This is a genomic window from Thiopseudomonas acetoxidans (genome assembly GCF_030362935.1).
Taxonomy (GTDB): Bacteria; Pseudomonadota; Gammaproteobacteria; order Pseudomonadales; family Pseudomonadaceae; genus Thiopseudomonas; species Thiopseudomonas acetoxidans.
Window position 1 is genome coordinate 114,581 of record NZ_JAUCDY010000001.1, and the last position, 228,790, is coordinate 343,370.

The window sequence follows — 228,790 nt, forward strand, 5'->3', positions numbered from 1 at the left end:
AAACAGGCTGAGTAAAAACAATAACGCCACCACACAAGCGGTTAACCCCGTACGGCCACCGGCAGCTACGCCGGCAGCGGACTCCACATAGCTGGTTGTAGTTGATGTACCCATGCAAGCGCCGGCCATGGTGGCGGTACTGTCTGCTAATAGTGCGCGCCCCAGCTTAGGCATCTGTCCTTTTTCATCGACCAAGCCAGCGCGCTGGGAAACACCAATCAGAGTGCCGGAGGTATCAAACAGGTCGACAAACAAAAACGCAAAAATCACGCTAATCAATCCCACATCTAAAGCACCGGCTATATCCAACTGCATCAGCGTCGGAGCAAGACTGGGCGGCACGCTAACCATGCCGTCTAGTTGAGAAAAACCTAAGAGAATGGAGACAACGGTTACCAGTAATATGCCAATCATTACTGCACCGGTAACCTTGCGATAAGACAGGGTCACGATAATCATAAAACCTAGCGCGGCAAGGATCGGGCTGTGTTGGCTGAGGTCGCCTAAACCCACTAATGTTGCTGGATGGGCAACCACAATATCGGCGTTTTTTAACGCAATCAAAGCAAGGAATAAGCCTATACCAGCGCTGATAGCAGAGCGTAACGGCAACGGGATGCTATTGATAATCCACTCGCGCACCTTAAACAGCGACATGGAAAAAAACAGCACGCCTGAGATAAACACTGCACCTAGACCAACTTGCCAGCTATAGCCCATGGTCAGCACTACAGTGTAGGCGAAAAAGGCGTTCAAACCCATGCCGGGAGCCAGAGCAATAGGGTAATTAGCGAGCAGGCCCATAATGGAAGAGCCGATAGCGGCAGCCAAACAGGTAGCAACAAACACCGCACCAATATCCATGCCTGTTTCCGCCAGCATGCTGGGGTTAACAAACAGAATATAAGCCATGGTTAAGAAAGTGGTGATACCGGCAAGGATTTCGGTACGCACCGTGGTGTTATGTGCGTTTAACTGGAAAATGCGCTCAAGCATGATAAATAGGTCGGCCAAGGAAAACGCGAATAATACCAGCGCCCTTGTTAAAAAGGAAAAAGTGCGTTGATTTTGTTTAAATGAAACGACGTATTTAATTGGCTAACCTAATACGCAGGCATAAAGAGAAAATCTTGCATAGAGGATTAAGCTGCGCTAATGTTATCCGCCTGAAATACTGATAACTTCTCCTAAATTCACTAAGGAAACACTCGTGGCTTTAGTACGTAAACAACAAGATTGGCCGTTTTTAATAGTTTGGCGTCGTTGGCGCTGGCGCGCTTAAATTTTGTTTGTAGTCGCTTGTGCGACTGGCTTTGCGTATTTTTATTGAACTCTCTCCTCCTCCACGAGACCTGCTTATGACCCAAGAAGAATTTTTGCAGCTTGCCAGCCAAGGCTATAACCGCATCCCATTATCGCGCGTGACCTTGGCTGACTTTGACACCCCGCTGTCTGTGTATTTAAAACTGGCCGATGCGCCTTATTCCTATTTGCTCGAGTCCGTTCAGGGCGGTGAGAAGTGGGGGCGTTATTCCATTATTGGTTTGCCAAGCCGCACCCAGCTGCGCGTCAGTGGGGATGAAGTCACCGTCACTACCGATGGTGAGCAGGTTGAACAGCAGCAGTGTGCTGACCCTTTAAGTTTTATTGAAGCCTTTAAAGCACGGTACTCAGTACCGAGCTTGCCAAACTTGCCACGTTTTAACGGCGGCTTAGTTGGCTATTTTGGTTATGACAGCGTGCGTTATGTGATGCCAGAACTGGGCGCGTGTCCGAATCCCGATGCTTTGCAGACCCCTGACATTTTGTTGTTAGTGTCTGATGCGGTAGTGGTGTTTGATAATTTAGCGGGCACGCTGTACACCATTGTCTTAGCGGCCCCGAATGAGCCGGATGCCTATGCCCGCGGCCAGCAGCGTTTGGATGAATTGAGCGCGCGTTTACGTCAGCCGATTCAACCGCGCTTGGGTGTCGACTTAAACCGCATGAATACTGTCGAGCCCGAGTTTGAATCCAGCTTTTCTCGCGAAGCTTTTGAGCAAGCTGTTGCACGAATTCAAGACGACATTGCTGCCGGTGACTGCTTACAGGTGGTGATTTCCCAGCGCATGTCAGTGCCGTTCACAGCAGCACCTATTGATCTCTACCGTGCGCTGCGTTGCTTTAATCCCACGCCCTATATGTACTTTTTTAACATGGATGATTTCCATGTGGTCGGTAGCTCACCCGAGGTACTGGTGCGTGTTGAAGAAGGCTTAGTGACGGTACGACCTATTGCCGGCACGCGCCCACGTGGAGCCACGCAAGAAGAAGACGTGGAGTTAGAGCGCGAGCTGATGGCTGATAAAAAAGAGCTGTCTGAGCATGAGATGCTGATCGATTTAGGCTGTGCGGATGTGGCGTTGGTAGCGGATGAGGCGACGGTCAAAGTGACGGAGCGCATGGTGGTTGAGCGTTATTCCAATGTGATGCATATCGTCTCCAACGTGACAGGCCAGCTTAAGCCCGACTTAACAGCCATGGATGCTCTGAAAGCGATTTTACCTGCGGGTACGCTGTCGGGCGCGCCTAAGCTACGTGCCTTGCAAATAATTGATGAGTTAGAGCCGGTTAAGCGCGGTATCTATGGCGGTGCTGTGGGTTACTGGGCATGGAACGGCAATATGGATATGGCCATCGCTATCCGTACGGCCGTTATTGAGCAGGGCGTTTTGCATGTGCAGGCCGGAGCTGGCATTGTGGCGGACTCTAAGCCCGCTGCTGAATGGGAAGAAACCCTCAACAAGCGCCGCGCTATGTTTAAAGCCGTGGCTTTAGCGCAACCAAATTAAGCGTTAGTCGCTACGCGCTTGACGCCCTTTAGCAATAAAACAGGTGAAACAATGACACAACAAATCCGCATTGGGATAACCGGCTACGGCAACCTTGGCCGTGGCGTTGAAGCCGCACTGCAACAGTCGCCTGATATGCGTTTGGTCGGCGTGTTTAGCCGCCGAGAGCCTGCCAGCGTGCAACTATTGGATACGAGCGTGCCGGTCTATGCGATTGATGAAGTGACCGCCTATCAGGACGAGATTGACGTAATGATTCTGTGCGGCGGCTCTAAAGCCGATCTGCCCGAGCAAGGTCCTTACATGGCGGGCTTGTTTAATACCGTCGACAGCTACGACACCCACGCGCAGATTCCTGAGTATTACAACAGCGTGGACAAACCTGCGCGCGAATCAGGACATGTGTACTTACTCTGCGCAGGTTGGGACCCAGGCTTGTTTTCGATTAATCGACTCGTGGGCGAAGCCATTTTGCCCGTTGGTGAAACCTATACGTTTTGGGGCAAGGGTTTAAGCCAAGGCCACTCAGATGCCGTACGTCGTGTGCCCGGCGTCAAAGCGGGCGTGCAATACACCATTCCGTCCACTGATGCCATTGAGCGGGTGCGCAGTGGCGCGCTGCCAGAGTTAAGTACCAAAGAAAAACATGTGCGTGAGTGCTATGTTGTGCTGGAAGAGGGTGCGGATGCGGATCAGGTCCGCCAAGCGATTGTTACCATGCCAGCTTACTTTGCGGATTACGACACGACAGTTCACTTTATTGATGAGAACACTCTAGCCAATGAGCACAGCGCCATGCCGCACGGTGGTTTTGTTATTCGAAGTGGTAAAAGTGCGCTGGACAATGATCAGGTGATGGAGTTCTCGCTTAAGCTAAACAGTAATCCCGAGTTTACCGCCAGCGTGTTGGTTGCTTATGCCCGTGCTGTGCACCGGCTGAGTCGTCTAAGCGATATTGGCGCGAAAACAGTGTTTGATATAGCGCCCGGCTTGTTGTCGCCTAAGAGTCCGGCACAGCTGCGCAAAGAACTGCTCTAAGCAGTAGACAGATAGAAGGTAGAACAATGCACATTAAAGAAGCCCTGAACTGGATAGTGAATAATCTGGATTTAAGTACCGAGCAAATGCAATCGGTGATGCGCCAGATTATGACTGGCCAATGTACGGACGCTCAGATTGGGGCTTTCCTGATTGGACTGCGGATGAAAAGTGAAAGCATTGACGAGATCGTCGGTGCGGTGCAGGTATTGCGCGAGTTAGCTGAACCGGTCACCGTGAATGTGCCTTACTTGGTGGACACTTGCGGCACTGGCGGCGATGGCATGAATATCTTTAACGTCTCCACAGCAGCGGCCTTTGTGGTGGCGGCAGCAGGCGGTCATGTGGCTAAGCACGGTAATCGCGCGGTGTCTGGCAATAGCGGCAGTGCAGATTTACTGCAAACCGCCGGTGTCCATTTGGACTTAACCCCCGAACAGGTGGCGCGCTGCGTAGAAACCGTAGGCGTGGGCTTTATGTTTGCCCCCGCACATCACGGCGCGATGCGTCATGCCTTGGGGCCGCGCAAAGAACTGGGCTTGCGTACCCTGTTTAATATCCTCGGGCCGCTGACTAACCCAGCGCAGGTTAAAAACCAAGTGATAGGTGTGTTCAGTCGCCAACTGTGTCGCCCGCTAGCTGAGGTGCTACAACGACTAGGCAGCACCCATGTGATGGTGGTGCACGCACAGGATGGCATGGATGAGATCAGCCTAGGCGCACCGACCCATGTGGCAGAATTAAAAGACGGCGAAATCCGCGAGTACCGTATTCAGCCAGAAGACTTTGGCATTAACAGCCAGTCGCTGATTGGCTTGGAAGTCACGGACTCCGCCGCGTCTTATGCGTTGATTAAAGATGCTTTTCTCGCCCGTGAACTGCCTTACGCGCACAAAGCGGCAGAAATGATTGCCCTAAATGCGGGCGCGGCGATTTATGTCAGCGGCATAGCCACAAGCCTCGAAGAAGGTGTGCAGCGCGCCCACGACACTATATATACCGGGCTGGCTTTGGAAAAGCTGGTCGAGTTGGTATCCTTTACTTCAGTTTTTAAGCAGGAGTCTTGAGCATGAGCATGCCGACGGTATTAGAAAAAATAGTGCTGCGTAAGCAGGAAGAAGTGGCTCAGCGCAAAGCTATAGTGAGCTTGTCCGAGCTGGAAGCGCAGATTGCTGATGCAACTCCTGTACGCGGTTTTGCCCAAGCGCTGCAGCGTAAAGTGACGGCCAAACAAGCAGCAGTGATTGCGGAAATTAAAAAAGCTTCGCCGAGCCGTGGCGTGTTGCGTGAGAATTTCGTGCCTGCAGATATTGCCCACAGCTATGCGGCAGCGGGCGCTGCCTGCCTGTCGGTGCTGACGGATATTGATTTCTTTCAGGGTGCCGACCGTTACCTGCAAGAAGCACGTAACGCGTGCAACCTGCCGGTGATTCGCAAGGACTTTATGATTGACCCCTATCAGGTGTTGGAAGCGCGCGCGATTGAAGCGGACGCTATCTTGCTAATTGCCGCATGCTTATCAAATGCGCAGATGCAAGAGCTAGCGGCAGCGGCCAAAGAGCTCGACCTTGATGTTTTGGCTGAGGTGCATACTGCCGATGAGCTGGACCGTGTGTTAGAGGTATTAGATACAACTTTGGTAGGCATTAATAACCGCGACTTGCACACCTTTGAGGTGTCGTTGGCCACGACCTTGGATTTGCTACCGCGTATTCCTAAGGACCGTATTGTGATCACTGAAAGCGGTATCTTACAGCGCGCCGATGTGGAGCTAATGCAGATTAATAATGTGCATGGTTTTCTAGTGGGCGAAGCCTTTATGCGCGCACAGGATCCGGGTGCAGAGTTGAAACGGTTGTTTTTCGCTTAAGCTGGCGATGCAAGTGAGTCTTGGCTTAAGCCGCGACTCACTCATTAACAAAAAATCAGTACAGCGCTTGATAGAGCTTGCGGCGATAGTCTGTCACTAGCGGGTGCTCTGTACCCAGCAGATCAAAAACCTGCAGCAGAGTGCGGTGTGCAGCGCCTTCGTTAAAACTGCGATTGCGCGTAAAAATTAACAATAGTGCTTGTAGTGCAGGTTCGTACTGTTGGCGGGCCAGCTGTTGAATGGCCAATTGATACACAGCTTCGTCATCATTGGCATCTTGCGCAATGCGCGTTTTTAAATCGGCCATTTCTGGCATGTCTTCAGCCTGACGTAAAAAAGTAAGCTGTGCCTTGGCCGCCGCCAGTGCATGTTTGTGCTCATCGGTGTTGACGGCATTAAGTACCTGCTCAGCCTCTGCCAGTTCATTACGCTCAATTAAGCAGCGACCAAATAAAATTAGCGCTTGCGCGTTGCTGTTGTCCTCAGTCAGTAGGGCTTTTAGTAGCGCTTCGGCTTGTGCAAATTCGCCTTGATTAAAAAATTGCTGCGCCTGCTCTAACGATGAAAGACTGGGCGCTTCGGGTTCAGCCAAGTGTTTAGCGAGCATCTCTTTAATCTGTGACTCTGGTTGAGCTCCGGCAAAGCCATCCACAGGCTGACCGTCTTTAAACAGTACCACGGTAGGCAGGCTGCGTACGCCAAAGCGTGCCACTATTTCCTGTTCAATATCGCAATTGACCTTGGCCAGTAACAAGCCGCCGTTGTAATGGGTGGTGATTTTTTCCAGTAGCGGCATTAGTGCTTTACAAGGAGCACACCACTCCGCCCAGAAATCCACCAGAACAGGTGTGCTGAAAGATTTTTCGATAACCTGTTGGTCAAAGTTTTCTGCACCCACCGCATCAAAAATATAGGCTTCACTCATATTTTTATTTCCTATTTAGCGCGCCGCGCACTGTAGACACGAAAGCCATTACGCTCAGCTAATAGCTTACAGGGACCTAAGTGCGCCTCAATTAATGGCTGATATTTTAAAAAACTGTTGGCAACCAACCGCAACTCTCCACCCGGACGTAAATGTGCGGTTGCTTGTTGTATGAGCTGCTCGGTCGCTTGGTAGCTAGTATGCACGCCCTGATGAAAAGGCGGGTTGGTAATTATAGCGCTTAGCTCATGCGGCGCATCTTCAATGCCAGCGCCAAAAACAACCTCGGCCTCTAACTGGTTAGCCGCCAAACTAAGCTCGCTACTACGCACAGCAAACGCGTCTACATCGAATAAGGTTAGCTGTGCTTTTGGATAATGCTGTTTTAAATACGCACCAACCACGCCAGCACCACAGCCAAAATCCAGCCAATGCCCTACGGGTAAGCCTTCTAAGTGCTCTAGCAAAAGCGCTGTGCCTTTATCCAAACGCCCATGGCTAAACACGCCCGGCAAGCTGTGAATGGTTAAACCTGCACAGTTAAAGGTTTGCTGTCCGTCTTCTGGATTTGGCTGGGGCGGTGCTTGTTCAATGTGGCATTGCCAGAGCTGACAGTGACGTGCGCTATCAACTTTATAAGAATGACCTAGTTGTGCCAACTGCTTGGCTGCACCCTCGACACCACTGCGTTTTTCGCCGACTAGAAACAGCGTGCCACCGTTAATTTGACTGGCGAGCGCCTGCATTAAATAGGCGGCAAGCTCTCGTGATTTAGGTAAAAATAATACCGCCGAGGTGTACGCCAACTTGGGTGGCACGATACCCGTGTGCACGCGCTCGGGAAAATTACGCGCAAGCTGTTGGTAGTCATCCGCTAACCAAGACCACGCTTGAGCGTGCGGCAGCTGCGCCAGCAAAGCATCGGCAGGCGCACCTGCTAACAAAATAGAGCCATCAAATAATTCCGCTTGACGCAGTAACACTTGGCTTCTGGGATCCATAACAACCCACCACATAAAAAAGAGAGCATTTTAGCAGACTCGCCCGCATTGTTAGGCATTTCTGTTACAGCACCCCTTTTTACCTGTGGGAGCGCAACTTTTGCACGATGCGGACTGACCAGCAACGACTAAGCTTCATCCTGAAACTGTGGACCTGGCTCAACGTCCGCTATCGCCCAGAAGCTGGGCTCCCACAAAAGCAACGACGAGTTTTGGCAGATACCCTGTGGGAGTATGTGAGAGCCTGTGGGAGCGCATCTTATGCGCGATGCAGATTGACCAGCAACGACTTAGCTTAATCCTGAAACTGTGGACTGGGCTTACCGAACGCTATCGCCCAGAAGCTGGGCTCCTACAAATATCGTCCAAAAATGTGCTGCCTCAGATGGATGCATGGCGCACCGAGTTCCGTAAGTGCCAGACTCATGTCGTACGACACTGGTGAGAAAAAACCATACCAAGACAAACGGCGCTAAGGGTATTAGAATAAAGCGCATTATTTGAGCCTATTATGTGAATAGAGGCGTTTGGCATAGATGCAGGTACCCAGTATGACCCACAAGCAAGGCAACAATAGCGAAGAAACGATCACCCACTTTGGCTTTCAAAATGTCGCCGAAAGTGAGAAGGCCAGTAAGGTCGCAGAAGTATTTCACTCTGTCGCCGGTCGTTATGACTTGATGAACGATGTGTTATCCGGCGGTATGCACCGCTTGTGGAAGCGCTTTACCATTGAGCTTTCTGGTGTGCGCGCTGGAAATAAGGTGCTGGACATTGCCGGTGGCACGGGCGACTTAACGCGCAAGTTTTCGCGCTTGGTAGGTGCCGAAGGGCAAGTGGTGCTGGCGGATATTAACGACTCCATGCTTAAAGTAGGACGTAATCGTCTGTTAGATAAAGGCATCAGCGGCAATGTGCATTTTGTGCAGGCCAATGCTGAGTGCTTGCCGTTTCCGGATAACCATTTTGATGTGGTCACCATTGCCTTTGGCTTGCGTAACGTCACCCACAAAGACACCGCCATTGCCTCCATGCTGCGCGTGCTTAAGCCCGGTGGGCGTTTATTAGTGTTGGAGTTTTCTAAGCCGAAAAACCCCGTGCTATCCAAAATCTACGATACCTATTCGTTTAATTTCATGCCGCTAGCCGGTAAATTGATTACCAACGATGCGGACAGCTATCGCTACTTGGCTGAATCCATTCGCATGCATCCGGATCAGGAAACGCTTAAGGCGATGATGGAGGTCGCGGGCTTTGAGCGTGTGACCTACCACAATATGACCGGCGGTATTGTCGCCTTACACCGTGGTATCAAACCTTAATGATTAGCCAGTTTATCCTTGCCAGCATAGAAAATGGCTTGAATACGTTGCTGCAAACTGACCCTCCGACCTTGCGCCGATTGCAAGCGCTGGCAGGTCAGGTTATTGCGATACAGTCTAGCCAGCCCAGTTTCAGCCTTTACTTAATTTTGCATGCCGAAGGTGTACAGCTGGCGCAGTGTTGGGAAGCTCCGGCTAACTGCACGCTCAGCGCAACAGCTAGCCAGCTGGTAAACCTTGGCATCAGCCAAGCAAAAACTCGCATTCTGCATCAGGCAGGATTAAGTATTGAGGGTAACAGTGGCTTGTTGATGGAGTTTGCCCAGATTCTAGAAGACATGCAGCTGGATTGGCAGTACCTGCTGCATACTTGGCTCGGTCCTGTGGCTGCCAGTTTAATCAGTAGCCATATTATTCAGCGCGGTAGCTGGCTCAAGCAGAATGCAGGCAGTTTAAAGGCGAACCTTGCTGATTACTTGGCTGAGGAAACCCGCCTGCTGGTGGGGCAAAAGGAAGCTCAGGTACGCTTTAATGAGCTAGACCAGTTAAAGTTACAGCTTGATCGTCTTGAAGCGCGCACAGCTCTTATCTCTCAACGGATTTCGTCCACACTATGAAATTATTGGCCATTCGTCGTCTGCTCCGTATTCTTTGGGTCGTTATTCGCTACCGCTTAGATGATTTTTTGTTTGCCCTACCTTTGCCTTGGTTTATTGCCTTATTTAAGTGGTTGTTGCCATGGCGCTGGTTTCGTTTTAGCGCTAATCCACGTCAACGCGGTGAGGCCTTACGTTTGGCGATGGAAGACTTAGGGCCAGTATTTATTAAGTTTGGCCAGATTTTGTCCACACGTCGTGATTTATTACCACCCGATATGGCAGATGAACTGGCTAAACTGCAAGACAAGGTCCCGCCTTTTTCCAGCAAGCTGGCCCGCAAACTGATTGAGTCAGAACTAGGTGATAGCGTTGATAACCTGTTCCGTCAATTTAGCGCAGAGCCACTGGCGTCTGCCTCCATCGCGCAGGTGCATACGGCGCAGTTAAAAACGGGTGAGGATGTAGTAGTTAAGGTGATTCGCCCTAATTTGCGTCCTATTATTGCGCAGGATATTGCTTGGCTGTTCTGGCTGGCTAAAATGGCGGAGTCTGCGTCTGCAGAGGCGCGTCGCTTACGCCCAATGGAAGTAGTTAGTGATTATGAAAAAACCATCTATGACGAGCTGGACTTGCAACGTGAGGCAGCCAATGCCAGTCAGTTAAGACGCAACTTTGATGGCTCAGATATCCTTTACGTACCCAAAATATACTGGCCGTTGTGTCGACAGAAAGTGCTGGTGATGGAGCGCGTCTACGGTATTCCGGTGACTGATATAGACACGCTGGTGGATCAGGGTACAGATTTAAAAAAGCTTGCTGAGCGTGGTGTGGAGATTTTCTTTACTCAGGTGTTCCGCGACAGTTTTTTCCATGCGGATATGCATCCGGGAAATATTTTTGTCAGCACCCGCACGCCCTGGGACCCGCAGTTTATCGCGATTGATTTTGGCATTATCGGCACCCTTACCAAACAGGATCAGGATTACTTAGCCCGTAATCTTTTAGCTTTCTTTAAGCGTGATTACCACAAAGTGGCGCAGCTGCACATCGACTCAGGCTGGGTACCTAGCGATACCAAGGTCAATGAGCTGGAAGCTGCGATTCGCACGGTATGCGAGCCGATTTTTGAGCGACCTTTAAAGGATATTTCCTTTGGTCATCTGTTGCTGCGCCTGTTTCAAACCGCACGGCGTTTTAATATGGAAGTGCAGCCGCAGTTAGTTTTATTGCAGAAAACGCTACTCAACATTGAAGGATTAGGGCGACAACTGTATCCGGACTTGGATTTGTGGAGCACAGCGCAACCCTACTTAGAAGGCTGGATGCGCGAGCGGCATTCGCCTAAATACTTAATAAAACAAGCGCAGCAGCAAATTGAAAAGCTGCCGCACTTGGCGGAAATGATTCGTCAACGCATCGATGCCCCTGTGGTGGTTAAGCAGAAGCAACCTACAAGCAGCTTTAATGTTGTCGCGGCGCTGTTAGGTGCAGGATTGATTTTTTCAGCGGCGCATCTAGGTATACAGGCTGAGCTTGAAACATGGCCACAGTGGTTAATGCTGGCTGCTGGGTTGTATTTGGTCAGCCGAGGTCGAGGATAAATTATGTCAGAACAGTGGTTAGCTGAAATAAACTGGGATGAGCGGGGCTTAATACCAGTCATTGCACAGGATTATCAAACCGGACGCGTACTGATGGTGGCGTGGATGAATGCAGAATCCTTGCAGCTAAGTGTGCAGGAAGGACGCGCAATTTACTGGTCGCGCTCAAGAAAAAAACTTTGGCGCAAAGGTGAAGAGTCCGGGCATGTGCAGAAACTGCATGAAGTGCGCCTAGATTGTGATGCAGATGTTATTATTCTGCAGGTCGAACAGCTTGGCGGTATCGCCTGTCACACCGGAAGGCACAGTTGTTTTTATCGCGTTTTACAAAATGGTCAGTGGATTAGCGTAGATCCGGTTCTAAAAGATCCACATGAGATATATCAAGGCGGCAAAGCATGACAGCTCATACACTTGAACGCATAGCAGAGGTCTTAGAGGCACGCAAAAATGCTGCGCCGGAAAGCTCCTATGTAGCCAGTCTGTACCATAAGGGACTGAATAAAATACTGGAAAAAGTGGGTGAAGAAGCAGTAGAAACTATTTTGGCTGCTAAAGATGCACAATACAGCCAGGATATGACTGAGGTTATTTATGAAACTGCAGATCTTTGGTTTCATAGCATGCTGATGTTGTCTGCGCTTAATATACCTGCGCAGCAAGTGTTTGATGAGTTAGAGCGCCGTTTTGGTCTGTCCGGACACGCGGAAAAAGCAGCAAGAACAGAATCTTAATAAAAGAAAGAGGTACTAGCTATGGGTGGTATTAGTGTTTGGCAGTTATTAATTGTTTTGGCGATTGTAGTGCTGTTGTTCGGCACTAAGCGCTTGAGAAGCTTAGGCACGGATGTCGGTGGAGCGGTGAAAGGCTTTCGCAAGGCAATGGAAACTGAAGAAGAAAAGCCTAGCGTAAATCACGAAGCAACAGGACAGACTTACGAGTCGAAAGTCCATGAAGCTGAAGAAGATAAATCAACCAAATCCTAAGTAGACTCTATGTTTGATATTGGTTTTGCTGAGCTTTTATTAGTGGGTTTGGTAGCGCTATTGGTCTTGGGACCAGAGCGTCTACCCACTGCTGCGCGCATGGCTGGTTTATGGATCGGCAGGCTCAAGCGTGGCTTTACCAATATTAGAGAAGAGGTCGAGCGTGAAATTGGTGCCGATGAGATTCGTCGCCAACTACATAATGAAGATATCTTGGCTAAAGAGCGCAAGGTGATTGGGGAAACTATTGAACAGACTAAGCAAAGTATCCTTGATGGCAGTAAAGCCATGGAAGATACGGTGGCCTCAGTAAAAAACGCTACACAATTGCAGTCGTCGTTAGCCCAAGAGCACTCCCAATCTGTAGAGCAGAGTAAAGATGAGTCAAAACACTGATACTGGAAGTATGCCGCTTGTTGCGCATCTAACAGAGTTGCGCAATCGAGTTTTACGCTGTGTTGCTGCGGTATTGCTTGTCTTTTTGTGTCTGTTTTATTTCGCGCAAGAAATTTACGCGCTGGTGTCCGCCCCTTTAAGAGCCTATCTGCCAGAAGGCGCTACCATGATCGCTACGGGCGTAGCTTCTCCTTTCTTTACGCCTTTTAAGCTCACTATGGTGGTCTCTGTCTTTGTGACAATTCCCTATATTCTGCATCAGGTTTGGGGCTTTATTGCACCTGGGTTGTATCAGCGTGAAAAGCGTATCGCTGTGCCTTTGTTGGTGTCGAGCATCTTTTTATATTATGCCGGAATGGCCTTTGCGTACTTTGTCGTCTTCCCGATCATGTTTGGCTTTTTTGCCAGCGTGACTCCTGCGGGCGTGGCCATGATGACCGATATTGGTCAGTACCTTGATTTTGTCTTAACGATTTTCTTTGCCTTTGGTGTCGCTTTTGAAATACCCGTAGCAACGTTCTTGCTGATTTGGGTGGGCGTGGTTGAAGTAGCTACGCTGAAAAAAAGCCGCCCTTATGTGGTGGTGGGCTGCTTTGTGGTGGGCATGGTATTGACTCCACCTGATATTTTTTCGCAGACGTTACTCGCCTTACCTATGTGGTTTTTGTTTGAGGTTGGTTTGATTTTTGGTGGCTTGGCAATTAAAGACCGTGCTAAAGCAGAAGCTGCTGAGGCAGATGAAGGTTTAGATGAATCTAATCCTGTTTGAACCGCAGGACTTTGTTGCTGAGCAGCAAGCGGTTATCCAGGGGCGACGCCTGCAACATCTCTTACAGACCCACAATGCTGAACCCGGTCAGCAATTTCGTGCTGGCGTACTCAACAGCATGGTGGGACAGGCTGAGCTGCTGAACATCAGTAGCGATCAAGCGCTGTTTCACCTGTCGCTAGATTCAATCCCTCCAGAAAAACTCCCTATTACACTGATACTGGCTTTACCGCGACCGAAAATGCTGCGCCGTATTTTACAAACTGTTGCAAGCATGGGTGTTGCTAGGCTGATTTTGGTCAATAGCTTTCGGGTTGAGAAAAGCTTTTGGCAAACGCCTTTTTTACAGCCCGAGGCCGTACATGAGCAGCTTGTTCTCGGCTTGGAGCAAGCTAAAGACACCGTATTGCCTGAGGTTATGCTAGAAAAACGCTTCAAGCCTTTCGTGGAAGATAGACTTGCCGCGTTAAGTCAGAACAGCGTCAAACTGGTTGCCCACCCGGGCAACTATGCGGCTTGTCCGCGCGCTTTAACTGAACCGGTAACCTTGGCGATTGGGCCAGAAGGCGGCTGGATTGAGTATGAAGTCGATAAGCTACAGCAAGCAGGTTTTACACCTGTGCAGCTGGGCGAGCGAATTCTAAGGGTTGAGGTAGCGGTGACGGCGTTGTTGGCTAGGCTGTTTTAATGACGCTTTAGTTACTTTCCACCCGTTCTGGAAAAACCTGGCTCCAGCGGGTAAACCCACCATCCATGCTATACACTTCACTGAAATCTTGACTGTGCAGATAAGCCGCTGCGCTTTGACTGGCATGACCGTGGTAGCAAACCACAATGGTCGGTGCATCGAAGTCAGCTCGTTGTATAAAGCTGGCTACTGAGTGGTTATCCAGATGGATTGAGTTAGGAATGTGTCCTTGACTGAAGCTGTTTTCGTCGCGTACATCGACAATAATCGCCCCTTGTTCCAGTAGTTTGGCGGTGTCTTCAACACTGATGTAGCTAAAACTCTGCATGATGTTATTTAAATTCCTGTTGATTGGTTGACGCGTCTAGTCAGTAAAATACTCAGCAGTTGGTACATTTATAGCGATGAAATTGCTGCGTATGTAAATCATAGAGGGTCATCTTTCCGCCCCAGACACAACCGGTATCTAGGGCAATGGCATTGGCTTCTGTGCTACGACCTTTTAAAGCGGCCCAGTGACCAAAAATAACTCTGTGCTGCGCCAGAACCTTGCTGGGGTGGCTAAACCAAGGAGCAAAGCCAGTGGGTGCCTTTTTAGGACCCTGTTTGTTGCTGAAGTTGAGCATGCCATCAGCGTTACAAAAGCGCATGCGGGTAAAATAGTTGGTAATGAGGCGTAAGCGTGGCAAACCTTCTAGCTCGTCCGCCCACTGAGCAGGCTCATCGCCATACATATGGAGTAAAAAATCACTGGCTGTCTGTTTGTCGCGCAATACGTGCTCAACTTCATGTGCGTAGGATAGCGCTTGCTGCAACGTCCATTGCGGTGGAATACCTGCATGGACTAAACAGCTGTTGAGTTCGGCATCGTAGTGCAGCAGTTTTTGCTGTCTTAACCAGTCCAGCAGTATCGGGCCATCTTCTGCTTCAATGATTTGAGCGATGGTGTCTTTGCGCTTTAGAAATTGAGGGTGATAAGCCGCTGCTAATAAGTGTAAGTCATGGTTGCCCAGCACGACAGTTAATGCATGGCGTATGGAATATAGAAACCTAAGGGTGGTTAAAGAGTCTGGTCCGCGATTAACCAGGTCGCCAACGAGCCAGAGCTTATCCTGCTCGGAATCAAACTGCACACGTTGCAATAGGGCCTGCAAAGGCGTGAAACAGCCTTGCAAATCACCTACGGCATAGACCGTCATCAGTGCAAAACTCCCGGGCGCGCCAAGGTAAATGCAGCGATAGGGGCTTCGAATTTTTGCCCATCAAGGGTTTGCATGCCAAAGCTTCCGTACATGCTGCCTACTTCTGTATTGAGCAATGTGCCGCTGCTGTAGCGATACTCTGTTTGTGGTTCGATGGTGGGCTGTTCGCCGACCACGCCATCACCACGCACTTCTTGGGTTTTCCCTTGACCGTCAGTAATTATCCAATGGCGGGTTAGCAGTTGCACGGGGATGTCGCTTTGGTTATGGACCACTATGTCATAAGCAAAGACAAAGCGGTTTTCTTCAGGCTGGGATTGTTCGGCCAGAAAGCGGGTGGTGACGCTTACGTCAACTTTAGGTGGTACGATACTCATTGATAATCAAGCCTTGTTTAATAAAGCCAACTGATCGGCAAGGCGCACAAAGGCGGCTAGATCTAATTGTTCGGGACGTTTAGTGCTGTCTACATCGGCAGCGATAATGGCGGACTCGGGTAGTAGGTTTTTTAAGGTGTTGCGAATGGTTTTACGACGTTGGTTAAAGGCCTCGCGTACAACACGCTGCAGCGCTTGATAGTCTTGCGCTGGATGTGGCAGCTCCCTGTGTGGTGTGAGACGGACGATAGCGGAGTCTACTTTGGGCGCGGGGGTAAAAGCGCCGGGTCCAACGTTGAATAAATGCTCCACCTGACAGTGGTACTGCACCATAAGCGATAAGCGCCCCCAATCGCCATTGCCATGCGTGGCACACATGCGTTTTACGACTTCCTTTTGCAGCATAAAGTGCATGTCGCGCAGTAGGTGTGCGTGACTCAGCAGGTGGAATATGAGTGGAGTGGAAATGTTGTAGGGCAGGTTGCCTACCACTCTGAGGCTGGCTGGGGTGGTGGTTAAATTGGTAAAGTCGAATTTTAATGCGTCGCCTTCATGCAGGCGAAAGTTGTCTTTTAAGCCAAAGCGCAGCTTAAGCATGGGGAGTAAGTCTTTATCCAGTTCAATGACATCAAGCTCTGCACCGCTGCTGACTAAGCTCTCGGTGAGTGCGCCTTGGCCGGGGCCAATTTCAACAAGATGTTCGCTGGCTTGTGGGTGAATTGCGCGTATAATTCGATCGATAACGGCGGTGTCGTGTAGAAAGTTCTGCCCGAAACGTTTACGTGCTTTATGCAGATATAATTCAGCCATGCCAAGCTCCAAAAAAGTAGTGCTCTAGTTTAACAAAAATTGCTCGTACCGGTTAGACGCATTGCAGTTGAACAGAGAAAAATATGGCTTGTTGCTTGCTGTGAAGCTGACTTTCTGCTATAAAGTCCGACTCTTTACGGGGTGCTCTGAATTGATTAAAAATATTTGGATCGGCCGTACTAAGATTGGCTATAAATTAGTCGTTTTAGCTGTATGGGAAACTGAGGTTTCCAATATTTAACCGTTTAACTAAGTTTCAACAGCCAACCCATGCCGGGTTGTGCATGTGGTTTCTAGAGGGCTGAGGCATGTCAAAAGTTTGTCAAGTAACCGGTAAGGGTCCGGTTACGGGAAATAAAGTTTCCCACGCCATGAACAAAACCCGCCGTCGTTTTTTGCCAAACTTGCAGTACCATCGTTTCTGGGTTGAGTCCGAGAAGCGTTTTGTACGTTTGCGCGTAACTGCTAAAGGCATGCGCATAATCGACAAGCGCGGCATTGATACAGTATTGACTGAGCTGCGTGCGCGCGGCGTTAAAGTATAGGGAGTTTTCTGATGCGTGATTTAATTCGTTTAGTGTCTAGCGCTGGTACAGGTCACTTCTATACTACTGACAAAAACAAGCGTACGACTCCGGAAAAGCTTGAGATCAAAAAATTTGATCCAGTTATCCGTAAGCACGTGATTTACAAGGAAGGCAAAATCAAGTAATTGATTGGTCTACCCAAAAAAGCCCGCCTCTGTGCGGGCTTTTTTGTATCTGTAATTGGCATTTTGTAAGCGCTGTAGTACAAAGGGGTTTAAGGGAGCGCTTTATCAGGGAAGGATAATGTCTAAGAAGGCTTATGTTCGACTGCAGATGGTGCAGTGGTTGATGCGCAGGAGTGTGCATCGGCTAAAGGTTAAGTTACGGCGGCTTTGGCTGAGCAAGACCTGTCTATTGTGCGGTGTGGCGGTAATTGACGAGCAGCCAATTTGTGAGCCTTGCAAGTTGGATTTGCCTTGGTTGCAGCATGGTTGCCAGTTTTGCGCTTTGCCTATTCCTGCTGGCGAGCGCAGTTGTCATCAATGCCAGCAACAATTACAACCTTTTCGTCAGGCTGCGGCTGCTTGGTCTTATGGTTTTCCTGTTAGCACGTTAATCAGTCGTTTTAAATATAACAGTCAATGGCCTTATGGTCGGTTGCTGGCGCAAATGTTAGCTGAGTATCTTGAGTTTGAGTATCAAGAGGGTAGGTTGATTAAAGCGGATTATTTGCTTGCTGTGCCTTTGGCGAATAAACGGCAACGCCAGCGTGGTTATAATCAGGCGCAGATGATTGCTCAGTGGCTGAGCAGGGATTTGCATATTCCTTTGCTGTATAAAACCGCGCAACGAATCCGTTATACCAGTATCCAGCAGGGTTTAACGGCCAGTCAGCGTCATCGCAATATGCGTAATGCATTTCGTATTGTTCAGCCTGAACAGGTTGTTGGGCGTCACATTGCTATAGTGGATGATGTGCTTACTACGGGCGCTACCTGTGCGGCTTTGACGCGTAGTTTGTTGGCGGCGGGTGCAAGTAGGGTGGATGTGTATTGTTTGGCGCGTACGGGCTTTGCTGCTGGGTAGTGTTTTTTTTGTTTGGTGTGTGGGCGTTAGCTGTGGTGTGATTTTGTGGTATTTTTTGTTTATGCTGATGTTGTGCGGTCGCGTTCGCCGGTGCACATTACGTAAAGACGCCGCGAGTACGTCCCTGTAGGCTCTCTGCCGCCATCCGTGGCGGCAGAAGCTTTACTCCATGTTCACCGGCGAACGCTGGGTTTAGCTGTGGTGTGATTTTGTGGTATTTGTTTTATTAAGGCTGGTCCAGGGTTGTTGGTTTGGGGTGATATAGCTGGTAGTTGTGCAGTAAAGCATTTGTCGCCATGGATGGCGACAATGAGCTTACAGGGATGTACTTGCAGCGTCTTTACGGAACAACTGCCAGCTATATAAAGCAGCAGCTAAGTAATGGTAAAGCAAAAAAGCAAGTGTGAACCCGTTTAATCCCAGGCAAACAGTTGTTTTGCATTGTGGGTGGTGTGTTGGGCTAATTGTGTGGCTGGAATGTCGAATAATGGCGCTAATTCAGTGCAGATCTGCGGCAGGTTTGTGGGGCTGTTGCGTTGTCCAGCAGCAAAAGCGGGTGCCATATCAGGGCTGTCGGTTTCTAACACAATACTGGCTAAAGGCAGGCGCGGTAGCATTGTGCGTAGTTTGTGCGCGTTAGGCCAGGTGTAAGCACCGCCAATGCCGAGTAGAAAGCCTAGCTTGATATATTCCAGTGCCTGTTCATAACTGCCGCTAAACGCATGAACGATGCCAGCACGAGGTAGAGCATGCTGCTTAAGTAGTTGGATGACTTCGGCGTGGGCTTTACGAACGTGCAAAATAACAGGTAAGGAAAATTCTTTAGCCAGCTTTAATTGCTCAGTGAAATAAAATAGCTGCTGCTGGCGGTCAAGCTCAGGCAGGTAATAGTCCAGTCCTATCTCGCCAATCGCGCAGAGCCGAGGATGCTGTTGATGATTGCTCAGTTGCTGGCGCAGTTGTTGTAAATCATCAGGTAGGTGTTCGTTTAAAAAGTAGGGGTGTAAACCAAAACTGCCAAAGAGCTGTGGTTGTTCCGTATTTTCGACTAGCTGCCATAGTCTAGCCCAGTGGTCCCGCGTCACAGCGGCTAAGATGAGCTTGGTGACACCCAGTTGGTGACAGGCGGTGAGTACCTGAGTGCGGTCTGAGTCGAACTGGGGGAAGTCTAAGTGGCAGTGACTATCAATGAGTTGCATAGAATTAACCCTGACATAGCCAGTGCAGATAACGACCTAGTGGGCCGAGAGTGGGGTGGCGGCGGTAGTTTAGTTCGGTAGTAATGAGTTCTTCGTCGGTGATTTTTTGCCGAATTTCGGGGCGCATATAATCATGGAATACGCGAATACCGCTGCACGCTTTGATGTGCCAGCCTTGGTTGTTGAGTTGATGGGCTAACAACTGCTGGTCAATAGGCTGTTGTGGCGTTAGTCCACCGGCATCACCGGCATACTGTTGTTTTTTTAGCTTACGCAAATTGCCTTTTACTAGATTTTGAAAAATCAGTGCATCTTTGTTGTAAAAGGCTAAAGATAACCAGCCATTTGGTTTCAGCAATGGGCGCATGGCTGCTGTTAATGCGTAGGGCTCGGCAAGCCATTCGAGCACAGCGTGACAGAGGATTAGGTCGAAGGGTTGCTGCTGTTGTTGGCAGATGTGTTGCCAGTCGGCATGGATAAATTCAGCGGTGCAGTTCGCGTTAGCAAAGTTTAGTTTGGCTTGTTCAAGCATGGCGATGGAAGGCTCGGCAAGGACAAGCTGATGGCCTTGTTGAGCCAGCCAAAGGGAAATGTGTCCCAAACCCGCGCCTATATCTAAAATCCGCAGCGGCGTGCGCTGGGGCAGCACTTCAGTTAGGTCGGTTTGTAATACCGCTAGGCGAATAGCGCCTTTATTACCGCCGTATATTTTTTCGGCGAAGCGTAAAGCCAAGTCATCAAAATGGTGGTCATGCATAGTTTTCAACGTATTTTAAAGCCCTATGCGCCACCAAGGACGTTTGGGCGTGGGTTTGTCTTTTAATGGGCATTCGTGGCGCTTGCCGTAGTCGTCTAGTTGGCATGGGCGAATACGGCGGCGCTCGGCAAGAGTGGTTTGCCGTAGATGAATGACGATGCTGTCGGAGTGTGCGATTGAGTCGCCAGCGGCATTTAAAATATGGACTGCTAGGCTATGCGTGCCGCGGTCAATATCTGTTGCCTGCCATGTGGTGCTTTGACTGCTGTCGCCAAACGCTGCGCCGTCTAACCAGAGTTGGTATGAGTGTTCTGGTAAAAGAGGCGGGCTGCTAGAAACGGTGATACTGAAACTGCGTTCATTGGCTAGAAAGGTGCTGTCATGTGTGGGGTTGATGATCTGCAATTGGCTATAAATTTGCGGGCGTTCAGTTTTTTGTTCGTTGGTCGCCTTGTTGAGTTTGTTGACCGGCTTAACTGGAGTGGCAGGCAGGCTGTTAACCGGCTTTAGTTTTAGCGATGTAGTAGGCTGTTGTTGTGTGGGCAGGGTGTCGGTATAGACGCGCTGCCCGTTTTCGTCGGTGTAGCTATATATGGGGCCAGCAAACACCGGTTGGCCGATTAGCAGGGCAGGAAGAAAAAAACTTAGTAATAATCGAGCGAACACAGTTAGGGAGTCCTGCGTCGGCTAGGGGCGTTAATATGAGTGCGTTGAACGTTGATTATTTGTGCAGCAGTTTGTTGCACAACTGTATCGCCCGATAAAACCTGCACCGCAATGCTGTGCTCACCACGATCTAAATTTTGTGCCATCAGCGACAGGCTGTTGCTTGGGCTGCCATGGGCTTGCCCGTCAACGATTAACTGTAGGCGATGCTGTGCGCGCAGCTGTGGCTCAATAATCACATTGACTATAAAGCTGCCATTATTTGCGCGAATTGCTTCGGCATTGGGTAGTAGGAGGTTAAGTTGGCGGTAGGCTTGTGCTTCATCATCAGCGTCTGTTTCTTCAGGCGTAGGCTTTTGTGTTTTGGCGGTGCTAGGTGTTGGAGCAGGTAAGCTGTTAATTACTGGTAGCTGGATACGCTCAGCATCAATCTGCTCGGGCGGGTTGTCGGTATAAACAGTATTGCCATGAGCGTCAACGTATCGGTAAACCTGCGCCAGCGCTTGGTTAGTAATCAGGCAGCAGGTGAGAGCAAGTATTGATAAACGCATCATAATCTCCTTAAAAGGGTACGCAGCAAAATCAGTTTAATGCTGTGAAAATACTAGAAACTGATTACGTACTTTGCTTTGGGCTGGCTCTGTATTTTATCCGATAGCTAACAAAGCAATGTTAACACAGGCACGTTTAGGGTTTTATTCTTTGTGTGGCAACTGATTGACCGTAGTTGGCGCGCTGGTATGATTTATCCTTTGTGATGCTTTGGCGCAAGCCTTACACTATGCGCTTTGCTTGCCCCGTTTTGGAGAACCAGATGTTAAAGTCGCTCGAATTGATAGAACAGCACAAAGTGAAATGGATTGATCTGCGTTTTACCGATATCCGCGGCCAACAACACCATCTAACTATGCCAGCACGCGATGCCGATGAAGATTTCTTTGAGGAGGGGAAGATGTTTGATGGCTCTTCAATGCCAGGTTGGAAGGGTATTGAAGCCTCGGACATGATCCTGCTGCCTGACGACAGTACCGCGGTACTGGACCCTTTTACTGAAGAAAAAACCCTGATTTTGGTTTGTGATGTCATCGAACCTTCAACCATGCAAGGCTATGATCGTGACCCGCGTGCTATTGCGCAGCGCGCCGAGGATTACCTTAAGTCGACAGGCATAGGCGACACGGTTTTTATTGGTCCTGAGCCGGAGTTTTTTATCTTTGATCGGGTGCAGTACAAATCCGATATGTCCGGTGCGATGTTTAAAATTCATTCTGCTCAAGCTGCATGGAGCAGTGATGAGCAATTTGAGCGTGGCAACCGAGGACATCATATTGCTGTGCGCGGTGGTTATATGCCCACAGCGCCTAATGACCAAGACCATGAAATTCGCACGGCTATGTGCAATGCTTTGGAAGAAATGGGGCAGCAGGTTGAGGTGCACCACCATGAAGTGGCAACTGCTGGACAAAATGAAATCGGTGTTAAATTTAATACCTTGGTCGCCAAAGCCGATGAGGTGCAAACCCTAAAGTATGTGGTGCGTAATGTGGCTGATGCTTATGGCCGTACTGCTACGTTTATGCCCAAACCGCTGCACGGTGATAATGGTTCAGGTATGCATGTGCACTTGTCTATTATCGCAGAAGGCAAAAATGTGTTTGCTGGTGAAGGCTATTCTGGGCTTTCGGATCAGGCACTGTATTTTATTGGCGGTATTATTAAACACGCCAAAGCGTTGAATGCTTTAACCAACCCATCGACCAACTCGTACAAACGCTTGGTGCCGGGTTTTGAAGCGCCAGTCATGCTGGCTTATTCAGCACGCAACCGCTCAGCATCTATCCGTATCCCCTACGTGACCAGCCCCAAAGCGCGCCGTATTGAAGCACGCTTCCCCGATCCTTCGGCGAACCCCTATCTGGCGTTTGCCGCGCTGCTAATGGCCGGTTTGGACGGCATTCAAAACCGTATTCATCCGGGCGATGCGGCAGATAAAAATCTTTACGATCTACCCCCTGAAGAGTCCAAGCATATTCCGCAGGTGTGCGGCAGTTTAAGTGAGGCCATGGCAGCGCTGGATGACGACCGTGATTTCTTACTGCGTGGCGGAGTATTCAGCAATGACTTTATTGATGCCTACCTTGAACTTAAAGCGGCAGAGGATTTGCGCGTACGCACTTTTGTCCATCCGCTTGAATACGAGCTTTATTACAGCTGTTAAACAGAGCCAGAAAAACCACTAACCAGAATTAAAAAAGCCCCGACTAAGGGGCTTTATTTGTTGTGGTGAAACAATTTTTTGTTTGGTGGGCCTAGCTGGACTCGAACCAGCGACCAAGGGATTATGAGTTTGTTGCTGAAACACTATACCTAGCAAAATCAAGCGTATAGTAGCGTAATCCAAATAAGTACAAAGTACTTATGCATCAGTAGGTTAGCGTATTTTTGAATAGTTAACCAAAACTGATGCATGTACTACTACTGTACTGCTGGTGATAACAAATTTCGGTACAGCACTCCGTCTAGTAATGAAGAAAATCTGATACAGACGAGTTTAATCGGAAGTGCTACACTGTACTATACATGTAACACATAGAGGTGATGCCATGAGTGATGCTACTTTTACTTTCCGTGTTGATGAAGGCTTGAAGGCTGAGTTTGCTAATGCCGCCAAAGCCCATGATCGTACCGGAGCTCAGCTTCTTCGCGACTTCATGCGCAGTTATGTAGCCCAGCAGGAGGAAACGCGGCAATATGATGCTTGGCTAGCGAAAAAGGTCGAGCAATCCCAAGCCTCTGCCGAGGCGGGCAACCTGATTTCCGCTTCTGATGCCGAGGCTCGCTTTGCCGCCCGCCGCGCAGCGACACGCGCCCGTATGGCTGCCTCTGAATGATGGAGCTGCTATGGACGCCTGAAGCTGTTAGAGAACGTGAAAGTATTTACGACTACATCGAAGAAGACAACCCGCTTGCTGCGCTAGCTCTTGATGATCTGATAGCAGAAAAAACAGCTGTGCTCCAAGACTTCCCGAAAATGGGACGGTCTGGGAGAGTCGCGGGCACCTTTGAGCTGGTCGTTCATAGCAGCTATATGGTCGTGTATGAAACTGTGGAAAGGCAGGTGCGAATATTGAATGTCGTGCATACGACGCGGCAGTGGCCGCCGCTTGAAGGTTGAACACCAAAAAAGAACAAAACATGCCCGCTCTCACAGCGTGCTTTTATTGAAGCAGGAGTTTTTAATGCCCAAGCTTGAGTTCAAGGGTAAGCAGTTTGTCTATTCTCATCATCTTGGGGTGCCGTTTCGTGAGTTGCAGGTGGTGCCTGAAAAGTCGCTCCCAGCGGCAGGAAAAAGCCGTCGCTAGATGATAACCTGATCATTCATGGTGACAACTTGGAAGCGCTTAAGGCGTTGTTGCCAACTCATGCGGGCAGGTGGGCTGTATCTTTATCGACCCGCCGTATAGCACTGGCGAAGAAGGCTGGTGTCACAACGATAACGTGCGCTCCCCCCTAAGAAGGAGTGGCTGAAAAAGTCGGCAAATCCTGTAGATAAGGACGACCTAGAGCGGCATGAATTATTAGATTTAAACATATTTGAAAGCGTTGAGCAGGCTCAAGAACTTGCGACACAATGGCTTTGGACGTATAGCAACGAACACCCTCATACTGCCATAGGAGGGGTGCCACCAAGGCGACCAAGGCGGTTATTACCGACGGCTTAAATTCTACAAATAAGAGCTGTGGAAAATGGGGGGATTACAGAGGTTTTGAATGACGGACATCGCCAGCTGCTGACGAGGGCCGTTTAGTGGGAGAAACTTCAGTGAGGTAGCGCATCAGGGCTGCCTCGACAGTGATACGTTCTGACGCAGCTCTTTGGATATAGACACCACGTACCATCTTATCATCGGTACGGCATGCTCAATCTTCGGCATCACGTTTAGTTCTGAAAGTTTTGGCTGTGGTAGGCCATCCGGTTTTTCGAATGACGGCTTTCCAAGTGCCTGAAGGAGTCTTAACATTGTGGCCATCGGGCCACTCCTGAGCAGTGCTCATGTACTGCCACTGTACCGAAACGCTAAATAAGAGAAAATGGTGGGCCCAGCTGGACTCGAACCAGCGACCAACGGATTATGAGTCCGTTGCTCTAACCAACTGAGCTATAGGCCCTTTTGCAGCGCATAAGTATACTCAGCCTTGGCTAAGACGCAAGATAATTCAGCCTAGACTTATGTAATGAGTGCGATGGGTATCGCGGTTTAATGTTTATTGCCTGAAATAACATCATCCAGATTTTGCTGGCGTTGATTGAGTAGAACTCTGGCGCGTTCGGCATCCTGCAGGGTCTGCTTAACGCGGCTAAGATAATCAAGCGGGGTTTGGCTGTCGGGTTGCTGTTGCTTGTTCAATTCGGTCTTTTGAGCGGGTGCTGTTACGCTTTGGATGATGTTAGCGTTGGGATTGGTTTTTAGACGCTGTGCGGCTACGCCTTTGGGTGCTTTATCCGCTATGTGCCAGTTGCCTTGCGCGTCTTGCCACTTGTAGTAGTAAACGGTTTTTTGTACAGGCATGCTGGGTAGCTTGCTTTTACTGCCCGGGAAAAAAAGATAGCGGCTGCTAATGCTCCAAAAAGTAAAACCAGCTGGAGCTTGAATTTTGAGCTCATATTTTAATTCAGTAGTTTTTGCAGTTTGCGTGCTGATTCTAGGCTCGCTTCTTTGTGCTGTTCTTCTAGGCTGACAAATTCAGCTTCGTAAGCGCGGCGCTCGGCTTTTGGCAGTTCTTTCCAAGCTTGGTGCGTGGGGATGTTTTCGCAGGCTTGATAAACTAACTGAAAGACTTGGTAGCAGTCCTGTTGGCTTAGTTCGTAGTCGTAGTGCTCTAGCACTACTTTGATGCGCAGACACAGCTCCACCCAAGGTGCTTGTTTGTCGAGCAAACTACCTAATAGAACTCTAAGATCGGCAGCTTGTTTGCCACGATTTTTCTGCTTTTGCTCAGCCTGTAGACGCTGATGATGCCATAATTTGCGCCACAGGTTTAAGGCATGCCAGCTGAGCGCCAAGCAAATGGTAGTACCTATTATTATTACTAGAATCAATTGATTGGACATTGTTGCTCCAGAAGTACTATCAGTTACGCAGAGGTATTTGGGTGTGGGCAGTGCCAGCATCGATGCACAGTATATGGCCTTGGTTGCGTAACTGCGCTTAGATACTGGTTGCTGCCAGCGCGGGTTTATTGTTTAGATAGCAAGCTAACTAGGGTAACTAGGGCTGCGGCCCATTAGCAGCCGCAGCCTAGGTATTTAAGCAAGCTGTCTAAATGAGTCCAGCAGCGCAGGTACACCCGGGAACATGCCAATCAGCGCCATCACACTCACCAGTACTGCAAAGGTAATGGCGGGGATAATCCAGCGGTCTGTGCGGCTGAGTTGGCTGCAACGCTCTTTATCGCCAATTATGCCTATATTATCCAGCAACATTGTCAGTGACCAGCCAAAGACCGGGTTAACCAAGGCTGAGCTAAATACCACAATGGCGGCTGACTGTGAGGTTTTACCTTCGCGAGTCATTTGCATGCCGGCCTCAAGCAAAGGCAAATACACACCCACAATTAAAGCAATGCTCAATACAGGTGGCCAGATCGCTATGTCAATTGGGTAGCCGATTACTGCAACAGCGACACAAAGAATACCTGTCAGCACGGCGCCGCCGACAATGGGCCTCTTAGCGATGGCTGCGGGTACTAGGTACGTACCCCAAGACGATGCGATATTGCCGCCACCAAGCAGTGTGCCTACCACTTGCCGTGCAGAAGCTACGCCCATGGTGTCATCAATATCCATAATGACCTTGCGCGCGCTTTGTGGGTAGTTAATCTGCTGGAAAATACGATGCCCTAAGAAATCTGGCGACCACATAGCTACTGCCAGCACAGCGAAGGGTGCTACAGCAATAAACTGCTCAATGCTTGGCAGGCCCAGCTGCCAGCCGGTAGTTTCACCCCACCAATAAGCTGGGTTCATATTGGGTAGGCTTGGTTCAGTAGTAAACTCGAAAGGCGCGCCTAAGACAAATGCGATAATGGCGGCACACGCAGAGCCGATTGGAATAGACAGCCAGCGCTTACCAATATGCTCAAGGTAGGCGTACATGATCACCGCAAACATAACCACAATAAATGCAATGTAGCCTTTGTCAAAGCCGTCAGCCCAGCTAAATAGCTTACCGATTTGCGTAGTGACACCGACAAAGCCCAGATACAACAGTAGACCGCCGGCTACACCATCTCCGGTCAGGCGTGCAAGCAGACTGCCGCCTTTAAATAGCGTCAAGGCAAAGCCGAATACACCAATCAAAATGCCCAAGGCCATGGGATGACCACCCGAGGCAACAATCAAAGGAATAAGCGGAATAAGAGGACCATGCGTTCCGGCAAGGTTGGCGCTGGGCAGTAAAAAGCCAGAAAAAAGGATAACGAATAGTACTGCGGCAATAATCATTTCAAAGCGAACGTTTTCAATGACAAAGGCGTTAGATAAGCCCAGTGGTGCGGCAAAGGTTGAGACCACTGCCGCTACCATAACAATCTTACCTATGGTTGCAGCGACCGCAGGCACCCAGTCTTCGTACTCAAAGCGATAGTCATGCCCTGGTAGGTTAGGTCGCCAGCGACGCGGGCTCATAATGCTAAGTTCGTGTTCTAAATAATCCGCGCGGTTAACAAACTCAGAGCTGGGTTTATGTAGCTCTTTATAGTTGTAAGTTTCGTCTTCTTTCATTTTGTAAAATTCTTAACTGAGTTGGACAGGCACAAAAAAAGCGCATCCTAGTCTTTGATGACGAGAATGGCCGGTTAGGTTTGTTGTGGATTATTGTTTTTGTTATGGATACGCTGAGCGTAACGAGAAGTGCGTAATTTGAAGTACGCAGAAAAAGCGTGGCAATACTCTATTTGTATGCTTAGCAAGTCAATAATTAGCAGGATTACTTTAGTCGTAGGTGGGAGTATTTGGCAGACAAAAAAATACCCCGCCTAGGCGGGGTATTGAGTGTTACTCATCAAGGAAGGAGCGTAGATGCTCGCTGCGAGATGGGTGTCGAAGCTTGCGTAGTGCCTTGGCTTCAATTTGACGAATACGCTCGCGGGTAACATCGAACTGACGGCCCACCTCTTCCAGAGTATGGTCGGTGTTCATATCGATACCAAAACGCATACGCAACACCTTGGCTTCGCGCTCGGTTAAGCCGGACAATACATCTTGCGTGGCTTCTTTTAGGTTGGAAGTGGTCGCAATGTCCACCGGAGATTGCATGGTGACGTCTTCGATGAAATCGCCTAAGTGTGAGTCCTCATCGTCCCCAATCGGAGTCTCCATTGAAATGGGTTCTTTAGCAATTTTAAGGACTTTGCGGATACGATCTTCCGGCAACTCCATACGAATGCCTAACTCTTCAGGAGTAGGTTCACGACCCATTTCCTGTAGCATCTGGCGGGAGATGCGATTGAGTTTGTTAATGGTTTCAATCATATGCACCGGGATGCGAATGGTGCGCGCTTGGTCAGCGATGGAGCGGGTAATGGCTTGACGAATCCACCAGGTTGCATAGGTTGAAAACTTATAACCACGACGATATTCAAACTTGTCGACCGCTTTCATCAGGCCAATATTACCTTCCTGGATTAGGTCAAGGAACTGCAAACCGCGGTTGGTGTATTTCTTAGCGATAGAAATTACCAAGCGCAGGTTGGCTTCGACCATGTCTTTTTTCGCACGACGTGCTTTTGCTTCACCGATAGACATGCGGCGGTTAATGTCTTTAATTTCCGCTACCGTCAACTGGCTGTTGGCTTCTAGTTCCGCCAATATATTTTGATGGCGCTGAATATCAGCAACGAAGCCGGCTAGGTTTTCTGCGTAACGTGATTTTCCTTGGCTAAGCTTGAGCGCCCACTCAAGATTGGTTTCATTGCCTGGGAAGTGCTTGAGAAAGTCAGCGCGAGGCATTTTTGCATCACGGACACACAGCTGCATGATGGCGCGTTCTTGATGGCGAATTTGCTGTAACGTTTCGCGAATTTGCTCGATCAGTGCGTCATACACCTTTGGCGTAAACTTAAACGGCATAAACAGCTCGCCGAGGTCGTTGAGCGCGGTTACGGCTGCTTTGCTGCTACGCTTGTTTTTACTGAGTGTTTTGTTGACTACTGCAAGCTGGGCTTCCAGAGCGGCAATACGCTGCTTGGCTTCTTCTGGATCTGGACCGCTTTCAGTGGTCTCTTCTTCCTCAGCAGTGTCATCGCTTTCCTCTTCGTCGTCATCTTCTTTGTCGGCGTCTGCTTTCTTGCTGACGGCGGGTTGAGCTACAACAGGTGTTGCGGGCTCAGGAATGCTGTCATCTGGGTCGATGTAACCGGTGAAAATATCACTGATGCGACCGCCTTCTTCGATGATGCGGTTGAAGTCTGCAGTGATGGATGCCACTGTTCCCGGGTAGTGGGCAACAGCATGTATGACTTCACGAATGCCTTCTTCGATACGTTTGGCGATTTCAATCTCGCCTTCACGAGTTAGCAGCTCAACCGTACCCATCTCGCGCATATACATGCGCACTGGATCGGTGGTGCGACCAATATCAGTTTCTACGGCAGCGAGTGCGGCGGCAGCTTCTTCGGCAGCGGCTTCGTCCGTGTCATCGGATTCGGCCATTAGTAAGGCGTCAGCATCAGGTGCAACTTCAAAGACGTTGATGCCAACATCGTTGATCATGCTGATAATATCTTCGACCTGTTCAGGATCGGAGATATCTTCTGGAAGATGATCGTTCACCTCTGCGTAGGTGAGATAACCCTGCTCACGACCACGGGCGATCAATTCTTTTAAACGGGATTGCTTTTGTGCTTGTGCGGACATATTACCTATCCATACTAGAGCTGGGCGGAGGAAAATTAAGTCGTGCATTATAGACGATGCAGGAGCCTAATTGCCAATTACCAGCAGATTACTGTTTCTTTTGCGCAAGTAGATCTCGTAAAAGCTGTTTTTCTTCGTCACTTAGCTCTTGGGTGCGGGATTTGGCTATCAGTTGTTGGATAGTGCGTTCCCTTTGACGTTGTGCTAAGCGATCAATGGTGTCGAAAAACTGCTGTTCAAGGTTGTCGGCACTAATTAACCATTCTTTTTCGGCTAAGGAGCGTAATAGACGCCCTTGTTCTGTGCCATGCCAGCGAGCAATTATTTGGGAGTAGCCGATATCTGGTGATTTTTGTAGTGCCTCGAGTATTGAGACGAGCAATTGTGCATAAAGGTCATCTTCCGCAGCAAAATCCTTGCTGCGAGTTACTTTTTGGGCAAGCTCAGGGTGATGCAGGAGAGTGCGCAAGGCCGTTAGATTTGGGCTTTCTACGCTTTTCTGTGCGTCACGCAAGGGCTGTCGCCTGGGTTGTTGTCTAATGGGTAATGGATAACTGCCTTGGCGGTTATCGGTGAAGCTATCGCTAGGTTGTGCAGCATAAGCGTCTAGCGGTGGGTAATCTGGAGACTGTTTGACAGCAGTTTGACTCTGATGGTGCAAATGCTGGGTGGATATCTCAGTGAGTTGACTCAGTTTTTGCTGCATCAGTTGGCGCAGGTGAGTGCTTGGAATACGTTCAATCAGCGGTATTGCCAAACTGGCTAAATGCGCCTTGCCTTCTAAGCTTTGCAAGTTGATTTCTTCGCTCAGTTGGTTGAAGAAATAGTCTGAGAGCGAGTAGGCCTGTTGGCTGAGTCTGGCTTGAAAGGCCTCCACACCTTCTTGACGGATCAGAACGTCTGGGTCGGAACCTTCGGGTAAAAACATAAACTGTGCTTGTAGCCCATCTTTCATATGCTCCAGTGCTGATTCCAGCGCGCGCCAAGCGGCTTTACGTCCAGCGTTATCGCCATCAAAACAAAAAATAATACGCGGCACGACGCGAAATAAACGCTTGATGTGCTCACCACTAGTGGATGTGCCGAGTGTGGCTACGGCATTGCGTAAGCCTTGTTGCGCCAGAGCGATCACATCCATGTAACCTTCGACAACAATGATTTCTGTGAGTTGGCGATTGAAACTACGAGCCTCGAATAGTCCGTATAACTCTTGGCTTTTGTGGAAGACGGGTGTTTCGGGTGAGTTTAGGTATTTAGGTTTGTCGTCACCTAATACCCGTCCGCCAAAGCCTATTACCCGTCCTCGTGAATCGCGAATAGGGAAGATAATTCGATCGCGAAACCTGTCATAACGTCTTTTGCTTTCTTCGTTTTCGGCCAGTAACCCGGCTTCTAATAAGTGTTTTTCCAGCAGCTCATCGGTATTGAAGTGTTTGCGCAGATTATCCCAGCCTGGTGGGGCAAAACCCAGTTGAAAATCTCTAGCAATTGCGCCACTTAAGCCGCGATTTTTTAAGTAAGTGACCGCGGACTGTCTGGCAGGATGATTTTTAAGGGCTTGCTGATAGTATTGGCAAGCGTCCTGCAAAATAGCGTAAAGAGGCGAGTGTGCAGGTTGGCGTGGCTTGTTGTCTCTACGGCCTTGTTCCCGCGGCACTTCAACACCAATACGGCTGGCGAGGGTGTCGACGGCTTGTGGGAAATCAAGATGGTCATGATCCATTACAAAACCCAGTGCATTGCCACCAGCGCCACAGCCAAAGCAGTAATAAAACTGCTTGTCTGGGCTAACGCTGAAAGAGGGCGTTTTCTCTTGGTGGAATGGACAACATGCGGTGTAATTGCGGCCTGACTTTTTTAGCTGCACACGCTCACTCACCACATCAATGATATCAGTGCGGTGTAGCAAATCGTCGATAAAGTCTTGGGGTATTAAACCGGCCATGGGCTACTTGTGTGTTGTGCTTGGGAGTGATGGTTACAGAAAATAGTTGTGCTAGAGCGCAAAAACCCGGACAAGTCCGGGTTTTTTGGCTGCGAATATCTATAACTCAGTATAGACGCTCGCGGCGACGTTGTTCGCGTTGTACTTTTTTGGCATGACGCTTTACGGCAGCTGCCGCTTTGCGCTTACGCTCTGCAGTTGGCTTTTCATAAAATTCGCGACTGCGCACTTCAGCAAGTACACCGGCTTTTTCGCAGGCGCGTTTGAAGCGACGCAGGGCAACGTCAAATGGTTCGTTGTCTTTTAGTTTGACAGCTGGCATTCAATTCGTACCTTCATCTGTGTCCGGTGGTTGATGTGCTTGCTCCTCAATTAACTTGGAGTTAACGCACACCGCGTTTTAAGGGTTGCAGATAGTACCTAGTTTCTTTACAAAAAGCAAAGGGACGCTTTAAATAATTAGCTGGGCATGGAGGGTTTCAGAGCTGACAAAAGAACGTAGGCAGCTAAAAGTGACATTCTATTGCCGTTCACCCCTTAAAGCCAATACTTTCGCGTACAGCGTCTCGGGAGAGGCATTTGTCGCGGCTACGGCTGGACCAATATGCAGGTCGATACGCGAGAAAGCGCCTCGGCGAAATGGGCTTTTCATTGCTGAGCCGTCAATACGTGAAAAAAAGCTACCCCATAGCCCTGACAGAGCCATGGGGACTACGGGTACAGGGTTGGCTTGCAGGATGCGGCTAATACCAGGCCTAAAGGGCTGCATCTCGCCATCGCGGGTGATGGCGCCCTCGGGAAAAATACCTACCAGCTCACCGTTATCCAGTGCTGCGCTGGCGTGTTGAAAGGCTTGTTCCATGAGCTGCGCGTTTTCTTTGGCTGGGGCAATTGGAATAGCACCGCTATGGCGGAAAATAAAACCCAGTATCGGTGTCTTAAATATACGGTGATCCATGATAAAGCGTATCGGGCGTGGCGATGAGCCCATCAGAATAACCGCATCGGCAAAGCTGACGTGATTGGCGACTAAGATGGCTGGGCCTGACTCGGGAATGTGCTGCTTGCCGCTGATGCGTAGGCGGTAGATGGCTTTAATAAGCAGCCAAGCGATAAAACGAATAAAAAACTCTGGCACTAGGCTGTAAATGTAGATGGCTACCGTGGCATTGATGAGCGCGGCTATCGCAAAAAGAGTGGGGATAGAGACGCCAGCCGTTAGCAAGATAACCGCGGCGATGGCGCCTAGCACCATAAACAGGGCGTTAAGGATGTTATTGGCCGCAATAATGCGCGCACGATTCTTTTCTGCGCTGCGCATTTGCACGAGCGCATACAAAGGCACGATAAAAAAACCACCAAACACGCCCAGCATAAAAAGGTCAAAGAAAACCCGCCACACGGCTCCATGGCCGAGCAAAAAACCAAGGCTGTGTAAGGTCTCGCCAGCAAGGCCTATAGGCGCGGCAAAAAATAAATCCAAACCAAATAAGGTCAGGCCGATGGAGCCAAAGGGTACTAAGCCAATCTCCACTTGGTTGTTAGACAAACGCTCGCACAACAGCGACCCTAAGCCAATGCCTAGAGTGAAAGTGGCCAGCAATGTAGTGACCAAAATCTCGTCACCACCCAAGACGTTTTTAGTTAAGCCCGGCAACTGCGTCAGAAACAGTGCACCGTACAGCCAGAACCAAGAAATGCCGAGAATAGATAAAAATATAGTGCGGTTTTGTCGCGCAAAACCAATATTGCGTAGCGTTTCAGTAATGGGATTGAGGCTGATGCGTAATTCAGGGGCCGGCGCTGGTGCCGGTGGGATTTTGCGGCTGCTCAAATAGCCAACAATAGCTACTAGCAGTCCGCCAACGACAATCCAAATAGGTGCATTGCCCATGCCTGCTAGTAATCCACCGGTGAGAGTACCGATTAAGATAGCCACAAAGGTACCAGCCTCGACCAGTGCATTGCCGCCGAGCAGCTCGTTGCGCTTGAGATGTTGCGGCAAGATGGAGTATTTAACCGGACCAAACAGGGTGGACTGCAAGCCCAGTAAAAATAACGCGCTCATTAAAGTCGACAGGCTGGAAAAACAGAAGCCAGCCGCAGCAACCAGCATGATCAAGATTTCCAGTAGTTTGGTCAGGCGTGCTAATGCGGCTTTGTCGTACTTGTCAGCCAGTTGCCCTGCCGTCGCTGAGAAGAGAAAGAACGGCAGAATAAAAACTCCTGCGGCAATGTTGACCATGATTTCCGGCGCTAAAGAAGTCCACTGTGCCGATTGAAAGGTGAGTAAAACAACGAGCGCATTTTTATACAGGTTGTCATTAAACGCGCCCAAAAACTGGGTGATAAACAATGGCGCAAAGCGTTTTTGCTTTAGCAGTTTAAATTGTCCGCTCATGTGGATCCCTATAGGGCGCAGAAGTATTACCCATCTGGGCATCGGTCTTGATGGGTTATTCGTCTTTGATTCTGGCTGAAAAGATGGCTGTAACACCAATATGGGTTTATTATGCCTCTTTTGTTTTGACTGGGTTGCTAAAATGTTGGTGCTAGGGCTGGAAACATCCTGTGATGAGACAGGCGTGGCATTGTATGACAGTGAACGCGGTTTATTGGCGGATGCTTTATTTAGTCAAATTGATTTGCACCGCGTATTTGGCGGTGTCGTGCCAGAGTTGGCTTCACGTGATCATGTTAAGCGCACGTTACCGCTGATAAAACAGGTGCTGGCGGATGCAGGCCATGAGGCAAAGGACATTGGCGGCATTGCCTATACGGCAGGCCCAGGATTAGTGGGTGCTTTGTTGGTAGGCGCGTCCTGCGCGCAGGCGTTGGCTTTTGCTTGGGATGTGCCGTCCATTGGTGTGCATCATATGGAAGGGCACTTGCTGGCGCCGATGTTGGAAGAGCATCCGCCTAAATTTCCTTTTGTCGCGTTGTTGGTTTCCGGTGGCCACACCCAGCTGGTGAGGGTGGATGGCATTGGGCGTTATCAGTTACTTGGCGAATCCATAGATGATGCCGCTGGTGAAGCCTTTGATAAAACTGCCAAGATGCTCGGTTTAAACTATCCCGGCGGCCCTGAAATTGCGCGACTGGCTGAGCAAGGTGTGGCTAAGCGATTTAAATTGCCTCGCCCGATGACCGACCGTCCCGGATTGGAATTTAGTTTTAGTGGCTTAAAAACCTCAACGCTGAATGCGTGGCAAAAAAGCGTGGCACAAGGCGATGGTGGCGAGCAAACCAAGGCTGATCTGGCTCATGCGTTCCAAGCAGCGGTAGTGGATACACTCACCATAAAGTGTCGCCGTGCGCTGGAGCAAACGGGGTTGAATAGTTTGGTGATTGCAGGGGGAGTGAGTGCGAACCAAGCGCTGCGTGTGTCTTTAGAGAGCATGCTTAAAAAACTGGGCGGTAAAGTGTTTTATGCTAGGCCACGTTTTTGTACTGATAACGGCGCGATGATTGCATATGCTGGCTGCCAACGTCTATTGGCGGGTCAACGTGAAGGCTTGGAAATTAATGTGCGTGCCCGCTGGCCGATGACCGAGTTAGTTCCGCTTTAAAAACGGCGTTCAGTTCCAGCAAGTAAATCCTTTAAGTTGGACCTATGACGCCAAACAAGCAGTAGAGTTAATAAGTTAGCGGGCAGCAAAGCCTGAGGCTGTTGCCATGCTAATAAAGGTAATGTCAGGGGTAGGGCGCTTAATGCCGCGAGTGAGCTGGTGCGAGTTAGGTAAAAAGTGAGTAGCCAAACTGAGAGTGCTAATAAAGCTGCCGGCGGATACAGGCCTAACAACATTCCAGCGGTAGTAGATACGCCTTTACCGCCTTTAAGTCTAAAAAACGCAGGGTAGAGGTGACCAACGACAGCAGCCAAACCGATCCAAGCCTGCTCGTGCTGGGTAAAGCCTAGCCAACTGGCCAGTAAAATAGGCAGCAAGCCTTTGCTTAAGTCACCGAGAAAAGTCAGAATCGCCAAGCGTTTGCCTGCGACACGAAACATATTGCTGGCACCAGGATTGCCTGAGCCCAGTTGGCGAGGATCAGCAGTGCCGTAGTGCCGACTGAGTAACACGGCAAAGGAAATGGAGCCTAACAGATAGGCGCAAAGGAAAAGTACAATGAACATTAACCAGAGTCCAGACGGTGAGAGCTTGATTCTAACGGGGTAACAGTACAGTGGATAGGGTTTTTATTGAGCAGCTGCAGGTGGATACCGTCATTGGTGTTTATGACTGGGAGCGTACGGGCACACAGAAGTTGCTGATAGATTTAGCCATGGCTTGGGATAATCAACCTGCAGCTGTAGACGATCAGCTCAGTTTGGCATTGGATTATTCAGCTGTTTGCCAGCGGGTTGAGCAATTTGCTGCGCAACATGCTTTTGAGTTGGTGGAAACTTTTGCCGAGCGCTTGGCGCAGTTGCTGCTAAAAGAGTTTGCCATGCCATGGTTAAGATTGAAAATAACTAAACCTGCAGCCATACCTAAGGCTGCAGGTGTAGGTGTGGAGATTGAGCGAGGATGTCGCTAACCCAAGTTTATTTAGGCCTAGGCAGTAACATCGAGCGCGAAGCCCACCTATGTGCTGCACTTGATAGCCTGAAAAAGCTATTTGGTGAACTTAGCTGCTCGCCCGTTTTTGAAAGTGAGCCGGTGGGTATTTGCAGCGATTGTTTTTTAAATATGGTAGTTGGGCTGAAAACCAACTTACCAATTGCTGATTTGGTGAGTTGTTTAAAAAATATCGAGCTGTGTCATGGGCGTGATTCGAAGAGCCGGGTGAGTTTGCCGCTAGATATTGATTTACTGCTCTATGGGCAAGAGGTGGGTTGCTGTGAAGGTGTGAGACTGCCGCGCGGGGAAATACTGCACAATGCGTTTGTGCTCTGGCCTTTAGCGTTGCTGGCTCCACAAGATGTGCACCCTGAGCGCCAGCAATGCTTTGCCAAACTATGGCAACAAATGCAGAGTCAACAAAGCCTGTGGCCCTATGCGATGAGTTGGAACGATCAGCCCTTAACACCGCCGCAATTGCTCGTGCAGTCTGGATTAACTAAGCCTACCGCTGTCTAGCTGCGCAAGCTTTTTGGTTGGGGCGAGTTATAATTTGTTTGTTATAAAGGTGATGACGCATGCTGTTACGCGGACTAACTGTATTAGTGCTATTTCAATTACTGGGTAGTGCTTTGAACGTTTTAATTTTGCCAGTTTTACCTGGTCCAATTATTGGTTTGGTGCTGTTGTTTGTTTACTTGCTGGTGGTAGGTAAGGTTAACCAACCCATCAATGAAGCAGCAACAGGATTACTGCGTTATTTGCCGGTTTTATTATTGCCACCCGTGGCCGGCGTGTTGGTGCATTTTAACGACATTATCGTTGATATTTGGCCCATTGCCGTAGCTCTCACGCTTTCAGCTACGGTTTCTATTGTTTTTGCTGGTTGGTTAATGCAGAAGCTTATTGAGCGGCAACAAAAACGTAAGGAGCAGGCATGAGTCTGGATTGGCAGGGTGCCTTAAACGTGGTTCTGGAGCATCCATTATTCTCTGTAGGCTTGACTCTAGCGGTGTATCAACTAGCGCAAGCACTTTATGCCAGAACAAAACTAATGCTGTTGCAGCCGCTGCTGGTCGCGGTATTGCTGCTGGTTGGTACTCTAGTACTGCTGAGGATGGACTATCAGCTGTACAAAAATAACACTCAGTTGCTAACCCTGTTGTTAGGGCCAGCGACGGTAGCCTTGGCTGTGCCTTTGTATCAAAACATTAAACGTGTACGGCAAGTATTGCTGCCGACGCTGATCACGTTATTGGTGGCTGGTACCTTTGCCACAGTGCTAGGCGTGGGCATTGCTTGGCTGATGGGGGCAGAGCACATGATTGTGATGGCGTTGGCGCCTAAGTCTGTGACTACGCCTATTGCCATGCTCGTGGCCGAACAGATAGGCGGGTCAGCATCTTTGGCAGCTGTTTTTGTCATGATTACCGGCATGTTAGGAGCAATATTTGGCGTGGAGTTGCTGCGCTTGTTTCGTGTTGTTCATCCGGCTGCTGTAGGGATGGCGCTGGGCATGGTTGCGCACGCCATTGGAACTGCGCGCTGTTTGCAAGAGGGTGAGGAACAAGGTGCGTTTGCTGCGCTGGCAATGAGCATGATGGGTGTGATTACCGCTGTGGCGTTGCCCTTAGTGGTGGCGCTGTTAAGTTAAAAGCCCAACAGTTATTCTATTACCTATTACCAAGCATCCCAGCGGCGTACGACGCAAAAATGCAGAGCCGCATATGCTGTTATGTTAAAATCTATTTTTTCACTGTTCGGAGCTTCTATGCAATCCTTTCCACCCTTTGACCATGCCCCTGTGTTAGTGGTGGGGGATGTGATGCTGGATCGTTATTGGTATGGCAGCACGTCGCGTATTTCACCAGAAGCACCGGTGCCGATTATCAAAGTAACACGCACGGAAGACCGTCCGGGTGGGGCGGCGAACGTGGCGCTCAACATTGCCGCTTTGGGCGCACCCGCCTATCTGGTTGGTGTGACAGGTGCAGATGAAGCTGCCGCGGCACTGGCTGAACAGCTGCATTCGGTTGGGGTGCGTACTGAATTCCAGCAAGCGGCAGGTCAGCCGACCATTGTTAAATTACGTGCGATGAGCCGCCAACAGCAGTTATTACGTATGGATTTTGAAGAGCGTTTTAACACGGATGCCGCCGCTTTATTGGCTACAGTTGATGGTTTATTGGATCAAGTCAAAGTACTGGTGTTGTCTGATTACGGCAAAGGCAGCTTGCAAAATCATCAGCAGTTAATTCAAGCGGCTAAAGCTAAGGGTGTGGCGGTACTTGCGGATCCTAAAGGTCAGGATTTTTCTATTTATCGTGGCGCGACGCTGCTTACGCCTAACCTGGCTGAGTTTGAAGCCGTAGCAGGTGCCTGCGCGGATGAGCAGCAGCTTATCGAGCGTGGCGTGCAGATGCTTATGGATTTACAGCTAGAAGCTTTGTTGATCACCCGTGGCGAGCAGGGTATGACCTTGATTCGTGCCGAGCAGCCAGTGATTCATTTGCCTGCCCAAGCGCGTGAAGTGTTTGACGTAACAGGCGCTGGCGATACAGTGATTTCCACGTTAGCTACAGCACTGGCCGCTGGCGAAGGTATGCCAGAAGCGATGCACATGGCTAATTTGGCTGCTGGAGTTGTGGTGGGCAAGCTAGGTACGGCAGCGATTAGTGCGCCAGAACTGAGACGCGTGCTGCAGGGTGAGCTGGCGTCGGGGCGAGGTGTGCTGGGCTTACAGCAATTGCAGGCTGCAGTCGCCGATGCTAAAGCTCAAGGTGAGCGAGTGGTGTTTACCAATGGTTGTTTTGATATTTTGCATGCGGGGCATGTGAGTTATTTAGAGCAAGCGCGTGAGCAAGGAGATCGTTTAATTGTTGCCGTCAATGGCGATGCATCGGTAACGCGCTTAAAAGGCCCGGGCCGCCCGATTAATACAGTCGAGCGTCGTATGGCGGTACTGGCTGGTTTGGGCGCAGTGGACTGGGTGGTGAGCTTTGCTGAGGATACCCCAGAAGGCTTGCTACGCGTGCTGCAGCCTGATGTGCTGGTCAAGGGCGGTGATTATGGGGTTGAGCAGGTAGTAGGCGCGGATATCGTATATGGCTACGGTGGCGAAGTGCGCGTACTGGGCTTGGTCGAAAACAGCTCCACGACCGCCATCGTAGAGAAAATTCAGCAAACCAGTAAGTCTTAAAAACTGTCGAGCTTGGCTTTAGCCCAATCGCGCTAATAATGCGCTCCTACAGTAGTGTGGTTGTTGCGCTGGTATGCCTTTTAAAGTTGCGTTCCTACAGAGCAGATAGCTCGCATTGTGTTTTTTGGTTATCGGATGGCTGCGGTTAGGGCGGCTATCGCCTGTGTCACGTTTTCGTGTAGGTGTTTTGGGGTGATGGTGCCGACTACCGCGCTGGTGGTGCCGGGGTGACCTAGAACCAAATCAAAGCTGGCGCGGATAGGGTTGATGCTGGGGTCTAAGCAAATATGCCCACTGGCGAGGGCTTTTTTAATCAAAATAGCTTTGCCATGCTCGGCGGCGTAATCCAAGACCGGTTTTTCATCCTGCTCGTTTAGGTTAAAAGTCACCATGGCGCAGTCACCGAGTTCTAGCGCGAGCAAGCCGCCGGCAATGGTTTTGCCGGAAAAACCAAACTGACCGATTTTTCCTTCTTGCTTCAGTTGTGCCAAGGTGCTGTAGACATCAGTGTGCTGTAGTACCTGCAGGTCATCGCCATCCGAGTGCACTAAGACCATATCCAAATAGTCTGTGTTGAGGCGCTTAAGACTGCGCTCAACCGAAAAGCGGGTATGCGTGGCGCTAAAATCAAACCAAGAGCGCCCCCCTTCAAACTCTTCACCTACTTTGCTGACAATTACCCAATCTTGACGCTGCCCCTGCAACAGAGTGCCTAAGCGCTCTTCGCTGATGCCATAGGCTGGCGCGGTATCGAGTAGGTTAATGCCGAGGTCTTTGGCTTGTGCGAGTAAATACAAAGCGCTGGCATCATCGGGCAAATTAAACCCCGCGGGGTATTTAACCCCTTGATTGCGTCCCAGCTTGACCGTGCCTAATCCTAGGGGTGAAACCAGCGGGCCGAACTGTCCAAGCGGGCGATAAAAGTCGTGCAAATTACTCATTGAAAAGATGCTCCCAAGGGGCGAGGGCTATAGATGGTTGAGGTAATGCGAGTGATACAGGCTGTGCTGTGGGCTGGATGCCCTGTTGCGTGAGGCTGCTAATGACTTTATCCGCCAAGTCAGGCGCTAAAGCCAGTTTAGTCGGCCAAGTCACCAGCACCTGGCCGCGTTCCGCTAAGAAAGCGGTGTCAGGCCGTACCAGATTGTTTTGCGCGGGTTCGGCGCGGTTAATTCTAGCGCAGCGCCACTCAAGACCTGTTTGCTCCAACCAAGGCATGAGTTCGCGCAACTCGCGCTGGGCAGCGTTGATTTGTGCCGCTTCATCACGGGCGACGCCATCGGCTTCGGCCAAATTACCGCCTAGATACCAAACCCAATCACCATCGGGCGCAGAGTGGGTGGTAATGGTAATGCGCGGCTTGCTGCCCGCACCTAAGCAGTGTGCATAAATCGGTTTTAACGCGGCGCCTTTGACGAGCACCATGTGCAAAGGGCGCACTTGCTGTTGCGGCTTGTCGATATGCAGCTGGTTGAGCAAGTCTTGAGTGCCTTCGCCGGCACAAAGAATATAACGCTGTGCTTGAATGCGCACCTCGCCGGCCTGTAAACCAATGAGTTGCTGCTGGGCATCAAACAGCGGCGACAGCTTGGGGCTGTGCAATAAAGAATTACCGGCCAGTTCAGTTAAACGCTTGACCAAGCTGGGCACATCAAACACCAGTTCGGCTAAGCGGTAGACGCGGCCTTTGAAGCCTTTGTCTTGCAGCGCGGGTGGCAGTTGTTCGCCTTTGACCGCATCGACGCGGCCGCGCATGGCTTTACTGGCCAAAAAGCTGGTCATGTTGCTGGCAATAGAGCCGGGCGACCACAGGTAATGTGCATCGGATAATAGGCGCACGCCGCGCAAATCCAGCTCGCCTTCGCCGCTTAACGCCTTGCGCCAACGCTCAGGCATGTCGGCAATGGCTTCAGATGAGCCAGTTAGCGCGCCGTGTAACGCATACTTAGTGCCGCCGTGGATAATGCCTTGTGAGCAGACCGATTGCCCACCGCCAAGCTGGTGTTGTTCCACAAGTAGGGTGTTAAAGCCCTGCTGGCGCAAACGGGCATTGAGCCACAAGCCGGCGATACCGCCGCCAATAATGGCTATGTCTGTGGTGAGGGTGCTGGACATGCTGCTTCCTGTTACGGGTTTGGACGTCCTAGTATAGCGAAAAACCCTGCGTGTGCATTTAGGCGCCAAACAGCTTGTTGTCCTCTTTAGCTGCTTTTTGGCTGTTTTGCAGCTCTTGTTCTTCGCGGATTTTTTGCGCAATCAGCGCTTCAATTTTCCCCCGTTGCTCTGGGTTCATCGCCTCTAAGTCCGCTTCAGTGAGGCCTAGCTCCTTCAGAATTCGGTCGCGTAGCTTTTCAGCAGGCGTCATTTGCATCCACTCCAGAAACTCATTGACCACGTTGCGTTCTGTTTTTTCAGGTTGTGCAGTTTTAAGACTCTCTTGTGTAGCAGAAGCTGGCTTAGCGGCTGACTGCTGTGTTTGCTGCATCACATCGGCAAAGCTTCCCGCGCTTGGTTGTGCGTCTACTGCGGTGTCGCGCTTGTTATGTTTTTGTTGGTTAATGGTGATCTGCATGATGGGGTCAAGACTGTTCATGCACTACTCCTTCTATGGCTGTGGTATTGACGGTCGCTGAATTGTTGCAATAAATGTGCCGACTAGTCTGTAGCCGGGGGCAGTCTATCTTCTGGGCAGCTTGCGTTATCCAGAGCGGTGAATCGCTTGAGCGCATAGACAACCCCAGGCGAGTTACCTAAAATTGCGCCATGAACAGACCCCTCTATAGCCTGCTTTTTTACCTTGCCTTACCCATTGTGTTGTTACGGTTATTACTGCGTAGTCGTAAAGCGCCTGCGTATCGCCAGCGCATTGCGGAGCGTTTTGCCTTTGCCTTGCCCCGCTTTAGGCAGGGTGGTATTTGGCTGCATACAGTGTCAGTGGGGGAAAGTATCGCCGCTGCGCCTTTGGTGCGCGCGCTACAAGAGAGTTATCCAGGCTTGCCTATTACAATGACCTGCATGACGCCTACAGGGTCAGAGCGCATTCAAGCTATGTTTGGTGAACAGGTACAGCACTGCTATATGCCCTATGATTTGCCCTGTATGGCCAGACGGTTTTTGCGTCACCTACAACCCTGTTTAGCCATTGTGATGGAAACTGAGCTTTGGCCTAACCATATTGAGCAGTGCGCTACAATGGGTATTCCAGTGATGCTAGCGAATGGGCGATTATCAGAACGCTCGGCGCGTGGTTACGGGCGCTTCCCTAAGCTAACAGCGCCGATGCTGGCGCGAATGAGTGGATTGGCCGTACAAACCCAGATAGAGGCCGAGCGTTTTATCGCTTTAGGTGCGCGCGCAGAGGCGGTACATGTGACGGGTTCAATCAAGTTTGATTTGCATATTGATAATCAGTTGCTTGAGCAGGCGGTTGGACTAAAAGCAAGCTGGGAAAATACGCAGCGACCGATTTGGATGGCAGCCAGTACTCACGATGGCGAAGACTTGCCGATTCTTCGGGCGCACCGGCAGCTGTTAGCCGACTTTCCCGATGCCTTGCTGATTTTAGTGCCGCGCCATCCAGAGCGTTTTAATGCCGTGTACCAGTTGTGCATAGAGCAGGGATTAAAAACAGTGCGTCGCTCTGGGTACGAGCGGGTGCAGGCCGTGCATCAGGTGTTGTTGGGCGACACCATGGGTGAAATGCTGTTGTTGTATGCGCTGGCTGATGTGGCGTTTGTCGGTGGTAGTTTGGTGGCGCATGGTGGGCACAATGTGTTGGAGCCAGCAGCGCTGGGTAAGCCAGTCATTTGCGGACCGCATTATTTTAATTTTTTGGATATTGTCGGGCAAATGCAGCAGGCAGGTGCTTTGCGTGAAGTAAAGGATGCTGGCGAGCTAGCTGCTGCAGTCGAGCAGCTGTGGCACAATCAAGAGCTGTACCAAGCCATGCAGAAAGCAGGTTATCAGGTGCTGCATACTAATCAGGGGGCGCTGGATAGGCTAATGCAGGTAGTGGCTGATACTGCTAAAACACTGAGGGGTTAGGTAACGCTGGTTGGTTTTTTAATGTGCGGCCACCAGCGTGGTGTGGTTTGGCAGTATTGACTATAGCTGTCACCGAACACGCTTAACAAATAGGGCTCTTCGTAACGGTCAATATAAACCACCGCAAAACGACTCCAGATGATGAGCCATAGCAGCAATAACGGTGAGCTATAAATTAAGGTCAGGCCAATTAGAACGAATTTACCGGCCCACATCATGGGGTGACGTACTAGGGCGTAAGGTCCTTTGCGTACCAGTTGAGTTGGTTTGGTGAAGGGACTGATTGAACCCCGATCTGCAAAATGCATGATGATAAGGCAGCTAAGAGCAAGAATACCGCCCAAGTTCATCAACAACACGCCCGTATACTTCAGCGCCAAAAAACGGGGTAATTCAACACCAAGGCTCTGCTCCAGCCCAAGGAAAAAGCGTGGAAAGACGTATAAAATGCCAAAAGGAGCCACCAGCACGTAAACAAGGCTATCTAAAGCATCTAGGAGTTTTTCCAACATTTACAGCCCTCAAAGCACACGCATGTAGAAAGATTTATAATAGTACATACAATACAGCCTAGATTGAAATCGCCCAAGATCAGCCTGAATCTAGGTGCGTGCATGGCTTTGTAAGTGCTTGGCGTGCTTTATGCGGGCTGCTGCATAATAGAGTCTAGTGGGCAGATAACAGAGCAAATTTTTTTCGGTAAGGGTATATTGTTCTAATAAAAAGAGCATTTTTAGCCATAGGAGATTTCCATGCCGAACACCGATCGTGTCATTATTTTTGATACCACTTTGCGTGATGGGGAGCAAAGCCCGGGCGCGTCCATGACCAGGGATGAAAAACTGCGTATTGCTAAAGCGCTTGAGCGTATGCGTGTGGATGTCATCGAAGCCGGCTTTGCTATTGCCAGTCCCGGGGATTTTGAATCGGTAAAAACCGTTGCTGATGCAGTTAAAGACAGCACGGTTTGTAGTCTGGCGCGTGCATTGGATGCGGATATTGAGCGCGCTGCTGAAGCGTTAGCTGGTGCTAACTCCGGCCGTATCCATACCTTTATTGCCACCAGCCCCATCCATATGGAATACAAGTTGCGTATGCAACCTGATCAAGTGGTTGAACAAGCGGTACGTGCGGTTAAAAAAGCGCGTAATCTTTGTGCGGATGTGGAGTTTTCGTGTGAAGATGCCGGGCGTTCTGAAATAGATTTTCTCTGCCGTATTGTTGAAGCCGCTATTGATGCGGGTGCGCGCACTATAAATATTCCCGACACGGTTGGCTATGCGATTCCTCACCAGTATGCCGAGCTTATTCGTCAGCTTATTGAGCGCGTGCCGAACTCGGACAAAGCAGTATTTTCTGTACACTGCCACAACGATTTAGGTTTGGCGGTGGCTAACTCGCTGGCCGCAGTAGTGGCTGGTGCGCGTCAAGTGGAGTGTACGATTAACGGTTTGGGTGAGCGTGCAGGCAACGCGGCACTGGAAGAGATCGTCATGGCGATTAAAACTCGTGAAGATCTGCTGAACGTACATACCAATATAGACACGACCCAAATTCTTAGCACTTCACGCATGGTCTCTGGTATTACTGGTTTTCCAGTACAGCCCAACAAAGCCATAGTTGGCGTGAATGCTTTTGCACACGAATCGGGTATTCACCAAGATGGCGTGCTTAAACATCGTGAAACCTATGAAATTATGTCCGCTGAGTCTGTGGGTTGGAACGCCAATCGAATGGTATTGGGCAAGCACTCAGGACGCAATGCGTTTCGCAGTCGTTTGCTTGAATTAGGTATCGAGCTAGCCACGGAAACGGATCTTAATGCTCTGTTTGCCCGCTTTAAAGAGCTGGCTGATAAAAAGCATGAGATTTTTGATGAAGACTTGCAGTCTTTAGTCAGCGACACCTTTAATAATGATGATGTGCCAGAATTTTATAAGCTGGTAAGTCTGGAGGTGGCGAGTAAAACCGGCGAAACGCCACAAGCACAGTTGGTGCTGTTGGTAGACGGTAAAGAAATACGTTCACAAGAGCAGGGTTCAGGCCCTGTTGATGCAGCCTTTAAAGCGATTGAAAAAGTAGCACAATCCGCTACGACCTTGCAGCTGTACTCAGTCAATGCGATTACCGAGGGAACCGATTCGCAAGGAGAAGTTACCGTACGTTTAGAGCGTGCTGGCCGTATCGTCAATGGTAATGGTGCGGACACTGATATCGTCGTGGCGTCGGTAAAAGCCTACCTAAATGCACTCAATCTGATGCAGGTTGGTAAAGCAAAGGCGCATCCGCAAGTGGATGGCATCTAAATAATGAGTGTTGATGTGCACGCACAGGAGGTGCGGCGTCAAGCTATGCTGCAGGTGATGCAGCTTGATGTTTGGCTGCCGCGGCAAAACTTGCCGTTTGCGGCTGCCTCGCGTGACTATCTGTTGGACTGGGCATGTGAGCCTGCTCAACGAGAGCCCGTTGAGCAGGAACAAATTTCACGTCAAAACGATGCTGAGGTAGGTGTTGCTCGTGGGCAGCAAGCGCAAAATCAATTGCAGCAAATTCGTCAGTCACTGTCTGCTGGACAAGCAGCTACTGCTGCGCCTGTGGCTGCAGAAACGCAACCACCCGCAGAGGCAGTTACACCCGAAGCGCCGACTCCCGCTCAAGAAATCCCTCGTTTTGCTTTGCAAATAATGCGTAGTGCAAGCTGTTTACTCTTGTTGGATTTGCCTGTGGCTGAGCCATTGCAAAGCCGAGATCCAGAGTATCTGCTGCTGAAAGATATTTTACGCGCTGCAAAGCTGCCACATGAGCCTAGCCTGTTGCGTAATGTCGAACCCATCCGCTGGCCAGTGTTAAGCGCAGGTAATCTGGCACACCGTCAAGACAGTCAAGCCGCCCGCGCCTACGTGCGTGAGTTATTGAGCATGGAGTGCGCGCAACAACCTACGAGTATGATTTGGTTGCTGGGGGAAAATGCAGTGCGCTTTGCGAATGTATCGGATGAGTTCGCCGATGATTTTGGCATTACTGCGTTTGAGCATGAGTGGCAGCTGTGGAGTCTTCCTAGTCTTGAGCAGCTGCTGCAATATCCCACCTTAAAACGCCAGCTCTGGCAGAGCATGCAGCTGCGTATGCCGCGTTGGTTAAATAATGACTGAGATTCGCTTTCGGCCAATGCAGGCTGAAGACTTGGACGCTGTGTTAGCCATAGAGCAGCGTGCTTTTTCTCATCCGTGGAGTCTCAACTTGTATCAGGATGCATTAAGGCGTTATCAGTGCTGGATAATGGAGTGTGGCGCGCAACATATAGGTCATGCCGTGATGCAGTACATTGTTGATGAGGCGCATTTGCTTAATATAGTGATTGGCGTTGAGCAGCAGGGTCAGGGCTATGGTCGTCAGTTATTAGAATTTGTATTAGAGCAAGCTGAACAACAAGGCAGCAAAGAGTGTTATTTGGAATTGCGCCAATCCAATCACGCGGCGTATGCCTTGTATGAGCAGTTGGGGTTTAATGAAATTGGGCGGCGCAATAACTACTATCCCGCGGGGCAAGGGCAAGAGGATGCCATTGTAATGGCCTGTACCCTAGGGGTGTAAAAGTGACTTTAATTAAAATATCACAGTCATATCTGCGCTTTTATTTTTAATGATCAGAGAATCCTATGCCTGAATTACATCAACTTTTTGAAAATAATGTCCGCTGGGCAGAATCCATAAAAGAAGAAGATCCGCAGTTTTTTGAAAAACTGGCCAAACAGCAAGAGCCTGAATATCTATGGATAGGTTGTTCAGACGCGCGCGTACCAGCCAATGAAATTGTGGGTATGTTACCCGGTGATCTGTTTGTGCACCGTAATGTGGGCAATGTGGTGCTGCATACAGACTTAAACTGCTTATCTGTAATTCAGTATGCAGTGGATGTGCTCAAGGTTAAGAACATCTTGGTGACGGGCCATTACGGTTGTGGTGGGGTTAAAGCGGCCATGAGCGACAAGCAAATCGGAATTACCGATGCTTGGATTCGCACCATTCGTGATCTTTACTTTGATAGCTACGATGAGCTGGCTGCCTTGCCAGGCCAAGAAGAGCGCGTTGACCGATTGTGCGAGCTTAACGTGATTAAACAGGTGGCTCATGTCAGTCATACCGCCATCGTGCAAAATGCATGGCGACGCGGGCAAAAACTATCCATTTATGGCTGTATTTACGGCATTAAAGATGGTTTATGGAAAAACCTGAATGTAACCATTAAAAATATTGAACAGGTTCCCCCGCAGTATCGTTTACAGCCTTTAGGTTAGATGGCACTTGCTTCTATGCTTGGTGGGCTTCAGAATAGCCGGTTCATTTTTTCGAGGCATTTAAGGAACTCTTGAAACTACGTCTGCACCTAGGGTTGCTTTTTATGGTGCGCTAACAACAGACTAGCCTAGCTAAAAATAGGTCTTGTTTTGTATGTTTTCGCCCATTATTTAAGTGTGCAAGAGCGTTTTAGAGAGTGCCTTAAAAATAGCAAGGAAAATTCATGTCCAACCCCGCACACCAGCAATGGTCGTTACCCGCGTCCGCCCTTAGTCATCAAGTTGATAGTAAGCTGTTTCCGTTTCAAGCGACCGATGAACTGGAGCACTTTGAATCTGTTCTAGGGCAGGTGCGCGCTGTGGAAGCCCTCGAGTTTGGGGTAGCCATGCCACGCTCTGGTTACAACGCTTTTGTGATGGGCGAGTCCGGCACAGGAAGGTTCTCTTATGTGCGTCGTTACTTATCTAAGGTAGCTAAAGAAAAACCAACGCCTTCAGACTGGCTGTATGTTAATAACTTTGAGGAATCACGTGAGCCGCACGCGATAGAACTCCCTGCTGGCAAGGGCGGCGAGTTTTGTCGTGATATTTCCAATCTGATTGACAGTATTTTAGCGGCCTTTCCTACAGTCTTTGAAACCCCTAGCTGGCAGCAAAAGAAAAACCAAATCGATCGCGTATTTACCAAGCGCTACGACAAGGTGTTAGACAAAATTGAAAAGCTGGCGCTAGAAAAAGGCATTGCACTGTACCGTGATAGCAGTAATATCGCCTTTACCCCGATGTTTGAAGGCAAAGCGCTGGACGAAGCCGAGTTTGCTCAGCGTCCCGAAGTTGAGCGTGAACAATTCCATGCCGATGTTGCAGTGCTGGAAGAAATTTTAAACACCGAGCTTTCTAGTCTACCCTTATGGAAGCGCGAGTCCAGCAACGAACTGCGTAAGTTAAACGAAGAAACCATCTCCCTTGCTTTAGAGCCTAATTTGACACCTTTAGCTGCCAAGTATGCTGAGTTTCCGAGCGTGCTGGCCTACTTGCAGGCCATGCAGGCTAACCTGTTAAAAACCGTTGTTGAGCAGCTGGTTGACGAAGATTTAAGTGATAGCCTCAGACGCAAGCTGATGGAAGAGCAGTACAGCCCGAATGTGTTAGTGGGGCATGCTAAGAATGGTGGCGCGCCAGTAGTTTTTGAGTCGCATCCAACCTATGAAAATATGTTTGGGCGCATCGAATATGCGTCCGATCAAGGCACGCTCTATACCAGTTACCGCCAAATACGCTCAGGCGCGTTACACACAGCCAATGGCGGTTATTTAATCCTAGAAGCAGAAAAGCTACTCTCAGAGCCCTTTGTCTGGGAAGCGCTGAAACGCGCGCTGCATTCTAGACAGCTGAAAATGGAATCACCGCTGATTGAGCTGACTCGCGTGGCTACAGTCACGTTAACACCGCAGGACATTCCGCTGCAGGTTAAGGTAATAGTGATTGGCTCACGCGAACTCTATTATGCCTTGCAAGAGCTGGACCCGGATTTTCAGGATATGTTTCGGGTGCTGGTTGATTTTGAGGAAGATGTGGCGTTCTCAGCGCAAAGGGTGATGGATTTTGCGCAGCTGATTCATACGCGTACCAGCGAGGAAGGCATGGCGCCTTTAACAGCGGCTGCAGTTAAACGTTTAACTGAGCACAGCATGCGCTTGGCAGAGCACCAGCATCGATTGTCGGCTAACTTGTCTGAGTTGTTTCAAGTGGTGAGTGAAGCTGATTTTATTCGCCATAAAGAACAGGCAGAAATCACTCAGGTAGAACACATAGAGCAAGCGATTAAGGCCAAGCAAGCACGCACCGGTAGAGTGTCCCAGCAGATTATGGAAGACATACTGGCGGGTATTATCCTGATTGATACAGAGGGTGCAGCCGTAGGTAAGTGCAATGGTCTCACTGTACTGCAGGCGGGCGACTCTTCGTTTGGTATGCCAGCACGCATATCAGCGAGTGTTTACCCGGGCGCTAATGGCATTGTAGATATTGAGCGCGAAGTAACCCTAGGGCAGCCGATTCACTCAAAAGGGGTGATGATTCTAACCGGTTATTTAGGCGGCAAGTATGCGCAGCAGTATCCGCTGGCTATCTCTGCCAGCATTGCCCTAGAACAGTCCTATGGCTATGTCGATGGTGACAGCGCCTCGCTGGGTGAGGTGTGTGCATTGATTTCTGCCCTGGCGAATGCGCCGTTACAGCAATGTTTTGCAGTTACGGGCTCTATCAACCAGTTTGGTGAGGTGCAGGCGGTGGGAGGAGTCAATGAAAAAATTGAGGGCTTCTTTAAACTGTGCCAAAAGCGTGGCTTGACGGGCGAGCAAGCCGTGATTATACCCAAGGCGAATGTTAACAATCTGGTGCTTTCTGCAGAAGTGGTGAGCGCTGTGGAGCAGGGTACATTTTCTATTTACGTGGTGGAAACTGTTGCTCAAGCGCTGGCGTTATTAAGCGGTGAAGAAGTAGGTACGCTAGATGCGCAAGGCAGTTATGCGCCGGATACTATCAATGGTCGTGTGGTAGCAAGGCTTAAAGCTATTGCCGAGATGGCTGCTGATAAAGAAGAATAAAAAAGAGAACGATAGCGACATTTCTGAGCAATAAAATGCAGAGTAAGCTGGCTGTGTTACTGGCACTTTGTTGACAGAGGCGCAAAAAAAATAAAATAAAGTTTGAATGTTGAATTGCCTTGGTCTTAAAATTTTACAGCAGCGTGCAGTTCGACTGGGCGTGCTGCTGAACCCCGAAATAAATTTTTCACAAAGTGAGGACTGTACTTAAATGACAACCACTTCATTGCGCTTAGAGCACGACTTGCTAGGCAGCCTGCCTGTGCCAAATGATGCCTACTACGGCATTCAGACATTGCGTGCCCTAGAGAACTTCCAGTTGTCAGGGGTTCCTCTATCAGAATACCCGAACTTTGTGACTGCCTTAGCGATGGTTAAACTGGCTTCAGCTGATGCGAATCATGAATTAGGTTGTTTGCCGTCTGAGCGACATACAGCGATCACTAAGGCTTGTAGACAGATTATCCAAGGTCAGCATCATGACCAGTTTGTCGTCGACATGATTCAAGGTGGTGCTGGTACCTCAACCAATATGAATGCGAACGAGGTGATCGCTAACCTTGGCCTAGAAAGCATGGGTAAAGAAAAAGGTGAATATCAATTCTTGCACCCTAACAATGATGTAAACATGGCGCAGTCCACCAATGATGCTTATCCAACGGCGATTCGAGTGGGAATGTTGTTGGGGCAGAATGATCTGCTCATTAGCCTAGAGCGTCTGATTCAGGCGTTTGCCGATAAAGGTGATGAGTTTTCAACAGTGCTGAAAATGGGGCGCACCCAGTTGCAAGATGCTGTACCCATGACCCTGGGCCAGGAGTTCCATGCCTTTGCTAACAATTTACGCGAAGATTTATCTTTGTTTCAGAAGCTAGGTAGCGACTTGTTTACGCCGGTAAACCTTGGCGGTACAGCTATTGGGACGGGTATCAATGCGGATCCTCGTTATCAAGGTATTGCTGTTGAACGTTTGGCAGCTATTAGCGGCCATCCTATTCAGGCAGCAGCGGATTTGGTCGAAGCAACCTACGATATGGGCTCCTTTGTGTTGTTTTCAGGGCTGCTTAAGCGCTTGATGACCAAGCTGTCTAAAACCTGTAACGACCTGCGTTTGCTCTCCAGTGGTCCGCGTACAGGTATTAATGAAATTAATCTGCCGCCGCGTCAGCCGGGCAGCTCCATTATGCCGGGTAAAGTGAATCCTGTTATTCCAGAAGCGGTCAACCAGATTGCGTTTGAAATTATCGGCAATGATCTGGCGGTGACCATGGCTGCTGAAGCAGGGCAATTGCAGTTAAACGTAATGGAGCCGCTGATTGCATGGAAGATGTTTGATTCCGTACGCCTAGTTTGCCGCGGCATGGATATGCTGCGTGAGTTCTGCGTGGTGGGGATTACCGCTAATGAGGCGCATTGCCGAGAACTGATGGAGCATTCCATCGGTTTGGTTACGGCTTTGAATCCCTATATTGGTTACGACAACTCCAGCCGTATTGCTAAGCAAGCATTGCATACGGGTTGTGGGGTGTTGGAATTGATTAGAGCGGAGAACTTACTGGATGAGGAAATGCTGGCTGATATTTTAATGCCAGAGCATATGATTGCACCAAGGATGGTAGCGAAAAAAGTTTAATTGTCTCTTTGGGAGCGTAGGTTCTCTGCGCTCCCAAGTCATTGAAAAACCAACTGCTTTCGTCGGATATAAGCCACAGAATTATACAGGTTTAGCTTTAGTTTTTTACTATTAATGCTATGCTTAACTGTATCTGGAGGTCTTTATGTTAGTGCTGGCTGGCGATATAGGTGGAACAAAATCATGGTTAGCTGCTTTTGATACGCAGCAGTCAAATTCTATCGTGGCAGAGAAAATTTATTCCAGTCAGCAGTTCGATTCTTTGTCTGCGGTGGTACGGGAATTTTGTCGCGACTTTCAGCTTAACTCCTTTCGTAGTGCTTGTTTTGGTTTGCCGGGACCGGTAACGGGCGAGCAGGCGCAATTGACAAACTTGCCTTGGTTGGTAACCAGTCAAGAAATTATCCAGCAATGCGATATTGCAAAAGTAAAACTCATTAACGACTTTCAAGCGGCTGCTTTGGGTATTGATGCCATTAGCACTGAACAATTGGTGTGTCTGCAAGAAGGGAGCTTCAATCCGCAGGGTAACCGGCTGGTTGTCGGCGCAGGTACTGGTTTGGGAGTGGCTCCGGTAGTCAACACGCCACAAGGCTTCGTGCCCCAGCCTTGCGAGGGCGGGCACATGGATTTTGCGCCGGCAAATGAGCTGCAGCAAAGGTTGCAAAGGTGGTTGTGGCAAAATTGGCGTCATCTGTCGTATGAGCGCTTACTCTCGGGCGCTGGATTACAAGCTTTGTATGCTTTTTTCAGCAAGTTGCCGCTTAAAGAGCAAGAGTCTTGGCCCGCGCCTGAGCAGATTCAGCTGTGGGCGCAGGCAGGCCAAGCAGAAGCCATAAAGGCCATTAATGCGTTTGTACAAATTTATGCGGCCTATATTGGCAATCTTGCCTTGCTGTGGCCGGCTTATGCGGGCATCTATATCGCAGGTGGCATTGGTGCCAAGCTTGAACCCTGGATGCGTAAGCAGGGTTTTTTAACTAAGTTGCAAGACAAAGGACGTATGAGTGACTTGGTTGCTGGTATGCCGGTGTATTTGGTTAAAGACCCAGCGCTAGGATTGAAAGGCGCCATGATGTGCGCAAAAACATTGTAATTTGACGAGTGTAGGTGGAGAGCTACTCCACTGAGTTCAAAAGCTACGTAAGTGAGGTTGGTATGGATAACACAACAAAGAGTAAAACTACTGCTGATATTTTGCGCAAAACATTGGCGCTGGTGTTGGCTGGTGGCGAAGGCAGCAGGCTAAAGGATTTAACGCAGTGGCGCGCTAAGCCAGCCGTACCCTTCGGCGGCAAATATCGCATTATTGATTTTGTGTTATCCAACTGTGTGAACTCAGGGATACGCAAAATCGGGGTATTAACCCAGTATAAGTCCAACTCACTCATCCGCCACGTACAGCGAGGCTGGAGCTTTATGCGTTACGAAGCTGGCGAGTTTGTTGAGCTGCTACCCGCGCAGCAGCGCGTGGACAAAGAGTGGTACCGAGGTACGGCGGATGCGCTGTATCAAAACTTAGATATTTTGCGCCGACACAAGCCTGAGTATGTGTTGGTACTGGGCGGTGACCATATTTATTCCATGGATTACAGCCGCATGCTTAAAGAGCACGTTAGCTCAGGTGCAGATGTCACTATCGGCTGTATTGAAGTGCCGCGTGAAGAAGCTACTGGTTTTGGTGTGATGTCGGTCGATGATGCTTTTAAAGTCGTCAAGTTTACGGAAAAGCCCGTTGACCCTGAGGCGATGCCGGGCAAGCCAGACAAGGCATTGGCATCAATGGGTATTTATGTATTCTCCACTGAATTTTTATTCCAGAAGCTGATTAAAGACCACGATGATAGTGAGTCTTCACACGATTTTGGTAAAGATATTATTCCGTCGGTAATTGATGAGTACGATGTATTAGCGTATCCGTTTGTCAATGAACGCGGGGAGCCGGATTATTGGCGGGATGTGGGTACGCTGGAATCATACTGGCAGGCGAGCATGGATCTGTGCTCAATCACCCCAGAACTTAACCTTTATGACCGCGACTGGCCGATTTGGACCTATCAGGCGCAGCAGCCGCCCGCCAAGTTTGCCTTTGATGATGACAGCCGTCGCGGGAAAGCAATCGACTCGCTGGTGTCTGCCGGTTGCATCATTTCTGGGGCCAGTATTAAGCGTTCGGTTATCTCCAGTGGTTGCCTTATACACAGCTATACCAGTATCACCAACTCAGTGCTACTACCCAAAGTAGAGGTAGGCAGACATTGTCGGATTCAAAACGCTATCATTGACAAGGGAGCGAAGATTCCCAATGGCACAATCATAGGTGAAGATCGAGAGCAAGATGCGAAACGTTTTTTAGTTGATGAAAATGGTTTGGTTTTGGTAACGCCGGAAATGCTTGGCCAAAACGAGCGTTTTACGCGATAGATATCCTTATATAAATTTAAGCAGTCCGGTGTCGGCGACTGTTAGGGGGAACATCAAGTGGGTGAGCAACAGAAAATAAAATTAGTTCTGTGTTGGCATATGCACCAACCACATTATCGTGATGGTATGGATGGCGAGTATCGTTTACCTTGGGTGTACCTGCATGCCATTAAAGATTATACCGATATGGTGGCGCACCTAGAAAACTGCCCAAATGCAAAAGTGGTGGTCAACTTTGCTCCTGTGTTGCTGGAACAACTAGATGATTACGGTGGACAAATGGCTGGCTGGCTGGAAAGAGGTCAGCTCATGCAGGATTGGCTGCTCAATATTGTCGCTGGGGCGTTGCCTATTCCTGCTGATGTGCCAGGGCGCAAAAAAATTATTGATGCCTGTCAACGCTGTCATGCGCCGACCATTATCGATACGCTACCCCCGTTTCGTTACTTAACCGAAATAGCCCAAAATTATATGCATGACGCTCAAGCCTATGAGCAAATGTTGTTATATCTTAATGATGGTTTTTTTCGTGACCTATTGATGTGGTATCACCTAGCATGGATGGGACAAAGCCTGCGCATAAGCGATAGTCGTATTCAGAACCTGATGGATAAAGCGCATAGCTTTACCGAGGTCGATCAGCGAGTGCTGGTGCAAATAATAAAGGATGCAGTGACGGGTATTATTCCCCGTTATCGGGCGCTGTTGGAGTCAGGTCAAATAGAGTTGTCGACCACGCCCTACGGACATCCTATTGTACCGTTACTTCTAGACTTTGATTCCATGCGTGAGGTAATGCCTAACGCACCAGGTCCACAGTACGACAACTATCCTGGCGGTTTGGAACGTGCGCGTTGGCATATGCAGCATGGTCTGGATATATTTGAAGAGCACTTTGGGCAGCGGCCCAAGGGCATTTGGCTGTCTGAAGGCGCTGTCAGTATTGCTGCTATTGATTTGCTGGATGAGTTCGATGTGAGCTGGACCGCAACAGGACAAGGCGTATGGGCTAACTCCTGCAGAAACGCTGGTACAGCTGTACATGGTGTGCGCTGTGATCAAGCCTATTACCGACCAGTACGTTATGCCGAACAAAAATGCGCCATGTTCTTTCGCGATGACGGGCTGTCAGATTTAATTGGTTTTCATTACAAAAGCTGGAAAGTTGAGGACGCGGTAAATAATTTCGCTCAGCACCTAGTCAACATTAGCAACTACTTAGGGGCTAAAGCCTCTGAGCATGTAGTGAGTGTGGTGTTGGATGGGGAAAACGCATGGGAGTATTACGCTAACAACGCTAATGAGTTTTTATCAGCGCTATATAAAAAACTTGCTACGCATCCGCGTATTGAGCTGACTACCTTTAGTCAGGCGCTTAAGCAGGGCGCAGCAGTTACAAGCTTGCCCGTACTTACGGCCGGAAGCTGGGTCTATGGTTCATTTTCGACATGGATTGGCGAGCAGGATAAAAACCTTGGCTGGGATATTCTGGTTGAAGCGAAATTGGCCTATGACCGTGTGAAGGCAAGTAATCGCTTAACTGAGGATGAGTTAGCCGCAGCTACAACGCAGTTGGCAATTTGCGAGGGTTCAGACTGGTTTTGGTGGTTTGGTGATTATAACCCAGCAGAAAGTGTCAGTGACTTTGAGCTGCTGTATCGTCATCACATTGAAAAACTGTATCAGTTGCTGGGTGAAGAACCTCCTGAAATTTTACAACAACCCATCTCTTCAGGTGGTGGCAGCATGGAAAACTCCGGCACGATGCGCCGTAGCTAATTAATAGTACACATTAAGGATATAAGAGGTACGTGATGACAGTCCGAACAGCAGGAGTACTTTTACACCCCACATCTTTGCCCAACGGTGTGTTGGATGATAATGCTTGGTGGTTTTTAGACTGGATGCAGAAATCCGGACTGTCTATTTGGCAGGTGTTGCCATTAACAGCACCGCACGATGATTTATCGCCCTACCATAGTTTGTCAGCTTTCGCTCTGAATCCACGGCTTTTGCCTACAGACTGGGAAGAACGGTTGGAAGAACGTGATTTTGCTAAGTTTTTGGCGCAGCCGCCCTTATGGCTGGAAGACTATGCTTTATTTATGGTGCTGCGTGAGAAATTCCACCACAGCGCCTGGTCAGCTTGGCCCTCCGTCTATCGCTTGCGTGAACCTAAAGCCCTGCAGCAAGCAGCTGAAGAGCACCACGATCGTTTATTACATTTCAAAAAAGAACAGTTTGGTTTGCTATCCATCTGGCATGAGCTCAAACAGGATGCCAATAGCAGAGGTATAAAAATTTTTGGTGATATGCCGATTTTTGTCGCCTATGACAGTGTTGAGGTGTGGAAACAGCCTGAGCAATTTAAGCTGGATGAGAACCTAAACCCGACAGTAGTCACGGGAGTGCCGCCAGATTATTTTTCCGAAACAGGTCAACGTTGGGGTAACCCGCACTATAACTGGCCGGTTATGCAGCAGGATAACTTTAAGTGGTGGTGTTGCCGTATCGAGGCAGCACTGGAGTTGTTTGATTTAGTACGCATTGATCACTTTCGCGGCTTGGAAGCCAGCTGGGAAATTGATGTTAATGAGCCCACGGCTATCAATGGGCGTTGGGTTAAGGCACCGGGCGCACAGCTGCTTGAGCGCTTGCAACAAGTGTTCCCTTCGCTGCCGTTAGTCGCTGAGGACTTGGGGGTTATTACGCCGGAAGTCATTGCTTTGAAGGAGCAGTTTAACTTGCCGGGCATGTCGGTCTTGCAGTTTGGTTTTAGCGGATTGCCAGATAATCCGCATGCTCCTGATGCGCTTGTGCCCAACTCGGTGGTGTATACCGGTACCCATGACAACGATACCACTCTAGGCTGGCTGCACAGCTTACATCCCGGTACGCGTGAGTGGATGTTGAGCCAAGTTGCACAGGACGTTAAAGAAATGCCTTTGGCACTGATAGTGACAGGACTGCGTTCAGTGGCTGAGCGGGTTATCGTTCCTATGCAGGATTGGCTGGGATTGGGTTCCGAGCATCGGATGAACACACCAGGCACCACAGAAAATAACTGGCATTGGCAGTTTCAATGGTCGCAATTGCCCGAAGGGTTGGATCAGCGTATTCGTTACTGGGTAGAGCAATCAGGCCGACTGCCCAGCTAAAGTAGGTGAAGTAATGATAGATAAAGCATTAGTAGAGCGCTTAGAGCAGGGACGCTTACATGATCCCTTTCAAATTCTAGGAGCCCACTCTGTAGGTAAAGAGTGGGAAATTCGCGTCTGGATGCCTACTGCTAAGCAAGTACGGCTTGAAAATAGATTCCCTATGCAGCGTTTAACCGATAGCGGTTTATTTACGCTGACACTCAGCAGCAAAGAGTTTAAAGCCTTACCACGCCACTATGATGTGCATTGGGATGACTATAACGGCTCAACCTATAGTCAAGTGTCGCCGTATTCGTTTGAGCCCTTGCTCGGCGAGCTAGATCTGCACCTATTTGCTGAAGGGCAGCATTGGCAAATTTATGAGCATTTAGGCGCACAGACCACAATCATCGATGGCATACCTGGCGTGCAATTTGCCGTCTGGGCGCCCTCGGCAGAGCGCGTATCCGTGGTTGGTGATTTTAACGGCTGGCATGGTTTTCGTCACCCTATGCGCAATCGTGGTGGTTCGGGTGTGTGGGAGATCTTTATTCCCGGTATGGGACAGGGTGATAAGTATAAGTTTGAAATCCGCAACAGCACCACGGGTGATGTGTTTAGTAAAGCTGACCCCTATGCGCGCGGCATGGAAATGCGCCCACAAACGGCGTGTTATGTCTTTGACTCGCAGCATCAATGGCAGGATCAGAGTTGGCTTGAGCGGCGTGCTAGTTTTGATTGGCCACATAAACCCGTTAGTATTTACGAAGTGCATCTCGGTTCATGGCAGCGCAATGATGCCGGTGGTTTTTTAAACTATCGTGAAATCGCGCATCGTTTAGTTGAGTATGTGGTGTGGATGGGTTATACCCATATTGAGTTGATGCCTATTACCGAGCACCCACTGGATGCCTCTTGGGGCTACCAAACGTCTGGCTACTTTGCACCAACTAGCCGCTTTGGCTCACCCGATGATTTCCGTTATTTTGTCGACTACTGCCACCGGCACAATATTGGCGTGTTTTTGGATTGGGTACCTGCTCATTTCCCTAAAGATTTTTTTGCCTTAGCCCGCTTTGATGGTACAGCGCTTTATGAGCATGCAGATGCACGTTTAGGCGAACATCGCGACTGGGGTACTTATATTTTCAATTTTGGTCGTAACGAAGTGCGTAATTTCTTAATCGCTAACGCACTGTACTGGCTTAAAGAGTTTCATATTGACGGTTTGCGCGTGGATGCGGTGGCTTCTATGCTGTATCTGGATTATTCACGCGAAGAAGGTGATTGGCTGCCAAATAAATATGGTGGGCGTGAAAACCTTGATGCCATAGCTTTCTTGCAGCAGCTTAACGCTGAGGTGCATAGCCAGCACCCGGGCACTTTAGTAATGGCAGAAGAATCTACTTCATGGCCGATGGTGTCGCGTCCTACTTGGATGGGTGGCTTGGGCTTCTCCATGAAGTGGAATATGGGCTGGATGAATGACACGCTGGATTACTTTGAAAAAGATCCCGTATACCGACCTTTTCACCATAACCAGCTTACATTTAGTCAGATGTACGCCTACACAGAAAACTTTATTCTGCCGTTTTCCCATGATGAAGTAGTGCATATGAAAGGTGCGCTGGCGCAAAAAATGCCGGGTGATGACTGGCAGAAAATGGCTAATTTGCGTTTGTTATTAAGCTATCAATGGCTGCACCCGGGCAAAAAGCTGTTATTTATGGGCTGTGATTTTGGCCAATGGACCGAGTGGAATGAGGCAATTGGCTTGCCTTGGCATTTGACGGACTACCCAAATCATCGCGGCGTGATGCAACTTGTGCGTCGGCTTAATCAGCTCTATCAGGTTGAGGAAGCGTTGCATAAGTATGACTTTGAACCACGTGGTTTTAGTTGGGTTGATTGCCATGATTACAGTCAGTCCATTTTAAGCTTTGAGCGTCATGCAGACGGTGAGACGCTGGTGTGTGTGTTTAACTTTACCCCAGTGCCACGCTACCGCTATCGCATAGGATTGCCCCAAGCAGGGCGTTATCAAGAAGTGTTTAACTCGGACTCACACCTCTATGGTGGCAGTAACCTAGGTAATAACGGTGCTGTAGATAGTCAACAACATCCATGGATGAATCGCCCCGTTTCGGCGAGCCTGACATTGCCGCCACTGGGGTGCGTAGTATTTAAACGCACCGATTAGATACGTTGCCTAATACGTATAAAACTTGCTCACTTAAGGATTTTGAAACTGGAATACAGATGAATATTTTATTTGCAACATCAGAGGCGCACCCCCTAATAAAAACCGGCGGCTTGGCTGACGTATCCGGTAGCTTACCCAAGGCTATGGCTCAGCTTGGTCACACAGTGCGGCTAGTTATGCCAGCCTATCAGGCGGTGTTGGAGAAATACCCTGAGCAGCAACTGTTGGCAGAGTTTTCTGTGGGTGGAGCAGGACGCTTGCTCCATGTGCGCGTGCTTAGCGTACAGGTAGCAGAAGTGGGGACAGAGGTGCTGCTGTTAGATATTCCAGAGCTGTTTCAACGCCCCGGTAATCCTTATCTTGCCCAAGATGGCAGTGACTGGTGGGATAACGGTGAGCGCTTTGCGGTTTTTTCGCGTGCGGTAGCTGAAATTGCTATGGACCGTGCAGGACTTAACTGGCGCGCCGATGCTGTGCATGCCAATGATTGGCAAACTGGTTTGGTGGCCGCGTTTTTAAGCGAGGAAACGCAGCGACCTAAAACGCTATTCACTATTCATAATATGGCTTACGCGGGTTACTTCCCTAAGTCTTTATTTGACAGCATGTGGATGCCTTTGCCGTGGTGGACTGCTGAAGGTATTGAGTACTATGGGCAAATATCCATGCTCAAAGCGGGCATTATGTATTCTGATTGGGTAACTACCGTCAGTCCTACCTATGCGCAAGAAATATGTACTACAGAGTACGCCTATGGTTTTGCCCCAATAATGCAACAGCGCAGAGCCGAGGGTCGTTTGGTAGGCATTCTAAATGGCATAGACACCGAGCAGTGGAATCCACAAACCGATCCACATATTGAATTTAACTACTCAGTAACTAGCGGAAGAGTTAGCCAAAAGAAACGCAATAAAGCGGCCTTGTTACATCAACTGGGTGTTAAGGACGTCGAGTCACGTCTAACTGAGCCGCTGATAGGCTTTATTGGGCGCTTGGTGACGCAAAAGGGGGTTGATCTCATTACCCAGGTAATCCCCGAATTACTAGAAAAACACGCAGTAAATTTTGTTTTGGTGGGTGCAGGTGAAGAGCATTATGAAGATGATTTTCGTGCACTAGCCGAGGCTTATCCAGAACGGGTTTTTGTGCATATTGGCTATTCAGAGCCCTTAGCGCATCAGGTTGAAGCAGGAGCAGATATGTTCTTGATGCCTTCACGCTTTGAGCCCTGTGGGCTGAATCAAATGTACAGTCTTGCTTATGGAACCCCGCCCATTGTGCATTACACCGGTGGTCTAATTGATACGGTGGTTAATGCTAGCGAAGAGAATGTCGCCGATAAAACAGCAACGGGCTTTGTGTTTTATGACCCAACAATACACGCGTTACGCTCAACAATTGAGCACGCATTGTTTCTCTATAGCAAGCCAAGAGCATGGCAGCAAATCCAGAAAAACGGTATGAGCCAGAACTTTGATTGGCAGCAGAGTGCGCAGAAATATATTCAATTATTTACAAAGGAAATTTAAATGGTTAAGCAAAAAGCGGTAGCTACAAAAGAAATTATGAGTGATGTTGATACGCTAGAGCGCGACTTTATGCATTACTTGCGTTATCACTTAGGGCGCGAGCTTACTTCAAAAGATGAATATCAGCTTACAGCGCTTATTTATATAGTGCGTGACCGTTTAGTAGAGAACTGGAAAAAAACCTGGGATAGCTACCAAAGCCAGAGTCCTAAGCGTGGTTATTACTTGTCGATGGAGTTTTTGATTGGTCGCTCATTGCGCAACAACCTATTAAACCTTGGCATTGAGGGTGAAATCGGTGAGGCGTTGGAAAAGCTGGGCTTAGAGTTGGAAGAAGTTGAGCAGTTAGAGATTGATGCCGGCTTGGGTAATGGTGGTTTGGGTCGTTTGGCCGCGTGCTTTATTGACAGTTGCGCTACGTTGCAGTTGCCCGTAATGGGCTATGGTTTGCGTTATGAGTACGGCATGTTTCGCCAGATTATCAAAGACGGCTTTCAGATTGAAGAACCGGATCATTGGCTAGGTTTTGGTGCTTATCCGTGGGAGCTGAAGCGCTCTGAGTACACACGTATCGTCAAATTTGGTGGTTATTGCCGATCCTATGTCAATCCTAAAACCGGACTGCTGATTGTGCACTGGGAAGATGCTGAAGAAGTGTTGGCCATGCCGTTTGATGTACCAATTCCAGGCTACAAAAACAAAACGGTTAACACCCTGCGCTTGTGGGATGCGTCCGCTGCCGAAGACTTTAAGCTCACTGAGTTTAACCAGGGCTCTTATTTTGAGGCTGTGGCCGCGAAAAACGAAGCAGAAAATATCACGATGGTGCTCTATCCCAACGATAGTAGCGAAAGTGGTAAAGAGCTGCGTTTGCGCCAGCAGTACTTCTTAGTCTCCGCCAGTCTGCAAGACATCGTGGCCAACTGGGAGCGCCATAACGACAGCTATGATAACTTTGCCGAGAGAAACGTTTTCCAGCTGAATGACACCCACCCAAGCTTAGCTGTAGCTGAGCTAATGCGCATTTTGGTCGATGAAAAGCGCCTAAGCTGGGATGAAGCGTGGGCTATTGTTACCACAACGATGGCCTATACCAACCATACATTACTGCCTGAAGCGCTAGAAACATGGCCAGCAGCGCTGATGAATCGCTTGCTGCCACGTCCGATGCAAATTATTGAAGAAATCAACCGCCGTTTCCTTGCTCAGGTTGCCATGAAATGGCCAGGTGATATCGATCGCCAGCGTCGCATGTCTATTCTTGGCGGGCAAGGCGAAGTACGTATGGCATACCTCGCTATTGCCGGTAGCTTCTCGGTTAATGGTGTTGCTGCACTGCACTCACAGCTGTTGAAAGAAGGCTTGTTTAATGATTTTTATCAGCTATGGCCGCATAAGTTTAATAACAAAACCAATGGCGTAACTCAGCGTCGTTGGATGGCTGCAGCTAACCCAGGTTTGCGTCAATTGTTAGATAAAACCATAGGTGAGTCGTGGGTCACTGATCTTAGCCAGCTGAGCAAGTTAGAGAAACAGCTGACTAATAAAGCTTTCCGCAAGAAGTGGGACGATATTAAGCTGCAAAACAAACAGCGTTTGGCTGAGTTGATTAAGCGGGAGGTTAATATCAAGGTTGATCCCAACTCAATGTTTGACGTGCAGGTTAAACGTATTCATGAGTACAAACGTCAGCTATTGAACGCACTGCATATCATCCATTTGTATAACCGTATTAAACGTGGCGATACTGATAACTGGACCAACCGCGTAATGATTTTTGGTGGTAAAGCAGCGCCCGGTTATGACATGGCTAAGCTAGTTATCAAGCTTATCAATAACATCGCCAAAGTAGTGAATAATGATCCGGATGTGGGTGATAAGCTCAAAGTGGTCTTTATCCCTAACTACAGTGTGTCGAGCATGGAAGTGATTGCACCGGGGACCGACTTATCAGAGCAGATTTCTACTGCGGGTAAAGAAGCGTCGGGCACGGGCAATATGAAGTTCATGATGAACGGTGCATTGACTATCGGCACGTTAGACGGTGCCAACGTTGAAATCCGTGAGGCGGTTGGTGAAGAAAACTTCTTCCTCTTCGGTCTCACTGCGGATCAAGCCTTGGCAAAAGCTGGACGTTATAACCCGCAGGATTACATCGATAATGATCATGACTTGCAGGCTGTAATGCGCTTGCTGGAAGTCGGGCATTTTAACCAGCATGAGCCAGGCATCTTCAACGACATTATTGCATCACTGAAAACGCATCACGACCAGTGGATGGTATTAGCAGATTTTCGCAGCTATGTTGATATGCAAGCCAAAGCTGCTGATGCCTATCAGGATAAAGAGCACTGGACGACTCTGAGTATTCTTAACACAGCGCGTAGTAGTGTGTTCTCTACGGATAGAACCATGGAGCAATACAACGATGAAATCTGGAAGCTGCCCAAGATTGCAGTCAAGTAGTTATTGGGTAAGGGTGTGAGCGCTAGGCTCGCACCCGTTCTGATATTTTCTAGAGTTTTATCACTATGCTGAATGCCTATTTAAATCTAAGTATCGATTTTTCTGACAAAAGCAAACAGGTGTCGTTTGGCACCTCAGGCCATCGTGGTTCAGCGTTGTCCGGCACATTTAACGAACAACATTTGCTGGCTATCGCTCAAGCAGTTGCCGATTACCGGCACCAGCAGGGCATTAATGGCCCATTGTTTTTAGGTCTAGATACCCACGCATTATCACGTCCTGCTTGGCAAACCGTGGTATCAGTGCTGGTAGCCAATCAGGTCGATGTGCGCGTAGCCAAAGACAACCTGGTTACGGCAACGCCCTTGATTAGTCGCGCTATTTTAGCCTACAACGCCACACAACCCGCTGCTCAGGCCGATGGCTTGATCATTACGCCGTCGCATAATCCCCCTGAAGATGGTGGGATTAAATACAACCCAGCCAATGGTGGGCCCGCAGATACAGAGGTGACGGACTGGATACAGCAGCGTGCCAATGACTATTTGTTGCAGGGTTGTACCAAGGTACGTCAACTGGAGTTTGCGGCAGCGTTAGCGCAGGTTACTGAGTATGACTATGTGGGTGAGTATGTGGCCGAGCTGGCTAAGGTTGTTGATATGACTGCTATCCGCCGCGCTAAACTAAGAATTGGCGCTGACCCTATGGGTGGCAGTGCCTTGCCCGTCTGGCAAGTGCTGGCGCAGGATGAGAGTCTGGGCATTAGCGTCACCAACCCTGTCATTGATGATAGCTTTGCTTTTATGCCGCCCGACCACGATGGGCGCATTCGTATGGATTGCTCCAGTACAGCCGCCATGGCTAATTTACTGGACATCCGCCACGACTATGATTTGGCTTTTGGTAATGATCCTGATGCGGACCGCCATGGCATAGTGGATGCGGCGGGCTTGATGAACCCGAACCATTTTTTGTGCGTTTGTGTTGATTACCTGATCGCGCATAGAGAGGGCTGGAGTAAAGCGCTTAAGATCGGTAAAACTTTGGTGACCAGCTCCATGATGGATCGTATCGTGGCCAGTCACGGGCGCACACTCTATGAAGTGCCGGTTGGTTTTAAATGGTTTGTTGAGGGCTTGCATGAAGGTTGGCTGGCTTTTGGCGGTGAAGAAAGTGCTGGAGCCAGCTTAGTCACGTTTGACGCAAAGCCTTGGTCGACCGACAAAGACGGTATTGTATTGTGTTTATTAGCAGCGGAAATTACTGCGGTCACTGGCTTACTGCCTTCTGAATACTATGCGTTGCTGGAGAAAAAGCATGGTACGCCGGTCTATCAGCGTATAGATGCCCCAGCTACAGTCGAGCAGAAGGCGGCCTTTAAACAGCTCACAGCAGCGTCGATTAACCAGACCGAATTGGCAGGCGAGAAAATCATCAGTGTGCTGACGCAGGCGCCTGGTAATCAAGCTTCTATTGGTGGCATTAAAGTGGTGACGCAAAACGGCTGGTTCGCGGCAAGACCTAGCGGCACTGAAGCGTTGTATAAGATTTACGCTGAAAGTTTTATTAGCCAAGCCCATTTGCAGCGTTTAATAGATGAAGCCAAGCAGCTTCTGTCGTCGGTGCTTTAATAGACTAACGCGCCGTAAAAGTTGCATTTTGCAGAGGCGACTAGTGGTTTTGCAGGGAGTACTTACTTAAGCATCTTCAGCAAATTTGGCTTCAATGAGCTCCACTAACTGAGCTAGCGCAGGTTCGGCTTGCTCACCTTCGGCGCAGAGGTACAGCTGAGTGCCAGGACTGGCGGCAAGCATCATCACTTCAAGAATGTTTTTGGCGTTTCTAAGTTGCTCAGTGGTATGACCAATACTGACCTGACAGGGGAATTTATTCGCTAGCGTAGCCAGTTTGGCTGAAGCACGGGCGTGCAGTCCGCGCTTGTTGCTGATGGTGACAACGCAGCAGTGCTTGCTCATTGGCTATCGAGTCGTACAACATCGCGGTGGCGAATTTGTACGTTTTTCAGTTTTTTGCGCAAAGCGGCACCTAGGCGTTCGGTCATATACACAGAGCGGTGTTGTCCACCGGTACAGCCAATACCCACGGTCACATACGCGCGATTACTGGCTGCAAAACGTGGTAACCACTTGCTGAGATAGCTATAGAGATCTTGATACATTTCTTCTGCTTCAGGCTGATCGCGCAGATAATCAATCACCGGCTTATCCAGTCCGCTATAACCTCTTAGTTCAGGAATCCAGTAGGGGTTGGCGAGGCAGCGCATATCAAAAATCACATCAGCATCGACCGGTACGCCGCGCTTGAAACCAAAGGACTCAATTAAAAAGGCTGTGCCCGGCTCGGGTTTGTCGAGTAAGCGCAGTTTAATAATGTCGCGTAGTTGGTACAGATTTAAGTGCGTGGTATCAATGCAGAGATCGGCCAAGTCGATGATGGGCTCCAGCAGTCTTTTTTCATCGGCAATGGCTTCGGGTAGTGAGCGCGTATCATTGGTCAGTGGGTGGCGTCTTCGGGTTTCAGAGAAACGCTTAAGTAGAGTTTCGTCATTGGCATCCAAGAATAATAAATCACACTGAATATGACGTGCTCTTAGGTCGGCGAGTAGTTCAGGGAAACGTTCAAGCTGATAAGGCTGGTTACGCGCATCAATAGATACAGCAATCTGCGGATACAGCATGTCAGGATTGAGTAAAGTACGCTCGACCAGCTCAAGTAATAATGTGGCGGGTAGGTTATCAATGCAGTAATAGTCGTTATCTTCTAAAACGTCTAAAGCAGTACTTTTGCCCGAGCCTGAGCGACCGCTAACAATAACCAAACGCATAGCTATTTAACTCCTGTTTCTGCTTGGCCGGCTAAAAACGCTTGATAAAGAGATTCGGCATCGGCTGACTGACGCAGGCGCTCGCGAATATCGTCGCGATCGAAAATAGACGCTATTTGTCGTAATAGCTCCAAGTGTTCATCGGTTGCTGTTTCAGGCACTAATAAAACAAAGAGTAAATCTACGGGTGCACCGTCGATGGCGTCAAAGTCTATTGGGTTTTCTAAATGCAGTAGTGCACCGATGGGTTGGGTGCAACCTATCAAGCGGCAATGGGGAATGGCTATACCATTGCCAAAGCCTGTAGAGCCCAACCTTTCGCGCGCAATGAGGCTGTCGAGTAAGCTGTATTCATCAAGCTCGGCGCAATCATTGGCTAACAGTTTGGCGATGTGTTCTAGGATTTTCTTTTTACTGCCTCCTGGCACGTTCACTTGGGAACGGCCGGGAGTCAGGATTTGCTCTAATTGAATCATTGAGTATAAGCGCTCGCTAATTAGCACCCTTTTGGCGGTCAAGCTGTTTTTCTTTGTGCTTAAGCAGCTGACGATCCAGTTTATCAACCAAGAGGTCAATGGCTGCATACATGTCTTCATGCTCAGCGTTAGCATTGACATCGCCACCGGCGATTAGGATGGTTGCATCAACTTTTTGGTTAATCTTTTCCACGCTCATGGTTACACGAATACTGGTGATCTTGTCGAAGTGACGTTCTAAGCGTGAAAACTTGTTATTAACGTATTCGCGCATGGCGTCAGTGATGTCCAGTTGATGGCCCGTGATGGTAATTTGCATGGTGAACTCCTTAGTTTAGATACTTCGTATAGTGTACTGTAAACAAAATAAAACGGGGTGATTTAACAGTATAAGTTTAGAGTAATTGTTTGCGTTCAGTCGATGAAGGGATTCCAAGTGCTTCGCGATACTTGGCAATGGTGCGTCGCGCAACCTGTATACCCTGCTCTTCTAAAAGTGCTGCGATTTTACTGTCGCTGAGTGGTTTTTTGGGGTTTTCCGCTGCGACGAGCTTCTCGATAATGGCGCGAATCGCAGTGGACGAGCATTCCCCGCCCTGTGCCGTACTGACGTGACTGGAAAAAAAGTATTTAAGCTCAAAAATACCTCTTGGCGTGTGCATGTATTTTTGTGTGGTCGCTCTTGAGATGGTCGACTCATGCATTTCGATGGCTTCGGCAATATCGGCTAGCACCATGGGCTTCATGGCCTCGGGCCCGTGTTCAAAGAAATCAATTTGCCGTTGTAGTATTTCTGTAGATACCTTTAACAGCGTTTCGTGACGGCTTTGTAGGCTGCGGATAAACCAGCGCGCTTCCTGTAATTGGTTGCGCATAAAGGTATTGTCCGTACTGTTATCGGCACGCCGTACATAGCTGGCATAAAGTGAGTTGATGCTGAGTTTAGGTGCGATTTCTGGATTGAGCTCGACTACCCAGCGGTTTTTGTCTTTACGTACTATGACATCTGGAACAATATACTCGGCCTCAGAGGTTTCAATGCTTGAACCAGGGCGTGGGTCCAGTGTTTGGATGAGCTGCACAATGCTACGCAGTTCATCTTCGTTAATCCGCATCGCCCGCATAAGACGTTGGTAATCTTTACTGCCGAGTAAATCCAAGTGTTTTTGGCAGAGAATGATTGCTTTGTCTAACCAAGGTGTATCAGATGGCAGGCTTTTTAACTGTAAAACTAAGCACTCACCTAGATTGCGCGCCCCTATGCCAGTGGGTTCAAATTCCTGCACGCGTATCAATACGGTTTCAAGGTCGTCCAGTGTGACCTGTAGCTCTGGCATAAAGCCTTCGAGCAGCCCAGGTAGCGACTCTTCTAGGTAGCCGTCGTCACCTATAGCATCAATGAGCGTACGCGCAATATACTCGTCTCTGGGTTCAAGTTTGGCGACATTAAGCTGCCACAACAAGTGGTCGCGCAGGTTGGTATTGCTGGCGGTTGTCGCAGTGAAATCCCAGTCTTCGCTGTTTGAGGCGGGTAAGTTGCTGGCGCTGGATTGGTATACATCTTCCCAAGAGGTATCGATAGAAAGCTCAGCGGGGATTTGGTCTGCCCACTCGCTAGCGCTTGCATCAGGATAGTCCGGGTTAGTGTTTTCTTGGCTATCATTCGCCGCTTGCGTGGCAGTGCTGTGTTCGTGATGCGAATGAGTTACTTGGCTAAGCTCAGGATTATCGTTCGAGTTGAAATCAGCAAGGCTTAGCTGCTCATGCTCGGCGCCTTCCTCTTCTCGCTCCAACATTGGGTTAGAGTCAAGTGCTTCTTGGATTTCAGCTTGTAAATCCAAGGTAGACATCTGCAAAAGTCGAATGGCTTGCTGCAACTGCGGCGTCATCGTCAGTTGCTGGCCCATTTTTAAAACCAGTGAGGCTCTCATAATGTGAACACATATCTCCTTAGGCGCATCGATGGTTTTTTATATTCTATAGCAAGATATATGCCTTATTTTTACACGTTTGCCAAGTCCTAGCAGCAAAATGATTGCTAAATGATGCTAAAGGGCGTGCAACCTTAGGGGTTGAGCAGGTAATCAGGTTTTAAAACCCCCTGTAGTTGTGCGTAGGGAATCTGTAATTCCGGAAGCCCAAAGGAGTAAGGAGCGATTGCATAGGGGTTATATTTAACTGTGACACCTGTGGCTGTGAGGGCGATATTGTCATTGGTATGAAATGGCCAAATATCCAACCACGCGTCTAGGTCAAGATCTGTTGTAGTTGCCAGTGTAGCTAGCCACTGTTGGTGAGCTGTAGCCAATAGCGCGTAAAACTGCTCTTGGGCATCGGGCACTAACATATCTTCCAGAGTGATGGGTGTTTGTGTGTCGTTATCCCAGTTTAGATATTCAGAGCTGCTCATGCCGTGCGCAGCGCCGGTGAAATAGATGCCGTTCATAAGCTCGAGCACAGTAAAGCGCTCGTTTTTAAACACAATGTTGGCGGTAAAGCTGACCCAGTCAAGAATGTCTGCGTTTTCCCAAAAGAATTGTTCGTACTCAAGTAGGTTGTTAAAAGCCGTGTCTTGCTCACTCTCAAAAAGATTAAGCATGATCAGGCGCTGCTCTAGCTGTTTGCTCAACTGCGCATCTTCGGGGAATTTTAGGCTGTTTACACTGATAGCCGGGCAGCTGTTTGCATCCTCACAGCCGGGTTTGGTGCGGCTCCATTCGTGTGGCAGGGCTTTTAAGCCGATGTCAGCTGCTGGTTGTGCAGAGGGTGCGGCTGGGAGAGTGCCGGATGTTGTGCCGCAGCCAACTAAAAGGGTGAGTAGCAAAATAACTAATAAAGAAAGACGACGGTGTAGGTGCTTATCTAGCGATAAGAAAAAGTTCATCACGTTCTATGACTCCCCGTGTGGCAGAAAAACTATGGGTGGCGCGTGCTGGTTAAAGTCTAAACTCTTCGCCAAGGTAGACTTTGCGTACCTTTTGGTTGTTTAACACATCCTGCGGTGTACCCGCGCAGATAATGCTGCCTTCGTTAACTATGTAGGCGGTTTCGCAGATATCCAGTGTTTCGCGTACGTTATGATCGGTGATGAGTATGCCGATACCTTTGCTTTTGAGATGATGGATAATTTGCTTAATGTCGCCCACAGAAATAGGGTCAACGCCAGCAAAGGGCTCATCGAGTAGGATGAATTTAGGGTTGGTGGCCAGTGCGCGAGCGATTTCGACACGGCGGCGCTCACCCCCTGACAGGCTCATGCCTTTGTTGTGGCGAATGTGGGTGATGTGGAATTCTTGCAGTAAATTCTCTAAGGCTTCTTGGCGTTGCTTGCGGTCGAGGTCTTTACGCAATTCTAGAATGGCCATGATGTTGTCTGAGACACTTAGTTTGCGGAAAATAGAAGCTTCTTGCGGTAGGTAGCCAATGCCGGCGGTGGCACGGCCGTGCATGGGTATGAAGCTAATGTCTTGGTCATCAATTTTGATGACTCCCTGATCTGCTTTGACAAGACCGACAATCATGTAAAAGCTGGTGGTTTTACCCGCTCCGTTTGGGCCGAGCAAACCCACGATTTGCCCGCTTTCAATGCTGAGGCTAACGTCTTTTACTACTTTACGTCCTTTGTAGGACTTGGCGAGATTGCTGGCGGTTAGGGTGCTCATTGTGTAGCAGGCTCTGTTGTTTTGTTTGGTTCAGAGGTTTTCTTTTTGGGTTGAATAACCATGTTGACCCGCGGTTCTTCCTTGCTGACTGTGCCGGCAGGCGCGCGGCCAGCCACGACTGTTTCGGCCATGGTGTCGTAGGTGATTTTTTCGCCTCGGAAGGTATTGTTAGTTTGCACCACCTTGGCTTGATCAGTGATGACGATTTTATCCTGCTGAGCAAAGTATTCGATGGTCATGCCGTAGGCCTTTACGAGTTCCTTATCCACATCTGGAATTTGTTCGTAATAAGCGGGTCTGCCCACAGACTTAAAGGACTTAATATCACCGTTGGCTTGTTGCACTACCGTGACGGTATCACCGGTAATTTTAAGCGTGCCTTGAGTAACAACGACCGCGCCGCGATAAATGGCAGTGCCTTTTTTATCGTCCAAATCGGCAGTATCCGCCTGAATATGGATAGGTTGGTCACGATCGCTGGGTAAAGCATGGCTCAAATGAGTGAATACTAGGCAGCTCGCGGCAAGACATAGAGTAGCAATTCTATTGGGCGTCATAACGTCCTCTTACTTTGGACAGCAATTGCACTAAACCTTGCTGCAAGTAGGCGTTCATGCCTGTTGCTGTGGTTATACCCTGTTCACTGTCTATTTGTACGTCAGCTTGGGTGTGTGCATGATCTGTATTAAATATATAAGTTAATTGGCTGGTGGTAAGCAAAAAAGGGCGTTGTTTTTCGTCATGATGCTCCACTCGAACCTTATCGAACAACTCCACTTCTTCACCGCCGGGGCTCACTTCACCGCGTTCGCCGCTGATTAGCCAAGGTTGTTGCGTACCCTGATAAAGGTGCAGTTCAGGCTGTGTGAGCAAAGTGATATCGGTTTGCTGAATGTGCTCAGTATAGTCAGCGGTGAGAATATAGTGTAGCTGACCTTCTTCATTAAATTGTGTGGTGCGGCTGTTGCCAGAGAAAAAATCAATGGTGCGTTGCTCATCTAGTGTGCTGGCAACACTAACGGGGCGATCATTGCCAATATTCCAGTAGCCTATAGCGGCAATGATGAGCGCCACCGGAACAACAATGACCCACTGAGAGATTTTTTTGGTTTTTCTCTTCGCCATGGCTGGACCTATAGGTAGGCTTCTTGTGCCGCTGTAAGCGTGCCTTGAGCCTGCATGATAAATTCGCAGAACTCGCGTGCAGCACCTTCGCCACCGCGGGCTGAGGTAACTGCTGTTGCATGCTGGCGCACAAAGGTGTCGGCGTTGGCAACAGCTACACCAAAGCTGACACAGCGAATGGCGGCTAAGTCCGGCAGGTCGTCACCCAAATAGGCAGCATCGGTATAGCTCAGTTGCAGCTGCTGCAGAAGCTCATCGAGGGCGTCTCGCTTATCTTCACGGCCCTGAATTACATGGGTAATGCCAAGATTGGCCGCGCGACGCTCTACTACTGTGGAGGTACGGCCGGTGATAATGGCGGCCTGAATACCTGATTGCATTAGCATTTTAATACCATGGCCATCTAGCGTGCTGAAAGATTTAAATTCGCTACCGTCAGCCATAAAGTTTAGCTTGCCGTCGGTTAGTACACCGTCGACGTCAAAAACGGCAAGGCGCACTTTGCGGGCGCGCTCTAGCAGTTCAATATTATTGTAATCAAGCATTACATTACTCCAGCGCGTAATAAATCATGCATGTTCAGAGCGCCAATGGCTTTTTGCTGATGATCAGTGACGGGAAGTGAGTTGATTTTATAATCTTGCATGATCTTGAGTGCTTCTGCGGCCAGCATATCTTGGGTGGCTGTTTTGCCGCCTCGAGTCATGAGTTGATCAATGGTGGCGTTGCGCACGTCAATATCTCGATCCAGTGCGCGGCGTAAGTCGCCGTCAGTAAAGATGCCGGCCAAGCTGCCATCCTCGTTAAGGATTAGCGTCATGCCCAGACCCTTTTTGGTCATTTCAAATAATGCTTCACGCATGGTTACGCCGCGAGACACAGCCGGAAGCTCTGAGCCACTGTGCATTACGTGCTCTACTTTAAGCAATAAGCGACGACCTAATGCTCCACCGGGGTGTGAGAAGGCGAAGTCTTCTGGAGTAAAGCCGCGCGCTTCCAGTAAGGCTAGAGCCAGTGCGTCACCTAAAACCAAACAGACCGTGGTTGACGAGGTGGGTGCAAGATTTAACGGACAGGCTTCTTTTTCTACGCTGGCGTCCAGGTTAACAGTGGCGGACTGTGCCAAGATTGATTCTTGGTTACCGGTCATGCTGATGAGCTTGATGCCACGACGTTTAATCAATGGCAGCAGTGTGATGATTTCATTAGTGGTGCCCGAGTTGGATAGGGCTAGCACGACATCGTTTTCGGTGATCATGCCCATATCGCCATGGCTGGCTTCAGCCGGGTGCACAAAAAAAGCTGGGGTGCCTGTGCTGGCTAAAGTGGCAGCAATCTTACGGGCTATGTGACCGGACTTGCCCATACCCACCACCACTACGCGACCTGGGCAGTCCAAAATAAGTTGACAGGCTTGGATAAAGCTTTGGTCAATACGTTGCTCTAGACAGGCAATGGCTTCATTTTCTAAACGAATCGTGCGTCGAGCTGAATCTATAAGGCGATTTGTTAGTGTCATACTAATTAGTTTAGTCAGTTTAAAAAATGAAATTATACGTGAAAAGCAAAGGCTACGCTGCAGCAAGAGGTTATTAATTATTTGGTCATTGTGCAAAGCTTTAGTTGTAGGTGTTGGCAGTGGTATCATATGCGGCTTTCAGGTTGCGTAATGTACTTTGTAAGTGCAGTGCGTGTTAAGTATAGGTATCCATATGTCAATTGATAGCGCCAATGCGATTGAGCTTAAAGGCTTAACCTTTAGGCGTGGTGCGCGAAAAATCTTCGATAACGTTGATTTGTATATACCGCGCGGCAAGGTAACCGGCATTATGGGGCCTTCGGGCTGTGGGAAAACCACCTTATTGCGCCTGATTGCCGCACAATTAAGGCCTGAGCAGGGCGAGGTTTGGGTTAACGGTCAAAACTTACCTCAGCTGTCACGTTCAGACTTGTTCGATGCGCGTAAGCAGTTTGGCGTGCTGTTTCAAAGTGGTGCGCTGTTTACTGATTTATCCGTCTTTGAAAACGTGGCCTTTCCGTTGCGCGTGCACACTAAGCTTACCGATGAGTTGATTCGCGATATCGTGTTGATGAAGTTGCAGGCGGTTGGTTTGCGTGGCGCGATAGAGTTGATGCCTGATGAGTTGTCCGGTGGGATGAAGCGTCGTGTGGCTTTGGCGCGCGCTATTGCGCTCGATCCGGATATTTTACTGTATGACGAGCCCTTCGTTGGACAAGACCCCATTGCCAAAGGTGTTTTGGTGCGCTTGATTCGTTTGCTCAATGATGCCTTAGGTATTACCAGTGTGGTGGTGTCGCATGACTTAGCAGAGACGGCCAGCATTGCGGATTACCTGTATGTGCTCGGAGACTCACAAGTGCTAGGGCAGGGTACGCCGGAGGATTTAATGAAATCGGATAATCCGCATGTGCAGCAGTTTATGCAGGGTAGTCCTGATGGGCCAGTGCCTTTCCATTTTGCCGCGCCTGATTATAAAGAAGATCTGCTAGGAGTCCGACATGGCTAAGCAAAGCTTGGCTGAACGCATACGCCTCTTTGGACGCTCTGGATTGATGGTCGTGCAGGCGATGGGAGCCGCTGGTGTGGTGCTGGCGCACGCGCTGCTTGGTCGACGCGGTGCTGGTAGCAGTGTGCATTTGCTGATCAAACAGCTGTATTCTGTGGGCGTGTTGTCGCTGGCCATTATTGTAGTGTCTGGGTTGTTTATTGGCATGGTGCTGGCGCTACAGGGCTACACTATTTTGGTTGATTTTGGCTCTGAACAGGCGGTTGGACAGATGGTGGCTTTAACTCTGTTGCGTGAGCTAGGGCCGGTGGTTACTGCACTGCTATTTGCTGGGCGTGCTGGTTCTGCGCTAACGGCAGAAATCGGTAATATGAAATCCACAGAGCAGCTATCAAGTTTAGAAATGATTGGTGTTGACCCGCTCAAATACATTGTGGCGCCGCGCTTGTGGGCAGGATTTATATCTATGCCGTTGCTGGCTGCTATTTTTTCAGTGGTCGGGATTTGGGGCGGTGCTATGGTGGCTGTTGACTGGCTGGGCGTGTATGAGGGTTCGTACTGGGGCAATATGCTCGCCAGTGTGGACTTTCAAAAGGATGTTGTAAACGGCGTAATTAAATCCGTGGTGTTTGCTTTTGTGGTGACCTGGATTGCTGTGTTTCAGGGGTACAACTGTGTGCCTAACTCTGAGGGTATCAGTCGTGCCACAACCCGTACTGTTGTATATGCGTCTTTGGCTGTGTTGGGCTTGGACTTTATTTTGACTGCTTTAATGTTTGGAGATTTCTAATGCGAGTTCGCGCTCTGGAGATGTCTGTAGGTGTGTTTTTGCTGATCGGCATAGCAGCGTTGGTAGTGTTAGCACTGCGAGTTAGCGGCTTGACGGTTAATACGCAGGAAAATACTTACACCCTGTATGCTGCTTTTGATAACGTGGCCGGACTGACCACCCGAGGCCGTGTAACCATAGCGGGGGTCACGGTGGGTAAAGTGACGCAGATAGAGTTTGACAAAGAAACTTTCACTGGACGTGTAACCTTAGCCGTCAATAAAGAGGTGGATAACCTGCCTACGGACACCACTGCGTCCATTCTGACCGCCGGCTTGCTGGGTGAGAAATATGTTAGTTTGAGTGTGGGTGGTGAAGAAGAGGTTTTAAAAGATCAGGATGAGATATACGACACGCAATCATCACTTGTTTTAGAAGAGTTGATTGGTAAGTTTTTAATGAATTCTGTTAGCAGTGAACAATAGGTTAAACAATGATTCAGAAGCTATTTTCTAGACTAAGCTTTGTCGCAGTATTGTTGTTATTCACGGGTATCGCCCAAGCGGAGCAAACCGCGCATCAGGTCGTTGAGCAAACGGTTGATGAGCTGTTTTCCGATTTGAACGAAAATCGTGAGCAGTATCGAGCTGATCCAGAAACTTTCTACGCCATGATGAACCGTGTCATCGGTGAAGTTGTTGATGTGGAAGGTGTAGCACGTAGTGTGATGACTGTACGTTACTCCCGACGTGCAACGCAGGCACAAATTGTGCGCTTTCAAGAAAACTTTAAACGCAGTCTGATGCAGTTTTATGGTAACGCCTTGTTAGAATATAACAACAGCGGTGTACGGGTTTTGCCCGCTAACGCCCCCGAAAGTGAGCAGCGCACTGAAGTGCGCATGGAAGTTAAGGATAGCCAAGGTGTTGTATATCCTGTTTCCTACACTATGGTGAAAGTTAACGGCCGCTGGAAGCTGCGTAACGTAGTCATTGAAGGCATTAACATAGGTAAACTCTTTCGTGATCAGTTTGCCGAAGCCATGCAGCGTAACCGCAATAATCTAGACTTGGTAATTGATACTTGGGTCGATACCGTGGCGCGCACACGCCAAGCTGAGGCGGCTAAGTGAGTCAGATAGCTTTATCAGACACTGGCCGCTTATCGTTGTCAGGTGTCCTAGACTATCGCACGGGAACGGCACTGCGTGAGCAGGGCAAAAAGCTGTTGGAGCGCAGCGCAGCAGAACACATTCTAGTCGATTGTGCGGCCATCGAAAAATCAAGCAGCGTAGGTATTGCACTACTGCTGGCTTTTATGCGTGATGCGCAGCGGTTAAACAAAACCTTATCGATTGTGAATCTATCGCAAGACATGCAAAAAATTGCCCGCGTGAGCGAGTTAATGCCCGTGCTGCAAATACGTAATTGATATAAGAGGAACACTATGCAAGCCCAAGAGGTTAAGCAACTGGTTGAAGAAAATCTAACCAATACTCAGGTAGAAGTAGAAGGTGAAGGCTGTAATTTTCAACTCAATATTATTAGTGATGAGCTGGCCGCATTGAGCCCAGTTAAACGCCAGCAAGCTGTTTACGCTGTGCTCAATCCCTTGATTGCTGACGGCAGTATTCATGCGGTAACCATGAAGTTCTTTACTCAAGCCAAGTGGCAAGCAGAACACGCCTAATCATTACAACGAGATTTAAATGGATAAATTAATCATCACGGGAGGCAACCGTTTAGACGGTGAAATCCGTATATCCGGTGCAAAAAACGCTGCCCTGCCTATTATGGCGGCTACTTTATTGGCGAGCGAACCCGTTACCGTCTGCAACTTACCGCATCTGCATGACATCACCACCATGCTTGAATTGTTTGGTCGCATGGGAATTCAGCCCATTATTGATGAGAAGCTCAATGTCGAGATTGACCCAACAACGATAAAAAGTTTGGTTGCGCCCTATGAACTGGTGAAAACCATGCGCGCATCAATTCTGGTATTAGGCCCAATGGTGGCGCGTTTTGGCGAGGCTGAAGTGGCACTGCCTGGCGGTTGCGCTATCGGCACCCGTCCGGTGGATTTACACATTCGTGGCTTGGAAGCACTGGGCGCAGAAATTCTGGTTGAAGATGGCTACATTAAAGCTAAAGCGCCTGAAGGTGGTTTACGTGGTGGTACATTCTTCTTTGACACCGTCAGCGTTACCGGTACGGAAAATATCCTGATGGCCGCCGTGCTGGCTAAAGGCCGTAGTGTTTTAGAAAATGCTGCGCGCGAACCTGAAGTGGTGGATTTGGCTAACTGCCTGATTGCCATGGGTGCGAAAATTGAGGGTGCCGGCACAGATACCATAGTGATTGAAGGTGTTGAAAAGCTCCATGGTGCTCGTTACAAAGTGATGCCTGACCGTATTGAAACCGGTACCTATTTGGTCGCCGCTGCCATGACGGGCGGGCGCATCAAGCTAAAAGACACCAATCCAAAAATCCTTGAAGCTGTATTGGTTAAATTGCAAGAGGCCGGTGCTGAAGTGCAGTGCGGTGAAGATTGGATCAGTTTAAATATGCATGGCAAACGACCCAAAGCTGTGAATATCCGCACCGCACCCTACCCGGGTTTCCCAACCGATATGCAGGCGCAGTTTTTAGCGATGAATGCGGTGGCTGAAGGAACGGGAACGGTGATTGAAACCATTTTTGAAAACCGTTTTATGCATGTGCTGGAAATGCAGCGCATGGGTGCCAAAGTTCAGATAGAAGGCAATACTGCGATTGTGACCGGTATTGAGCAATTAAAAGGTGCGCCGGTGATGGCGACTGATTTGCGTGCTTCAGCCAGCTTGGTGTTGGCTGCCTTAATGGCGCAGGGTGAAACCCTGATTGACCGAATTTACCACATTGACCGCGGTTATGAATGTATCGAAGAAAAGCTACAGCTTTTAGGTGCCAAAATCCGCCGCGTACCAGGCTAGAATTATGCTTACCATTGCTTTATCCAAAGGTCGTATTTTAGATGACACCCTGCCGCTACTTGAGCAGGCAGGCATTGTGCCGACCGAAAATCCAGAAAAAAGCCGTAAACTGATTATCCCAACCACACGTGATGATGTGCGCTTGTTAATTGTGCGCGCTACTGATGTGCCGACCTATGTTGAGTTGGGTGCTGCGGACGTTGGGGTGGCTGGTAAAGATGTATTGTTAGAGTACGGCAGTCATAGCCTGTATGAGCCGCTCGATTTACAAATCGCTAAGTGTAAATTGATGACAGCCGGTCCAGTGGGCGTGCCTGAACCGCGCGGACGCCTGCGTGTAGCCACTAAGTTTGTCAATGTAGCTAGGCGTTATTATGCCGAGCAGGGTCGTCAGGTTGAAGTTATCAAACTGTATGGCTCGATGGAGCTGGCACCATTAGTGGGCTTGGCGGATAAAATTATTGACGTAGTTGATACCGGTAATACGTTACGCGCCAATGGTTTAGAGCCGCAGGAAATTATTGCTCATATTAGCTCGCGGCTGATTGTTAATCGTGCCTCAATGAAAATGAAGCACGCTGAGCTTAAACTGCTGATTGATACCTTAGAGCAGGCCGTAGAAACACGCTGTTAACTGGGTTGTATGTCATAGATAATAGCTATCAAATGTATAGCTGTAATATGAAGGTGTGTAGGCTGTGAATTTGCTAAGCTTTTCGTGTCGTAGCAGTGTGATGCTGCAGTAGCAAACTTGCGCCAACAGACACAGACAAGCTTGCTTGAAAGTAAAAAAAGCGTAACGCACCTTTGTAACTCGTTTAAATTTCACCTTGAGGCCTGCCATGACCCAGAACGCCCTTGTTCGCCGTTTAAATGCCCAAGATACTGATTTTGCTTCGCAGCTGGATCAGCTGTTGAGCTGGGAAAGTGTTTCCGATGATGAAGTCAATCAGCGGGTTTTAGACATTATCGATCAGGTACGTCAGCGCGGTGACGCTGCGCTAGTCGACTATACCCGCCAGTTTGATGCACTTGAAGTGCAGGACTTCAGCGAGCTGATTTTGCCGCGCGAACGCCTAGAGTTAGCACTAACGCAAATCCAGCCTGAGCAGCGCCACGCACTAGAAATCGCGGCTGAGCGCGTGCGCAGTTATCACGAGCATCAACGCCAAGAGTCTTGGCGCTACACTGAAGCAGATGGCACTGTATTGGGCCAGCAAGTGACGCCCCTTGATCGTGCTGGCCTGTATGTACCAGGCGGCAAAGCAACGTATCCTTCATCCGTTTTGATGAATGCTATTCCCGCTAAGGTTGCTGGTGTGCGTGAGGTGGTGATGGTTGTGCCAACTCCGCGTGGTGAAATCAATGAAATGGTACTCGCTGCTGCTGCTATTGCTGGCGTTGACCGAGTGTTTACCATTGGTGGCGCGCAAGCAGTTGCAGCTTTGGCCTATGGTACTGAATCGGTTCCGGCGGTAGATAAAGTGGTTGGCCCAGGCAATATTTATGTAGCCACGGCAAAACGTCATGTGTTTGGCAAAGTGGGCATAGATATGATTGCCGGTCCTTCAGAAATTTTGGTGATTTGTGATGGACAAACTGATCCCGACTGGATCGCCATGGATTTGCTCTCGCAGGCAGAGCACGATGAGGATGCACAGTCGATTTTGCTCTCACCTGATGCGCAGTTTTTGGATAAGGTTGCCGCCAGTCTTGAGCGTTTATTGCCCAGCCTTGAGCGTGAAGATATCGCACGCGTATCAATGACCGAGCGCGGAGCGTTGATTTTGGTGCGTGATTTAGAGCAGGCTGTTGAAGTTGCCAATCGTATTGCCCCCGAGCACTTGGAACTCTCTGTGGCTAATCCAGATGCCATGCTACCGAAAATACGTCATGCTGGCGCAATCTTTATGGGGCGTTACACGGCTGAAGCCTTGGGTGATTACTGTGCTGGCCCGAACCACGTGCTGCCAACCTCAGGCACGGCGCGTTTTTCTTCACCCTTGGGCGTGTACGATTTTCAAAAGCGCTCTTCAATAATTTATTGCACTCCACAGGGTGCATCTGAGTTGGGCAAGGTGGCCTCGGTCTTAGCGCGCGGCGAGTCATTGACCGCCCATGCGCGCTCAGCGGAACTGCGTATTATCAACGATAAATAAGGCGAAAACAGTGAGCAAGCTTTGGAGTCCGTTTGTTAAGCAGCTGGTCCCTTATGTGGCTGGTGAACAACCGAAAATGAAACGCTTGGTGAAACTAAATACCAACGAAAACCCTTATGGTCCGTCGCCAAAAGCGTTGGCGGCGATGCAAGCGCAAATTAATGATGACTTGCGCCTGTATCCTGATCCCAGCGGTGAGGTGCTCAAACAAGCCATTGCGGACTACTACCACATTAGTCCTGCGCAAATATTTGTGGGTAATGGCTCGGATGAAGTGCTAGCCCATGCGTACCATGCGTTTTTCCAGCAAGACAAGCCGTTGTTGTTTCCAGATATCAGCTACAGCTTTTATCCAGTATATTGTGGTTTGTATCGCGTAGAGCCAAAGCCCATTGCATTAGATGAGCAGTTTCAAATTAATCTGGCGGACTATCAGCAAGACAATGGCGGCATTATTTTCCCTAATCCCAATGCGCCTACCGGGTGTTTGCTCGGTCTGGCCGAAATTGAGGCGCTTCTGCAGAATAATACCGAAACAGTGGTATTGGTTGATGAAGCCTATATTGATTTTGGCGGACAATCAGCGGTTTCCCTAGTTGATAAATACCCTAACCTGCTGGTGACGCAAACCTTATCAAAATCACGCGCGTTGGCTGGTATGCGCGTTGGCTTGGCGATTGGTCACCCGCAACTAATCGAAGGATTAGAGCGCATTAAAGACAGCTTTAATTCCTACCCGCTTGACCGTGTGGCATTAGCCGGAGCCGCTGCCGCGTTTGCAGATCGTGAATACTTTGAGCAAAGCTGCGCTAAAATTATCACCAGTCGTGAGCAGCTAAGCGAGCAGTTAACCAGTTTGGGTTTTAAGGTATTACCCTCGGCAGCGAACTTTGTCTTTGCACGTCATCCGCAACAGGATGCGGCACAGCTATCTATACAGTTGCGTGAGCAGGGTATTATTGTGCGTCACTTTACTCAGCCGCGTATTGCACAATTTTTGCGTATTACCGTAGGTACAGATGAACAGAACACAGCCTTGGTAGAAGCATTAGCCGAATTGCTGAATAAACAATAATTTTGGGGGGTGCGTCATGCAAAACAGTCAAAATCTAATTTGGATTGACTTGGAAATGACCGGTCTGGATACCGACAATGACCGTATTATTGAGATGGCCACCATTGTTACGGATGCCCAGTTGAATATTTTGGCTGAAGGACCCGTGTTAGCAATTCATCAGCCTGATGAGGTGTTACAGGGCATGGATGAGTGGAACACTAATCAGCACGGCAAAAGTGGCCTGACCAAGCGTGTCCAAGAAAGCTGTATTAACGAAGCAGAAGCAGAAGCACAAACCATCGCCTTTTTACAGCAGTGGGTGCCGGCAAATACCTCGCCGATGTGCGGCAATACTATTTGTCAGGATCGCCGCTTTCTCTATCGCAGTATGCCCAAGTTAGAGGCTTACTTTCACTACCGCAATATTGATGTGTCTAGCCTGAAAGAGCTGGCTAAGCGTTGGGCACCTGAAACGGCTAAGGGATATGTAAAGGGCGATGTGCACTTGGCATTGGCCGATATTCAGGACTCTATTGCTGAACTACGTTATTACCGTGAACATCTAATGAAATGCTAAAGCTGTGGTTTTCTATACAGCGTCTCCTAGTTAATTACAGACAAAAAAAACCCGCATTGGATGCGGGTTAAAATAGCCTAATGAGGAGATAGCTCTATGAAAAACAACTTCATTCTGAGTTACCAACTGGCCTGTAACCAGTGCTGGTAATAGTAATCGTTCTCATTTGTAAGCGCAAGCATTTTGTTTCGCTTATGCTAATATTTTGTAGTAAGTCTTCAGTGTGTGGAATTCCAACATGAGTAAAGAGCAGACCCAGATATTTAAAGTTATTTTTATTAACCAGGGCCAAGTGTATGAAATTTACGCTAAAGCTATTTATCAGAGTGATTTGTGGGGCTTTCTGGAGATCGAGGAGTTTGTCTTTGGTGAGCGCACGCAGATGGTCGTTGATCCCAGCGAAGAGAAGCTGAAAAATCAGTTTGAAGGCGTAATTCGTAGCTATGTGCCTATGCACTCTATAGTACGCATTGATGAGGTTGAGCGCTTAGGCGTAGCACGCATCAGCGAGGCGCCATCAGGGGGTAATATCATGTCCTTTCCTATGCCAGTACCCAGCAAATAGCGTGCAAAAAAAGCGCCGTAAACAATTGCTTACGGCGCTCATAACAGTACAGCCCGCTTAACTTATAAGCCCGCCAGCCAAATCAGCATGCAGGCTGCGCTTAGTAGTGCCGCAAAGCCCATGGTAAGCCATTTAATCAGCGTTTTTTGCTGAAATTTCAGGTCATAGAGCGCATGCCGAATACGGTGTAGGCTATGGAAAGCTGGCAGCGCAATCACCGCGCCCACAAATACCAAACCCCAAAAGCTAAAGAACCATGCGCTGGCTTGCTGATACTCCAACGTCACTACGCCAAGCGGCAGCAGTAGCCCGTAGAATAGAATAACGCTGGGTAAGAACACGGCAAAGCACACGCCGCCGCCACTAAAGAGTCCCCACCAAATGGGCTCGTCACTGCGTTTAAACTTTTTTTCTTGTTGCATCGTATTAACCCCAAAATAACCAAGCGACTAAAGCAAAAACTGAGACAACACCGGCCCATTGCCCCGCCACCAAAGCAGCGGCAGGCACTGTGGTGCCGCCCAAGCGAATCGGCATCACGCGTGGGAACAGCTGGAAAAACGTCCACGCATGAAACAGGCTGGCGGCAAAAGCGACTGCGTTAATCAGCAGCACTAATGGGTTGTGCATCACTGTTTGCCAGTGTTGCCAGTGTTGTTCACCCTGACCTAGCGAATACAACCCTATGGCCAAACACAGCAGGAAAAACAGCAGCGGTAATGCAGTGAGCTCACGCAGCATATAGGCTTTAAAGGCATTGTTTTTTAGCCACCAAGTGCGGGTAAGGGGTGGACGATAACTCATGAGCGACCTCCTAGTAAACTCAACAGCAAATCAGTGGCTGACGTCACTTTGGATTGGTTAACCGCTGCGGCAGGGTCAACCTGTTTGGGGCACACCTCAGAACAGTAGCCCACAAAAGTGCAGCTCCAAGCGCCTTCTTCCGAGTTAATCATCGGCATACGTTCAGCCTGACCTTGATCGCGGCTATCGAGGTTATAGCGGTGTGCCAAGGTTAGTGCGGCAGGGCCGATAAACTCAGGGTTCAAGCCGAATTGCGGGCAAGCGGAATAGCACAGGCCGCAGTTGATGCAGTTCGAGAACTGCTGGTATTTATCCAACTGTTGCGGAGTTTGCACATGAGGTTCAAAGGTTTGTACGCCCTGAGCCTTCTTGTTGATGAGATAAGGCTTGACCGCTTCCAAGTGCGTCAGGAAAGACTCCATATCAATGATGAGGTCACGCTCGACTGGGAAGTGTGCTAAAGGCTCAATCAGCATGCCGGTTTTGGCGTAATCACGCAAAAATACATTACAACCAAGGATGGGTTTGCCGTTGATCATCATGCCGCAAGAGCCACAAATAGCCATGCGGCACGACCAGCGGTAACTGAGTGTCGGATCTAACTCTTCTTTAATATAGGTCAGCGCATCCAGTACCGAGGTGCTGGCGTCGTAGGGTACAGAGTAGGTTTGCGCAAACGGCTCTGCCGCTTGCTCAGGCAAATAGCGTTGAATGGTTATATCGAGCTTCATGACTTGGCTCCTTTAGCTGCATCACCGTATGCGCGTACAGCAGGCGGCAGAATAGACGTGTCAACCTCTTGCCATTCTAGGCGTGCATCCTCTTGTCCTTGGTAATACACCAGGCTATGGCGTAAAAACTCTTCATCGTTTCGGCTGGTGCAGCCTTCATCTAAACGCTGATGCGCGCCACGGGATTCGCGACGCTCCAGTGCGCCCAAGCAAGTGGCTTCGGCAATGTCCAAACCAAAACCAAGCTCCAAGCACATAAACAGCTCAGTGTTGTAGACCTTGCTTTTGTCGCTTACCTGAACGTTCTTATAGCGTTGTTGAAGCGCACGAATGGTATTGAGGGTTTTTTGCATGCCCGCTTCGGTACGATAAATGCCGCACCCTTCTTCCATGGTGATGAGTAATTCTTTTTTGATCTCGACCCAAGACTCGCCTGTATCACGGGCGCTAAGTTCAGCCAATTGCTGTTGCTGTTGGTTGAGCTGCTCTTGCATGGCGCTTAATGAGGCGAAGTCTTGTGTTTGTGCATTGGCAGCAGCCTGTTCGCCCGCCAAGCGTCCAAAGACTAATAATTCAGTTAACGAATTTGAACCTAGACGGTTAGCGCCATGTAAGCCCACAGAAGCACACTCACCAGCCGCATACAGACCCTTGATGCTAGTTTCACACTGAGCGTCCGTCATTATGCCGCCCATAGTGTAGTGCACAGCAGGGCGTACCGGGATCGGCTCACGAGCGGGATCAACGTTAACGTAGGCTTTCGCCAGTTCGCAAATAAACGGCAGACGCTCTTGCAGGTATTTTTCACCAAGGTGACGCAAATCAAGATACACCACATCGCTTTCACCGTAGCGGCCAGTGCGGCCAGCTTGTTGTTCTTGCCAGAAAGCTTGTGAAAGTTTGTCACGTGGGCCTAGTTCCATGTATTTGTTTTCAGGCTTGCCCAGCGGTGTTTCAGGGCCTAAGCCGTAGTCTTGCAGATAGCGGTAGCCGTCTTTGTTGATCATAATGCCGCCTTCACCGCGTGAGGCTTCGGTAATCAAAATGCCTGAACCGGGCAGGCCTGTTGGGTGATACTGAACAAATTCCATATCGCGCAACGCCACACCATGACGATACGCCATCGCCATGCCGTCACCGGTGACAATGCCACCGTTGGTGTTAAAGCGGAATACACGTCCTGCACCGCCCGTAGCTAGGATGACTGATTTGGCCCTGATAAGGTGCAACTCGCCGGTAGCAATTTGAATAGCGATAACACCCGCGATAGCGTCATCGATGACGACTAAATCGAGTACGAAAAACTCATCGAGGCGTTCAATTTGTGAGTATTTCAACGAGGTTTGATAAAGAGTGTGCAGCATGTGAAAGCCGGTTTTATCCGCGGCAAACCAAGTGCGCTCGACTTTCATACCGCCAAAGCGTCTGACTTGAATCGAGCCGTCTTCTTTTCGACTCCACGGACATCCCCAGTGCTCCATCTGTACTAGTTCGGCGTGTGCGTGGCGCACAAAATAATCAACCACCTGCTGCTCGGCCAGCCAATCGCTACCCATAACGGTATCTTCAATGTGGGCTTGAAAGCTGTCTTTCTCTAAGGTTACGGCAGCAGCACCGCCTTCGGCAGCAACGGTGTGTGAACGCATGGGGTAAACTTTAGAAACTAGACCTATCTTAAGGTCGGGAGCGTCTTCCGCAGCGGCAATACTGGCACGTAGACCAGCACCACCACCGCCAACCACTAAAATATCAAAATCATGCTGTTGCATTGGACATCCTTTTTAAGGCGTGAAGGGTTTTCTATGGCAGTCCAGCCGATAGCAAATTAAAGGCGTAATTATAGCAGGGATATTGGTGGCTGTACTGAGCGTGATTTTGCGATTGAACGTATTCGATACATTTTCATGAATATACCAAAGCTGCATGTCGACCGGGGCAATGGCTGCAGTTGGCTCTAAAAGGATAATCACGTTAAGATGCACGGCTTAAATTTTAGGGTTGAAATGTATGCAAGTTGCCGTCATACAAATGGTATCCACGGCTGATATTGAAGTTAATTTGCGTCAGGCACAGGCTTTGTTAGAGCAAGCTAGCGATGCGGGTGCGCGCTTAGCGGTGTTGCCAGAGAATTTCGCTGTATTTGGCCATGCAAATGTATCAGCAATTGCCCAAGCAGAAGCTGAGGGTGGGCCTATCATTCGCTGGTTAAAGCAAACAGCTGCGCGATTAAAGCTTTGGATCGTGGCGGGAACGTTGCCGCTGGCCGATGATGAGCATAGCGCTAAACCGTTTGCCGCTTGCTTAGTGTTTACTGATCGCGGTGAACAAGTCGCGCGCTATAACAAGCTGCATCTGTTTGATGCTGCAGTTACCGATCAGCATGAGCAATATTGTGAATCTGCAACTTATCAAGCTGGCAATGAGGTGGTACTGGTGGATACGCCATTGGGTAGGCTGGGCTTAAGTGTTTGTTATGATCTGCGTTTTCCCGGTTTATACAGCCAGTTACGTGAGCAAGGTGCAGAATTGATTGCAGTGCCCTCAGCGTTTACTGCCGCAACCGGTGCGGCGCATTGGCATAGTTTGCTGCGAGCGCGAGCAATAGAAACGCAATGCTATATTTTAGCCGCCAATCAGGGTGGACAGCATACTCAAACGCGGATGACCTATGGGCATTCGTTGATACTCGACCCTTGGGGTGAAATTTGTGCTGAGCACGCCCAAGGTCAACAAGTCATACAGACTGAAATTAATTTGCCGCGTCTGCATGAAGTGCGCCAACAAATGCCTGTGTGGCAGCACCGCAGATTTAGCGCGCCGCAATTAGGCGACAGAATAGATTTTCCTAAGGGGAGCAAAATTACATGAGTGAACAACACAGCAGTGCAACCCGGGTACTCTTAACCGCCAATGGTTTAGACCACGCGCAGTTAGAGCAAGCGTTGGCAGAACTGGCGGGTACAGGTATTGATAGCGGCGATTTGTATTTTCAGCGGCGCATGACCGAAGCTTGGACGTTAGAAGAGGGGATTGTTAAAGAAGGGAGCTTTAACCTCGATCAGGGTGTGGGCGTGCGTGCTATCGCGGGCGAGAAAACCGGATTTTCCTACAGCAATGCCATTCATTTGCCCGCATTGATGCAAGCGGCGCAAGCCTCACGCAGTATCGCGCGTTCTGGCCAACAGCGGTCGCCTCAGGTCATTGCTGCTCAACACAGTACAGCACCTCTTTACAGCCTTGATGATCCTTTGCATGTGCTCAGCCGTGAAGAAAAAGTAGCCTTTTTACAGCGTGTCGATGCCTTTACTCGCAGTTTGGATACGCGCATTAATCAGGTTAGTTTGAGCTTGGTCGGTGCTTGGGAACATATCTTGGTGGTTGACTTGGATGGTCACCTTGCAACCGATGTGCGTCCGATGGTGCGTTTTAATGTTAGCGTTCTGGTCGAGCAGAATGGCCGTCGTGAACGAGGCAGTTATGGTGGCGGTGGACGCCGTGATTATCAGTATTTTTTAGATGAAGACAGGGCGTTAGATTATGCTCGTGAGGCCGTACGCCAAGCTTTAGTTAATCTTGAGGCTGTTGCGGCGCCTGCAGGCAGTATGCCGGTAGTAATGGGGCCGGGCTGGAGCGGAGTCTTATTGCATGAGGCCGTAGGTCATGGCCTGGAAGGTGATTTTAACCGTAAAGGCAGCTCTAACTACAGCGGCTGTATTGGCCAACAAGTGGCCTCAAAACTATGTACCATTGTTGACGACGCTACTATTGCTCATCGACGTGGATCATTAAGCGTGGATGATGAAGGTGTAGCCGCACAGAACACCGTATTGATTGAGAAGGGTATTTTGCGCGGTTATATGCAAGACAAACATAACGCTAAGCTGATGGGCGTGAGCAGTACCGGTAATGGTCGTCGCGAGTCTTATGCGCACCTGCCCATGCCGCGCATGACCAACACCTATATGTTAGCTGGCGAAAGCTGTCCAGAAGAAATAATCCGCTCGGTAAAGAAAGGTATTTACTGTGCCAGTTTAGGCGGCGGACAGGTGGATATCACCAGCGGTAAGTTTGTCTTCTCCACCAGCGAAGCCTACTTAATTGAGGATGGAAAGATTACCGCACCGGTCAAAGGAGCCACTCTGATTGGTAATGGTCCAGACGCCATGCGCGCCGTATCGATGCTGGGTAATGACTTAGAGCTGGATAGCGGTGTAGGAATGTGCGGCAAGGGCGGGCAAACTGTTCCAGTAGGCGTAGGCCAGCCCACGCTTAAAATAGATCAGCTCACTGTGGGCGGTACGGGCTAGGGGTTCAGTGATTTAACAATGGCGCACTCAGTTTGCGCCATTATTTTTTATGCGTGCTTTTGGGTAGTTGCACGGTAATGCTTTCCGAGTAGCTATCATGCCAGGTGTCGTTGTTTTTGCTGAATATCGACCACCAAAAACCAAGTCCCAGTGGCAACCAAGAAATAATAGACACGACAAAACGTAATAGAGCTTGCCAGAGGTCAATGGCCGAGCCATCGGCATTTTGCACGCGGATGTTCCACGCCTGCATGCCAAGAGTTTGTCCAGTATGCAGCCAAAACTTAGCAAAAAACGCGAAGATACTCAGGAGTAGTAAGCTGGACAGTATGGGGTCGCGGTCAAGTAAAGCGTTTTCAGCCATGTACTTAAGCTGTTCGCTGCCATACACCAAACGCAACACACCTTGCTGGTAAATCCAAGTCACTATCATAACCAGCGCTACAACCAACATAAAATCGTAAAACATAGCGGCTAAACGGCGCATAATGCTGGCCTTGGGGTATTGGCCTTGGGGTTCAAGCAAGCGTTTTGACATAAGCACCTCAGAGTGAAAGCGCTCAGTATTCTACTGGTTTGCCGGTTAAAGTGGTAGGCAATCTATTGTGGCGCGCAGTCTGTACTTAGAGGGATTAAATGAAAAAGCCCTCACTCCTTGCGCAGTGAGGGCTTAATGAAATTGGTTAAATTAAAGCGGCTGAACTTTGTCTGCCTGCATACCTTTTTGGCCTTCAACAGCCTCGAAACTTACTTTCTGTCCTTCCTGTAAGCTTTTAAAGCCGTTGCCTTCAATGGCACGAAAATGGACAAATAAGTCTGGGCCGCTTTCTGGAGTGATAAAACCAAAACCTTTGGCGTCGTTAAACCACTTAACGGTACCAGTCTGGCGAGTAGTCATAACTTGCATCCTTTGAAACTTAATTGAATTGCACGCTAAATGCGTATGGACTGGATGCAAAGAAAGCGGTCGAGCAGGGTGTAGCAAGGCGTATTAAGGGCACAAAAGCATGCTTTTGGTAGAACTTAAACAGCTACTGCGTTAGGTCATTTCAACGGCAACCTATGCAATCACAGTGGTTTAACTCTAAGGGACGTTTTGTCTAAAACCAAGGTGGTCGAATTAGACAAAGGGCTAGTTTGCGTCAAAAAACTGGTGGTTCTTGATATAAGTCAAATTTGCAGGCGTGCCGGAATCTGTAGCCAGCTGTGCGAGCGATTAGCCCGCACAGCGGCTATGCCAAAGCTTGAGTTAGATTTCTAGCGCAAGACTTTCAGCAATTTTCTTTTTCCACACCTGTGGGCCAGTGATGTGCACGGACTCACCAGAGCTATCGACTGCTACAGTGACGGGCATATCTTTGACTTCAAACTCGTAGATGGCTTCCATCCCCAAGTCAGCAAAGGCCGCAGTGCGTGATTTTTTAATGGCTTGCGACACCAGATACGCCGCGCCGCCTACAGCCATCAGGTACACGGCTTTGTTGTCTTTAATGGCTTCAATAGCGATTGGTCCACGTTCGGATTTACCAATCATGCCCAGCAGTCCGGTGGACTCCAGCACCTGGCGGGTGAATTTATCCATACGGGTTGCAGTCGTCGGGCCAGCCGGTCCAACCACTTCGTCACGCACGGGATCAACCGGGCCAACGTAGTAAATAAAGCGACCCTTCAAGTCAACCGGCAACTCTTCGCCCGCGTCGAGCATATCCACAATGCGCTTGTGCGCGGCGTCACGACCGGTGAGCATTTTACCGTTCAGTAGCAGGGTTTCGCCCGGCTTCCAGCTTTGTACCTCTTCCGGCGTGATGGTGTCGAGATTTACGCGGCGTGCGGTAGGGCCCGCATCCCACACGATGTCTGGGAAAGCGTCCAAGTCAGGAGCTTCCAGCGCAGCAGGGCCAGAACCGTCCAGGGTGAAATGCACGTGACGGGTCGCGGCGCAGTTCGGAATAATACAGACCGGCAGTGAAGCGGCATGCGTGGGGTAGTCTTTGATTTTGATGTCCAGCACGGTGGTCAAACCGCCCAGGCCCTGTGCACCAATACCCAGTTGGTTCACTTTTTCAAAAATTTCTAAACGCAGTTCTTCTACGCGGTTTTGTGCGCCGCGCTCTTGCAGTTCATGAATATCAATGGGATCCATCAAGGATTCTTTGGCCAGAATGGCCGCTTTTTCGGCGGTACCGCCAATGCCGATGCCGAGCATGCCAGGTGGACACCAGCCTGCACCCATCTCAGGAACAGTTTTTAACACCCAGTCAACAATGGAGTCAGAAGGGTTAAGCATGGCCATTTTGGCTTTGTTTTCTGAGCCACCGCCCTTGGCGGCAATATCTAGCTCGATGGTGTTGCCAGGGACGATGCTGTAATGGATGACTGCTGGGGTATTGTCTTTGGTGTTTTTACGCGCACCAGCCGGGTCGGCCAAAATAGAGGCACGTAAAATGTTGTCTGGGTTGCTGTACGCACGACGCACGCCTTCGTTGATCATGTCATCGAGACCCATGGTCGCGCCGTCCCATTTTACATCCATGCCCACGCGGGCAAACACGGTGACGATACCTGTGTCCTGACACAGCGGACGATGGCCAGTGGCGCTCATGCGTGAGTTAATGAGAATTTGCGCCATGGAGTCTTTAGCCGCGGGGGATTCCTCGCGCTCGTAGGCTTGGTGCATGGCTTGGATAAAGTCGAGCGGGTGGTAGTAAGAAATATACTGTAAGGCGTCAGCGACGCTTTGAATCAAATCGTCTTGCTTAATGGCGGCCATGTAGCGCTCCTTAGGTTAGCCAGCCCTGCGCTTAATAATAATGCCCAAGGCTGTGAAATATTAAGCCTGCCATTATAGCGCCAAAAACCAGAACGCGCACAGCAAGGTCGTAGGACTTTAAGGTGGGTGGTTAATACTGACAGTGGCGTAGGGGCAGTATTTATAGCTACATGTTCAAAGGAACGTAAAAAAGTAATCTTGTTTTTTAGCGATACTAATACTTATTAGGCCACTACAGGCCGTCTAAAATACTTGATAGACTGCGTAAGTTATTTAACTGCCTGTACCAAGGACGAAGCCATGGTTAATCAATCTCCCGAACAAAAAGCGCGCGATAACATTGACCAAATGCTGGCCAAGGCAGGCTGGTTGGTGCAGAACAAAAAAAGCATCAACCTGAATTTGGGGGCAGGCATTGCGGTGCGCGAATATCAAACCGATGTTGGCCCCGCTGACTATGTTCTTTTTGTAAACCGCCAAGCCGTCGGCGTGATTGAAGCCAAGCCCGAGTCCTGGGGTGAAAAAATCACTACGGTAGAAGAGCAATCCCAAGGCTACGCCAACGCCAGCCTAAAGTGGGTGCACAATAAAGAAGCCTTGCGCTTTGTTTACGAAAGCACGGGCGTTATCACGCGCTTTACCGATGGCGCTGATCCCAACCCACGCTCACGCGAAGTGTTTAATTTTCACCGCCCAGAATCCTTAGCAGGCTGGTTACGCGAAACAAAAAGCTTTCGCGCGCGCTTGCAAGACATGCCACCTTTGCCCACCGAAGGGCTGCGCGATTGCCAAATAAACGCCATCAGCAATCTGGAGCAATCACTTAAAGACGACAGGCCACGCGCGTTAATTCAAATGGCCACAGGCGCAGGCAAAACCTTTACCGCCATTACGGCTAGCTATCGTTTATTAAAAGAGCCAGTGAGCGCCAAACGCATTTTGTTTTTAGTGGATACCAAAAACTTAGGCGAGCAGGCCGAACAAGAGTTTATGACCTTTGTGCCTAATGATGACAACCGCAAATTCACCGAGCTATACAGTGTGCAGCGCCTAAAAAGCTCACACATCAGCACCGACTCCCAAGTGTATATCAGCACCATTCAGCGCATGTATTCCATGCTCAAAGATGAGCCGTTAGATGAATCACTGGAAGAGCAAAACCCCGCTGAACAACTCACCAAGCCGAAAGAGCCTTTACCCGTGGTGTATAACGCCAAAATTCCACCCGAATTTTTTGACGTCATTATTATCGACGAATGCCATCGCTCTATTTACAACCTCTGGCGACAAGTAATTGAATATTTTGATGCGTACCTCGTTGGCTTAACCGCCACCCCCGATGCGCGTACGTTCGGTTTTTTCCGTAAAAACGTCGTCAGCGAATACAGCCATGAAAAAGCCGTGGCCGATGGCGTCAACGTAGGTAACGAAGTCTTTATTATCGAAACAGAAAAAACACTACAAGGCGGCACCATTACCGCCAAGCAGCAAGTTGAAAAGCGTGAACGCACCACACGGCGCAAGCGTTGGGAAATCCAAGACGAAGACGAAGCTTACAGCGCCAAGCAGCTTGACCGCGACATCGTTAACCCCGACCAAATTCGCACGGTCATCCGCACCTTTAAAAATTCGCTACCGATAATGTTTCCTGGCCGAGCAGAAGTGCCCAAAACCTTAGTGTTTGCCAAAACCGACAGCCACGCCGATGACATCATCCAAATTATTCGTGAAGAGTTTGGTGGCAGTAACCAGTTCTGTAAAAAAGTCACCTATCGCGTAGCCAACGACAAACTCGATACCGAAGGCAAGGTATTAGAAAAAGGTGAAGACCCTGCCACCATTCTGGCGCAGTTACGCAACGACTATTACCCGCGCATTGCCGTGACCGTTGATATGATTGCCACCGGCACCGATGTTAAAGCGCTGGAATGCCTGCTGTTTATGCGCGATGTAAAAAGCAAAAATTATTTTGAACAAATGAAAGGCCGTGGCACCCGTACGCTGGATAAAGATAACCTGCAAAAAGTCACGCCCTCCGCACAAAGTGCTAAAACCCACTATGTGATTGTTGATGCCATCGGCGTAACCAAATCCATAAAAACCGCCAGCCGCCCGTTAATTACCAAGCCCAGTGTGGCGCTGAAAGACCTAGCCATGGGCGTGATGATGGGCGCCAGCGACAGCGACACCGTGTCGTCTTTAGCTGGGCGCTTAGCGCGCCTCGATAAACAACTGGATGACAAAGAACGCGCCCGCATAGCCGAAAAAGCAGGCGGCGTGCCTTTATTAACCATTGTTGGCGAGCTATTTAACGCCATCGACGGCGACAATGTAGAGCGCAAAGCCCTAGACATTGCAGGCTTGCCCGAAGGCGCCGATCCTGGCGATGCTAACCGCGACAAAGCCCAAGCTGAACTGGTGGGCGAAGTCGCTAAAGTGTTTAACGGCGAGCTGATAGAGCTGATTGACACCATTCGCCGTGATAAAGAACAAACCGTGGTGCATGACGATTTAGACGAGCTGGTAAAGGCAGAATGGGCAGGCGATACCGAAGAAAACGCCCAAGCACTCACGCAAGAGTTTGCCGACTACCTTGCCGAACACGCCAACACCATTGATGCGTTAACTATTTATTTCCATACCCCCGCACGGCGCAGCGAAGTTACCTTTACACAAATAAAAGCCTTGTTAGAGCAAATCAAACAAGAACGCCCCAAACTTGCACCTTTGCGTGTGTGGCAAGCCTATGCGCACCTCGATAGCTATAAAGGCACAACGCCTGTTGCCGAGCTAACCGCTTTAGTCGCCTTAATTCGCCGCGTGTGTGGCATTGATAGCAGCATTACGCCGTTTGATGCCACCGTGCGCAAAAACTTTCAAAGCTGGATCATGCAATACCACGCAGGCGATAGAGAAAAGTTTAATGAACAACAAATGGCATGGCTGCGTTTAATACGCGACCACATTACCGACTCCACGCACTTTGAACGTGAAGACCTCGACAACACACCCTTTGATGCCCAAGGCGGCCTAGGGCGCATGTATCAATTATTTGGAGACAAGATGGATTGGATAATTGAAGTCATGAATCGGGAGCTGGTGGCGTGACAGGTGTAAGATCTATGAAGTCAAAATCATTTGATGCCGCTAATTTTTTAGAAACCAACGATGATATCCAAGAGTTTCTAGCACAGGCAGCAAGCACTGGCGATACTAAGCATTTATCACACTGTTTAAATATTGCGATACGCGCTCGTGGTACGAAAGAAGTTATTAACGTAGCAGCACGAAATACCCTTAACAACAAAGCCAAAATCAGCACCAGTGATAAATAGGAAAGAGAATTGAGTAATAGTAAAGGTGAATTTGGGACTGATGGTGTGGTTAATAAGGATTTACCGCAAGGTTGGACACTTTATCCGCTAGAGGAAGTTGTAGAAATACATAACAGCCTCAGAAAACCAATTAATGCTTCCGAAAGGAGTAAGCGAGACGGAATTTATCCATATTATGGTGCGACAGGGCAAGTTGGTTGGATTGATGATTTTAGGCAAGATGGGGAGTATGTGCTCTTAGGAGAAGATGGAGCACCATTTTTAGATATTACAAAAGACAAAGCATATATTGTTTCAGGAAAATGCTGGGTAAATAACCACGCGCATGTTTTAAAGGGACAAAAAGGAAAGTGCTTAAATAAATATTTATTGCACTCCTTGAATCAAACGGACTTTCGCAGCTTAGTCAATGGAACAACAAGGCTGAAGCTTACACAGGCTTCGTTGCGGAAAATACCTATTAATCTGGCGCCGCTCGATGTACAAGAAAGTATCGTCGCCAAAATCGAAGAACTTTTCTCCGAACTCGACAGCGGCATTGCATCACTAAAAACCGCCCAAGAACAACTCAAAATCTACCGCCAATCACTGCTTAAACACGCCTTTGAAGGCAAACTCACCGAACAATGGCGCAAAGACAACGCCAGCAAACTCGAAACTCCAGAACAACTCCTCGCCCGCATCCAAACCGAACGCGAAACCCGCTACCAGCAACAACTAGAAGAATGGAAACAAGCAGTCAAAGACTGGGAAGAAAAAGGAAAAGAAGGGAAAAGGCCGAGCAAACCAGCGATTCATAAGCCACTAAGTAGGATATCTGCTGAAGAGCTGGAGGTTCTGCCTGAGCTTCCAAAGGAGTGGAGCTATATTCGTTTAGCTGAAATTGCAGCGATTAACTCAGGAATGTCTGTTAGCAAAAATCGTAAACTAGCTGATCCAATAGAAGTAAATTATTTACGTGTGGCAAATGTTCAGCGTGGGTATTTAGATTTATCCGAAATAAAGTCTATGAATATAGAGATGGTAGACTTGCCACGTTTACAGTTAGAAATAAATGATGTGTTATTCAATGAAGGTGGCGATTTAGATAAGCTCGGAAGAGGCTGGATTTGGGAAGGTCAGGTATCGCAATGCATAACACAAAACCACGTGTTTCGTGCGTCTCCATTCGTGAATGAAAAATATCATGCGAAATTTATTTCTTATTGGGGTAATTCCTTTGGGCGAGACTATTTTGAAAGTGGAGGCAAACAAACTACCAACCTTGCTTCTATCAACAAAACTGTGTTGAGCAACTTCCCAATTCCATTGACTTCGTTCACAGAACAAAAAGAAATCGTAAATCAGCTGGAAGAAAAACTATCCATCATCGAACAAAACGAAAAAGAAATCGAAAGGGCTTTAGCCAAAGCAGAACTACTGCGACAATCCATACTTAAAAAAGCGTTTTCGGGAAAGCTCATTTTGACAGAGGAATAAAATGAAATGAACGAAATTGAATTGAACTTTGTTTCACTATTCCAACAAAGTAGAGGTGGAACTATTTATAGGAAAATAATAACTGATAGTTCTTCTTTCAAAGAAAAAGAAAGCTTCCGTACGAGACTGCCTGCTCACAAAGGAGCAGTGCAGTGGGATCTGTTTGATATTTCTTTTGAGGAAAGGGAGGGTTATGAAGCATATGTATTTGATTATACTGAAAATCCAATATTAGCTGTTCATATGATATATAGAGAGCTTTTATTGGTTTTGGGATCAAACACTAGCGATGTTAATTACTATACCCCAGAAAAAGCAATCCGGTTGAAGGAAGTTTGCTTTATAGTAGAAAGATTTGATGAAGGTAATGCGGAGGTCATTGTAAGGCCGTACTATTTAAAATCTAAGAAGTTGTTTGGCTTTTTACTTGAACATAAGTTTAGCCTTAAAGATGAGCAGCCTTTTAACAAAAAAACTCAAATTAGAAGCTACTCGCTTGATAAATCGGGGCGGCCAAATGTTTTCTTTTATAAAGATAAAAAACAGATACTTGATAGGTTTTTAAAAGAAACTTTATACCCTCTACTTTCCAAGTCTGATCTAGATTTCAACACAAAATTTACTACCTTAAGTGCAGAAAAGCTTGATGTTAAAACATATATTGTAGGGGGTGGAAAGACCGCTACATCTCAATTTATGGGGATAAAAAGTAATGGCCCTTACAGGCGCCTAGATGCTAACCCTCGTTACTTATTTGTTTTTTCGGAGCAAACAAGAACGCTTGCTAGAGATATTTATACTGGGTTGACAGGGAAGCTTTTTCCTGGCCAGTTTTCTGGCTTGGATGAAATGTTTTCTTTACCAATATATAAAGATATTGTTGAACACCATTTGGTAACAAAGTTTAATGAACAGTCTATTCTGGATATTGAAAATCAGGTTTGTAAGCTGAAATCATCATATCCACAAGATAAAATTATGCTTGTTGCTGTTCTTCCGCGAGGCTTTAAAGGAGTGGATTCAGCTTTTGATGCCTATGGGCATATTAAGTTAATGGCTCTTAAGAATAATACCTATTGCCAAGTTGTAACTGAAGATACGTTTTTTGAAAAGAATAAATTAAAATGGTCAATATCAAATATTGGGTTGCAGATTTTTAGTAAACTCGGAGGAGCTCCATGGCTTGTTAAGCCAGCGAAGAGTAGCTGCTTGATTTTTGGAATTGGCAGTGTTCAAGAGATGGAGCATGGCAATATAAAAAAATATACAGCTTATACTGTATGTTTAGATTCAAGTGGTGATTTTAAATATATAAAACCATTATCCACGTCTGATAATGAAGAATCTTATCTTGAGAGTTTAAAAAACAATTTAAGCCAGGTTATGTCGAGTGAAGAGAGCGGTCGATATAGCTCGCTTGTACTACATCTACCATACAAAATTAGTAGAAAGGAAATAGACGTTATTAAAGACGTTGTTTCAGAGTTAAAAAAAGAAACATGTGAAGTGATTGTCGTACGGATGAACACTAAGCATAAGTTTCTTGGGTTTAGCGCACATAATACCTGTGTACCTTATGAAAGCTCATATATACAACTTTCGAGAAGTGAGTTTTTAGTGTGGCCTGAAGGGTTGCAGTATGGAAAAGAAGTGTTGAACAAACGTATATCAGAGCCCTTATATATCGACTTTATTGAGTCAAAAGAAAATTGGGAAACAAAGAAAGAATGTCTTCAAGATATACTAAACTTGACGGGCGCTAACTGGCGCGGTTTTAATTCGAAAGCCCTGCCTATTTCCATTCTTTATTCTCGGTTAATAGCTAAATTTATGAAGGAGTTCTCTCACTTGGAAAATGTCAGCGACATGAGCATTGTAAGCGCAGATTCTGTTGCACCTTGGTTTTTATAAGGAGGATGAGATGGGATTGAGAGAAGACTCTTTATTATTCCTTCTTGGCGCTGGAGCAAGTGTTGATGCTGGCATAAAACACGCTAAAGCGATGACTCTTGATATTGAGGAAGATATTCGGAAAAAAGATACAGATTTTTCTGAGTTTCGTGATCTTTATAACTATCTTAAAAGTTCGATTATTTATCAACGAGGTCTAGAGGGCGATTATGCAGAGCAATCTGCGACGATTGAAGAACTACTTGGCGTTTTGTCTGAAATAAATCAAAAACATAGAAATAAGCTTTACCCATTTATTGGTGGTTGGAATATTCACCTTCTAAAAGTAGCTGGCGAAGAATTTAACAAGATAGAAAAGCTGGATAAGAAAATACGTGATCGGTTATTTGATTGGATCAATATCACTAATTATGACAAGGCAGAATACTTTAAGAAATTTAAAGATTTGACTTCGGAGATAGGCAGCGCTATTCGAGTGTTTACCTTGAATTATGATATTTGTGTAGAAAGAGCATTAGTTGGAACAGGAATAAATATTGAACTTGGTTTTAATCCTAGTTCTCGTGGGTGGGAAGCGGCGAAGTTTGATTCTAATCCAAACACAGATGTCGGTTTATACTTGTATAAATTACACGGATCTATCGATTGGATTAGAGATCTAGATAATGGTGGCGCACTAAAACTTTGCGATAGCCCACAGAAAAAAACAGAATTAATATTTGGAACCACTGCCAAATTGAGTTCGATTGATCCTTATCTCTTTTATGTACATGAGCTTAGAAAGTATTCGCTTAGTGAAGCTGCACGCTTTATCGTTGTCATAGGGTATAGTTTTAGTGATGACTATATCAATAACCTTATTCGACAAGCACTTGAGAGGAGTCAGTATTTGAAATTGCTTGTTGTATCCCCCGATTTGGGAAGCAATCAAGCTAAGGATCGGATACTAGCTATCTTGAGGGGTTTAGATGAAAAAATTATTTTCGAACCTAAAACTGCGAAACAATTCTTTGAAAATGATATGAGTCTTTCCTATTTTTCCTCCCTGTCTGAAGCTGGCGATGATGATCCGTTTTGATATCTCATCATTGAGTAAAAATAAATGGAACGCTCCATTTATTTACACTATTAAAAGTGAGCACATCCTAGAAGCATCATGCATACGCTGTCTGCTTTTGCTAACGATCTTCATAATCTTGGTGGGGGTTATGTGGTGATTGGTGTGGCAGAGGAAAACGGCCAGACGTTGTGCAGCACTGCTGTTTAATTATATTGGGTACGCAAATTCTTGTAGCGAACAAAACAAAAAGTTTAGGTTTTTATGAATATCTCACTTCCTACTTACGATCAGTTTATTGAACCTATCTTGCGGGTTTTGCAGCAATATCCTGAAGGGTTACGCGCGGCTGAAGTGCATGATGCGGCCGCGGATTATTTGCAATTAACGCAAGAGCAGCGCTCAGAATTATTAAGTAGCGGGCAGGCCGTTTACAAAAATCGTTGCGGCTGGGCACATGATCGACTAAAGCGCGCAGGATTGTCTTTTAGCCCCCGCCGTGGTTTGTGGCAATTAACGAATGAAGGCGCAGTTTATGCAAGTAAGCATTCCAGTGTTATTGCCGAGGCTGAAATTCAACGTATTGCTAGCAGCAATCTTGATGCCCCCATAGCGTCAAAATTTAGCAAAATGGTTGCTACAGATGAAATACATGCCAATGCCAGCCCTGACGATCAATTAGAGCAAGCTTTGCAAGCATTGCGACAAGCCACCGCAGGCGAATTATTAGAAATGTTGCTAGCCGTCACGCCCAGTCGTTTTGAAGTCATTGTTTTAGATGTGTTGCATGGTTTGGGCTACGGCATTAGCCGACAAGATTTACAACGCGTTGGCGGTAGTGGTGATGCAGGTATTGATGGTGTTATTTCTTTAGATAAGCTGGGTTTAGAAAAAGTGTATGTACAGGCAAAACGCTGGCAAGGCACGGTGGGTCGTCCAGAGCTGCAAGCTTTTTATGGTGCGTTAGCGGGTCAAAAAGCCAAGCGAGGAGTGTTTATTACCACCTCTTCTTTTACTGCGCAGGCGCTAGATTTTGCAAAGTCTGTTGAAGGTATTGTATTAATTGATGGTGAGCGTTTAGTGAATTTGATGATGGACACCGAAGTGGGCGTAACATCACGCATTTTAAGAGTACCCTCGCTAGATTCAGATTATTTTGAATAATTCAGTGAGCCGCCATTATCGTAACCGCCGCATTGGCGAGTTTTTAAAAGAGCTAATCGAAATGACCCAACCCGATTCACCACGCAGCCCAACTCAAAAATACCGTTTAACCCAACTCGGCAAGCAGGTGCTGGCGGTTAATAGAGGCGAATAGCCTAGGCTTGTTGTAAAACACACTTTACAAAATTGGCTTTATTTTTATAAGTGTGATTTACACATCCAGGTTTTTCATCTGAAGTGCACAGCTGCCAAGCGCTAAATTGCACATTAAGTTACGCTTTTCGTCACTTGGTGTATAAATTCAGTCTTTCACTAGACGCGCCACACATACTTCGTTTATATTAAGATGCTATCGTAAATCACACGCAATTTATTATGTATATTCCTCGTCATTTGCACAACAGGCTTCGTACTTTGATGCAGCAATTCCCTGCGGTTTTGGTGACTGGCCCTAGGCAAGTGGGCAAGTCGACCTTGTTGCAGCATGTCGCTCAAGATTATGTGTATGTCAGTTTTGATGACCCTTTGTTGCTTGCTCAAGCTAAGCAAGAGCCGCAGTTATTTTTATTAAACTATCCCGAGAACGTCATTTTGGATGAGGTGCAATATGCCCCAGAATTGTTCTCGCTCTTAAAATTAGCCATAGATAAGCAACAGCGAAATGGCCAGTTTTTGCTGTCGGGTTCGCAAGCGTTTGAGCTAATGCAAAATGTGAGTGAAACCTTGGCGGGGCGTGTGGCCATTTTAAAGTTGTCGGGCTTATCTTTACGGGAAATAGAACAAAACGATTTTGCTTTGCCTTTTATTCCTAGTGCCGCGTATTTGCAGCAACGCGAGCAATGCCCGCTTAAAGTCGATGCGCTGTGGCAAACCATTCACCAAGGCTATATGCCAAGGTTGTATCAGCAAGAAACTGATTGGCACACTTACTATGCGTCTTACGTTGCCACTTACATTGAGCGTGATGTGAGGCACATAGCCAATGTTAGCAGCAGTTTAGATTTCACCCGCTTTATGGTGGCCATTGCCGCACGCAGTGGCGAGCTGCTTAATTACAATAAAGTAGCGCAGGATGTCGGCGTATCGGTGGATACCATCAAGCGCTGGGTCAATATTTTACAAACATCGGGCATTATTTATTTGTTGCAGCCTTATGCCAATAATCACCTTAAACGCGCCATTAAAACGCCCAAGGTTTATATGCTAGACACCGGCTTAATGGCGTGGCTGACGAAATGGTTAACACCTGAAACAATACAGCAAGGAGCAAAAAGCGGGCAGTTTTTTGAAACCTTTGTGGTAAGCGAGATTATCAAGTCTTTTTACCATCAAGGAAAAGAACCCCCGCTTTACTTTTATCGCGATAACGATCAGAAAGAAATTGATTTAATTATTGAAGATGGGCGCACTTTGTACCCTATTGAAATAAAAAGTACTGCCAACCCAACTAAAAAAATGGCTAAAGCGTTTGATGTATTGCGCAATCACCTACCTGCCGACGAGTTAACTATTGCTCATGGAACATTAATTAACCAATATCCGCAAAAGCTTTGGTTGGCAGAAAATTTAGTCGCTTTGCCTTTAACCTATTTGTAGAACTAACCAAGAGATTTTGACATGAACACCGCCTCTATCGTTTCCCGTGTTTGGAGTTTTTGCACCACTTTGCGTGATGACGGCGTGGGCTATGGCGATTATTTAGAGCAGCTTACTTACCTTATCTTTTTGAAAATGGCGGATGAATACAGCAAGCCGCCTTATAACCGCGATGTGGGCATACCTGCGCGTTATAACTGGCAAGCGCTAACCAGCAAAAAAGGCGCCGAGCTAGAAGTGCTGTATGTGGAAATTTTGCGCGAGCTGGGCAAGCGCCAAGGTATGTTGGGGCAAATATTCACCAAAGCACAAAATAAGATTCAAGATCCCGCCAAGCTGTTTCGCTTAATCGACATGATTAACAGCACCAGTTGGCTGGTGATGGGTGCTGATGTTAAGGGCGATATTTATGAAGGCATTTTAGAGCGTAACGCCGAAGATACAAAATCGGGTGCGGGACAGTATTTTACGCCGCGCTCTTTAATTCGCGCCATGGTGGAATGTGTGCGCCCAGAGCCAAATAAAACCATCGCCGACCCTGCTTGCGGTACCGGTGGTTTCTTTTTAGCGGCGTATGATTTTTTAAGTGATGCAAAAAATTATCAGCTCGATAAAGAACAAAAGCATTTTTTAAAGCACCAGACGTTTCATGGCAATGAAATTGTCGCCAACACGCGCCGCCTGTGCTTGATGAATATGTTTTTGCATAACATCGGCGAGATTGATGGTGAAAGTTTAGTTTCCCCTAATGATGCGTTGATAGCGCCTAGCCCGATCAGTGTCGATTATGTATTGGCCAACCCGCCTTTTGGTAAGAAAAGCTCGATGAGTTTTACCAATGAAGAAGGCGAGCAAGAAATCGAAGACCTCACTTATAACCGCCAAGACTTTTGGGCAACCACCTCAAACAAGCAGCTTAATTTTGTGCAGCATATTCGCAGTATGTTAAAAACCACAGGCAAAGCCGCCGTAGTCGTGCCTGATAACGTGTTGTTTGAAGGCGGTGCGGGCGAAACTATCCGTAGAAAGCTTTTAGAAAACACCAAGCTGCATACTATTTTGCGCCTGCCGACAGGTATTTTTTATGCGCAAGGTGTAAAAGCTAACGTGTTGTTTTTTGATAACCAACCCGCCAGCCCAGAGCCTTGGACAAAAGAGGTTTGGTTCTACGATTACCGCACCAATATTCACCACACGCTCAAGCGCTCGCCGATGCGTTATGAAGATTTAACCGATTTTATTGCGTGTTATAAGCCTGAAAATATCCATGCACGCACTGAAACGTGGCATGAAGAAAACAACCCCGATGGCCGTTGGCGTAAATACAGTTATGAAGAACTGATCGCGCGTGATAAAACCAGCTTGGATATATTTTGGTTAAAGGATAAAAGTTTAACGGATTTAGATAATCTGCCAGAGCCTGATGACCTAGCAGAAGAGATCATTGAAAACCTAGAAGCGGGATTAAATAGCTTTAGAGAGGTGCTGGCAGGGTTGGCGAGCAAGTAAGCGCTGGTGTATAGGTCTAACAGTCCCTAAGCCATGATTAAGGGTTGCCTGTTTATTGTTTGTCTAACCTCACCAGCTCGTCTAATTGCTCATCCTTAGCCTGCCACAGCTCATTTACCCAAGCTTGAAAGGCTTGGCGATAGGCTTCATCGCTGCTGTAGTCGTGACCAATAAACTGCTGGGGGATTGGCATGATTTCCACGCGCATGATGATTTTTTTGAGGCGTCCAGACAGTAAGCACCAAAGAGTTGGGCGGCCTTGTGGGTAGTACAGGGTGACGTTAACTAGGCCGTGCAGTTGTTCGCCCATAGCATCTAACACAAAAGCAATGCCACCTGCCTTGGGCTTGAGCAGGTGCTGGTAAGGCGATTGTTGTTGTGTGTGTTTACTCGGGGTAAAACGCGTGCCTTCCAAAAAGTTAAATACCGAAACAGGATTGGTTTTGTAACGCTCACAGGCTTTGCGCGTGGTGGCTAGGTCTTGGCCTTGTTTTTCCGGGTGTTTGGCTAGATACTCTTTGCTGTAGCGTTTCATGAATGGAAATTCTAGCGCCCACCAGCACAGGCCGATCACAGGCACCCAGATGAGTTCTTTCTTGAGGAAAAACTTCAATAAGGGCAGACGGTGATTGAACTGATACTGCAAAGCCAGAATATCCACCCAGCTTTGATGGTTGCTGGTCACGAGCCAAGAGTGCTGTTTATCCAGCGAATCCAAACCCTGCACATCCCATTCAATACGTTGTACGAGTCTTATCCAAAAGCCATTTACCGCGATCCAGGTTTCGGCAATCCAATGCATGCCAAAGCGTAATGCGCGCTGAATTGGTGGGAAGGGTAGTGCAAGTTTAAACAGGGCAAGGATGAATAATGGCCAACACAAAAATAGGGTGTTGAGTGCCATGATCAAGCTGGCAATAATGCCGCGAAGAAGAGCAGGTAAGAAACTTAACATGCAGCAATTCCGTAATGAGTATTGCGTAATGGTTAAGCTTTTTAAGGTGAAGTGCAAGCCTTTGTTGCTGGCTTGTTGGTCACCTGCTTAGGGTTAAGCAGGTGACCAAACGCATGATATAGACCTATTAGTCTTGGCTGGCTGCCTGAATAGCTGTCAGGGCGATAGTAAAGACAATGTCTTCAACCAAAGCACCACGAGACAGATCGTTAACGGGCTTGCGCAGACCTTGCAGCATTGGACCCACGCTGATCACGTTGGCGCTACGCTGTACCGCTTTGTATGTCGTGTTACCTGTATTCAAGTCAGGGAAGATGAATACAGTCGCGCGACCGGCAACAGCACTGTCTGGAGCCTTAGAGCGGCCAATACTTTCAACGCTAGCCGCGTCATATTGCAAAGGACCGTCAATCGCCAAGTGTGGCGCACGCTCTTTGGCAATACGGGTGGCTTCACGTACTTTCTCTACATGGTCACCCGTACCAGAACTGCCGGTTGAGTAGCTGATCATGGCAATTTTTGGCTCAATACCAAAAGCCGCAGCAGATGCAGCACTCTGCAGTGCAATTTCTGCTAATTGCTCAGCGTTCGGATCTGGGTTTACGGCACAGTCTGCATACACCACAACCTGATCAGGCAGCAGCATAAAGAATACAGATGACACTAGGCTGAATTCTGGAGCTGTTTTGATGAGTTGTAGTGCGGGGCGAATCGTGTCGGCCGTGGTGTGCACAGCACCGGAAACTAAACCGTCCACATCGTCTTCGGCTAGCATCATGGTGCCTAATACAACGGTATCCCCCAAAAACTCACGTGCTTGCTCGGTGGTTACACCGCGCGATTTACGCAACTCCACCATGGGCGAAACGTATTTCTCACGTACGCTATCAGGGTCAATAATTTCTAAGCCTGCAGGTAAAGTAATGCCCTGTGCTTTAGCAATCGCTTCTACTTCTTCGCGCTTGGCAATCAGTACGCAGTTTGCGATACCGCGCTCTTGGCAGATTGCGGCTGCCTGAATTGTGCGCGGCTCGTTACCTTCAGGCAGAACAATGCGCTTAGCCGCTGCTTGGGCGCGTTTCACCAGCTGATAGCGGAATGCTGGCGGTGACAGCAATGCTTGACGAACTGTGCTGCAGCGTGTGACGAGCCAGTTTTTATCAAGATGGGCTGTAATGTGTTCGCTGGTTGTTTTTGCACGCTCCAGATCGTTTTCCGGGATGGCGCGTGGCAGGCGAGTAACTTGGTAAGCAGTATCGTAAGAGCCGGTAGTCACCCACATAACAGGCAGGCCACCTTTAAGTGCGCTTTTACCCATTTCCATAATGCTTTTGTTGGGTTCGTAACCGCCGGTAAGTATCAGGCCGGCCAAAGGAATGCCGTTCATTTCTGCTAGGCTAGCGGCCAGAATAATGTCGTCACGATCACCGGGCACAACTACTAAAACGCCGGGCTGTAGCAAGGGCACAATGTTGGCTACAGTGCGTGAACATAGAATAACTTTCTGCACACGGCGTTGCTCAATTTCACCTGAGTTTAATAGGCTGGCCTTTAAGAACTTTGCGTAGTCAGCTGTGCGTGGAGCATTGAGTTCTTCTTTCGCAGGAATGCAGCCGATTAAATGTAAATCGCCTTTACGTAAGGCAGGCAAATGGCTTTTGAGTTTCTCGGCAAAACCATTTAGCGAAGGGTTGGTTACCTTGTTGATTACGACACCTAAGACTTTAGGGTCTTTGGTGCCGCCAAACAGCTGTGCTTGAGATTCGATGCGGTCAGATATTTCATCTAGATTGTCGCTTTGCTGGGCGCTGACCAAAATGACCTCAGCGTCAAGTGTTTTCGCAAGACTGGCGTTAATGCGCTCAACATAGTTGGCTTGTCGTGAAGGAGTCATGCCCTCGACGATAATAACGTCATATTGTGACAGCATGCTCTGGTGCATGCTGACGATTTCTTCCATTAATTCATCAATAAGACCGTTGCCCACCATGTGCTCAACATGAGAGAGCGCTAAAGGTTGGGGCTGTTGTGTGCCGTGCACGCGCATCATTAACTCGCTGGCGCGTTCGGGCCCGCTTTCGCTTGGGTGTGGCTGGGCGATGGGCTTTAAAAAGCCCACTTTGATGCCTGAGCTGAGCAAGGCTTGAACAATACCTAAGCTGACGGAAGTAAGACCTACGCCAAAACCTGTTGGAGACAGTAAAAAAGTATGCATTTAAACGTCCTATTTAGCGATTGCGTCGATGAGCTCGAGGGTTTCATTGGCAATTTGGCGTTCTTCGTTAGTAGGAACTACCATGACCAATGGGTGACCATCGAGGCTGATTTTACCGGCAGCTCCGCGTGTGCAGGCTTGGTTAGCAGCGTCATCGAGCTTGAAATTAAATATACGCATATGATCCAGCGTTTTACGGCGGATTAAGCTGGCATTTTCGCCAATACCGCCAGTAAAGAGTAAACCATCAAGCTTAGGCAGCGCACAAGAGAGTGCGGCTAATGACTTAGCCAGACGGTAGCAGAAAATCTCAATAGCTAGCGCAGCACGCTCATGACCTTGCTCGCTGGCTTCGATCAGGGTGCGCATGTCGTTAGACAAACCTGAAACGCCTAACAAACCGCTTTGCTTGGTTAGCATGGTTTCTACTTCTTGTGCGGTCCAGCCGAAAGTGCGGTGCAGGTGAATTTGCAAGCTAGGATCTACATCGCCACTACGGGTACCCATCACTAGACCTTCTAGTGGGGTTAAGCCCATAGAGGTATCACGGCTTTCACCGTTAACTACGGCGGTAGTTGAGCAGCCGTTACCTAGGTGGGCAACGAGCCAGCAACTGTCATCAACAGGAAGACCAGCCATTTCTGCGCCCTTGCGGCTGACATACAGATGGCTTGTGCCGTGGAAGCCATAGCGGCGGATATGGTGCTCTGTGTAGAGGTATTCTGGGATCGCGTAACGGTAGGCGTATTCCGGCATGGTTTGGTGGAATGCCGTATCAAATACTCCAACCTGAGGCAGTTCTGGGTAAACAGCCAAAGAAGCTTCAATGCCCATTAGGCCGGGCGGGTTGTGCAGGGGAGCTAGTGCAGCGGCTTCTTCAATTACTTTAATGACCTCTGGGGTAAGCAGTGATGCTTTGGTGACGTGAGCACTGCCGTGAACGACACGGTGACCAATGCCTGTTAGTTTGCCATGAGAAACTTCTTGCACGACAGGTAAGATTTTGGCCAGTGCGCCGGCATGGTCTGCGCCATTAAGATTCATGCTTTTCTTTACACCGTTTTCTTTCCAATTAACAACGGCTTCAGGAAAACCAATGCACTCTGCAAGTCCTTCAAGGAGAAATTCATCTTGGTCTTCGTTGACCAAAGCAAACTTAATCGATGAGCTTCCGCTATTAATAACTAGGATGTTTCTGTCTGACATGTATTTCCCCTTGAAAAATTTGGCTGCTTATCCAGTTACGACAGCCCGTAGTTTTTATAAAACGGTAGATTGACCTGAAAAATAATAGGCCTATTTAAAGTTGTGCTACATGGTAGGGAAAGATATGTTTTAGTCATTTATTCTTAAGTCGCATTTGCATAAATCAGTAGGTACACTGCCCGTTCATTCATAAACAGTAAAAGGTCTAAATTTATGCTTATCGCCGACAATACCGTCGTGGCTATCGACTACACTTTACGTAACGATGAGGGCGAAGTCCTTGATAGTTCAGAAGGTGTGCAGCCTCTTGTATATTTACATGGCGCAGCCAATATTATTCCCGGCTTAGAGCAAGCTTTAGTGGGTAAGAAAGTGGGTGATGCCTTGTCTGTAATCGTTGAGCCAGAGCAGGCTTATGGCGAGTACATTACTGAACTGGTTGCGACATTAAGCCGCAGCATGTTCGAAGGCGTTGAAGAATTGCAGGTGGGCATGCAGTTTCACGCCTCAGCTCCAGACGGTGGTATGCAGATAGTCACCATACGGGACATTGAGGGTGACGACGTAACAGTGGATGGCAATCATCCGTTAGCCGGGCAGCGTCTCAGCTTTGAGGTGGAAGTGAAAGATGTGCGTGAGGCCAGTGCAGAAGAGATTGAGCACGGCCATGCGCATGGTGAAGGCGGTCATCAGCACTAAGCGACACGCTAGGTTGTAAGACTGTAAAAACAGAAGCGTCGATTGAGGTTATCAATCGACGCTTCTGGGAAATGCATGCAAGAACTCTAGGTAAAACCGTTTATAGGGAAGTGAGCGGCATTATTTAACCAATCCCTCAGCAACAGTTTTTATTTATTGGCTTTAATTTCTTTAGGAATACTCTCTTGGGCGTCTTTGAATTGGCGCTGCATTTCTTTATTCGCTTGAGAAGCCTGCGGTGGTTCAGCATTTCTGTTCTTATCCAATAAGCCTAGACTGGCTTGACTAAGCCATGACTTGGAAGCAGTTTCTTTAAACTGTGGAACGAATTCACCGGTTACTAAGCTTGAATGCTCTGGGTGGTTGAGCATTAACACGGCTAAGCTTTTGTCGGCCAAATCATCAAAACCCAAGGTCTGGTAGCTTTGCACCATAATAGCTAGGCCGTCTGCGACTGCGGGTGAGCCTTGAAAGTTTTCTACTATATAGCGTCCACGATTAAGCGCGGCCACATGTGCTTGGCGCTTAATGTAATAACTAGCAACGTGCACTTCATAATCGGCTAGCAGGTTGCGCGCATAGATCATACGTTGTTTTGCGTCGGGGGCGTAACGGCTTTCAGGAAAGCGGTTCAGCAACTTGGAAAATTCATTGTAAGAATCACGTGTTGCACCCGGATCGCGCTGGGTCATATCAAGGGGTAGGTAGCGTGCAAGAAAGCTGCGATCTTGATCAAAGGCAGCTAAACCCTTCATATAGTAAGCATAGTCAACGTTAGGGTGTTGTGGGTGCAGACGCACAAAACGGTCAGCAGCGGCTTCTAGTGCGTCGTAGTCGCGAAATTGGTAGTTAGCGTAAATTAACTCAAGCTGTGCTTGTTCAGCGTAACGACCAAAAGGAAAGCGTGATTCTAGTGCGCGTAACTTGCTGATAGCGGTTGAATAGTTTCTTTTGTCTAAACTGCGCTGTGCTTGCTCATAGAGTTGATGCTCAGTGAGGTCTTCATCAACAACATTTTTTTTGCTTGAGCAAGCAGTTAACAAACTAAAACATACTAAAAAAAACAGGTGTTTTACACGCATATTGTTTTTGCCTATTGAGGTTAGGGTGTGTGCGAGACTCATTCTTGAAACGTCTGACTCGCTGCACAAAATAATGTTCAAGCACTGCTTGTGCATATTGTTGGCACACCAAGCTAGAGCCTTGTTAGAATCCTTGCTCGGGTTGCTCATTTAAGCACAAGCGGCCATTGTAACTAAAGCACAACTATAGTGATATAAAAGAGTATGCCAAAAAATACGACAAAAACCATCGAGCTTTGCGCTGAAATTCCGACTGAATTAGGTGGGCAACGCTTGGATCAGATTGCCGCGCAAGTTTTTACTGAACATTCTCGATCTAGGCTAACGGCCTGGATCAAAGAGGGACGCTTAACTGTGGATGGACAGACGTTGCGCCCGCGCGATACCGTCTATAGTGGTGCCATGCTGAAGTTGGTAGCCGAGCCAGCAGAGCAAGGCGAATGGCACGCGCAACCCATGGATTTGGATATTATTTTCGAGGACGAACACCTGTTAGTAATTAACAAGCCTGCCGGTTTAGTGGTGCATCCCGCTGCAGGTCATGCTACGGGGACGCTACTGAACGGACTGTTGCATCATGCACCACAGCTGCGTGAAGTTCCGCGCGCTGGTATTGTGCACCGTTTAGATAAAGACACAACTGGGGTGATGGTGGTTGCGAAAACCCTCATTGCGCATACCAGTCTGGTAGAACAATTACAGGCGCGCACCGTTGGACGCACCTATGAGGCGATAGTGGTAGGGGTGGTTACCTCTGGAGCTACTATCGAGGCTGCTATAGGTCGTGATCCGCATCAGCGTCAGCGGATGGCAGTGGTAGCTTCGGGTAAGCCAGCAGTGTCACATTATCGAGTATTGCAACGTTTTCGCGCTCATACCCATGTGCGGGTGCAATTAGAAACGGGACGTACCCATCAGATTCGTGTGCACATGACGCATGTAGGTTTTCCTTTAGTTGGTGATCCTTTGTACGGCGGGCGTTTTCGTATTCCTACAGCAGCGAACCCAACCTTGGTTGAAGAGCTAAGAGCTTTTCCACGCCAAGCCTTACATGCGCGCTTTTTAGAGTTAAAACATCCCCTCAACGGCACATCCATGAAATGGGAAGCCCCTTTGCCAGACGATATCAGCTGGCTGTTGCAGTTATTGCGCCAGAATGATGAGGCTTTTATTGGATGAGTCGCATAGCGTCATGGCCGACAGATTGGATTTGCCCCGATTGGCCCGTAGCGGCCAATGTACGAGCCTGTGTTACCACTGCTAGTTTTGGTAATAGCCAAGGCGATTTCGCCCATTTTAACTTGGGCGATCATGTGGGTGATGAACTGGCGTCCGTGCAGCGCAATAGAACTTGGCTGGCGCAAACGCTGGAGTGCACGCCGGTGTGGTTGGAACAGGTGCACGGAGTAAATGTAGTGCAGGCGCAAGTCGGTCAGCAGTTACAGGCCGATGCAAGCTTCACCCGTGAGCCTGGCATAGCCTGTGCCATTATGACGGCTGATTGCTTACCTGTTCTCTTTGCTGCGCAAGATGGGAGCTGTGTTGCGGCTGCCCATGCCGGCTGGCGCAGCTTGGTGGCGGGCGTATTGGAAAACACTATCGCGGCCATGCAAACACCGCCGCAACATATTACGGTTTGGTTAGGGCCGGCCATTGGCCCGCAGGTGTATGAAGTTGGGCCTGAAGTGCGCGAGGCGTTTGTAGTCCAGCACCAGCAAGCCGAGCAGGCGTTTATACCTAGCAAACGAGCCGGACATTGGATGGCTGATTTATACCAGTTGGCGCGTATTCGTTTGAGTGAATCCGGTGTTACCGAAGTGTACGGTGGTGGGTTTTGTACGCTTACCGACAAGCGGTTTTATTCCTTTCGCCGCCAACCCACTACAGGGCGTTTTGCTAGCCTTATCTGGCTTGAACAACCCTAGTACTGCCTTCAGCGTGAGCTACCGCTCTAACACATGGCGTTACACTATAGTCATAGCGACCTCTACAAAGCTTTTGGCTGATGTATGCTCTTCCCCTAGGTTGTATACCCTTTAAATTTTATACTCAGACTGCGGAGCTTTCTATGAGCGATCTATTTTATAACGCCGCACCGCAAGAAACCCGTGTTGCCCCACCACGTAAAACCGCACGGGACTACCCAACCAGCAAGCCGCGAACGGTGTACTTATTTGGTACCTGTGTGGTGGACTTGTTTTTTCCTGAAGCCGGTATGGATGCGATCCACTTACTAGAGCGCGAAGGCATTAACGTTGATTTTCCGCAGGGGCAAAGCTGCTGCGGGCAACCCGCCTACACCTCAGGTTACACGGAACAGGCACGGGAAGTAGCGCGCGCTCAGATTGACTTGTTTAAAGGAGGTTGGCCAGTGGTGGTCACGTCTGGCTCTTGCGCAGGCATGTTCCGTGAGCACTATCCTGACCTCTTTAAAGATGAACCTGAAACACTGGCTAAAGTGCAGAATTTAGCCGAGCGCACCTATGAGTTGGCCGAATTTTTACTGCATGTCTGCAAGGTGCAGCTGGCTGATCAAGGCGAGCCGCTGCAAGTAGCGCTGCATACATCCTGTTCTGCCCGTCGTGAAATGAATACCCATGTGCATGCCCGTGCCTTACTTGCTCAGTTAAGCCATGTAGAGCGCGTGGACCACGATCATGAAAGCGAATGCTGCGGTTTTGGCGGTACTTTTTCGGTGCGTATGCCTGATATCTCAGGTGCTATGGTGGCGGATAAAACCCAAGCCATACAAGCAAGTGGTGCACAGCAGGTGGTGAGCGCCGACAGCGGTTGTTTATTGAATATTAATGGCGCCTTTGAAAAACAAAACATTCCATTACTAGGTCAGCACCTAGCCAGTTTTTTATGGCAACGCACCCAGTCTAAACAGGAGCCGAGGGCATGAGTGACCAACGTATCCACGCCGTCGATGTCACTGCGCGCAACCTTAAAGCTAACGCACGCCTGTCGTTAAAAGATCAGCAACTGCGTACTAATATGCGCAGCGCCATGGACTCTTTAATTAGCAAACGCATTATTTCCATGCCCGATGAGGATGAGCGTGAAAACCTGCGTGAACTGGGCAATAAAATTAAAGCCAGTGCTTTATCGCAACTACCCGATTTGCTGGAGCAACTGGAAAGCAATTTAACCAAGCAGGGTATTCAAGTGCACTGGGCCAGCACCACCGAAGAAGCCAATGCCATTGTTTTAAACATTGCTCAAGCCCGCAATGCCAAGCAGGTGATTAAAGGTAAATCCATGGTCAGTGAAGAAATGGCCATGAATGAATACTTGACTGAACACGGCATTGAAGCGCTTGAATCAGATATGGGCGAATACATTATTCAGCTAGATAATGAAAAACCCACGCACATTATAATGCCAGCGATTCATAAAAATGCGCAGCAGGTGGGTAAGCTTTTCGAAAGCCGTTTAGCGCTACCCTATACCGATGATGTGGACAGCTTGATTCAGTCAGCACGCAGTATTTTAAGAGAAAAATTCTTTCAGGCGGATATTGGTATTTCAGGGGTTAACTTTGCTGTAGCAGAAACAGGCACTTTGTTGTTGGTGGAAAACGAAGGCAATGGCCGCATGTCTACCACGGTTCCGCCCGTACACATTGCCGTAACAGGTATTGAAAAAGTGGTTGCCAACTTGCAAGACACAGTGCCGCTCTTGTCACTACTCACTCGCTCTGCATTAGGGCAAGGCATTACCACCTATGTAAATATGATTTCTGCACCACGCCAGCCAGATGAGCTTGATGGCCCAGAAGAAGTCCATCTAGTGTTGCTGGATAATGGCCGTAGCCAAGCCTTTGCAGACAGTGAATTAAGGCAAACACTGAATTGCATTCGTTGCGGTGCTTGTATGAACCATTGTCCTGTTTATACACGCATTGGTGGGCAAGCTTACGGCACGGTTTACCCTGGCCCCATAGGTAAAATTATTTCGCCACATCTTTTAGGTTTGGAAAACACGCCAGACCACCCTTCAGCCTCTTCTTTGTGCGGTGCTTGTGGTGAAGTCTGCCCAGTGAAAATCCCCATTCCTGCTTTGTTACGCCGCCTGCGTGAAGAAAACGTTAAATCACCCAAGCAGCAACCCCAGATAATGGCTGGGCAGGGCAGCCGTTATTCCGCCAAAGAACGCTTACTGTGGAAAGGGTGGCAATACTTTAATAGCCAGCCGTTGCTGTATAAAACCGGCACTTTCTTAGCTACACGCCTAGGCAAATTCACACCCAACAAGCTAGGTGCTTGGACACAAAATCACAGCGCCCCTAGGCCCGCAAAATGTAGCTTGCATGAGTTGGCAAAAAAGCATTTGGAGAAAAAATCATGAGTGCACGGGATAAAATTCTAGCCAGCCTACGCCAAAGTTTAGAAGGCACTCAACCGCTAGCCAACCCTTTTGACGCTAGCTTAGTGGATAAACCTTGGCGCTATAAACCAGAAGAAAGAATCACCCGTTTAAAAGAATTAATGACTGCAGTACACAGCGAAGTGCATCTAACATCAAGCCAAGCTTGGCCTGCACTGGTGTGCAAGCTTTTAGCCGAACGAGCCATTAACAAGCTATTAGTTGCTCCAACCACAGCCCATGGCAAAGCGCTGGCTAATTACTGTGAAAATGAAGATTCAGCCTTAAAACTCTTGGCTTATGACCGCCCCATTGAAGAGTGGAAGCGTGAACTTTTTGATGAAGTACCGGCCAGTTTGACCGGCACGCTTGCAGGGATTGCCGCTACAGGAACCTTGGTAGTACAACCCAGCCCAGCCGAACCACGCCTAATGAGCCTAGTGCCACCGCTGCATATTGCGCTACTTAAAGCCAGCCAGATTTATGATAACCTCTATCAAGCCCAACAGCACTGGCCCAAACCCATGCCAAGCAATTTACTGTTAATTTCTGGCCCTTCAAAAACTGCTGATATCGAACAAGTCTTAGCCTATGGCGCTCATGGGCCAAAAGACTTAATTGTGTTACTGGTGGAAGATGCGTGAGCTGGCACGCATCTTTCTTTACACCTTAAACCTTTCCACCATGGCTTGCATTTGACTGGCTAGTTTGGCTAAGTCTTCGCTGGCGATGGCGACTTGCTCGGTGCTAGTCGCTGTTTGCTCAGTCACCTGACCGATACTGACGATGTTGTGGTTGATTTCTTCAGTGACGGCACGCTGCTGCTCGGTGGCGGTAGCGATCTGTGCATTCATGGTGGTTACGGTGATGAGGTTTTGCGCGGCATTGTTTTGCAGCTGCACAGAATTTTCTACCAGCTCGACACTATAAAGGGCATGATTACTGGCCTGCTGCATCACTTCCACGGCCTCAGTGACACCGCTTTGTAGACTGTTAATAAGGTTTTGAATTTCCAAAGTCGACTCATGGGTGCTGTTGGCAAGGGAGCGCACTTCTGAGGCGACCACGGCAAAGCCTCGGCCTGCCTCGCCTGCACGGGCTGCTTCAATCGCAGCGTTAAGTGCTAAGAGATTGGTTTGTTCGGCGATACCACGAATAACATCCATCACGGTACTAATTTTTTGGCTACTCTTAGCTAGACCGCGCACTACTTGCTCTGCGTTTTTAATTTCTTGTTCTAAATTGCTGATGTTATCTAAGGCATCATGACTGACCTTGTTGCTAGCTTGGCTTTGTTCTTCGACTTCTTGTGCGGCGAGTGCTGCTTGTGCTGTATTTTGTGCAACTTCCTGCACATTGGCTGACATCTGGTTCATGGCGACCACAGTAAGCTCGGTTTCCTGACGGTTTTGTAACATGCCTTGATTGGTTTGCACGGTAGTGGCGGATAACTCCTCAGCCGTGGAAGCAACCTGTAGAGCCGATTGGTGCATTTGTTTAATAGTGGTTTGAAATTTTTCTAGCATCTGGTTGAAAATCTGACTGGTGCGGCCAATTTCATCCGTTGAATTAACGGGTGCGCGCAAACTCAGGTTGTTTTGTTGTTCAATATTTTCGATGCTGCTTTGCAGGCAGTGAATTTGTTGTACCAGTTGGCGTGACAGCCAGTAAGAAAATAAGCCAGCACTGAAGAAAATAGCCAGACACATAATGAGCGTGAAAATAAATTGCTGTTGGGTTGTGTGTAATAAAGCTGTGGTGTGCTTGCCGAGTTCTTGGCTGAAATAGTGGGCAATTTCATGCAAGATATTAATTTTTTCAGTAGACATTGCAAACCAATCCGCCGTCTCAGTAACGAATACACCAGTATTTGCGCTTTGGATAGCCTGTTCGCGCGCTTGCTCTACCTGCAGAATGACGGGCTGACTTAGTTTTTGCTCGATATAGAGCTGTTGTTCAGCGTTGGCACGCTCGATGAATTGTTTGGTGTGCAAAGCCTGCTGCGCCATCAGACGCAACACAGCACGTAAGTTGTCAAATGAAAGCTCTTTGCTGCTAAAGACGGCGCTGAGAATGGCGCGCTCAGTTCCTGCGTTTTCTGAGGCGTGCAGAGCTTGGGTGTAGGCAGCAGCGATGTTTGAAATTTGTGCGCTGGCCTCTATTTGAGTCAGGGTTAGGGTGGCGTTTATCAGCTTGGCGTTGAGCTGGCTATAAAACTCAATAGCTTGGTCGGCGGAAATTTGCAGCGCTAAAATTTGGCTGCGCTGCTGTGGCAGCAGTGCGAGTTCATCCAGTACGTTTTGCCAAGTGTCAGTAAATTGTTGGCCGAATACTTGGGTGTCATGATCTTGTAAATATTGATTGAGCTTGCTTATTTGTTGATCGGTTTGAGTCTGCTGCTCTTGTAGTTCTTGGCTAAAACGACTACCCGCCGAACCTAAAAAGCTAGCGCTGCGACCACGTTCGCGTTGCAAGTGTTGTAAGGCTGCGGCTGCATGGTTGGAAAGTGCGCTAAGTTGCTCGACGTTGCTGGCGGTTTGCCAGGATTGCATTTGCTGGTTCATGACAAAACCAGCTAAAAAAGCCAAGCCTAGTAGGGGTAAGACTAGGTTAAGAATAAGCTTGTGGCTTAATTTAAGATTATTAAATCGCATAATAGAGCGCCTATAAAAACCGACCTGTATGCTGGGGTATTGTAGGTGTATGCTCCTTTAGTACAAGCAATAGCTGAGAGCTAAAAATGAAACTTGATTGCGGTCATGCGAGCGTTGGATGGTTCTTATAAGTAATAGCAATGCTTAGTAGGGGGTACGAGGGTACAAAACTAGCTGTAAAGAGCAGTAGCCTCATTAAATTGTGGGCTACTGCTTAAGGCGCAGTAATAGGTTGTAATGAGTTATTTGCAGCGTTGTAATTTTTGATACGCCTGAATCAGTTTTTGCTGCGCCGGCAGTTGGCTTAATTGACTATCTAAAGGCGCTAAGCCATAAAAGCGGGATTCGCCTAACAGTACTGCGCGACAGTCGGCAACCTGCTGTGTGCCATAGGCCAAGGTAAAAGCGTGCTCATACTCAACCCATGTTTGTGGTGTACGCGAGAGTTGAAATTCCAGCAATGCGGCAAGGCACAAGTAATGCTGCCGACGGGATTTAGTAAAGGTGCTGCTGTTAAAGTCCAGCGTCCAGCGCACCCAGTCCAAAGCAATTTGATGCGCGCCAGCTGCCAAAGCGAGCATGGCTTTGAGCTCACCAATACGCAAGCTGCCCCAAGGGTCATCAGCGGTAACCGCCAAGCCTAATAATTCAGCCAGTAATAGATCATCACTAAGGTTGTCTTCTTCGATAGTCTCGATTAAACCTAGATAATCCTCCGCCTGTGCTGCTGTGCTAGGAAGTTGGCAAATCAACTCACGCCAATCATTGCCAAGGTTATTATTGGCGTAGAACAGATCCTCGATGGGATAGATTTCTGACATACCAGGCACGAGTATGCGGCAGGCATCAACGCCCAAGTGCTGGTAGTCGGCAATGTAGATGCTGAAATCTTGCTGCTCGATAAGCTGCACCAGATGCTCGAAGGTGGTTTGTGTATCGCCTTGGAAATCCCATGCGCAGTATTCAAAGTCTGTGGTTTTACGCAGCGAGTCCCAGCCAAATAAGCCGCTTGAATCGGTAAAGTGAGTTTCAAGGTTAGTTGGATCGGCAACTTCATTATTGGCAAAGCTGGGTGCAGGGAAAACATCCAGCTGGTGTAAATTACGACCCTGCAGCAGTTCGGTAACAGTGCGCTCCAGTGCAATGGCAAAGTTTGGGTGCGCACCAAAAGAGGCGAAGCAGCCGCCATTGTCAGGATTAAATAACAGCACGCACACCACCGGAAACACACCGCCTAAGGAAGCATCGAGGGCTAAAGTGGGGAAGCCTTGCTCTGCCAAATAGGCAAGAGCCGCATGGCTGTTAGGGTGCTGAGCCAATATATCCGCAGGTATGTGCGGCAGACTTAAAGCCTCGGTTAACACGCGCTGTTTGACGTAGCGCTCACAAATTTCTGACAGGGCTTGCGCGCGCGCTTCATAACGATTATTACCCGCTGACATACCGTTGGAGACATAGAGATTGCCGATAATATTAACCGGAATAAACACCTGTTCTAGGTCGTTCTGGCGGACAAAGGGTAGGGCGCATACCCCACGCTCTTCATTGGCGGATTGCAGATCAATCAGTTGGCTGGCTGCCAGTGGCGCCTCTTGCTGATAAAAATCCAACAAGTACTCGTCGAGTAAACCCTCAGGCAAACTGTCGTCTTCTGTGAGTGCAAACCAACGCTCGTTGGGGTAATGCACAAACTCGCTATGGGCAATGTGCTCGCCCAGATAAAAATCCGCAAAGAAATAGTTGCAGGATAAGCGTTCAAAAAACTCACCTAGGGCAGAGGCCAGAGCAGCTTCTTTGCTGGTGCCTTTGCCGTTGGTAAAACACTGCGGGCAATCACGATCGGCAATGTGCACGGACCATACGTGTGGCGCAGGATTAAGCCAAGAAACCTCTTGGATAGTAAAACCAAGTTGTGTGAGTTGTTGTTGAAAACGAGCAATACTGTGCTCTAAAGCGGCATCTTTGCCAGGAATTAGGGTTGCGGTAGACATAAAATCCAACTGCGAATGCAGGCTGTTTAAAGAAGGTTCTGCTGTGTTTTAGCAGTGGATATGAAAACGCACAACCTGCAGCGATTAATCTGCAGGTTGTGCGTTAAGTGGTATTACAGCTTGTGCCAGTACATCAGCACGTCAAGCATACGGTTACTGAAGGCCCATTCGTTGTCGTACCAAGACAGTACTTTAACCAGTTGGCCTTGAACGCGGGTTTGCGTGATATCGGCAACACTGGATACTGGATAGCCATTGAAATCACAAGAAACCAATGGTTGCTCGTTACACTCAAACACACCAGCGGGATATTGCTTAGCGCCTTCTAGTAAAGCAGCGTTTACGCTATCGACATCGACGGGACGTTCTGCAATAAAGCTCAGGTCAACCAAGGATACGTTCATGGTTGGTACTCGAACGGCCAAACCATCAAGACGACCTGCCAGCTCAGGGATAACCAAGCCAATGGTTTTGGCTGCTCCGGTGCTGGTTGGGATAATGGAGTGTGCCGCAGCACGCGCACGGTAGAGATCGCTGTGGTTTTTATCAAGCAAGTTTTGATCGTTAGTGTAAGCGTGCACTGTGGTCATCAGACCTTGCTGAATACCAAAGGAGTCGTGCAGGATTTTTACCAGTGGTGCCAAGCAGTTAGTGGTGCACGAAGCATTAGATACAACAGTTTGGTCGGCCAGCAGTTTATGGTTAACACCATACACAACGGTGAGGTCGGCTGAGTCTAATGGGTGCGCCAAGAGTACGCGTTTGGCGCCAGCAGCAATGTGTTCGTCTGCCAGTTCACGTTTTTTGACGCGACCGGTACAGTCGAGCACTACATCGATATCAAGCTCTTTCCACGGAAGGTTTTTGGTTTCGCTTTCTTTCAGCATGCGAATGGTTTTGCCAGCAATTTGCATACTGTTTTCACCAGCCTGGATGTCACTGCCGAAGCGCCCAAAGGTTGAGTCGAAGCGGGTCAGGTGTACCAAGGTTTCTACAGAACCTAGATCGTTAATAGCAACGATTTCAATTTTGTTATGCAGCTCGCGCTCAAAAAGCGTGCGTAAAATATTGCGTCCAATACGTCCATATCCATTAATGGCGATTCTTAGCATTGTCGTTCTCCGTTGATTTTTATTTAGGGGGTTATTATTCGCGTTTAGCACCATAATGGCCGCAACCATTAAAAATGTGTCCGTTCCAATCGAGCATGGCGGAAAGGTGATTGAATGCACCGCTCATGCTGTCTGTGCAATGCTGGGGGCTTAGCCAAAGCTGCAACTGTTCTTGATCAGCTTGGCTGCTGATATAGGTGAAGCCATCAGGCAGTTGCTCTTCTATATAGGGCAGTGCTAGGGGTTGCTGGCCAGGTTGCGCAAGCAGCAAACCGTCAGAACCCAGCAATAAAGTCCAAAAAGGCTCGTTGCCGTGCACGCGAAGGATGAGCTTAGCAAAGTCAGGATCATCGCAAGCATGACCTTCAAGTTGGATGCGATAGAAAGAGTTGATTGTAATGTGGGTTGCTTGCTCAAGAGTGAGATTGTTTAAATCGCCACGCAAGTCTACAAAAGCTGGCATACCCTGTTGTCTGGCAAATGAGTTAAAGGTTTCTTCGATTTGGGCGTTAGCAAAGCTCAATTGCAAACGGTTTTTTGTGCTACAGGGCTGCACATACCAGTGCCCAGCATCTTGGCTAATAGTACCTTGAATACGCTCGTCTTGATGGCTCGGCTCGGTTGGCTGCTGCGCAGATTGGCAGGCAGTTAGCAGCGGCAAACTCGCGAGTAAAGCGTAAATAAGTTGACGCATTGTGTTACCTCCATGAAACAAAAATTAGCATTCAACAGTATTGGTATGGCTGCAAACGAGCCTGTGCTAAATAATTAGCACAGTCGCCCTAAGTTTATTACTTAATACCATCTGGTTTAATAACCAATAAATCACAATCAGTTGACTCAAAAACGCGTTCAGCGGTACTGCCAATCATAATGTTTTGCAGATTGGTACGTGAAATAGCGCCCATGATCAGCAGGTCGGTGTTCTTGTCTTGAGTATGCTCTGGAATGGTGTGCTCAGGAAATCCTTCCAGCAAGTATTTTTCCTCTTCCGCAATGGGGTACTGATTAAGTAGGGCAGTACAGGCCGCTTTATGCTGATCTTTGCTGCGTGCAAGGAAATCGTCATAGGCCGCAACCAGTTCGGCATCAAACACCATGGTGCGCGGTAGCGGTGCGTAGCTGTGAATGAAATCCGCTTTCATGCCTAATTTGTCAGCCAGTTTGCAGGCCATGCTGACCAGCTTGTGATCCAGTATGGCTGGCTTATCAGCCGCGTGCAATGGGTCAATGGCTGTGGTGATACGTTCGCCTTGCCATGCTTTGTCGCTGCGCACTAACCAAAGCGGTACGGGGCAGTAACGAATAAGCTGCCAAGAAATATTATTAAAAAGAAGGCGTTGTAAAATGCCGTGTTTATGCGCTTCGCGGAAAATAATATCAGGCTTTAACTCGTTGGCATGCTCGATAATTTGGCGGTGTATTGGCTTGCCCCAGCGTGCTTTAGTGGTTACGGTAATGCCGTCGGCACGCAAAGGTGCGGCTAGGGTTTCCAGCCACTTAATACGGTTATTTAACAAGGAATCTCGAGCTTTTTGCTGTGCGGGACCGTCAAAGAAAAAACCACCGTCCAAAGCTGAGTTGTACTCGCACACTAACAGCTCTATGGCGGCGTTAGTTTTTCTGGCAAACCAAGAGGCGCGCTCAAGTGAGGGTTGTGAGTCTTCAGATGCTGGATCAATGATTACCAATAACTGCAGCAAGTCCATAACAAAATACTCCTCGATTAAACTCAGACTGATTTGAAGCGGTACTGTTGCGTGGCAGTCTCTGAAAAACGCACGAAGTGGATTTACAGAGGCTGTTTAACAATAGTTTATAGCAATGCAGAATAGCTCAGATTTGATCATATATAAACTGCTAACATTTTGTGAGTTAGGCAAGTGTTGGGTACTGTACGCGAAGCAGTCAGAGCGTAGCTGCAATTTTAACCAAACGAGTAAACTAATACGTGCTTTTGAGGCTCTTCGCATTTAAGGGTGTAGAAAAAATCTGATCGGCTGGTAAAAATATCGGGGAACTTGGAAAATGTAAGCTCCCACAAGAGCTGTGCCAAGCAACCGGCTGCGTGCCAACCGCTTTACAGTGGGACTGTGGGAATGTGGGAGCGCATCTTATGCGCGAAGCGGACTTGAAATCGCGCAAGAGCAACAGGATAAAGCCGGTTGTGCCGGATTCAGACTCCAATCGCGCAAGAGTTGCGCTCCCACAGGAGTTGCGCTCCCACAGGAGTTGCGCTCCCACAAGAGCTGCGCCAAGCAACCGGCTGCGTGCCAACCGCTTTACAGTGGGACTGATAGCCTGGTGCCTGCTGAAGTCAGGAGAGTTTAGAATTCAGCTACACCCTTAAATGCGAAGGGCCGCTTTTGATGTGTTGGGTGCGGGCAAAAATAATTAACGGAGCAGGCGATGACAGCAAGTATTTTTTGGTATGACTTTGAAACCACGGGCATCAATCCGCGAGCCGATAGAGCCTTGCAAGTAGCTGGGATTCGAACGAATGAAAATCTGGAAGAAATTACGGAGCCATTGAATCTGTATTGTCAGCTAAGCGATGATATTTTACCTCACCCGATTGCCAGTCTAATTACTGGTATAACTGTAGAGCAGATGCAGCATGGTTTGCCAGAGCATGAGTTTATTGCACAGTTGCAGGCTGAGTTGGCTCGCCCTGGCACCTGTACGGCCGGTTATAACAGTATTCGTTTTGATGATGAAGTAACGCGCTATACGCTTTATCGTAATTTTTATGATCCCTATGCGCGTGAATGGCAAGGGGGAAATAGCCGCTGGGATATATTAGATGCGTTGCGCTGTGCTTGGGCGTTACGACCCGAAGGAATTCAGTGGCCACTTAACGAACACGTACGCAATACGTTCAAACTTGAGTTGCTAACCCAGGCTAATGGTATCGCGCATGGGCAGGCGCATGATGCGTTGGCGGATGTGCGTGCCACTATTGCTATGGCAAGATTATTAAAAGAGCAGCAGCCAAAGTTATATGAGTACCTGTATGGCTTAAGGCTTAAGAATGCGGTGCTGGATAACCTGGTTATCGGTCAGCCTGCAGTTCATATCTCTGGTCGTTTTTCCGTGGAGCGCCATTGTTTGGCGATTGTTTTACCCGTGTTTAAACATCCAACGAACGCTAATGCTTATGTTGTATGTGATTTGCAAAGTGACATAACACCCTTGATAGAGCTGGATGGGCAGCAGATAAAAGACAGGCTGTATACCAGACACAGCGAGCTGGCAGAAGATGAGTTACCGATACCGTTAAAATTAATTCACACAAATAAATGCCCAGTTGTTCTGCCCATGTCTGTTTTGCGCGAGCAAGATATTCAACGCTTAGCCATTGATGAGCAGCGCTGGCAAGCAAATTACAAAAAATTATTAGCCTATCAATCAGAGCTGGCGGAAAAACTAGCCGTGGTATTTGCCGCAGAAGAGTTTGCCGGTATAGCGGATCCTGAGCAGCAGCTTTATCAGGGCTTTTTAAAAGACCGGGATAGGGCACTATCGAACAGAGTTAAGCAAGCAACACCAGAAGAGTTGGCTGTACAGCAGTGGCCTTTTGATGATGAGCGTTTACCCGAGCTGTTATTTAGATACCGAGCGCGAAATTATCCAGCTAGCTTAACTGAGGCTGAGTTAAAACAATGGCATGTGTTTTGTCGTAATCGTTTAGTTGATAAACAGGCTGGAGCACCCCTTACAGTACAGGAGTATATGGCGGCATTTAGTCAGCTCAGTAGTGAGCAGCAAAACAGTACGCTAATGCAGGGCTGGTTGGCGCGCGTGCGGCGGTTAGAGCGGTTTTATAAAATTACCTAAAGAATAAAAAAGCGCCTGTTTAGGCGCTTTTTTATTCTTTGCTTTGGTTAGTCAATAACTATTGACCAACTTTCAACAGTTTGAGCACCCCAGCGTGCTTTCCACTCTTTTAGCTCTTTGTGGTTGCCACCCTTAGTTTCAATAATTTCATTGGTGTGTGGGTTGGTGTAGCGTTTGGTTTTACGTGTACGGTGTGGGCGCCCTGTGCCTTTAGTTAAACCAGCAACAGAACTGCGTATTGATTGTGGATCTAGTAGCGCATTAATATCACGCAAAGATTTGCCGTATTGCGCCATTAATGTGCGTAGTTTTTCTTCGAACTCCATTTCTTTTTGCAATTCAGAGTCTTGCGACATGTTTTCGAGTTGCTCTTGCAGCTCTTTGATAGCTTCTTTCGTAGCGCGGTACTTATTTATGATTGACATGTTAGCTCCGTTTTTTGTTTAAATAGAATCATGCAAAACATAATCATCCTGGTAAATATAGTTATCCAGAAATGCTCATGTGTAGAGTGTGATATAGGTAGTTTGTTCAAAAAAAGCTAATAAATAATGTAAGTTTCTATTTGTTAGCTAATCAAACTAATAGATATTAGATTTTTCGTGCTTATCATAGAGCCCGCTATATACTTTGTAAAGCTCTTTATATATGGGCAAAGTGACATTGTTCGTGTAGTTGTATTTGATGATAAAGCTGGTTTAGCACTACAGTTTAAATGGCTACTCAGGGTGCTAGGTGCAATTAAGCTGACGGATTGCGCCAAGCTAGGTAGAATGGCTGGTTTTGTATGACTGCGGAGTTGTAAATGCGTACTTTTCGCTTAATTATTGCTTGCCCTGACCGAGTGGGCATTGTTGCAAAAGTAAGTAATTTTTTAGCTACTTACAATGGCTGGATACAGCAGGCCAGCCAGCATGCTGATGAGCAAAGTGGTTGGTTTTTTATGCGCCATGAGATTCGCGCAGAGTCGTTGCCGTTTGATCTTGAAGGTTTTAAACAAGCGTTTGCTCCTATTGCCAAAGAGTTTTCCATGCAATGGCAGGTGACTGATTCAGCAGTTAAGAAACGCGTGGTGTTAATGGCAAGCCGTGAATCTCACTGCCTTGCAGACCTTTTGCACCGTTGGCATAGAGGAGAGATGGATTGTGATATTCCCTGTGTAATTGCAAACCATGATGACTTGCGCAGCATGGTCGAGTGGCACGGGATCCCATTTTTTCATGTGCCGGTTGAGGCTGAAAACAAGCAGCCCGCCTTTGATGAAGTCGAGCGCTTAATTGAAGAACATGATGCGGACTGTGTTGTGCTGGCACGCTACATGCAGATTCTGCCGCCGCAGTTGTGTGACAAGTATGCCGGTCGCGTCATTAATATTCATCACAGCTTCTTGCCGTCGTTTGTTGGTGCTAAGCCCTATCATCAGGCTGCTCTGCGTGGCGTGAAGTTAATTGGTGCGACCTGCCACTACGTAACCCAAGATCTGGATGCGGGGCCTATTATTGAGCAGGATGTTGTGCGTGTGAGCCATAGAAACACCATTGATGATATGGTGCGCCTAGGTAAGGACGTAGAAAAAATGGCTTTGGCGCGCGGTTTACGTTATCACCTGCAAGACCGCGTGCTAATACATGACAATAAAACGGTTATTTTCGACTAGATAAATGCGAGCTAATGCGGGCGCACAGCCGGCACTATTTAGGTGGTTAAATTTTATCAGCATCAATTAAGCGGTGGCGTACAGCAAACAAAGCTAGTTCGACATCGTTTTCTAAGCCAAGCTTTTCAAAAATACGGTATCGGTAAGTGTTGACCGTTTTCGGCGAGAGACTGAGCATTTCTGCGATATTTTGAATTTTATGTCCTTGGGAAATCATTAGGCTGATTTGCATTTCACGCTCAGACAAGCTCGCTAACGGATTATCCTGTTGCGCGTTAGTAAAGGGCTGCAGCGCCAGCTGCTGGGCAATATAAGGGCTTAAATAATAATCGCCTGCAGCTACTTGACGAATAGCCAGCAGCATTTCTTGCAAATCCGTACCCTTGGTTAGGTAGCCGCGAGCGCCGGCCTGCATAAGACGGGAAGGAAAAGGCTCGTCTTCACAGGCTGTAACTGCGATAACTTTTATTTCGGGGTGGCGTTGCTTGAGTTTGCGCGTGGCCTCTAAACCGCCAATGCCAGGCATACGAATATCCATCAGAATAACATCAGGATTTAAGTCTCTGGCCATATCGAGGGCTTCTTCGCCAGAGTGTGCTTGCCCAATAACACGTAGATCTGTAGCGTCACCGAGCATACGCATGATGCCGGTACGTACCAGCTCGTGGTCATCAACAATCAATAGCTTGATCAAGCCTGCGCCTCTAAGATAGTGGAGTTTGTAATATGCACAAAACATTATTAATCATTTCTAGTCTAGCTATACTCTAGACTTTTTTGTACTGGATTGAAGCACAATGCATAGTATTAGTTGGATAAATGACTCGCAGCAGTTAAATGAACTCTGTTCGCACTGGTTAAAGCAAGATTTTATTGCTCTGGATACTGAGTTTATTCGCGAAAAAACCTTTTATCCGATCGCAGGCTTACTGCAAGTCAGCAGTGGGGAGCAGGCCTATTTACTGGATCCGCTCACCATTGATGATTGGTCTGCCTTTGCTCAAGTATTGCAAGAGCCAAGTGTGGTGAAGGTTGTGCATTCTTGCGGTGAGGATTTAGAGGTATTGCAGGCTCTAACGGGTGCGCTGCCTGTGCCTTTGTATGATACCCAGTTAGCGGCTGGTTTTATTGATCTGGGTTTTTCATGGAGTTATGCGTGTCTGGTTAAGCATTTTTTAGACGTTGACTTAGCGAAGGATGTAACGCGTTCAGACTGGCTGCAACGCCCGTTAACTGAACAACAGCAAGACTATGCGGCGCAGGATGTTACCTACCTGGCGCAACTCTATCCGCTGTTAGATGCTCAGTTGTCTGAGCAAAAACGAGAATGGCTGCTGGCAGACGGAGCTAGTCTGGTTGAAACCCAGCTTAACCCGGTTGCGCTTGGTGAGTTGTGGCGCAGCAATAAGCAGGCGTGGCGTTTAAATTCGCAGCAATCAGCGGTACTCCAGGTGTTGAGCGCATGGCGCGAAAAGCAGGCTAGAAAAAGGGATTTGCCGCGTAACTTTGTTTTACGTGAGTCAGTACTGTTGGCGCTGGCGCTAAAACAGCCGTCACGATTGGCCGAACTTGCGGGCTATGAAGATTTGCATGCGCAAGCAATTAGACGTGACGGGGAAGCTATTTTAGAGCGTATCAAGTACGCGCGCTCACTGCCTGAAAGCCAGTGGCCACAGCCTATGCCGCAGCCGTTACCAGCAGAAGCCAATAAACTGTTAAAAGCCTTGCGTAGCAAGCTAGCAGAGTTCGCCAAGCAGCAGCATATAGCAGTAGAAATGGTGTTAAAGAAAAAGATTTTGAATGATTTATTGCGTACGGGTTATCCGCACGGACCTTATCAGCTACCTGATACTCTCAGTGGGTGGCGTAGAGAAATGTTAGGGCCCTTGTTGATAACCTTTTTAGAGCAGGAAAGTAAATGAAACGTATTTGTTCGGTGTATCACAGTTCCAAGAAAATGGGCATGTACCTGTATGTGTTAAAAGCAGACGCATTAACCAAAGTGCCAGAGGAGCTTTTAACATTATTCGGTCGGCCAAAACATGCTTTTGATTTGGTGTTATCACCTGAGCGTAAATTGGCGAAAGAGGACATTGAGCAAGTGTTGGAAAACCTTAGTACGCAGGGTTTTCATTTACAGTTACCGCCGGTAGAGGACGACTATATACAACACTTGCCTGATGAGTTATTGACCCGGAACGACCCAGTGTAATGCTAGAAAAAAGGGCGTAAGTATTAGCCAAAGAAACGCTTTAGCATGCGCCCGACAAAGCCTTGCTCAAGATCGGCTTTAACATAGGGTACGTAGTGCTGGTCTTCACGCTTAATATGGTTAATTAACCACAGTCCTATATCGGTACGTACAGTACGAGCGACTTTCATTTTAACGGCGCCTTCTTGGATTTGTTTCAGGTAACCGTAAGCACGCTGTTTGAACGCTTCATGTATCTTATGGTGCTGCTCCAGCATGGGGTAACCCGCCTTTTCCATCAGCGATTCTTCAAAGGTGTTGTGTGTTATTGCGTACTCAATTAGGTTGCGGCAAATAGTTTCAACGCGATCTTCATCATTGGCATTAATGCACTGCTGGATCTCTTCAAAGTATGCAAAGAGTCTTTTATGCTGCTCATCGACAATATCGATGCCAGTAGCATACTCATCAGACCAGGTTAAAGTGTTGGGCATTGCTCTCTCCTATAGTAAGGCGCTAACTATAATAGGTTTGATACAGGTCAAGGTTTGACGTGAGTCATCAAGGGTATGGATTTTATGCAATTTAGCCTAAAGCTAGAACGGTTATCAAGCTGAAGGATAATTAAAGGAACCTCTGAATAACGTTACCGAGGACGCTAACACAAGGCAAAAACGTGCGAAAAAGCGCAGTTTACACCGAGTAAATGAGCATTTTGAGTACGTTTTTAACGCAGTGGTAGCTACGCAGGTAGTTATTCAGAGGCTTCTAAATAATATAATAAAATGGGTGAGGTATTCGTGGAGCAGCAACGATTTGGTGGTATTGCGCGTTTATATGGTGAGCAAGGTTTGCAGCATTTGCAACAAGCGCATGTGGCAGTGGTGGGAATTGGCGGTGTAGGCTCTTGGGCTGCCGAAGCTTTGGTGCGTTCTGGTGTGGGTGAAATTACTTTATTTGATCTGGATGATATCTGCGTCACCAATACTAACCGCCAAGCACACACCCTGATTAGTACAGTCGGCCAGATGAAGGTTGAAGTGATGGCGCAGCGGCTTCGGCAAATTAACCCCGCTGTTCTCGTGCACGAAGTAGCTGACTTTGTTAGCGCCGATAATCTTGCTGAAACTATTCATGATGATTTTGATTTTCTAGTTGACTGTATCGATAGCGTAACGGCTAAAGCCGCGCTGATTGCTTGGTGTAAAAGACGTAAAATCGGCATTGTGACTGTAGGCGGTGCAGGTGGGCAGATTGACCCCACTAAAATCCTAATTGCAGATTTAAATAAAACCTATAACGACCCGTTGGCAGCACGAGTGCGCGCTAAGCTTAAGCGCGAATACAACTTTACCCGCACGCCAAACAAAAACTTTGCGGTGCCTTGTGTGTTTTCTACAGAGCAATTGCGTTATCCCAAGCCTGATGGCGAGGTTTGTTTTAATAAGGGCTTTGTCGGCGAGGGCGTTAAATTGGATTGCGCTGGTGGTTTTGGTGCGGTCATGACGGTGACTGCTACCTTTGGCATGGTAGCAGCCAGCCGTGCTATTGAGCGGATAGTGGCGGGCGCACGGCGTCCGTCTGAGCGTTACGCACGCGAATCAGCTGAAAGCTCCAGCGCGTGTAATACAGGGCGCTGAAAAACAAACTGACACTTAAGATTATCTCTAGAATACCCAGCCAGGTACGGCTAGGGTCGATGCTGGCCAGCACCCCTTTAATAAAATAAAGGTTAACGATAAACGCAGCCCAAGCATGTGTGCGTGGCGAACCCAGCAGCATGCCGGGTGCAATGATGAGCAGAGCTATAAGTTCAATACTAATAATGACCCAAGGTCGTGCGCCGTGTAGGTCGGCAAAAAACAGATTCCAGACGAGCAATAAAGCGATCAAGGCAAGAAAAGAAACCAAGCTCAGCACACGGCTAATTTTTACTCTAGGCAACAGCCAGTTTAATTCGGGGAGAGGTTTGTTTTTTTTCGCCAAGATTATTGCTCCAGCTTTTTGGCAAATTCTGCCAAACGCTTGCCCAGAGCTACACAGAGTTGAATCTCATACTCATCCAGCGCTCTATCGCTATTCGGACCAGCTAAATGGCTGGGTCCATACGGTGTGCCACCAGCTTGAGTTTGCGTTAGTGCCGCTTCACTGTAAGGTAGCCCGCAAATCAACATGCCGTGATGCATCAATGGCAGCATCATGCTTAGCAGAGTGCTTTCTTGGCCGCCATGCAGGCTTGAGGTCGAGGTGAATACACCAGCAGGCTTGTTAACCAGCTCGCCGGTTAACCATAGATTGATGGTGCCATCTAAAAAGTACTTCATCGGTGCGGCCATGTTGCCAAAGCGTGTCGGGCTGCCTAGGGCTAAGCCGGCGCAGTTTTTCAAATCATCATAGGTGGCATAAACCGCGCCCTGTTCGGGCACCGCAGGCGTAACAGCTTCTACTTGCGTAGAAACTGCTGGCACTGTACGTATTTTGGCTTCTAATCCAGCGCGTTCGACGCCCTTGGCAATGTGACGTGCCATTTCAGCGGTAGCGCCATGACGGCTGTAATAGAGAACTAAAATATAGGGTGAAGGCATTACAAAAGCTCCAATAGTTTTTCTGTAGGACGACCAATTACCGCCCGTGTATCGGTAGCTAAAATGGGACGCTCAATAAGTATCGGTGCTTGTACCATTGCTTCAATAAGTTGGGAATCAGCTAGGTTTAAATTGCCTAAACCGAACTCATCAAAGGCATCTTCTTTGCTGCGCAACAAGTCGCGCGCATTGATGTTTAGCTTAGCCAGCAGGCTGGTCAGCTCCTCGTGAGTAAGTGGGTTATCCAAATAGTGAACAACCTTAGCTTTAATACCGCGCGACTCGAGTAATTCAAGAGCGGCGCGTGATTTGCTGCAGGCTGGATTATGGTAAAGAGTATAGTTAGTCATGCTGTGCTCCTGTGTAAGGCGAGCTTGTATTCTAGGCAAGCCTTATCCAACTGGCTAGACGTTAGTGCTTTATCGCGCCTAGTTTCAGCAAACGCTGGCGAATGCTCTGCTCCGTTTGTTCGCCCAGCAGCGTAGCGGCTAGCGTTCCTTGCGGATTGATGATGTGGGTTACAGGTAACCCTTGGCTGCTGGGTAGACTAAAGTGTTTGGCCGGATCTTGGCTGAGTACAGGGAAATGAATACCAAGGCTGTCGCTCGCCTCAACCAATGCGTCGCCTTTGAGTTGATCAAAATTAACGCCAAGAATCTTGATGGGTTGCTGTGTCAAGCTTTGGTGCAGCTGGTTTAACTCAGGCACTTCTTTGCGGCAGGGTTTGCACCAAGTTGCCCAATAGTTGATTACCAGCCAATGCTCGGCCAGATCCAGTGGCTGGTCGTTTTGATCGGTAAAAGCTGGGGGCTGCGGTTGGCAGGCACTAAGCAGCAGGCTTAGCGCAAAAATGCTAAATAGCTTGATGAAGGTTTGCATGGCTTAACGAATGGCAAGTGAGGGTTGGATTATGTTGTGTGGACGGTAAATCTACAAGCTCACCTAATGTCGCACGCTGGTGGTGGCTGTTAAATGAAGTGTAATAAAAAGCAGCTTGGACAAGGCATATTTTGATACGCACTCCCCAAGCCATAGCGTTCTTGTATTTTACCCGCTAGATATATGCGGTTACCTTCAGCTGGAGAGACCAGATGGCGAACGGATGGACACCAGAAAGAAGGGCGCGACAAGCGGAGCTGATACGGTCATGGCAGCCATGGGAAAATAGCACGGGGCCGGTAACCAAAGAGGGAAAAGCGAAGGTTGCCAGTAATGCCTGGAAAGGCGGTATCCGCCCCAAACTCAGGGAGTTGTCGGGTCTGCTGCGAGATATGGAGCAACAGCGTAAAAATCAGCGTTAACTGATACTTGGCTGCCTATCTGGCAACACTGGGTCTTAATGGTTACTATCCTGCTATTGGTCAATAGCCGTAGATGCTGATTTGAATAGGGATAACGCCGTCAATGATCCAATCTTTTTTGCAACAGGTAACCAGCACCCACAAAACCGGAGCTGCCACCGAGCATTCCTACCGGCCCGCACTGCAAGCGTTGTTTCAGAGTCTGAGCAATGACATCACTGCCATCAACGAACCCAGGCGTGTTGCCTGTGGTGCGCCGGACTTCATCATTCAGCGTGGCGAACTGGCGGTAGGGCATGTTGAGGCCAAAGACTTACACATTGGCCTGCGCAACCTGAAAGACGCCAACAAGGCACAACAGGATCGTTACCGCAAAGCCCTGCCCAACCTGATTTACACCAACTGCCTGGACTGGGATTTTTACCGCAATGGCGAGCTGTTTGCATCGGTAACTATTGCTGACTACCTGATGGGCATCCAGCCCAATAAAGACCAGTTCGGGGTATTGGAAAACCTGCTGCGCGACTTCATCAGCCAGCGCCCACAAAGCATCAGCAGCCCCGAAGTGCTGGCCAATATGATGGCGGGCAAGGCACAACTGATAAAAGACGTTTTTGCCAACACCCTAAACGCTGATGACGGCAGCACCAGTGAGTTGTATGGCCATTGTCAAGCGTTCAAGCAGCAGCTGATACACGATATCAGCATTGCCGATTTTGCCGACCTGTATGCGGAAACCATTGCCTATGGCATGTTTGCCGCCCGTCTGCACGATGACACACCTGAAGATTTTAGCCGCCAAGAAGCCCTGCATCTGCTGCCCAAGTCCAACCCCTTCTTGCGTAGCCTGTTTGGCTTTATTGCCGGCGTGGATCTGGATGAGCGTATTGCCTGGGTAATTGATGATCTGGCCGCCGTATTTCAGGCCGCCGACGTAAAACAAATCATGCAGGGCTTTGGCGAACTGACCGGACGACAAGACCCTTTTCTGCACTTCTATGAAACCTTCCTGTCAGCTTACAACCCAGACAAACGCAAATCCCGTGGCGTCTGGTACACCCCGGAAGCTGTGGTTAATTTCATTGTGCGCGCCGTGGACGAGGTGCTGCAAACCGAGTTTGGTCTGGCTGACGGGCTGGCCGATACCAGCAAAATTACCATCGACTGGGATACCGACCTCAACGATAAAAAAGGCCAAGCCATTACGCAGAAAAAGGACGTTCACCGGGTGCAGATTCTTGATCCGGCAACCGGCACCGGTACATTTCTGGCGGAAGTGGTCAAGCATATTGCGCCCAAAATCAAAAGCATTGCGCCCAGCATGTGGACACCTTATATCGAGCAAGACCTGATTCCACGCCTGCATGGCTTTGAATTGCTGATGGCCTCTTACGGCATGTGCCACATGAAGCTGGACATGATTCTTACCGAGCTGGGCTATCAGCCGGGCAGCAACCCGCCACGGCTGGGTGTTTACCTGACCAACAGCCTGGAAGAAGGCGAGCGCGAAGTTCAAGACCTGTTTATGGCGCAATGGCTGACCCGCGAGGCGAGAGAAGCCAGCGACATCAAGCGCAAAAACCCCATCATGTGCATTCTGGGCAACCCGCCTTATGCCGGCGAAAGCAGCAATAAGGGCGAGTGGATCATGGACTTGATGGACGCCTACAAAAAAGAGCCCGGCGGCAAGCAAAAACTGCAAGAGCGCAACCCAAAGTGGCTTAACGACGACTATGTAAAATTCATCCGCATGTCCGAGCATCTGATCAGCCAGAATGGCGAGGGCGTGTTGGGTTTTATCACCAACCATGGCTATCTGGATAACCCCACCTTTCGCGGCATGCGCTGGCACCTGATGCACAGCTTCGACAAAATTTATCTGCTCGACCTGCACGGTAATAGCAAGAAGAAAGAAGTCACGCCCGAAGGCAAACCCGATACCAATGTGTTTGATATCCAGCAGGGTGTCAGCATTATTATTGCCATCAAACACAAGCGTGATACAGGCAAAAAAGCTCCGGCCAAACCGCTGGCGCAAGTGTTCCATGGCGATCTATGGGGCAGGCGTGAAGACAAGTACCAAGCGCTATTTGACAGCTCGCTGGCCAGTTTTGACTGGCAGCACATTCAGCCGCAAGAGCCGCAGTTTGCCTTTATCCCGCGCAACTATGCACTGGAGGAGCAATACCAGCAGGGTTTTGCTGTGCACGAATTTATGCCGGTCAACTCGGTGGGCATTGTGACGGCCCGCGATGCGCTAACCATCGACAGCGACAAAAACCACCTGTGGCAACGGGTACAGGACTTTGCCCAATTGCCGCCAGAAGAAGCACGGCTGAAATACAAGCTGGGCAAGGATGTGCGTGACTGGCAAGTGGCCTGGGCACAAGACGATGTGCGCGACAACCTAGATATCAGCAAGGTAGTGCCCATTGCCTACCGGCCTTTTGATACCCGCTGGACGCTTTATACCGGCAATTCACGAGGTTTTCTCTGTTATCCACGCAATGATGTGATGCGGCATATGCTGCATGACAATCTGGCCATGGCGGTCAGCAAGCAGCATAAAGCGTCAGACGGCTTTTACCATGTAATTGCTCACATCGGCATTTCTGAGTCCAGTCTCACCTCAAACAAAACAGCTGAAATCGGTTACTCATTGCCGCTTTATACCTACGCCATGGATGCCGAGACGCAGCAGCTAGAACGTCAGGCTAACTTCAATTCCAAGCTGCACCGCAAGCTGTTGCGGCTAGCCAAGCACCCAGAGTTCGGCGAACCCGACGAGCTGGCGATATTCGATTACATTTACGCCGTGTTGCATTGTCCCGCTTATCGTCAGACCTATGCCGAGTTTCTGAAATATGACTTCCCGCGTATACCCTGGCCAGCCAGTCCTGACGAGTTTTGGCGTTTGCGTGAACAGGGCAGCCAGCTGCGCCAGCTTCATCTGATGCAACCTACAGCCATAGGCGACACCCCATACCCGCTACTGGGTGACGGTGACAACTGCATCGACAAACCCAGATTGCAAAATAGCCAGATATGGATCAACAAAACCCAGTACTTCGACCAGGTGCCTGATGGCGTCTGGGAGTTTTACATTGGCGGCTATCAGCCCGCGCAGAAGTGGCTGAAAGACCGCAAGGATCTCCCGCTCAGTTTCAGTGAATTGAAACATTACCAAAGCATCCTGAAAATTCTCGCCCGCACGGCAGAGATCATGCAGGGTATTGAGCTATCAGGGCTGGAATAACCCGTCAGCCAAAGCTGACAAGGATTTGAACAATGATTAGAAAATGCCTGGCCGCAGCGATATTTGTGCTAGCTGTACTTCCTGGCACCAGCTTGGCACAGATGTATAAGTGCACTGGCCCCAACGGTGAAATCACCTTTACCAAGCACGGCTGCGCCACGGATAACGACACTGCAAAAATTGAAGTGGGCCGCGTCAAGCCAAGGCGCGTAGTGTTCTGTGCCGTGAAGCCAATACAGCGTACAAAGGGGCGCAGAACCGCCAGCTTACCGCACGCCAGCGAGCCATGTCGGCAGGCTGTGCTTCGGGAGCCAGTGCACAAGAAATCGAACGCATTTCGCTGGATCACAAGCAAAAAGCTGCGGCTTCAAATCCAGCGCCCAGTGTGATTACCAATTGCGATCAGACCGGCTGTTGGGACAACCAAGGCGGGCGGTATAACCAGGGTGCAGGGTCGACCTATATCCGCAACGATGGCAGGGCATGCCAAAGTGTGGGTGGGCAGATGATCTGTAACTGAGCGCTACCCGCACGCATGTTTAAAAAGGGTCTGATTCCTTCGTGTGGCAGGCCATTAACGGCTTTTTGTGCGGAACGCACGTCATGACAGTCGTAGTGCCAGCACCTTACAGTGCCTGAAGGGAATCAACGCAGCACCGTGTGAGGTGTCCGCAGTGTTCGTGAAGAATAACGGCAGAGGTTCGCACCAGACTGACGCTGTATTTGAGTTCGCTTAATAATTCCAATTAGGCAACGGTTGGAATGCTGAGCAGGGCCGCTGGTGTGATTTGACCGAGATCGAGAGTTTTTTAATGGCAACCATCTTTGATAGTTAAGGCTATGCTAGGTGAAATCGGTACACGATTCGGTACACGAAGTTTTTATGGAATAAAAAAACCCCTAACTATCAACTAGTTAGGGGTTATATTTGGTGCCTCGGGGGAGAATCGAACTCCCACGTTGTTACCAACGGCGGATTTTGAATCCGCTGCGTCTACCAATTCCGCCACCGAGGCATGGCGCAAGATTATAGGGACGAGTTTGGTCTTGGTCAAATGCTTTTGCATGGTCAGCTACAAACTTTTCCGTTAAGCTTTGCCTCCCTGATTTGTGATGATGACTATGCGTGTAGCTGATTTTCAATTTGAACTGCCGGATGAGCTGATAGCCCGTTACCCCTTGGCGCAGCGAAATGCGAGCCGTTTGCTGGTGTTGGAGGGCGACAGCGGTGCATTAGCGCACCGTCAATTCATTGATTTGCTGGACTATGTTACGGCCAATGATTTGCTGGTGTTTAACAATACCAAGGTGATCCCAGCGCGTTTGTTTGCTCACAAAGACACAGGCGGTAAGGTCGAAATCCTCGTTGAGCGTGTGCTAGATGAGCATCGTGTGCTGGCGCATGTACGGGCCAGTAAAGCGCCTAAGCCCGGTACGCGACTGCTGTTAGACGAGGATACGGCGGTTGTGATGCTGGGTCGGCAAGACAGCCTGTTTGAGCTTGAATTTGAGCAGCCGGTGTTGCCCGTGTTAGACCGTTTAGGCCATATGCCCTTGCCGCCTTATATTGACCGGGCGGATGAGTTGGCGGATCGTGAGCGTTATCAAACGGTGTACGGCGAGCACTTAGGTGCAGTGGCGGCGCCAACCGCGGGTTTGCATTTTGATGAGCCTATGTTGCAGCAGTTAAAAGACAAGGGCGCGCAAACCGCCTTTGTGACCCTGCATGTGGGCGCTGGAACCTTTCAACCCGTGCGCGTTGAGCATATTGAAGATCATCATATGCACTATGAATGGCTTAGTGTCGGCCAGGATGTAGTGGATGCAGTCGCTGCTTGTAAAGCGAGCGGTGGACGGGTTATTGCCGTAGGAACCACTAGTGTGCGTGCGTTAGAAACCGCCGCGCAAGCAGGCCAGTTGCAGCCTTTTTGCGGCGATACCAATATTTTTATTTACCCAGGTCGACCTTTTCATGTGGTAGATGCTTTGGTGACTAACTTCCACCTGCCGGAATCAACTCTATTGATGCTGGTATCTGCTTTTGCTGGTTATGGTGCGACTATGGCGGCTTATCGTGCTGCAGTGGCCGAGCGGTATCGTTTTTTTAGCTATGGTGATGCGATGCTGATTACACGCAATCCTCAGCCTGATGCACCTAAGGAATAATTCATGTCTTTTATGCAGTTTGATCTGTTAGCCACTGACGGCCGTGCGCGCCGTGGCCGTTTAACCTTTCCACGCGGCGTAGTTGAAACACCCGTGTTTATGCCGGTGGGCACTTATGGCACGGTTAAAGCCATGTTGCCGCGCGATATTAAAGAAATTGGCGCGCAGATTATTTTGGGTAATACCTTTCATTTATGGCTGCGCCCCGGTACTGAAGTAATCCGGCAGCTGGGTGATCTGCATAATTTTATGCAGTGGGATGGCCCTATTTTGACGGATTCTGGCGGCTTTCAGGTGTTTAGCCTAGGCAAGATGCGCAAGATTAAAGAAGAAGGGGTGTATTTTTCTTCGCCGGTGGATGGCCGCAAAGTGTTTATGGGTCCAGAAGAGTCCATGCAGGTGCAGCGCGAGCTGGGCTCGGATGTGGTGATGATTTTTGATGAGTGCACGCCTTATCCAGCTGATTTTGCTACTGCAGAGCGCTCGATGGAACTGTCGTTACGCTGGGCTAAGCGTTCCAAGGTTGCTCATGGTGATAACCCTTCGGCGTTGTTTGGTATTGTGCAGGGTGGAATGCATGAGGCTTTGCGTCAGCGCTCGCTAGAAGGTCTGTGTGAGATTGGTTTTGATGGTTTGGCTGTCGGCGGCTTGTCGGTGGGCGAGCCTAAAGAAGACATGATGCGTGTGTTGGATTTTTTAACACCCTTAATGCCGCCTGAAAAGCCCCGATATTTGATGGGGGTAGGCACGCCAGCGGATTTGGTGGAAGGTGTGCGCCGCGGTATTGATATGTTTGATTGTGTGATGCCGACGCGTAATGCACGCAACGGACATTTGTTTGTTGATAGCGGCACAATTAGAATTCGTAATGCGGTGCACAGACATGACGATTCACCTGTAGATTCAAGTTGTGACTGCTATACTTGCCAAAATTTTAGTCGCGCTTATCTGCATCATTTAGATAAATGTGGCGAGATGCTAGGCAGTATGCTGAATACCATTCATAATTTGCGGCATTATCAGAGTTTAATGGCGGGTTTACGAGAGGCTATTGAACAGGGTAGATTAGCGCAGTTTGTGGACCACTTTTATGCGCGACGTGGGTTGCCAACCCCTGCGCTACATGATTGATTAATAAAAATTAGGAGTAAATATGAGTTTTCTGATCCCTATGGCATATGCCGATACCGCAGCAGCAGCGCCTCCTGGCAACGAATTTATGCAGTTTGCCCTTTTGGGTGGTTTCTTGGTGGTGTTCTATTTCATGATTTGGCGCCCGCAAGCCAAGCGTGCCAAAGAGCATAAAAGTTTGGTTAGCAGTTTGCAGAAGGGTGATGAGGTGGTAACCACCGGTGGTGTTGTTGGTCGTATTACCAAGGTAACCGATGAGTTTATTGTTATGGAAGTATCGGACACAGTTTCGCTGAATATACAAAGGCAAGCTGTTGTGGCCGCCCTGCCCAAGGGCACGTTGAAAGCCATTTAAAGAAGTTGGCCTGCAACCTAATGATAGGTTGCAGGCTGCTTGTCAGAAACATTGAAGTAACTCTTGAGCAAAAGAGTTGCTGCAAACACGGGCGGTATCATGCTCAATAAATATCCTCTATGGAAGTATGCGCTGATTGCACTGATTTTGTGCGTCAGCTTTATCTATGCTGCACCCAATTTATATCCTGATGACCCAGCTATTCAAATTAGTGGAAATAGCACTGCGTTAGAGGTTAGCGAAGCTGACTTGCAGCGTGCAGCCAGTGCGTTAGAGCAAGCGGGTATCCAGGTTAAATTAACCGAATTATCACAGCGTTCCGGCTTGATTCGCTTGCATAAGCAAGACGACCAATTGCCGGCAAAAGAAGTAGTGCGCAAGAGCCTAGGTGATAACTATGTAGTGGCATTGAACCTAGCACAAAATACACCTCAATGGCTACGCAGCTTGGGCGCGAGTCCCATGAAGCTAGGCTTGGATTTGTCTGGTGGTGTGCACTTCTTATTAGAAGTGGATATGGAAAAGGCGATCGAAGCACGCTTGAAAGTATTAGACAGCGAAGTGAAAAGCGTGCTGCGTAAAGAGCGCGTGCGTTACCGTACACTGCCAGCGATAGAGAATGGCATTCAGCTAGGTTTTGATGATAACGATTCGGCCAATAAGGCTCGCTCTTTATTGCGTAAAGAATTTAGTGATTTTGAACAGCAACTGATTGAGCGTAACGATAAGCCAATACTGCAGCTGAGCATGACGCAGGCTAAGCTGGTTGAAATTCGTGAATATTCTATCAAGCAAAACTTAACCACTGTACGCAACCGAGTCAATGAGCTTGGCGTGGCGGAGCCGTTGGTGCAGCGTCAAGGTGCTAACCGTATTGTGGTTGAACTGCCAGGTGTGCAGGATACCGCTGAAGCCAAACGTATTTTGGGTAAAACAGCTAACCTAGAGTTCCGTCTAGCCGCTATGCATGATGCGCCGCGAGCAACGACCGAGATGTTTGCGTTTCGTGAAGAAGGTCGCCCGCCGGTGGCTTTGGAGCGTAGCTTAATTATTACTGGGGATCAGGTAACTGATGCGCAGGCGAGCTTTGATGAGAAAGGTACACCACAGGTCAACATTAAGTTAGACAGTCGTGGGGGCGACTTAATGAATCGGGCTACGCGCAATAATATCGATCGCAGTATGGCGGTGATTTTTATTGAGCAACGTCCTGTTACGCGCTATGTGCGTCAGCTGGTTGATGGCGTTGAACAAGAGGTAGCCATTCAAAGCTTTAAAGAAGAAAAAAGAATTATTAGTCTGGCAACCATTCAGTCCGCGTTAGGCAGTCAGTTCCGTATCACGGGGTTAAGAGGTCCGGGCGAATCTTCTGAGTTGGCGTTGCTGTTGCGCGCTGGTGGCTTAGCAGCGCCCATGTACTTTGCTGAAGAACGTACGATTGGCCCAAGCTTGGGTGCGGAAAATATCCAGCTTGGTGTGACGGCAGCGCTATATGGTTTTATCTTTGTCGCTGCTTTCATGCTGTTGGTTTACAAGCTGTTCGGTGTTTTTGCCACAGTGGCACTAGGTTTGAACATGGTTAATCTGGTGGCGATGATGTCTATACTCGGCGCTACGTTAACTCTGCCGGGTATTGCCGGTGTGGTGCTTACCATGGGCATGGCGGTGGATGCCAACGTGCTGATTTTTTCGCGTATTCGTGAGGAGATTGCGAATGGCGCCAGTGTACAGCGGGCGATTAGTGAGGGTTTTGATAAGGCCTTCTCAGCGATTATTGACGGTAACCTGACTACTTTGTTAGTGGGACTGATTCTCTTTGCGATAGGTACGGGGCCAATTAAAGGCTTTGCTGTGACCTTGTCGCTAGGGATTATCACCTCAATGTTTACCGCTGTTTTTGTTACGCGTGCCATGGTGAATCTGGTCTACGGCGCACGTGACGTTAAGAAATTGTGGATTTAGGGGTGCAGTGATGAAACGTACTATCAATTTTATGGGCGTGCGCCATATTGCGTTCGCTATCACTCTAATCCTAACGGTTGCTTCATTAGCCAGTATTGTGGTTAAGGGTTTTAACTTTGGCTTAGATTTTACTGGTGGAACACTGATCGAGCTTAGTTATACAGAGGCCGCATCACTTAGCGAAATTCGTGACGTGTTACATGGTAATGGTTATGTGGATGCAGTGGTGCAGAGTTTTGGTTCGGTCAATGATCTGTTAATCCGTACACCCGGTGACAATCCTAGCTTAGGAATGCAGATTGAGCAGTTACTAAGACAGTCATCACAAGCTGATTTTGTGGTTAAAAAGGTAGAGTTTGTTGGGCCGGCAGTCGGTGAAGAGCTGCGTGACCAGGGCGGTATGGGCATGCTGGTTGCTCTGGCTGGAATTATGATTTATCTGGGTTTTCGCTTCCAGTGGAAGTTTGGGGTTGGTGCTATTACCGGCCTGTTTCACGATGTTATCGTTACCCTCGGTGTGTTTTCGTACTTTGAGCTGCAGTTTGATTTAACGGTGTTGGCGGCTATTTTGGCGATTATTGGTTATTCACTTAACGATACCATTGTGGTGTTTGACCGTATTCGTGAAAACTTCCGTTTGTTACGTAACACTGAGCTTATTGATAATATCAATATCTCGACCACGCAAACCTTAAAGCGTACTTTGGCGACATCGATTTCAACCATGTTGGCTGTGATGGCGTTATTAGTGTTTGGTGGCGACCACTTGTGGGGCTTTGCATTGGCATTGATGATTGGCGTAGGTGTGGGTACCTATTCATCGGTTTATATTGCGAGTATCTTCCTGCTGTGGCTCAAGCTTACGGTGGAAGATCTCATCCCACCTGTGGTTGAGCATGAAGTGGATGACTTGCCTTAAGATTATATGCGGGCGAGACAAATAAAAACGCGGGCTGATGGGCCCGCGTTTTTGATCGCTACCTATAAAGATCTAGAAGTTAAGACTCTAGTCTTTAAAGCTGTTAGGTACGAAGGGCTGGATGGAGGTCAGTATGGCTTTAAAGCACTTTGGACCACCAGCTACGACATGACCTTTTTCGAGGAAGTGGTGGTTACCAGTAAAATCACTGATTAGACCGCCAGCCTCTTGAATCAGTAACGCACCTGCTGCCATGTCCCATTCGGATAACCCGAACTCCCAAAAACCGTCGTAACGGCCTGCAGCAACATAGGCTAAATCGAGACTAGCCGCGCCGGCGCGGCGAATGCCGGCGCTTTGTCCAGCTAAAGATTTGAACATCTCTAGGTAATTATCGATGTGAGCCATTTGCTCGTTACGGAAAGGGAATCCCGTAGCTAGAACAGCGTGATTAAGGTTTTGCTGCTTAGAAACGCGCAGACGACGACCGTTAAGCATGGCACCGCGGCCGCGACTGGCGGTAAAGTCTTCATCGCGCATAGGATCATAAACAACAGCGTGTTCAATACGACCGCGATAACGGCAAGCAATGCTCACTGCAAAGTGGGGAATACCGTGAATGTAGTTGGTTGTGCCATCCAGAGGATCGATGATCCACTGGTAATCAGCGCCTTCGCCAGTACCTGCAATAACACCGCTTTCTTCAGCGTGAAATCCGTGATTGGGGTGAGCTTTGAGAATAGAGTTGATGATAGTTTTTTCGGCGGCGCGATCGATATCAGTGACGTAGTCTTTGGCTACTTTTTCACTGATCGACAGTCTGTCGAGTCTGTCCATTGAACGCACAATGAGTTCGCCGGCGCTACGAGCTGCGCGCAGCGCAATATTCAGCATGGGCTGCATGGGTAATTACCAGGGGTTGTTAAAGAATAGCTGGGTATTCTAGCAGATACTCTTGCGTATGTGTGCGCTTGCCTGGCGGTTTTTCATGGCGGAAAAGCTCTGTTTTAGGTAAGCTTTGTGGTTTTAAATTGCAGCGGGGTTGCAGGTGCTGAATAAGATTCGAGTGGTGTTAGTAGGCACTAGCCATCCAGGTAATATTGGCGGTGCTGCACGGGCTCTGAAAAACATGGGTTTAAAGCAGCTAGTGCTGGTGCAGCCCAAGGATTTTCCGAGTAAAGATGCAGTGGCGCGCGCCGCGGGTGCTGATGATATTTTGCAGCATGCACAGGTTGTGTCCAGCTTGGAGCAGGCGTTAGCTGGCTGCAGCTTGGTGCTGGGCACCAGTGCGCGTGATAGGCGGATTCCATGGCCTTTGGTTAATCCGCGTGAGGCAGCGCAGCGTTGTGTTGAGCAAATACAGGTTGAGCCGGATGCAGATATGGCGTTGGTGTTTGGGCGCGAGTACGCAGGGCTGACCAATGAAGAGCTGCATCTGTGTCAGTACCATGTACACATTCCAGCGATTGAAGAGTTTAGTTCATTAAATCTTGCCGCATCTGTGCAGGTGCTCACCTACGAGCTGCGTATGGCGTGGCTCACAGCTACGCAGCAGCCAACACGTATGGTCTCAGTAGAGAGTACGGCCATACTTGGTAGTGCGCCTGCATCCCACGATGCGTTGGAATTGTTTTATGAGCATCTGCAGCGTACTCTGGTTGATATTGAGTTTTTAGATCCCGAAAAGCCCCGCCACTTAATGGCGAGGCTGAGACGTATTTATGGTCGCGTGCAACTGAGTAAGTCTGAGGTCGGTATTTTGCGCGGCATCCTTACAGAAACCCAGGTAGCTGCCAGTGGCGAACTACAGCGGCGCAAACAGGGGAGAAAATCATGATTAAGCGCATGAAAGAAGATATTCAAAGTGTATTTCACCGCGATCCGGCGGCACGCAACACCTTCGAGGTGCTCACCTGCTATCCAGGTTTGCATGCGGTTTGGTTGCACAGAATTGCACACTGGTTGTGGCTGCGGCGGTGGAAATTACTGGGGCGCTGGGTTTCGCACTTTAGTCGTTGGATTACCGGTATTGAAATTCATCCGGGCGCTAAAATTGGACGGCGTTTTTTTATTGATCATGGCTTTGGTGTAGTGATTGGTGAAACCGCGGAGATTGGTGATGATGTAACGCTCTATCAGGGCGTTACTTTAGGCGGTACAAGCTGGAATAAAGGCAAGCGTCACCCAACCTTAGAAGATGGTGTGGTGGTGGGTGCGGGTGCAAAAGTATTGGGGCCTTTTATTGTCGGTGCGGCGGCTAAAATCGGCTCTAATGCAGTGGTGACCAAGGCGGTGCCAGCCGGTGCAACCGCCGTGGGAATACCTGCAAAAATTATTGAAAGAGCAGACGATAAACACCTTGAGCCACAAACGGAGGCTAAGCGGCAGGCAGCAGCCGAGCGTTATGGTTTTGATGCTTACGGTGTGACAGAGGATATGCCGGATCCGGTAGCGCGCTCTATCGGCGCGATGCTGGATCATTTGCTGGGTGTAGAAGAGCGCTTAGACGAAATGTGTGATGCGTTGCGCGACTTGGGTAGCGATTATTGTGCAAAGGATTTGCCCGATCTGCCTGAAAACACCTTTGCTAACGGTTCTGCCAATGCAAAAGGCACTTCGCCGACAAAGTCGGAGTAGGTTTTCGTAAAAACATACTGGTTTACTGGGATTAATACTTGACTGTCTTTGTCGGGAATAGCATAATGCTAGGCAAGTCTGATTTTTGCGGTGTTGAATATGCGATTGACCACTAAAGGCCGTTATGCGGTTACAGCAATGCTGGATTTAGCACTTAATGCTCAGGAAGGGCCGGTGTCTTTGGCAGATATTTCTGAGCGACAGCATATTTCTTTGTCTTACCTAGAGCAGCTGTTTGCTAAGTTGCGGCGCAATGATTTAGTTTCCAGTGTGCGTGGGCCCGGCGGTGGTTATCAGTTAGCAAGAGAGCCAGAGCTTATCCAGATTGTGCAGGTAATAGATGCCGTGGATGAGTCGGTAGATGCGACTCGCTGCCAAGGCAAGGGCGATTGTCAGGGCGGACAAACCTGTCTTACACACCATCTGTGGTGTGAGCTCAGTGAACAGATACATGATTTTTTAAGCAGCATCAGCTTGGGCTGTCTAGTTGAGCGTGCTGATGTTAAGAAAATTTCCACTAGACAGCATTTAAACCAAGCCGAAGAACAAAATACGATAGCGCGCATGTAGAGCATGCTAGCTACCTGAGGAGAACGATATGAAGTTACCCATTTATTTAGATTACTCAGCCACAACGCCAATCGATCCGCGCGTGGCGCAGAAAATGATTGAGTGTCTGACCATGGAGGGTAATTTTGGTAATCCAGCATCACGCTCGCATGTGTACGGCTGGCGTGCTGAAGAGGCCGTGGAAAATGCCCGTCAGCAAGTAGCTGACCTAGTCAACGCAGACCCGCGTGAAATTGTCTGGACATCTGGTGCAACCGAGTCCGATAACTTGGCAATTAAAGGTGTGGCGCACTTTTATAGCACCAAGGGTAAGCACTTAATTACCTCCAAAATTGAGCATAAAGCAGTTTTGGATACCATGCGCCAACTAGAGCGTGAAGGTTTTGAGGTGACTTATTTGGAACCGTCTGAAGAGGGCATTATCACCGCTGAACAAGTGGAGGCAGCGCTACGTGAAGACACCATTCTGGTTTCTATCATGCATGTGAATAACGAGATTGGAACAGTGAATGATATTGCGGCGATTGGCGAAGTAACCCGCGCACGTAAGATTTTGTTCCACGTCGATGCGGCGCAATCGGCAGGTAAAATGCCAATCGACTTAGAGACGCTAAAAGTTGATCTGATGTCGTTTTCAGCACACAAAGCATACGGTCCTAAGGGTATTGGTGCGCTGTATGTGCGTCGTAAACCGCGCGTACGCCTCGAAGCACAAATGCACGGTGGCGGTCATGAGCGTGGCATGCGTTCAGGGACACTGGCGACACACCAGATTGTTGGTATGGGTGAGGCATTTGCGATTGCTGGGCAAGATATGGAAAAAGACAATCAGCGTATCACTAAGCTCAGTACGCGTTTCTATGAACAGCTGCAGGATATGGAAGAGGTGTATCTCAACGGCAGCCAAACACAACGCTTACCGCATTTCTTAAATCTAAGTTTTAACTATGTCGAGGGCGAGTCATTGATGATGTCGCTTAGAGATTTGGCGGTCTCGTCGGGTTCGGCATGTACCTCAGCTTCACTGGAGCCTTCTTATGTATTGCGTGCTTTGGGACGCAATGACGAATTGGCGCATAGCTCCATTCGCTTTACTTTCGGGCGTTTTACCACTGAAGAAGAAGTGGACCATGCAGTGACACAGGTGCGTGAGGCGGTGGGTAAACTGCGCGCATTATCACCCCTGTGGGATATGTATAAAGATGGTGTCGACCTGTCAAAAGTTGTGTGGCAGGCCCATTAATAGCGAGGATTAGTATCATGGCATATAGCGAAAAAGTAATTGACCACTACGAGAACCCCCGCAACGTAGGCAAGATGGATGCTGACGCGCCCAACGTTGGTACAGGTATGGTCGGTGCGCCGGCTTGCGGTGACGTAATGCGTCTACAAATCGAAGTGGATGACAACGGCATCATTAAAGATGCTAAATTTAAAACCTATGGTTGCGGTTCAGCCATTGCCTCAAGCTCTCTGGCAACAGAGTGGATGAAGGGCAAAACGCTGGATGAGGCTGAGCAAATCAAAAACACTACCATTGCGCAAGAGCTAGCCTTACCACCGGTTAAAATTCACTGCTCAGTGTTGGCCGAAGATGCGATTAAAGCCGCAGTACGTGACTATAAAGAGAAACAAGCCAAGTAATAATTAGGAGGTGTAGCATGGCAGTTAGCTTAACTGAAGCCGCAGCAAAACATGTGCGCCGTTCGTTGGATAAGCGCGGCAAAGGTGAAGGCATACGTGTAGGCATACGTACTACCGGTTGCTCAGGCATGGCCTATGTACTGGAGTATGTAGACGAGGTGAGTGCTGAAGACGAGGTGTTTGAAAGCCATGGCTTAAAAGTCATAGTGGACGCAAACAGCCTAGACTTTATTGATGGTACTGAGCTGGATTTCGTGCGCGAAGGAGTTAACGAGGGGTTTAAGTTTAATAACCCTAACGTGCGTGGCGAATGCGGCTGTGGCGAAAGCTTTAGTGTCTGATATGGCAAAGCCGACGAGCAATTTTTTCAGCCTGTTAGAGCTGCCGCTAGACTTTACAGTCGACTTGGCTCTGTTGAGTCATAATTACCGTGAAGCGGCTAAGGCAGTGCACCCAGACCGTTATGCGTCGGCTTCAGACCAAGATAAGCGATTGGCAGTGCAGCGCTCGGCAGAGTTAAATCAAGCCTATGAAACGCTAAAATCCACTACCCGGCGTGCGCTGTATCTACTAAATCTACAAGAGCCTATGGACGAAGAGGCTACAGTGCAGGACACTGAGTTCTTTATGCAGCAGATTCAATGGCGTGAAGAACTGGAAGACTTATCGGACAGCGAAGACATTGCCGCTCTTGAAGTGTTTAAAAAGCGCCTGCGTCAGCTTCGTGGTGAGCTAGACATAGAGTTTGCGGCTGTTTGGCAAGATGGTAGCCAGCGTGAGCTGGCAGAGCGCCTAGTGCGCCGAATGCAATTTTTAGACAAGGTGCTCTACGAAGTACGTCAACTGGAAGAGCGCCTAGACGATTAACCCAGCGCTTATTTTTTGGCGCGTTCATGAAAAAGAATACTATGGCCTTAGTGCAGATTGTCGAACCCAACACGCCAGTAGATAAGAGTCAGCCTCGTCTAGCTGTAGGTATAGATTTGGGGACGACAAACTCTTTAGTGGCAAGTGTGCGTAATGGCGTACCCGTACCTTTGGCAGATACGCAAGGGCGTTTTGCTTTAGCCTCCGCCGTGCGCTACTTAAAAGATAATACCGTCAGTGTTGGTCGTGATGCCAAACAATGCGCTAGCTGTGATCCCTATAACTGTATCTTATCGGTTAAACGTTTAATTGGACGGGGTTTAGAGGATGTGCAGCAGTTAGGTGAACAGCTGCCGTACCGTTTTCAAGATGGCGACTCACAGATGCCCCTAATTGAGACAGTACAAGGCTGCAAAAGCCCCGTTGAAGTCTCTGCGGAAATTTTAAAGGTATTGCGTCAGCGTGCTGAGCAAGTCTTGGGTGGTGATTTATTTGGTGCGGTGATTACTGTACCTGCCTACTTTGATGATGCTCAGCGTCAAGCAACCAAAGATGCGGCCCGTTTGGCTGGTATCAACGTCTTGCGATTACTCAATGAACCCACTGCAGCTGCAGTAGCCTATGGTTTAGACAAGCAGGCTGAAGGCGTGATCGTGGTGTATGACTTGGGTGGCGGAACTTTTGATGTGTCGATACTACGCCTGACCCGTGGAGTGTTTGAGGTCTTAGCAACCGGTGGTGATAGTGCGTTAGGTGGCGATGATTTTGACCATGCCATTGCGAATTGGATAGTTCAGCAGGCGGGTGTTTCATCTGATTTAGAGCCCGGTGAGCAGCGCCGTTTAATGCGCTTGGCGTGCGATGTAAAAGAAGCGTTATCCAGTGCCGAGTCTACGCTTGTACAGTATAAAGCCTGGCAGGCTGAGCTCAGTCGTGCGGACTTTGAACAACTTATCACACCCCTGGTCGCACGTAGCTTAAAAGCCTGTCGTCGTGCCCTGCGTGATTCTGACGTTGAGTTGGAGGAAATAGCTGCTGTGGTCATGGTTGGTGGCTCAACGCGAGTACCCTATGTGCGAGAGCAGGTGGCACATATGTTTGCGCGCGAACCACTGGCTGATATCGATCCCGACAAGGTGGTGGCTTTGGGTGCAGCTTTGCAGGCAGATGTATTAGCGGGCAATCAGGCAGACAGTGATAATTTGTTGTTGCTGGATGTGATTCCTCTGTCATTGGGCTTAGAAACTATGGGCGACTTGGTTGAAAAAATAGTCCCACGCAACACCACTATTCCAGTAACTCGTACACAGGACTTTACTACGGCCCGTGATGGGCAAACAGCCATTGCTCTGCATATCGTGCAAGGTGAGCGCGAGTTGGCGAGTGCGAGTCGTTCGCTGGCGCGTTTTGAATTACGCGGCATTCCACCGATGGTTGCTGGTGCCGCCAAGGTGCGCGTCAGTTTCCAAGTGGATGCGGATGGCTTGCTCAGTGTTACTGCCACTGAAACTCGCTCTGGCGTAGAGGCGCGTGTAGAAATTAAGCCTTCGTACGGGCTCAGTGAGGATGCGATTAGTCGCATGCTGGAAGAGTCTATTGAAAATGCTGAGCAGGACCGTAAGGCGCGCGGTTTGCGCGAACAGCAGGTTAATGCACAGCGCTTGCTGGAAACAGTGCGCGCAGCGTTGCAATCCGATGGCAACCTGCTTAACGAGCAAGAACGCGCACTGATAGATGAGCAACTTGAGAAGCTTGAGCAAGCACAGCAGGGTGATGAAATAGGTGCTATTGCGCGTCAAATTCAGCAGCTTAATGCGGCTACCCATGAATTTGCTTCAAGACGTATGGACGCCACAGTAAAACGCGCCTTTGCTGGGCGTCAATTAGAAGAAGTATAGGAGCGTTTATGTCACAGATAGTTTTTTTACCCCATGCCGAGCTATGTCCGGATGGGGCGGTCGTTGAGGCGCAGCCTGGCGAAACCATTTTAGAGGTAGCTAAGCGCAACGGTATCGAAATAGAACACGCTTGCGAGATGTCCTGCGCCTGTACTACCTGTCACGTGATTGTGCGCGAAGGCTTTGATTCGTTGCCGGAGTCCGATGAACTAGAGGATGACATGTTAGATAAAGCCTGGGGCTTAGAGCATGAGTCACGGCTGTCATGTCAGGCAGTAGTGCAGGACGAAGATTTAACGGTAGAAATTCCTAAGTACACCATTAATCAGGTGTCTGAACGTCAATAGAGGATTGTCTATGAAATGGATTGATGTGTTAGATATTGCGATTGAATTAAGTGAAAAACACACAGATGTAGATCCGCGCTATATCAATTTTGTGAATTTGCATCGTTTGGTGACTGAGCTGGAAGGCTTTGATGATGATCCCCAGCGTAGTGGTGAAAAGGTGTTGGAGGCGATTCAGGCAGCCTGGATTGAAGAGTTAGATTAAATACCAACAACAAAAAAGCGGAGTTTTAACTCCGCTTTTTTTATGGCTGCTAAAACGCTTAGCTGCTCATTTGTTTTTCTTTAATTTCTGCTAGTGTTTTGCAGTCGATGCACAGCGTAGCGGTAGGACGGGCTTCGAGGCGGCGCAGACCAATTTCGACACCGCAGGCATCACACCAGCCGTAGTCTTCGTCTTCGATTAGCTGTAGCGTTTCGTCAATTTTTTTAATCAGCTTACGCTCGCGGTCGCGCGTTCTTAGCTCTATGCTAAATTCTTCTTCTTGACTGGCGCGGTCAGCTGGGTCGGGAAAGTTAGCCGCCTCGTCTTTCATATAGTTAACAGTACGATCGACTTCCTCGCGCAGCTCTTGTTTCCAAGTGTTGAGGATATTAACGAAGTGAGCGCGCATTTTTTCGCTCATGTACTCTTCGCCCTTAGTTTCTTTGTAGGGAACAAAGGCGCGAGTCAATAGGCTTTGATTGTCATTTTTCTTAGGCATCTTAGCTGCCTCCTACATACTAAAAAACGTCTTGCAGATTGTTCTGCTTATATTAATCGAGCGAACTTACCAGAAACAAGGAAAGGTTGCTAGATTAATTGGTTAGTAATCTATGTTGCTTAACAGTTTAAGTCATAGAACCTCGGTTTTAGAGGTTCAGTGACCTACGCGTTCAAGTTTATTGGACTTGATTGCGTTTGCGCTTAGGCAGCACATCCTTAAGCTTATTACGCATATCACGGATGGATTGTTCTGTGGTTGCCCAGTCAATACAGGCATCGGTAATGGATACGCCGTACTTAAGCTGGTCAAGATCCTCGCAAATGTTTTGGTTGCCCCAGCCAAGGTGGCTTTCAATCATGAGGCTGGAAATGGATTCATTGCCATCAATAATTTGGTTGGTTATATTTTCCATGACCAACGGCTGCAAACTTGGGTCTTTGTTGGAGTTGGCATGGCTGCAATCGATCATCAAGTTGGGGCTTATTTTGCCTTTTTTCAACTCTTGCTCGCACACAGCTACACTGACTGAATCGTAGTTCGGCTTGCCATTACCGCCGCGCAACACAATATGCCCATAGGTGTTGCCCTTGGTGGTCACAATAGAAACGGAACCATGCTGGTCGATACCTAAGAAGCGATGCGGGCTGGACACTGATTGCAGTGCGTTAATGGCTACAGTTAAACCGCCATCTGTGCCGTTTTTAAAGCCAACAGCTGAGGAGAGGCCTGAGGCCATTTCGCGGTGGGTCTGTGACTCAGTGGTGCGCGCACCAATGGCGGACCAACTGATGAGGTCTTGCATGTACTGAGGAGAGATGGGATCCAGCGCTTCGGTAGCCGTGGGTAAGCCTTTTTCAGCCAAATCCAGTAATAGCTTGCGACCGATATGCAGACCGTCTTCGATCTTAAAGCTGTCATTCAGGTAGGGATCGTTAATTAAGCCTTTCCAACCCACCGTAGTGCGGGGTTTTTCAAAGTAGACGCGCATAATTAAGAAAAGCGTGTCGGATACTTCTTCGGCTAATGCCTTTAAGCGATCGGCGTATTCATGGGCGGCTTTCAAATCATGGATAGAGCAAGGACCTATAACAATAAATAGGCGGTGATCCTTGCCATCAAGAATATCGCGTACAACCTGGCGACCATGGCTAACAGTATTTTGTGCTGTTGCGGTTAATGGAAGCTTGGCTTTAATCTGCTCTGGGGTAATTAAGGGAACATTGGATTCAATGTTTAGGTTATCTATAGGTAAATCGGCCATGCAGTTGCTCGTTTAAAGTATATAAGTGATTAGATCAGCGCTTGGTTTGAATATAAAACAACATGTAACTAAGTGCCAAAGCTTGCTAATCGGCTAAAAGAATACATTTTAGCATAAATTAGCAAAATAACCTGCTGTATACCCTTAAGGAGGATATAAAGGCGGCAGAGTGGCGCTTTCTGCGGTGGTGTTGAGGCGGTTAAGTTCCGAGAAAGCCTGCCACAGATTTTTGCCGTGCCATTGCTGCTCGGTTTCCGTGTAAAGCACGGAATTAAGCTCGGTTAGGGCTGTGTGAAAGGGGTTGGAAATTTTAGCGGCTGCATTGGGGGTGAATTCGGTATGGCGTGCCAGTGCATCAAGGGCGCTGCGTGCTGAAATGGGGTCGTTGTTTTTGCAAGCACGCTTAAGGTTTTCAATCAGGCGAGCATGGTTAGCACTCGAGTAGCTAATAATGGCCGGTTGACGTCTGGCATGACGCCACAGCCAGAAAAACAGCAGGCTAGTTAAAGCCAATACAGCGCAGAGTATTTGCCAAAGAATTAAGTCTTTATACAAATAGAAAATATCAGAGAGATTGGTTTCTTGTTTTTGGGGTTTGATTTGTACGAAATGGGCAGGCAACTCAGCATATTCGAGTTGATTGCTCAGGGTATTCCACCAGGGCAGTCGAATTGCTGCAATTTCAAAATGACCGCTGCTCTGGCCCAGTAAAGCCAATTGCTCATGGTGGATGCTGGTGATGCCTTGTTCGCTGGTGACTTGTTGTTTTTGAATAGGGTTAGCGTAGGTGTGAAAATTGTCTTGCTGCTGGGGTAGTAGCGCAGGAACATTGGAGCTGGGTTGACCGAGGATACGCATAACCACTGTGCGTGTTAATGCTTGCTCAGGATTTAGCTCAGTGTGCTCAGGACTCCACTGTTGTTCGAGGTGCAGCGCCTGTGCAGGTAACCACGCAGCATCACCAGGGTACTGTGTTGGGGGTGGGAGAACCTGTAAAGGTATCTGTGCTGAGTACACCTCTATTTGCTGACCCGGAAGGTTGCTGGGGGGTTCTAAAGAGCTTGGGTCGTGACCGGTGAGTGTGGCGGAAAACTCCAGTGCAGGAATAATCAGCTCACCGGTTTTTTGTGGAAAGATGGCATAGCGTATTTCGATAACACCATGACGCACACCGTTAATATATTGTTCAAAACTGCGTGGCTTACCTAAAGGCTCTACCCGTGCATCGGGCATGCTTAGGGTGCTCAGCTGACCGCTAGCATATAGAGGAATGGAGTGATAAATCCTTAAGGTTAAAATCACCTGTGCTTGCAAGTAGACCTGTTCAGTATCAACCTGAGCGTCCATGTATACCGGCTCTAGGGCGAGGGTTGTGGGCGCAAGAAAGTTTTTTACTTGGATGTTAATTGGGTTGCTTGAGTATTTGCCAAGCGTGATGGGTGGTATTTGCAATTCGCCGGTAGTTTTTGGCAGTAACTTAAATACCCATTGTTGTACCGGTTCGGCACCGTTTCTAACCAGGGTGTTGCGCTGACTAGAAAGCAGCTCGAAATTTTGTTTGAGCGTGCTGATGTCGGGTTCGACGAAGTAGCTTGAATCATCCAGCTCTAAGAGTAACTCTAAGCTTTCACCTAAAAATAACTGCTGACGATCGGTTTGTGCGCTGAAGGTAAAAGCCAGCGTATAAGAGCCTAGTAACCATTGGCTGATAAATAATAGGGTGAGTAGGAAAATACGCATTATGGGCTGCCTGTGCCGTACTGCTCGTGCCAGAATTTACGTCGTAACAACTCACTTGGATTGTCAGGGATCTGGTTAAGCCAGGTTTCAATATCGATACTGTCTGTCACATGAGCCTGCTCTGAAACATCGCTGATGCTTGCTTGTTCTGCCAGGCCAAGCTGTGCACTGATGGTCAGCCGTTGCTGCTCTTCGGTTTGGGGTTCGGGTTCAGTTTCTTCTTCGTGCTCTGTAGTTTGCCCTGCAAAGAGTGCTTGTGCTAGACGTAGGTTGTGTTGGGCTGGACTTAGTTCAGGTTCCAAGCTTAACGCGTGTTCATAAGCAAGAATGGCGTGTTCATATTTTCCCAGCTGCATATAAGCATTGGCTTTGTTGTAGTGAGCCATAGCGTCATTGAGTTGATTAAAGTATTCAATGGCTAATGGGTAATCTTGCATATGGTAGGCAGCGATTCCTAGCCACATAGGGTCATCAAGCTCGTTTAAGGCTTGTCTGGGGTCTAATAAAATCTGCTCCAGGGGGTTGTGCGTGGTGCTAAAGGCTAGCTGCCAGGCGTAACTGGGCTGGGGCATCACCAAATAAAAACAGAGCAAACTTAATAGCCAGCCGCGACGCGCCAAGGGTGCCAGCAGCAGAATTAAGGGCAATACAAACCAAAAGCCTTGATTATCCTGTGTAGCGGTATTGCTGTTCGTGGGGAGGCGGTGATTATTTGCAGTTAGCTTGAGGTGCTCAGTATCCTGGCTGTCGTGGGTTAAACGAGCATAGCGGAAACCGGATTTCTGGCTGAATTTTTTCAACACTAACTCATCGAGTTGGCTGATTAATACGTTGCCTTGATTGTCAGTAAGTAAGCGCCCGGTCTGCTCGTCGGTGATAGGGGCGCCTTGGGTTGTACCAACACCTAAGATACTAAGCTGGTAAGTGGAGTCGCGCATAAGCCTGCTAATATCCTGCTGCTCAGTCGTGTTTAAACCATAGCTAAACAGCAGGATTTGTCCTTGTCCTTGGCCGCTCTGTTCTAAAAGTTGTATGGCGCGCTCAATAGCAAGCCCTGCATTGTTGCCAGCGACAGGCATCAATGAAGGGCTGAGCGCAAATAGCAGGTTCTCTATGGCTTGCTTGTCAGAGCTGAGCGGCACTAGAGTGTGAGCAGAACCGGCATATACAACGATAGCTAAATTGGCTTGCTTATGCTGGCTGATCAGCTGCATGGCTTTGTGTTGAATGCGCTGTAAACGGCTGGGCGCGATATCTGTAGCCAGACTGTCTGGGGTGAGCTGTATCACCAAAACTAAGGGTTCTATTTGTGTACCGCTTATTTGCTCGTGCTGCACGTTCCAGTGGGGTTGGCTCAAGGCTAACCCCAAACATAGGCTAGCCAATCCAAGCAATAATGTAGGCCAACGACGGCTGTTGTGTTTAACCTGGCTGAGTAAAACACTGTGAAATGCTTGGGGTAATATCTGCTCCCATTGCTGTACACGCCTGCTAGAACGCTGCACTAAATACATCAACAACCAAAGTGCTGGAATGAGCAACAAGGCATAGGGTTGGTTAAAGACGGGCCAGAGTTTATCCAAGAAGCCTCCTTTTTAATTGCAGCGTATTGTAAAGGAAGCGAATAAAACTCAGCAAAGCAAGGATTAAGACTAAAAATACAGTGCCAGTTAATGGCCAGGGATACAGCTCCTGGATTCGATAACTCTGTGTGGGATGAGCGCTGGGTTCAATGTGTTCAAAATAGGTCAGCAGCTCAGGCAGCTGTTCTAGGCGTTGCAGGCGGAAGTATTTACCCCGGGTCTGGACAGCGATACTTTGCAGTAAAGGCTCATCTAGATCGTGCTGAGCAGTGGTGCCTTGCTCATCAGCGGTAGCGCCAATGCCTATGGTGTAGATTTTTAAGCCCTGTTCAGCCGCTATCTTGGCTGCAGTCAAGGGCGGTATGACCCCACTGTTGTTAGCGCCGTCAGTAATAAGAACAAGCACGTTATGAGTGCTGCTTGATTGGCGTAGTTTTTTTATGGCCAAGCCAATAGCGTCACCAATAGCGGTGTGCTCTCCTGCCATACCGGGCTGCGCATCATTTAACCACTGGCTTAGCGTTACGTGGTCATGGGTTAGGGGCGATTGTAGGTAAGGCTGGCTGGCAAATAAAATTAGGCCTAGACGATCGCCGGGGCGCTGCTCAATCAGCTTGTATATAAAGGCTTTGACGAACTCAAGACGGGAAAGCGGTTCGGACGGTTCGCCGATGTCTTTAATGAGCATGGAATTAGAAATATCCACGGCCAAAAAAAGCGCTCGCCCATCAGTGGGTAATTGCGTATCCAAGTGATAGCTCTGTGGGCGCGCTGCTGCGCTGATGACCAAGAGCCAAATAGCCAATAAAGCCAAGGTTCTGCTTGTTTTGTAATAGTTGTACTTGTTTTGTTGTGCGGAAATTTTTTGTAGTTCAGCAAAAAAAGGAGTTTTTAATGCGCTTTGTTGCGGCATGGCGGGGGCTAGTTTTCGATAAAAAAACCAAGGTAAAGGTAGGCATAAGAATAACCACGGCCAAGCAAAGCTAAACATGTTTATTAATCCATATCTGTATGGCGCTGTATAAAGCATCTATTGCTTGTTCATCCAGACGGCACTCAGGTTGATAACTGCCTTCTGCTAGGATCATCCAGCGTGTTAGACCGGCGGCTGGACATCTGCTGTCGAGAAAGGCTAACCACTCGCGTCCTGTTAAGCGGTGACTGTCGTACTCTGGATAGCGCACCGAGCATAGACGCTTTAGTAGCTGGTTAATTTGTTGTAACCATGGGCCGGCTAATTCATCTGCGCTCGGGCGGGCAATATTGGCCAGTTCTAGCAAGGCTTGTTGGCGAAACTGTTCTGTGGTGGTTGATTGAGCTAAGGGCTTGGTGTGCTTGCGTGTGAGAATAATGATTCCAACGATTATGCACAGTGCCGCCACTACAAAGGCAAAGTTCAGCCAGCTCAACGAGTTACTGCTGATTGGCGGATAAAGCAAAGGCTGCATCTGGGCAAGAGTAGTCGTCATGGTGTTATTTCATCAGGCTGTTTAGCGTGGTTAGCTGTTGGGCAATGCTGGTAGCGGTGGTTAGCGGAAATAATGCAAGATTAGCTTGCTGAGCCAGCTTGCGCCATTGTTGGCGATACTGTTCGCCTAGCTGTTGCCACTGTTTACCAACGTTGGACTGATGTCCATCGATGGTCAGGAAGCGCGTGGCCTGTTGAAAGACCAGCCCTCTACTGTGGGGAAGTTGGTGTTCTAGAGGGTCAGAGATCGGCACTAAAATTAGATCAAAGCGCTGCGCTAAGGTTTGTATTAAAGCCGAGGTGTGAGAGCTGATATTGCGCTCATTGCAGATGATAATGATTAAGCTGCCGGGCTTTAAAATGGAGCGGCTGTAGATTAACGCCTGCTGTAAAGGGTTGTTTTCACTGCTAACTGAGGGATCAGTAAGCTTCTGATTGGCCTGAGCCAGTTGGCTAAGCAATTTAAGCACGCCGCGCTGATGGCGTTGGGGTCTTATTTCAGCATAGGGCGTTTCTGAAAAAACCAGTCCGCCGACTCGGTCGTGGTTGGCGTGTGCAGCCCAGGCGAGCAAGCTGGCAATATAAGCAGCTTGGACGGATTTAAAGTTACCTTGACTGGCAAAGAACATCGCCGGGCTTTGCTCTACGATTAAAAATACGGGATGTTCTCTTTCTTCTTGAAAAACCTTGCTATGCGCTTCTCCTGTGCGTGCGGTTACTCGCCAGTCGATATTGCGTACATCGTCACCTGATTGATAAGCGCGCACTTGGTCAAACTCCATGCCGCGACCACGCAGACGAGAGTGATGCAGGCCAAGCAGTGAGCTTTTTGCTGCATTGCTGCACAGCAAACCAGAGGCGTGGAGTTGTTGCTGAGCATGGAGTAAATCACTCAATTGAATATGCGTGCGGCCTAGGCTATCCATAGTGTTAAGTTAAGAAACAGGTACAAGGTCGAGTATTTTTTGCAGTACGACATTGGCGTCAATGCCCGTGGCTTCGGCCTCAAAAGAGAGCATGATGCGATGCCTAAGCGCGTCAAACACAACGGCTTGCACATCATCAGGGCTAACAAAATCCCGGCTCGCCAACCATGCATGGGCGCGGGCGCAGCGATCGATAGCAATGGAACCTCGTGGGCTGCTGCCCAGTTGTATCCAGCGGGCTAGCTCAGGGTCGTACTTGGCAGGATTGCGGGTGGCGATGACCAATTGGGCTATATATTCTTCTACTGTGTCTGCCATATACAGATTAAGAATCTCTTGGCGCGCGGCTAGGATGGCTTCTATGCTCAGTTTTTCACTGGGTTGATTTTGGCCGTGCAAGGCGATGTGACGTGCTTGCTGTAAAATTTTGCGCTCCATGTGTACATCAGGAAAGCTGATTTTTACATGCATGAGAAAGCGGTCAAGCTGGGCTTCGGGTAAAGGGTAAGTGCCTTCTTGCTCAATAGGGTTTTGCGTGGCCATCACCAAGAAAAGCTCGGGTAATGGGTAGGTGTGATTGCCTACACTGACCTGACGTTCGGCCATGGCTTCAAGTAGAGCAGACTGGACTTTTGCCGGAGCGCGGTTGATTTCGTCGGCCAGCAGCAGGTTGTTAAAAACCGGACCTGGCTGGAAGCTAAAACTAGCATTTTGTGGGAGGTAAATATCTGTTCCGGTAATGTCTGCAGGCAGTAAGTCAGGGGTAAATTGGATGCGTTTAAAGTTGGCATCAATACCCAAGGCAAGATCCTTGATGGCTTTGGTTTTAGCCAGTCCGGGCGCGCCTTCAACCAATAAGTGACCATCTGCTAATAGAGCGATTAAAATTCGGTCAAGCAGCCTTTCTTGCCCTAAAATTTGCGTCGATAAATAATTGCGTAGTGTATGTACAGCTTCGCGATGGTTCATGGTAAACCTTATTTTTGATTGACTGATAGCAGTGTACTGTTAAGTGAATTAAAAGGTAAGAGGTGCGTATCAACAACCAAATCAAAACTCTGCTGGGCAACCAAAGCGCAATGGCTGCTGAGTGGCGGGATGATAAAAATCGAGCGTAGTGGCGTGTAGGCATAAGCGAGGGGCAGCGTTTAAGGCGTCGTTGTGCGCGTAAAGAGGGTCGCCCAGGATCGGGTGGCCTAGGGCGTTAAGGTGTACGCGTAGTTGGTGTGAGCGGCCTGTGTGGGGGCTCAGTTCGACTCTAGTGTGCGATTCATGCGTGGACAGTTTGCGCCAGTAAGTGCGCGCTGTTTTGCCTTGCAGAAAGTCGAGCGTTTGTCTGGGCTTGTTAGGCGGGTCGTAACGCATGGGTAATTCGATTTGACCCTGTCGTGCAGCGAGTTGTCCCCAGCATAGAGCCGTATAAGTGCGCGCAACTAAGCGCTCACGAAACTGGCGCGAAAGTTCGCTATGGGCTGCTGCGTTACGGGCCAGCACCATTAGCCCGGTAGTTTCCCAGTCCAGACGGTGCACAATCAACGCATCGGGGTAGCCATTTTGGTTAAGTCGTTGAATCAGAGAGTCTTTATTGTTTTCTGCGCGTCCCGGCACCGATAATAATAAAGTGGGTTTATTCACCACGAGCAAGTCGTGATCTTGATAAACAATGCTAATCGAGCTTAAGGGCATAAATAAAGGAGCCTCAGCCTGCGCGGAGGCTCAATCAATACTGTTTCATTAGCGATCAGGCAGGGTTACGTTTAACTCCAAGATAGAACAATTACCCTGATTATCCAAGGCGATCTGAACTTGGTCGTTATCGATATTGACGTATTTACGAATCACTTCAACCAGTTCTCTTTGTAAGGCTGGCAAGTAATCCGGCTCATCGCGTTGCCCGCGTTCATGGGCAACAATGATTTGTAAGCGTTCTTTGGCAACTGAAGCGGTAGTGTTTTTTTTGCGTGAGCGAAAGAAATTAACGATGCTCATTCCTTACCTCCAAACATGCGTTGGAAGAAGCTTTTCTTTTGTACTTCTAAGAACCTGTGCGGTATATCTTTACCCAACAGGCGCTCAACGGCGTCGCTGTAGGCTTGGCCTGCATCACTTTCTTCATCTAGGATAACAGGCACACCTTGGTTTGATGCTTTAAGTACGGCTTGGGACTCGGGAATAACGCCGATCATTTTGATGGAAAGAATATCTTCCACATCGTTAACACTTAGCATCTCGCCTTTTTCAACGCGCTCAGCGCTGTAACGGGTGAGCAGCAAGTGTTCAGTAATAGGCTCGCGGCCGTCTTCAGCACGTTTTGATTTGCTGGACAGTAGACCAAGCATGCGATCAGAGTCGCGCACCGATGACACTTCAGGGTTGGTGACAACTATGGCTTCATCGGCGAGGTACATTGCCAAATGTGCGCCCTTTTCAATACCTGCGGGGGAGTCGCAAATAACATAGTCAAATTGTTCTGCGAGTTCGTTAATGACTTTTTCGACGCCCTCAAGCGTCAATGCGTCTTTATCGCGGGTTTGGCTGGCTGCAAGGATGTAGAGGTTTTCTAAACGTTTATCCTTGATCAGGGCTTGGTTAAGTGAAGCGTCGCCATTAATCACGTTAACAAAATCATATACCACGCGACGTTCACAGCCCATTATTAAGTCTAGGTTGCGCAGGCCTACATCGAAGTCAACAATAACTGTTTTATGACCACGCAGAGCTAGACCGGTACCTATAGCCGCGCTGGTGGTAGTTTTACCAACGCCACCTTTACCTGAAGTTACAACAAGAATTTTAGCCAAAAGAGTCACCTTGAAATCGTGATAAGCAAAAGAGGTTAATAAGGGTTGATTTTACATTGCTTGAATGACCATTTGTTGGTCTTGTAAAAAAATTTGTGAAGCAGCGCCCCAGGTTGGAATGCGTCGCAAATCCTCAGCTATTTTATACTGCCCTGCTATGGATACCAGCTCCGCACCTAATTGCTGGCAAAAAATTCGCGCCTGCTCATTGCCATTAACCCCTGCTAAGGCGCGACCCCGCAAAGGGCCATATACATGGATGTGCCCATCTGCTAAAAGTTCAGCGCCTGCACTAACTGCGGCTAAAACGATAAGGTCAGAGTTTTTGGCATAAATTTGCTGGCCGCTGCGTACCGGGCTATGAATAATTTTTGCTGGGAGTAATCCGGTAGGGGCGGCTGGCGCTTTTGGACTTGCGGCAGGTCGTTCTTTAGCCATGCTTGGTGGTAAAACAGGCAGGTTGATCGCTTGTGCTGCTTGTATATCATGCTCGCGCTCAGCACGAAGCGCCATGATGTGCAGCTGATGTTTTTTAAAAACGTTTAAAACAGCTGGTAAGTCTAGTGCCGTAGCTGGGTCTTGGCGTTTATCGATGGCTAAGATTATGGGTGTTTCATTAAAAAAATTGGGTGCTTGTGCGATTCTATCAGCAAGCTGTTGGTCCAGTTGCTCCAGCTGATGGCTTATTAATTCGAGGGTAGTGAGGGTGACCATGCTGCCTTTGATTTGAAAAACAGGTGCATGCTCTAAGAAATCTGTTTGATCCATTTTAAATTAAAGTTCGTAAAGTTAAATATGTGCTTACTTATAACCATAAGCATGGCAGTCTGCAAATATTTCCGTAAACTATTTAGGTTTTTAGAATTGGGCGTGCATGAATGAAGGACAGAGGTAAGTTTAAATGGGTGTTTTTGCACCCAAAATATTGGCTGCTATGGCTTGTATTGGGAGTTTTTTGGCTCGTCATTCAACTGCCGTACTTTATTTTGCTGCGCTTAGGGCATGTGCTTGGGTTGCTGATGTATCGTTTTGCTCATGAGCGTCGCCACATAGCTCAACGCAACCTTGAGCTCTGTTTTCCGCAGTGGACAGAGCAAGAGCGTACGCGGGTTTTAAAGGAAAATTTTATTTCTTCCGGAATCGCTTTTTTTGAAATGGGCATGAGCTGGTGGTGGTGTCAAAAACGCTTGGCCAAGCTGCTTGTCATTGATGGACTAGAGCATTTACAAGCGGCACAACAGCAGGGGCAGGGTGTTATTTTAATGGCTGCTCACTTTACTACGCTTGAGATTGGCGGGGCCTTGTTGGGGCAGCTGCATACGATTGATGGGATGTATCGAGCGCACAAAAACCTAGTATTTGATTACGTACAGCATCGCGGCCGTGAGCGACATAATAAAGATGCGGTAGCGATCGAGAGAGAGGATGTGCGTACTATGCTAAGACACTTACGCGCTGGGCGAGCCGTGTGGTATGCGCCGGATCAGGATTATGGTTTTAAGCAAAGTGTATTTGTGCCACTATTTGATGTGCCTGCTGCCACAGTAACTGCAACCAGTAAGTTTGCTCAGCTTGGCCGAGCTGTTGTCATCCCTATGAGTCAGACACGACTTGCCAATGGCAAGGGATACCAGATGAAAATTGAACCAGCTTGGCAGGACTTTCCAGGCGCAAGTGTTGAGGCTGATTGCTTGCGCATTAATCAGTGGCTTGAGCAGGTTATTCAAGCACAGCCTGAGCAGTATTTATGGGCACACAGGCGTTTTAAAACACGACCTAAGGGAGAGGCTAGATTATATTGAATCTAGTAGATGAACAGGCAGTTAGACCATCGGTTATCAACAGGCACACCTCTGACGTCACCGGCTTGATTTTGTCGGGTGGGGGTGCGCGCGCCGCCTATCAGGTAGGTGTGCTCAAAGCGGTTGCAGACTTAGTGCCGCAAAAGACAGAGAACCCTTTTCCAATTGTAGTCGGAACTTCAGCCGGTGCTATAAACGCTGTGAGCTTGGCTTGTGGTGCAATGGATTTTTCACAGGCTGTCGCACGGCTGCAGTATGTTTGGCAGAACTTTACTACGGACAAGGTGTATCGTTGCGACTGGCCTGGCGTGCTGAAACAGTCAAGTAAGTTTGTCTGGCAACATTTGTTTGGTTTCGGCCGAGATATTCCCGTAGCTTTGCTGGATAATTCGCCATTGCGCGGCTTGCTGTTGGAAGAGTTGGATTTCTCAGGCATTAATTTGGCGTTGGCTAGACGCAAGTTGTTGGCGGTCGCGGTAACAGCTTTTTCTTATCACACAGCGCAAGCCACCACATTTTACCAAAGCCGTGCGCATATTGATGCATGGCAGCGTTTCCGTCGTGGTGGGCAGTCCGCTAAGCTGCAAATAGAGCATCTAATGGCCAGCGCTGCTATTCCATTGATCTTTCCACCCGTACGACTCGAGCAAGAATTCTACGGTGACGGTGCGGTGCGACAAGCAGCGCCCATTAGCCCAGCGCTACATTTGGGCGCTAATAAGGTATTAATTATTGGTGTGAATAGCCTCAATAATAGAGCAGAACAACAGTTGCAATTACGACAACCTAGTCTTGCGCAAATAGGTTCACACCTTCTTAACAGTACCTTTTCGGATAACTTGGAAACGGATTTAGAACTCTTGCAGCGTTTAAATCATTTGGGAGCTATGCTAACGCCTCAACAGCGCGCCTTAGAGCATGGTTTGTCCCCGGTAGAGGCGTTAGTGATTACACCCAGCAAAGTAATAGATGAAATTGCCGTACGCCACAGAAACCAGCTGCCATCGTCATTGCGTGTGTTTTTAAAGGGTTCAGGTGCAACGCGTGCAGCGGGCGGTGGTGTGCTGAGCTATTTGCTGTTTGAGCGTGATTATTGTAATGAGCTCATTGAGCTTGGCTATCAAGATGCTATGAGCAAAAAAACACAACTTATGAGTTTTTTATCACTCGACGAGCACTAAAAAGCCACGCAATTAAGCGTGGCTTTGATTGAGCAGCTACAACTGGATTAACGCTCGTTGCAGGCGAAGGCGGTCAAGGTAAAGGTGGGGATACCTATATCTTGCAGTAGCTCGGAGCCTTGCAGTTCAGGTAGATCAACAATGCCAGCTACTTCATAAACGTTTGCGCCCATTTTACGAATCAGGCGTGCAGCAGCTAAAAAAGTAGCGCCGCTAGCAATAATATCGTCGAGCAGCAACACCTTGTCACCTTCATGCAGACTGTCTGCATGTACTTCTAGGACGGATTGCTCGTAGTTGGTGTCGTAAGGCTCGCTGAGTACATCGGCAGGCAGTTTTCCTTTCTTCCTAAACAGGATTAAGGGTTTGTTTAGCTCATAGGCAACAACAGCACCCAGCAAAAACCCACGAGCTTCAATCGCGCCAACATGGGTGAAATCACTTTCTACGTAACGCTGTACTAAGCTATCAATGACCATGCGTGTAGCGCGTGGAGATTGAAAAACAGGGGTTATGTCACGAAATATATTGCCTGGTTTGGGGAAGTCAGGAATGGGTCGAATAAGTGATTTAATAGTGAATTCATCAAAAATCATAGCCGGCTCCAAAGAGGGTGGTATATATAGGTTTAAAGCATAGTTTAATAATACGCACTGCTGCGCTGCAGAATGTATTGAGGCAGTGGGTACTCACTGGTTTGGCTTACTGCAAACTATTCGTCGATAGTTCCGCCCGCTAAAGCACAGAGTTCAATAAGGTTCAGAATGTGGATTTCCTTGCCCTCGGCCGACAGCAGGTTACTTTGCTGAAAGCGAGTGAATACGCGCGATACGGTTTCAACTGCTAAGCCCAAATAGTTACCCATTTCGTTACGCGACATGGCTAGACGAAATTGATAGGGCGAATAACCGCGTGAACGAAAACGTGCAGACAGGTTGACTAAGAAAGTGGCGATCCGCTCATCGGCTGTTTTTTTGGAGAGCAACAGCATCATTTGTTGGTCGTCACGAATTTCACGGCTCATGATGCGCATCAACTGGCGACGAAGCTGTGGGAGTGAGGCACTTAAGTCATCCAGACGGTCAAAAGGAATCTCACAAATAGAGGTGGTTTCTAGGGCTATGGCAGATACGGGATAGTTATCAGTGTCCATGCCGGACAGACCTACAAATTCGCTAGGCAAATGAAAACCGGTAATTTGCTCTTCACCACAATCCGTGATGCTGAACGTTTTTAAACTGCCAGAGCGCACTGCGTACACTGAGTTAAAAGTGTCACCTTGACGGAATAAAAACTCACCTTTTTTTAAAGGTCTGCTTCTTTTCACTATTTCGTCAAGGGCGTTTAGATCGTCTAGATCCATCGAAAGAGGCAAGCAAAGCATAGCTAAACTACAGTCTTTGCAATGTGCTTGATGTGTACTGCGAACGCTATTCATTTCAGCCATACCACGATCCCTGAGCTAAAAATTCGATGCCTACGCATCCAGATTACCTTAGCCATATTAAAGCCATCAGTCAGTTAAATATACAAGCTTACTATCTAGCATTTTGTTGTTGTTGTCTACGCCACTGTTAATGATTGATTAATATAGGCAGGATAGGAGAGAGTTTTCAAGCAGGTAAATGGGATAAGTGCGAACACAATCCAAGCTAAAGACTGCGCAACGAGGCAAGGAATTATTTGATTCGGGTATAGAGCGCGTGGTTTGGTATAGCGGAGGAATGTGAGCGGTCAAATAGTTGGCACACGGCATCAACAAGAAAGTACCCGTCGCGGGTCATTTTGATTTGGCTTTCATCTAGGCAGATCAAACCATCTTGATGCATAGCGATAAGGTGGGGCAAAATGTTGCTAAAATAGGTAAAGAAATTGATATCAAATTTACTTTCTAGCTCTGATATTGACAGCAAGTTTTGGTTGGTTAATACATGAATAATGTGGCGGCAAATGAGATCATCTGTTGAGCATAGCGTGCCTTGGGCAGCAGGTAGCTGTTTGTTGTTTAGGCTGGTCAAATAGTCCTCATAGTCTTTGCCGTTTTGGTAGTACAGCATCCCTATTTGACTGGTAGCTTCCATGCCAAAGCCCAAAATATCAAAGTCATCGTTGGTGGCGAAACCTTGTAGATTACAAGAAACTAAGCCAGCTTCTTGTGCAGAGATAAGCTCGTCATCGGGCAAAACGAAGCAGTCCAAACCCACATAGTGATAACCCGTCTGATTCAGCTTTGTTATTGCAAGTTCGAGTAATTGCGGCAGAACCTTAATGCAGGCTGCTTGCTGGTGCTTGCTCAGGGTGATGCGTTCGGGCATTAAGGAAATTATTTGATTCAGTTTATGGTCAAACTCTTGCAGGTTTTGTTTGGGCAGGCCATAAATCATGGCGATACTGATTGAGCCGTAATGCAGGGTGCGGGCTGCTTCGTAGATGGTTTGCAGCTTTTGAAAATTATAGTAGCCCGTATGCGCATTAAGGTTGATGCGGTTAAAACCCATATCCCGAACCGCACCCATAGTGGCCCAGTTTACTTCGTAGGGGTTGATGTTGATGCTGTAATTAAACAGGTTGTGGCATTCAATAACGAAGTATTGTTGCAGTTTGCGTAAGACTTGTTGCAGCTGCTCTGCGCTAAACTGGGTTGGACGTCCGGTAAAGTGTAAATGCTGTATCGGCATGTTGTTGTGAGACAGTCGTGCCAAAAGCTCAATTTCTTGTTGTAACGCTGTTAAATAGTTAACAGGTATGCTCGGGTCGCTGATGGTTTGCTGCGTAAAGTCTGGGAAGTGAACATAAATTGCTAGCTCGCGTTCTAGTTTGCTGCTCGTGCGTACTGCTGAAAAACGCTCAAAAGCACTAATGGCTTGAGTGAACTGTTTTTTGGTTGGGTACGAGTTATACAAGCCGCCGAAGGTTTGGTAGCTATGGTATAAACGAGAGTCCCAGCAAGCAGCTTTAACCATAAAATAAACACCAGTTAGAAAAAAGGCTTGTTAGGCAAGTATAGGGAGAGCGCTATTTAAGCTTCTTGATTTGTATCAAGCGACAAGTGGCGTTTAAGAGAAATGGTTTTAATGCTCGATTAACCAATGATGGTGAGGGCCGGGGAAGGTCCAGATGCCATAGAGAATAATCATCAAACCAGCGGCAGAGCGTACTTTGCGCGAACGTAAGAAATGAGTAAGTCGTTCAGCGGCAAAGCCGGAGGCTATAAGTGTTGGCCAGGTGCCTAGACCAAAGAATAGCATCAGTAAAGCACTTAAACTGGCATCTCCTTGGCTGGCCGACCATATAACCGTGCTGTAAACCAGGCCACAAGGCAGCCAGCCCCACAGCAAACCTAGGCTAAGTGCGTGGCTGGATTTTTGGATAGGAATATAGCGTTGTGCGATCGGCCGAAGATGACGCCAAAGCACTTGTCCGCCTTGTTCGATCTTGACTAAACCTGACCACCAGTTGGCTAAATAAAGTCCCATGCTAATGAGCAATAGCGCAGCAATAATGCGTAAGGCATCAGCGGCAGGGCTTTGATCAATCGCCCAGCCCGCCAGCCCGAAAATAAACCCTGCTGCGGCGTAACTAATGATGCGGCCTAGGTTATATAAGATTAGGTAGAGCAACTTTTTATGCTGTTGCTCTTTTGGAATGGCTAAGGCAAGAGCGCCCATTAACCCACCGCACATACCTATGCAATGGCCGCCACCGAGCAAACCAATAATGAATGCAGATATGAGTAGCGGGACAACATCAAGCATCGTCTTGTTCTTTAGGGTTTTCTTCGGATAGTTTTTTTACGTGACTGAGTGGGTCGTCAAATAAAATGCTGTGTGCTGGGCTGTCTAGATCATCGTATTGACCGCTATCGACCGCCCAAAAAAAGAAGCGAGCAGCAATTATGACTAAAATAAGCGCTGCTGGAATCATGACATATAACGCTGCCATGTGAAGTACTCCTACTAAGTTTTTTCGGCTACTGCTGTTAAGCGTAGAGCATTAAGTACAACTAATAAGGAACTCACGGACATGCCTAAGGCAGCCCAGCCCGGGGTTACCCAGCCTACTGCAGCAAAAGGAATAATTAGTCCGTTGTAGAGTATAGCCCAAGAAAGGTTCTCAATAATAATGCGACGTGCTTTTTTAGCGATGGCAAAAGCACCCACTAAGCTGCTGAGTCGATTGGACAGTAAAATGGCATCGGCGCTGGTTTTGGCTAAATCTGTAGCGCTGCCCATAGCGATACTGATATCGGCTGCAGCCAGTACAGGCACATCGTTTACACCATCGCCTAGCATGAGAACGCGGTGACCTTGCTGGTGCAGCTGTTCCAGCACCTTGAGCTTGTCATCCGGCGTCAAGCTCCCCCGAGCATCGCTGATCCCCAGTTGCTGTGCAATTTCATGCACCATAGGTGAGCTGTCACCAGAGAGCAATAGGGTTTGCCAGCCCATTGCTCGACAGGCATCGAGTAGCGCAGGGGCGTCTTTACGTAGTTGATCATCCAGAGCAAACCACGCGATAGGGCCTTGTGTATCACCTAGCAGTAGCCATTGACCTTGGGCGGTTGGTGCCGCTGGCGGTGGTGTGTTGCTTAGCTTGCAGACATAATCAGGGCGGCCAATACGCATCAGCTGACCTGCAACGCTGCCTTGTAAGCCTAAACCTGGGCTGCTCGTAACATCTTCTGCGATAAGTTTGCTGTGACCAAAAGCCCGTGCAATAGGGTGTTCAGAGCGGTTTTCTAGCGCAGTAGCCCACTCCATGGCTTGCTCGTGCGTGTAACTTGGAAAACATTCGACCCGCTTAAGTGTGAGGCGACCCTCGGTTAAGGTGCCTGTTTTGTCAAAGATAACGGTATCAATTTGCTTAAAGGTTTCCAGCACATGACCTTTGGTGATCAATAAGCCTAATTTGTGTAAGCTACCTGTCGCGGCAGTTAGGGCAGTCGGTGTGGCTAACGAAAGGGCGCAAGGGCAAGTGGCTACCAGAAGTGAGAGCACCACCCAGAAGGCGCGTGCGGCATCTATCTGCAGCCAAATTATGCCTACGACTGCTGCTATCAATAAGACACTAATTAAAAACCACTGTGCAACCTGATCTGCAAACTCTGCGAACTTGGGTTTCAACGATTGCGCCCGCTCCAAGAGCCGCACAATGGCTGAAAGCCTAGTGTTGTCGCCAAGCGCTTGCACCTGAATAGTCAGAGGGCCTTCGACGTTGAGAGTGCCTGCTGTTACTTGATCACCGGGTTGGCGTGGTAAGGGTAGGTATTCACCGGTTAGCAAGGACTCATCCACACTGGACTGACCAGATAAAATAACGCCATCAGCAGGGATTAGATGGCCGGGCGGCACGATAACCTGCTGCTGTAGTTGTAAATCTTTAAGCAAAATGCGCTCTGATTGCCCATCTTCTTTAAGAATCAAACAGGATGCAGGTAGCAGATTAACCAGCTGTGCCGTGGCGGCTGCGGTGCGTTCTCTGGCTCGCCTTTCTAAGTAGCGACCGGACAGCAAGAAAAATGCGAACATGCCCGAGGCATCAAAATAAAGCTCACCCTGTCCCGTAACCGTTGACCAAATGCCTGCAAAGTAAGCACCTAAAATAGCCAAGGATACGGAAACATCCATGGTTAGGTGGCGGGTTCTAATGTCACGCATAGCCCCGTAAAAGAACTCAGTGCTGCAGTAAAAAATAATAGGGGTGGTGAGCAGCAAGCTGACCCAGCGCAAAACACCATCCATGGCTTCAGAGAGGTCTAGGTTAAACTCAGGCCAAGTTGCCATGGAGGCCATCATGACTTGCATCCATAACAGTCCAGCCAAACCAAGTTTTCTTAATGCAACGCGGTTTTCTTGTGCTATTTGCGTGCTAACGGCATCGGGGTGCCAAGGGTGCGCGGCATAACCTATCTTGCGAATGCTATGCAAAATGTCGGAAAGCGGTAATTTACTGGAGTCCCACCGCACGTGTAAGCGGTGGTTGCTCAGGTTTAATTGACTACTGTTAACGCCGGGTATGTTGGCTAAATGCTTTTCAATAAGCCAGCCACAGGCAGCACAGGTAATGCCTTCAATGAGTAGCTGCGTACTGCTAAATTCTCCTTCTGAGCGGACAAAGGGCTGCTGGACTTCGGCGCGGTCATAGAGCTTTAGCTCGTCTGGAATGAATCCGGGCAATTCGTCGGGGTTTGATGAGCGTTCACTGCGATGTTGATAGTAGCTTTCTAAACCGTTTTCTACTATCGCTTGGGCTACTGCTTGGCAGCCAGGACAACAAAAATCGCGCTCCTCCTGTATGACCACAGATTTAAAATCCGTATTAGCTGGAACAGGTAAGCCGCAGTGGTAGCAGGGAAGCGGTGCAGTCATTGATTACTTCAGGTTAGAAGCTGGCTGCGAGGTGCAGCCAGCGAGTAGTAGACTTAGTTGAAGCCAAGCTCAATACGCTGACCAGGCTCAATTTTTTCTTCTTCAAAGAGACGCCATTCTTGGCCGTCTGCCTGACCGAGCAATTCAACAAAGCGTTTGCCTAGTACAGGCTCGCCTAGCAAACCGCGGTAAAGACCATTGGTGTCAACGGGCTGTAACACCACGCGACGGTCTTGCTCTGGTTGAGTGGGCGAGATGATGTTAAGCACCAGTTGCTGTGGCAGGCTCTCACCTTCCAGCTGAAGTTCAGCCTGCTCTAGCTCAAGATTAAGAGTCAGTGTAGCGCGCATGCTAAGTTGTTTAGCCAGTCGCTCGCGCTCCAGTGATTTATTAATCCCTTTACCCACATCGTAGTAGTTATCCACTACGATGCTGGGTGGATTATTAATAGCTACGGTCAGCAGGCCTAACCCGAGCACTACAGCTAAGACAAGAATTCCAATGCAAAACCATGCCCAGAATTCTTTGTACCACGGATAAACTTTCTGCTCGAGTTGCATAGTAAGCTCCTTAATTAACGATCTTGTGGCCCAATAAAGGTGGTTGTCGATACGCGGTAAATGTTTTCGTCATCGACAGATTTGATGTTGAACTGAACCTTGTTGGGCCCTGAAGCTAGCTTTTCAAAGTCAGCAGATAAAGATACAGGGGTTGAGAATATTTCTCCAGCGGCCACTTCAACCATGTGTTTTCCTTCAAGACGCAGACCTTCAATGCCCGTGGCTTCTATAGCAAAGGTGTGTCCGTGTTGGTCTTTGTTAATCACGCGCAAGAGATAAACGTTTTCAATTCTGCCGTCAACGTTTTCACGATACGGGATGCGGTCTTTAATTACGTTTAGCTCAACCAGCGTGCGTGTTGCAATGGTGTAGGTGAGTAGGCTTATCATAAACAACAGCACGGCGGCATAGCCGATAAGCCGTGGTCGAAGGAGCTTGGTTTTTGAGCCGGTCAGGTTGTGCTCAGTGGTGTAACTGATTAAGCCTTTTTCGTAGCCCATTTTGCCCATGACTTCATCGCAAACATCAACGCAAGCAGCGCAGCTGATACAGGCGATTTGTAAACCATCACGTATATCGATTCCGGTAGGGCATACGTGTACGCAAAGATTACAGTCGATGCAGTCTCCCAAGCCTTGCGCTTGGTAGTCGGAGCCTTTCTTACGTGGGCCGCGCTTTTCACCACGACCCTCATTGTAAGAGACGATTAGGGTGTCTTTGTCGAACATTACGCTCTGAAAGCGAGAGTAGGGGCACATGTAAATACATACCTGTTCACGCATGAAGCCTGCAGCAAAATAAGTCATAAAGGTGAATGCTGCGACCCAGAAATAAACAACCCCACTGGCTTGTCCGGTAATTAAATTTGAAAATAGTTCGCGGATAGGGCTGAAGTAACCCATGAAGGTAAAGGCAGTGACAAACGCGATTAGAATCCAAAGCGTGTGCTTGGCCGCGCGCCGTAAAAATTTCTCTACAGACATAGGCGCTTTTTCGAGACGCATACGTTTGTTGCGGTCACCTTCGGTAATTTTTTCAACCCACATAAAAATCCAAGTCCAGGTCGTTTGTGGGCAGGCATAACCGCACCAGACACGACCGGCAAACACGGTGATAAAAAAGAGACCAAAGGCACAAATAATTAGCAGCCAAGACAGCAGCATAAAATCTTGTGGCCAAAAAGTGGCACCAAAAACATAGAACTTGCGCTCTGGTAGGTTCCACCACACAGCTTGACGATCACCCCAGTTTAACCAGGCTGTTCCCAAAAAGAGTACAAACAATAAAACACCAAAAGAGATCCGGATTGTACGAAACAGTCCAGTAAAAGACTTGGTGAAGATTTTTTTGCGCTTAGCATACAGCGCGCCAGAATCAGTGGAAGGGGTTACATTTTTTACAGGTATTTGTTCGCTCATTAGGTTGTTCCATGGCAGTTAATGGATTTTCCCAGCTTTAAGCTGGTTAGCCCAAATAGTGCTGGCTGAAGCTATGGTACACTGCTTTAGTCGTAGTTTCGTGAGGTGCGACACTAGGCCACTTTACCAGTTAACAGGATTGTGTGAAGTGGTTGAAAGAATGCGGTACGTGCAAAAGTTTCTTTAAACACTGCATTAGTGCTGCTAAAACTGCTTTGTGCACATCTTAACATTTTACGGATTGTGAATTCTAAGCTTTCTAACCTTTTTGTTTTTGATATGCCTCAAGCTTGCTGTTTAATCTGGAGTAAATTTTCTTAGTGTAATAAAAAAGGGCCAGCGATTGGCTGGCCCCTTAGGTTGCTTGGTGTGAACTATTAGTTGGTTAGTCCATACACATAAGCAGCTAGAATGTGCACCTTCTCTTCGCCTAAGAACTCAGCTTGAGCAGGCATCACACCTGTACGACCGTTACGAACTGTGTTTTCGATTTGCGACAAGCTCGTACCCCAAATCCAACCAGCAGGGCTGGTTAAGTCAGGTGAACCTAGCATCGCCATGCCTTTACCTTCTGGGCCGTGACAGGCTAGACAGGTAGTTGCATAGACTTTCTTGCCGTTTTCCAGATCAGCGCTTGTACCTTCAGGCGCTTTAAGGCCGGCCATCTCGTGGCGCACATAAGCGGAAACGTCTTTAACGCCGTCTTCACCAATGATTGCGCCCCAAGCAGGCATTACACCTGTACGACCGTGCAGGATACTCTTTTGAATAGTCTCTGCATCACCGCCCCAACGCCAGTCTTTGTCAGCTAGGTTTGGAAAGCCAGGGGAACCCTTAGCGTCCGAACCATGACAAATAGCACAATGGTTAGCAAATAAGCGTGAGCCGATATCAATTGCTGCTGGATCTTTAGCAACATCTGCGATGCTCATTGCTTTGTATTTTGCAAAGATTGGACCGTATTTTTCGTCAGCCTTTGCGACTTCGCGTTCCCACTGCTTTGCAGAGGTCCAGCCGTCTTCGTAGCCTGGCAAAATACCCTTGTAGTTACCCATACCAGGGTAAAGGATGAGATAGCCGACTGCGAATACAATAGTGCCCATGTAAAGTAAGAACCACCAGCGTGGTAACGGGTTGTCATACTCGCGAATGCCGTCCCAGCTGTTTTCCATTGCTTCTTCGGCAATATCAGCACGTTGGCCTTTTGCCGTTGACAGTACTAACCACACTAAACCGATAATGGTCATCGTGGTGAGTAATATAACGTACCAACTCCAGAATGATGTCATTGGTGTGTACTCCTAGATGAGTTTTGGTCATTACGGGTATCAGTCGGTAAGCTTTCTTCGCCGAAGGGCAGCATGGCTGCTTCATCGAAACTTTTTTTACGCTTACTGCTGTATGCCCAGAATACGAGGCACACAAATGCGATAAGAATCATCGCTGTGCCTATACCGCGTATTGTACCTATGTCCATTATGATTACCGTTTGTTCTTGATTGCTGTACCTAACACCTGCAGGTAAGCAACAATCGCGTCCATTTCGGTTTTGCCTTTTACAGCTGCTACCGCACCGCTTAAGTCTTCATCTGTGTAAGGAACACCGAGAGTTTTCAAAGCTTTCATTTTAGCAACAGTGTGTTTACCGCTTAGCTTGTTTTGTGCAAGCCAGGGGTATGAAGGCATTTTTGACTCAGGTACCACGTTACGTGGATTGAACAAGTGAGCTTTGTGCCAGTCATCAGAATAGCGGCCGCCAACGCGATGCAAGTCTGGACCAGTACGCTTTGAACCCCATAGGAATGGGTGATCGTAAACAAACTCGCCTGCTACTGAGTAGTGACCATAACGCTCAGTCTCTGCACGGAATGGACGTACCATCTGTGAGTGACAGCCAACACAACCTTCGCGAATATAAATATCACGACCTTCTAGCTGTAGTGCGGTATAAGGCTTGAGACCCTCTACCGGCTCATTAACTACATCTTGGAAAAGGATGGGTACGATTTGCGTTAAGCCGCCAATGCTGACGACTAAAATCATGAGCAATGCCATTAAGGCAATGTTCTTTTCAACTGTATCGTGCTTAATCATTAGTGAGCTCCTTCAACCGTAAAACGGTTTGCAGCAGCAGCTTCAGCAGGATCCGCGCTGCGGATTGTTTTCCAGACGTTCCAGGCCATTAGCAGCATACCAACGAAGAAGATAGTTCCACCAATTAGGCGTACCACAAAACCTGGATGACTTAACTCAATAGCCTCTTGGAAGGTATAAGTCAGTGTGCCGTCATCGTTAATGGCGCGCCACATTAAACCTTGCGCAAGACCATTGATCCAGAGCGAGGCAATGTAAAGAACAGTACCGATAGTCGACAGCCAGAAGTGGGTGTTGATCAGGCTAACGCTATACATTTGCTCGCGGCCAAAGAGGCGCGGAATTAAATGGTACAGAGAGCCAATGGATACCATGGCAACCCAACCTAAAGCACCAGCGTGTACGTGGCCAACGGTCCAGTCGGTGTAGTGAGACAGTGCGTTAACTGTCTTAATGGACATCATTGGGCCCTCAAAAGTTGACATGCCGTAGAATGCTAGGGATACCACCAAGAAGCGCAAGATTGGGTCGCTGCGCAGCTTATGCCATGCACCTGAAAGGGTCATCATACCGTTAATCATACCACCCCATGATGGAGCCAGCAGAATCAAGGACATGATCATACCTAGGGATTGTGCCCAGTCAGGTAGAGCTGTGTAGTGCAAGTGGTGCGGGCCTGCCCAGATGTAGGTACAGATTAATGCCCAGAAGTGCACAATAGACAAGCGGTAGGAGTAGATTGGACGCTCAGCTTGCTTAGGTACGAAGTAGTACATCATGCCTAGGAAGCCAGCGGTCAGGAAGAAACCTACAGCGTTGTGACCGTACCACCACTGAACTAGAGCGTCAGTAGCGCCGGAATAAGCGGAGTAAGACTTCAGGAGAGCGCCGCTGATTACAGGGATTTCCATGCTGTTAACGATGTGCAGCATAGCAATCGTTAGGATGAAAGCGCCGTAGAACCAGTTGCCCACATAAATGTGCTTAGCCTTACGCTTGGCTACTGTACCGAAGAATACAATGGCGAAGCTTACCCAGGTAACAGCGATCAGAATGTCAATCGGCCACTCAAGCTCAGCGTACTCTTTAGAAGTAGTGAAGCCTAGTGGTAGGCTGATTGCTGCACATAGGATAACTAGCTGCCAGCCCCAGAAGGTGAAGGCGGCCAATTTAGGCGCAAAAAGTGGAGTTTGGCAGGTACGTTGCACAGAGTAGTAGCACGTTGCAAACAGCGCGCAACCACCAAATGCAAAAATAACTGCGTTGGTGTGTAATGGACGCAGACGACCATAGGTTGTCCACGGTAGATCCATGTTAAGTTCAGGCCAAACCAGCTGGGCAGCAATCAGAACGCCTACTAGCATTCCGACAATCCCCCAGACCACCGTCATGATGGCAAACTGGCGAACCACCTTATAGTTATAGGCGGAACTCGTTGTCGTATTCATATTGAGGTTTTCCATCCGTTTATTAGGGCAGATAATTAGTGAATCACTTCAGGATGAAATGTTCACTATTGTCACAAAAAAATTGTGTCTAAACATGATGCAGTGAGTATTGATAAGGGTCAATAGCGCAAGACTTTAATTGCTTTTTTTGCGGTTTGGGCGCAAAGCCCGATGCTAGAGGTCTTTAGCAAGAGTTTCCAAAGTGTGCGGTGGGGCACGAAATGGGCTGTCATTGCTATCTGTTAGCTTGCTTTTTTAGCAATTTTGATGCCAGCGTTGGCGGTCTCATTTTTGATTATTATCGTCACAGGCATAATCATGCTCAGTAAATTATAATTGGTAGTCTAGCTAAAAGAAACCATCAAAGCGGGATAAGTTTTTTGCATAATGGCTGGACTATCAAATAGTATTCTGGCAGCGGTCGGCTTTGGTGTTGTTTTGGGCGATTAGTGTGCGTGTATTGGGTAATGATTATGGAACAAGTTGCATTTATTGGGCTGGGTAATATGGGTTTCCCCATGGCTGGTCATTTAGCAAATCGTGGTTATGAGGTTGTTGTGTATAACAGAACCACGTGTGTTGCGCAGCGCTGGGTTAAAGAGTATGGCGGTACGTATAAGCTGACTCCGGCTGCAGCAGCGGCAGAGGCTGATTTGGTCATTACATGCGTGGGTAATGATGAGGACTTGCACGCTGTGCTGCAGGGTGGTGACGGAGTGTTTAGCGCAATGAGGGCTGGCAGTGTTTTGGTCGATCACACAACGGCTTCAGCGCAAAAAGCGCGTGAGCTGGCAGAGTTTGCTGCAATAAAAGGGTGTGGGTTTCTTGATGCGCCTGTTTCTGGTGGGCAGTTGGGCGCGGAGCAAGGTGCTTTGACTATTATGGTGGGTGGCGAGGCTGGTGTATTTAAACAGGTTGAGTCCATGCTGTCTTGCTACGCAAAAACTATACGCCTGATGGGGCCGGTAGGTGCTGGGCAGTTAACGAAAATGGTTAATCAGATCTGTGTTGCAGGTTTGTTACAGAGTTTGGCTGAGGGGCTGCACTTTGCTGAGCAGGCTGGCTTAGATGTTGAGGCTGTAATGCAGGTTGTAAGTCAGGGAGCTGCTAGTTCTTGGCAGATGCAGAATCGCTACCAAACGATGCTTGATGGGAAGTTTGATTTTGGTTTTGCGGTTAAGTGGATGCGCAAAGATTTACGTTATGTGTTGGATGAGGCTAGAAAGCAGGGGGCGCAACTTCCAGTAACGGCTTTAGTAGATCAGTTTTACGCAGATGTTGAGACAATGGGCGGTGCGGACTGGGATACATCGAGTTTAATCCAGCGTTTAAGGTGTCGTTAATGGAGTGTCGACCAGGTTGTGGAGCATGTTGCATAGCGCCCTCAATACAGACTGCGATGCCAGGCATGCCGCATGGGAAAGCAGCAGGTGAACGCTGTGCTCATTTAGATGAGAATGATCTGTGCCGGCTTTTTGGGCAGTTGACACGGCCACGTTTTTGCCAAGAGTTTAGTGCTCAAGAGTATGTGTGCGGTAGCAGTAAGGAAGAGGCGATGCAGCTGATAGCGCTGCTTGAAGTGCAAACCTGTTAAGGTTAAAGAATTAAAAAAGCTGCCTTGAGGCAGCTTTTTTATGTTCAGCCGATTAACGCTTGTCGATAGGCGTGTAATCACGCTGCGTGTAGCCAGTGTATAGCTGGCGCGGGCGGTTGATTTTGTGTGGCTCTGCCAGCATTTCCAGCCAATGTGAAATCCAGCCGGCGGTGCGCGACATAGCAAAAATTACTGTAAACATACTGGTTGGAATACCAATAGCTTTCAGAATAATGCCTGAGTAGAAGTCCACGTTAGGATAGAGGTTACGCTCTTTGAAGTATGGGTCGTTCAGTGCGTACTCTTCTAGTTTCATTGCTAGGTCTAGCTGTGGATCGTTGATGCCTAGCTCTGACAGTACTTCGTCACAAGTCTGTTTCATCACTTGTGCGCGTGGGTCAAAGTTCTTGTACACGCGGTGACCAAAGCCCATTAGCTTGAATGGATCGTTTTTGTCTTTCGCTTTAGCAATAAACTTGTCTATGTTAGAGGCGTCACCAATTTCATCGAGCATCAGCAGTACAGCTTCGTTGGCGCCACCGTGTGCTGGCCCCCAGAGGGCAGCAATACCTGCAGCGATACAGGCGAATGGGTTGGCACCCGTTGAGCCGGTTAGGCGTACGGTAGAGGTTGAGGCGTTTTGTTCATGGTCGGCATGGAGAATGAAAATACGCTCCATGGCGCGTGCCAACACAGGATTGATAGGTTTAATTTCTGCAGGGGTGTTAAACATCATGTGCAAGAAGTTCTCGGCGTAGCTGAGATCGTTGCGTGGATACATGATGGGTTGGCCTACTGAGTATTTGTATGCCATTGCTGCAATGGTTGGCATCTTGGAGATTAGGCGATGCGCAGAAATTTCACGGTGTTTTGGATTATCGTTATCCAAGGAATCGTAGTAAAACGCTGATAAAGCACCAACGATACCGCAAAGAACAGCCATTGGGTGGGCGTCGCGACGGAAGCCGTTTAGGAATGACTTAAGCTGCTCGTTCACCATGGTGTGGCTCATGATGGTGTTAACAAACTCATCTTTTTGAGCTTTGTTTGGCAGCTCACCATGAATCAGCAGGTAGCAGGTTTCCAGGTAATCTGATTTAGCTGCTAGCTCTTCGATTGGGTAGCCACGGTGTAAAAGAATACCCTTATCGCCGTCAATATAAGTGATTTTTGATTCGCATGAGGCGGTAGACATAAAGCCAGGGTCATAAGTGAAATAACCGCTCGCAATCAGGCTACGTACATCAATAACATCAGGGCCTAGTGTGCCCGATAAAACAGGAAATTCGATGGGGGCTGCGCCCTCTTCGATGATCAACTGCGATTTTTTGTCAGCCATTTTGGCCTCCTAGTTTTGCTTGAAATCATCACGGCCCATTTTTGGACCCGCAACATAATAGTAAGATGGGTGTGAATGTCAATTTGTTAATAGCCACTTGCTTCTATTTTAAAAATGGCTCTGTGAGACATTCGGATGCGAAACTTGCAGTTCTTGCAGTTACAGATAATGGCTTAGTTTGTCAAAGAGAGGCAATGCGCTTTTAGGCGAATGTTTATGCATTGTCATTGGGGGTGATTTTACACTATACTCGATAGCTGATTGGCAGCTGGCATATGCCTAGCTTGCCGATTACCACTATGATGGTGACGAGCGCCTAATTAGGAGGTTTTTGAATAAGAAGGTAAAAAGACCCAAGTTAATTGAGATAGCGTGCAAATAGTATTGGTGTTCGCTGGATTTGATTGATGTAAGTCAATTTTGTCGATTATTCAGAAGTTTCTTAGGTGTTTTTCCTACAACCAGCCCTTTGGGCTCTCTAAGTGTGATGACGCCGTGAATAGCCAACGACCTGTAAACCTAGATCTTAGGACAATAAAATTACCCATCACTGCATATTCTTCTATTCTGCATAGAATTTCAGGTGCGATCCTGTTTTTTGGACTTATCGTACTTATGTACGGACTGGATAAGTCCTTAACTTCAGAGCAGGGTTTTGCCGAAGTTAAGCAGATTATGACTAATCCGTTAGTTAAGTTTGTAGTATGGGGACTCCTCTCTGCACTCCTATACCATTTGGTGGCTGGAATACGTCACTTAATAATGGATTTAGGTATTGGTGGAGAGCTGGAAGCTGCAAAGCTCGGCGCTAAAGCCGTGCTAGTGATTTCAGCCGTACTGACGCTTATAGTAGGAGTATGGATATGGTAACTAGTGTAACTAACTTCTCGCGCTCCGGGCTTTATGACTGGATGGCGCAGCGAGTGTCAGCCGTAGTGCTGGCAGCTTATACCCTGTTTTTGCTGGGGTATGTACTGGCTAACCCAAATTTGGACTACGCTCAGTGGGACGCTTTGTTTGCGCAAAGCTGGATGCGAATTTTTAGTTTGCTGACGCTTGTTGCGTTAGGCGCCCACGCATGGGTGGGAATGTGGACTATTACCACTGACTACTTAACACCGATGACCCTTGGCAAGTGGGCGGGCGGTGTTCGCTTTTTAGCGCAATCGTTCTGTGGCGTACTCATGTTTGTGCTCTTTGTTTGGGGCATCCAAATCCTTTGGGGAATTTAATCCATGTCCAGTATTCGTACTCTTTCTTATGATGCCATCATTATTGGTGGCGGCGGCGCGGGTATGCGCGCTTCATTGCAATTAGCACAAGGCGGTCACAAGACAGCCGTTGTAACAAAGGTTTTTCCAACACGTTCGCATACAGTGTCTGCCCAGGGTGGTATTACCTGTGCGATTGCTTCAGATGACCCGAACGATGATTGGCGCTGGCACATGTACGATACCGTTAAGGGTTCCGATTATATCGGTGACCAAGACGCTATCGAGTACATGTGTTCAGTAGGTCCAGAAGCCGTCTATGAGCTGGAGCATATGGGCTTACCTTTCTCCCGTACTGAGACTGGCCGTATTTATCAGCGTCCTTTTGGTGGACAGTCCAAAGACTATGGGCGCGGCGGTCAGGCAGCGCGTACCTGTGCTGCAGCTGACCGTACCGGACATGCATTGTTGCACACCCTGTATCAAGCTAACCTGAAAAGTGGCACCAGCTTCTTGAATGAGTGGTATGCCGTTGACTTGGTCATGAACCAAGACGGTGCGTGTGTAGGTGTGATTGCCATTTGTATTGAAACAGGCGAAACCGTCTATATCCGTGCTAAAGCTGTTGTGTTGGCGACGGGTGGTGCGGGACGTATTTTCTCATCCACTACCAACGCTCTGATTAACACGGGTGACGGCGTGGGTATGAGCTTACGTGCCGGTGTTCCAATGCAGGATATGGAAATGTGGCAGTTCCACCCAACCGGTATTGCCGGCGCGGGGGTTCTAGTAACAGAGGGTTGCCGTGGTGAAGGTGGTTACCTGATTAACAAGCATGGCGAGCGCTTCATGGAGCGTTACGCACCAAACGCCAAAGACTTGGCAGGCCGTGACGTTGTTGCGCGCTCAATGGTTAAAGAGATTCTGGCTGGTAATGGTTGTGGCCCGAACGGTGACCATGTTTTATTGAAGCTTGATCACCTTGGTGAAGAAGTGCTTCACAGCCGCCTACCTGGCATCTGCGAGCTGTCTAAGACATTTGCGCACATCGATCCAGTGGTTGCGCCCATTCCAGTTGTGCCAACCTGCCACTATATGATGGGCGGTATCGCGACTAACATTCATGGTCAGGCGATTGCACAAGATGCTAACGGTGAAGATAAAATCATTGAAGGCTTGTTCGGTGTGGGTGAAGTGACATCCGTATCGGTGCACGGTGCTAACCGCTTAGGTGGTAACTCGCTGCTTGACTTGGTTGTCTTTGGTCGTGCAGCAGGACTGTATCTGGAAAAGAGCTTGCGTGAAGGTGTTGAAACGCGCAGTGCTGGCGAGAGTGATTTAGAACAGTCACTGTCGAGACTAGCCGCCTTGAATGAGCGTACAGTGGGTGAAGATGTTGCGCCTTTGCGTAAAGAGCTACAAAACTGCATGCAGAACTACTTCGGTGTTTTCCGCACCGGTGAGTTCATGCAGAAAGGTATTGTTGAACTTGCTGGCCTACGTGAGCGTATTGAAAACGTCAAGATCAACGATAAGAGCAATGCCTATAACACTGCTCGAATTGAAGCGCTTGAACTGCAAAATCTGTTTGAGGTGGCTGAAGCGACTGCAATTGCTGCGGAAGCACGTAAAGAATCACGTGGCGCACATGCGCGTGAAGACTTTGAAAGTCGTGATGATGAGAATTGGTTGTGTCACAGCATGTACTTCCCAGGTGAAAAGCGTGTTGGCAAGCGTGCTGTAAACTTATCGCCGAAAACGGTTCCTGCATTTGAACCCCAAGAACGTACTTATTAAGGGTTGTCAAGATGTCTTTGCCTAAAATATTAAAAGTTAGCGTGTATCGCTATAATCCAGAAGTAAATTCCGCACCATTCATGCAAGCATTTGATGTTGAAATTGATGGTAAGGATATGATGGTTCTGGATGTGCTGCAGCTCATCAAAGAACAAGACGAGACGTTTGCTTTCCGTCGCTCATGTCGTGAAGGCGTATGTGGTTCCGATGGTATGAGTATGGCGGGTGTCAATGGTCTTGCCTGTATTACGCCAATATCTACGGTCATTAAAAACGACACGCTAGTGGTTCGCCCACTGCCAGGATTGCCGATTATTCGTGACCTGGTTGTTGATCTGACCATCTTCTATCAGCAATATGAGAAAGTTCAGCCATATCTACAGAATGATACGCCTGCACCAGCCATTGAGCGTCTGCAGTCGCCAGAAGACCGTGCTAAGTTAGATGGTCTATATGAGTGTATCCTCTGTGCGTGCTGTTCAACAGGCTGTCCTTCTTTCTGGTGGAACCCAGACAAGTTCTTGGGACCTTCTGCGCTATTGCAAGCGTATCGTTTCTTGGCTGATAGCCGTGATACAAAAACGACTGAGCGTTTGTCGCGTTTGGATGACCCGTTTAGTGTTTTCCGTTGCCGCGACATTATGAACTGTACCAACGTATGCCCGAAAGGCCTCAATCCGAACCGCGCGATAGGCAATATTCGTAGTATGTTGTTACAGAGCGCGACCTAATAAGTTCTTAGGCGCAACAATCGCCCACTCAAAACAATGAGTGGGCGAACTCTAACTAAAAGCAACCCAAAAAGTTGCTTTTCAAGTAAATGACGACCAGCAGGGGCACCTGGGTTGCTTCCCAGACTATCTGCAGGAACCGTAGTGGCTTAACTGAAGTCGCTGCTACAAATGGCTTCTTATAGTTACTCTGGTCCCAAGCCGGTAGTGTCCCCCTTACCAAGGGTGACCTAGCATGCAAGAAAGCGTAATGCAGCGTATGTGGAGTAGCGCCCACCTATCGGGTGGAAATGCTGCCTATGTTGAAGAGCTCTATGAGCTTTTTCTTCACGATCCTAATTCCGTATCAGAGGAGTGGCGGTCTTATTTCCAAAAGCTACCGACTACCACTGGCGGTTTAAGCTCCGATGTTTCGCACTCTACCGTGCGCGAGCAGTTTGTGTTGCTGGCTAAAAATCAGCGCCGTGTTCAGCCCGTTTCGATAAGTAGCGTAAGCACTGAGCATGAAAAGAAACAGGTTGAAGTTTTGCGCCTAATCCAAGCCTATAGAATGCGTGGTCATCAAGCGTCAAAGCTTGACCCGTTGAATCTTTGGGTGCGTCCGATGCAGCCTGATTTGACCGTACAACACTATGGTCTTACCGATGCTGATCTAGATACGGTTTTTCACACCGGCGATTTAAACATAGGCAAAGAAGAAGCCACGCTACGAGAAATTCAGCAGGCTTTGCATGAGACCTATTGCGGCACTATTGGTGCTGAATTCACCCATATTGTTGATTCTGAGCAGCGTCGCTGGTTCCAGCAGCGTTTAGAAAGCGTGCGCAGCAATCCTGCTTTTTCTGTTGACGTAAAAGAACATATTCTTGAGCGCTTAACTGCCGGTGAAGGGCTAGAGAAATATCTAGGCACCAAGTACCCCGGCACTAAGCGTTTTGGACTCGAGGGGGGCGAAAGCTTCATCCCCTTAATGGATGAAATTATTCAGCGTGCGGGATCCTACGGCATTAAAGAAGTGGTTGTGGGGATGGCGCACCGTGGACGCTTAAACGTTCTGGTCAATACCTACGGTAAAAATCCGCAAGACTTGTTTGACGAGTTTGATGGTAAGCGCGTTGAGGGTTTAAGCTCCGGTGACGTGAAATATCACCAGGGTTTCTCTTCTAATGTGATGACTCCGGGCGGCGAAATCCATATTGCTTTAGCCTTTAACCCATCGCATCTGGAAATTGTTTCTCCTGTGGTGGAGGGTTCGGTGCGTGCACGTCAAGATCGTCGTAACGACCCATTAGGCGACAAAGTTCTGCCTATCACTGTGCATGGTGACTCTGCGTTTGCGGGTCAGGGTGTCGTACAAGAAACCTTTCAAATGTCACAAACCCGGGCTTATAAAACGGGCGGAACGTTACGTCTGGTGATTAACAACCAGGTCGGCTTTACGACTAACAAACCTGAAGATACACGCTCTACTGAATACGCTACCGATGTGGCGAAAATGATTCAGGCGCCTATTTTGCACGTGAACGGTGACGACCCAGAGGCGGTTATTTTTGCCACACAACTGGCTGTTGATTACCGCATGCAGTTTAAACGTGACATCGTCATTGACTTGGTGTGTTACCGCCGTCGTGGCCATAACGAGTCCGATGAGCCAAGTGGCACACAGCCATTGATGTATCAATTGATTAGCAAGCAGCCTACTACACGTGAGCTTTATGCTGAGCAGTTGGTCAAAGAGGGCAGTCTGACAGCAGAGCAAGTGCAACAACTGGTTGATGAGTACCGCACTGCGCTGGATAACGGTGAGCACGTAGCGAAAAGCTTGGTCAAAGAACCAAACGAAGAGTTATTTGTTGACTGGACCCCTTATCTAGGCCATGCCTGGACTGCACGTCATGACACGCGCTTTGATCTGAAAACATTGCAAGAAATCACGCATAAGTTGCAAGAAACACCAGATGGTTTCGTGGTTCAGCGCCAAGTAGCTAAGGTGTTGGAAGACCGCCGCAAAATGGCCGCTGGTGGTTTGCCCATTAACTGGGGTTTTGCAGAAACTGCTGCTTATGCAACGCTGCTTTATGAAGGTCATCCTGTTCGTATTACTGGTCAGGACGTGGGACGCGGTACGTTCTCTCACCGCCATGCGGTATTGCATAACCAAAAAAACGGTGAAACTTACGTTGCGTTGCAAAATATAGCCGATGATCAGCCGCGCTTTAGTATTTATGACTCCTTCCTGTCGGAAGAAGCTGTGTTGGCGTTTGAGTACGGTTACGCTGGCACCATGCCCAACTCATTAGTGATTTGGGAAGCACAGTTTGGTGACTTTGCTAACGGTGCACAGGTTGTTATTGACCAGTTTATTAGTAGCGGTGAAACCAAATGGGGGCGTTTATCAGGTTTGACTATGCTTCTACCACACGGCTATGAAGGTCAGGGCCCCGAGCACTCCTCTGCACGTTTAGAGCGTTTTTTACAGCTTTGTGCTGAGCATAATATGCAGGTGTGTGTGCCGACTACGCCAGCGCAGGTTTATCATATGCTGCGCCGCCAAGTGATTCGCCCACTGCGTAAGCCATTGATTGCGCTAACACCTAAGTCTTTATTGCGTCATAAGTTAGCTGTTTCTACTTTAGAAGACTTGGCTGAAGGCTCGTTCCAGACTGTAATTGGTGAGGTGGATACACTGGTTGCAGATAAGGTCGATCGCCTGATTATGTGTAGCGGAAAGGTTTATTATGACTTGCTAGAAAAGCGCCGTGCCGAAGGAATTGATAATGTTGCCATTGTACGTATTGAGCAGTTGTATCCATTCCCAGAGGAAGACTTGGCGGAAGAATTCGCTAAGTACAAAAACCTCAAGCATGTGGTTTGGTGCCAAGAAGAGCCGATGAACCAAGGGGCTTGGTATTGCAGTCAACATCATATGCGCCGTGTGGCATCGGAATATAATCAAAGCTTGGTATTGCAATATGCTGGACGTGCTGCATCAGCATCACCTGCCTGTGGTTATCCCTCGCAACATGCCGAAGAACAAGAGCAGCTTTTGCAGGATGCTTTTAAGGTTTAACAGTAAAGGCCGTAGCCTGAGCTACGGCCATCGAACTCCCAAATTAATAGGATTACGAAGATGGCAATTGAAATTAAAGCTCCAGCGTTTCCAGAGTCCATAGCAGACGGTACTGTTGCTACTTGGCACAAACAAGTAGGCGAAGCCGTTAAGCGTGATGAGCTTATTGTAGATATTGAAACCGATAAGGTCGTTATGGAAGTTTTGGCCGAAGCGGACGGTGTTATTACAGAAATTGTTGCAGCAGAAGGCGCAACTGTTCTCAGTGGTGAGTTACTGGGCAAACTGGATACGCAAGCTACCGCCAGTGCAGCACCTGCAGCGCAAGCAGAACCACAGGCAGCAGCCCCAGCAGCCAGTGTGGAGCCAATTTTGTCACCTGCAGCACGTAAAATTGCTGAGGAAAACGCACTGAATCCTGCCAGCATCCAAGGCACAGGCAAAGATGGTCGCGTAACCAAAGAAGACGCTGTCGCAGCTGCTGCTGGCAAGCCTGCCGCTGCTGCGCGTCCTGCTGCAGTTGCAGCTGAAGCGCCGCTGTTTGCCGCCGGCGATCGTACCGAGAAACGTGTGCCAATGACGCGCTTGCGTGCCAAGGTTGCCGAGCGCTTGGTCGAAGCCCAGTCCACTATGGCAATGTTGACGACCTACAACGAAGTCAACATGAAGCCGATCATGGATTTGCGTGCCAAATACAAAGACCTGTTCGAAAAAACCCATAATGGTACACGTCTGGGCTTTATGTCCTTCTTTGTTAAAGCGGCTACTGAAGCGCTAAAACGCCAGCCTGGTGTTAACGCATCCATTGATGGCAAAGACATTGTTTACCACGGCTATCAGGACATTGGTGTAGCAGTGTCCAGCGACCGCGGTCTAGTGGTTCCAGTATTGCGTAATGCTGAGTTCATGAGCCTGGCTGAAATTGAAGCCACCATTCGTGAGTACGGCCTGAAAGCGCGTGATGGCAAGCTAACTATTGAAGAAATGACGGGTGGTACATTCACCATTTCTAATGGTGGTGTCTTTGGCTCGCTACTGTCTTCCCCAATTGTTAACCCACCACAAACTGCAATTTTAGGTATGCACAAAATTCAAGAGCGTCCTATGGCAGTGAATGGCGAAGTGGTTATTCTGCCGATGATGTATTTGGCGCTGTCTTATGACCACCGCTTGATTGACGGAAAAGAAGCTGTGACGTTCTTGGTCACCATGAAAGATTTGCTTGAAGATCCAGCGCGTCTACTTTTGGATATCTAAATGTTTAATTCTAGCCGCTCCCTGTCCAGTGGGCGGCTAGAGGTAATGTGGTATGTACCACTACACGAGGAAACCTCATGTCACAAAAATTTGATGTGCTCGTAATCGGAGCAGGCCCTGGCGGTTATGTTGCAGCAATTAGAGCGGCACAGTTAGGGTTAAAAACTGCCTGTATTGAAAAATACCAAGGCAAAGATGACAAGCTCGCTTTGGGCGGAACCTGCCTAAACGTCGGTTGTATCCCTTCTAAGGCATTGCTTGATAGCTCATGGAAATACCATGAAGCCAAAGACAGCTTTTCCCAGCACGGTATTAGCGTAAAAGAAGTGGCGATGGACGTATCTGCCATGGTTGGACGCAAGAATACTATTGTTAAAAACCTAACGGCGGGTATTGCTGGCTTATTTAAAGCCAATGGTGTTACCACTATTGAAGGGCATGGTAAGTTGCTGGCGAACAGACAGGTTGAAGTGACCGGTTTAGATGGCACAGTACAAACCTATGAAGCCGACAGCATTATTATCGCTGCCGGTTCACAGCCTATTGATATTCCACCTGCACCAGTAGATCAAGACGTGATCGTTGACTCAACCGGCGCGCTAGACTTCCAAGAAGTACCGAAAAAACTTGGTGTGATTGGCGCAGGTGTTATCGGTCTAGAGTTGGGCTCTGTGTGGGCGCGCTTAGGTGCAGAAGTAACTGTTATCGAAGCACAAGAGCAGTTTTTGCCTACAGTGGATGAGCAGGTTGCCAAAGAAGCGCTGAAAGTTTTAACCAAGCAGGGTTTAAGCATTCGCTTGGGTGCGCGCTTAACTGGAACAGAAATTAAGAAGAAGCAAGTTAACGTTAGCTTTACAGATGCGGAAGGCGAGCAGCAACAAACCTTCGATAAGTTGATCGTTGCTGTGGGTCGTCGTCCTGAAACCTCTAACCTGCTTGCTGCAGACAGCGGTGTGAACTTGGATGAGCGTGGTTACATCTATGTGGATGATAACTGTGCTACCAGTGTTCCGGGTGTATACGCTATTGGTGACGTAGTGCGTGGACCCATGCTGGCGCACAAAGCATCTGAAGAAGGTGTGATGGTTGCAGAGCGCATTGCTGGTCAGAAAACTCAAATGAACTACGACTTAATTCCGGGCGTGATTTATACGCACCCAGAAATTGCTGGCGTAGGTAAAACTGAGCAAACCCTTAAGAGCGAAGGCGTAGCCATCAATGTGGGCGTGTTTCCTTTCGCCGCCAGTGGTCGCGCCATGGCCGCTAACGACACCACAGGTTTTGTGAAAATCATTGCTGATGCACAAACCGATCGCGTGCTGGGTGTGCATGTGATTGGCCCAAGTGCGGCTGAATTGGTTCAGCAGGGTGCGATAGCGATGGAGTTCGGTACCAGTGCTGAAGATCTTGGCATGATGGTTTTTTCACATCCAACTCTATCTGAAGCCATGAAAGAAGCTGCATTAGCAGTCAATGGCAAAGCGATACACATCGGGAATCGCAAAAAGCGTTAAGTTAAAAAGGCCGCCTCAACAGGCGGCTTTTTTATTAATGCAGTGCTGCTAATTAATGTAAAAGAGGTTCGGGCATGAACATACATGAATATCAGGCCAAACAGCTCTTTGCCGATTACGGCTTACCCGTGGCGCGCGGGGTGGTGGCTACTCGAGTGGATGAGGTGAGCCAAGCTTGCACGAGCCTGGGCGGCCAGTGTTGGGTGGTGAAAACTCAAGTGCATGCAGGAGGGCGTGGCAAAGCTGGTGGTGTCAAACTGGTTCGTACCATCGCTGAGGCCGAAGATTTTGCGCGGCACTGGTTGGGCGAGCGACTGGTAACCTATCAGTCTGATGCCAAGGGTCAGCCAGTCCACAGTATCTTGATCGAGAAATGCGTAGAGTTTACGCAAGAGCTGTACCTCAGTGTGGTGGTGGATAGAGCCAAACAAAAGGTTGTCTTTATCGCCTGTGCTGAAGGGGGGGTGAATATTGAACAGGTTGCGCAACGTACGCCAGAAAAAATCATGCAGACCAGCATTGACCCGATGGTGGGGCCACTTCCTTTTCAAGGACGATCCTTGGGTTACCAATTAGGCTTAAATAATGAGCAGGTGCGTCAGTTCAGTAGGTTGTTCGTTAATCTAGTCCGCTTGTTTATAGAGCGAGATCTAACACTGCTGGAAGTAAACCCGCTGGTTATCAAAACCGATGGTGACCTGTTTTGTCTCGATGCCAAAGCTAACGTGGACGATAATGCCCTGTACCGCCAAGCCAAAATGCGTGCGTTGCGTGACATTAGCCAAGAAGACCCACGCGAAGCGCATGCGGCAAAATTCGAGCTTAATTATGTAGCACTAGACGGCAATATTGGCTGCATGGTCAATGGTGCAGGTTTGGCTATGGGTACTATGGATATGGTCAGCCTTTATGGCGGCGAGCCGGCTAACTTCCTTGATGTAGGTGGTAGTGCTGATAAAGCACGGGTCACTGAAGCCTTTAAAATCATTCTTTCTGATGAGCACGTAAAAGCCGTACTGGTTAATATTTTTGGCGGCATAGTGCGGTGCGATATTATCGCTGAAGGCATTATGGGCGCAGTTGCTGAGGTCGGCGTACAAGTACCTGTAGTGGTGCGTCTTGAGGGTAACAACGCTGAGCTAGGTGCCGACATGCTGGCTAAAAGTGGCTTGAATATTATCGCTGCACATAGCTTGAGCGAGGCTGCTCAGTTGGTGGTAAAAGCAACGGAGGGGCAGCAATGAGTATTCTGATTAATAAAGACACTAAAGTGATTTGTCAGGGGTTTACCGGTACGCAGGGTACGTTTCATTCTCAGCAAGCACTTGAATACGGCACGCAAATGGTCGGCGGAGTTACTCCAGAAAAAGGTGGTACCGTGCACCTGGGTTTGCCGGTTTTTAATACGGTACAAGAAGCCGTAAAGACTACAGGCGCTGATACGTCAGTGATTTATGTGCCGGCACAGTTTTGCAAAGATTCGATTCTGGAAGCGGCTTTTGCTGGTATCAAGTTGATTGTTTGCATCACTGAGGGCGTACCAACGCTGGATATGCTGCTGGTGAAGCACAAGTGTGATGAGTTGGGCGTGCGCTTAATAGGTCCGAATTGCCCTGGAGTAATTACACCGGGTGAATGTAAAATTGGTATTCAACCGGGCTATATCCATCAGCCGGGTAAAGTGGGCATTGTATCGCGCTCAGGTACGCTAACCTATGAAGCGGTGAAGCAAACGACGGATGCGGGTTTTGGTCAGTCCACCTGTGTTGGTATTGGCGGTGATCCAATTCCGGGCTCAAGTTTTGTGGATATGCTGGAGTTGTTTGAACAGGATGAGCAAACCGAAGCCATTGTCATGATTGGTGAGATTGGCGGTACTGCCGAAGAAGAAGCAGCTGTGTATATCAAACAGCGGGTTACTAAACCAGTGGTTGCCTATATTGCAGGGGTGACAGCGCCTCCTGGTAAACGCATGGGGCATGCTGGGGCTATCATTGCTGGCGGCAAGGGCTCAGCGGAGGATAAGTTTGCTGCGCTTGAAGATGCCGGAGTGACCACCGTGCGTTCGCTAGCAGAAATAGGGACAGCCATAGCAAAAGTGACTGGTTGGCAAATTAAGTAACAGGTTACAATAGCCAAAGCCGCCAACAGGCGGCTTTTTTCATTAAGGTTGCAGCTGCATGAAGTCACTCTCAAAATCACAGATTATGGCGCTAGGTTTTATGACCTTTGCCTTGTTTCTCGGAGCGGGAAACATTATTTTTCCAGCCGCGGCAGGCGTGCAATCAGGCAGCCAGCTATGGTTAGTGGCAGTGGGTTTTTTGCTGACTGGTGTAGGACTGCCGCTGGCTACAGTTATAGCTTTAGCCAAGGTGGGCGGTGGCTTGCAAACATTGACGGCACCTATAGGCGTGCGTGCAGGAACGGTGTTTGCCATTATGGTTTACTTGGCTATCGGTCCTTTTTTCGCTACACCGCGCACCGCAGTGGTTGCCTATGAAATAGGGATAGTGCCTTTTTTCGGTGAGCATTGGTGGCTATTACTGCTGTTTAGCAGTCTGTATTTTGCAACAGTGCTTTATTTAGCGCTTAACCCCAATAAAATACTTGTGCGAATAGGTCAGTTCATTACTCCAGTCTTATTGGCTGCCCTTGTATTGCTTGGCTTGGCGACGCTATTCAATCCTGCTGGAAGCTTGGGTGAAGCAAGTGGTCATTATGCCAGCCAGCCCATGACGCAGGGTTTTCTTGATGGTTATTTGACCATGGATGCCTTGGGTGCTTTGGTATTTGGCGTGGTCATTGCCGGAACAATCCGCAGTCAGGGTGTCACTGAGCTTAAGCAAATCACGCGTTATTCTATTTATGCTGGGCTTATTGCTGCGCTTGGTTTGTCTGTGGTGTATGTGTCTTTATTTTATCTTGGCGCAACCAGCCACCAGATTGCTGCGGATGCAACAAATGGCGGACAGGTTTTAGCTATCTACGTGCATTATGCTTTTGGTGATTGGGGTATTTTACTGTTGTCCGTGGTTATTACTCTTGCCTGTTTAACCACCGCCACTGGACTGCTGGCTGCCTGTGGAGAATACTTTAAGTGGTTGTGGGGTATTCGCTATCAAAGAACAGTGGTGTTTTTTGCGTTGTTTAGCTTGGTGGTTGCCAATCAAGGTTTGACCCAGCTGATTAAGGTGTCAGTACCAGCCTTGGTGGGCCTGTATCCATTAGCGATAGTGTTGGTGTTGTTAAGTTTTTTAAAACCAATTTGGCATAACCCCGGACGTGTATTTAAGTCCGTCTTATTGATGACGCTGGTTTTTGGGTTGGTCGATGCATTAGTGGTGGCGGGAGTTGATTGGCAGTTGCTGACAGTTTTCCAGCAGTTACCCTTGGCACACAAACAGATGGCCTGGGTGCTTCCAGCCTGTGCGCTGGTAGTTGTATTAACATTGCTGGACAGGAAACACCCTAATGTGAACAAACAGGCGCACACACCACTGGATTAGGACATATCAGCGTTTGAAGGTAATTATTATGGTGGCAATGCTCATACTGGCAGGCATATTTGTTTTTCTATTGAGTTGGCTTTGGTTGATTTGGCGTGCATTCATATTTAAGCCTTTTTGGGGCTTGGCTGTGGTGATGCCACCTTTTATAGTTATTTTTTTGCTGCTGCACTGGCGTAGGGCGGTGTTGCCCTTAATATCGCTGTTTGTTGGCGCGGGTTTGCTGGCGGCAGGCAGCTACCAGTTGGCTACCGAGCAACCGGAGAAGTGGCAAAAATTAATGGCGTGGAATTGGTTTGCGACTGGGGATGCGCAGGCTTGGGGTGGTGAAGGACAGCTGCAGGGCAGTATTTTTGGGCAGCGGTTTTTAGTGCATTCGGCAGAGATTGACGAAAATGTGTTGTATTTGCGTGAAAAAACAACAGATGGATTTGGCGCGCAACTAAAAATTAATTTGCTCAATACGCCCAACCTGCAGCAGCAAGCTGGTTTGTTTGTTGATGTGTTGCCTGATGATCAGCAACCATTACCGCACATAGAGATTGTCTGGTACGACTATGAACGCGGGCAAAGACTGAAAAAGCAGATTACATCGGATTACACCATGCACATTGCCTTAAAGAGCGAGCCGCCTAATCAGCTGGTGGGTGACTTTTATCTCGCTTTAGCCACGCCGCAACACACGCAGGTTTCCGGTGTTTTGCAAGTCAACAGCGATAAGTTGCGCTATCAGGGAACGCAGGTTGATTTAAGTTATGACCATGCGCAAACGATCGATTATTTATTGCATAACTACAGTCGCAGCCTACTGGAAGTGGACAATTTGCATTTTAAGCGTACATCCAAGCTTGATATGTTTTCTGTGCCGTTGTCGGTGCAAGGTCAGCTGTTGATTGCTAACAAGAGTTTTCCAGTGCAGTTTACTTTGACCAAAGATCAGCGCTGGCAAGTAGTCGACTCAAATCTTGCGGCCATAGCCCAGCAACTGGCTGCACGTGACAGCATACAAGTAGAGCAGGCCGAGGAGTTCTCATTGGCGCATCTGTTAGCTAATTTTAACGGCTATCTAAACCAAGAAATGCAGGTTAAAACCATTAATAGGCATAATTTTACAGGCTATTTTCAGGGTCTGAATGCTGAGGGTGGTTTGATTTTCAAACGCAGCATGCATAAAGGTGGTGAAGTGACTTTTCAGCTGCAGCCGGATGAAATAGAAGAAATTATGTGGATGTCAGAACAGTAAGGGGTTTTTGCTTGAATTATTTTTTGCCGCCCCCATCTCCCAGTGCATGACCGTATCACGGTGGTTTATAACTGTGGAGTTAAATAATGACTGTAGACGCACAAAAAGAAACGCTTGGTTTTCAAACTGAAGTAAAGCAATTACTGCATCTAATGATTCACTCTTTATATTCTAATAAAGAGATTTTCCTTCGCGAGCTCATTTCCAACGCTTCGGACGCTGCTGACAAGCTGCGCTTTGAGGCGCTATCTAAGCCTGAGTTGTTAGAGCAAGATCCTGAGCTGAAAATTCAGATCAGCTTTGATAAAGAGGCTAATACCCTGACCATCGAAGATAACGCTATTGGCATGAGTCGTGATGAGGTGATTAACCACTTAGGTACCATCGCTAAGTCGGGTACGTCCGAGTTTTTGAAGAACCTCACAGGGGATCAAAAGAAAGATTCACAGCTGATTGGCCAGTTTGGCGTGGGCTTTTATTCAGCCTTTATTGTTGCGGATAAGGTGGAAGTCTTTACCCGTCGTGCCGGCTTAAGTGCTGAGGAAGGCGTATTGTGGAGCTCAGCCGGTGAGGGTGAGTTTGATATCTCTACCATTAATAAACCTGAGCGTGGCAGCCGCATCGTGTTGCATTTAAAACCAGACGCCCGCGAATATGCTGATGGCTGGCGCTTGCGTAATGTCATCACTAAGTACTCTGACCATGTGGCGTTGCCGATTGAACTGCCTAAAGAGCAGCAGGGTGAAGACGACAAGCCAGCAGAGATTGAATGGGAAGTGGTCAACCGTGCCAGCGCCCTGTGGACGCGTGCGCGTACCGAGATCAAGGACGAGGAATACCAAGAGTTTTATAAGCATGTGGCTCATGACTTTGAAAACCCATTAGCGTGGAGTCATAACAAGGTTGAAGGCAAGCTGGAGTACACCTCTTTACTCTACGTTCCAGCGCGTGCTCCTTTTGACCTATACCAGCGTGAAGCACCTAAAGGGTTGAAACTCTATGTGCAGCGTGTGTTTATCATGGATCAAGCGGATGAGTTCTTGCCGCTGTATTTGCGCTTTATTAAAGGGGTGGTGGATTCCAACGATTTGTCGTTGAACATCTCTCGCGAAATTCTGCAGAAAGCCCCGATTATTGACAGCATGAAAACCGCGCTCACTAAGCGCTCGTTGGATATGCTGGAGAAAATGGCGAAAAGCGAACCCGATAACTACGCCAAAGTTTGGGATGCCTTTGGTCAGGTGCTAAAAGAAGGGCCGGCGGAAGATTTTGCTAACAAAGAAAAGGTCGCGGGTTTGCTTCGTTTTGCTTCGACCCACAATACGGACGAGCAGCAAAATGTCTCTTTGGCGGCATACATTGAGCGTATGCAGGAAGGGCAGGAAAAAATCTATTACCTGACCGGTGAAAGCTATGCGCAGATTAAAAACAGCCCACACCTAGAAGTCTTCCGTAAAAAAGGCATCGAAGTGCTGCTGATGACCGACCGTATTGATGAGTGGCTGATGAGCTACCTGACCGAGTTTGATGGCAAACAGTTTGTGGATGTGGCGCGTGGTGACCTAGATCTAGGTAATCTTGATTCAGAAGAAGACAAGAAAGCTCAAGAGGAAGTGGCGAAGGATAAAGAAGCCTTGGTTGAGCGCTTGCAAGGTGTGCTAAAAGATCAGGTGGCCAGCGTACGTGTCTCGCACCGTTTGACGGACTCGCCGGCTATTTTGGCGATTGGTGAGCAGGATCTCGGCTTGCAAATGCGTCAGATTCTGGAAGCCACAGGGCAGAAGGTACCGGATTCTAAGCCTGTATTTGAGTTTAATCCGCAGCACCCGCTGCTGGAAAAACTCGATGCTGAGCCCGATGAGGATCGTTTTGCCGATTTAGCACATATCCTGTTTGATCAAGCAGCATTGGCAGCGGGTGATAGCATCAAAGACCCAGCCGCCTATGTGCAGCGCTTGAATAAGCTGCTGGTAGAGCTGGCAGGTTAAACAAACATCTGAGTTTAACAAAAAGCCCTTGTCAATACGTTTGGCAAGGGCTTTTTTTATAAGGGTGGCAAGGGATTAAGCCAGTGAAGATACCAGCTTGGTTTCGTTAGCTAGGTTATCGTAAATCGGGCAGCGAGCTTCAATACGCTCTAATAAATCTTGCTTAGCGGCATCATCGAGATCAGCGTCAATGCCTACTTTCAGACGTATTTCTTGAAAGCCTGTGCGTGCGGTCGTTTCACGCCCCAAGATACGGTCAGTATCGTAATCGGCCTCTACTTCAAAGGTCATGCCGCGCAAGGTGAATTTTTCCTGGAAGGCAATAATACGTCCAATGCTGCCAACACAGCCAGCGTAGGCAGCCAAAATCAACTCAGGTGGAGCCGGGCCTAAGTCAGCACCGCCAGAGTTTTTTGGTTGATCCATGTAGATTTTGTGCTCGCCACACATAATTTCAATGGTCATACCAGCGCCCATTTTTCCAGTAGCACGAATAGTCTTCATTGGCATAAATAGCTCCTTAGTTAAGTAAAACTGCTCGAGTGAGGGTTTATAGAATGTCGCTATTCTATGCTGCTGCTTGATGTTATGCAAAAAAGTAAATAATGCTAAAGGATTGTCGCGCAGCTTTATTCGGGCATTGCTGTTATCGGTTTACCGTTAACTGAACCCTGTTCAAGCATGATGGTGTAATCCTTGCCGTCTTTTTCAACTTGATTGAGTTGCACTAACAAGAAATTCCAGTCAGCCGCAAACCAGAGCGTGGTTTTGCGCTGGCTTTGACTCGGATCGCGTACCCGCTCAACTTTGATGGTGCGCAGTTTACCTACGCTGGTTGTGACGATTTCCTCGCCTAAAACGCGGAAATCATAGGTATCTAACTCATTGCCATCGACCACTGAATAACTCATGGCTTGCTGGCCTGCTGCAACATCGAGTTGCAGTGCGAGTTGATAAGAAGATTTGTCGAGTACGCCAACTAACAAAGGCATTTCAAAAGGCTGTTTTTTTTCTACACCCGTTATCAGGTAGGTTTGCCAATTAAAGTCTTGGCTGTTTTTTTTTGCCTTACCCAAGCCTGTGCGCTGATAGCGGTATTTGAGGGGCTGGATTTGCTCACCGGCTAAACGCAATGTGCTGGTTTCTTTTAACCCAGCCACAATCATGGAGGCTTCAAAGCTTAAACGCCACGTGTCATCACCGTTGTTTTTTAATGAGCGCTCGGCTTTGCCAGTAAAAGGAAGCTGCGACCAGTCCGCAGTGTAACTGGCATGAAAAGGCTGTAGTTCGGCAGCAGCGAGGTTAGCACTACACAGACTAAGCAATAAAGTCGTTAATAAAATACGTAGCATGCTTGAGCACCTCGGTTTTAGCTGGATGGATTAAATGGGTAGCCGGTGTTGGATAAAACGTGCCCATCTAAGACAACGGTATTATTGGCAAGTTGCAGGCGTCCTTCAGCAAACCACTGCACGGCAAGCGGGTAGATTTGGTGTTCAAGCTGATGGATCTTTTGCGCTAGACTGTCAACGTTATCATCGGCTTCGATAGCGATACTGGCTTGAATAATCACAGGGCCGCCGTCTAGGTGTTCGGTAACAAAGTGAACGCTGCAACCGTGCTCTGTGTCGCCTGCTTCCAGTACGCGTTGATGGGTATCCAGTCCTTTGTATTTAGGTAATAGCGAGGGGTGGATATTCATTAAACGCTGCTGGTAGTGCTGGGTAAACTCTGGCGTGAGAATACGCATAAACCCAGCCAGCACCACCAAATCAGGCTGGTACTGGTCGATAACTTGGATTAATGCTTGGTCAAACGCTAAGCGGTCTGAATAATCACGGTGCGACAATACCTGCGTGGGCACCCCAGCGCGTGCGGCGCGTTGTAAACCAAAGGCATCCGCTTTATTGCTGATTACTGCGCTGATGGTGACTGATTCATTGTCTTGAAAATGATTCAGCAAGGCTTGTAAGTTACTGCCCGATCCGGAAATTAATACAACGACCGAGCAGGTATTCTTTGCACTCATAGATGCTGTTTTAGGTTGTTCAATACAATGGCTGTGGCGTCTGCTTTGGCGGCTTGGATATGACCGATGCGCCAAGGATGCTCACCCGATGCGCGTAAGTGCTCTAGCACGCTTTGCTCATCTTCAGCACCAACACAAATAATCATGCCCACGCCGCAGTTAAGTACGCGATGCATTTCTACTTCATCAACATTGCCCTGTTGCTGTAACCAGTCAAAAACGGCAGGGCGTTTCCAGCTAGCCACATCCACCACTGCTTGTGCGTTTTCTGGCAATACGCGTGGAATGTTTTCTAGCAACCCACCACCCGTAATGTGGGAAATAGCTTTAACCTTGCCGGTTTCTTTAATTAATTTGAGCACTGGTTTGACATAAATACGGGTGGGTGCCAGCAGGTGTTCAGCCAGTGGTTGGCCTTCAATCAATGTGCTGTTGATGTCTGCACCAGCGACTTCAATGATCTTGCGAATCAATGAATAACCATTGGAGTGTGGACCAGAAGATGGTAGGGCGATAAGGACATCACCTGCCGCTACTTTGGAGCCATCAATGATTTCAGATTTCTCAACGACACCGACACAAAAGCCAGCCAAATCATAATCTTCGCCCGTGTACATGCCAGGCATTTCAGCGGTTTCACCGCCAACGAGCGCGCAACCTGCCATTTCACAGCCTGCACCAATGCCGGTAACAACATCAGCGGCCACATCGATATTGAGCTTGCCGGTCGCGTAATAGTCTAGGAAAAACAATGGCTCAGCACCGCACACAACCAGATCATTGACGCACATAGCGACCAAGTCGATACCGATTTTATCGTGGCGGTTAAGGTCAATCGCTAAGCGTAACTTGGTGCCCACACCGTCTGTGCCTGACACTAATACAGGCTGGCGGTAACCTTCAGGGATTTCACAGAGCGCGCCAAAACCACCCAAACCACCCAAAACTTCAGGGCGTGCGGTGCGCTTGGCAACATGTTTGATGCGTTGAACAAGGGCTTCACCGGCGTCAATATCAACACCAGCATCCTTGTAGCTAATAGAGGGTTTTTGCGTGCTCATGAATAAACCTTTGCAGAACAGGTAGTAGGGAGGGGGGATTTTATCAGGCTTATGCTGTTGCGGCTATGTTAAAGGCTATCCTGAACAGGCTGTGCTGCAAAAAATCAATGGGCAATGTAAGCGGGACCTTGGATTAGCGGTACAGCGTTTAGCGAGGCGAGTTCTTTTTAACGTTAGCATACCGCTCTGCAACGGCCCTGCGCAATTCTTGCTGCAGTCTGCGGCTCAATTCTTGCGCAATGAGCGGGGTGAAATCTTGGATGATTTCAGGGAGGATTTTTTCAGCACTGTGTATCAATAACTGCTGTTCGAAACTGAGTGAGTCTGGTTGTGGCGCGCTGATAATGTCTTCCAGAAGAGGCACGGAGTCAAACATTTTCTCCCCCGTTAACTGCTGGTGTAGTCGTGTCAGATCATCCAGTAAATCCTGGGCTTGTGTACTGCTTGCTGGTTTACGCATAGAAAAAACCTCAAAGCTCGACCCGTTGTGGTTGGTAGCCTAGCTGACGATACTGCATAAAGTTTTCTCGGCTTTTTTGCAGTATTTCCGGTGCTTGGCAAACAATTTCGATAATACGGTTAAAGTGATGTATGGGCGATGGGATTTGCATAGCTAGGTTGATAAAAACCACATCATTATCTACAGGCTGCTCATCGACAGCCAACACAATAGGAGCTTGCGGATTGTCTTGGTAAAGATTGTGCGGCAGAAAAGATGCTGAACGAAATGACCATAACAGCTCATCCAGTTGCTGCGCCTGGGCTAGATCACAGCAACGGATAAAGGTGCTTAATTGCGCCTGCCATGCTTTAGCTGCCAGCTGGCAGACGAGCACAAGGCGCTCCTGCAGCTGGTCGCTGGGGCTGACGTAAAAATCTATTCTCACGCGCGCTGATCCAAGAGGTACTGCAGCAGTAACGGAACTGGACGGCCTGTTGCGCCTTTATCTTTACCGCCACTAATCCAAGCTGTACCGGCGATGTCGAGGTGTGCCCAAGGGTAATCCTTGGTAAAACGCGACAAGAAACAGCCCGCGGTAATAGTACCCGCCTTTGGGCCGCCGATATTCGCCATATCGGCAAAGGGGCTGTCGAGCTGTTCTTGGTAGTCATCAAATAAAGGCAGTTGCCATGCTGCATCGCTGGCTGTTTGACTGGCCTTGAGTAAGGCATCCACTAACTCTTGATTATTACCCATCAGACCGCTGGTTTGACTGCCCAAGGCAACAATACAAGCGCCCGTTAAAGTAGCAATGTTAATCACGCTTTTGGGATTGAAACGCTTAACGTAAGTGAGCGCATCGCACAGCACTAAGCGGCCTTCGGCATCGGTGTTGAGGATTTCAACGGTTTGGCCGCTCATGGTGGTGATGATGTCGCCCGGACGTGTAGCACCGCCGCTGGGCATGTTTTCTGCGCACGTCAGCACGCCAATCACATTGATAGGCAACTTGAGTTCGAGCAGGCTGGCAAACACGCCAAGCACAGTGGCCGCGCCGCACATGTCGTATTTCATTTCATCCATGCCGGCACCGGGTTTTAAGCTAATACCGCCGGAATCAAATGTAATTCCCTTACCGACCAATACATAGGGTTGGTCATCGGCATTAGCGCCTTGGTAATTCAGTACAATAAGTCGTGGTGGCTGCTCGCTACCCTTGGCCACCGCCAGCAGCGCGTTAGCGCCAAGTTCTTTAAGTTGCTCTTCTTCTAGTACTTCAACGACCAGCTGGTTATGTTGCTGCGCCATGGTGCGGGCTTGTTCGGCCAGATAACTAGGCTGGCAAATATTAGGGGGTAAATTGCCTAAGTCGCGGGTGAGGTTCATGCCGCTGGCAAAGGCTTCTGCGTGCTGGCAAGCCTCATGAACGGCTTCAACTTCATCAGCGGTGGTTAAAAACTCAATATTTTTCAGTTCAATGGGTGTGGATTTCTCACTTTTAAACTGATCGAAAACATAGAGGTTATCAGCAAAGCACTGCGCAATTAGGCGGGCCGTATTGGCATTGCTGTGTTCCTTTGCTTGAATGCTGTCGAGCGCCAGTGTGGCTTGCTCGGCATTTAAGGGCTTGAGTTGGTTGGTGATTGCAGCGACGGTTTTGCGTAAAGCTTTGTCGGATAATTGTTTTTCTTTGCCAATACCAATCAGTAAAATACGTTGCGCCGCAATGCCTGCTGGCTGACGGATCAGTAAGCTTTGTCCTGCTTTACCTTGAATGTCACCGTTTTGTAGTGCTGCTTGCAGGGCACCATTACTGGCCTTGTCGAGCTGCAATGCGCTAGCACTAAGCTCTAAGCTTTCGTCAAGGGCGAAAATCAGCGTACCAGTGCTCAGAGTAGCAACGGATTCGTGGGTAACAGAAAAATGCATGCTTAATGTTCCTCAAGACAAAGAGAATAATATAAAGGATAATACGCGCCATAAAGGGTGCTTCTGCGCGCATTGATAGGAAGTAGGTATTGTGCTTACAGCTTAGATTAATCCTACTGTTATAGGCAAGTTTTGTTAAGGGCTGCATTTTAAAGCAGGTTTGCTGGAGTTTTGTTTGATAATTTTTCGTTATTTAACGCGTGAAGTACTACTGACTTTGAGTGCGGTTAGCGCTGTGTTGTTGGTTATTATCATGAGTGGTCGCTTTATCAAATATATGGCTCAGGCTGCTCAGGGCTTGCTCGATCCCAGCGCCTTGCTATTAATTATGGCCTATAGAATACCGGGGTTTTTACAGCTTATTTTACCTTTGGGTTTGTTCTTGGGCGTTTTGTTGGCCTACGGGCGTTTGTATTTGGAAAGTGAAATCACTGTTTTAAATGCCTCAGGCGTAAGCCAGCAACGTATCTTTGCCTACACCAGCGCACCTGCTTTATTGGTAGCCGTTGTGTTGGCTTTTTTAAGTTTTTACCTAACGCCCTATGGTATGAGGCAGGTAGAAACTATTTTGCATGAGCAGGATGCTTTAACTGAATTCGACACGCTAGTGCCGGGACGCTTTCAGTCTATGAAAGAGGGCGGGAGGGTGACCTATGTTGAAGAAGTCAGCAGTGATCGTGAGCAGCTGCAGGGTGTTTTTGTTACTGAAACACAGGTTGGTGCAAAATCCAAAACCGTGGATAACAAAAAGATTAGCGTGCTGATTGCCAAGTCGGGTCAACAGGTTTTACACAGTGATGGCAGTCGTTATTTAGTGCTTGAAGATGGCTATCGTTATGACGGTCAGCCGGGTCAGGCTGATTATCGCGTGGTTAAGTACGATACCTACGCTGTTTTGCTGCCCAAGCCTTCTGTTGGTTTAACTGTGAGTGATCGCGAGGCGATGTCGACAACAGAACTAATGGCTGGCACGCATCAGAGATTTAAAACAGAAATGCACTGGCGCATAGCCATACCCTTGCTCGCTTTTGTGGTGACTTTGATAGCAGTGCCCTTAGCCAAGGTGAACCCTCGTCAAGGCCGTTTTTTAAAGCTGTTACCTGCTATTTTTCTGTATATGGCGTACTTGGCTTTATTAATTGCAATGCGCGATGCGCTCGATAAAGGGCGCGTATCCAATGCTGTGGGTATGTGGCCTGTACATGCATTGTTTTTATGCGTGGGTGTTGTTCTGCTGTATTGGGAGAGGTTACGTTACAGGCTATCTAAATGGCGTAGCGTAACCGCTAAGGATGTCGCCCATGCATAAGTTAGATCGCTATGTGGGTAACGCTGTGTTAGTGGCTATTCTTGCCGTGTTGGGCGTGATTAGTGGGCTGGCGCTCTTGTTTGCCTTTATTGATCAGCTAAGTGATTTGCAGGACGGTTACACGCTAAAAGATGCGCTCATCTATGTCGGCTTGACGGCACCTAGACGTATTTACGATGTGTTGCCCATGTCGGCACTTATTGGCTGCTTGGTGGGGCTGGGTTCCTTGGCGTCCAACAGTGAGCTGACAGTGATGCGCGCAGCGGGGGTGTCATTGATGCGTATTGTCTGGTCGGTGATGCAGCCGTTGCTGTTACTCATGGTGATCGGGCTGGCGATAGCTGAGTATGTCGCGCCATGGACCGAAAGCATGGCGCAAGCACATCGCTCCATGGCTCAGTCTGCTGGAAAAGCGCAAAGCTCTAAACATGGTTTGTGGCATCGACAAGGGCAAGAATATATCCACATCAACACCGTTCAGCCAAACGGTCTGTTGTTGGGAGTTACGCGCTATAAGTTCAATGAGCAGCGACAGCTGCAGGTAGTCAGTTTTGCGCGCCAAGCCTCGTTTCAAGAAGGAACTTGGCTGTTAGAGGATATTGTTTATACCCATCTAGAGGCGCGTAGCTCAAGCGTTAATCAGGCTGAAAAAGAACAGTGGGATGTGGCGCTAAAGCCAGAATTGTTGAACACGGTGGTGATGGATCCGGATGCATTGCCTATTACAGGGCTATGGAGTTATACCCGTTACTTATCAGAACAAGGGCTTAACGCTAAGAATTACTTGCTGGCATTCTGGAGTAAGGTTTTGCAACCCGTGGTTACAGCTATGCTGGTGTTGATGGCGATTTCTTTTGTTTTTGGCCCCTTGCGCTCAGTGACTTTGGGGCAGCGTGTGTTTACCGGCGTGGTGGTGGGTTTTGTCTTTAAAATAGTACAAGACCTGTTGGGACCCGCCAGCATGGTATTTAACTTCCCTCCACTGCTGGCGGTGCTTTTACCGGCGGGGATTTGCGCTTTTATTGGCCTGTGGCTGCTGCGTCGAGCGGGCTAGAGTTTGTAAACCTACCTATCTAAACATCAGCAGGGTTTAATGGCTACAGGCATTCTGCGCTCGCGCCCAAAACCGCGTTTGGTTATTTTGGGACCCATGGCAGCCTGACGTCTCTTGTATTCGCTTAAATTAATTAAGCGCACAATGCGATTCACAGTAGCAACGTCAAAACCTTGGGCAATAATCTGCGCGCTTGATTGGTTTTCTTCCACGTACAAGCGAATGATCTCATCCAGCACGGGATAAGGCGGCAAGTTGTCGGTGTCGCTCTGGTCTGGCGCAAGCTCGGCTGTTGGCGGGCGAGTGATGACGCGCTCAGGTATCACCGCTGATAGGCTGTTGCGGTAGTGTGCCAAGCGATACACCAGTGTTTTGGGTACATCTTTGAGTGGCGCAAAACCACCTGCCATATCACCATAAAGCGTGCAATAACCCACTGCCATTTCACTTTTATTGCTGGTGGTTAACAGCAGAGCCCCGCTGCGGTTGGACAAAGCCATCAGCAAACTACCGCGGCTGCGGGCTTGCAGGTTTTGCTCGGTCGTATCCTGTGCGCTGGCTGGCCACTGATTTAATACAGGCTCTAATTGTTGGCTGAATTGCTGCACAATATCGATAATTGGCAATATGTGGTAAGTCACACCCATGCAGTTGGCTTGCTCAGCGGCGTCATCTTGGCTGATTTGTGCGGTGTAATGGTAGGGCATCATTACCGCCGTAACCTTATCTGCACCCAGAGCATCAACGGCAATGGCGAGTACCAGCGCTGAATCAATCCCCCCGGACAAGCCAAGCAGTACTCCTTTAAAACCGCAACTGGCTACATACCCACGCAGGCTGGTTACCAGCGCCTGATAAACCAAAGCTTCCTCGCTGAGTAGGTGGTTGTTTAGCGGCTGCTGTTGCTCAGCTAAATTAAACTCTAGCGTGTCGCAAACAAAGGCTGCTGCGCGTTGCAGTAATTGTCCTTGGGCGTTTAAAACCGAGCTTTGACCGGCGTAGATCCACTCGTCCTGCGCGCCGACTGTATTAATAAAGACAAGCGGACAACCCAGTTGCTGTGCTGCTTTGGCGAGGGTTTGCTCACGCTCCTGGGTGCGATTAAGGTAAAAAAGGTCGGCACTTAAGTTCAGCAAAACATCTGGCTGTTGGGTAAGCTGGTTAAGAAAATCTGGCTGGCTCGGCTCATCACCGAGGGCAAGTGCGATCCTGATGCCGCGAAACGTTAACGTGGGCTGATTGTTGCCCGGAGTGAAATAACGCGCCTCATCAAAGATTTGATCCTGTGTCAAAAACTGCTTGGCATACTGCCACTGCAGCTGACCTTGATTGAAAAAAGCACAGCCGTTGAAAATATCGCCTTGACTAAACAAAGGCATGCCCACAATAAATGGACAGATTGTGCTTAGCTCGCACAGCTGCTTAATGGCTGGTTGTAGCTGTTGCTCGAGAGTAGGATAAAACAACTGATCTTGCAGGGCGTAGCCAGTTAAGGCCATTTCCGAAAACACCACCAAATCTACCTGCTGCTGTTTGCCTAGCTGCAACTGCTGTTTGATGTGGTTCAAGTTGGATTGGATATCACCTAGCTGGCTAGGTATCTGTGCGATCAAAAAACAGAAATTGGCTGGCATGAGCGGGCTCGTTGTAGTTGCGTCTGCAGTTATTCTAGCAAAAGACGTTGTGCAGGTAGCAACCCATACCGTAAACAGGCAAAGAGCGTGCTACCAAGTTACGCCAACACCCATCAAGTATCGGCGGTTATTGACGTCACCGTACTTGCTGCGTATTTTTTCCCACTCGGCTTTTAAACTTAAGGATGCCCAGCTATTTAATTTATAACGCAAGCCTGTTTCAGCATCCAGCACGTAATCAACCTCGTTGGTAAAAGGTACAGCCAACTCGCCTTTGTTAAAAAACTCTAGGGTTCTGGTTAAGAAAAAGCGTTGGTAATCCCAAGATAGAGTCGATGAGTTAAAGCGTTCTTTATGGCCATCTTTGTATTGGAAAATACTGTGGTTGATCAGTCCAGCCAGCGAAAGTGAGCCAAGCTCGTTATCCCAAAACTGAAAACCCGGGCCTGTGCCATAGGTGTGTTGTTTGGTTAGGTCTTCTAGCCGATCGTGATTGAATTTATACTTGCCTTGCCAGAACCAACGCTCGGAAATGAATCGATCCAGCGCATAGCTGGCCATCAGCTGGTCGGTTTTTTTGTTGTCGTCTTTGATCTCGTAATCGTACTCAAGCTCGGCGTTATGACGCCAATGTCCGTGACGTAGCTTGGTTTTCGCATCAATGTCATAGCTATCAGAACTGCTTTCTTTGCGCTTGAAATCGGCAGACAGATGTATACTGCCCGTCCACAGCAGATCTTGGGTAAGCTTGCTTTCAGTCACGGGCAGCGCTTGGTAAATATCAGCAATCACAACGCTGCGATCATTAGAATGGCTAATGATTGTCTTGCCCGGCTTGGCTGGTTGCAGGCGAGCGTTAACTGGTTCACTGAAGCGCTGCTCTTTAATCAGCAGTTGCTTGGTTGTTTCAATGCTGGAGATTTTGCGAGTATCTATACTAATAGTGCCGGCATAGGTGGTTTTTAGTAGTAATTTACCGGCATCTATCAGTATGACCTCGCCGGTTAGGCGGTCACCGTTTTTAAGCAGTAAGTTGTCTGCCCAAACGGAGCAGCTCAGCATAAGCGTGGCAGAAACAATTAAACGAACGAGAGCTTGCATTGGTTTGACCGGTTAGCAAAATGAATGCGTTAAGATGATGTTCAGGGTTACCTGAGGCAGCGTATTTTGCAGAATTTATCTAGAAAAGCAATTGATATGTTTGATACCGCAGAGCAAAGACGCCACGCGCTGTATGGCGCATTATCGCAGGTGCCAGAAGGAAAAGTGGTAACCTATGGACAGCTGGCAAAGCTGGCTGGACTTGGGCGAGCTGCACGGTGGGTCGGTAGTCAGCTTAAAAAATTACCAGAGGGTACAAATCTACCTTGGCATCGGGTGCTTAATCATACTGGGCGATTAAGTGTGCCTGAAGGTAGCGAGGTGTGGATTGAACAAATTCAACGTTTACGTGCCGAAGGTGTAAATGTAGTGGATGGGCGCGTATCCTTACATTTATATAAATGGCGCGCTTTTGATGGAGTGAGCATCTAGCAATTATGAGAAACAAAATTGTCAATTACTGCTAATGGCTGGCGCGAGGCGCTAAAGGCTTACGCAACACCGGCATCATTAGCTTTGTTATTGCTAGGTTTTGCTGCAGGACTACCGTACATGCTGGTGTTCTCTACACTGTCAGTATGGTTGCGTGAAGCGGGTGTTGCGCGCGAAACCATCGGCTTTGCAAGCTTGATTGGTTTGGCGTATGCATTTAAATGGGTTTGGTCTCCCTTGCTGGACCAGTGGCGGCTGCCGCTGTTGGGCTTTCTAGGGCGCCGCCGTTCTTGGCTGGTATTGTCGCAATTGTTGGTTGCTTTGGGCTTGGCAGGGATGGCGTTTAGTAACCCGCAAACGCATTTGGCAACCCTTATCGCGCTGGCGGTGTTAGTGGCTTTCGCTTCTGCCACGCAAGATATTTCTATCGACGCCTACCGCCTTGAAATTGCTGAAGATAAACAGCAAGCCGCTTTGGCTGCAAGCTACATGACGGGTTATCGAGTGGCGGCATTGCTAGCGACGGCAGGGGCGTTGTATTTTGCTGAATGGTTTGGCTCCAGCGGTTTGCAATACAGACATTCAGCCTGGGCCAGCACCTATTTGTTATTTGCTTTGTTAATGCTGCCGGGCTTGCTGACCACGCTGTGGATGCGCGAGCCTAAGGTTGAAATCGGCACAGATGGTACTAGAGCACAATATGCTTTGATGCATCAGCTGAGTTCGGTCATTGTTCTGATTGTATTGCTGGTTTCCGTGCCAGCCATGGCAACACAGTATTACAACACCAACTTTCAGTTGCTGATTTCGGGTCAGCAAAATCTAGCCGATTTGTTTTTTACCGACCGCGCTTTCTTGCGTGCACTGCTATATAGCATTATTACCGTGCTGTGCTTGTCACCTATAGGTCGACGTGGACTAACGCCAGTGTTAACGCCGGTAAATGATTTTATTGCGCGTTACCGTTGGCAGGCGTTGTTGCTGCTGGGTTTGGTTGCCACCTACCGCATGTCCGATACCGTGATGGGCGTGATGGCGAATGTTTTTTATATTGACCAAGGTTTTAGCAAGGATCAAATCGCTAGCGTGAGTAAGGTTTTTGGTTTGATTATGACCTTATTTGGGGCGGGTGCTGGCGGCGTATTGATTATGCGTTTTGGCATTATGCCGATACTTTTGCTCGGTGGAATTGCGTCTGCGGCAACCAATATAATGTTCGCCATGTTGACCGATATGGGCGCGCACATGCCGATGCTGATGGTGACGATTTCGTGCGATAATTTTAGTGCCGGTCTTGCCACTGCCGCTTTTGTTGCGTATCTGTCCAGTCTGACGAATTTAAAGTTTTCTGCCAGTCAGTACGCTTTACTGAGTTCCATTATGTTGTTGCTACCGCGTTTGATAGGTGGGTATTCTGGCGTAATGGTTGACAAGCTAGGTTACGAAAATTTCTTTTATTTAACCGCTTTGCTGGGTGTGCCAACGGTAATTTTGATTGTTTGGCAGTGGCGCTTAGACCGGCGTAAATAAGTATTTTTTGACTAAATAACGAGTTGCCAAAACTGTATGCGTATATTTGCTTGGATGTTTTTATTATTGCCGCTAGTGGAAATTTACCTACTGATCCAGGTTGGTTCAGAGGTGGGTGCGCTCACTCTGGTGCTGTGGATCGTGGCCACCGGAATATTGGGCGGTATGTGTATTCGATATGCTGGAGTGGCTACGGCTTGGGCTGTGCGAGAGCGTATGGCGCGCGGCGAGATTCCTGACACCGAAATGCTAACGGGTGTGCTGTGGGTGATTGCAGGTGTGTTGTTGATTATTCCTGGACTAGTGACGGATGCTGTTGGCTTTATCTTTTTGTTGCCGTTTACCAAACAGTGGTTAATTAAAGCCATGCACAAAAACTACCGCCCCCGCGAGTTTACTCGTCCATCTCACACCCCACGCAGCAAGCGCCCTGACCGTCCAACAGTCATCGAGGGTGAGTATCAGCGCCGCGATGATGAAACAAAATAAGTGTTCTCTCCCTTGAAAGCTTTTCAAGCGCCCCCATATAGCAAATACAGTAACTTCTCTGTGCATTTCGAGAAACGTAATGCTTAATTTTTTATGTCCTAGCTGCTTAAATTCAAGTAGCTAGCACTTTCTAAAGCTGCCAATGCTGAGCATTGGTTAATTTAATAATCCATTAGGAGAGATCTACAATGAAGCTTCGTCCTCTACATGATCGCGTGGTAATCCGCCGTAGTGAAGAAGAAACCAAAACCGCTGGCGGCATTGTACTGCCTGGTTCTGCTGCTGAAAAACCTAACCAAGGTGAAATCGTTGCTGTAGGCACGGGTCGCGTTTTGGATAACGGTGAAGTACGTGCTTTGGCTGTTAAAGTGGGTGATAAGGTGGTTTTTGGACCCTATTCCGGCAGCAACACCGTAAAAGTTGGCGGTGAAGATCTGCTCGTGATGAGTGAGAGTGAAATCCTCGCCGTGGTCGAAGGTTAATTTATCTTTTCAATGCATTAACGAAATAAATTTGAGGTAATTATTCATGGCTGCAAAAGAAGTAAAATTCGGTGATTCTGGCCGCAAAAAAATGCTCGCTGGTGTAAATGTACTGGCTGATGCGGTAAAAGCAACCTTAGGTCCAAAGGGCCGTCATGTTGTATTGGAGCGCAGCTATGGCGCACCAATGATCACTAAAGACGGTGTATCTGTTGCTAAAGAAATCGAACTTAAAGACCGTTTTGAAAACATGGGTGCACAGCTGGTTAAAGACGTCGCTTCTAAAGCGAACGATGAAGCCGGTGACGGTACCACTACCGCTACAGTATTAGCGCAAGCTATCGTTAACGAAGGCTTGAAAGCAGTAGCAGCGGGCATGAACCCTATGGATCTTAAGCGCGGTATCGACAAGGCTACCACTGCTATTGTTGCACAGCTTAAAGAGCTGGCTAAGCCATGTGCTGATTCTAAAGCTATTGCTCAGGTGGGTACTATTTCAGCTAACTCCGACAGCTCTATCGGCGACATCATTGCTGAAGCAATGGAAAAAGTCGGTAAAGAAGGCGTTATCACTGTTGAAGAAGGTTCCGGTTTAGAAAACGAGCTGACCGTAGTGGAAGGTATGCAGTTTGACCGCGGCTACCTGTCGCCTTATTTCATCAACAAGCCGGACACTATGGTGGCTGAACTAGAAGAGCCACTCCTGTTGTTGGTTGATAAGAAAATCACCAACATCCGTGAGCTGCTACCAGTACTGGAAGCGGTTGCTAAAGCAGGTCGTCCGCTGTTGATTGTTGCTGAAGACGTTGAAGGCGAAGCCTTAGCGACCTTGGTTGTAAACAACATGCGCGGCATTGTTAAAGTAGCTGCGGTTAAGGCACCGGGTTTCGGTGATCGCCGTAAATCCATGTTGCAAGATCTGGCTATTTTGACTGGCGGTACAGTCATTTCAGAGGAAGTAGGTCTGAGCTTAGACACCACTACTTTGGAGCACTTAGGTAACGCTAAGCGCGTGCTGATCAATAAAGACGAAACCACCATTATTGATGGTGCAGGTCAGGCAGCGGATATTGATGCACGTGTTGCACAAATCCGTAAGCAAATTGATGACACGACTTCTGACTACGACAAAGAAAAACTGCAAGAGCGTCTGGCTAAACTGGCGGGCGGTGTGGCAGTAATTAAAGTCGGTGCTGCAACTGAAGTTGAAATGAAAGAGAAGAAAGCTCGCGTTGAAGATGCCCTGCACGCAACCCGTGCTGCGGTTGAAGAAGGCGTGGTACCTGGTGGTGGTGTTGCACTGATTCGTGCGCTGTTGGCTATCTCTGAGCTGAAAGGCGACAACGAAGACCAGAACGTAGGTATTGCATTGTTACGTCGTGCGGTTGAATCGCCACTGCGTCAAATCGTTACCAACTCTGGTGAAGAAGCAAGCGTTGTGGTTGATAAGGTTAAGCAAGGCGAAGGTAACTACGGTTATAACGCTGCCAGTGGTGAATATGGCGACATGATCGCTATGGGTATCCTTGATCCAGCTAAAGTAACCCGATCTGCGCTGCAGGCGGCTGCATCTATTGCAGGCTTGATGATCACCACAGAAGCAATGATTGCCGAAGTGAAAGACGACTCTGCTGCACCTGCAATGCCTGATATGGGCGGCATGGGCGGTATGGGCGGCATGGGTATGATGTAATCACCCCCGCTACTTGAGTATAAAAACCGCGTCAGGTAACTGGCGCGGTTTTTTTATATACTGAATAAAACGGTTAAGACAGGGGCGTCATCGTTGAAAAAACCAACCAAAAGTAAAGAGCCGGCATCAAGACTCATGTGCATAGTGGGTTTGCTATTGGGAGTGGTGTTCACTGTGATCGGTTTTGTAGCGCTGTCCTATTATCCCGAAGATGACTGGTTACAGCTGCTGGGCGGGCTGGGGTTTTTGTTGTTTGGACTGGAATCCTTGCATGCCTGCTGGTACGGACGAAAGCCGTTGTTGGTACGCATGGGGCCTTTTCCTTAACGGCAACTTCAAGGTGGTGCTCATCTGCAAACAGCTGAAACAGTTGCTTTTTATTGGTGGTTGTCCATGTAGATCATGCCTTCAGGCTGGCATGTCGCCCTAAAGGGGCGACCTATAGGTGCAGCTAAGCTCGGCAGGGTTCTCATCGCGCATAAGATGCGCTCCCACAGTCCCACAGTCCCACAGTCCCGCAGTCCCACAGTAAAACAAAGCGGTTTGCACGCAGTCGGTCGCTTGGCACAGCTCTTGTAGGAGCTTACATTTTCCGACATTTTTCCAGCTGGCCAGATTTTTTCTACACCTTTAAATGCGAAGAGCCACTTAAATATTAAGTGATAATGTTTTTAGCTTCATGCTTACGGTGCTTAAGTGATGAGAGTAAAGCCCAACCAATGAAAGCGATACCAATAAGACCGGTCACTAATTCTGGCACATGGAATTTCATCGATAACAGCATAATAATAGCTAATGCACCAATCGCATAATGCGCACCGTGCTCAAGGTAGATAAATTCATCAAGCGTGCCTTTTTCCACCAAGAAAATGGTCATAGAACGCACGAACATAGCACCAATCGCTAGTCCTAGCATGATAATGATGACGTCATTAGTGATTGCAAATGCACCAATCACGCCATCAAAACTGAATGAAGCATCTAGCACTTCAAGATATAGGAAGCCAGCGATACCACCTTTCAAAATGGCACTTCCTGTTGCTGTGCCCGTGCCACTACTTTCAAGCATGCTCGATACGATTTGCACTCCTAAGTAGATTAAGACACCCCAAATGCCTGCAATCAATACCGCAGGAGCCTGTACATCAGGCACCCATGTTAGAGAGAACATTAAGATTGCGAGCGCCACAAATACACTCATAGTCTTTACTTGGCCGATTTTTACCAAGCGGCTTTCAAGCCAACTAAACCAACGCACTTCTTTTTCATCAAACAAGAAATTTAAGAACACTAGCAATAAGAACATACTACCGAAGGCTGAAATCTCAGCGTGATGCTCTAAAAGTTTTGCCGAGTATTCTTTTGGGTCATTTAATGCCAAGTTAACCACTTCCATCATGCCGAGGTCTGCGGTAACGGCAACAATAACAATTGGAAAGACTAAACGCATTCCAAATACAGCGATTAAGATACCAACGGTTAAGAAGATCATTTTCCAGAACTTGTCCCAGTTCTTGAGTACCGAGGCGTTAACCACTGCGTTATCAAACGATAGCGAGATTTCCATAACGGCCAAAATAGCGGTAATCGATAGCGCAGATATCATCCCGCCCATACCGCTGTGTGAATATCCCCACCACGCTGCCACCATTAGGGCGATAGCGGTTAAAATAAAATCCAAATAAAAATGTCTCATGGCTATCCTGTCTGATTACTCAAGGCTAATGTCGGTTCACCAAAGCATCTGAGCTGTGCGCGAAGTGGAGGGCTGCAATGGATCAGGTCAGCGGCATTGATTCAAAACAAACGAGCACAGAAACGCAATGCAACAGCACCCACGTTACAGTAGCACCGTAACGACAAGGAGGCATTAATTAGCCGCCTCTATGGTGGCAAAGGTTCACTAGAGGCCAAGTTTTGGCCTGATGCCTAGCACTTGATTAGGAAGGCAGCAAATGTAGCCCTGCTAATATGCGGGGCTTTTTTATGCCTGTTCGTTAGCCAAGCTGTTTGCCGGTTATGGGGTACACAAAATGCTTTGAACTGCACTTAACCGTTTCCGTGTCATGCTGTTGGTTGGTCTGCTTAAACTAAAAAAGATTTAGTACCCATTTAGTGCCCAGGCTCCAGAAATGAAAAAGGCCACCTTTGAAAAGTGGCCTAAGTCAATGATTTTATTGGTCGGGACGGAGTGATTCGAACACTCGACCCCTTGCACCCCATGCAAGTGCGCTACCGGGCTGCGCTACGCCCCGACGTGTTTTGAGCCTTGGCCCGAAACGCTGCAGACTATACCTTAAGTCTATGAAAAGTGGAAGGTTGTTTGAGATAAAACTTATTTTTTAACCCACTTGCCATTTATAAGAATAAAACTACCCGGCTCTGCTTTTTCGTAAAGCCGCTGTCCAGCGCGCATTTCGACTTCGCTCAGAGGCAAGCTGCTTTCTTTGGACACTTCTTGATAGCGTTTTTTGCGGAAGTTGTTAATGCGTTCCACGATGATTGCAGCGTCGCCTTGGTTTTTGATGATGCCAAGGTAGCCATCCTGGCGCTCACCGATAAGGCCACTTTGTTTGGCTTCGGCGTATTTTTGGCGCAGGGTGTCTCTATCCATAGCGAAAACACTGCTATTGAAAAGAACGCTTGCTAGTAATGCAGAAAAAAGTATGCGGCGAATAGACATGCAAGGCTCCTTAGAATAGATCGTCGTTTTCGTCGAACAGATCATCTAGTGCTTTGTCGACTTTAATGTAAATTTGATGCTCAATCTTGGCGTTTAGATTGATATTGATGGGTTCGTTTGGCATAGCCACTTTTACTGTGGGTGTACAGGCCATCATTAGGCTGGCTAGCATTGCTATGAGAAGTATGCGTATTTTCATCATTAGTACCTAGTTTACTTTTTTTCTGCTCGCTGGCGAATGCGTTTAATAATTAAGTCACTGACATGGTTATTTAGCTGAATACTGGCTAAAAGGGCGTACAGGTTTTGCTCTAAGTTGAAATTAAAATGGATGGGGCGACCGTTTTCAAACTGTGGATTACTGCCTTCAAGGCGTATATGTAAAATTAGCTTACCATCTTTATCAAAGTTTAGATCGCTTTTTAAGACTTGGAAGTGGAAGTCATCCAGCGCCTGATTCAGCAGGTCGAGTGCGGGATTGTTCTTTGCCATCGACTGTAATTCTGCTGAGCGAAACCTGAGTGTGCCTGGGTTGCGCGCCTCTAGCTTGCCTTTATCTATACGCACGCCATTAAGGTTTACAATAAGTGGGATTTGCCCATCGATGGTACCGTTACCCGCCAATCCGTCAGTGGGATAGACCTTCATAAGCTGCTGGAGTTCTAAGCCTTGGATATCGATCAGTACCGGGCTGTCTTGGTTGAGCTGGATACTGTGTTGGTCAGCGTAAAGATTGCCATTGAGCAGTTGCGCGAAAATACTCTGCCAAGCAAGTGTGCCGCTAGCTGGATCGTTGAAGTTGGCATTAAAACTGGCGCTATTAATGTTGATGTTGCTTAGCGGGACGCCGGGGTTGATTTGCTTGATTGAAAATACCGGCAGCTGCACGCTTAGTTTGTCGCCGTTAAGTTTGGCGTTTAATTCAACGTTTACATCGGTTAGTTCGCTGCTGTTATAGATGCCATTAAGATGCTCAGCAGTGCTAGAGAACGTGGCGGTTAAGGGAGCATTGCTGCGGTAGTTTAGCTTTAGTTGGTAGCTGGTTTTGCCGCGCTGTAAATCCAAGAGCTCTGGCCAGTCGCGTAACGTTTTTTGAATAGGGTTGTGCTCGGCAAAATTAATTTCTTGTAGCTGGCTGTGCAGGTTAAATTTGTCGAGGTTGCCTTGCAGCTGATTATCCAGCTTAAAACCATGCTCAGAGTGCAGCTGTGCGTTCGCTTTAAACTGCTCTAAGGTGCCGGTTAGGTTGGCGTCGAGCATCCAGTTCTGCGGTTTTAATGCATTGCTTTTTAGGCTGTTTAGTTCTGCATCCAAACGGGCGTTTAGCGTTAATTGCGACAGCGTGCTGTGCGCGCCCTGGATGTCGAAGCGTTGCAGTTTGGTGCTAAAGCTTTTGCTGCTTAAATCATTGATGAGTCGGTTTTTTTGGCTGGTGATGGTCGCTGGCTGCCGTAGCCACAGGTGCATATCTTTCTCATTTACCTCTGCTTGCAGAATCAGTCCGCCAGCAAGCTGTTCCAGCAGCGTGCTGTCATGTTGGTAGCTGTCCATGACAAAACTGAGCCCAGTATTGTTGAGCGTGGCGTTCCAGCTAGCCCAATCTGCTGCGTGCTCAAGTGAGCTTTCAGCGCTGAGTTTTAGGGTCAGTCCTTTGATTTTATGACCCGCATAAGCGGCAGAGATATTGTCGGCGCTGGCTAAAAGCTGGCCTGTTGCGCGTTGATTGGCGTAGTGAAAATCCAGTTTAGTGTGGTAGCGACCTTGACTGATTTGGTAGTTTTTGGGCCATGCGGTCAGAGTTTTCGCCAGTGGATTGTTGCGCTGCAAATTAAGACTGGCTAGCTCAAGACTGGCGTTTAGTTGTTGCTGGTGCCAGGTGGTTTGGCTGGTGAACTTAATCCCATGACTGCCGTTTAATTGCATGTGCGCGCTTAGTTCGTCCAGGGTGCCGCTGATGAGCCCTTCTAGTTGCCAGTCCTGTGGGTGTAACTCAGGGTGTTGTAGCTGTTTGATGCTGGCTTGGATGGGGACATGCAGTTGCAGTTGGGCAAGAGTATCTTGCTGTGCGACTAGGCTGGCTTGTTCGATGCGCGCTGTGATGTGTTGCGCTTGGAATTCATTGAAGTGCCAGTTAGGTAGGCTGAGCTGCAGCTCCCCCTGTTCCAGTTGCCCACGCCATTGCTCGCCACTGGTGTCGAGTGTCAGTGTGCCATTCAAACGCGCCTGTGCTGTGCCTTCACTGTGCAGCTCAACCGCGAGTACTTGGATAGCGCTGTTTTCGTTGCTGTTTGCCAAGCTTTGGGTGCGCAACGTGATGCGTTCAGGCTGATAGAGAGGGTCGATACTCTCAAGCCAGTCACCTTGCAGCTGCTCGATACTGAGATTGGCGTCGAGTTGGTCAGGTTGCCACAGTTTTTGGCTGTGGTTGGCGGTTAGGTTGAGTTGACCGGTTAGCACGCCAAGATTGCTGATGCTGAGGTCGATGTGTTCAATATGTAGATTTTTAGGCAGCAGGCTTAGGTAAGGGGTTAGCTCGGGGGTGTTGTCGGGTTGCGGACTGTCCTGTTCGCTAAAGCTGTCTGGGTTAATTAAGCCGCTGAGCTTGTATGCGCTAACCAGCTCAAGGCTGGGTGTGAGCCAATTCCAGCTAAGTTGTAGTTGCTCGATTTCAATATGCTGCTCTTGGTAGTACGCAACGGCACGTGCGGCGCTAAAACCACTAAGCTGCCAGCGAGGTTGCTCAAAGTGCAGCTGGATATCTTGTTTGGCCAGCAGATATGGCAGGCTGTAGGGCAGGGTGAAGATGGCAAGACAAATAATTAAAACAAACGCCAGCACGCCGCCAAGCAACCATTTTGCCCAGCGGACGTGGTGGGTGTATTTTTTAAGTGCAGAAAAAAATAACATACTCAAATGCCCGAGTGAGTGTGCCTAGAGTATAAGGGATTTAGTCGAGTAACCCCTGGATAACTTCTGTTGCAGCGTAAATTTTTGGGCTATACCGCTTCAATCGACAGCTTTGTGATGTCGCTAGCGCCTAAAAGTTTAGCGCCAATACGAGGTTGCTTCAGCTTGGCTTAAGCCTAAACTGTTAAATTCCCCAGCACATAGTGGTGTGCAAAAGATTGGATGAGAACGAGAGCCTGATGATTAAATACAGTATAAATCTGCTAACCCTGCTTTTAAGTATGTGGCTGGTTACGGCGAGTGCATCTTCCAAGCTGGATCATGATGAGGCGTTAAGGCTGAGTCAGTCAGGGCAAATTTTAAGCTTTCAAACGCTGCTTAATGATGCTGATAAACGCTATCCGCAGTCGCATTTACTCGAAGTTAAACTCAAACAAAAGCACGGTCGTTTTGTTTATAAAGTAGAGTTGTTAACTCCAGCTAAAGAGGTGCGCAAGCTTAGATATGATGCGCAGAGTGGCGAGTTGTTGAAAGATGAAGAGGATGATTAATGCGCTTGCTCTTGGTGGAAGATAATGTGGCTTTGGCGGATGATTTGTGTGCCGGGCTTAAGCAGCTGGGCTACGCAGTAGACTGGTTGGTTGATGGGCGTGATGCAGCGGTGCAAGGAGCGGTTGAGCCTTATGATTTGATTATCTTGGATTTGGGCTTGCCGGGTAAATCAGGCATGGAAGTGTTGCAAGAATGGCGGGCTAATCAGATTACTACGCCGGTATTAATTCTAACGGCGCGTAGCTCATGGAGTGAGCGCGTGGATGGCTTAAAGGCGGGAGCCGATGATTATTTAACCAAGCCTTTCCATCAGGAAGAACTGTTTTTACGTGTTCAAGCCTTGTTGCGACGCAGTCATGGTTTTTCCAACCAGACTAAAATCCAAGTGGCAGATTTGCAGCTTGATGAGGAGCGTCAAGTAGCAGTGCAGCAAGGAAAGGAAATAATCCTTACGGCAGCTGAGTTTAGTTTGCTGCGTTATTTTATGTTGCATGCCGGCAAGTTGCTGTCGAAAGGGCATTTAGAAGAGCATCTTTATGCCGGTGAATTGGAGCCGGATTCCAATGTGTTGGAGGTGCATGTCAGTCATCTACGGCGCAAACTGGGAAAAAGCTGTATTGAAACGCGCCGTGGGCAGGGCTATCTCTTTACGGGAGCCCCTGAATGAGGCGTTCAATCAGCCGCCAGTTGACGCTAGGTTTGACCGCTATTTTGTTGCTAGCGGGGTTGCTGGTGGTGCAGACAAGCTTTTGGTTGCTTGAGCATGGCGTGCGTAATTACAGCCAGCAACGGCTACAGGTGCAGTCGCGAAACCTGCTGGCCTCACTTATCAGAGATGAGGACGATCAATTAATAGTCAATGAACGGCATCATGATGCGGTTTTTTTACAGCCTTTTTCGGGACATTATTTTGTTATCGAACTCGAAGGCACACGCTGGCGCTCGCGCTCGTTATGGGATTTTCAGTTATTACCTTTGCCGCAGGAGTCATTTGCCCAAGGGCTTATACCCGGCCCATTGGGGCAGCAGCTTTTACTGTATACCGGTGAGTATCGCTACGCCGATAGCAAAATTAGAGTCACGGTTGCGCAGGATTACAGCCCGATTTTAGCCAGCTTTCGACGGGCGCAACTGATAGGGGTCGCATTGGGTTTTGTGGTGCTGCTGATGGTGTTGTTGGGGCAGCGTTGGCTAGTTAGAAAAGCGCTTAAGCCGCTGGAAAATGCGCGCCAACAATTATTGCAGTTGCAGTCAGGTCAGCGAGCACGACTTGAGCAGCAGGTGCCAGAAGAAATCCAGCCATTGGTTGAGCAGGTTAACCGCCTATTAGTACATACGGAAAAAAGGCTGAAACGCTCACGCAATGCAGTGGGCAATTTGGGGCATGCATTGAAAACGCCTTTGGCAGTGCTGACCAGTCTGTTAGCTCGACCTGAGTTACAGGCATATCCGGAATTATTAGCTAGCTTGACCGAGCATTTACAACAAATTGAGCAGCGCATTAGTCGTGAAATGGCGCGCGCACGCCTGTCAGGTGAGGCTTTGCCCGGTGCTTATTTCGACTGTGAGCAGGAGTTGCCCAGTCTTATCCAGCTTATGAGTACGATACATGGCGAGCGACTGCAGTTTTCTTGGCAAGCTCCGGCTCAGCTCAAGCTGCCCTGGGAGCGGGATGATATGTTGGAAATGCTAGGTAATGTGCTGGATAACGCCGGCAAATGGGCGCGCAGTAAAGTGCAGCTGCAGATCACCCAGCAAGGACCGTACATTGTAATTCACGTGGATGATGATGGCCCCGGCATCGAGCTGCAACGGCGTGAACAGGTGCAACAGCGCGGGACGCGTTTAGATGAACAGGTGCAGGGACATGGGCTTGGCTTGGGAATTGTGCGTGATATTGTTGATGCGCTAGCCGGCACACTAACGTTGAATGAAAGCTCACTGGGTGGGTTGCGTGTCACTCTGTGTTTGCGTTTGCCCTGAGCTTTGCGCGCTAAACAAGCACGATTAACGCTTTATTAGACCAACCTGATTATAGACAAAAGCACTTTGATAGCTCTATATGTTAGAATTAGCCACTTTATCTGCCTAAGTTCAAATATTTTTTTTGGGGGAGGTTGTTCTAAAAGTCTGTAAATAGGAGAATTAGCCGCTTTACTGACTTTTAGCGACGGTGCATGGCTTTTATTGCTTTAGGAATCAACCATAAAACGGCCTCAGTAGCAGTGCGTGAGCGTGTTGCTTTTAGTCCAGATCGTTTAACCGATGCTTTACGCGAATTGTGCCGTGAGGCAGGCGCACGCGAGGCTGCCATTCTATCAACCTGTAACCGCAGTGAGCTCTATCTTGAAATGGAGCCCAGCCAAGAACGCGCGGTGATTGAGTGGCTGGCTAACTACCATGGTTTGCAGGCAGAAGAATTACACAGTTGCGCGTATACCCATACGCATGAACAAGCTGTGCGGCATATGATGCGCGTTGCCTGTGGTCTGGATTCGCTGGTGTTGGGTGAGCCGCAAATTTTGGGGCAGATAAAGTCCTCCTATGCGGTGGCGCGTGAAGCCGGCACCTTAGGTCCTTTGTTGGGACGTTTATTCCAAGCTACTTTCAGTACCGCTAAAACAGTGCGCACAGACACAGCAATTGGTGAAAACCCTGTCTCTGTAGCCTTTGCTGCGGTGAGTTTAGCTAAACAGATATTTAGTGATTTAAGCCAAAGCCAAGCGCTGCTTATTGGTGCGGGCGAAACCATTACGCTGGTGGCGCGACACCTGCATGAGCAGGGTTTGAAAAATATAGTAGTGGCTAACCGTACGCTGGAGCGTGCCGCGCTGTTGACAGAAGAGTTCGGTGCCAAGGCAGTGTTGCTGTCAGAAATCCCTGATGCCTTGATTCATAGCGATATTGTGATTAGCTCTACGGCGAGTCAATTGCCTATTTTAGGCAAGGGTGCGGTTGAGCGTGCGTTAAAGCTGCGCAAACACAAACCTATATTTATGGTGGATATCGCCGTACCGCGCGATATTGAGTCGCAAGTAGGCGAGTTGGATGATGTCTATCTGTACACGGTAGATGACTTGCATGAAGTGGTCTCTGAAAACCTGAAAAGCCGTCAAGGTGCAGCCAAAGCAGCCGAAGATTTGGTGGTGCAGGGTACTTCAGACTTTATGCAGCGTTTGCGTGAGCTGGAAGCCGTTGATGTGTTGCGTTCATACCGTCAGCAGGGCGAGCAATTACGCGATGAAGAATTACAAAAAGCCCTGCGCTCACTCGCCAATGGCACGAATGCCGAAGATGCGTTGACCCAATTGGCGCGGGGATTAACTAACAAATTACTGCATACGCCAAGTGTGCAGTTAAAGCGTTTATCTGCGGATGGCCGTCACGAAGCCCTCGCTGTGGCGCAAGAATTATTTGGCTTAAATTCAGGTGAAACTAATTAATGAAAGCCTCCTTATTAAATCGTTTAGATGCCTTAGTTGACCGTTACGAAGAACTCACCGCATTGCTAGGCGATGCGCAGGTGATTAGCGACCAAAATCAGTTCCGCGCGTATTCCAAAGAATATGCCGAAGTGGAACCTGTGGTGCAGGCCTATCAAAGCTGGAATAAACTAAAAAACGATCTGGCTGAAGCACAAACGTTGCTTAAAGACAGCGATCCTGATGTGCGGGAAATGGCTGTTGAAGAAGTTGCTGAGTGCAAAACTGCCATCGAAAAGCTGGAAGCTGACCTGCAAGTATTGCTGTTACCTAAAGACCCTAACGACAGTCGTAACGTGTTTCTAGAGGTACGTGCTGGAACGGGCGGTGATGAGGCGGCTATTTTTTCGGGCGACTTGTTTCGTATGTACTGCCGTTATGCGGAACGCCAAGGCTGGCGCGTGGAAGTGCTATCCGCGCATGAGGGCGAGCACGGCGGTTTTAAGGAAGTTATTGCCCGGGTTGAGGGCGACAATGTTTACGGTCGTTTAAAATTTGAGTCCGGCGCACACCGTGTACAGCGTGTGCCAGAAACAGAATCCCAAGGACGCGTACATACATCAGCCTGTACCGTGGCTGTGTTAGCCGAGCCGGATGAGCAAGCAGCGATTGAAATTAACCCTGCAGATTTACGCGTGGATACCTATCGTGCCTCGGGCGCGGGTGGGCAGCACGTAAACAAAACGGATTCTGCCGTGCGTATTACGCATATTCCAACGGGATTTGTAGTGGAATGCCAAGAAGAGCGCTCGCAGCACAAAAACCGTGCCCGCGCTATGGGTTGGTTAGCAGCACGCTTACAAGATCAGCAAACCTCAGCTGCGCAAAAAGAAATGACCGATGCTCGACGTTCGTTGGTGGGTAGTGGTGATCGTTCTGAACGTATTCGCACCTACAACTATCCGCAGGGGCGCGTGACCGATCACCGTATTAATCTGACGCTCTATTCGCTGGACAGTGTTATTCAGGGAGAGCTGGAACACATTATTGATCCCTTGTTGATGGAGTACCAGGCCGATCAGCTGGCTGCTCTGGATGAGTAAAAACTATGGTCACTATTGCGTGTCTACTGCAACGCGCTCAGCAATTAAGTTCTCCCAGCGCCAAACTGGATGTGGAGTTGCTGCTGGCGCATGTACTCAAAAAACCGCGCAGTTATCTCTACACCTGGCCCGGTAAAGAGCTGGCTGGCGACCAACAAGCCGAATTTGAACAGCTGTTAGCGCGTCGCCATGCCGGTGAGCCCGTTGCCTATTTGCTTGGGCAGCAGGGTTTCTGGACGCTTGATTTGCAGGTCAGTCCGCATACATTAATTCCCCGACCAGAAACCGAATTACTGGTCGAAACCGCGCTGTCTTTAGCGCAAGACAAACTGCCGGTGCGTGTTTTGGATTTGGGTACGGGAACTGGAGCTATTGCTTTGGCGTTAGCTAGTGAGCGACCGCAATGGCAGGTAACCGGAGTGGATTGCGTTGAGCAAGCGGTGCAATTGGCACAGCACAATGGCTTAAGTTGCCAGCAACCACAGGTACGTTTCCTGCAAAGCGATTGGTTTTCTGCGCTGAGCGATGAGTATTTTGAGCTCATTATCAGCAACCCACCGTACATTTCCCTAGATGACCCGCATTTGCAGCAAGGTGATGTGCGCTTTGAACCCTCCAGTGCTTTGGTTTCGGGCACGGATGGTTTAGATGCTATTCGCCATATAGTGCGCCAAGCTGGACGTCACCTAGCTGAGCAAGGCTGGCTGCTGTTTGAACATGGTTATCAGCAAAGCACTGCGGTACGTGAATTGCTGGCGCAAGCGGGTTTTGTCAAAGTGCGCAGTGAGTGTGATTTATCAGGGCATGAGCGCGTGACCTTAGGGCAGTGGAGTAAGCGTGAGGCGATTGCATGCTAACCGATGCTGAGCTGTTGCGTTACAGTCGACAAATTTTGCTGGCAGATGTCGATATTGCCGGACAACTTAAGCTTAAACACAGCAAGGTGCTGATTGTTGGGCTGGGTGGGCTTGGCTCGCCCGTGGCTATGTATCTGGCAGCGGCGGGTGTTGGTGAGTTGCATTTGGCTGATTTTGATGTGGTCGACAGTACCAATTTGCAGCGCCAAGTCGTGCATACCACAGCCAGCGAAGGACAATTGAAAGTTGCTTCTGCCCAAGCGCGCCTACAAGCGCTTAATCCTTTTATTCAAGTACATACACACAGTGAGCGTTTAGCAGCAACGAATCTTGAGCAGCTGGTGCAAGGCATGCATGTGGTCTTGGACTGTACGGATAACTTTCGTATTCGCGATGAACTCAATGCCGCATGTTTTGCACAGCAAGTGGCTTGGGTGAGTGGCGCAGCGATTCGTTTATCCGGACAGTTGACAGCTTTTGATCCACGCTCGGCAGACAGTCCTTGTTACCGTTGCTTGTTTGCAGACACTGAAGAGGAAAATTTAGGCTGCAATGAGGCTGGTGTGCTGGGCCCGCTGGTGGGCGTGATTGGTAGCCTGCAAGCAGCAGAAGCCGTTAAGATGCTGGTTGGTTTTGGTCGCTCTTTAGTAGGGCGTTTATTACTGATTGATATCGCCGACAGCCGGTTTCGTGAGCTCAGGCTAAGCCGCGATCCAGACTGCTCTGTGTGTGGTAAACAGCGATGAATCCACAAGCACCTATTGGTGTGTTTGATTCTGGTTTGGGTGGCTTATCAGTATTGGCGGAAATTCGCCAAGTTCTGCCGCTGGAGCAACTAATTTATGTTGCCGACAGTGCCTATGTTCCTTATGGCGATAAAAGCACTGAAGAAATAATTGAGCGCAGCATAGTTATTAGTGAGTTTTTGTTGGATCAAGGCGTAAAAGCGCTGGTGGTGGCTTGTAATACTGCAACAGCAGCGGCTATTCATGTGTTGCGTGAACGTTGGCCAAATTTGATTTGTGTCGGTATGGAGCCGGCGGTGAAGCCAGCCGCACGCGTGTCAAAAACAGGAAAAGTGGGGGTGTTAGCCACCACGGGGACGCTTCGTAGCGCAAAATTTGCAGCTTTGTTAGATCAGTTTTCAGCGCAGGTAGAGGTACATACCCAGCCGTGCCCGGGGTTGGTTGAATTGATTGAGGCTGGCGAATTAAACGGCTCACTAACGCGCGAATTGCTGGCCAGTTACGTTGAGCCACTGCTGCAAGCGCAGTGCGATACGTTAATTTTGGGCTGTACGCATTATCCGTTTATCAAGCCCTTATTGCGTACTCTGTTGCCTGCACAGATTATGATTATTGATACAGGTGCTGCTGTCGCGCGGCGTTTACAGCAGCAGTTAACAACGCACGAGCTTTTAGCAAAAAGCAATGTACAGGCTGACCAGTTTTATACCAGCGGCAATATCGAAGCCATGCAGCAAGCCATGTCCGCGCTATGGCCGCACAAGGTACTGGTGACGCAGCTGTTACGCTAAACGCCGCTCAGAATAAGGTTTGCATATGTCTATTACCGTACTCGCAAAACAGCTGGGACAGTTGTTGCAGCAACAAAACAAACAAGTCACAACGGCAGAGTCCTGCACTGGCGGCGGCATTGCTGAAGCAATTACACGTATTGCGGGCAGTTCGGCTTGGTTTGAAGCCGGTTATATTACTTACTCAAATCAGCAAAAAACTAAAATGTTGCACGTGGCGCAAGAGCTGCTTGTGGCACATGGTGCAGTGAGCCTGCCGGTCGTAGAAGCTATGGCGCAAGGTGCTCAGCGCGAAAGTGGGGCTTATTGCGCGGTGGCGGTTAGCGGTATTGCTGGGCCGGGTGGAGGAAGTGTCGATAAGCCCGTGGGTATGGTGTGTTTTGCTTGGGTGGTTGGCACACAAACCTACTCTGAAACGCAAGTGTTTGCCGGCGATAGAGCAGCCGTTCGTCAGCAGGCAGTGCAAAAGGCATTGCTTGGTCTAATCTCGTTAATAGCAAATAAATAAAAGCACGCTGCAGTTATTCCGATAACGGTTGTTGCTATTCAGAAAAAAACATGGATAATACTGGTTAACTATACAGTGTTTTGTGATTCATAACGTATTGAGGTCTAAAGATGGATGAGAATAAAAAGCGCGCCTTAGCAGCGGCACTGGGTCAGATTGAACGTCAATTTGGTAAGGGTGCGGTAATGCGTATGGGCGATCATGAGCGCCAAGCTATTCCGGCGATTTCAACCGGCTCTTTAGGTCTTGATATTGCGTTGGGTATAGGTGGGTTGCCAAAGGGTCGTATTGTTGAAATTTACGGCCCTGAGTCGTCAGGTAAAACTACATTAACTCTGTCAGTTATTGCTGAAGCACAAAAGCAAGGTGCAACCTGTGCCTTTGTTGATGCTGAGCACGCGCTGGATCCGGAATATGCTAGCAAGTTAGGTGTTAACGTTGATGATTTACTCGTGTCTCAGCCGGATACCGGTGAGCAAGCGTTGGAAATTTGCGATATGTTAGTGCGCTCTAATGCGGTGGATGTGATCGTGGTTGACTCCGTGGCGGCACTAGTTCCCAAGGCAGAAATTGAAGGCGAAATGGGTGATGTACACGTGGGTTTACAGGCACGCTTAATGAGTCAAGCGCTGCGTAAAATCACCGGTAATATCAAAAATGCTAACTGCTTGGTGATTTTTATTAACCAGATTCGCATGAAAATTGGCGTAATGTTCGGTAGCCCAGAAACCACTACAGGTGGTAATGCGCTTAAATTCTACTCTTCAGTACGTCTGGATATTCGCCGTACGGGTGCAATAAAAGAAGGTGATGAAATTACCGGTAGCGAGACGCGCGTTAAGGTGGTGAAAAACAAAGTGGCGCCACCGTTTCGTCAGGCTGAATTCCAGATTCTCTATGGTCGTGGAATTTACAAAACGGGTGAAATTATTGACCTGGGCGTGCAGCTAGGATTGTTAGAAAAAGCGGGCGCTTGGTACAGTCATCAGGGCACTAAAATTGGTCAGGGTAAAGCGAACTCTGCGCGCTACTTGGACGAAAATCCTGAGTTGCTTAACAGTCTGGATAAGCAAATTCGCGATCAATTATTGACTGTGGTTAAGCCTGCTGACAAAGAAACTAAAAAGGATGTGGTTGAGGAATAATCGCTCCTCAATTAATTCATGAACAATTAAGGTGGTGTTGCTCGTCAGCACCACCTTTTTTATGGGTGAAAAATGCTTGATACTCCAACAGAAATTCGTCGAAAAGCCATGGATCTACTTGCTAGGCGCGAGCATGGCGTGCAAGAGCTGTCACGTAAATTATTGCAGCGCGGCGCTGAACAAGAATTGATCGATATTGAACTGCAAAAACTTGTCGAAGAAGGGTTATTGTCTGAGCAGCGGTATTTAGAAAGCTATATTCGCAGTCGCGCTAACTCGGGTCGTGGTCCGGTGCGTATTCGCGAAGAGTTATCACAGCGCGGGTTGGCGCGTGACGACATTGAACAAGCCTTAGCGCAAGCAGATATTGACTGGCAAGAACAATTGCTTGAGCTGTGGCAAAGACGTTTTGGTGAACAACCAGCCGATCAAAAAGCCTATGCCAAACAAGTGCGCTTTTTGTTGTATCGCGGCTATGCAATGGATTGGGTGCAGAAGCTATTTAAATAACCAAAACACCGCAACACACAGACCGTCACCCAGAAGCTGGCCTCCAACAGGGTGCTTGTTGGGGGCGCAACTTTTGCGCGAATAAGGTATTGGATAATTTGCCCGTGCAACTGTACTCTGCTACCACTTCAAATTGACTTTCGACTGTTGTTAAATTTCCTGTGGTGAAAGATGAAAGTGTTGCAACCCCGCTGGCGTTTATTATTCGTATTTTTATTGATTTTTGTGGCTTTGCTCTGGCCTTTTCATTCGTTGGTGCAGGGCTACTATTTAGCTGAACTCAAACGTAAAAATAACCAGACGCTCGACTTAATCAGTGCCAACCTGGTAAGCACCTTACAACGTTACGAGGTGTTGCCACAGGTTTTAGGGCGTTTACCCGATGTGCAGCAAGCTTTGTTAAATCCAGAACCAGAACAACTGCATACAGCCAATGAACTGCTATCGACCATTCGTGATCAAACGGGTGCTGATGTTATTTATCTGCTCAACACTGAAGGTATGACCTTGGCCGCATCCAACTGGCTGGGACCGCGAAGCTTTATTGGCAATAATTTTGCTTTTCGTCCTTATTTTTACGATGCCCTAGCGCGCGGAACAGGTGAGTTTTTTGGATTGGGGAATATTTCCATTAAGCGTGGCTACTATTACGGCAGTGCTGTTTACCACGACAATAGAGCAATAGGCGTCATAGTGGTAAAGGTGGATTTGGACTTTACCGAGACACTGTGGGGTGAAGTGCCAGAACGCTTGCTGGTAACCGATCAAAACGGAGTGGTAATCCTGACGTCAGAGCCGCAATGGCGTTTTAAAGCCTCACGCGAGTTAAGTGCCAGCGAGCAGCAGTCCATTGCTAACCATAAGCCTTACACCACTATTGAGCCAGAACCCTTGAACTTAAAGTCTGAACAGTGGGTAGCCTTGCATAATGATTTACCTGCTATTGATTGGCGGGTCAGTATTTTCGCACCGAGAATGCTAATAAATGAACCAGTAAGTACAGCCATGGCCGTATTTGCTGTAACCGTATTAGCAGTGTTGCTCATTTTTGGTTTATTGCTGCAGCGCAGGCATTATTATTTGGAGCGCATTGCCATGGACGCGCAAGCCAAGCAAGAGCTTGAAGAAAGTGTGCGTAATCGAACGCAAGATTTGCAAACACTTAATAGCCGCTTAAAAGAAGAGGTTTTAGAGCGTGAAGCGACTGAGCAAGAGCTGGTGCGCACACAAGATGAACTGGTGCAAGCCGGTAAGTTGTCAGCATTGGGCGTAATGTCGGCCAGCATTAGCCATGAACTCAATCAGCCCTTGGCTGCAATCCGCAGCTATACAGATAACAGCAAGATTCTACTGACCAAAGAACGCTATGCAGAGGTGGCCAGCAATTTGGATTTGGTTGCTGTGTTAACCGAGCGCATGGCATCCATTATTGAACATTTACGCGCTTTTGCCCGACGCAATCCGCAGGCGTCAGAACATGTGGCGTTGCAGCCAGCGTTGGAAGATGCTTTGGCCTTGGTGGCCAGTCGCCGAAATGCGTTGCAGGTAGAAATTTTTCGTGATGTACCAGAAGCCACGCTTTGGGTTGAAGCCGGTGAGACGCGCTTACGGCAGGTGCTGAGTAACTTGCTGGCCAATGCCTTAGATGCACTGGCTGAAAAGCGTTCCCAGCGCTGTATTTGGCTGCAAACGAGCTTAAGTCAGGAATGGCTTTGTTTAACCATTAAAGACAGCGGTACGGGATTTACTGATGAGGCATTAGCGCAAGCTCGTGAACCTTTTTTCACCACTAAAACCAGCGCTCGGGGATTGGGATTGGGCTTGGCCATTTGCGATGCCATTGTTAAAGCATTGGGTGGTCGATTAGAGTTTGCCAATAATCTTGAGGGTGGAGCATGTGTGCGTCTTTACCTTAAACAAATTCCATCAGCGATGAATCTAGACGCGCAAGAGGATCGTTTTGCATGATTGAAATTGCAGCAGATACTGACGTTGTTTTGCTCGATGATGACGAGCATTTACGCACTGCGCTTGAACAAACCTTCGACTTAGCAGGCTTGAAGGTGCAAACGTCGGCGAGTGCTGAGGGTTTGCTTGATGCTTTACCCAAAGAGTGGGCGGGAGTGGTGGTCAGCGATATCCGTATGCCAGGCATTGATGGCGTGCAGTTGTTAGAGCAACTGGCTGCATACGATGCCCAGTTGCCCGTATTGCTGATTACTGGGCATGGTGATGTGCCATTGGCTGTGCAGGCGATGCGCGCCGGAGCCTATGACTTTTTGCAAAAACCCTTTGCCAGTGACTTGTTGCTCGATAGCGTGCGTAGGGCTTTGGCGGTGCGGCAATTAGTGCTAGAAAACCGCAGCTTACGCCTTGCCTTGGCAGATCAGAAGCTGCTGGGTGAGCGCCTTTTAGGGCCGTCAACTCAGGCACAACTGTTGCGCGAACAAATCAGCGCTTTGTCCGGTTTGCAAGCCGATGTGCTTATCCTCGGTGAAACAGGTAGCGGTAAAGAAGTGGTGGCACGTGCGCTGCATGATTTATCCAGTCGTGCGGCAGCACCTTTCGTGGCTATTAATGCGGGTGCTCTAGCAGAGTCAGTGATTGAAAGTGAATTGTTTGGGCATGAGGCAGGAGCTTTTACAGGCGCCCAAAAAAAACGCATTGGTAAGTTTGAGTTTGCTAACGGCGGCACGATTTTTCTCGATGAAATCGAGAGTATGAGCTTGGATGTGCAGGTCAAGTTGTTGCGTTTGTTGCAGGAAAGAGTGGTAGAGCGCGTCGGTTCTAATCAGCTTATTCCACTGGATATCAGGGTGATAGCTGCAACTAAAGAGGATTTGTTGGTTGCGGCAGACGCAGGACGCTTTCGCGCGGATCTGTACTACCGTTTAAATGTGGCGCAAATTCAGATTCCACCCTTGCGCCAACGCGCTGAAGATATTTTGCCGCTATTCCAGCATTTTGTCATACAGGCCTGTGGCAAACACCAAGTCACGCAGGAACCCTTGCTAACCGCAGAGCAGCGCGCTGAGTTATTAAGTCATGACTGGCCGGGTAATGTTAGGGAATTGCAAAATGCGGCAGAACGTTTTGCTTTGGGGTTAGGCTTAGCTGTTACGGAGTCCACCAAAAACCAGCTGCAAGCACTAGTGGGTTTGCCGTTGAGTCAACAAGTGGAAGCGTTTGAGCGTGCCTTGATAGCTGCAGAGTTAGCTAAGTCGCACTCTTCGTTGCGTGAAGTAGCAGAAGCCTTGCAAGTACCGCGGAAAACGCTGCACGATAAAATTCGTAAATATGGCCTGCAGCACAACTAGATGTAAATGTGGCGAGAACCCGCCAAGGAGTCGGGTTCAGTGGCGACAAACCGCCAGTGTTTCTGTGGGGTTAAATGCTATAAAGGTTCTTTTACCTCTTTGTATGCAGCTGTTTCTATTTGAAACAGAAATTTTTGATACTTTGGTATAAGGCTTGCTGTTGCGGAGCGATTTTTGCAATCTATGTAGCAGGTGAGCACTGGTCTCGCTGATGGTGATAATAAAAGTTTCATTCTGGAAACAACCAAAACTATCTGTAAGAGGAATTCTAGATGTTAAAAACAACCGCTAAAGCACTGGTTTGTGCCGTGTCTATCGGCTTGGCTGGCATTGCCCATGCAGCTGATCCAATAGTTATTAAGTTCTCACACGTAGTAGCAGAACACACCCCAAAAGGTCAGGGCGCGCTGCTGTTTAAAAAGCTGGCTGAAGAACGTCTACCCGGCGAAGTAAAGGTTGAGGTGTATCCAAACTCATCCTTGTTTGGTGATGGTAAAGAAATGGAAGCCCTATTAATGGGCGATGTGCAAATTATTGCACCTTCGTTAGCGAAGTTTGAGCACTACTCTAAGGGTATTCAAATTTTTGACTTGCCGTTTTTGTTTGATGACATGGCAGCAGTAGACCGTTTCCAAAAAGGTCCAGTAGGTCAAGAATTGCTGAGCTCAATGGAAGACAAAGGTATTACGGGCCTAGGTTACTGGCATAACGGTTTGAAGCAGCTTTCAGCTAACAAAAAACTGCTTGAACCAAAAGATGCTCGTGGTCTGAAGTTCCGCGTACAAGCATCAGCGGTACTGGAAGAGCAGTTTAAAGCGGTACGTGCAAACCCACGCAAGATGAGCTTTGCTGAGGTGTACCAAGGTCTGCAAACGGGTGTTGTAAACGGTGCAGAAAACCCCTACTCCAACATCTACTCGCAGAAAATGCACGAAGTGCAGAAATACATTACTGAGTCTAACCACGGTTTGCTCGACTATATGGTGATCACCAACACCAAGTTCTGGAACGAGCTGCCTAAGCACGTGAGCAAAGAGCTGCGTGCCATTATGGATGAGGTGACTGTTGAGGTGAACAAGCACGCGCATGAACTGAATATGCGTGATAAGCAGTCAATCATTGATGCCGGTAAAACTGAGATTCTATACCTGACTAAAGAGCAGCGCGAGAAGTGGCGCGAAGTGATGCGTCCGGTTTGGAAGAAGTTTGAAGCAGAAATCGGTGCTGAGCGTATCAAAGCCGCTGAAGCTGCCAACCAAGAGTAAGATGTAACAAATAGCACTAAGGCGGTGGAAGCACTGCCTTAGTGTTTTTTAATAATAGCAGAGGAGTCTGCGAATAATTGGCAGAATAATTATTCAGAGACTCTTAATAAATGGGGAATTTCAATGGGCACAGTAGGCCGAATCTGGGCGCGCTTTGAGGATGGATTTATCGTCTTCTTGCTTGCCGCAATGACATTGGTAACTTTTTTCTATGTGGTTTTCAATAACCTCTATGGAGTTTTTTTCTCCATTGCAGAATGGTTTGAAGAAGACTCTGCCGCCTCAGAGTTTTTTTATGCGGTGGGTGATTTTTTCCTGGATGTGGTGCAAACCATGACGTGGAGTAATGCGCTCACTAAAGCGTTGTTTGCTTGGTTAATATTTTTTGGTATTGCCTACGGTGTTCGGGTGGGGGGGCATATAGGTGTTGATGCACTGGTTAAGCTGGGCTCGCACAGAACGCAAAAAATAATCGGCATCGTGGCCTGCTTGGTCTGTATAGGCTATGCCGTGCTCTTGTCTGTCGCCAGTTACGGCTGGGCTACGACCTTGCTAAAGGCCAATATTG

The 228,790-nt window shown here is 48.5% G+C and carries 227 protein-coding genes, 3 tRNA genes and 2 pseudogenes (2 of these 232 cut by a window edge); 132 read left to right on the plus strand and 100 right to left on the minus strand.

Features of this window, described 5'->3' with window-relative positions:
* On the minus strand, positions 1-996 hold the 5' portion of the coding sequence (locus tag QEZ41_RS00555; RefSeq protein ID WP_289409705.1) for an NCS2 family permease. Its footprint begins 297 nt before the window's first position; 996 of the gene's 1,293 nt are visible here — the first part of the coding sequence; its start codon is at positions 994-996; its stop codon lies beyond the left edge, outside the window.
* Between the two features lie 362 nt (positions 997-1,358).
* On the opposite strand from QEZ41_RS00555, the gene trpE reads away from it, so the two are divergent.
* Genes trpE through trpC form a run of 4 tightly spaced genes read left to right on the plus strand, consistent with a single transcriptional unit; the run spans position 1,359 to position 5,739 of the window.
* Positions 1,359-2,831 (plus strand): anthranilate synthase component I, encoded by a 1,473-nt coding sequence (gene trpE, locus QEZ41_RS00560; protein WP_289409355.1) that lies wholly within the window; start codon positions 1,359-1,361, stop codon positions 2,829-2,831.
* Between the two features lie 51 nt (positions 2,832-2,882).
* Positions 2,883-3,869 carry a diaminopimelate dehydrogenase gene (locus QEZ41_RS00565; protein WP_289409357.1) on the plus strand — a complete coding sequence of 329 codons (987 nt, stop codon included), beginning with the start codon at positions 2,883-2,885 and terminating at the stop codon, positions 3,867-3,869.
* Between the two features lie 26 nt (positions 3,870-3,895).
* On the plus strand, positions 3,896-4,936 hold the full coding sequence (gene trpD, locus QEZ41_RS00570; RefSeq protein ID WP_289409359.1) for an anthranilate phosphoribosyltransferase: 1,041 nt from the start codon (positions 3,896-3,898) through the stop codon (positions 4,934-4,936).
* 2 nt (positions 4,937-4,938) lie between these two features.
* Complete coding sequence (gene trpC, locus QEZ41_RS00575; RefSeq protein ID WP_289409360.1) at positions 4,939-5,739, plus strand: indole-3-glycerol phosphate synthase TrpC; 801 nt, start codon at positions 4,939-4,941, stop codon at positions 5,737-5,739.
* Between the two features lie 55 nt (positions 5,740-5,794).
* On the opposite strand, the gene trxA is transcribed toward trpC, so the two are convergent.
* On the minus strand, positions 5,795-6,664 hold the full coding sequence (gene trxA, locus QEZ41_RS00580) for a thioredoxin (protein WP_289409362.1): 870 nt from the start codon (positions 6,662-6,664) through the stop codon (positions 5,795-5,797).
* Positions 6,665-6,675: 11 nt separating this feature from the next.
* Entirely contained in the window at positions 6,676-7,665 is a 990-nt protein-coding gene (locus QEZ41_RS00585; protein WP_289409364.1) for a methyltransferase, read from the minus strand.
* Between the two features lie 551 nt (positions 7,666-8,216).
* Here QEZ41_RS00585 and ubiE point away from each other — a divergent pair.
* The 9 genes from ubiE to QEZ41_RS00630 are packed head-to-tail and all read left to right on the plus strand — an operon-like array spanning position 8,217 to position 14,026.
* The gene (ubiE, locus tag QEZ41_RS00590) at positions 8,217-8,987 is read left to right on the plus strand and encodes a bifunctional demethylmenaquinone methyltransferase/2-methoxy-6-polyprenyl-1,4-benzoquinol methylase UbiE (protein WP_289409365.1); all 771 of its coding nucleotides are present in this window, start codon (positions 8,217-8,219) and stop codon (positions 8,985-8,987) included.
* Complete coding sequence (locus QEZ41_RS00595) at positions 8,987-9,604, plus strand: ubiquinone biosynthesis accessory factor UbiJ (RefSeq protein ID WP_289409367.1); 618 nt, start codon at positions 8,987-8,989, stop codon at positions 9,602-9,604. Before ubiE ends, QEZ41_RS00595 begins: the two co-directional genes overlap by 1 nt.
* On the plus strand, positions 9,601-11,187 hold the full coding sequence (gene ubiB, locus QEZ41_RS00600; protein ID WP_289409368.1) for a ubiquinone biosynthesis regulatory protein kinase UbiB: 1,587 nt from the start codon (positions 9,601-9,603) through the stop codon (positions 11,185-11,187). The genes QEZ41_RS00595 and ubiB overlap by 4 nt, the downstream gene beginning before the upstream one ends.
* Before the next feature lie 3 nt (positions 11,188-11,190).
* A complete protein-coding gene (gene hisI / locus QEZ41_RS00605; RefSeq protein WP_289409370.1) occupies positions 11,191-11,589 on the plus strand; it encodes a phosphoribosyl-AMP cyclohydrolase in 399 nt (132 codons plus the stop codon).
* Positions 11,586-11,921 (plus strand): phosphoribosyl-ATP diphosphatase, encoded by a 336-nt coding sequence (locus tag QEZ41_RS00610; protein ID WP_289409372.1) that lies wholly within the window; start codon positions 11,586-11,588, stop codon positions 11,919-11,921. The genes hisI and QEZ41_RS00610 overlap by 4 nt, the downstream gene beginning before the upstream one ends.
* Before the next feature lie 21 nt (positions 11,922-11,942).
* The gene (gene tatA, locus QEZ41_RS00615; RefSeq protein WP_289409373.1) at positions 11,943-12,173 is read left to right on the plus strand and encodes a Sec-independent protein translocase subunit TatA; all 231 of its coding nucleotides are present in this window, start codon (positions 11,943-11,945) and stop codon (positions 12,171-12,173) included.
* 9 nt (positions 12,174-12,182) lie between these two features.
* Positions 12,183-12,569 (plus strand): Sec-independent protein translocase protein TatB, encoded by a 387-nt coding sequence (gene tatB / locus QEZ41_RS00620; protein WP_289409375.1) that lies wholly within the window; start codon positions 12,183-12,185, stop codon positions 12,567-12,569.
* Entirely contained in the window at positions 12,553-13,338 is a 786-nt protein-coding gene (gene tatC / locus QEZ41_RS00625; protein ID WP_289409377.1) for a twin-arginine translocase subunit TatC, read from the plus strand. Before tatB ends, tatC begins: the two co-directional genes overlap by 17 nt.
* Entirely contained in the window at positions 13,319-14,026 is a 708-nt protein-coding gene (locus QEZ41_RS00630) for a 16S rRNA (uracil(1498)-N(3))-methyltransferase (protein ID WP_289409378.1), read from the plus strand. The genes tatC and QEZ41_RS00630 overlap by 20 nt, the downstream gene beginning before the upstream one ends.
* Before the next feature lie 7 nt (positions 14,027-14,033).
* On the opposite strand, the gene glpE is transcribed toward QEZ41_RS00630, so the two are convergent.
* Genes glpE through rsmA form a run of 4 tightly spaced genes read right to left on the minus strand, consistent with a single transcriptional unit; the run spans position 14,034 to position 16,415 of the window.
* A complete protein-coding gene (gene glpE, locus QEZ41_RS00635; protein ID WP_289409379.1) occupies positions 14,034-14,354 on the minus strand; it encodes a thiosulfate sulfurtransferase GlpE in 321 nt (106 codons plus the stop codon).
* A gap of 52 nt (positions 14,355-14,406) precedes the next feature.
* Positions 14,407-15,225, minus strand: a complete 819-nt coding sequence (locus QEZ41_RS00640; RefSeq protein WP_289409381.1) for a symmetrical bis(5'-nucleosyl)-tetraphosphatase — start codon at positions 15,223-15,225, stop codon at positions 14,407-14,409.
* A complete protein-coding gene (gene apaG / locus QEZ41_RS00645) occupies positions 15,225-15,605 on the minus strand; it encodes a Co2+/Mg2+ efflux protein ApaG (RefSeq protein WP_289409383.1) in 381 nt (126 codons plus the stop codon). Before apaG ends, QEZ41_RS00640 begins: the two co-directional genes overlap by 1 nt.
* Positions 15,606-15,611: 6 nt before the next feature.
* Positions 15,612-16,415, minus strand: a complete 804-nt coding sequence (rsmA, locus tag QEZ41_RS00650; protein ID WP_289409385.1) for a 16S rRNA (adenine(1518)-N(6)/adenine(1519)-N(6))-dimethyltransferase RsmA — start codon at positions 16,413-16,415, stop codon at positions 15,612-15,614.
* A 308-nt stretch (positions 16,416-16,723) separates the two neighbouring features.
* On the opposite strand from rsmA, the gene rpmB reads away from it, so the two are divergent.
* From rpmB to QEZ41_RS00665, 3 genes are all read left to right on the plus strand, one after another.
* Entirely contained in the window at positions 16,724-16,960 is a 237-nt protein-coding gene (rpmB, locus tag QEZ41_RS00655) for a 50S ribosomal protein L28 (RefSeq protein ID WP_289409386.1), read from the plus strand.
* Positions 16,961-16,971: 11 nt separating this feature from the next.
* Positions 16,972-17,127, plus strand: a complete 156-nt coding sequence (rpmG, locus tag QEZ41_RS00660) for a 50S ribosomal protein L33 (RefSeq protein ID WP_289409387.1) — start codon at positions 16,972-16,974, stop codon at positions 17,125-17,127.
* 163 nt (positions 17,128-17,290) lie between these two features.
* Positions 17,291-18,028, plus strand: coding sequence for a double zinc ribbon domain-containing protein (locus QEZ41_RS00665; RefSeq protein ID WP_434556774.1), 738 nt, complete (start codon positions 17,291-17,293; stop codon positions 18,026-18,028).
* A 413-nt stretch (positions 18,029-18,441) separates the two neighbouring features.
* On the opposite strand, the gene QEZ41_RS00670 is transcribed toward QEZ41_RS00665, so the two are convergent.
* The 4 genes from QEZ41_RS00670 to QEZ41_RS00685 are packed head-to-tail and all read right to left on the minus strand — an operon-like array spanning position 18,442 to position 21,201.
* Positions 18,442-19,227 (minus strand): TatD family hydrolase, encoded by a 786-nt coding sequence (locus tag QEZ41_RS00670; RefSeq protein WP_289409390.1) that lies wholly within the window; start codon positions 19,225-19,227, stop codon positions 18,442-18,444.
* Between the two features lie 4 nt (positions 19,228-19,231).
* On the minus strand, positions 19,232-19,984 hold the full coding sequence (locus QEZ41_RS00675) for a methyltransferase domain-containing protein (protein WP_289409393.1): 753 nt from the start codon (positions 19,982-19,984) through the stop codon (positions 19,232-19,234).
* A 15-nt stretch (positions 19,985-19,999) separates the two neighbouring features.
* Complete coding sequence (locus QEZ41_RS00680; protein ID WP_289409395.1) at positions 20,000-20,650, minus strand: DUF4124 domain-containing protein; 651 nt, start codon at positions 20,648-20,650, stop codon at positions 20,000-20,002.
* Between the two features lie 2 nt (positions 20,651-20,652).
* Positions 20,653-21,201: a DUF4124 domain-containing protein gene (locus QEZ41_RS00685; protein WP_289409397.1), complete on the minus strand. Its 549-nt coding sequence runs from the start codon at positions 21,199-21,201 to the stop codon at positions 20,653-20,655.
* Positions 21,202-21,464: 263 nt separating this feature from the next.
* Here QEZ41_RS00685 and glnA point away from each other — a divergent pair, with 263 nt between their 5' ends.
* The 5 genes from glnA to QEZ41_RS00710 all read left to right on the plus strand — a co-directional run bounded on the left by glnA (position 21,465) and on the right by QEZ41_RS00710 (position 24,372).
* Positions 21,465-22,868 carry a type I glutamate--ammonia ligase gene (gene glnA, locus QEZ41_RS00690; RefSeq protein ID WP_289409399.1) on the plus strand — a complete coding sequence of 468 codons (1,404 nt, stop codon included), beginning with the start codon at positions 21,465-21,467 and terminating at the stop codon, positions 22,866-22,868.
* 385 nt (positions 22,869-23,253) lie between these two features.
* The gene (locus QEZ41_RS00695) at positions 23,254-23,541 is read left to right on the plus strand and encodes a CopG family ribbon-helix-helix protein (protein ID WP_289409400.1); all 288 of its coding nucleotides are present in this window, start codon (positions 23,254-23,256) and stop codon (positions 23,539-23,541) included.
* Positions 23,538-23,825: a type II toxin-antitoxin system RelE/ParE family toxin gene (locus QEZ41_RS00700; RefSeq protein ID WP_289409401.1), complete on the plus strand. Its 288-nt coding sequence runs from the start codon at positions 23,538-23,540 to the stop codon at positions 23,823-23,825. The genes QEZ41_RS00695 and QEZ41_RS00700 overlap by 4 nt, the downstream gene beginning before the upstream one ends.
* Positions 23,815-24,012, plus strand: coding sequence for a hypothetical protein (locus QEZ41_RS00705; RefSeq protein ID WP_289409402.1), 198 nt, complete (start codon positions 23,815-23,817; stop codon positions 24,010-24,012). The genes QEZ41_RS00700 and QEZ41_RS00705 overlap by 11 nt, the downstream gene beginning before the upstream one ends.
* Positions 24,013-24,240: 228 nt before the next feature.
* Complete coding sequence (locus QEZ41_RS00710; protein ID WP_434556775.1) at positions 24,241-24,372, plus strand: integrase core domain-containing protein; 132 nt, start codon at positions 24,241-24,243, stop codon at positions 24,370-24,372.
* Between the two features lie 37 nt (positions 24,373-24,409).
* Here QEZ41_RS00710 and QEZ41_RS00715 read toward each other — a convergent pair.
* The 9 genes and pseudogenes from QEZ41_RS00715 to QEZ41_RS00755 form a co-directional block, all read right to left on the minus strand.
* Positions 24,410-24,706, minus strand: a pseudogene (locus tag QEZ41_RS00715) (hypothetical protein); the annotation flags it as partial.
* A 37-nt stretch (positions 24,707-24,743) separates the two neighbouring features.
* Positions 24,744-24,820, minus strand: a tRNA-Ile gene (locus tag QEZ41_RS00720).
* A gap of 89 nt (positions 24,821-24,909) precedes the next feature.
* Complete coding sequence (locus QEZ41_RS00725; protein WP_289409403.1) at positions 24,910-25,221, minus strand: DUF4124 domain-containing protein; 312 nt, start codon at positions 25,219-25,221, stop codon at positions 24,910-24,912.
* Between the two features lie 98 nt (positions 25,222-25,319).
* A complete protein-coding gene (locus QEZ41_RS00730) occupies positions 25,320-25,763 on the minus strand; it encodes a DUF2489 domain-containing protein (protein ID WP_289409404.1) in 444 nt (147 codons plus the stop codon).
* 195 nt (positions 25,764-25,958) lie between these two features.
* Positions 25,959-27,434: a DUF3360 family protein gene (locus QEZ41_RS00735; RefSeq protein ID WP_289409405.1), complete on the minus strand. Its 1,476-nt coding sequence runs from the start codon at positions 27,432-27,434 to the stop codon at positions 25,959-25,961.
* Between the two features lie 273 nt (positions 27,435-27,707).
* Positions 27,708-29,567, minus strand: coding sequence for an RNA polymerase sigma factor RpoD (gene rpoD, locus QEZ41_RS00740; RefSeq protein WP_289409406.1), 1,860 nt, complete (start codon positions 29,565-29,567; stop codon positions 27,708-27,710).
* A gap of 88 nt (positions 29,568-29,655) precedes the next feature.
* On the minus strand, positions 29,656-31,512 hold the full coding sequence (gene dnaG / locus QEZ41_RS00745; RefSeq protein WP_289409408.1) for a DNA primase: 1,857 nt from the start codon (positions 31,510-31,512) through the stop codon (positions 29,656-29,658).
* Between the two features lie 106 nt (positions 31,513-31,618).
* On the minus strand, positions 31,619-31,834 hold the full coding sequence (gene rpsU, locus QEZ41_RS00750) for a 30S ribosomal protein S21 (RefSeq protein ID WP_053101040.1): 216 nt from the start codon (positions 31,832-31,834) through the stop codon (positions 31,619-31,621).
* Positions 31,835-32,032: 198 nt separating this feature from the next.
* On the minus strand, positions 32,033-33,913 hold the full coding sequence (locus tag QEZ41_RS00755) for an MFS transporter (protein WP_289409410.1): 1,881 nt from the start codon (positions 33,911-33,913) through the stop codon (positions 32,033-32,035).
* A gap of 142 nt (positions 33,914-34,055) precedes the next feature.
* On the opposite strand from QEZ41_RS00755, the gene tsaD reads away from it, so the two are divergent.
* Positions 34,056-35,081 carry a tRNA (adenosine(37)-N6)-threonylcarbamoyltransferase complex transferase subunit TsaD gene (gene tsaD / locus QEZ41_RS00760; protein WP_289409412.1) on the plus strand — a complete coding sequence of 342 codons (1,026 nt, stop codon included), beginning with the start codon at positions 34,056-34,058 and terminating at the stop codon, positions 35,079-35,081.
* Here tsaD and plsY read toward each other — a convergent pair.
* On the minus strand, positions 35,078-35,647 hold the full coding sequence (gene plsY / locus QEZ41_RS00765; protein ID WP_289409414.1) for a glycerol-3-phosphate 1-O-acyltransferase PlsY: 570 nt from the start codon (positions 35,645-35,647) through the stop codon (positions 35,078-35,080). The genes tsaD and plsY overlap by 4 nt on opposite strands.
* A gap of 50 nt (positions 35,648-35,697) precedes the next feature.
* Between plsY and folB the strand changes: the two genes are divergently transcribed.
* The 5 genes from folB (at position 35,698) to hldE (ending at position 39,273) form a co-directional block, all read left to right on the plus strand.
* On the plus strand, positions 35,698-36,051 hold the full coding sequence (folB, locus tag QEZ41_RS00770; RefSeq protein WP_289409416.1) for a dihydroneopterin aldolase: 354 nt from the start codon (positions 35,698-35,700) through the stop codon (positions 36,049-36,051).
* Complete coding sequence (gene folK, locus QEZ41_RS00775; protein WP_289409419.1) at positions 36,042-36,593, plus strand: 2-amino-4-hydroxy-6-hydroxymethyldihydropteridine diphosphokinase; 552 nt, start codon at positions 36,042-36,044, stop codon at positions 36,591-36,593. The genes folB and folK overlap by 10 nt, the downstream gene beginning before the upstream one ends.
* Positions 36,594-36,652: 59 nt before the next feature.
* On the plus strand, positions 36,653-37,015 hold the full coding sequence (locus QEZ41_RS00780) for a CidA/LrgA family protein (RefSeq protein ID WP_289409420.1): 363 nt from the start codon (positions 36,653-36,655) through the stop codon (positions 37,013-37,015).
* A complete protein-coding gene (locus QEZ41_RS00785) occupies positions 37,012-37,728 on the plus strand; it encodes an LrgB family protein (protein ID WP_289409421.1) in 717 nt (238 codons plus the stop codon). The genes QEZ41_RS00780 and QEZ41_RS00785 overlap by 4 nt, the downstream gene beginning before the upstream one ends.
* A gap of 117 nt (positions 37,729-37,845) precedes the next feature.
* Entirely contained in the window at positions 37,846-39,273 is a 1,428-nt protein-coding gene (gene hldE, locus QEZ41_RS00790) for a bifunctional D-glycero-beta-D-manno-heptose-7-phosphate kinase/D-glycero-beta-D-manno-heptose 1-phosphate adenylyltransferase HldE (RefSeq protein WP_289409423.1), read from the plus strand.
* Positions 39,274-39,401: 128 nt separating this feature from the next.
* Here hldE and QEZ41_RS00795 read toward each other — a convergent pair whose 3' ends face one another.
* From QEZ41_RS00795 to QEZ41_RS00805, 3 genes are read right to left on the minus strand one after another with little or no spacing between them, the layout of a single operon-like run.
* Entirely contained in the window at positions 39,402-40,214 is an 813-nt protein-coding gene (locus QEZ41_RS00795) for an aldo/keto reductase (protein WP_289409425.1), read from the minus strand.
* Positions 40,207-41,388, minus strand: coding sequence for an FAD-dependent oxidoreductase (locus QEZ41_RS00800; protein ID WP_289409426.1), 1,182 nt, complete (start codon positions 41,386-41,388; stop codon positions 40,207-40,209). Before QEZ41_RS00800 ends, QEZ41_RS00795 begins: the two co-directional genes overlap by 8 nt.
* A 58-nt stretch (positions 41,389-41,446) precedes the next feature.
* The gene (locus tag QEZ41_RS00805) at positions 41,447-41,866 is read right to left on the minus strand and encodes a hypothetical protein (RefSeq protein WP_289409428.1); all 420 of its coding nucleotides are present in this window, start codon (positions 41,864-41,866) and stop codon (positions 41,447-41,449) included.
* Between the two features lie 170 nt (positions 41,867-42,036).
* Here QEZ41_RS00805 and waaA point away from each other — a divergent pair, with 170 nt between their 5' ends.
* Positions 42,037-43,317 (plus strand): lipid IV(A) 3-deoxy-D-manno-octulosonic acid transferase, encoded by a 1,281-nt coding sequence (waaA, locus tag QEZ41_RS00810; protein ID WP_289409429.1) that lies wholly within the window; start codon positions 42,037-42,039, stop codon positions 43,315-43,317.
* On the opposite strand, the gene QEZ41_RS00815 is transcribed toward waaA, so the two are convergent.
* A complete protein-coding gene (locus QEZ41_RS00815) occupies positions 43,314-43,829 on the minus strand; it encodes a methyltransferase family protein (RefSeq protein ID WP_289409430.1) in 516 nt (171 codons plus the stop codon). The genes waaA and QEZ41_RS00815 overlap by 4 nt on opposite strands.
* Before the next feature lie 240 nt (positions 43,830-44,069).
* Here QEZ41_RS00815 and QEZ41_RS00820 point away from each other — a divergent pair, with 240 nt between their 5' ends.
* The 14 genes from QEZ41_RS00820 to QEZ41_RS00885 all read left to right on the plus strand — a co-directional run bounded on the left by QEZ41_RS00820 (position 44,070) and on the right by QEZ41_RS00885 (position 65,250).
* Positions 44,070-45,623, plus strand: a complete 1,554-nt coding sequence (locus tag QEZ41_RS00820; RefSeq protein WP_289409433.1) for a 2-isopropylmalate synthase — start codon at positions 44,070-44,072, stop codon at positions 45,621-45,623.
* Positions 45,624-45,626: 3 nt separating this feature from the next.
* Positions 45,627-46,469 (plus strand): energy transducer TonB, encoded by an 843-nt coding sequence (locus tag QEZ41_RS00825; RefSeq protein WP_289409434.1) that lies wholly within the window; start codon positions 45,627-45,629, stop codon positions 46,467-46,469.
* Positions 46,459-46,911, plus strand: a complete 453-nt coding sequence (gene rimI, locus QEZ41_RS00830) for a ribosomal protein S18-alanine N-acetyltransferase (RefSeq protein WP_289409706.1) — start codon at positions 46,459-46,461, stop codon at positions 46,909-46,911. The genes QEZ41_RS00825 and rimI overlap by 11 nt, the downstream gene beginning before the upstream one ends.
* Positions 46,912-46,976: 65 nt before the next feature.
* Positions 46,977-47,615 (plus strand): carbonate dehydratase, encoded by a 639-nt coding sequence (gene can / locus QEZ41_RS00835; RefSeq protein WP_289409435.1) that lies wholly within the window; start codon positions 46,977-46,979, stop codon positions 47,613-47,615.
* Positions 47,616-47,839: 224 nt separating this feature from the next.
* Positions 47,840-50,224 (plus strand): Lon protease family protein, encoded by a 2,385-nt coding sequence (locus tag QEZ41_RS00840; protein ID WP_353061877.1) that lies wholly within the window; start codon positions 47,840-47,842, stop codon positions 50,222-50,224.
* 211 nt (positions 50,225-50,435) lie between these two features.
* Positions 50,436-51,857, plus strand: a complete 1,422-nt coding sequence (locus QEZ41_RS00845; protein ID WP_289409436.1) for an aspartate ammonia-lyase — start codon at positions 50,436-50,438, stop codon at positions 51,855-51,857.
* A 145-nt stretch (positions 51,858-52,002) separates the two neighbouring features.
* Positions 52,003-52,953, plus strand: a complete 951-nt coding sequence (gene glk, locus QEZ41_RS00850; RefSeq protein ID WP_289409437.1) for a glucokinase — start codon at positions 52,003-52,005, stop codon at positions 52,951-52,953.
* Positions 52,954-53,015: 62 nt separating this feature from the next.
* Positions 53,016-54,281, plus strand: coding sequence for a glucose-1-phosphate adenylyltransferase (glgC, locus tag QEZ41_RS00855; RefSeq protein WP_289409438.1), 1,266 nt, complete (start codon positions 53,016-53,018; stop codon positions 54,279-54,281).
* Positions 54,282-54,380: 99 nt separating this feature from the next.
* Positions 54,381-56,060 (plus strand): glycoside hydrolase family 57 protein, encoded by a 1,680-nt coding sequence (locus QEZ41_RS00860; RefSeq protein ID WP_289409440.1) that lies wholly within the window; start codon positions 54,381-54,383, stop codon positions 56,058-56,060.
* Positions 56,061-56,095: 35 nt separating this feature from the next.
* Entirely contained in the window at positions 56,096-57,439 is a 1,344-nt protein-coding gene (malQ, locus tag QEZ41_RS00865) for a 4-alpha-glucanotransferase (RefSeq protein WP_289409442.1), read from the plus strand.
* Between the two features lie 13 nt (positions 57,440-57,452).
* Complete coding sequence (gene glgB / locus QEZ41_RS00870; RefSeq protein ID WP_289409443.1) at positions 57,453-59,621, plus strand: 1,4-alpha-glucan branching protein GlgB; 2,169 nt, start codon at positions 57,453-57,455, stop codon at positions 59,619-59,621.
* A gap of 59 nt (positions 59,622-59,680) precedes the next feature.
* On the plus strand, positions 59,681-61,153 hold the full coding sequence (glgA, locus tag QEZ41_RS00875) for a glycogen synthase GlgA (RefSeq protein ID WP_289409445.1): 1,473 nt from the start codon (positions 59,681-59,683) through the stop codon (positions 61,151-61,153).
* Positions 61,154-63,619 (plus strand): glycogen/starch/alpha-glucan phosphorylase, encoded by a 2,466-nt coding sequence (locus tag QEZ41_RS00880; RefSeq protein WP_289409447.1) that lies wholly within the window; start codon positions 61,154-61,156, stop codon positions 63,617-63,619. It abuts the gene before it with no gap.
* A 65-nt stretch (positions 63,620-63,684) separates the two neighbouring features.
* Positions 63,685-65,250, plus strand: coding sequence for a phosphohexomutase domain-containing protein (locus QEZ41_RS00885; protein ID WP_289409449.1), 1,566 nt, complete (start codon positions 63,685-63,687; stop codon positions 65,248-65,250).
* 66 nt (positions 65,251-65,316) lie between these two features.
* Here the strand turns inward: QEZ41_RS00885 and QEZ41_RS00890 are convergent, their stop codons facing one another.
* From QEZ41_RS00890 to QEZ41_RS00940, 11 genes are all read right to left on the minus strand, one after another.
* Complete coding sequence (locus tag QEZ41_RS00890) at positions 65,317-65,595, minus strand: HPr family phosphocarrier protein (protein ID WP_289409451.1); 279 nt, start codon at positions 65,593-65,595, stop codon at positions 65,317-65,319.
* Positions 65,592-66,464 (minus strand): RNase adapter RapZ, encoded by an 873-nt coding sequence (rapZ, locus tag QEZ41_RS00895; RefSeq protein WP_289409452.1) that lies wholly within the window; start codon positions 66,462-66,464, stop codon positions 65,592-65,594. The genes QEZ41_RS00890 and rapZ overlap by 4 nt, the downstream gene beginning before the upstream one ends.
* 2 nt (positions 66,465-66,466) lie before the next feature.
* The gene (gene ptsN / locus QEZ41_RS00900) at positions 66,467-66,940 is read right to left on the minus strand and encodes a PTS IIA-like nitrogen regulatory protein PtsN (protein ID WP_289409455.1); all 474 of its coding nucleotides are present in this window, start codon (positions 66,938-66,940) and stop codon (positions 66,467-66,469) included.
* A 16-nt stretch (positions 66,941-66,956) separates the two neighbouring features.
* Positions 66,957-67,259, minus strand: a complete 303-nt coding sequence (hpf, locus tag QEZ41_RS00905; RefSeq protein WP_289409456.1) for a ribosome hibernation-promoting factor, HPF/YfiA family — start codon at positions 67,257-67,259, stop codon at positions 66,957-66,959.
* A 76-nt stretch (positions 67,260-67,335) separates the two neighbouring features.
* Positions 67,336-68,871 (minus strand): RNA polymerase factor sigma-54, encoded by a 1,536-nt coding sequence (locus QEZ41_RS00910; RefSeq protein WP_289409457.1) that lies wholly within the window; start codon positions 68,869-68,871, stop codon positions 67,336-67,338.
* A 134-nt stretch (positions 68,872-69,005) separates the two neighbouring features.
* On the minus strand, positions 69,006-69,824 hold the full coding sequence (locus QEZ41_RS00915) for an RsiV family protein (RefSeq protein ID WP_289409707.1): 819 nt from the start codon (positions 69,822-69,824) through the stop codon (positions 69,006-69,008).
* A 52-nt stretch (positions 69,825-69,876) separates the two neighbouring features.
* Positions 69,877-70,602, minus strand: a complete 726-nt coding sequence (gene lptB, locus QEZ41_RS00920) for an LPS export ABC transporter ATP-binding protein (protein ID WP_289409459.1) — start codon at positions 70,600-70,602, stop codon at positions 69,877-69,879.
* Complete coding sequence (lptA, locus tag QEZ41_RS00925; RefSeq protein WP_289409460.1) at positions 70,599-71,159, minus strand: lipopolysaccharide transport periplasmic protein LptA; 561 nt, start codon at positions 71,157-71,159, stop codon at positions 70,599-70,601. The genes lptB and lptA overlap by 4 nt, the downstream gene beginning before the upstream one ends.
* Positions 71,146-71,727 (minus strand): LPS export ABC transporter periplasmic protein LptC, encoded by a 582-nt coding sequence (gene lptC, locus QEZ41_RS00930; RefSeq protein ID WP_289409461.1) that lies wholly within the window; start codon positions 71,725-71,727, stop codon positions 71,146-71,148. Before lptC ends, lptA begins: the two co-directional genes overlap by 14 nt.
* 8 nt (positions 71,728-71,735) lie before the next feature.
* A complete protein-coding gene (locus QEZ41_RS00935) occupies positions 71,736-72,272 on the minus strand; it encodes a KdsC family phosphatase (protein WP_289409462.1) in 537 nt (178 codons plus the stop codon).
* Entirely contained in the window at positions 72,272-73,246 is a 975-nt protein-coding gene (locus tag QEZ41_RS00940) for a KpsF/GutQ family sugar-phosphate isomerase (RefSeq protein ID WP_289409464.1), read from the minus strand. Before QEZ41_RS00940 ends, QEZ41_RS00935 begins: the two co-directional genes overlap by 1 nt.
* A gap of 193 nt (positions 73,247-73,439) precedes the next feature.
* Between QEZ41_RS00940 and QEZ41_RS00945 the strand changes: the two genes are divergently transcribed.
* The 12 genes from QEZ41_RS00945 to QEZ41_RS01000 all read left to right on the plus strand — a co-directional run bounded on the left by QEZ41_RS00945 (position 73,440) and on the right by QEZ41_RS01000 (position 82,356).
* The gene (locus tag QEZ41_RS00945; RefSeq protein WP_289409466.1) at positions 73,440-74,255 is read left to right on the plus strand and encodes an ATP-binding cassette domain-containing protein; all 816 of its coding nucleotides are present in this window, start codon (positions 73,440-73,442) and stop codon (positions 74,253-74,255) included.
* Positions 74,248-75,045 (plus strand): lipid asymmetry maintenance ABC transporter permease subunit MlaE, encoded by a 798-nt coding sequence (gene mlaE, locus QEZ41_RS00950; RefSeq protein ID WP_289409468.1) that lies wholly within the window; start codon positions 74,248-74,250, stop codon positions 75,043-75,045. Before QEZ41_RS00945 ends, mlaE begins: the two co-directional genes overlap by 8 nt.
* On the plus strand, positions 75,045-75,509 hold the full coding sequence (gene mlaD, locus QEZ41_RS00955; protein WP_289409470.1) for an outer membrane lipid asymmetry maintenance protein MlaD: 465 nt from the start codon (positions 75,045-75,047) through the stop codon (positions 75,507-75,509). Before mlaE ends, mlaD begins: the two co-directional genes overlap by 1 nt.
* 8 nt (positions 75,510-75,517) lie before the next feature.
* Positions 75,518-76,156, plus strand: coding sequence for an MlaC/ttg2D family ABC transporter substrate-binding protein (locus QEZ41_RS00960; RefSeq protein WP_289409472.1), 639 nt, complete (start codon positions 75,518-75,520; stop codon positions 76,154-76,156).
* A complete protein-coding gene (locus QEZ41_RS00965) occupies positions 76,153-76,455 on the plus strand; it encodes an STAS domain-containing protein (RefSeq protein ID WP_289409474.1) in 303 nt (100 codons plus the stop codon). The genes QEZ41_RS00960 and QEZ41_RS00965 overlap by 4 nt, the downstream gene beginning before the upstream one ends.
* A 15-nt stretch (positions 76,456-76,470) precedes the next feature.
* On the plus strand, positions 76,471-76,713 hold the full coding sequence (locus QEZ41_RS00970; RefSeq protein WP_289409476.1) for a BolA family protein: 243 nt from the start codon (positions 76,471-76,473) through the stop codon (positions 76,711-76,713).
* A 19-nt stretch (positions 76,714-76,732) separates the two neighbouring features.
* Positions 76,733-77,998, plus strand: a complete 1,266-nt coding sequence (gene murA / locus QEZ41_RS00975) for a UDP-N-acetylglucosamine 1-carboxyvinyltransferase (RefSeq protein WP_289409478.1) — start codon at positions 76,733-76,735, stop codon at positions 77,996-77,998.
* A gap of 4 nt (positions 77,999-78,002) precedes the next feature.
* Positions 78,003-78,632: an ATP phosphoribosyltransferase gene (gene hisG / locus QEZ41_RS00980; RefSeq protein WP_289409480.1), complete on the plus strand. Its 630-nt coding sequence runs from the start codon at positions 78,003-78,005 to the stop codon at positions 78,630-78,632.
* A gap of 208 nt (positions 78,633-78,840) precedes the next feature.
* On the plus strand, positions 78,841-80,157 hold the full coding sequence (hisD, locus tag QEZ41_RS00985; protein WP_289409482.1) for a histidinol dehydrogenase: 1,317 nt from the start codon (positions 78,841-78,843) through the stop codon (positions 80,155-80,157).
* 10 nt (positions 80,158-80,167) lie between these two features.
* Positions 80,168-81,232: a histidinol-phosphate transaminase gene (gene hisC / locus QEZ41_RS00990; RefSeq protein ID WP_289409484.1), complete on the plus strand. Its 1,065-nt coding sequence runs from the start codon at positions 80,168-80,170 to the stop codon at positions 81,230-81,232.
* A gap of 16 nt (positions 81,233-81,248) precedes the next feature.
* Positions 81,249-81,791: an oligoribonuclease gene (gene orn, locus QEZ41_RS00995; protein WP_289409485.1), complete on the plus strand. Its 543-nt coding sequence runs from the start codon at positions 81,249-81,251 to the stop codon at positions 81,789-81,791.
* 238 nt (positions 81,792-82,029) lie between these two features.
* Positions 82,030-82,356, plus strand: coding sequence for a DUF1820 family protein (locus QEZ41_RS01000; protein ID WP_289409488.1), 327 nt, complete (start codon positions 82,030-82,032; stop codon positions 82,354-82,356).
* A gap of 62 nt (positions 82,357-82,418) precedes the next feature.
* Here QEZ41_RS01000 and frdD read toward each other — a convergent pair whose 3' ends face one another.
* Genes frdD through frdA form a run of 4 tightly spaced genes read right to left on the minus strand, consistent with a single transcriptional unit; the run spans position 82,419 to position 85,660 of the window.
* Positions 82,419-82,778, minus strand: coding sequence for a fumarate reductase subunit FrdD (frdD, locus tag QEZ41_RS01005; RefSeq protein WP_289409490.1), 360 nt, complete (start codon positions 82,776-82,778; stop codon positions 82,419-82,421).
* A gap of 4 nt (positions 82,779-82,782) precedes the next feature.
* On the minus strand, positions 82,783-83,160 hold the full coding sequence (locus tag QEZ41_RS01010) for a succinate dehydrogenase/fumarate reductase transmembrane subunit (protein ID WP_289409492.1): 378 nt from the start codon (positions 83,158-83,160) through the stop codon (positions 82,783-82,785).
* Positions 83,157-83,891 (minus strand): succinate dehydrogenase/fumarate reductase iron-sulfur subunit, encoded by a 735-nt coding sequence (locus QEZ41_RS01015; protein WP_289409494.1) that lies wholly within the window; start codon positions 83,889-83,891, stop codon positions 83,157-83,159. Before QEZ41_RS01015 ends, QEZ41_RS01010 begins: the two co-directional genes overlap by 4 nt.
* The gene (gene frdA / locus QEZ41_RS01020) at positions 83,888-85,660 is read right to left on the minus strand and encodes a fumarate reductase (quinol) flavoprotein subunit (protein ID WP_289409495.1); all 1,773 of its coding nucleotides are present in this window, start codon (positions 85,658-85,660) and stop codon (positions 83,888-83,890) included. The genes QEZ41_RS01015 and frdA overlap by 4 nt, the downstream gene beginning before the upstream one ends.
* Positions 85,661-85,898: 238 nt before the next feature.
* Here frdA and QEZ41_RS01025 point away from each other — a divergent pair, with 238 nt between their 5' ends.
* Both QEZ41_RS01025 and tldD read left to right on the plus strand, forming a co-directional pair.
* Positions 85,899-86,759: a carbon-nitrogen hydrolase family protein gene (locus QEZ41_RS01025; RefSeq protein WP_289409496.1), complete on the plus strand. Its 861-nt coding sequence runs from the start codon at positions 85,899-85,901 to the stop codon at positions 86,757-86,759.
* On the plus strand, positions 86,756-88,198 hold the full coding sequence (gene tldD, locus QEZ41_RS01030) for a metalloprotease TldD (RefSeq protein ID WP_289409497.1): 1,443 nt from the start codon (positions 86,756-86,758) through the stop codon (positions 88,196-88,198). The genes QEZ41_RS01025 and tldD overlap by 4 nt, the downstream gene beginning before the upstream one ends.
* A gap of 40 nt (positions 88,199-88,238) precedes the next feature.
* Here the strand turns inward: tldD and QEZ41_RS01035 are convergent, their stop codons facing one another.
* From QEZ41_RS01035 to QEZ41_RS01045, 3 genes are all read right to left on the minus strand, one after another.
* Entirely contained in the window at positions 88,239-88,736 is a 498-nt protein-coding gene (locus QEZ41_RS01035; protein ID WP_289409499.1) for an RDD family protein, read from the minus strand.
* A 150-nt stretch (positions 88,737-88,886) separates the two neighbouring features.
* Positions 88,887-89,096 carry a cold-shock protein gene (locus tag QEZ41_RS01040; RefSeq protein ID WP_289409500.1) on the minus strand — a complete coding sequence of 70 codons (210 nt, stop codon included), beginning with the start codon at positions 89,094-89,096 and terminating at the stop codon, positions 88,887-88,889.
* Between the two features lie 351 nt (positions 89,097-89,447).
* The gene (locus QEZ41_RS01045) at positions 89,448-90,968 is read right to left on the minus strand and encodes a fumarate hydratase (RefSeq protein ID WP_289409501.1); all 1,521 of its coding nucleotides are present in this window, start codon (positions 90,966-90,968) and stop codon (positions 89,448-89,450) included.
* Between the two features lie 300 nt (positions 90,969-91,268).
* On the opposite strand from QEZ41_RS01045, the gene QEZ41_RS01050 reads away from it, so the two are divergent.
* From QEZ41_RS01050 to QEZ41_RS01090, 9 genes are all read left to right on the plus strand, one after another.
* Complete coding sequence (locus QEZ41_RS01050) at positions 91,269-94,076, plus strand: type I restriction endonuclease subunit R (RefSeq protein ID WP_289409502.1); 2,808 nt, start codon at positions 91,269-91,271, stop codon at positions 94,074-94,076.
* 14 nt (positions 94,077-94,090) lie between these two features.
* On the plus strand, positions 94,091-94,303 hold the full coding sequence (locus tag QEZ41_RS01055) for a helix-turn-helix domain-containing transcriptional regulator (RefSeq protein WP_289409503.1): 213 nt from the start codon (positions 94,091-94,093) through the stop codon (positions 94,301-94,303).
* 9 nt (positions 94,304-94,312) lie between these two features.
* Positions 94,313-95,782, plus strand: a complete 1,470-nt coding sequence (locus tag QEZ41_RS01060; protein WP_289409504.1) for a restriction endonuclease subunit S — start codon at positions 94,313-94,315, stop codon at positions 95,780-95,782.
* A gap of 6 nt (positions 95,783-95,788) precedes the next feature.
* Positions 95,789-97,693 carry a Piwi domain-containing protein gene (locus QEZ41_RS01065; RefSeq protein ID WP_289409505.1) on the plus strand — a complete coding sequence of 635 codons (1,905 nt, stop codon included), beginning with the start codon at positions 95,789-95,791 and terminating at the stop codon, positions 97,691-97,693.
* Positions 97,694-97,703: 10 nt separating this feature from the next.
* Positions 97,704-98,771 (plus strand): SIR2 family protein, encoded by a 1,068-nt coding sequence (locus QEZ41_RS01070; protein ID WP_289409506.1) that lies wholly within the window; start codon positions 97,704-97,706, stop codon positions 98,769-98,771.
* A gap of 249 nt (positions 98,772-99,020) precedes the next feature.
* Positions 99,021-99,914 (plus strand): restriction endonuclease, encoded by an 894-nt coding sequence (locus tag QEZ41_RS01075; protein ID WP_434556776.1) that lies wholly within the window; start codon positions 99,021-99,023, stop codon positions 99,912-99,914.
* Positions 99,907-100,068, plus strand: coding sequence for a Fic family protein (locus QEZ41_RS01080; RefSeq protein WP_289409508.1), 162 nt, complete (start codon positions 99,907-99,909; stop codon positions 100,066-100,068). Before QEZ41_RS01075 ends, QEZ41_RS01080 begins: the two co-directional genes overlap by 8 nt.
* Positions 100,069-100,289: 221 nt before the next feature.
* Entirely contained in the window at positions 100,290-101,510 is a 1,221-nt protein-coding gene (locus tag QEZ41_RS01085) for an ATP-binding protein (protein WP_289409509.1), read from the plus strand.
* A 21-nt stretch (positions 101,511-101,531) separates the two neighbouring features.
* Positions 101,532-103,019 carry a class I SAM-dependent DNA methyltransferase gene (locus QEZ41_RS01090; RefSeq protein WP_289409510.1) on the plus strand — a complete coding sequence of 496 codons (1,488 nt, stop codon included), beginning with the start codon at positions 101,532-101,534 and terminating at the stop codon, positions 103,017-103,019.
* A gap of 52 nt (positions 103,020-103,071) precedes the next feature.
* On the opposite strand, the gene yihG is transcribed toward QEZ41_RS01090, so the two are convergent.
* From yihG to QEZ41_RS01105, 3 genes are all read right to left on the minus strand, one after another.
* A complete protein-coding gene (gene yihG / locus QEZ41_RS01095) occupies positions 103,072-103,974 on the minus strand; it encodes a 1-acylglycerol-3-phosphate O-acyltransferase, YihG family (protein ID WP_289409511.1) in 903 nt (300 codons plus the stop codon).
* Between the two features lie 127 nt (positions 103,975-104,101).
* Complete coding sequence (gene pta / locus QEZ41_RS01100; protein ID WP_289409512.1) at positions 104,102-106,189, minus strand: phosphate acetyltransferase; 2,088 nt, start codon at positions 106,187-106,189, stop codon at positions 104,102-104,104.
* 9 nt (positions 106,190-106,198) lie between these two features.
* Positions 106,199-107,395, minus strand: a complete 1,197-nt coding sequence (locus QEZ41_RS01105) for an acetate kinase (protein ID WP_289409513.1) — start codon at positions 107,393-107,395, stop codon at positions 106,199-106,201.
* A 213-nt stretch (positions 107,396-107,608) separates the two neighbouring features.
* Between QEZ41_RS01105 and QEZ41_RS01110 the strand changes: the two genes are divergently transcribed.
* On the plus strand, positions 107,609-108,094 hold the full coding sequence (locus QEZ41_RS01110; RefSeq protein ID WP_289409514.1) for an FKBP-type peptidyl-prolyl cis-trans isomerase: 486 nt from the start codon (positions 107,609-107,611) through the stop codon (positions 108,092-108,094).
* A 164-nt stretch (positions 108,095-108,258) separates the two neighbouring features.
* Here QEZ41_RS01110 and QEZ41_RS01115 read toward each other — a convergent pair.
* Positions 108,259-109,176 (minus strand): annotated as a pseudogene (locus QEZ41_RS01115) (outer membrane protein assembly factor BamD); the annotation flags it as partial.
* A 204-nt stretch (positions 109,177-109,380) separates the two neighbouring features.
* On the opposite strand from QEZ41_RS01115, the gene rluD reads away from it, so the two are divergent.
* The 5 genes from rluD (at position 109,381) to QEZ41_RS01140 (ending at position 114,188) form a co-directional block, all read left to right on the plus strand.
* The gene (rluD, locus tag QEZ41_RS01120) at positions 109,381-110,355 is read left to right on the plus strand and encodes a 23S rRNA pseudouridine(1911/1915/1917) synthase RluD (RefSeq protein ID WP_289409515.1); all 975 of its coding nucleotides are present in this window, start codon (positions 109,381-109,383) and stop codon (positions 110,353-110,355) included.
* Positions 110,352-111,101, plus strand: a complete 750-nt coding sequence (gene pgeF / locus QEZ41_RS01125) for a peptidoglycan editing factor PgeF (RefSeq protein WP_289409516.1) — start codon at positions 110,352-110,354, stop codon at positions 111,099-111,101. The genes rluD and pgeF overlap by 4 nt, the downstream gene beginning before the upstream one ends.
* Before the next feature lie 143 nt (positions 111,102-111,244).
* On the plus strand, positions 111,245-112,081 hold the full coding sequence (locus tag QEZ41_RS01130; RefSeq protein WP_289409517.1) for a (Fe-S)-binding protein: 837 nt from the start codon (positions 111,245-111,247) through the stop codon (positions 112,079-112,081).
* The gene (locus tag QEZ41_RS01135) at positions 112,078-113,526 is read left to right on the plus strand and encodes a LutB/LldF family L-lactate oxidation iron-sulfur protein (protein WP_289409518.1); all 1,449 of its coding nucleotides are present in this window, start codon (positions 112,078-112,080) and stop codon (positions 113,524-113,526) included. The genes QEZ41_RS01130 and QEZ41_RS01135 overlap by 4 nt, the downstream gene beginning before the upstream one ends.
* Positions 113,523-114,188 carry a LutC/YkgG family protein gene (locus tag QEZ41_RS01140; protein ID WP_289409519.1) on the plus strand — a complete coding sequence of 222 codons (666 nt, stop codon included), beginning with the start codon at positions 113,523-113,525 and terminating at the stop codon, positions 114,186-114,188. The genes QEZ41_RS01135 and QEZ41_RS01140 overlap by 4 nt, the downstream gene beginning before the upstream one ends.
* A gap of 18 nt (positions 114,189-114,206) precedes the next feature.
* On the opposite strand, the gene QEZ41_RS01145 is transcribed toward QEZ41_RS01140, so the two are convergent.
* The 5 genes from QEZ41_RS01145 to QEZ41_RS01165 all read right to left on the minus strand — a co-directional run bounded on the left by QEZ41_RS01145 (position 114,207) and on the right by QEZ41_RS01165 (position 121,010).
* Complete coding sequence (locus QEZ41_RS01145) at positions 114,207-116,198, minus strand: methyl-accepting chemotaxis protein (protein ID WP_289409520.1); 1,992 nt, start codon at positions 116,196-116,198, stop codon at positions 114,207-114,209.
* 242 nt (positions 116,199-116,440) lie between these two features.
* Positions 116,441-118,189, minus strand: coding sequence for a 30S ribosomal protein S12 methylthiotransferase accessory factor YcaO (gene ycaO, locus QEZ41_RS01150; protein WP_289409521.1), 1,749 nt, complete (start codon positions 118,187-118,189; stop codon positions 116,441-116,443).
* Between the two features lie 113 nt (positions 118,190-118,302).
* The gene (gene gap / locus QEZ41_RS01155) at positions 118,303-119,301 is read right to left on the minus strand and encodes a type I glyceraldehyde-3-phosphate dehydrogenase (RefSeq protein WP_289409522.1); all 999 of its coding nucleotides are present in this window, start codon (positions 119,299-119,301) and stop codon (positions 118,303-118,305) included.
* 34 nt (positions 119,302-119,335) lie between these two features.
* Positions 119,336-119,995, minus strand: a complete 660-nt coding sequence (locus tag QEZ41_RS01160; protein ID WP_289409523.1) for a COG3650 family protein — start codon at positions 119,993-119,995, stop codon at positions 119,336-119,338.
* A gap of 97 nt (positions 119,996-120,092) precedes the next feature.
* Complete coding sequence (locus QEZ41_RS01165; RefSeq protein ID WP_289409524.1) at positions 120,093-121,010, minus strand: universal stress protein; 918 nt, start codon at positions 121,008-121,010, stop codon at positions 120,093-120,095.
* A gap of 700 nt (positions 121,011-121,710) precedes the next feature.
* Here QEZ41_RS01165 and sbcB point away from each other — a divergent pair.
* A complete protein-coding gene (gene sbcB, locus QEZ41_RS01170; protein WP_289409525.1) occupies positions 121,711-123,138 on the plus strand; it encodes an exodeoxyribonuclease I in 1,428 nt (475 codons plus the stop codon).
* A 47-nt stretch (positions 123,139-123,185) separates the two neighbouring features.
* Here sbcB and mvaT read toward each other — a convergent pair whose 3' ends face one another.
* Positions 123,186-123,563, minus strand: coding sequence for a histone-like nucleoid-structuring protein MvaT (mvaT, locus tag QEZ41_RS01175; protein WP_289409526.1), 378 nt, complete (start codon positions 123,561-123,563; stop codon positions 123,186-123,188).
* A 380-nt stretch (positions 123,564-123,943) separates the two neighbouring features.
* On the opposite strand from mvaT, the gene purU reads away from it, so the two are divergent.
* Positions 123,944-124,795 carry a formyltetrahydrofolate deformylase gene (gene purU, locus QEZ41_RS01180; protein ID WP_289409527.1) on the plus strand — a complete coding sequence of 284 codons (852 nt, stop codon included), beginning with the start codon at positions 123,944-123,946 and terminating at the stop codon, positions 124,793-124,795.
* 46 nt (positions 124,796-124,841) lie between these two features.
* On the opposite strand, the gene uvrY is transcribed toward purU, so the two are convergent.
* Complete coding sequence (gene uvrY / locus QEZ41_RS01185) at positions 124,842-125,489, minus strand: UvrY/SirA/GacA family response regulator transcription factor (RefSeq protein ID WP_289409528.1); 648 nt, start codon at positions 125,487-125,489, stop codon at positions 124,842-124,844.
* 103 nt (positions 125,490-125,592) lie between these two features.
* On the opposite strand from uvrY, the gene rnd reads away from it, so the two are divergent.
* The gene (gene rnd, locus QEZ41_RS01190; protein WP_289409529.1) at positions 125,593-126,717 is read left to right on the plus strand and encodes a ribonuclease D; all 1,125 of its coding nucleotides are present in this window, start codon (positions 125,593-125,595) and stop codon (positions 126,715-126,717) included.
* Complete coding sequence (locus QEZ41_RS01195; RefSeq protein WP_289409530.1) at positions 126,714-127,007, plus strand: YcgL domain-containing protein; 294 nt, start codon at positions 126,714-126,716, stop codon at positions 127,005-127,007. The genes rnd and QEZ41_RS01195 overlap by 4 nt, the downstream gene beginning before the upstream one ends.
* Positions 127,008-127,030: 23 nt before the next feature.
* Here QEZ41_RS01195 and QEZ41_RS01200 read toward each other — a convergent pair whose 3' ends face one another.
* Positions 127,031-127,480 carry a bacteriohemerythrin gene (locus QEZ41_RS01200; protein WP_289409531.1) on the minus strand — a complete coding sequence of 150 codons (450 nt, stop codon included), beginning with the start codon at positions 127,478-127,480 and terminating at the stop codon, positions 127,031-127,033.
* 306 nt (positions 127,481-127,786) lie between these two features.
* On the opposite strand from QEZ41_RS01200, the gene tcdA reads away from it, so the two are divergent.
* Positions 127,787-128,626: a tRNA cyclic N6-threonylcarbamoyladenosine(37) synthase TcdA gene (tcdA, locus tag QEZ41_RS01205; RefSeq protein WP_434556772.1), complete on the plus strand. Its 840-nt coding sequence runs from the start codon at positions 127,787-127,789 to the stop codon at positions 128,624-128,626.
* Here the strand turns inward: tcdA and QEZ41_RS01210 are convergent.
* From QEZ41_RS01210 to QEZ41_RS01225, 4 genes are all read right to left on the minus strand, one after another.
* The gene (locus tag QEZ41_RS01210) at positions 128,532-128,972 is read right to left on the minus strand and encodes a DUF2069 domain-containing protein (protein ID WP_289409533.1); all 441 of its coding nucleotides are present in this window, start codon (positions 128,970-128,972) and stop codon (positions 128,532-128,534) included. The genes tcdA and QEZ41_RS01210 overlap by 95 nt on opposite strands.
* Positions 128,973-128,974: 2 nt before the next feature.
* On the minus strand, positions 128,975-129,571 hold the full coding sequence (gene wrbA, locus QEZ41_RS01215; RefSeq protein WP_289409534.1) for an NAD(P)H:quinone oxidoreductase: 597 nt from the start codon (positions 129,569-129,571) through the stop codon (positions 128,975-128,977).
* Positions 129,571-129,921, minus strand: coding sequence for an arsenate reductase (glutaredoxin) (gene arsC / locus QEZ41_RS01220; RefSeq protein ID WP_289409535.1), 351 nt, complete (start codon positions 129,919-129,921; stop codon positions 129,571-129,573). Before arsC ends, wrbA begins: the two co-directional genes overlap by 1 nt.
* Before the next feature lie 61 nt (positions 129,922-129,982).
* On the minus strand, positions 129,983-130,450 hold the full coding sequence (locus QEZ41_RS01225) for a TlpA disulfide reductase family protein (protein ID WP_289409536.1): 468 nt from the start codon (positions 130,448-130,450) through the stop codon (positions 129,983-129,985).
* Between the two features lie 212 nt (positions 130,451-130,662).
* On the opposite strand from QEZ41_RS01225, the gene QEZ41_RS01230 reads away from it, so the two are divergent.
* Positions 130,663-130,872: a hypothetical protein gene (locus QEZ41_RS01230; protein WP_289409537.1), complete on the plus strand. Its 210-nt coding sequence runs from the start codon at positions 130,663-130,665 to the stop codon at positions 130,870-130,872.
* A 103-nt stretch (positions 130,873-130,975) separates the two neighbouring features.
* On the plus strand, positions 130,976-134,128 hold the full coding sequence (locus QEZ41_RS01235; protein WP_289409538.1) for a type ISP restriction/modification enzyme: 3,153 nt from the start codon (positions 130,976-130,978) through the stop codon (positions 134,126-134,128).
* A 929-nt stretch (positions 134,129-135,057) separates the two neighbouring features.
* Here the strand turns inward: QEZ41_RS01235 and QEZ41_RS01240 are convergent.
* A tRNA-Leu gene (locus tag QEZ41_RS01240) sits at positions 135,058-135,144 on the minus strand.
* A 106-nt stretch (positions 135,145-135,250) separates the two neighbouring features.
* Between QEZ41_RS01240 and queA the strand changes: the two genes are divergently transcribed.
* From queA to secF, 5 genes are all read left to right on the plus strand, one after another.
* On the plus strand, positions 135,251-136,294 hold the full coding sequence (queA, locus tag QEZ41_RS01245; protein WP_289409539.1) for a tRNA preQ1(34) S-adenosylmethionine ribosyltransferase-isomerase QueA: 1,044 nt from the start codon (positions 135,251-135,253) through the stop codon (positions 136,292-136,294).
* Positions 136,295-136,306: 12 nt separating this feature from the next.
* Positions 136,307-137,425, plus strand: a complete 1,119-nt coding sequence (gene tgt / locus QEZ41_RS01250) for a tRNA guanosine(34) transglycosylase Tgt (protein WP_289409708.1) — start codon at positions 136,307-136,309, stop codon at positions 137,423-137,425.
* A 22-nt stretch (positions 137,426-137,447) separates the two neighbouring features.
* Positions 137,448-137,780: a preprotein translocase subunit YajC gene (yajC, locus tag QEZ41_RS01255; RefSeq protein WP_289409540.1), complete on the plus strand. Its 333-nt coding sequence runs from the start codon at positions 137,448-137,450 to the stop codon at positions 137,778-137,780.
* Positions 137,781-137,879: 99 nt separating this feature from the next.
* Positions 137,880-139,742, plus strand: a complete 1,863-nt coding sequence (gene secD, locus QEZ41_RS01260; protein WP_289409541.1) for a protein translocase subunit SecD — start codon at positions 137,880-137,882, stop codon at positions 139,740-139,742.
* A gap of 10 nt (positions 139,743-139,752) precedes the next feature.
* Positions 139,753-140,661 (plus strand): protein translocase subunit SecF, encoded by a 909-nt coding sequence (secF, locus tag QEZ41_RS01265; protein WP_289409542.1) that lies wholly within the window; start codon positions 139,753-139,755, stop codon positions 140,659-140,661.
* Between the two features lie 87 nt (positions 140,662-140,748).
* On the opposite strand, the gene QEZ41_RS01270 is transcribed toward secF, so the two are convergent.
* Complete coding sequence (locus QEZ41_RS01270) at positions 140,749-141,564, minus strand: inositol monophosphatase family protein (RefSeq protein WP_289409543.1); 816 nt, start codon at positions 141,562-141,564, stop codon at positions 140,749-140,751.
* A 145-nt stretch (positions 141,565-141,709) separates the two neighbouring features.
* On the opposite strand from QEZ41_RS01270, the gene QEZ41_RS01275 reads away from it, so the two are divergent.
* From QEZ41_RS01275 to iscX, 10 genes are all read left to right on the plus strand, one after another.
* A complete protein-coding gene (locus QEZ41_RS01275; RefSeq protein ID WP_289409544.1) occupies positions 141,710-142,498 on the plus strand; it encodes an RNA methyltransferase in 789 nt (262 codons plus the stop codon).
* Positions 142,495-143,298, plus strand: a complete 804-nt coding sequence (gene cysE, locus QEZ41_RS01280) for a serine O-acetyltransferase (protein WP_289409545.1) — start codon at positions 142,495-142,497, stop codon at positions 143,296-143,298. Before QEZ41_RS01275 ends, cysE begins: the two co-directional genes overlap by 4 nt.
* A gap of 99 nt (positions 143,299-143,397) precedes the next feature.
* Positions 143,398-143,868, plus strand: a complete 471-nt coding sequence (iscR, locus tag QEZ41_RS01285) for a Fe-S cluster assembly transcriptional regulator IscR (protein WP_289409546.1) — start codon at positions 143,398-143,400, stop codon at positions 143,866-143,868.
* A 28-nt stretch (positions 143,869-143,896) separates the two neighbouring features.
* Positions 143,897-145,111, plus strand: a complete 1,215-nt coding sequence (locus QEZ41_RS01290) for an IscS subfamily cysteine desulfurase (protein ID WP_289409547.1) — start codon at positions 143,897-143,899, stop codon at positions 145,109-145,111.
* Between the two features lie 17 nt (positions 145,112-145,128).
* A complete protein-coding gene (gene iscU, locus QEZ41_RS01295) occupies positions 145,129-145,512 on the plus strand; it encodes a Fe-S cluster assembly scaffold IscU (protein ID WP_289409548.1) in 384 nt (127 codons plus the stop codon).
* Between the two features lie 17 nt (positions 145,513-145,529).
* Positions 145,530-145,853: an iron-sulfur cluster assembly protein IscA gene (gene iscA, locus QEZ41_RS01300; protein WP_289409549.1), complete on the plus strand. Its 324-nt coding sequence runs from the start codon at positions 145,530-145,532 to the stop codon at positions 145,851-145,853.
* Position 145,854: 1 nt separating this feature from the next.
* Positions 145,855-146,379 carry a co-chaperone HscB gene (gene hscB, locus QEZ41_RS01305; protein ID WP_289409550.1) on the plus strand — a complete coding sequence of 175 codons (525 nt, stop codon included), beginning with the start codon at positions 145,855-145,857 and terminating at the stop codon, positions 146,377-146,379.
* 41 nt (positions 146,380-146,420) lie between these two features.
* Positions 146,421-148,277, plus strand: a complete 1,857-nt coding sequence (gene hscA, locus QEZ41_RS01310) for a Fe-S protein assembly chaperone HscA (RefSeq protein WP_289409709.1) — start codon at positions 146,421-146,423, stop codon at positions 148,275-148,277.
* Between the two features lie 8 nt (positions 148,278-148,285).
* Positions 148,286-148,624 carry an ISC system 2Fe-2S type ferredoxin gene (gene fdx, locus QEZ41_RS01315; protein WP_289409551.1) on the plus strand — a complete coding sequence of 113 codons (339 nt, stop codon included), beginning with the start codon at positions 148,286-148,288 and terminating at the stop codon, positions 148,622-148,624.
* A 4-nt stretch (positions 148,625-148,628) separates the two neighbouring features.
* Entirely contained in the window at positions 148,629-148,829 is a 201-nt protein-coding gene (gene iscX, locus QEZ41_RS01320) for a Fe-S cluster assembly protein IscX (RefSeq protein ID WP_289409552.1), read from the plus strand.
* A 58-nt stretch (positions 148,830-148,887) separates the two neighbouring features.
* Here iscX and dksA read toward each other — a convergent pair whose 3' ends face one another.
* The 12 genes from dksA to minC all read right to left on the minus strand — a co-directional run bounded on the left by dksA (position 148,888) and on the right by minC (position 159,878).
* Positions 148,888-149,328 carry an RNA polymerase-binding protein DksA gene (dksA, locus tag QEZ41_RS01325; protein WP_289409553.1) on the minus strand — a complete coding sequence of 147 codons (441 nt, stop codon included), beginning with the start codon at positions 149,326-149,328 and terminating at the stop codon, positions 148,888-148,890.
* 178 nt (positions 149,329-149,506) lie between these two features.
* Positions 149,507-150,592, minus strand: a complete 1,086-nt coding sequence (locus QEZ41_RS01330) for a 3-deoxy-7-phosphoheptulonate synthase (protein WP_289409554.1) — start codon at positions 150,590-150,592, stop codon at positions 149,507-149,509.
* A 144-nt stretch (positions 150,593-150,736) separates the two neighbouring features.
* Positions 150,737-152,332: a BatD family protein gene (locus QEZ41_RS01335; protein ID WP_289409555.1), complete on the minus strand. Its 1,596-nt coding sequence runs from the start codon at positions 152,330-152,332 to the stop codon at positions 150,737-150,739.
* Positions 152,332-153,915: a tetratricopeptide repeat protein gene (locus tag QEZ41_RS01340; protein ID WP_289409556.1), complete on the minus strand. Its 1,584-nt coding sequence runs from the start codon at positions 153,913-153,915 to the stop codon at positions 152,332-152,334. Before QEZ41_RS01340 ends, QEZ41_RS01335 begins: the two co-directional genes overlap by 1 nt.
* A complete protein-coding gene (locus tag QEZ41_RS01345) occupies positions 153,908-154,906 on the minus strand; it encodes a vWA domain-containing protein (protein WP_289409557.1) in 999 nt (332 codons plus the stop codon). Before QEZ41_RS01345 ends, QEZ41_RS01340 begins: the two co-directional genes overlap by 8 nt.
* A complete protein-coding gene (locus tag QEZ41_RS01350; protein WP_434556777.1) occupies positions 154,899-155,363 on the minus strand; it encodes a DUF4381 domain-containing protein in 465 nt (154 codons plus the stop codon). Before QEZ41_RS01350 ends, QEZ41_RS01345 begins: the two co-directional genes overlap by 8 nt.
* 25 nt (positions 155,364-155,388) lie before the next feature.
* The gene (locus QEZ41_RS01355) at positions 155,389-156,279 is read right to left on the minus strand and encodes a DUF58 domain-containing protein (protein WP_289409559.1); all 891 of its coding nucleotides are present in this window, start codon (positions 156,277-156,279) and stop codon (positions 155,389-155,391) included.
* Positions 156,280-156,318: 39 nt separating this feature from the next.
* Positions 156,319-157,278, minus strand: coding sequence for an AAA family ATPase (locus QEZ41_RS01360; protein ID WP_289409560.1), 960 nt, complete (start codon positions 157,276-157,278; stop codon positions 156,319-156,321).
* Between the two features lie 81 nt (positions 157,279-157,359).
* Complete coding sequence (locus QEZ41_RS01365) at positions 157,360-157,995, minus strand: RluA family pseudouridine synthase (protein WP_289409561.1); 636 nt, start codon at positions 157,993-157,995, stop codon at positions 157,360-157,362.
* A gap of 48 nt (positions 157,996-158,043) precedes the next feature.
* A complete protein-coding gene (gene minE / locus QEZ41_RS01370) occupies positions 158,044-158,298 on the minus strand; it encodes a cell division topological specificity factor MinE (protein ID WP_289409562.1) in 255 nt (84 codons plus the stop codon).
* Positions 158,295-159,110, minus strand: a complete 816-nt coding sequence (gene minD, locus QEZ41_RS01375) for a septum site-determining protein MinD (protein WP_289409563.1) — start codon at positions 159,108-159,110, stop codon at positions 158,295-158,297. Before minD ends, minE begins: the two co-directional genes overlap by 4 nt.
* 51 nt (positions 159,111-159,161) lie before the next feature.
* Positions 159,162-159,878 (minus strand): septum site-determining protein MinC, encoded by a 717-nt coding sequence (gene minC / locus QEZ41_RS01380; protein WP_289409564.1) that lies wholly within the window; start codon positions 159,876-159,878, stop codon positions 159,162-159,164.
* Positions 159,879-159,988: 110 nt separating this feature from the next.
* On the opposite strand from minC, the gene QEZ41_RS01385 reads away from it, so the two are divergent.
* Both QEZ41_RS01385 and QEZ41_RS01390 read left to right on the plus strand, forming a co-directional pair.
* Positions 159,989-160,912: a lipid A biosynthesis lauroyl acyltransferase gene (locus QEZ41_RS01385; protein ID WP_289409565.1), complete on the plus strand. Its 924-nt coding sequence runs from the start codon at positions 159,989-159,991 to the stop codon at positions 160,910-160,912.
* Positions 160,909-162,093 carry a patatin-like phospholipase family protein gene (locus tag QEZ41_RS01390; protein WP_289409566.1) on the plus strand — a complete coding sequence of 395 codons (1,185 nt, stop codon included), beginning with the start codon at positions 160,909-160,911 and terminating at the stop codon, positions 162,091-162,093. Before QEZ41_RS01385 ends, QEZ41_RS01390 begins: the two co-directional genes overlap by 4 nt.
* Before the next feature lie 47 nt (positions 162,094-162,140).
* Here QEZ41_RS01390 and QEZ41_RS01395 read toward each other — a convergent pair whose 3' ends face one another.
* From QEZ41_RS01395 to ccoN, 12 genes are all read right to left on the minus strand, one after another.
* On the minus strand, positions 162,141-162,689 hold the full coding sequence (locus tag QEZ41_RS01395) for an adenine phosphoribosyltransferase (RefSeq protein WP_289409567.1): 549 nt from the start codon (positions 162,687-162,689) through the stop codon (positions 162,141-162,143).
* Positions 162,690-162,805: 116 nt separating this feature from the next.
* Entirely contained in the window at positions 162,806-163,540 is a 735-nt protein-coding gene (gene fnr / locus QEZ41_RS01400; RefSeq protein ID WP_289409568.1) for a fumarate/nitrate reduction transcriptional regulator Fnr, read from the minus strand.
* A gap of 232 nt (positions 163,541-163,772) precedes the next feature.
* Complete coding sequence (locus QEZ41_RS01405) at positions 163,773-165,056, minus strand: oxygen-independent coproporphyrinogen III oxidase (protein WP_289409569.1); 1,284 nt, start codon at positions 165,054-165,056, stop codon at positions 163,773-163,775.
* A 108-nt stretch (positions 165,057-165,164) separates the two neighbouring features.
* Positions 165,165-165,848 carry a sulfite exporter TauE/SafE family protein gene (locus QEZ41_RS01410; RefSeq protein ID WP_289409570.1) on the minus strand — a complete coding sequence of 228 codons (684 nt, stop codon included), beginning with the start codon at positions 165,846-165,848 and terminating at the stop codon, positions 165,165-165,167.
* A complete protein-coding gene (gene ccoS / locus QEZ41_RS01415; RefSeq protein WP_353061878.1) occupies positions 165,841-166,035 on the minus strand; it encodes a cbb3-type cytochrome oxidase assembly protein CcoS in 195 nt (64 codons plus the stop codon). Before ccoS ends, QEZ41_RS01410 begins: the two co-directional genes overlap by 8 nt.
* A gap of 14 nt (positions 166,036-166,049) precedes the next feature.
* The gene (locus QEZ41_RS01420; protein WP_289409571.1) at positions 166,050-168,461 is read right to left on the minus strand and encodes a heavy metal translocating P-type ATPase; all 2,412 of its coding nucleotides are present in this window, start codon (positions 168,459-168,461) and stop codon (positions 166,050-166,052) included.
* A gap of 53 nt (positions 168,462-168,514) precedes the next feature.
* The gene (locus QEZ41_RS01425; RefSeq protein ID WP_289409572.1) at positions 168,515-169,021 is read right to left on the minus strand and encodes a FixH family protein; all 507 of its coding nucleotides are present in this window, start codon (positions 169,019-169,021) and stop codon (positions 168,515-168,517) included.
* Positions 169,022-169,035: 14 nt separating this feature from the next.
* A complete protein-coding gene (gene ccoG / locus QEZ41_RS01430) occupies positions 169,036-170,439 on the minus strand; it encodes a cytochrome c oxidase accessory protein CcoG (protein WP_289409573.1) in 1,404 nt (467 codons plus the stop codon).
* Between the two features lie 377 nt (positions 170,440-170,816).
* Entirely contained in the window at positions 170,817-171,728 is a 912-nt protein-coding gene (gene ccoP, locus QEZ41_RS01435) for a cytochrome-c oxidase, cbb3-type subunit III (RefSeq protein WP_289409574.1), read from the minus strand.
* Entirely contained in the window at positions 171,725-171,916 is a 192-nt protein-coding gene (locus QEZ41_RS01440; RefSeq protein WP_289409575.1) for a cbb3-type cytochrome oxidase subunit 3, read from the minus strand. The genes ccoP and QEZ41_RS01440 overlap by 4 nt, the downstream gene beginning before the upstream one ends.
* Positions 171,917-171,921: 5 nt before the next feature.
* Positions 171,922-172,530, minus strand: a complete 609-nt coding sequence (ccoO, locus tag QEZ41_RS01445) for a cytochrome-c oxidase, cbb3-type subunit II (protein WP_289409710.1) — start codon at positions 172,528-172,530, stop codon at positions 171,922-171,924.
* Between the two features lie 2 nt (positions 172,531-172,532).
* Entirely contained in the window at positions 172,533-173,981 is a 1,449-nt protein-coding gene (gene ccoN, locus QEZ41_RS01450) for a cytochrome-c oxidase, cbb3-type subunit I (protein ID WP_289409576.1), read from the minus strand.
* Between the two features lie 473 nt (positions 173,982-174,454).
* Here ccoN and QEZ41_RS01455 point away from each other — a divergent pair, with 473 nt between their 5' ends.
* Both QEZ41_RS01455 and QEZ41_RS01460 read left to right on the plus strand, forming a co-directional pair.
* Positions 174,455-175,324 carry an NAD(P)-dependent oxidoreductase gene (locus QEZ41_RS01455; protein WP_289409577.1) on the plus strand — a complete coding sequence of 290 codons (870 nt, stop codon included), beginning with the start codon at positions 174,455-174,457 and terminating at the stop codon, positions 175,322-175,324.
* Complete coding sequence (locus QEZ41_RS01460) at positions 175,324-175,575, plus strand: YkgJ family cysteine cluster protein (RefSeq protein ID WP_289409578.1); 252 nt, start codon at positions 175,324-175,326, stop codon at positions 175,573-175,575. The genes QEZ41_RS01455 and QEZ41_RS01460 overlap by 1 nt, the downstream gene beginning before the upstream one ends.
* Positions 175,576-175,627: 52 nt before the next feature.
* Here the strand turns inward: QEZ41_RS01460 and QEZ41_RS01465 are convergent, their stop codons facing one another.
* A complete protein-coding gene (locus tag QEZ41_RS01465) occupies positions 175,628-176,914 on the minus strand; it encodes a citrate synthase (protein WP_289409579.1) in 1,287 nt (428 codons plus the stop codon).
* 495 nt (positions 176,915-177,409) lie between these two features.
* Here QEZ41_RS01465 and sdhC point away from each other — a divergent pair, with 495 nt between their 5' ends.
* The 12 genes from sdhC to htpG all read left to right on the plus strand — a co-directional run bounded on the left by sdhC (position 177,410) and on the right by htpG (position 193,231).
* Positions 177,410-177,784, plus strand: coding sequence for a succinate dehydrogenase, cytochrome b556 subunit (gene sdhC, locus QEZ41_RS01470; protein ID WP_289409580.1), 375 nt, complete (start codon positions 177,410-177,412; stop codon positions 177,782-177,784).
* Complete coding sequence (sdhD, locus tag QEZ41_RS01475; RefSeq protein ID WP_289409581.1) at positions 177,778-178,146, plus strand: succinate dehydrogenase, hydrophobic membrane anchor protein; 369 nt, start codon at positions 177,778-177,780, stop codon at positions 178,144-178,146. The genes sdhC and sdhD overlap by 7 nt, the downstream gene beginning before the upstream one ends.
* A 3-nt stretch (positions 178,147-178,149) precedes the next feature.
* Positions 178,150-179,922: a succinate dehydrogenase flavoprotein subunit gene (gene sdhA / locus QEZ41_RS01480; protein ID WP_289409582.1), complete on the plus strand. Its 1,773-nt coding sequence runs from the start codon at positions 178,150-178,152 to the stop codon at positions 179,920-179,922.
* Positions 179,923-179,948: 26 nt separating this feature from the next.
* On the plus strand, positions 179,949-180,653 hold the full coding sequence (locus tag QEZ41_RS01485; protein ID WP_289409712.1) for a succinate dehydrogenase iron-sulfur subunit: 705 nt from the start codon (positions 179,949-179,951) through the stop codon (positions 180,651-180,653).
* A gap of 235 nt (positions 180,654-180,888) precedes the next feature.
* Entirely contained in the window at positions 180,889-183,723 is a 2,835-nt protein-coding gene (locus QEZ41_RS01490; RefSeq protein WP_289409583.1) for a 2-oxoglutarate dehydrogenase E1 component, read from the plus strand.
* Between the two features lie 60 nt (positions 183,724-183,783).
* Positions 183,784-184,980: a dihydrolipoyllysine-residue succinyltransferase gene (gene sucB, locus QEZ41_RS01495; RefSeq protein ID WP_289409584.1), complete on the plus strand. Its 1,197-nt coding sequence runs from the start codon at positions 183,784-183,786 to the stop codon at positions 184,978-184,980.
* Between the two features lie 77 nt (positions 184,981-185,057).
* Positions 185,058-186,494 (plus strand): dihydrolipoyl dehydrogenase, encoded by a 1,437-nt coding sequence (gene lpdA / locus QEZ41_RS01500; protein ID WP_289409585.1) that lies wholly within the window; start codon positions 185,058-185,060, stop codon positions 186,492-186,494.
* 74 nt (positions 186,495-186,568) lie between these two features.
* Positions 186,569-187,738: an ADP-forming succinate--CoA ligase subunit beta gene (gene sucC, locus QEZ41_RS01505; protein WP_289409586.1), complete on the plus strand. Its 1,170-nt coding sequence runs from the start codon at positions 186,569-186,571 to the stop codon at positions 187,736-187,738.
* Positions 187,735-188,616, plus strand: a complete 882-nt coding sequence (gene sucD / locus QEZ41_RS01510) for a succinate--CoA ligase subunit alpha (RefSeq protein WP_289409587.1) — start codon at positions 187,735-187,737, stop codon at positions 188,614-188,616. The genes sucC and sucD overlap by 4 nt, the downstream gene beginning before the upstream one ends.
* A 58-nt stretch (positions 188,617-188,674) precedes the next feature.
* Positions 188,675-190,000, plus strand: coding sequence for a branched-chain amino acid transport system II carrier protein (gene brnQ / locus QEZ41_RS01515; protein ID WP_289409588.1), 1,326 nt, complete (start codon positions 188,675-188,677; stop codon positions 189,998-190,000).
* A gap of 28 nt (positions 190,001-190,028) precedes the next feature.
* Positions 190,029-191,243 carry a hypothetical protein gene (locus QEZ41_RS01520; protein ID WP_289409589.1) on the plus strand — a complete coding sequence of 405 codons (1,215 nt, stop codon included), beginning with the start codon at positions 190,029-190,031 and terminating at the stop codon, positions 191,241-191,243.
* 86 nt (positions 191,244-191,329) lie between these two features.
* Positions 191,330-193,231 (plus strand): molecular chaperone HtpG, encoded by a 1,902-nt coding sequence (htpG, locus tag QEZ41_RS01525; protein WP_289409590.1) that lies wholly within the window; start codon positions 191,330-191,332, stop codon positions 193,229-193,231.
* A gap of 75 nt (positions 193,232-193,306) precedes the next feature.
* Here the strand turns inward: htpG and QEZ41_RS01530 are convergent, their stop codons facing one another.
* From QEZ41_RS01530 to QEZ41_RS01560, 7 genes are all read right to left on the minus strand, one after another.
* Positions 193,307-193,741, minus strand: coding sequence for an OsmC family protein (locus QEZ41_RS01530; protein WP_289409591.1), 435 nt, complete (start codon positions 193,739-193,741; stop codon positions 193,307-193,309).
* A gap of 119 nt (positions 193,742-193,860) precedes the next feature.
* Positions 193,861-194,583 (minus strand): DUF3108 domain-containing protein, encoded by a 723-nt coding sequence (locus QEZ41_RS01535; protein ID WP_289409592.1) that lies wholly within the window; start codon positions 194,581-194,583, stop codon positions 193,861-193,863.
* A gap of 17 nt (positions 194,584-194,600) precedes the next feature.
* Positions 194,601-195,260: a phosphoribosylglycinamide formyltransferase gene (purN, locus tag QEZ41_RS01540; RefSeq protein ID WP_289409593.1), complete on the minus strand. Its 660-nt coding sequence runs from the start codon at positions 195,258-195,260 to the stop codon at positions 194,601-194,603.
* Entirely contained in the window at positions 195,257-196,321 is a 1,065-nt protein-coding gene (purM, locus tag QEZ41_RS01545) for a phosphoribosylformylglycinamidine cyclo-ligase (RefSeq protein WP_289409594.1), read from the minus strand. Before purM ends, purN begins: the two co-directional genes overlap by 4 nt.
* Positions 196,322-196,469: 148 nt before the next feature.
* A complete protein-coding gene (locus tag QEZ41_RS01550; RefSeq protein ID WP_289409595.1) occupies positions 196,470-196,781 on the minus strand; it encodes a hypothetical protein in 312 nt (103 codons plus the stop codon).
* A gap of 10 nt (positions 196,782-196,791) precedes the next feature.
* On the minus strand, positions 196,792-197,208 hold the full coding sequence (locus QEZ41_RS01555; RefSeq protein ID WP_289409596.1) for a DNA polymerase III subunit chi: 417 nt from the start codon (positions 197,206-197,208) through the stop codon (positions 196,792-196,794).
* Complete coding sequence (locus QEZ41_RS01560; protein ID WP_289409597.1) at positions 197,205-198,692, minus strand: leucyl aminopeptidase; 1,488 nt, start codon at positions 198,690-198,692, stop codon at positions 197,205-197,207. Before QEZ41_RS01560 ends, QEZ41_RS01555 begins: the two co-directional genes overlap by 4 nt.
* Before the next feature lie 175 nt (positions 198,693-198,867).
* On the opposite strand from QEZ41_RS01560, the gene lptF reads away from it, so the two are divergent.
* Both lptF and lptG read left to right on the plus strand, forming a co-directional pair.
* On the plus strand, positions 198,868-200,001 hold the full coding sequence (gene lptF, locus QEZ41_RS01565) for an LPS export ABC transporter permease LptF (RefSeq protein ID WP_289409598.1): 1,134 nt from the start codon (positions 198,868-198,870) through the stop codon (positions 199,999-200,001).
* On the plus strand, positions 199,994-201,055 hold the full coding sequence (gene lptG, locus QEZ41_RS01570; protein WP_289409599.1) for an LPS export ABC transporter permease LptG: 1,062 nt from the start codon (positions 199,994-199,996) through the stop codon (positions 201,053-201,055). Before lptF ends, lptG begins: the two co-directional genes overlap by 8 nt.
* Positions 201,056-201,081: 26 nt before the next feature.
* Here lptG and QEZ41_RS01575 read toward each other — a convergent pair whose 3' ends face one another.
* The gene (locus tag QEZ41_RS01575; protein WP_289409600.1) at positions 201,082-202,689 is read right to left on the minus strand and encodes an NAD+ synthase; all 1,608 of its coding nucleotides are present in this window, start codon (positions 202,687-202,689) and stop codon (positions 201,082-201,084) included.
* Positions 202,690-202,779: 90 nt separating this feature from the next.
* Positions 202,780-203,790 carry a DUF481 domain-containing protein gene (locus QEZ41_RS01580; RefSeq protein ID WP_289409601.1) on the minus strand — a complete coding sequence of 337 codons (1,011 nt, stop codon included), beginning with the start codon at positions 203,788-203,790 and terminating at the stop codon, positions 202,780-202,782.
* Between the two features lie 96 nt (positions 203,791-203,886).
* Between QEZ41_RS01580 and QEZ41_RS01585 the strand changes: the two genes are divergently transcribed.
* The 6 genes from QEZ41_RS01585 (at position 203,887) to QEZ41_RS01610 (ending at position 208,743) form a co-directional block, all read left to right on the plus strand.
* Positions 203,887-204,222 carry an MGMT family protein gene (locus QEZ41_RS01585; protein WP_289409602.1) on the plus strand — a complete coding sequence of 112 codons (336 nt, stop codon included), beginning with the start codon at positions 203,887-203,889 and terminating at the stop codon, positions 204,220-204,222.
* A 24-nt stretch (positions 204,223-204,246) separates the two neighbouring features.
* The gene (locus tag QEZ41_RS01590; RefSeq protein WP_289409713.1) at positions 204,247-205,752 is read left to right on the plus strand and encodes an AmpG family muropeptide MFS transporter; all 1,506 of its coding nucleotides are present in this window, start codon (positions 204,247-204,249) and stop codon (positions 205,750-205,752) included.
* A 36-nt stretch (positions 205,753-205,788) separates the two neighbouring features.
* Positions 205,789-206,241: an FxsA family protein gene (locus QEZ41_RS01595; protein ID WP_289409603.1), complete on the plus strand. Its 453-nt coding sequence runs from the start codon at positions 205,789-205,791 to the stop codon at positions 206,239-206,241.
* Between the two features lie 188 nt (positions 206,242-206,429).
* Positions 206,430-206,723: a co-chaperone GroES gene (locus QEZ41_RS01600; RefSeq protein WP_289409604.1), complete on the plus strand. Its 294-nt coding sequence runs from the start codon at positions 206,430-206,432 to the stop codon at positions 206,721-206,723.
* Between the two features lie 46 nt (positions 206,724-206,769).
* Complete coding sequence (gene groL, locus QEZ41_RS01605) at positions 206,770-208,416, plus strand: chaperonin GroEL (protein WP_289409605.1); 1,647 nt, start codon at positions 206,770-206,772, stop codon at positions 208,414-208,416.
* Positions 208,417-208,509: 93 nt separating this feature from the next.
* On the plus strand, positions 208,510-208,743 hold the full coding sequence (locus tag QEZ41_RS01610) for a hypothetical protein (protein WP_289409606.1): 234 nt from the start codon (positions 208,510-208,512) through the stop codon (positions 208,741-208,743).
* 328 nt (positions 208,744-209,071) lie between these two features.
* Here QEZ41_RS01610 and QEZ41_RS01615 read toward each other — a convergent pair whose 3' ends face one another.
* The 5 genes from QEZ41_RS01615 to QEZ41_RS01635 all read right to left on the minus strand — a co-directional run bounded on the left by QEZ41_RS01615 (position 209,072) and on the right by QEZ41_RS01635 (position 214,006).
* Positions 209,072-210,112, minus strand: a complete 1,041-nt coding sequence (locus tag QEZ41_RS01615; RefSeq protein ID WP_289409607.1) for a DUF475 domain-containing protein — start codon at positions 210,110-210,112, stop codon at positions 209,072-209,074.
* Between the two features lie 482 nt (positions 210,113-210,594).
* A tRNA-Pro gene (locus QEZ41_RS01620) sits at positions 210,595-210,671 on the minus strand.
* Between the two features lie 80 nt (positions 210,672-210,751).
* Positions 210,752-211,099 carry a YdbL family probable chaperone protein gene (locus QEZ41_RS01625; protein ID WP_289409608.1) on the minus strand — a complete coding sequence of 116 codons (348 nt, stop codon included), beginning with the start codon at positions 211,097-211,099 and terminating at the stop codon, positions 210,752-210,754.
* A 10-nt stretch (positions 211,100-211,109) separates the two neighbouring features.
* Complete coding sequence (locus QEZ41_RS01630; RefSeq protein ID WP_289409609.1) at positions 211,110-211,301, minus strand: YnbE family lipoprotein; 192 nt, start codon at positions 211,299-211,301, stop codon at positions 211,110-211,112.
* 11 nt (positions 211,302-211,312) lie between these two features.
* Positions 211,313-214,006, minus strand: a complete 2,694-nt coding sequence (locus tag QEZ41_RS01635) for an intermembrane phospholipid transport YdbH family protein (protein ID WP_289409610.1) — start codon at positions 214,004-214,006, stop codon at positions 211,313-211,315.
* Positions 214,007-214,245: 239 nt separating this feature from the next.
* Between QEZ41_RS01635 and QEZ41_RS01640 the strand changes: the two genes are divergently transcribed.
* From QEZ41_RS01640 to QEZ41_RS01710, 15 genes are all read left to right on the plus strand, one after another.
* Positions 214,246-214,557, plus strand: coding sequence for a PepSY domain-containing protein (locus QEZ41_RS01640; RefSeq protein WP_289409611.1), 312 nt, complete (start codon positions 214,246-214,248; stop codon positions 214,555-214,557).
* Positions 214,557-215,225, plus strand: coding sequence for a response regulator transcription factor (locus QEZ41_RS01645; protein WP_289409612.1), 669 nt, complete (start codon positions 214,557-214,559; stop codon positions 215,223-215,225). Before QEZ41_RS01640 ends, QEZ41_RS01645 begins: the two co-directional genes overlap by 1 nt.
* Positions 215,222-216,541, plus strand: a complete 1,320-nt coding sequence (locus QEZ41_RS01650) for an ATP-binding protein (RefSeq protein ID WP_289409613.1) — start codon at positions 215,222-215,224, stop codon at positions 216,539-216,541. Before QEZ41_RS01645 ends, QEZ41_RS01650 begins: the two co-directional genes overlap by 4 nt.
* Before the next feature lie 194 nt (positions 216,542-216,735).
* Entirely contained in the window at positions 216,736-218,001 is a 1,266-nt protein-coding gene (gene hemA, locus QEZ41_RS01655; protein ID WP_289409614.1) for a glutamyl-tRNA reductase, read from the plus strand.
* Positions 218,001-219,083, plus strand: coding sequence for a peptide chain release factor 1 (gene prfA, locus QEZ41_RS01660; RefSeq protein ID WP_289409615.1), 1,083 nt, complete (start codon positions 218,001-218,003; stop codon positions 219,081-219,083). Before hemA ends, prfA begins: the two co-directional genes overlap by 1 nt.
* 5 nt (positions 219,084-219,088) lie before the next feature.
* Entirely contained in the window at positions 219,089-219,940 is an 852-nt protein-coding gene (gene prmC / locus QEZ41_RS01665; protein ID WP_289409616.1) for a peptide chain release factor N(5)-glutamine methyltransferase, read from the plus strand.
* On the plus strand, positions 219,934-220,686 hold the full coding sequence (locus QEZ41_RS01670) for a HesA/MoeB/ThiF family protein (RefSeq protein WP_289409617.1): 753 nt from the start codon (positions 219,934-219,936) through the stop codon (positions 220,684-220,686). The genes prmC and QEZ41_RS01670 overlap by 7 nt, the downstream gene beginning before the upstream one ends.
* Positions 220,683-221,477 carry a glutamate racemase gene (murI, locus tag QEZ41_RS01675; protein WP_289409618.1) on the plus strand — a complete coding sequence of 265 codons (795 nt, stop codon included), beginning with the start codon at positions 220,683-220,685 and terminating at the stop codon, positions 221,475-221,477. Before QEZ41_RS01670 ends, murI begins: the two co-directional genes overlap by 4 nt.
* Before the next feature lie 25 nt (positions 221,478-221,502).
* Positions 221,503-221,985 (plus strand): CinA family protein, encoded by a 483-nt coding sequence (locus QEZ41_RS01680; RefSeq protein WP_289409619.1) that lies wholly within the window; start codon positions 221,503-221,505, stop codon positions 221,983-221,985.
* Between the two features lie 110 nt (positions 221,986-222,095).
* On the plus strand, positions 222,096-223,130 hold the full coding sequence (gene recA / locus QEZ41_RS01685) for a recombinase RecA (protein WP_289409620.1): 1,035 nt from the start codon (positions 222,096-222,098) through the stop codon (positions 223,128-223,130).
* A 72-nt stretch (positions 223,131-223,202) separates the two neighbouring features.
* Positions 223,203-223,640, plus strand: coding sequence for a recombination regulator RecX (gene recX / locus QEZ41_RS01690; RefSeq protein WP_289409621.1), 438 nt, complete (start codon positions 223,203-223,205; stop codon positions 223,638-223,640).
* A gap of 171 nt (positions 223,641-223,811) precedes the next feature.
* Positions 223,812-225,608 carry a sensor histidine kinase gene (locus QEZ41_RS01695; protein ID WP_289409622.1) on the plus strand — a complete coding sequence of 599 codons (1,797 nt, stop codon included), beginning with the start codon at positions 223,812-223,814 and terminating at the stop codon, positions 225,606-225,608.
* The gene (locus QEZ41_RS01700; protein ID WP_289409623.1) at positions 225,605-226,957 is read left to right on the plus strand and encodes a sigma-54-dependent transcriptional regulator; all 1,353 of its coding nucleotides are present in this window, start codon (positions 225,605-225,607) and stop codon (positions 226,955-226,957) included. Before QEZ41_RS01695 ends, QEZ41_RS01700 begins: the two co-directional genes overlap by 4 nt.
* A gap of 272 nt (positions 226,958-227,229) precedes the next feature.
* A complete protein-coding gene (dctP, locus tag QEZ41_RS01705; RefSeq protein WP_289409624.1) occupies positions 227,230-228,222 on the plus strand; it encodes a C4-dicarboxylate TRAP substrate-binding protein DctP in 993 nt (330 codons plus the stop codon).
* A gap of 123 nt (positions 228,223-228,345) precedes the next feature.
* Positions 228,346-228,790, plus strand: partial view of a TRAP transporter small permease gene (locus tag QEZ41_RS01710; protein WP_289409625.1) — the 5' portion only. 194 nt of this gene lie beyond the right edge of the window; the window shows 445 of its 639 coding nt (coding positions 1-445); its start codon is at positions 228,346-228,348; the stop codon falls past the right edge of the window.

Excerpts from the sequence above, each read along its gene's own strand:
- QEZ41_RS00815 (WP_289409430.1), bottom strand. The coding sequence starts at position 43,829 with ATGTTGGAAAAACTCCTAGATGCTTTAGATAGCCTTGTTTACGTGCTG.
- gap (WP_289409522.1), bottom strand. The coding sequence starts at position 119,301 with ATGCTAAGAATCGCCATTAATGGATATGGACGTATTGGACGCAATATT.
- QEZ41_RS01420 (WP_289409571.1), bottom strand. The coding sequence starts at position 168,461 with ATGACTGCACCGCTTCCCTGCTACCACTGCGGCTTACCTGTTCCAGCT.
- yajC (WP_289409540.1), top strand. The coding sequence starts at position 137,448 with ATGAGTTTTCTGATCCCTATGGCATATGCCGATACCGCAGCAGCAGCG.
- QEZ41_RS00845 (WP_289409436.1), top strand. The coding sequence starts at position 50,436 with ATGACAACCACTTCATTGCGCTTAGAGCACGACTTGCTAGGCAGCCTG.
- fdx (WP_289409551.1), top strand. The coding sequence starts at position 148,286 with ATGTCACAGATAGTTTTTTTACCCCATGCCGAGCTATGTCCGGATGGG.
- recX (WP_289409621.1), top strand. The coding sequence starts at position 223,203 with ATGCTTGATACTCCAACAGAAATTCGTCGAAAAGCCATGGATCTACTT.
- ycaO (WP_289409521.1), bottom strand. The coding sequence starts at position 118,189 with ATGTCTACCGCAACCCTAATTCCTGGCAAAGATGCCGCTTTAGAGCAC.
- orn (WP_289409485.1), top strand. The coding sequence starts at position 81,249 with ATGCAAAACAGTCAAAATCTAATTTGGATTGACTTGGAAATGACCGGT.
- QEZ41_RS00695 (WP_289409400.1), top strand. The coding sequence starts at position 23,254 with ATGAGTGATGCTACTTTTACTTTCCGTGTTGATGAAGGCTTGAAGGCT.
- tatA (WP_289409373.1), top strand. The coding sequence starts at position 11,943 with ATGGGTGGTATTAGTGTTTGGCAGTTATTAATTGTTTTGGCGATTGTA.
- purM (WP_289409594.1), bottom strand. The coding sequence starts at position 196,321 with ATGAGCACGCAAAAACCCTCTATTAGCTACAAGGATGCTGGTGTTGAT.
- QEZ41_RS01635 (WP_289409610.1), bottom strand. The coding sequence starts at position 214,006 with ATGTTATTTTTTTCTGCACTTAAAAAATACACCCACCACGTCCGCTGG.
- sdhD (WP_289409581.1), top strand. The coding sequence starts at position 177,778 with ATGGTAACTAGTGTAACTAACTTCTCGCGCTCCGGGCTTTATGACTGG.
- QEZ41_RS01335 (WP_289409555.1), bottom strand. The coding sequence starts at position 152,332 with ATGCGTATTTTCCTACTCACCCTATTATTTATCAGCCAATGGTTACTA.
- lptG (WP_289409599.1), top strand. The coding sequence starts at position 199,994 with ATGCATAAGTTAGATCGCTATGTGGGTAACGCTGTGTTAGTGGCTATT.
- QEZ41_RS01600 (WP_289409604.1), top strand. The coding sequence starts at position 206,430 with ATGAAGCTTCGTCCTCTACATGATCGCGTGGTAATCCGCCGTAGTGAA.
- mlaE (WP_289409468.1), top strand. The coding sequence starts at position 74,248 with ATGGCTAAGCAAAGCTTGGCTGAACGCATACGCCTCTTTGGACGCTCT.
- purU (WP_289409527.1), top strand. The coding sequence starts at position 123,944 with ATGCGTACTTTTCGCTTAATTATTGCTTGCCCTGACCGAGTGGGCATT.
- QEZ41_RS00730 (WP_289409404.1), bottom strand. The coding sequence starts at position 25,763 with ATGTCCAATCAATTGATTCTAGTAATAATAATAGGTACTACCATTTGC.
- QEZ41_RS00970 (WP_289409476.1), top strand. The coding sequence starts at position 76,471 with ATGCAAGCCCAAGAGGTTAAGCAACTGGTTGAAGAAAATCTAACCAAT.
- QEZ41_RS01700 (WP_289409623.1), top strand. The coding sequence starts at position 225,605 with ATGATTGAAATTGCAGCAGATACTGACGTTGTTTTGCTCGATGATGAC.
- sucB (WP_289409584.1), top strand. The coding sequence starts at position 183,784 with ATGGCAATTGAAATTAAAGCTCCAGCGTTTCCAGAGTCCATAGCAGAC.
- QEZ41_RS00820 (WP_289409433.1), top strand. The coding sequence starts at position 44,070 with ATGCCGAACACCGATCGTGTCATTATTTTTGATACCACTTTGCGTGAT.
- QEZ41_RS01680 (WP_289409619.1), top strand. The coding sequence starts at position 221,503 with ATGTCTATTACCGTACTCGCAAAACAGCTGGGACAGTTGTTGCAGCAA.
- QEZ41_RS01025 (WP_289409496.1), top strand. The coding sequence starts at position 85,899 with ATGCAAGTTGCCGTCATACAAATGGTATCCACGGCTGATATTGAAGTT.
- sucC (WP_289409586.1), top strand. The coding sequence starts at position 186,569 with ATGAACATACATGAATATCAGGCCAAACAGCTCTTTGCCGATTACGGC.
- ccoP (WP_289409574.1), bottom strand. The coding sequence starts at position 171,728 with ATGACATCATTCTGGAGTTGGTACGTTATATTACTCACCACGATGACC.
- QEZ41_RS01575 (WP_289409600.1), bottom strand. The coding sequence starts at position 202,689 with ATGCCAGCCAATTTCTGTTTTTTGATCGCACAGATACCTAGCCAGCTA.
- glpE (WP_289409379.1), bottom strand. The coding sequence starts at position 14,354 with ATGCAGAGTTTTAGCTACATCAGTGTTGAAGACACCGCCAAACTACTG.
- arsC (WP_289409535.1), bottom strand. The coding sequence starts at position 129,921 with ATGACTAACTATACTCTTTACCATAATCCAGCCTGCAGCAAATCACGC.
- iscR (WP_289409546.1), top strand. The coding sequence starts at position 143,398 with ATGCGATTGACCACTAAAGGCCGTTATGCGGTTACAGCAATGCTGGAT.
- QEZ41_RS00940 (WP_289409464.1), bottom strand. The coding sequence starts at position 73,246 with ATGACACTAACAAATCGCCTTATAGATTCAGCTCGACGCACGATTCGT.
- ubiB (WP_289409368.1), top strand. The coding sequence starts at position 9,601 with ATGAAATTATTGGCCATTCGTCGTCTGCTCCGTATTCTTTGGGTCGTT.
- QEZ41_RS00935 (WP_289409462.1), bottom strand. The coding sequence starts at position 72,272 with ATGCTTGATTACAATAATATTGAACTGCTAGAGCGCGCCCGCAAAGTG.
- lptA (WP_289409460.1), bottom strand. The coding sequence starts at position 71,159 with ATGACGCCCAATAGAATTGCTACTCTATGTCTTGCCGCGAGCTGCCTA.
- QEZ41_RS00565 (WP_289409357.1), top strand. The coding sequence starts at position 2,883 with ATGACACAACAAATCCGCATTGGGATAACCGGCTACGGCAACCTTGGC.
- QEZ41_RS01200 (WP_289409531.1), bottom strand. The coding sequence starts at position 127,480 with ATGCCCAACACTTTAACCTGGTCTGATGAGTATGCTACTGGCATCGAT.
- QEZ41_RS00780 (WP_289409420.1), top strand. The coding sequence starts at position 36,653 with ATGCTGTTACGCGGACTAACTGTATTAGTGCTATTTCAATTACTGGGT.
- ccoG (WP_289409573.1), bottom strand. The coding sequence starts at position 170,439 with ATGAGCGAACAAATACCTGTAAAAAATGTAACCCCTTCCACTGATTCT.
- QEZ41_RS01105 (WP_289409513.1), bottom strand. The coding sequence starts at position 107,395 with ATGTCAGACAGAAACATCCTAGTTATTAATAGCGGAAGCTCATCGATT.
- QEZ41_RS01350 (WP_434556777.1), bottom strand. The coding sequence starts at position 155,363 with ATGCAGCCTTTGCTTTATCCGCCAATCAGCAGTAACTCGTTGAGCTGG.
- QEZ41_RS01145 (WP_289409520.1), bottom strand. The coding sequence starts at position 116,198 with ATGCGATTTAATAATCTTAAATTAAGCCACAAGCTTATTCTTAACCTA.
- QEZ41_RS01650 (WP_289409613.1), top strand. The coding sequence starts at position 215,222 with ATGAGGCGTTCAATCAGCCGCCAGTTGACGCTAGGTTTGACCGCTATT.
- QEZ41_RS01110 (WP_289409514.1), top strand. The coding sequence starts at position 107,609 with ATGCTTATCGCCGACAATACCGTCGTGGCTATCGACTACACTTTACGT.
- QEZ41_RS01040 (WP_289409500.1), bottom strand. The coding sequence starts at position 89,096 with ATGACTACTCGCCAGACTGGTACCGTTAAGTGGTTTAACGACGCCAAA.
- QEZ41_RS01535 (WP_289409592.1), bottom strand. The coding sequence starts at position 194,583 with ATGCTACGTATTTTATTAACGACTTTATTGCTTAGTCTGTGTAGTGCT.
- QEZ41_RS01595 (WP_289409603.1), top strand. The coding sequence starts at position 205,789 with ATGCGTATATTTGCTTGGATGTTTTTATTATTGCCGCTAGTGGAAATT.
- QEZ41_RS00945 (WP_289409466.1), top strand. The coding sequence starts at position 73,440 with ATGTCAATTGATAGCGCCAATGCGATTGAGCTTAAAGGCTTAACCTTT.
- QEZ41_RS00840 (WP_353061877.1), top strand. The coding sequence starts at position 47,840 with ATGTCCAACCCCGCACACCAGCAATGGTCGTTACCCGCGTCCGCCCTT.
- QEZ41_RS00610 (WP_289409372.1), top strand. The coding sequence starts at position 11,586 with ATGACAGCTCATACACTTGAACGCATAGCAGAGGTCTTAGAGGCACGC.
- QEZ41_RS00915 (WP_289409707.1), bottom strand. The coding sequence starts at position 69,824 with ATGAACTTTTTCTTATCGCTAGATAAGCACCTACACCGTCGTCTTTCT.
- QEZ41_RS01530 (WP_289409591.1), bottom strand. The coding sequence starts at position 193,741 with ATGCCAATGAAGACTATTCGTGCTACTGGAAAAATGGGCGCTGGTATG.
- QEZ41_RS00725 (WP_289409403.1), bottom strand. The coding sequence starts at position 25,221 with ATGCCTGTACAAAAAACCGTTTACTACTACAAGTGGCAAGACGCGCAA.
- QEZ41_RS01290 (WP_289409547.1), top strand. The coding sequence starts at position 143,897 with ATGAAGTTACCCATTTATTTAGATTACTCAGCCACAACGCCAATCGAT.
- rapZ (WP_289409452.1), bottom strand. The coding sequence starts at position 66,464 with ATGCGTTTGGTTATTGTTAGCGGTCGCTCAGGCTCGGGCAAAAGTACT.
- QEZ41_RS00885 (WP_289409449.1), top strand. The coding sequence starts at position 63,685 with ATGCTGAATGCCTATTTAAATCTAAGTATCGATTTTTCTGACAAAAGC.
- QEZ41_RS01560 (WP_289409597.1), bottom strand. The coding sequence starts at position 198,692 with ATGCATTTTTCTGTTACCCACGAATCCGTTGCTACTCTGAGCACTGGT.
- hscA (WP_289409709.1), top strand. The coding sequence starts at position 146,421 with ATGGCCTTAGTGCAGATTGTCGAACCCAACACGCCAGTAGATAAGAGT.
- tldD (WP_289409497.1), top strand. The coding sequence starts at position 86,756 with ATGAGTGAACAACACAGCAGTGCAACCCGGGTACTCTTAACCGCCAAT.
- QEZ41_RS01225 (WP_289409536.1), bottom strand. The coding sequence starts at position 130,450 with ATGCAAACCTTCATCAAGCTATTTAGCATTTTTGCGCTAAGCCTGCTG.
- fnr (WP_289409568.1), bottom strand. The coding sequence starts at position 163,540 with ATGGCTGAAATGAATAGCGTTCGCAGTACACATCAAGCACATTGCAAA.
- QEZ41_RS01365 (WP_289409561.1), bottom strand. The coding sequence starts at position 157,995 with ATGCCCTTAAGCTCGATTAGCATTGTTTATCAAGATCACGACTTGCTC.
- iscA (WP_289409549.1), top strand. The coding sequence starts at position 145,530 with ATGGCAGTTAGCTTAACTGAAGCCGCAGCAAAACATGTGCGCCGTTCG.
- sdhA (WP_289409582.1), top strand. The coding sequence starts at position 178,150 with ATGTCCAGTATTCGTACTCTTTCTTATGATGCCATCATTATTGGTGGC.
- QEZ41_RS00640 (WP_289409381.1), bottom strand. The coding sequence starts at position 15,225 with ATGACGGTCTATGCCGTAGGTGATTTGCAAGGCTGTTTCACGCCTTTG.
- murI (WP_289409618.1), top strand. The coding sequence starts at position 220,683 with ATGAATCCACAAGCACCTATTGGTGTGTTTGATTCTGGTTTGGGTGGC.
- mlaD (WP_289409470.1), top strand. The coding sequence starts at position 75,045 with ATGCGAGTTCGCGCTCTGGAGATGTCTGTAGGTGTGTTTTTGCTGATC.
- glgA (WP_289409445.1), top strand. The coding sequence starts at position 59,681 with ATGAATATTTTATTTGCAACATCAGAGGCGCACCCCCTAATAAAAACC.
- waaA (WP_289409429.1), top strand. The coding sequence starts at position 42,037 with ATGAACAGACCCCTCTATAGCCTGCTTTTTTACCTTGCCTTACCCATT.
- QEZ41_RS01065 (WP_289409505.1), top strand. The coding sequence starts at position 95,789 with ATGAACGAAATTGAATTGAACTTTGTTTCACTATTCCAACAAAGTAGA.
- tsaD (WP_289409412.1), top strand. The coding sequence starts at position 34,056 with ATGTTGGTGCTAGGGCTGGAAACATCCTGTGATGAGACAGGCGTGGCA.
- QEZ41_RS00910 (WP_289409457.1), bottom strand. The coding sequence starts at position 68,871 with ATGAGAGCCTCACTGGTTTTAAAAATGGGCCAGCAACTGACGATGACG.
- wrbA (WP_289409534.1), bottom strand. The coding sequence starts at position 129,571 with ATGCCTTCACCCTATATTTTAGTTCTCTATTACAGCCGTCATGGCGCT.
- QEZ41_RS01135 (WP_289409518.1), top strand. The coding sequence starts at position 112,078 with ATGAGTGACCAACGTATCCACGCCGTCGATGTCACTGCGCGCAACCTT.
- trpC (WP_289409360.1), top strand. The coding sequence starts at position 4,939 with ATGAGCATGCCGACGGTATTAGAAAAAATAGTGCTGCGTAAGCAGGAA.
- QEZ41_RS00700 (WP_289409401.1), top strand. The coding sequence starts at position 23,538 with ATGATGGAGCTGCTATGGACGCCTGAAGCTGTTAGAGAACGTGAAAGT.
- cysE (WP_289409545.1), top strand. The coding sequence starts at position 142,495 with ATGATTAAGCGCATGAAAGAAGATATTCAAAGTGTATTTCACCGCGAT.
- QEZ41_RS01640 (WP_289409611.1), top strand. The coding sequence starts at position 214,246 with ATGATTAAATACAGTATAAATCTGCTAACCCTGCTTTTAAGTATGTGG.
- glk (WP_289409437.1), top strand. The coding sequence starts at position 52,003 with ATGTTAGTGCTGGCTGGCGATATAGGTGGAACAAAATCATGGTTAGCT.
- lpdA (WP_289409585.1), top strand. The coding sequence starts at position 185,058 with ATGTCACAAAAATTTGATGTGCTCGTAATCGGAGCAGGCCCTGGCGGT.
- dctP (WP_289409624.1), top strand. The coding sequence starts at position 227,230 with ATGTTAAAAACAACCGCTAAAGCACTGGTTTGTGCCGTGTCTATCGGC.
- QEZ41_RS01395 (WP_289409567.1), bottom strand. The coding sequence starts at position 162,689 with ATGATTTTTGATGAATTCACTATTAAATCACTTATTCGACCCATTCCT.
- ccoN (WP_289409576.1), bottom strand. The coding sequence starts at position 173,981 with ATGAATACGACAACGAGTTCCGCCTATAACTATAAGGTGGTTCGCCAG.
- QEZ41_RS01270 (WP_289409543.1), bottom strand. The coding sequence starts at position 141,564 with ATGCAGCCCATGCTGAATATTGCGCTGCGCGCAGCTCGTAGCGCCGGC.
- queA (WP_289409539.1), top strand. The coding sequence starts at position 135,251 with ATGCGTGTAGCTGATTTTCAATTTGAACTGCCGGATGAGCTGATAGCC.
- pgeF (WP_289409516.1), top strand. The coding sequence starts at position 110,352 with ATGAGTCGCATAGCGTCATGGCCGACAGATTGGATTTGCCCCGATTGG.
- can (WP_289409435.1), top strand. The coding sequence starts at position 46,977 with ATGCCTGAATTACATCAACTTTTTGAAAATAATGTCCGCTGGGCAGAA.
- QEZ41_RS01645 (WP_289409612.1), top strand. The coding sequence starts at position 214,557 with ATGCGCTTGCTCTTGGTGGAAGATAATGTGGCTTTGGCGGATGATTTG.
- plsY (WP_289409414.1), bottom strand. The coding sequence starts at position 35,647 with ATGTTCATTGTACTTTTCCTTTGCGCCTATCTGTTAGGCTCCATTTCC.
- QEZ41_RS00735 (WP_289409405.1), bottom strand. The coding sequence starts at position 27,434 with ATGAAAGAAGACGAAACTTACAACTATAAAGAGCTACATAAACCCAGC.
- folK (WP_289409419.1), top strand. The coding sequence starts at position 36,042 with ATGTCGCTAACCCAAGTTTATTTAGGCCTAGGCAGTAACATCGAGCGC.
- QEZ41_RS01160 (WP_289409523.1), bottom strand. The coding sequence starts at position 119,995 with ATGCGTCAACTTATTTACGCTTTACTCGCGAGTTTGCCGCTGCTAACT.
- lptC (WP_289409461.1), bottom strand. The coding sequence starts at position 71,727 with ATGGCGAAGAGAAAAACCAAAAAAATCTCTCAGTGGGTCATTGTTGTT.
- yihG (WP_289409511.1), bottom strand. The coding sequence starts at position 103,974 with ATGTTAAGTTTCTTACCTGCTCTTCTTCGCGGCATTATTGCCAGCTTG.
- rluD (WP_289409515.1), top strand. The coding sequence starts at position 109,381 with ATGCCAAAAAATACGACAAAAACCATCGAGCTTTGCGCTGAAATTCCG.
- hemA (WP_289409614.1), top strand. The coding sequence starts at position 216,736 with ATGGCTTTTATTGCTTTAGGAATCAACCATAAAACGGCCTCAGTAGCA.
- sucD (WP_289409587.1), top strand. The coding sequence starts at position 187,735 with ATGAGTATTCTGATTAATAAAGACACTAAAGTGATTTGTCAGGGGTTT.
- QEZ41_RS01000 (WP_289409488.1), top strand. The coding sequence starts at position 82,030 with ATGAGTAAAGAGCAGACCCAGATATTTAAAGTTATTTTTATTAACCAG.
- QEZ41_RS00785 (WP_289409421.1), top strand. The coding sequence starts at position 37,012 with ATGAGTCTGGATTGGCAGGGTGCCTTAAACGTGGTTCTGGAGCATCCA.
- dksA (WP_289409553.1), bottom strand. The coding sequence starts at position 149,328 with ATGCCTAAGAAAAATGACAATCAAAGCCTATTGACTCGCGCCTTTGTT.
- QEZ41_RS01585 (WP_289409602.1), top strand. The coding sequence starts at position 203,887 with ATGTTTGATACCGCAGAGCAAAGACGCCACGCGCTGTATGGCGCATTA.
- QEZ41_RS00585 (WP_289409364.1), bottom strand. The coding sequence starts at position 7,665 with ATGGATCCCAGAAGCCAAGTGTTACTGCGTCAAGCGGAATTATTTGAT.
- QEZ41_RS01130 (WP_289409517.1), top strand. The coding sequence starts at position 111,245 with ATGAGCGATCTATTTTATAACGCCGCACCGCAAGAAACCCGTGTTGCC.
- QEZ41_RS01330 (WP_289409554.1), bottom strand. The coding sequence starts at position 150,592 with ATGGCCGATTTACCTATAGATAACCTAAACATTGAATCCAATGTTCCC.
- QEZ41_RS01055 (WP_289409503.1), top strand. The coding sequence starts at position 94,091 with ATGAAGTCAAAATCATTTGATGCCGCTAATTTTTTAGAAACCAACGAT.
- hisD (WP_289409482.1), top strand. The coding sequence starts at position 78,841 with ATGACCCAGAACGCCCTTGTTCGCCGTTTAAATGCCCAAGATACTGAT.
- QEZ41_RS00800 (WP_289409426.1), bottom strand. The coding sequence starts at position 41,388 with ATGTCCAGCACCCTCACCACAGACATAGCCATTATTGGCGGCGGTATC.
- QEZ41_RS00755 (WP_289409410.1), bottom strand. The coding sequence starts at position 33,913 with ATGAGCGGACAATTTAAACTGCTAAAGCAAAAACGCTTTGCGCCATTG.
- QEZ41_RS01630 (WP_289409609.1), bottom strand. The coding sequence starts at position 211,301 with ATGATGAAAATACGCATACTTCTCATAGCAATGCTAGCCAGCCTAATG.
- QEZ41_RS01140 (WP_289409519.1), top strand. The coding sequence starts at position 113,523 with ATGAGTGCACGGGATAAAATTCTAGCCAGCCTACGCCAAAGTTTAGAA.
- QEZ41_RS01615 (WP_289409607.1), bottom strand. The coding sequence starts at position 210,112 with ATGAGACATTTTTATTTGGATTTTATTTTAACCGCTATCGCCCTAATG.
- tatB (WP_289409375.1), top strand. The coding sequence starts at position 12,183 with ATGTTTGATATTGGTTTTGCTGAGCTTTTATTAGTGGGTTTGGTAGCG.
- sbcB (WP_289409525.1), top strand. The coding sequence starts at position 121,711 with ATGACAGCAAGTATTTTTTGGTATGACTTTGAAACCACGGGCATCAAT.
- secD (WP_289409541.1), top strand. The coding sequence starts at position 137,880 with ATGCTCAATAAATATCCTCTATGGAAGTATGCGCTGATTGCACTGATT.
- hisI (WP_289409370.1), top strand. The coding sequence starts at position 11,191 with ATGTCAGAACAGTGGTTAGCTGAAATAAACTGGGATGAGCGGGGCTTA.
- QEZ41_RS01455 (WP_289409577.1), top strand. The coding sequence starts at position 174,455 with ATGGAACAAGTTGCATTTATTGGGCTGGGTAATATGGGTTTCCCCATG.
- rnd (WP_289409529.1), top strand. The coding sequence starts at position 125,593 with ATGCATAGTATTAGTTGGATAAATGACTCGCAGCAGTTAAATGAACTC.
- tatC (WP_289409377.1), top strand. The coding sequence starts at position 12,553 with ATGAGTCAAAACACTGATACTGGAAGTATGCCGCTTGTTGCGCATCTA.
- glgC (WP_289409438.1), top strand. The coding sequence starts at position 53,016 with ATGGATAACACAACAAAGAGTAAAACTACTGCTGATATTTTGCGCAAA.
- QEZ41_RS01580 (WP_289409601.1), bottom strand. The coding sequence starts at position 203,790 with ATGCAAGCTCTCGTTCGTTTAATTGTTTCTGCCACGCTTATGCTGAGC.
- QEZ41_RS01440 (WP_289409575.1), bottom strand. The coding sequence starts at position 171,916 with ATGGACATAGGTACAATACGCGGTATAGGCACAGCGATGATTCTTATC.
- ptsN (WP_289409455.1), bottom strand. The coding sequence starts at position 66,940 with ATGATTCAATTAGAGCAAATCCTGACTCCCGGCCGTTCCCAAGTGAAC.
- brnQ (WP_289409588.1), top strand. The coding sequence starts at position 188,675 with ATGAAGTCACTCTCAAAATCACAGATTATGGCGCTAGGTTTTATGACC.
- QEZ41_RS01165 (WP_289409524.1), bottom strand. The coding sequence starts at position 121,010 with ATGGACTTGCTGCAGTTATTGGTAATCATTGATCCAGCATCTGAAGAC.
- QEZ41_RS00960 (WP_289409472.1), top strand. The coding sequence starts at position 75,518 with ATGATTCAGAAGCTATTTTCTAGACTAAGCTTTGTCGCAGTATTGTTG.
- purN (WP_289409593.1), bottom strand. The coding sequence starts at position 195,260 with ATGAGTGCAAAGAATACCTGCTCGGTCGTTGTATTAATTTCCGGATCG.
- QEZ41_RS01085 (WP_289409509.1), top strand. The coding sequence starts at position 100,290 with ATGTATATTCCTCGTCATTTGCACAACAGGCTTCGTACTTTGATGCAG.
- QEZ41_RS01090 (WP_289409510.1), top strand. The coding sequence starts at position 101,532 with ATGAACACCGCCTCTATCGTTTCCCGTGTTTGGAGTTTTTGCACCACT.
- frdA (WP_289409495.1), bottom strand. The coding sequence starts at position 85,660 with ATGCAACAGCATGATTTTGATATTTTAGTGGTTGGCGGTGGTGGTGCT.
- murA (WP_289409478.1), top strand. The coding sequence starts at position 76,733 with ATGGATAAATTAATCATCACGGGAGGCAACCGTTTAGACGGTGAAATC.
- QEZ41_RS01345 (WP_289409557.1), bottom strand. The coding sequence starts at position 154,906 with ATGTTTAGCTTTGCTTGGCCGTGGTTATTCTTATGCCTACCTTTACCT.
- QEZ41_RS01360 (WP_289409560.1), bottom strand. The coding sequence starts at position 157,278 with ATGAACCATCGCGAAGCTGTACATACACTACGCAATTATTTATCGACG.
- ccoS (WP_353061878.1), bottom strand. The coding sequence starts at position 166,035 with ATGGCAGCGTTATATGTCATGATTCCAGCAGCGCTTATTTTAGTCATA.
- QEZ41_RS01670 (WP_289409617.1), top strand. The coding sequence starts at position 219,934 with ATGCTAACCGATGCTGAGCTGTTGCGTTACAGTCGACAAATTTTGCTG.
- trpD (WP_289409359.1), top strand. The coding sequence starts at position 3,896 with ATGCACATTAAAGAAGCCCTGAACTGGATAGTGAATAATCTGGATTTA.
- QEZ41_RS01015 (WP_289409494.1), bottom strand. The coding sequence starts at position 83,891 with ATGAAGCTCGATATAACCATTCAACGCTATTTGCCTGAGCAAGCGGCA.
- malQ (WP_289409442.1), top strand. The coding sequence starts at position 56,096 with ATGACAGTCCGAACAGCAGGAGTACTTTTACACCCCACATCTTTGCCC.
- dnaG (WP_289409408.1), bottom strand. The coding sequence starts at position 31,512 with ATGGCCGGTTTAATACCCCAAGACTTTATCGACGATTTGCTACACCGC.
- minC (WP_289409564.1), bottom strand. The coding sequence starts at position 159,878 with ATGGATCAAACAGATTTCTTAGAGCATGCACCTGTTTTTCAAATCAAA.
- QEZ41_RS00825 (WP_289409434.1), top strand. The coding sequence starts at position 45,627 with ATGAGTGTTGATGTGCACGCACAGGAGGTGCGGCGTCAAGCTATGCTG.
- QEZ41_RS00890 (WP_289409451.1), bottom strand. The coding sequence starts at position 65,595 with ATGAGCAAGCACTGCTGCGTTGTCACCATCAGCAACAAGCGCGGACTG.
- rpmB (WP_289409386.1), top strand. The coding sequence starts at position 16,724 with ATGTCAAAAGTTTGTCAAGTAACCGGTAAGGGTCCGGTTACGGGAAAT.
- QEZ41_RS01050 (WP_289409502.1), top strand. The coding sequence starts at position 91,269 with ATGGTTAATCAATCTCCCGAACAAAAAGCGCGCGATAACATTGACCAA.
- recA (WP_289409620.1), top strand. The coding sequence starts at position 222,096 with ATGGATGAGAATAAAAAGCGCGCCTTAGCAGCGGCACTGGGTCAGATT.
- glnA (WP_289409399.1), top strand. The coding sequence starts at position 21,465 with ATGTTAAAGTCGCTCGAATTGATAGAACAGCACAAAGTGAAATGGATT.
- QEZ41_RS00795 (WP_289409425.1), bottom strand. The coding sequence starts at position 40,214 with ATGAGTAATTTGCACGACTTTTATCGCCCGCTTGGACAGTTCGGCCCG.
- apaG (WP_289409383.1), bottom strand. The coding sequence starts at position 15,605 with ATGAGTATCGTACCACCTAAAGTTGACGTAAGCGTCACCACCCGCTTT.
- QEZ41_RS01520 (WP_289409589.1), top strand. The coding sequence starts at position 190,029 with ATGGTGGCAATGCTCATACTGGCAGGCATATTTGTTTTTCTATTGAGT.
- minE (WP_289409562.1), bottom strand. The coding sequence starts at position 158,298 with ATGAGCATCGTTAATTTCTTTCGCTCACGCAAAAAAAACACTACCGCT.
- QEZ41_RS01550 (WP_289409595.1), bottom strand. The coding sequence starts at position 196,781 with ATGCGTAAACCAGCAAGCAGTACACAAGCCCAGGATTTACTGGATGAT.
- QEZ41_RS01465 (WP_289409579.1), bottom strand. The coding sequence starts at position 176,914 with ATGGCTGACAAAAAATCGCAGTTGATCATCGAAGAGGGCGCAGCCCCC.
- rpoD (WP_289409406.1), bottom strand. The coding sequence starts at position 29,567 with ATGTCCGCACAAGCACAAAAGCAATCCCGTTTAAAAGAATTGATCGCC.
- QEZ41_RS00805 (WP_289409428.1), bottom strand. The coding sequence starts at position 41,866 with ATGAACAGTCTTGACCCCATCATGCAGATCACCATTAACCAACAAAAA.
- QEZ41_RS00860 (WP_289409440.1), top strand. The coding sequence starts at position 54,381 with ATGCACCAACCACATTATCGTGATGGTATGGATGGCGAGTATCGTTTA.
- hldE (WP_289409423.1), top strand. The coding sequence starts at position 37,846 with ATGCAATCCTTTCCACCCTTTGACCATGCCCCTGTGTTAGTGGTGGGG.
- QEZ41_RS01405 (WP_289409569.1), bottom strand. The coding sequence starts at position 165,056 with ATGGTTAAAGCTGCTTGCTGGGACTCTCGTTTATACCATAGCTACCAA.
- QEZ41_RS00665 (WP_434556774.1), top strand. The coding sequence starts at position 17,291 with ATGCGCAGGAGTGTGCATCGGCTAAAGGTTAAGTTACGGCGGCTTTGG.
- rsmA (WP_289409385.1), bottom strand. The coding sequence starts at position 16,415 with ATGGCTGAATTATATCTGCATAAAGCACGTAAACGTTTCGGGCAGAAC.
- pta (WP_289409512.1), bottom strand. The coding sequence starts at position 106,189 with ATGCATACTTTTTTACTGTCTCCAACAGGTTTTGGCGTAGGTCTTACT.
- trxA (WP_289409362.1), bottom strand. The coding sequence starts at position 6,664 with ATGAGTGAAGCCTATATTTTTGATGCGGTGGGTGCAGAAAACTTTGAC.
- QEZ41_RS01035 (WP_289409499.1), bottom strand. The coding sequence starts at position 88,736 with ATGTCAAAACGCTTGCTTGAACCCCAAGGCCAATACCCCAAGGCCAGC.
- QEZ41_RS01195 (WP_289409530.1), top strand. The coding sequence starts at position 126,714 with ATGAAACGTATTTGTTCGGTGTATCACAGTTCCAAGAAAATGGGCATG.
- QEZ41_RS01070 (WP_289409506.1), top strand. The coding sequence starts at position 97,704 with ATGGGATTGAGAGAAGACTCTTTATTATTCCTTCTTGGCGCTGGAGCA.
- htpG (WP_289409590.1), top strand. The coding sequence starts at position 191,330 with ATGACTGTAGACGCACAAAAAGAAACGCTTGGTTTTCAAACTGAAGTA.
- lptB (WP_289409459.1), bottom strand. The coding sequence starts at position 70,602 with ATGAGCACCCTAACCGCCAGCAATCTCGCCAAGTCCTACAAAGGACGT.
- QEZ41_RS01230 (WP_289409537.1), top strand. The coding sequence starts at position 130,663 with ATGGCGAACGGATGGACACCAGAAAGAAGGGCGCGACAAGCGGAGCTG.
- QEZ41_RS01235 (WP_289409538.1), top strand. The coding sequence starts at position 130,976 with ATGATCCAATCTTTTTTGCAACAGGTAACCAGCACCCACAAAACCGGA.
- QEZ41_RS01695 (WP_289409622.1), top strand. The coding sequence starts at position 223,812 with ATGAAAGTGTTGCAACCCCGCTGGCGTTTATTATTCGTATTTTTATTG.
- QEZ41_RS01010 (WP_289409492.1), bottom strand. The coding sequence starts at position 83,160 with ATGAGTTATCGTCCACCCCTTACCCGCACTTGGTGGCTAAAAAACAAT.
- groL (WP_289409605.1), top strand. The coding sequence starts at position 206,770 with ATGGCTGCAAAAGAAGTAAAATTCGGTGATTCTGGCCGCAAAAAAATG.
- frdD (WP_289409490.1), bottom strand. The coding sequence starts at position 82,778 with ATGCAACAAGAAAAAAAGTTTAAACGCAGTGACGAGCCCATTTGGTGG.
- QEZ41_RS00880 (WP_289409447.1), top strand. The coding sequence starts at position 61,154 with ATGGTTAAGCAAAAAGCGGTAGCTACAAAAGAAATTATGAGTGATGTT.
- hpf (WP_289409456.1), bottom strand. The coding sequence starts at position 67,259 with ATGCAAATTACCATCACGGGCCATCAACTGGACATCACTGACGCCATG.
- QEZ41_RS00675 (WP_289409393.1), bottom strand. The coding sequence starts at position 19,984 with ATGCATGACCACCATTTTGATGACTTGGCTTTACGCTTCGCCGAAAAA.
- QEZ41_RS00595 (WP_289409367.1), top strand. The coding sequence starts at position 8,987 with ATGATTAGCCAGTTTATCCTTGCCAGCATAGAAAATGGCTTGAATACG.
- QEZ41_RS01385 (WP_289409565.1), top strand. The coding sequence starts at position 159,989 with ATGAAGGACAGAGGTAAGTTTAAATGGGTGTTTTTGCACCCAAAATAT.
- QEZ41_RS01410 (WP_289409570.1), bottom strand. The coding sequence starts at position 165,848 with ATGCTTGATGTTGTCCCGCTACTCATATCTGCATTCATTATTGGTTTG.
- trpE (WP_289409355.1), top strand. The coding sequence starts at position 1,359 with ATGACCCAAGAAGAATTTTTGCAGCTTGCCAGCCAAGGCTATAACCGC.
- QEZ41_RS00670 (WP_289409390.1), bottom strand. The coding sequence starts at position 19,227 with ATGCAACTCATTGATAGTCACTGCCACTTAGACTTCCCCCAGTTCGAC.
- prmC (WP_289409616.1), top strand. The coding sequence starts at position 219,089 with ATGGTCACTATTGCGTGTCTACTGCAACGCGCTCAGCAATTAAGTTCT.
- iscU (WP_289409548.1), top strand. The coding sequence starts at position 145,129 with ATGGCATATAGCGAAAAAGTAATTGACCACTACGAGAACCCCCGCAAC.
- QEZ41_RS01490 (WP_289409583.1), top strand. The coding sequence starts at position 180,889 with ATGCAAGAAAGCGTAATGCAGCGTATGTGGAGTAGCGCCCACCTATCG.
- QEZ41_RS01625 (WP_289409608.1), bottom strand. The coding sequence starts at position 211,099 with ATGTCTATTCGCCGCATACTTTTTTCTGCATTACTAGCAAGCGTTCTT.
- QEZ41_RS00630 (WP_289409378.1), top strand. The coding sequence starts at position 13,319 with ATGAATCTAATCCTGTTTGAACCGCAGGACTTTGTTGCTGAGCAGCAA.
- glgB (WP_289409443.1), top strand. The coding sequence starts at position 57,453 with ATGATAGATAAAGCATTAGTAGAGCGCTTAGAGCAGGGACGCTTACAT.
- ubiE (WP_289409365.1), top strand. The coding sequence starts at position 8,217 with ATGACCCACAAGCAAGGCAACAATAGCGAAGAAACGATCACCCACTTT.
- QEZ41_RS01460 (WP_289409578.1), top strand. The coding sequence starts at position 175,324 with ATGGAGTGTCGACCAGGTTGTGGAGCATGTTGCATAGCGCCCTCAATA.
- rpsU (WP_053101040.1), bottom strand. The coding sequence starts at position 31,834 with ATGCCAGCTGTCAAACTAAAAGACAACGAACCATTTGACGTTGCCCTG.
- secF (WP_289409542.1), top strand. The coding sequence starts at position 139,753 with ATGAAACGTACTATCAATTTTATGGGCGTGCGCCATATTGCGTTCGCT.
- QEZ41_RS00685 (WP_289409397.1), bottom strand. The coding sequence starts at position 21,201 with ATGCGTTTATCAATACTTGCTCTCACCTGCTGCCTGATTACTAACCAA.
- QEZ41_RS01425 (WP_289409572.1), bottom strand. The coding sequence starts at position 169,021 with ATGCAACTCGAGCAGAAAGTTTATCCGTGGTACAAAGAATTCTGGGCA.
- mvaT (WP_289409526.1), bottom strand. The coding sequence starts at position 123,563 with ATGTCAATCATAAATAAGTACCGCGCTACGAAAGAAGCTATCAAAGAG.
- hscB (WP_289409550.1), top strand. The coding sequence starts at position 145,855 with ATGGCAAAGCCGACGAGCAATTTTTTCAGCCTGTTAGAGCTGCCGCTA.
- rpmG (WP_289409387.1), top strand. The coding sequence starts at position 16,972 with ATGCGTGATTTAATTCGTTTAGTGTCTAGCGCTGGTACAGGTCACTTC.
- hisG (WP_289409480.1), top strand. The coding sequence starts at position 78,003 with ATGCTTACCATTGCTTTATCCAAAGGTCGTATTTTAGATGACACCCTG.
- tgt (WP_289409708.1), top strand. The coding sequence starts at position 136,307 with ATGCAGTTTGATCTGTTAGCCACTGACGGCCGTGCGCGCCGTGGCCGT.
- QEZ41_RS01045 (WP_289409501.1), bottom strand. The coding sequence starts at position 90,968 with ATGGCCGCCATTAAGCAAGACGATTTGATTCAAAGCGTCGCTGACGCC.
- prfA (WP_289409615.1), top strand. The coding sequence starts at position 218,001 with ATGAAAGCCTCCTTATTAAATCGTTTAGATGCCTTAGTTGACCGTTAC.